The sequence below is a fragment of the Streptomyces sp. NPDC016851 genome (assembly GCF_055562795.1).
This window is the reverse complement of record NZ_JBVHEP010000015.1, coordinates 57672-222614: the sequence shown is the minus strand read 5'-3', so window position 1 is coordinate 222614 and position 164943 is coordinate 57672. Positions and strand designations below refer to the sequence as shown.

At 71.5% G+C, this 164943-nt stretch carries 130 protein-coding genes and 2 pseudogenes; 54 read left to right on the top strand and 78 right to left on the bottom strand.

Annotated features, from left to right (window positions below; translation table 11 throughout):
• From ACZ3I3_RS24370 to ACZ3I3_RS24350, 5 genes are all read right to left on the bottom strand, one after another.
• A partial coding sequence (locus tag ACZ3I3_RS24370; RefSeq protein WP_467368351.1) for a helix-turn-helix domain-containing protein occupies nucleotides 1–380 on the bottom strand: 380 nt, incomplete at its 3' end.
• 119 nt (nucleotides 381–499) lie between these two features.
• Nucleotides 500–2161 carry a discoidin domain-containing protein gene (locus ACZ3I3_RS24365; protein WP_467368349.1) on the bottom strand — a complete coding sequence of 554 codons (1662 nt, stop codon included), beginning with the start codon at nucleotides 2159–2161 and terminating at the stop codon, nucleotides 500–502.
• 237 nt (nucleotides 2162–2398) lie between these two features.
• Nucleotides 2399–3838 (bottom strand): NAD-dependent succinate-semialdehyde dehydrogenase, encoded by a 1440-nt coding sequence (locus ACZ3I3_RS24360; RefSeq protein ID WP_467368347.1) that lies wholly within the window; start codon nucleotides 3836–3838, stop codon nucleotides 2399–2401.
• On the bottom strand, nucleotides 3835–6711 hold the full coding sequence (locus ACZ3I3_RS24355) for an FAD-binding and (Fe-S)-binding domain-containing protein (RefSeq protein WP_467368346.1): 2877 nt from the start codon (nucleotides 6709–6711) through the stop codon (nucleotides 3835–3837). The genes ACZ3I3_RS24360 and ACZ3I3_RS24355 overlap by 4 nt, the downstream gene beginning before the upstream one ends.
• Nucleotides 6708–7976, bottom strand: a complete 1269-nt coding sequence (locus ACZ3I3_RS24350; protein ID WP_467368344.1) for an aspartate aminotransferase family protein — start codon at nucleotides 7974–7976, stop codon at nucleotides 6708–6710. Before ACZ3I3_RS24350 ends, ACZ3I3_RS24355 begins: the two co-directional genes overlap by 4 nt.
• A 226-nt stretch (nucleotides 7977–8202) precedes the next feature.
• Between ACZ3I3_RS24350 and ACZ3I3_RS24345 the strand changes: the two genes are divergently transcribed.
• A complete protein-coding gene (locus tag ACZ3I3_RS24345) occupies nucleotides 8203–9825 on the top strand; it encodes a PucR family transcriptional regulator (protein ID WP_467368342.1) in 1623 nt (540 codons plus the stop codon).
• A 3-nt stretch (nucleotides 9826–9828) separates the two neighbouring features.
• On the opposite strand, the pseudogene ACZ3I3_RS24340 reads toward ACZ3I3_RS24345, so the two are convergent.
• From ACZ3I3_RS24340 to paaA, 6 genes and pseudogenes are all read right to left on the bottom strand, one after another.
• Nucleotides 9829–11443: pseudogene (locus ACZ3I3_RS24340) on the bottom strand (RICIN domain-containing protein).
• A gap of 130 nt (nucleotides 11444–11573) precedes the next feature.
• A complete protein-coding gene (gene paaE / locus ACZ3I3_RS24335) occupies nucleotides 11574–12689 on the bottom strand; it encodes a 1,2-phenylacetyl-CoA epoxidase subunit PaaE (protein WP_467368340.1) in 1116 nt (371 codons plus the stop codon).
• Complete coding sequence (paaD, locus tag ACZ3I3_RS24330) at nucleotides 12689–13204, bottom strand: 1,2-phenylacetyl-CoA epoxidase subunit PaaD (protein WP_467368338.1); 516 nt, start codon at nucleotides 13202–13204, stop codon at nucleotides 12689–12691. Before paaD ends, paaE begins: the two co-directional genes overlap by 1 nt.
• The gene (gene paaC / locus ACZ3I3_RS24325) at nucleotides 13198–14025 is read right to left on the bottom strand and encodes a 1,2-phenylacetyl-CoA epoxidase subunit PaaC (protein WP_467368336.1); all 828 of its coding nucleotides are present in this window, start codon (nucleotides 14023–14025) and stop codon (nucleotides 13198–13200) included. The genes paaD and paaC overlap by 7 nt, the downstream gene beginning before the upstream one ends.
• 9 nt (nucleotides 14026–14034) lie before the next feature.
• Nucleotides 14035–14328, bottom strand: a complete 294-nt coding sequence (gene paaB / locus ACZ3I3_RS24320; protein ID WP_020274713.1) for a 1,2-phenylacetyl-CoA epoxidase subunit PaaB — start codon at nucleotides 14326–14328, stop codon at nucleotides 14035–14037.
• Nucleotides 14325–15311 carry a 1,2-phenylacetyl-CoA epoxidase subunit PaaA gene (gene paaA, locus ACZ3I3_RS24315; RefSeq protein WP_467368334.1) on the bottom strand — a complete coding sequence of 329 codons (987 nt, stop codon included), beginning with the start codon at nucleotides 15309–15311 and terminating at the stop codon, nucleotides 14325–14327. Before paaA ends, paaB begins: the two co-directional genes overlap by 4 nt.
• A 184-nt stretch (nucleotides 15312–15495) precedes the next feature.
• Here paaA and paaK point away from each other — a divergent pair, with 184 nt between their 5' ends.
• A complete protein-coding gene (gene paaK, locus ACZ3I3_RS24310) occupies nucleotides 15496–16782 on the top strand; it encodes a phenylacetate--CoA ligase PaaK (RefSeq protein ID WP_467368332.1) in 1287 nt (428 codons plus the stop codon).
• An 8-nt stretch (nucleotides 16783–16790) separates the two neighbouring features.
• On the opposite strand, the gene ACZ3I3_RS24305 is transcribed toward paaK, so the two are convergent.
• The 4 genes from ACZ3I3_RS24305 to ACZ3I3_RS24290 all read right to left on the bottom strand — a co-directional run bounded on the left by ACZ3I3_RS24305 (nucleotide 16791) and on the right by ACZ3I3_RS24290 (nucleotide 20788).
• The gene (locus ACZ3I3_RS24305) at nucleotides 16791–17984 is read right to left on the bottom strand and encodes a PP2C family protein-serine/threonine phosphatase (RefSeq protein WP_467368330.1); all 1194 of its coding nucleotides are present in this window, start codon (nucleotides 17982–17984) and stop codon (nucleotides 16791–16793) included.
• Nucleotides 17985–18102: 118 nt separating this feature from the next.
• The gene (locus ACZ3I3_RS24300) at nucleotides 18103–18861 is read right to left on the bottom strand and encodes an IclR family transcriptional regulator (RefSeq protein ID WP_467368328.1); all 759 of its coding nucleotides are present in this window, start codon (nucleotides 18859–18861) and stop codon (nucleotides 18103–18105) included.
• A gap of 55 nt (nucleotides 18862–18916) precedes the next feature.
• On the bottom strand, nucleotides 18917–19951 hold the full coding sequence (locus ACZ3I3_RS24295; protein WP_467368326.1) for a LacI family DNA-binding transcriptional regulator: 1035 nt from the start codon (nucleotides 19949–19951) through the stop codon (nucleotides 18917–18919).
• Nucleotides 19952–20053: 102 nt separating this feature from the next.
• Nucleotides 20054–20788: a dienelactone hydrolase family protein gene (locus ACZ3I3_RS24290; protein ID WP_467368324.1), complete on the bottom strand. Its 735-nt coding sequence runs from the start codon at nucleotides 20786–20788 to the stop codon at nucleotides 20054–20056.
• Nucleotides 20789–21116: 328 nt separating this feature from the next.
• Between ACZ3I3_RS24290 and ACZ3I3_RS24285 the strand changes: the two genes are divergently transcribed.
• From ACZ3I3_RS24285 to hypE, 7 genes and pseudogenes are all read left to right on the top strand, one after another.
• A complete protein-coding gene (locus tag ACZ3I3_RS24285) occupies nucleotides 21117–22862 on the top strand; it encodes an enoyl-CoA hydratase-related protein (protein ID WP_467368322.1) in 1746 nt (581 codons plus the stop codon).
• Nucleotides 22859–23442, top strand: a pseudogene (locus ACZ3I3_RS24280) (hydrogenase maturation protease); the annotation flags it as partial. The gene ACZ3I3_RS24285 and the pseudogene ACZ3I3_RS24280, both read left to right, overlap by 4 nt.
• Before the next feature lie 43 nt (nucleotides 23443–23485).
• Nucleotides 23486–24229, top strand: a complete 744-nt coding sequence (hypB, locus tag ACZ3I3_RS24275; protein ID WP_467368320.1) for a hydrogenase nickel incorporation protein HypB — start codon at nucleotides 23486–23488, stop codon at nucleotides 24227–24229.
• The gene (gene hypF, locus ACZ3I3_RS24270; protein WP_467368318.1) at nucleotides 24226–26538 is read left to right on the top strand and encodes a carbamoyltransferase HypF; all 2313 of its coding nucleotides are present in this window, start codon (nucleotides 24226–24228) and stop codon (nucleotides 26536–26538) included. Before hypB ends, hypF begins: the two co-directional genes overlap by 4 nt.
• A 3-nt stretch (nucleotides 26539–26541) precedes the next feature.
• Nucleotides 26542–26823, top strand: a complete 282-nt coding sequence (locus ACZ3I3_RS24265; protein WP_356928148.1) for a HypC/HybG/HupF family hydrogenase formation chaperone — start codon at nucleotides 26542–26544, stop codon at nucleotides 26821–26823.
• A complete protein-coding gene (gene hypD, locus ACZ3I3_RS24260) occupies nucleotides 26820–27962 on the top strand; it encodes a hydrogenase formation protein HypD (protein ID WP_467368317.1) in 1143 nt (380 codons plus the stop codon). Before ACZ3I3_RS24265 ends, hypD begins: the two co-directional genes overlap by 4 nt.
• Nucleotides 27955–29025 carry a hydrogenase expression/formation protein HypE gene (gene hypE / locus ACZ3I3_RS24255; protein ID WP_467368315.1) on the top strand — a complete coding sequence of 357 codons (1071 nt, stop codon included), beginning with the start codon at nucleotides 27955–27957 and terminating at the stop codon, nucleotides 29023–29025. The genes hypD and hypE overlap by 8 nt, the downstream gene beginning before the upstream one ends.
• Before the next feature lie 44 nt (nucleotides 29026–29069).
• Here the strand turns inward: hypE and hypA are convergent, their stop codons facing one another.
• From hypA to ACZ3I3_RS24210, 9 genes are all read right to left on the bottom strand, one after another.
• Nucleotides 29070–29426 (bottom strand): hydrogenase maturation nickel metallochaperone HypA, encoded by a 357-nt coding sequence (gene hypA, locus ACZ3I3_RS24250; RefSeq protein WP_467368313.1) that lies wholly within the window; start codon nucleotides 29424–29426, stop codon nucleotides 29070–29072.
• A gap of 7 nt (nucleotides 29427–29433) precedes the next feature.
• Nucleotides 29434–29583: a hypothetical protein gene (locus tag ACZ3I3_RS24245; RefSeq protein ID WP_467368311.1), complete on the bottom strand. Its 150-nt coding sequence runs from the start codon at nucleotides 29581–29583 to the stop codon at nucleotides 29434–29436.
• A gap of 80 nt (nucleotides 29584–29663) precedes the next feature.
• Nucleotides 29664–29870: a hypothetical protein gene (locus ACZ3I3_RS24240; RefSeq protein ID WP_467368309.1), complete on the bottom strand. Its 207-nt coding sequence runs from the start codon at nucleotides 29868–29870 to the stop codon at nucleotides 29664–29666.
• 41 nt (nucleotides 29871–29911) lie between these two features.
• Entirely contained in the window at nucleotides 29912–30508 is a 597-nt protein-coding gene (locus tag ACZ3I3_RS24235; protein ID WP_467368307.1) for a DUF5947 family protein, read from the bottom strand.
• On the bottom strand, nucleotides 30505–31050 hold the full coding sequence (locus tag ACZ3I3_RS24230; RefSeq protein ID WP_467368305.1) for a NifU family protein: 546 nt from the start codon (nucleotides 31048–31050) through the stop codon (nucleotides 30505–30507). The genes ACZ3I3_RS24235 and ACZ3I3_RS24230 overlap by 4 nt, the downstream gene beginning before the upstream one ends.
• Entirely contained in the window at nucleotides 31043–32836 is a 1794-nt protein-coding gene (locus tag ACZ3I3_RS24225) for a nickel-dependent hydrogenase large subunit (protein WP_467368303.1), read from the bottom strand. Before ACZ3I3_RS24225 ends, ACZ3I3_RS24230 begins: the two co-directional genes overlap by 8 nt.
• Before the next feature lie 53 nt (nucleotides 32837–32889).
• Complete coding sequence (locus tag ACZ3I3_RS24220) at nucleotides 32890–33978, bottom strand: NADH-quinone oxidoreductase subunit B family protein (protein WP_467368302.1); 1089 nt, start codon at nucleotides 33976–33978, stop codon at nucleotides 32890–32892.
• Nucleotides 33978–36254 carry a hypothetical protein gene (locus ACZ3I3_RS24215; protein ID WP_467368300.1) on the bottom strand — a complete coding sequence of 759 codons (2277 nt, stop codon included), beginning with the start codon at nucleotides 36252–36254 and terminating at the stop codon, nucleotides 33978–33980. Before ACZ3I3_RS24215 ends, ACZ3I3_RS24220 begins: the two co-directional genes overlap by 1 nt.
• 224 nt (nucleotides 36255–36478) lie before the next feature.
• Nucleotides 36479–36946: a DUF6069 family protein gene (locus tag ACZ3I3_RS24210; protein WP_467368298.1), complete on the bottom strand. Its 468-nt coding sequence runs from the start codon at nucleotides 36944–36946 to the stop codon at nucleotides 36479–36481.
• Between the two features lie 161 nt (nucleotides 36947–37107).
• Here ACZ3I3_RS24210 and ACZ3I3_RS24205 point away from each other — a divergent pair, with 161 nt between their 5' ends.
• Together ACZ3I3_RS24205 and sigJ are read left to right on the top strand one after the other, a co-directional pair.
• Nucleotides 37108–38781 (top strand): NAD-dependent malic enzyme, encoded by a 1674-nt coding sequence (locus ACZ3I3_RS24205; RefSeq protein ID WP_467368296.1) that lies wholly within the window; start codon nucleotides 37108–37110, stop codon nucleotides 38779–38781.
• Between the two features lie 75 nt (nucleotides 38782–38856).
• Entirely contained in the window at nucleotides 38857–39771 is a 915-nt protein-coding gene (gene sigJ, locus ACZ3I3_RS24200; protein WP_467368294.1) for an RNA polymerase sigma factor SigJ, read from the top strand.
• Nucleotides 39772–39787: 16 nt separating this feature from the next.
• Here sigJ and ACZ3I3_RS24195 read toward each other — a convergent pair whose 3' ends face one another.
• Complete coding sequence (locus ACZ3I3_RS24195; RefSeq protein ID WP_467368292.1) at nucleotides 39788–40525, bottom strand: SDR family oxidoreductase; 738 nt, start codon at nucleotides 40523–40525, stop codon at nucleotides 39788–39790.
• A gap of 175 nt (nucleotides 40526–40700) precedes the next feature.
• Here ACZ3I3_RS24195 and ACZ3I3_RS24190 point away from each other — a divergent pair, with 175 nt between their 5' ends.
• Nucleotides 40701–41978, top strand: coding sequence for an alginate lyase family protein (locus tag ACZ3I3_RS24190; protein ID WP_467368290.1), 1278 nt, complete (start codon nucleotides 40701–40703; stop codon nucleotides 41976–41978).
• 25 nt (nucleotides 41979–42003) lie between these two features.
• Here the strand turns inward: ACZ3I3_RS24190 and ACZ3I3_RS24185 are convergent, their stop codons facing one another.
• The 4 genes from ACZ3I3_RS24185 to ACZ3I3_RS24170 all read right to left on the bottom strand — a co-directional run bounded on the left by ACZ3I3_RS24185 (nucleotide 42004) and on the right by ACZ3I3_RS24170 (nucleotide 48665).
• Nucleotides 42004–43236, bottom strand: a complete 1233-nt coding sequence (locus tag ACZ3I3_RS24185; RefSeq protein ID WP_467368288.1) for a glycoside hydrolase family 88 protein — start codon at nucleotides 43234–43236, stop codon at nucleotides 42004–42006.
• A 41-nt stretch (nucleotides 43237–43277) separates the two neighbouring features.
• Nucleotides 43278–45167, bottom strand: coding sequence for a glycoside hydrolase family 97 protein (locus tag ACZ3I3_RS24180; protein ID WP_467368286.1), 1890 nt, complete (start codon nucleotides 45165–45167; stop codon nucleotides 43278–43280).
• A gap of 25 nt (nucleotides 45168–45192) precedes the next feature.
• Nucleotides 45193–47511 carry a glycosyl hydrolase family 95 catalytic domain-containing protein gene (locus ACZ3I3_RS24175; RefSeq protein ID WP_467368284.1) on the bottom strand — a complete coding sequence of 773 codons (2319 nt, stop codon included), beginning with the start codon at nucleotides 47509–47511 and terminating at the stop codon, nucleotides 45193–45195.
• A 158-nt stretch (nucleotides 47512–47669) separates the two neighbouring features.
• On the bottom strand, nucleotides 47670–48665 hold the full coding sequence (locus ACZ3I3_RS24170; protein WP_467368282.1) for an Lrp/AsnC family transcriptional regulator: 996 nt from the start codon (nucleotides 48663–48665) through the stop codon (nucleotides 47670–47672).
• A gap of 119 nt (nucleotides 48666–48784) precedes the next feature.
• Between ACZ3I3_RS24170 and ACZ3I3_RS24165 the strand changes: the two genes are divergently transcribed.
• The 3 genes from ACZ3I3_RS24165 to ACZ3I3_RS24155 are packed head-to-tail and all read left to right on the top strand — an operon-like array spanning nucleotide 48785 to nucleotide 52790.
• Entirely contained in the window at nucleotides 48785–50104 is a 1320-nt protein-coding gene (locus tag ACZ3I3_RS24165) for an Nramp family divalent metal transporter (protein WP_467368280.1), read from the top strand.
• Nucleotides 50101–51552, top strand: coding sequence for an amidase (locus tag ACZ3I3_RS24160; RefSeq protein WP_467368278.1), 1452 nt, complete (start codon nucleotides 50101–50103; stop codon nucleotides 51550–51552). The genes ACZ3I3_RS24165 and ACZ3I3_RS24160 overlap by 4 nt, the downstream gene beginning before the upstream one ends.
• The gene (locus tag ACZ3I3_RS24155) at nucleotides 51549–52790 is read left to right on the top strand and encodes an NAD(P)/FAD-dependent oxidoreductase (protein ID WP_467368276.1); all 1242 of its coding nucleotides are present in this window, start codon (nucleotides 51549–51551) and stop codon (nucleotides 52788–52790) included. Before ACZ3I3_RS24160 ends, ACZ3I3_RS24155 begins: the two co-directional genes overlap by 4 nt.
• Before the next feature lie 7 nt (nucleotides 52791–52797).
• On the opposite strand, the gene ACZ3I3_RS24150 is transcribed toward ACZ3I3_RS24155, so the two are convergent.
• From ACZ3I3_RS24150 to ACZ3I3_RS24130, 5 genes are all read right to left on the bottom strand, one after another.
• Nucleotides 52798–54537, bottom strand: coding sequence for an amylo-alpha-1,6-glucosidase (locus tag ACZ3I3_RS24150; RefSeq protein WP_467368274.1), 1740 nt, complete (start codon nucleotides 54535–54537; stop codon nucleotides 52798–52800).
• 71 nt (nucleotides 54538–54608) lie between these two features.
• Complete coding sequence (locus tag ACZ3I3_RS24145; protein ID WP_467368272.1) at nucleotides 54609–55433, bottom strand: carbohydrate ABC transporter permease; 825 nt, start codon at nucleotides 55431–55433, stop codon at nucleotides 54609–54611.
• The gene (locus ACZ3I3_RS24140) at nucleotides 55430–56416 is read right to left on the bottom strand and encodes a carbohydrate ABC transporter permease (protein WP_467368270.1); all 987 of its coding nucleotides are present in this window, start codon (nucleotides 56414–56416) and stop codon (nucleotides 55430–55432) included. The genes ACZ3I3_RS24145 and ACZ3I3_RS24140 overlap by 4 nt, the downstream gene beginning before the upstream one ends.
• Nucleotides 56417–56426: 10 nt before the next feature.
• Nucleotides 56427–57668: a sugar ABC transporter substrate-binding protein gene (locus ACZ3I3_RS24135; protein ID WP_467368268.1), complete on the bottom strand. Its 1242-nt coding sequence runs from the start codon at nucleotides 57666–57668 to the stop codon at nucleotides 56427–56429.
• Between the two features lie 120 nt (nucleotides 57669–57788).
• Nucleotides 57789–58811: a LacI family DNA-binding transcriptional regulator gene (locus ACZ3I3_RS24130; protein ID WP_467368266.1), complete on the bottom strand. Its 1023-nt coding sequence runs from the start codon at nucleotides 58809–58811 to the stop codon at nucleotides 57789–57791.
• Between the two features lie 264 nt (nucleotides 58812–59075).
• On the opposite strand from ACZ3I3_RS24130, the gene ACZ3I3_RS24125 reads away from it, so the two are divergent.
• Both ACZ3I3_RS24125 and ACZ3I3_RS24120 read left to right on the top strand, forming a co-directional pair.
• Nucleotides 59076–61757 carry a cellulosome protein gene (locus ACZ3I3_RS24125; RefSeq protein ID WP_467368264.1) on the top strand — a complete coding sequence of 894 codons (2682 nt, stop codon included), beginning with the start codon at nucleotides 59076–59078 and terminating at the stop codon, nucleotides 61755–61757.
• 157 nt (nucleotides 61758–61914) lie between these two features.
• Nucleotides 61915–64281 (top strand): bifunctional serine/threonine-protein kinase/ABC transporter substrate-binding protein, encoded by a 2367-nt coding sequence (locus tag ACZ3I3_RS24120; protein ID WP_467368262.1) that lies wholly within the window; start codon nucleotides 61915–61917, stop codon nucleotides 64279–64281.
• An 83-nt stretch (nucleotides 64282–64364) separates the two neighbouring features.
• Here the strand turns inward: ACZ3I3_RS24120 and ACZ3I3_RS24115 are convergent, their stop codons facing one another.
• On the bottom strand, nucleotides 64365–65060 hold the full coding sequence (locus ACZ3I3_RS24115; protein WP_467368260.1) for a TetR/AcrR family transcriptional regulator: 696 nt from the start codon (nucleotides 65058–65060) through the stop codon (nucleotides 64365–64367).
• 43 nt (nucleotides 65061–65103) lie between these two features.
• Nucleotides 65104–66528, bottom strand: a complete 1425-nt coding sequence (locus ACZ3I3_RS24110) for an aspartate ammonia-lyase (RefSeq protein ID WP_467368258.1) — start codon at nucleotides 66526–66528, stop codon at nucleotides 65104–65106.
• 103 nt (nucleotides 66529–66631) lie between these two features.
• On the opposite strand from ACZ3I3_RS24110, the gene ACZ3I3_RS24105 reads away from it, so the two are divergent.
• The 3 genes from ACZ3I3_RS24105 to ACZ3I3_RS24095 are packed head-to-tail and all read left to right on the top strand — an operon-like array spanning nucleotide 66632 to nucleotide 69413.
• On the top strand, nucleotides 66632–67975 hold the full coding sequence (locus tag ACZ3I3_RS24105) for a dicarboxylate/amino acid:cation symporter (protein ID WP_467368256.1): 1344 nt from the start codon (nucleotides 66632–66634) through the stop codon (nucleotides 67973–67975).
• Entirely contained in the window at nucleotides 67972–68700 is a 729-nt protein-coding gene (gene cuyB, locus ACZ3I3_RS24100) for a cysteate racemase (protein WP_467368255.1), read from the top strand. Before ACZ3I3_RS24105 ends, cuyB begins: the two co-directional genes overlap by 4 nt.
• Nucleotides 68701–68720: 20 nt before the next feature.
• Nucleotides 68721–69413: a GntR family transcriptional regulator gene (locus ACZ3I3_RS24095; protein ID WP_467368253.1), complete on the top strand. Its 693-nt coding sequence runs from the start codon at nucleotides 68721–68723 to the stop codon at nucleotides 69411–69413.
• A 15-nt stretch (nucleotides 69414–69428) separates the two neighbouring features.
• Here ACZ3I3_RS24095 and ACZ3I3_RS24090 read toward each other — a convergent pair whose 3' ends face one another.
• Genes ACZ3I3_RS24090 through ACZ3I3_RS24065 form a run of 6 tightly spaced genes read right to left on the bottom strand, consistent with a single transcriptional unit; the run spans nucleotide 69429 to nucleotide 74660 of the window.
• The gene (locus ACZ3I3_RS24090; RefSeq protein ID WP_467368251.1) at nucleotides 69429–70301 is read right to left on the bottom strand and encodes an SMP-30/gluconolactonase/LRE family protein; all 873 of its coding nucleotides are present in this window, start codon (nucleotides 70299–70301) and stop codon (nucleotides 69429–69431) included.
• A gap of 15 nt (nucleotides 70302–70316) precedes the next feature.
• Nucleotides 70317–71291: a sugar kinase gene (locus ACZ3I3_RS24085; RefSeq protein ID WP_467368249.1), complete on the bottom strand. Its 975-nt coding sequence runs from the start codon at nucleotides 71289–71291 to the stop codon at nucleotides 70317–70319.
• A complete protein-coding gene (locus tag ACZ3I3_RS24080; RefSeq protein WP_467368247.1) occupies nucleotides 71288–71908 on the bottom strand; it encodes a bifunctional 4-hydroxy-2-oxoglutarate aldolase/2-dehydro-3-deoxy-phosphogluconate aldolase in 621 nt (206 codons plus the stop codon). Before ACZ3I3_RS24080 ends, ACZ3I3_RS24085 begins: the two co-directional genes overlap by 4 nt.
• 49 nt (nucleotides 71909–71957) lie before the next feature.
• Nucleotides 71958–73103 carry a galactonate dehydratase gene (gene dgoD / locus ACZ3I3_RS24075; protein WP_467368245.1) on the bottom strand — a complete coding sequence of 382 codons (1146 nt, stop codon included), beginning with the start codon at nucleotides 73101–73103 and terminating at the stop codon, nucleotides 71958–71960.
• A complete protein-coding gene (locus tag ACZ3I3_RS24070; RefSeq protein ID WP_467368243.1) occupies nucleotides 73100–73843 on the bottom strand; it encodes a FadR/GntR family transcriptional regulator in 744 nt (247 codons plus the stop codon). Before ACZ3I3_RS24070 ends, dgoD begins: the two co-directional genes overlap by 4 nt.
• A gap of 55 nt (nucleotides 73844–73898) precedes the next feature.
• A complete protein-coding gene (locus ACZ3I3_RS24065) occupies nucleotides 73899–74660 on the bottom strand; it encodes an SDR family NAD(P)-dependent oxidoreductase (RefSeq protein ID WP_467368241.1) in 762 nt (253 codons plus the stop codon).
• A 139-nt stretch (nucleotides 74661–74799) separates the two neighbouring features.
• Between ACZ3I3_RS24065 and ACZ3I3_RS24060 the strand changes: the two genes are divergently transcribed.
• From ACZ3I3_RS24060 to ACZ3I3_RS24040, 5 genes are all read left to right on the top strand, one after another.
• Nucleotides 74800–76839 (top strand): beta-galactosidase, encoded by a 2040-nt coding sequence (locus tag ACZ3I3_RS24060; RefSeq protein ID WP_467368239.1) that lies wholly within the window; start codon nucleotides 74800–74802, stop codon nucleotides 76837–76839.
• Between the two features lie 30 nt (nucleotides 76840–76869).
• A complete protein-coding gene (locus ACZ3I3_RS24055) occupies nucleotides 76870–78219 on the top strand; it encodes an ABC transporter substrate-binding protein (RefSeq protein WP_467368237.1) in 1350 nt (449 codons plus the stop codon).
• Nucleotides 78216–79160 (top strand): carbohydrate ABC transporter permease, encoded by a 945-nt coding sequence (locus ACZ3I3_RS24050; protein WP_467368236.1) that lies wholly within the window; start codon nucleotides 78216–78218, stop codon nucleotides 79158–79160. The genes ACZ3I3_RS24055 and ACZ3I3_RS24050 overlap by 4 nt, the downstream gene beginning before the upstream one ends.
• Complete coding sequence (locus tag ACZ3I3_RS24045; RefSeq protein WP_467368234.1) at nucleotides 79157–80089, top strand: carbohydrate ABC transporter permease; 933 nt, start codon at nucleotides 79157–79159, stop codon at nucleotides 80087–80089. The genes ACZ3I3_RS24050 and ACZ3I3_RS24045 overlap by 4 nt, the downstream gene beginning before the upstream one ends.
• Before the next feature lie 214 nt (nucleotides 80090–80303).
• Nucleotides 80304–80930 carry an NADPH-dependent F420 reductase gene (locus ACZ3I3_RS24040; protein WP_467368232.1) on the top strand — a complete coding sequence of 209 codons (627 nt, stop codon included), beginning with the start codon at nucleotides 80304–80306 and terminating at the stop codon, nucleotides 80928–80930.
• A gap of 27 nt (nucleotides 80931–80957) precedes the next feature.
• On the opposite strand, the gene ACZ3I3_RS24035 is transcribed toward ACZ3I3_RS24040, so the two are convergent.
• On the bottom strand, nucleotides 80958–81617 hold the full coding sequence (locus ACZ3I3_RS24035) for a TetR/AcrR family transcriptional regulator (protein ID WP_467368230.1): 660 nt from the start codon (nucleotides 81615–81617) through the stop codon (nucleotides 80958–80960).
• 291 nt (nucleotides 81618–81908) lie between these two features.
• Here ACZ3I3_RS24035 and ACZ3I3_RS24030 point away from each other — a divergent pair, with 291 nt between their 5' ends.
• The 3 genes from ACZ3I3_RS24030 (at nucleotide 81909) to ACZ3I3_RS24020 (ending at nucleotide 86441) form a co-directional block, all read left to right on the top strand.
• Entirely contained in the window at nucleotides 81909–83231 is a 1323-nt protein-coding gene (locus ACZ3I3_RS24030) for a UDP-glucose dehydrogenase family protein (protein ID WP_467368227.1), read from the top strand.
• Between the two features lie 82 nt (nucleotides 83232–83313).
• Nucleotides 83314–84522, top strand: a complete 1209-nt coding sequence (locus ACZ3I3_RS24025; protein ID WP_467368225.1) for a glycosyltransferase — start codon at nucleotides 83314–83316, stop codon at nucleotides 84520–84522.
• A 302-nt stretch (nucleotides 84523–84824) separates the two neighbouring features.
• A complete protein-coding gene (locus tag ACZ3I3_RS24020; protein WP_467368223.1) occupies nucleotides 84825–86441 on the top strand; it encodes an MDR family MFS transporter in 1617 nt (538 codons plus the stop codon).
• On the opposite strand, the gene ACZ3I3_RS24015 is transcribed toward ACZ3I3_RS24020, so the two are convergent.
• From ACZ3I3_RS24015 to ACZ3I3_RS24005, 3 genes are all read right to left on the bottom strand, one after another.
• Complete coding sequence (locus ACZ3I3_RS24015) at nucleotides 86422–87279, bottom strand: alpha/beta fold hydrolase (RefSeq protein WP_467368222.1); 858 nt, start codon at nucleotides 87277–87279, stop codon at nucleotides 86422–86424. The two genes, ACZ3I3_RS24020 and ACZ3I3_RS24015, sit on opposite strands and share 20 nt — an antisense overlap.
• A gap of 97 nt (nucleotides 87280–87376) precedes the next feature.
• Nucleotides 87377–88831 (bottom strand): polysaccharide deacetylase family protein, encoded by a 1455-nt coding sequence (locus tag ACZ3I3_RS24010; protein ID WP_467368220.1) that lies wholly within the window; start codon nucleotides 88829–88831, stop codon nucleotides 87377–87379.
• A 125-nt stretch (nucleotides 88832–88956) separates the two neighbouring features.
• Nucleotides 88957–93357, bottom strand: coding sequence for an nSTAND1 domain-containing NTPase (locus tag ACZ3I3_RS24005; RefSeq protein ID WP_467368218.1), 4401 nt, complete (start codon nucleotides 93355–93357; stop codon nucleotides 88957–88959).
• 212 nt (nucleotides 93358–93569) lie between these two features.
• Here ACZ3I3_RS24005 and ACZ3I3_RS24000 point away from each other — a divergent pair, with 212 nt between their 5' ends.
• From ACZ3I3_RS24000 to ACZ3I3_RS23935, 14 genes are all read left to right on the top strand, one after another.
• Complete coding sequence (locus ACZ3I3_RS24000) at nucleotides 93570–94772, top strand: glycoside hydrolase family 1 protein (RefSeq protein ID WP_467368216.1); 1203 nt, start codon at nucleotides 93570–93572, stop codon at nucleotides 94770–94772.
• A 249-nt stretch (nucleotides 94773–95021) separates the two neighbouring features.
• Nucleotides 95022–96848, top strand: coding sequence for a beta-glucuronidase (uidA, locus tag ACZ3I3_RS23995; RefSeq protein ID WP_467368214.1), 1827 nt, complete (start codon nucleotides 95022–95024; stop codon nucleotides 96846–96848).
• Nucleotides 96849–96955: 107 nt separating this feature from the next.
• Nucleotides 96956–98413 carry an MFS transporter gene (locus ACZ3I3_RS23990; RefSeq protein WP_467368212.1) on the top strand — a complete coding sequence of 486 codons (1458 nt, stop codon included), beginning with the start codon at nucleotides 96956–96958 and terminating at the stop codon, nucleotides 98411–98413.
• 80 nt (nucleotides 98414–98493) lie between these two features.
• A complete protein-coding gene (locus ACZ3I3_RS23985) occupies nucleotides 98494–101154 on the top strand; it encodes a family 78 glycoside hydrolase catalytic domain (protein WP_467368210.1) in 2661 nt (886 codons plus the stop codon).
• Between the two features lie 77 nt (nucleotides 101155–101231).
• Nucleotides 101232–101870: a TetR/AcrR family transcriptional regulator gene (locus ACZ3I3_RS23980; RefSeq protein WP_467368208.1), complete on the top strand. Its 639-nt coding sequence runs from the start codon at nucleotides 101232–101234 to the stop codon at nucleotides 101868–101870.
• A 103-nt stretch (nucleotides 101871–101973) separates the two neighbouring features.
• Nucleotides 101974–103095: a PP2C family protein-serine/threonine phosphatase gene (locus ACZ3I3_RS23975; RefSeq protein WP_467368206.1), complete on the top strand. Its 1122-nt coding sequence runs from the start codon at nucleotides 101974–101976 to the stop codon at nucleotides 103093–103095.
• Nucleotides 103096–103234: 139 nt separating this feature from the next.
• Nucleotides 103235–104152, top strand: a complete 918-nt coding sequence (ltnD, locus tag ACZ3I3_RS23970) for an L-threonate dehydrogenase (RefSeq protein WP_467368204.1) — start codon at nucleotides 103235–103237, stop codon at nucleotides 104150–104152.
• Between the two features lies 1 nt (nucleotide 104153).
• Nucleotides 104154–105434 (top strand): 3-oxo-tetronate kinase, encoded by a 1281-nt coding sequence (gene otnK, locus ACZ3I3_RS23965; protein WP_467368202.1) that lies wholly within the window; start codon nucleotides 104154–104156, stop codon nucleotides 105432–105434.
• On the top strand, nucleotides 105431–106177 hold the full coding sequence (locus tag ACZ3I3_RS23960; protein ID WP_467368200.1) for a class II aldolase/adducin family protein: 747 nt from the start codon (nucleotides 105431–105433) through the stop codon (nucleotides 106175–106177). The genes otnK and ACZ3I3_RS23960 overlap by 4 nt, the downstream gene beginning before the upstream one ends.
• A gap of 54 nt (nucleotides 106178–106231) precedes the next feature.
• The gene (locus tag ACZ3I3_RS23955; protein WP_467368198.1) at nucleotides 106232–107539 is read left to right on the top strand and encodes an MFS transporter; all 1308 of its coding nucleotides are present in this window, start codon (nucleotides 106232–106234) and stop codon (nucleotides 107537–107539) included.
• A 32-nt stretch (nucleotides 107540–107571) separates the two neighbouring features.
• Entirely contained in the window at nucleotides 107572–108390 is an 819-nt protein-coding gene (gene otnI / locus ACZ3I3_RS23950; protein ID WP_467368196.1) for a 2-oxo-tetronate isomerase, read from the top strand.
• On the top strand, nucleotides 108387–109433 hold the full coding sequence (gene denD / locus ACZ3I3_RS23945) for a D-erythronate dehydrogenase (RefSeq protein ID WP_467368194.1): 1047 nt from the start codon (nucleotides 108387–108389) through the stop codon (nucleotides 109431–109433). The genes otnI and denD overlap by 4 nt, the downstream gene beginning before the upstream one ends.
• A 10-nt stretch (nucleotides 109434–109443) precedes the next feature.
• On the top strand, nucleotides 109444–110190 hold the full coding sequence (locus ACZ3I3_RS23940) for a FadR/GntR family transcriptional regulator (protein WP_467368192.1): 747 nt from the start codon (nucleotides 109444–109446) through the stop codon (nucleotides 110188–110190).
• A 151-nt stretch (nucleotides 110191–110341) separates the two neighbouring features.
• Nucleotides 110342–111199 carry a helix-turn-helix domain-containing protein gene (locus tag ACZ3I3_RS23935; protein ID WP_467368190.1) on the top strand — a complete coding sequence of 286 codons (858 nt, stop codon included), beginning with the start codon at nucleotides 110342–110344 and terminating at the stop codon, nucleotides 111197–111199.
• Nucleotides 111200–111213: 14 nt separating this feature from the next.
• Here the strand turns inward: ACZ3I3_RS23935 and ACZ3I3_RS23930 are convergent, their stop codons facing one another.
• From ACZ3I3_RS23930 to ACZ3I3_RS23895, 8 genes are all read right to left on the bottom strand, one after another.
• Nucleotides 111214–112368 carry an XdhC family protein gene (locus ACZ3I3_RS23930; protein ID WP_467368188.1) on the bottom strand — a complete coding sequence of 385 codons (1155 nt, stop codon included), beginning with the start codon at nucleotides 112366–112368 and terminating at the stop codon, nucleotides 111214–111216.
• Between the two features lie 142 nt (nucleotides 112369–112510).
• On the bottom strand, nucleotides 112511–114724 hold the full coding sequence (locus ACZ3I3_RS23925) for a xanthine dehydrogenase family protein molybdopterin-binding subunit (RefSeq protein WP_467368186.1): 2214 nt from the start codon (nucleotides 114722–114724) through the stop codon (nucleotides 112511–112513).
• A complete protein-coding gene (locus tag ACZ3I3_RS23920; RefSeq protein ID WP_467368184.1) occupies nucleotides 114721–115701 on the bottom strand; it encodes an FAD binding domain-containing protein in 981 nt (326 codons plus the stop codon). Before ACZ3I3_RS23920 ends, ACZ3I3_RS23925 begins: the two co-directional genes overlap by 4 nt.
• Before the next feature lie 6 nt (nucleotides 115702–115707).
• Nucleotides 115708–116373, bottom strand: a complete 666-nt coding sequence (locus ACZ3I3_RS23915; protein ID WP_467368182.1) for a (2Fe-2S)-binding protein — start codon at nucleotides 116371–116373, stop codon at nucleotides 115708–115710.
• Nucleotides 116374–116893: 520 nt separating this feature from the next.
• A complete protein-coding gene (locus ACZ3I3_RS23910; protein WP_467368181.1) occupies nucleotides 116894–118798 on the bottom strand; it encodes a rhamnogalacturonan lyase in 1905 nt (634 codons plus the stop codon).
• Between the two features lie 112 nt (nucleotides 118799–118910).
• A complete protein-coding gene (locus ACZ3I3_RS23905; protein WP_467368180.1) occupies nucleotides 118911–119792 on the bottom strand; it encodes an alpha/beta hydrolase family protein in 882 nt (293 codons plus the stop codon).
• Between the two features lie 196 nt (nucleotides 119793–119988).
• The gene (locus ACZ3I3_RS23900) at nucleotides 119989–120954 is read right to left on the bottom strand and encodes a PaaX family transcriptional regulator (protein WP_467368178.1); all 966 of its coding nucleotides are present in this window, start codon (nucleotides 120952–120954) and stop codon (nucleotides 119989–119991) included.
• 127 nt (nucleotides 120955–121081) lie between these two features.
• Nucleotides 121082–122224 (bottom strand): aromatic ring-hydroxylating oxygenase subunit alpha, encoded by a 1143-nt coding sequence (locus tag ACZ3I3_RS23895; protein WP_467368176.1) that lies wholly within the window; start codon nucleotides 122222–122224, stop codon nucleotides 121082–121084.
• A gap of 193 nt (nucleotides 122225–122417) precedes the next feature.
• Between ACZ3I3_RS23895 and purU the strand changes: the two genes are divergently transcribed.
• Nucleotides 122418–123290 carry a formyltetrahydrofolate deformylase gene (gene purU / locus ACZ3I3_RS23890; protein ID WP_467368174.1) on the top strand — a complete coding sequence of 291 codons (873 nt, stop codon included), beginning with the start codon at nucleotides 122418–122420 and terminating at the stop codon, nucleotides 123288–123290.
• Nucleotides 123291–123369: 79 nt separating this feature from the next.
• A complete protein-coding gene (locus ACZ3I3_RS23885; protein WP_467368172.1) occupies nucleotides 123370–124161 on the top strand; it encodes an IclR family transcriptional regulator in 792 nt (263 codons plus the stop codon).
• Between the two features lie 218 nt (nucleotides 124162–124379).
• Here ACZ3I3_RS23885 and ACZ3I3_RS23880 read toward each other — a convergent pair whose 3' ends face one another.
• From ACZ3I3_RS23880 to betA, 11 genes are all read right to left on the bottom strand, one after another.
• Nucleotides 124380–124985: a sarcosine oxidase subunit gamma gene (locus ACZ3I3_RS23880; protein ID WP_467368170.1), complete on the bottom strand. Its 606-nt coding sequence runs from the start codon at nucleotides 124983–124985 to the stop codon at nucleotides 124380–124382.
• On the bottom strand, nucleotides 124978–128310 hold the full coding sequence (locus ACZ3I3_RS23875) for a sarcosine oxidase subunit delta family protein (RefSeq protein WP_467368168.1): 3333 nt from the start codon (nucleotides 128308–128310) through the stop codon (nucleotides 124978–124980). The genes ACZ3I3_RS23880 and ACZ3I3_RS23875 overlap by 8 nt, the downstream gene beginning before the upstream one ends.
• 28 nt (nucleotides 128311–128338) lie before the next feature.
• Nucleotides 128339–129571 carry a sarcosine oxidase subunit beta family protein gene (locus ACZ3I3_RS23870; protein WP_467368166.1) on the bottom strand — a complete coding sequence of 411 codons (1233 nt, stop codon included), beginning with the start codon at nucleotides 129569–129571 and terminating at the stop codon, nucleotides 128339–128341.
• Nucleotides 129568–130851, bottom strand: coding sequence for a serine hydroxymethyltransferase (gene glyA / locus ACZ3I3_RS23865; protein ID WP_467368163.1), 1284 nt, complete (start codon nucleotides 130849–130851; stop codon nucleotides 129568–129570). The genes ACZ3I3_RS23870 and glyA overlap by 4 nt, the downstream gene beginning before the upstream one ends.
• Nucleotides 130848–131708 (bottom strand): bifunctional methylenetetrahydrofolate dehydrogenase/methenyltetrahydrofolate cyclohydrolase, encoded by an 861-nt coding sequence (locus ACZ3I3_RS23860; RefSeq protein WP_467368161.1) that lies wholly within the window; start codon nucleotides 131706–131708, stop codon nucleotides 130848–130850. The genes glyA and ACZ3I3_RS23860 overlap by 4 nt, the downstream gene beginning before the upstream one ends.
• A gap of 91 nt (nucleotides 131709–131799) precedes the next feature.
• Nucleotides 131800–134238, bottom strand: coding sequence for a GcvT family protein (locus ACZ3I3_RS23855; protein WP_467368159.1), 2439 nt, complete (start codon nucleotides 134236–134238; stop codon nucleotides 131800–131802).
• 225 nt (nucleotides 134239–134463) lie between these two features.
• Nucleotides 134464–135426, bottom strand: coding sequence for an ABC transporter substrate-binding protein (locus tag ACZ3I3_RS23850; protein ID WP_467368157.1), 963 nt, complete (start codon nucleotides 135424–135426; stop codon nucleotides 134464–134466).
• Between the two features lie 13 nt (nucleotides 135427–135439).
• Nucleotides 135440–136966 carry an ABC transporter permease gene (locus tag ACZ3I3_RS23845; RefSeq protein WP_467368356.1) on the bottom strand — a complete coding sequence of 509 codons (1527 nt, stop codon included), beginning with the start codon at nucleotides 136964–136966 and terminating at the stop codon, nucleotides 135440–135442.
• 473 nt (nucleotides 136967–137439) lie between these two features.
• Complete coding sequence (locus tag ACZ3I3_RS23840) at nucleotides 137440–138528, bottom strand: quaternary amine ABC transporter ATP-binding protein (RefSeq protein ID WP_467368155.1); 1089 nt, start codon at nucleotides 138526–138528, stop codon at nucleotides 137440–137442.
• 19 nt (nucleotides 138529–138547) lie between these two features.
• Nucleotides 138548–140017 (bottom strand): aldehyde dehydrogenase family protein, encoded by a 1470-nt coding sequence (locus ACZ3I3_RS23835; protein ID WP_467368153.1) that lies wholly within the window; start codon nucleotides 140015–140017, stop codon nucleotides 138548–138550.
• 195 nt (nucleotides 140018–140212) lie between these two features.
• The gene (gene betA, locus ACZ3I3_RS23830; RefSeq protein ID WP_467368152.1) at nucleotides 140213–141871 is read right to left on the bottom strand and encodes a choline dehydrogenase; all 1659 of its coding nucleotides are present in this window, start codon (nucleotides 141869–141871) and stop codon (nucleotides 140213–140215) included.
• 208 nt (nucleotides 141872–142079) lie between these two features.
• Here betA and ACZ3I3_RS23825 point away from each other — a divergent pair, with 208 nt between their 5' ends.
• Nucleotides 142080–142826, top strand: a complete 747-nt coding sequence (locus ACZ3I3_RS23825; protein ID WP_467368354.1) for an IclR family transcriptional regulator — start codon at nucleotides 142080–142082, stop codon at nucleotides 142824–142826.
• Here ACZ3I3_RS23825 and ACZ3I3_RS23820 read toward each other — a convergent pair.
• From ACZ3I3_RS23820 to ACZ3I3_RS23780, 9 genes are all read right to left on the bottom strand, one after another.
• Complete coding sequence (locus ACZ3I3_RS23820; RefSeq protein ID WP_467368150.1) at nucleotides 142798–143958, bottom strand: aromatic ring-hydroxylating oxygenase subunit alpha; 1161 nt, start codon at nucleotides 143956–143958, stop codon at nucleotides 142798–142800. The two genes, ACZ3I3_RS23825 and ACZ3I3_RS23820, sit on opposite strands and share 29 nt — an antisense overlap.
• 37 nt (nucleotides 143959–143995) lie before the next feature.
• On the bottom strand, nucleotides 143996–145159 hold the full coding sequence (locus tag ACZ3I3_RS23815; RefSeq protein WP_467368148.1) for an NAD(P)/FAD-dependent oxidoreductase: 1164 nt from the start codon (nucleotides 145157–145159) through the stop codon (nucleotides 143996–143998).
• Nucleotides 145156–145518, bottom strand: coding sequence for a bifunctional 3-phenylpropionate/cinnamic acid dioxygenase ferredoxin subunit (locus ACZ3I3_RS23810; protein ID WP_037673830.1), 363 nt, complete (start codon nucleotides 145516–145518; stop codon nucleotides 145156–145158). Before ACZ3I3_RS23810 ends, ACZ3I3_RS23815 begins: the two co-directional genes overlap by 4 nt.
• 215 nt (nucleotides 145519–145733) lie before the next feature.
• Nucleotides 145734–146369, bottom strand: coding sequence for an MBL fold metallo-hydrolase (locus tag ACZ3I3_RS23805; RefSeq protein ID WP_467368146.1), 636 nt, complete (start codon nucleotides 146367–146369; stop codon nucleotides 145734–145736).
• Nucleotides 146369–147454 carry an S-(hydroxymethyl)mycothiol dehydrogenase gene (locus ACZ3I3_RS23800; RefSeq protein WP_467368144.1) on the bottom strand — a complete coding sequence of 362 codons (1086 nt, stop codon included), beginning with the start codon at nucleotides 147452–147454 and terminating at the stop codon, nucleotides 146369–146371. The genes ACZ3I3_RS23805 and ACZ3I3_RS23800 overlap by 1 nt, the downstream gene beginning before the upstream one ends.
• 236 nt (nucleotides 147455–147690) lie before the next feature.
• Nucleotides 147691–148992 (bottom strand): MDR family MFS transporter, encoded by a 1302-nt coding sequence (locus tag ACZ3I3_RS23795; protein WP_467368143.1) that lies wholly within the window; start codon nucleotides 148990–148992, stop codon nucleotides 147691–147693.
• Complete coding sequence (locus tag ACZ3I3_RS23790) at nucleotides 148989–150089, bottom strand: PLP-dependent cysteine synthase family protein (protein WP_467368141.1); 1101 nt, start codon at nucleotides 150087–150089, stop codon at nucleotides 148989–148991. The genes ACZ3I3_RS23795 and ACZ3I3_RS23790 overlap by 4 nt, the downstream gene beginning before the upstream one ends.
• Nucleotides 150090–150808: 719 nt before the next feature.
• On the bottom strand, nucleotides 150809–151261 hold the full coding sequence (locus tag ACZ3I3_RS23785) for a hypothetical protein (protein ID WP_467368139.1): 453 nt from the start codon (nucleotides 151259–151261) through the stop codon (nucleotides 150809–150811).
• Nucleotides 151262–151413: 152 nt separating this feature from the next.
• Nucleotides 151414–152055, bottom strand: coding sequence for a DUF2218 domain-containing protein (locus ACZ3I3_RS23780; protein ID WP_467368137.1), 642 nt, complete (start codon nucleotides 152053–152055; stop codon nucleotides 151414–151416).
• A 112-nt stretch (nucleotides 152056–152167) separates the two neighbouring features.
• Here ACZ3I3_RS23780 and ACZ3I3_RS23775 point away from each other — a divergent pair, with 112 nt between their 5' ends.
• Nucleotides 152168–152845 carry a TetR/AcrR family transcriptional regulator gene (locus ACZ3I3_RS23775; protein WP_467368136.1) on the top strand — a complete coding sequence of 226 codons (678 nt, stop codon included), beginning with the start codon at nucleotides 152168–152170 and terminating at the stop codon, nucleotides 152843–152845.
• A gap of 159 nt (nucleotides 152846–153004) precedes the next feature.
• On the top strand, nucleotides 153005–153529 hold the full coding sequence (locus tag ACZ3I3_RS23770) for a DUF4396 domain-containing protein (RefSeq protein WP_467368134.1): 525 nt from the start codon (nucleotides 153005–153007) through the stop codon (nucleotides 153527–153529).
• Between the two features lie 33 nt (nucleotides 153530–153562).
• On the opposite strand, the gene ACZ3I3_RS23765 is transcribed toward ACZ3I3_RS23770, so the two are convergent.
• The 3 genes from ACZ3I3_RS23765 to ACZ3I3_RS23755 all read right to left on the bottom strand — a co-directional run bounded on the left by ACZ3I3_RS23765 (nucleotide 153563) and on the right by ACZ3I3_RS23755 (nucleotide 156215).
• A complete protein-coding gene (locus tag ACZ3I3_RS23765; protein ID WP_467368132.1) occupies nucleotides 153563–154795 on the bottom strand; it encodes a GNAT family N-acetyltransferase in 1233 nt (410 codons plus the stop codon).
• A 116-nt stretch (nucleotides 154796–154911) separates the two neighbouring features.
• Nucleotides 154912–155214 carry a putative quinol monooxygenase gene (locus ACZ3I3_RS23760; RefSeq protein ID WP_467368130.1) on the bottom strand — a complete coding sequence of 101 codons (303 nt, stop codon included), beginning with the start codon at nucleotides 155212–155214 and terminating at the stop codon, nucleotides 154912–154914.
• 14 nt (nucleotides 155215–155228) lie between these two features.
• Entirely contained in the window at nucleotides 155229–156215 is a 987-nt protein-coding gene (locus tag ACZ3I3_RS23755; RefSeq protein WP_467368128.1) for a carbohydrate kinase family protein, read from the bottom strand.
• 245 nt (nucleotides 156216–156460) lie between these two features.
• On the opposite strand from ACZ3I3_RS23755, the gene ACZ3I3_RS23750 reads away from it, so the two are divergent.
• The 6 genes from ACZ3I3_RS23750 to ACZ3I3_RS23725 all read left to right on the top strand — a co-directional run bounded on the left by ACZ3I3_RS23750 (nucleotide 156461) and on the right by ACZ3I3_RS23725 (nucleotide 161671).
• Nucleotides 156461–157477, top strand: coding sequence for a substrate-binding domain-containing protein (locus ACZ3I3_RS23750; RefSeq protein ID WP_467368126.1), 1017 nt, complete (start codon nucleotides 156461–156463; stop codon nucleotides 157475–157477).
• 229 nt (nucleotides 157478–157706) lie between these two features.
• Nucleotides 157707–158720, top strand: a complete 1014-nt coding sequence (locus ACZ3I3_RS23745) for an ABC transporter permease (protein ID WP_467368124.1) — start codon at nucleotides 157707–157709, stop codon at nucleotides 158718–158720.
• Nucleotides 158717–159544, top strand: coding sequence for an ATP-binding cassette domain-containing protein (locus ACZ3I3_RS23740; RefSeq protein WP_467368122.1), 828 nt, complete (start codon nucleotides 158717–158719; stop codon nucleotides 159542–159544). The genes ACZ3I3_RS23745 and ACZ3I3_RS23740 overlap by 4 nt, the downstream gene beginning before the upstream one ends.
• Before the next feature lie 77 nt (nucleotides 159545–159621).
• Entirely contained in the window at nucleotides 159622–160644 is a 1023-nt protein-coding gene (locus tag ACZ3I3_RS23735) for a LacI family DNA-binding transcriptional regulator (protein ID WP_467368120.1), read from the top strand.
• Between the two features lie 423 nt (nucleotides 160645–161067).
• Entirely contained in the window at nucleotides 161068–161457 is a 390-nt protein-coding gene (locus ACZ3I3_RS23730; RefSeq protein ID WP_467368118.1) for a hypothetical protein, read from the top strand.
• Nucleotides 161339–161671, top strand: a complete 333-nt coding sequence (locus tag ACZ3I3_RS23725) for an alpha/beta hydrolase family protein (RefSeq protein ID WP_467368353.1) — start codon at nucleotides 161339–161341, stop codon at nucleotides 161669–161671. The genes ACZ3I3_RS23730 and ACZ3I3_RS23725 overlap by 119 nt, the downstream gene beginning before the upstream one ends.
• Nucleotides 161672–161846: 175 nt before the next feature.
• Here the strand turns inward: ACZ3I3_RS23725 and ACZ3I3_RS23720 are convergent, their stop codons facing one another.
• Nucleotides 161847–163019 (bottom strand): PQQ-dependent sugar dehydrogenase, encoded by a 1173-nt coding sequence (locus ACZ3I3_RS23720; RefSeq protein ID WP_467368116.1) that lies wholly within the window; start codon nucleotides 163017–163019, stop codon nucleotides 161847–161849.
• Nucleotides 163020–163538: 519 nt separating this feature from the next.
• On the opposite strand from ACZ3I3_RS23720, the gene ACZ3I3_RS23715 reads away from it, so the two are divergent.
• Complete coding sequence (locus ACZ3I3_RS23715) at nucleotides 163539–164567, top strand: YncE family protein (RefSeq protein ID WP_467368115.1); 1029 nt, start codon at nucleotides 163539–163541, stop codon at nucleotides 164565–164567.
• Nucleotides 164568–164943: the final 376 nt, after the last annotated feature.

Here is a 164943-nt window from a genome sequence, read left to right as displayed (position 1 = left end):
CGGACGGGTTCACCGGTGGCCCGGTCGGTGGCGACCAGGGCGGGCAGTCCTTGGCGCGTGAGGATGCGGTGGGCGGTGGAGGCGGCGATGCCGCACCGGGCTGCCAGCCGTACCGGGCCGATGCGGTGCTCGCGCCGTAGCCGGACGACCTTCCGCTCGATGGCGGCAGGGGTCTGGCGAGGGTTGTGGTGGGGACGGCTGGAGCGTTCGTGCATGCCCGCTGCCCCGTGTCGGCGGTAGCGGTCAGCCCAGCGGGACGCGGTGGTGTGACTGACCTGGAAGCGTTCCGCGGCCCGGCGCAGTGGCCAGCCGTCCTCGACGACGCACCGGGCCAGACGCAGCCTGCCGGTCGGTGTCAGCGGGGCGTTACGGTGGGACAACGAGGGCCTCCTGTGTGTTGGTGCAGATGTCGCAATCCACACCGAAACCAGGGGCCCTCACCTCATTCAAGGACCACTCAAGGCGTGTCGCCTGTCACCAACGTCCCCGGACAGCACACCTAGTGCTTCTCGGTGGCTCCCCACGTGTCGAGGTAGGACTCGGCGCCGCGGAACAGGTCGTCCACCACGTCCTGGCCGCCGACCCGGCGGATGTCCTCGATCCAGTCCGGGACGAGGCCGTAGTGGGCGGCGCCGTCGGTGTTCAGGTCCCAGGTGCGCTCGCCTGTGGTCTGCCGGTCGATGAGGGAGCCGCCGTCGACGCTCTTGAAGGGGTAGGTGACCTTGTTCGGGGCGTCCGCACCCCGTGGGGCCGGCCAGCCGCCCACGCCGTTCATGTCGGTGCCGTAGCCGTAGCCCACGCCGTACTTGTCGCGCAGGGCCTCCGTGCGCTTCGCCTCCGCGATGAACCCCTCGGAGCCGTGCATGTACTGGGCGATGAACCCGCCGAGGCGGTAGACCCGTTCGGTCCAGTTCAGGTCCATCCAGCTGTGCGAGGAGAGCACGCCCGGGTAGGACTCGGCCTCGAAGATGTCGAGCACCCGGCCGGTGGCCTTGACGCTCATGTGGTCGATCTCCAGCATCATCCCGCGTTTCATCATGCCGCGGACGGCGTACTCGCCGAGTCCGGTGAGTCCTCGGACGTTGCACTGGGCGTCCGCCTTGTACGAGGGCACCTCCACGCCCGCCGGGAGCTTCTTCTCGGCCGCGGCCGCCGTCGCGTTGCCGATGGGGTTGTCGTGCTGCGGGCCCTTGCACGTCTCCGTCTTCCAGAAGGTGCCCGTCGAGAGGAACTGCCCGACGTTGATGGCCGTTCCGAGCGTGCCCGAGTCGAAGCGGACACCGCACAGCGCGTTGTCGAACTTGTGGCACAGGAACATGCTGCGCACGCCCAGCGCGTGCAACTCGTCCAGGCCCTTGTCGATGTCGGCCCTGCTGCACTGCGGGATGTCGAGGACCTGCTTGCAGCCGAAGGGCTCAGAGGTCTCGACGCCGAGGACGACCGCCAGCTTGCCCTGTTCGATGACCTCACGGGCCTGGGCGCTGTCGGTGACGATCCGGAACCAGCCCTTGCCGGGCCCGCCGTACATCTTGTCCACGAAGGACTGCATGTCGTACGTCAGTTTGGCCTGGAGCCGGATGGACGTCATCTCGTCGCAGCCGCGGTCCTTGAAGAAGTACACCGAGCAGATGACGCCGTTGGTGACGAGGTCGTTCACCAGCACCCGCTGACCGCCGCGCCAGGCCCGCTCCACCCAGGCGTAGTAGTTCTGCTGGTGGGTCAGCGAGTCGTGGGCGGGCCAGTCCTTGAAGGTGGGCCATCCCACCGGGTCGTGCTTGCCGTCGCCTCCGTTGGTGATGAAGTCGAAGATCGCGAGCGAGCCGTCCGGGTAGTGCTCGGGACAGTCCTTGAGCGCGTCGGCGACGCCCTGCTCGGAGAACGGCTTTCCGCAGATCAGACGGCCGCCGAAGCCCTCGTTGGCGAAAATGTGGTCGTGCGCGTCGACGAAGCCGCGCACTTCGCCCTTGGCGTCGGTGCCGGTGAAGGGCTCGCCCGTGACGTTGATCCGGGAGTCCGGCGCGGGCCGTGCGGTCGGGTTCCACCAGTCGGATCCGGCCGCCGAACTGGGCGTCGGGCCCAGCGCGACGGCCAGGACGAACAGTAGGAGCGACACGACGGTGACGTTCTTGCGTCGGCGGTACGGGCGTCCTGCACTGGTCACGGCCCACGTCCTCGGTCGGGGGGTGGCGGGGTCGACACACCGGCCGCCCGGGGCCCCGAAGACCGGGACCGTGGGCCGGGTTGTCATGACCTCATCCAAGGGTCCGACGAGGATGGCCACTGCCGCGTCACGAGTCAAGAGCCCGTGACCGATGACCTACTGACGGGTCATCAGGTCGCCGCCGACGGGCACAGCGCGAACCCCCTGGTGCCACCGGCACCAGGGGGCGCGACACCGTCACCGCACGGGCACCGCGACGTACTGGTACTCCAGGAACTCCTCGATACCGACCCGGCCGCCCTCACGGCCGAGTCCGGACTGCTTGACCCCGCCGAACGGCGCGGCCGGGTTGGAGACGAGGCCGGTGTTCAGGCCCACCATGCCGACCTCCAGGCGTTCGCTGACGCGCAGGCCGCGGTCCAGGCCCTCGGTGAAGACGTAACCGACCAGGCCCCAGGGCGTGTCGTTGGCCCGGCGCAGCACCTCGTCCTCGTCGTCGAAGGTGAGGATCGCGGCCACGGGCCCGAAGATCTCCGTGTCCATCAGGCGGCTCTCGGGAGAGACGTCCGTGAGCACGGTCGGCGGGTAGAAGCAGCCCGGCCCCTCCGGCGTACGGCCGCCGACCAGCACCTGGGCGCCACGCTCCACCGCGTCGGCGACCAGTTCCTCGACCTTGCCGCGTCCGGTCCTGTCGATCAGCGGGCCGACGTCGACTCCGTCGCGGGTGCCGGGACCGACCACGAGCGCGCCCATCCGCTCGGCGAGCCGCCGGCCGAACTCGTCCGCGACGGACCGGTGGACGAAGAAGCGGTTGGCGGCGGTGCACGCCTCGCCCATGTTGCGCATCTTGGCGACCATCGCGCCGTCGACGGCCACGTCCAGGTCGGCGTCGTCGAAGACGATGAACGGCGCGTTGCCGCCCAGCTCCATCGAGGTGCGCACGACGGTGTCGGCGCACTGGGCGAGCAGGATGCGGCCGACGCCGGTGGAGCCGGTGAAGGAGAGCTTGCGGATCCGGCCGCCGCGCAGCAGCGGCTCGCACACCTCTCCGGCGCGTGAGGTGGTGACGACGTTCAGCACGCCGTCCGGCAGGCCGGCCTCCTTGAGGATGCCGGCCAGGGCGAGGCTGGACAGCGGGGTCTGCGGGGCCGGCTTGAGGATCATCGTGCAGCCGGCAGCGATGGCCGGGCCGATCTTGCGGGTGCCCATGGCCAGCGGGAAGTTCCACGGCGTGATCAGCAGGCAGGGCCCGACCGGGCGGCGGGAGAGCAGCATGCGGTTGCGCCCGTCGGGCAGCGTGCCGCAGCCACCGTCGATGCGGACGGCCTCCTCGGAGAACCAGCGGAAGAACTCCGCGGCGTACGCCACCTCTCCCCTGGCCTCGGCGAGCGGCTTGCCCATCTCCGACGTCATCAGGTGGGCGAGCTCGTCGGTGCGCTCCAGGATGAGCTCGTAGGCGCGGCGCAGGATCTCGCTGCGCGCCCGGGGCGCCGTACGGGCCCACTCCTGCTGTGCCTGGACGGCCGCCTCCTCCGCGAGCCGGGCGTCCTTGGGGCCCGCGTCGGCGACCTCGCAGAGAATCTCACCGGTGGCGGGGTCGTCGACGGGCATGGTGGCGCCGTCCGCGGCGTCCACCCAGGCACCGCCGATGAACAACTGGGTCAGTACCTCGGTCATGTCGTCTCTCCTGGTCGGTCGGCGGCGGGGTCGAGGAGTTCCGCGAGGTGCAGGGCGCGGACGCCCCGGTCTCCGGCGAGATGGTCGATCTGGGTGGCGCAGCTGAAGCCGTCGGCGACGACGGTGCGTCCGTCGAGGTGGTCGATGCGGGGTTTGAGGGCGAGGTCGGCGACGGCCATCGAGGTGTCGTAGTGCTCTGCCTCGAAGCCGAAGTTCCCGGCGAGTCCGCAGCAGCCCTCGGCCTCGTCGACGCCGCCTACGCCGAGCCAGCGCAGCAGGTCGGCGGGGCGGCTGCCCTTGAAGGTGGCGTACTCGTGGCAGTGGGTCTGGAGCACGACGTTCTCGGGCAGCGGTGGCGGGCTCCAGTCCTGGTCGGCGAGGTCGGTGAGGGCCCCGGTGAAGGTGTGGACGCGGCTCGCCACGCGCTGGGCTGCTTCGGTGCCGAGCAGTTCGGGGACGTCACGTTTCAACGCGGCCGCACAGCTCGGCTCCGCCACGATGATCGGCCGGTCGTCACCGTCGTCGAGCGCGGCGACCGTGCGGGCCATGATCTTGCGGGCGACGTTCAGCTGTCCGGTGCTGACCCAGGTCAGCCCGCAGCACAGTCCGTCCTGCGGCGCGCAGGGGATGCCGGCGCCGGCCAGCACACGGCTCGCGGCTCCCGCGACCTCGGGGCGGAAGGCGCGGGTGAAGCTGTCGACGAAGAGCACGGCCTTCGCGGGCCCTGGCGTCCTGGCCGCGCGCAGGGTCTTGCGCAGGGTGCGGCGGGAGGCGAAGGCGGGGATCCTCCGCTTGGTCGTGACGCCGCCGAGACGGGCGAGGAGCTTGCCGACCGGCCCGCGCAGCAGTGCGTTGACCGGCCGGGCGGCGTAACCGGCCAGGGCCGAGGTCCTGGGCAGCCAGCCCAGGGAGTAGTGGGAACGGGGGCGCAGGCGGCCCTTGTAGTGCTGGTGGAGGAACTCCGCCTTGTACGTGGCCATGTCGACGCCGACCGGACAGTCACTGGAGCAGGCCTTGCAGGACAGGCACAGGTCCAGCGCCTCGCGCACCTCGGTGGAGCGCCAGCCGTCCTGGACGGCCTCACCACGCACCATCTCCTGCAGCATGCGGGCCCGGCCGCGGGTGGAGGCGTTCTCCTCGCCGGTGGCCCGGTAGCTCGGGCACATCACCCCGCCCGCGTCACTGCGGCAGCGGCCGACACCGACGCAGCGGCGCACCGCGCCCGCGAATCCGTCCTCGTCATGGGGGAAGCCGAAGGTCGTGTCCAGCAGCGGGAGTTCCCGCAGCGCGAGGTCGGCGTCCAAGGGAGCCGGGTCGACGATCACGCCGGGGTTGAGCAGCCCGTCGGGGTCGAAGGTCTTCTTGAACGCGGCGAACGCGGCGATCATGCGGTGGCTGTACATGACCTCCAGCAGCTCACTGCGCGCGCGTCCGTCGCCGTGCTCTCCCGACAGCGTGCCACCGTGCCCGACGACCAGCGCGGCCGCCTCGCTCAGGAAGCGCCGCATGACCGTCCGGCCGGTCTCGGTGGCCGGGTCGAAGTCGATGCGCACGTGGACGCAGCCCGCGCCGAAGTGCCCGTACATCACGCCGGTCAGTTCGTGCGAGGCCAGCAGCTTGCGGAAGTCGCGCAGGTAGGCGGCCAGGTTCTCGGGCGCGACGGCCGCGTCCTCCCAGCCCGGCCAGGATTCCCCGCCGTCGACGAGGCGGGCGGCGAGCCCGGCCCCGTCCTCGCGGACCCGCCACAGCGAGCGCCGCTCGGCCGGAGTCTCGACGACCCGGCCGCCGGTCATCCGCCCCCGGGCCTTGAGAGCGTCGAGGAGCTCGGCGGCGCGGGCGTGCACGGAGGCCTGGTCATCGCCTTCGAGCTCGACGTACAGCCAGGCCCGTCCCTCCGGCAGTCCGGTGACGGAGTCCGGGCCGCGCCGGGCGCGCATGGTGGCGACGATCGCCTCGTCCATGCCTTCGACGGCGCTGGGCGACCAGCGCAGGATCTCCGGCACGTCCTCGGCCGCCTCGACCACATCCTCGTAGCCGAGCGTCAGCAGTGTGGAGGCCTGTGCGGTCGCCACCAGGCGGACCGTCGCGGCGGTGACGACCGCACAGGTGCCTTCGGTGCCCACGAGGGCGCGGGCCAGGTCGAAGCCCTTCTCCGGCAGCAGGTGGTGCAACTGGTAGCCGGAGACCTGGCGCGGGACGCGGCCCAGTTCGGTGCGGATCAGCGCCAGGTTGTCCTCGACCAGCCGCCTGAGGCCGGATTCGAGCCGGGCGACGCGCCGCACAGCCTCCGCGTCACCCGGCTCCGCGGCACGCAGCCCGGAGTGGTCGGCGACGGCCCGCACGCCGTCGGCCGTCACGATCTCCAGGGCCTCGACGTGCCCGCTGGTCCGCCCGTCGCGCACGGACCGGTTCCCGCAGGCGTCGTTGCCGATCATGCCGCCGAGGGTGCAGCGGCTGTGCGAGGACGGGTCGGGTCCGAAGTCGAGCCCGTGCAGTGCGGTCGCCCCGCGCAGCGCGTCGAGGACGACACCGGCCTCGACGCGCGCGGTACGGCCCTCGACGTCGATGTCCAGGATCCGGTTCATGTACCGCGAGAAGTCCAGGACGACCCCGAGTCCGACGGCGTTGCCCGCCATGCTGGTGCCGCCGCCCCGGGCCGTGACCGGGACGCCGGCCTCCCGGCAGGCCCGCAGCACCGCGACCACGTCGTCGGCGGTGCGCGGGAAGGCCACGGCCCTCGGCGGCACACGGTAGTTGGAGGCGTCGTAGGCGTAGGGGCCGGTCGCCCCCGGGCCGGTCTCCACCCGCAGGCCGGGCGCGATCTCGGCGATGCGGGCCGCCAGACCGGCCAGGTCGCGGGTGGCGGTGGTCATCGCTCCGCCGCTCCGGAGGTGCCGGCCTCGACGGCGTTCGTCCAGGCCTGGAGGCCCTCGTCCACGCCCGCCTCGTCGATCACGAGCGCGGGGATCATGCGGACGACCTGGTTCCACGCACCGCACAGCAGCAGGAGCAGGCCCTCGTCGATGGCCGCGCGCTGCACGCGGGCGGCGGTCTCGGGGTCGGGGCTGCCGTCCTCGGCGACGAACTCGGTGGCGAGCATCAGGCCGAGGCCGCGGACGTCGCCGATGCCCGGGGTCCGGTCGGCCACCGCCTCCAGGCCGTGGCGCAGCCGCTTGCCCATCGCCTCGGCGTTCTCGACGAGCTTCTCGTCGCGGACGACGTCGAGGGTCGCGCAGGCCGCGGCGCAGGCGACGGCGTTGGCGCCGTACGTGCCGCCCTGCGAACCGGGCCAGGCCTTGGTCATCAGTTCCTCGGAGGCGGCGATGCCGGAGAGGGGGAAGCCGCTGGCCAGGCCCTTGGCGGTGACGAGGATGTCGGGGGTGACGCCGAAGTGGTCGTGGCCCCAGAAGCGCCCGGTACGGCCGACGCCGGTCTGCACCTCGTCGAGGATCAGCAGGAAGCCGTGCCGGTCGGCCCGCTCCCGCAGCCCTTCCATGAAGGCGCTGTTCGCGGGCACGTACCCGCCCTCGCCGAGCACCGGCTCGACGATGATCGCGGCCGTGTCGGCGGGCGAGGAGATCGTCTGGAGGGTGTAGTCGAGCTCCTTCAGCGCGAAGCGGGTGGCGGTGTCCTCGTCCCAGCCGTAGCGGAAGGCCGTCGGGAAGGGGGTGACGACGACACCGCTCATCAGCGGGGAGAAACCGGAGCGGAAGCGGGTCCCGGAGGTGGTCATGGAGGCGGCGGCGACCGTACGGCCGTGGAAGCCGCCGTGACAGACGATGACGTTGGGCCGGCCGGTCGCCTGGCGGGCCAGCCGCAGGGCCGCCTCGACGGCCTCGCTGCCGGAGTTGGTGAAGAACAGGCTGTCCAGGCCGGCCGGCAGCACCTCGCCCAGCTTGTCGACGAGGCGGCGCAGCGGCTGGTGCATGACGGTCGTGTACTGGCCGTGGATCAGCGTGCCCACCTGCTCCTGCGCCGCCGCCACGACCTTGGGGTGGCAGTGCCCGGTGCTGGTGACGCCGATGCCGGCGGTGAAGTCGAGGTAGCGGCGGCCGTCCTCACCGTAGAGGTGGACGCCCTCGCCCCGGGCCGCCACCACGGGCGTGGCCTGGCGAAGGTGCGGCGACAGTGCGGTCATTTCGTCTCCCGGCCGTGCGTCGAGGTCTGATGGGTTGCTCAGCTCCGGTACCCGAGCATCCAAGCCGCCGCGAAAGGCGACAACGCGTGATCTGTCCAGCCGGAACGCGTTGTTCGGACGTTGTGTCAACCGCCGCACCCCTCGGTTCCCGCCCGTCCCTCCTGTGGGCAGCTCTTGCGCAGGTCAGTGCCGCTTGTCAGAGTGACCGGGCGAGCAGGGAGAGACCGTGACCGAGAACCCCCCGACGGCCCCGGCCGGTCGCGCGCCGACCGTCGCCGACGTCCTGGCCCTGCCCGTCCTGGCCGCCGGGCAGCCCCAGGTCGTCACCGGGCTGGCCCAGCTGGACCGGCCGGTGCGCTGGGTGCACATCACCGAGCTGACGGACCCGGCCTCCTTCCTCAAGGGCGGCGAGCTGGTCCTGACCACGGGCATGCCGCTGCCCGAGGACACCGCCGGCGTCCGGCGGTACGTCGACGAACTCACGGACGTGGGAGCGGCCGCCCTGGTCATCGAGCTGGTACGGCGCTACCACCGTCCGCCCGACGCCCTCGTCCAGGCCTGCCGGGCCCGGGGACTGCCCCTGGTGACCCTGGCCCGGGACGTCAACTTCCTGGAGGTCACCCAGGTCGTCCACGCCCTCATCCTCGGCAGCCAGGCCGATGCGATGCGCCGGACGCAGCGTGTCCACGAGGCGTTCACGGCCCTGACGTTGCGCGGCGCGGGCCCGGAGGACGTGGTGCGCGCGGCGGCGGAGATGAGCGGCCGGACGGTCGTCCTGGAGAACCTGGTGCACCAGGCGCTGATCTGCGAGCCGTCGGGCAGCACGGTGGAGGAGGCGCTCACCGGCTGGGAGGAGCGCTCCCGGGCCACCGCTCCCGGCGACCACACGGAGGTGGGCGGCCCCGAGGGCTGGCTCACGGCACCGGTCTCCTACCAGGGGGAACGCTGGGGCCGCCTGGCCATGCTCCCGTCCCCCGGCGAGGGGCCGGGCTTCGGGCCGGAGCACGTCACCGTCCTGGAGAGAACGGCGATGGCCCTGACCGTCGCCCGGCTCATCCACTCCTCGCCGTGGGAGCACACGGCCCACCGCTCCGCCCTGCGGGAGCTGGCGGAGCAGCGCCACCACTCCCCCGAGGACGCCCGCGCCCGCTGTGCCGCGCTCGGCCTGCCCATCCGGGACAGCCGCTTCCTGGCGATCCTCGTCGACCTGGGCACCGGTGCCGCGGGGAGCGAGCCCGAGACCCGGCTGCACGGGGAGCTCCGCTCGGCGGGCGTTCCGGCGCTGGTCGGGGAGCTCTCCCCCGGCCGCCTCGGCGTGCTGCTGGCCCTGCGCCCCTCCCAGCCGTGGCGCCCCGTGGCCGAACGGCTGAGCCGCACCGCGCTGAGCCTGGTCCCGGAGGCGATCGTGAGCGTCGGCTCGGAGGTGGCGGAACTCGCCGACACCGCACGCTCCTTCCGGGAGGCGGCCCGGGTCACCGAGGCCACCCCGCCGGGCCAGCCCCTCCCCGCGGACCGCTCCTTCCACGAGCTGCCGGACATCGACCTGCGCCGCCTGCTGTACGCCCTGCGCGAGGACACCCGCGTCCAGGACTACACCGAACGGCGGCTCGGCCGGCTCATCGACCACGACACCCGGCACGGCACGGACCTGCTGACGACGCTGGGCCACTATCTCGACGCCGCGGGCAACAAGACCACCGCGGCCCGCCGCGGCGGCCTGTCCAGGGAGACCATGTACCAGCGTCTGCGCACCATCGAACGCCTCCTCGACACCGACCTCGAATCCGGTGAGCGGCGCACCGAACTCCACGTGGCGCTGACGGCGCTGCGCGTCCTGCGCGCCGAGTGAGTGTCAGTCGGGCCGCGGCCCGGGCTGCCGGACCAGCCGCCACTCCTGTGAGCCGTCCGCGGCCTCGTGCTGGAGGGTGAGCGGCGCCCCCCGGGACGCGCCGGTCAGGTACAGGTCCGGGTTCTTCGCCGCCTGGAACCTGTAGGAGCCGTCCTCGGTCCTGATGACGTTCCAGCTGCCGGTGGCGTTGTCGTCGACCCACTGGCCGATGCGCTGCCCGGCGGAAGGCGTCCCGGTCCAGATTGCCGCCGCCCGGCCGCCCGACTTGTTCAGCAGGGTCGTACCGCCCTGCGGCCGGGTCACCACGTGCCAGTACTGGGTGTCCCGGTCCGCGGTCGCGCCGGCGTCCTCCAGGCGGACGTCGGGGACGTCACCGTTGCCGAGGTTGGCGTCGTTGGTCTTGCCGCCGGTGCCGACGACCTGGCCGGTGCGGCGGTTGACGAGCCGGTAGTAGGCGCCGTCCGAGTGGCCGAGGTCGACCTCGGCGTGGGCGATCACGGACGTGTCCTGGTTGTTGAGGATCACGACGCGGCCGGTGCCCGCGACGTACTGGAGGTTGCGGCTGTAGCCGGGCCGGGAGGTCGTCTGGTACTCCTTCCACACGCCGTCGCCGCGTCCGCTGTCGTTGACCCAGACGTTGCCGCTGCCTGCCGCGTTGTAGACCAGGCGCCCGTCGGGGAGCCGGATGACGACCGGGCTGCCGCCTGTGGCGAGGGGGCGGGAACCGGCGTCGACCGGCAGGGAGGTGACGGGGTTGCCCGCCGAGGCGCGGTGGAACGTCAACGGGTCGTCGGCAAGCAGGTATCTGGTGTTGGCTCCGCCTGCCCAGTACTCGTAGGTGAGCAGCCACTTGCCGTCCGAGGTCCGCACGACGTTCGTCATGCCGGGGCGTCCGCCGCCGATCTCCGTCTTGCCTCCCCCCATGTCCTGGGTGAGCCCCGCGACGTCCACGACGGGCTCGCTCCACCGGGCGGCGCGTCCGTCCCAGGTCTTGTGCACGAGGATCTGGCCGTGCGAGTCCGGGGCGGTGTGTGACGACCTTCCAGGACCTGCCCTCGTCCGTGCTGGAGTACAGGGCGATCGCCAGGTCCTCGCGGTCCCCGTCGTTGGACGGCGTCCAGTCGGGATCGGCCGCCTTGTGCTCCTTGTAGTACTCGTCGTCGCCCGACACCACGCTCGCGAGCAGCAGCGTGCCCTTCTTCAGCTTTCCGACCGTCTGCGGAAGCACGTAGGGGTACGGATTGGTCCAGTTGCTCGTGTACTTCGCGTACGCGGGATTCCGGGAGAGGTACGCCGGAGCCCTGACCTCCGACAGCGGCTGCCAGGAGGTGCCGTGGTCGTCGCTCTTGTAGACCGGCAGCGTCTCGCCGTCGGCGCTGCCCGACCGCGGTACGACGGTGGCCTTCTCGAACGACGCGACGAGGCGTCCGCCCGGCAGTTGTGCCGACTTCGGGTAGACGGCGCAGTTGCCCCGGCCCTTCAGGCACGGCTCGTCCCCGAGCCGGTACACGATGCCGCCCGTCGGGTTGTAGGCCTGGGCGGTGGCCATGGGTAGCGCCAGCAGCGCGGCCGCCGCGACGCAGCTGCCCAGCACCTTGGCCGGTCGTCCTCCGTGCATGGCCCCTCCACTGTCGGCGTCGTCGTATGACTGCGCAGTCAGAGGGGAGTCTGTGGGCGGTGTCGCGCCGCAGTCAAGACTCCGGCGCGATCTGTCGAGTGAGGGTTCCCGCAGGCGACCTGACGCGGACTCAGGTGTCGAAGTCCACCGTCAGGGCGTCGGATACCGGGAACGACTGGCAGGTGAGGACGTAGCCCGCGTCGACCTCGGCCGGTTCGAGGGCGAAGTTGCGCCGCATGTCGGCCTTGCCGTCGGTGACCAGGGCGCGGCAGGTGCCGCAGACCCCGCCCTTGCAGGCGAACGGCAGGTCGGGGCGGGTCTGCTGGGCGCCTTCGAGGATGGTCCGCTCGCGGGGCAGGGCGGAGGTGGTGGACCGGCTGTCGAGGGTGACGGTGACCTGGCTGACCGGGCCGGAGGGGCCTGCCTCGGCGTGGTGGACCTCGCGTACGGGCTCGTCGTCGGCGTAGAACAGCTCCTGGTGGACGCGGTCGCCGGGGACGCCGAGGCCGGCGAGGACTTCCTGGGCGGCGCGGACCATGCCGTGCGGGCCGCACAGCCACCAGTGGTCGGCGGACTCCACGTCGACCAGCGCGTCGATGAGCGCCGACAGCCGCTCGGCGTCGAGGCGGCCGGAGAGCACCTCGGCCTCGCGGGGCTCACGGGAGAGGACGTGGGCGAGCTGGAACCGCGTCGGATAGAGGTCTTTGAGGTCGGCCAGCTCGTCGGCGAACATCACCGTGCCCGTGCGGCGGTTGCCGTAGAGGAGGGTGACCGTCGAGCGGGAGTCGGCGGCCAGGACGGACTCGGCGATGGAGACCATGGGCGTGATGCCGGAGCCGGCCGCGATCAGGACGTGGTGTCCGGAGGTGGTGAGGTCGGGGGTGAAGGCGCCGGTGGGGGCCATCACCTCGACGGTGTCGCCGGGGCGCACCTCCTGCACCAGCCAGGAGGAGAACAGGCCGCCGGGTACGACCCGGACGCCGATGCGCGGTGCCGTGCCGGCGGGCGAGCAGATCGAGTAGGAGCGGCGTTCGTCCCGGCCGTCGACCTCGCGCCGCAGGGTGAGCGACTGGCCGGGCGCGAAGGCGAACTCCTCGGCCAGCTCGGCCGGGATGTCGAAGCCGACGGCCACCGCGTCCTCGCACAGCGGCTGCACGGCGGCGATCCGCAGGGGGTGGAAGACCGGACGCCGGCGGGCTCGCGCGCGCGGCGCCGGGGCGGGGGCCGGCTGCATCAGGTCCTCCATCAGATCTCCTTGACGTACTCGAACGGCTCGCGGCAGGCGAGGCAGCGCCACAGCGCCTTGCAGGACGTGGCGGCGAAGCGGGAGGTCTCCTCGGTGTCCGCGCTGCCGCAGCGGGGGCAGGGCACGGAGCGGCGGATCGGGGACAGCACGAGCGGGACCGGTCCGGCGGCGCGCGCGGGCGCGGCGCCGGGCGGGGCTATGCCGTGCTCGGCGAGCTTGCGGCGGCCCTGCGGGGTGATCCAGTCGCTGGTCCACGGCGGGTCGAGGACGGTGCGGATCTCCACGCGCGGGTAGCCGGCGTCCTTGAGCCGGGCGGCCACACCGGCGCGCATCTCGGCCATGGCCGGGCAGCCCGAGTAGGTCGGGGTCAGGCTCGCGACCACCGTCCCGTCCGGCTCCAGGGACACCTCGCGCAGCACGCCGAGGTCGGCCAGGGTGAGCATGGGCAGCTCGGGGTCGGGGACCTGCTCGGCGATGCGCCGGGCCCTTCGCTCGTCCAGCAGCGTGGTCACCATGTCGCCTCCGGGTGGGCGCGGGCCACGCCCTGCAACTCGGCCAGCAGCGGGGCGAGATGCTCGGTGTGCTCTCCGGTGCGGCCCGAGCCGGGCAGCGGCCGGTAGACGGGCATGGGCAGTCCGGCCGCCTCGGTGACCTGGCGCAGGACCGCGACGACCTCGTCCCGTACGTCGTACGCCGTGAACAACTCGCCCAGGTAGGGCGCCACCTGCTCCAGCGCCCTGCGCGTCCGGCGGTGGGACTCCTCGGTGCCGTCGCCCAGCCGTACCACCCACTCGGCCGCGTACTGCCGGTGGTAGGCCAGCTCCTTCACGCCCTTGGCGGTAATCGCCGCGAGCACCGGGTCGCGGTGGGCGGTGAGCCGCTCGAAGTGCGCGAGGCGCCAGCTGGAGAACACCAGCAGCCGCACGACGGAGAACGCGAAGTCGCCGTTGGGCACTTCGGCCAGGCGTACGTTGCGGAACTCGCCGGCGTCGCGGAAGTAGGCGTAGGCGTCCTCGCCGCGCCCCGTGCCGTCGACCTGCCCGGCGCGGGAGTACAGCAGGCGGGCCTGGCCCAGCAGATCGAGCCCGATGTTGGCCAGCGCCACTTCCTCCTCCAGCTCGGGCGCCCGGGTGGTCCATTCGGCCAGCCGCTGGGCCGAGACCAGGGCGTCGTCGGCCAGGGTGACGCAGAGGGCGGCCAGTTCCCCGGCGTCCACACCGTCGGGGACGGCGGTGTCCACGCCGTGCAGGGGGTCCTCGAAGCCGGTGCCGTAGGCCCAGCGGGTGTCGTCCTCGTGTCCCTCGGCGAGGGTCATGTAGACGTGGTCGTCGCTCATGCCCTCTCCTCAGATATGCGGGACGTCGTCGGGGATGTCGTAGAAGGTCGGGTGCCGGTAGACCTTGTCCGCGCTGGGCTCGAAGAACGGGTCCTTCTCGTCGCGCGTGGACGCGGCGATGTGCTCGGAGCGCACGACCCAGATGCTCACGCCCTCGTTGCGCCGCGTGTACAGGTCGCGGGCGTGCGTGAGCGCCATGCGGTCGTCGGCGGCGTGCAGCGAGCCCACGTGGACGTGGTTCAGCCCGCGCTTGCCGCGCACGAACACCTCGTACAGCGGCCAGTTCTGCTTCCCGTCGGTCATGCCACGGCTCCCTTCCGCGCGCGGGCGGCCTGTTTGGCGGCGTGGACGGTGGCCGCCTCACGCACCCAGGCGCCCTCCTCGTGAGCGGTGCGGCGCCGCTCCGTCCGCTGGGCGTTGCACGGGCCGTCGCCCTTGATGACCCTCATCAGCTCGTCCCAGTCGGGCGTGCCGAAGTCGTGGTGTCCGCGCTCCTCGTTCCAGCGCAGCTCCGGGTCGGGCAGCGTCACGCCGAGCTTCTCGGCCTGCGGGACGGTCATGTCGACGAACCGCTGACGCAGCTCGTCGTTGCTGTGCCGCTTGATCTTCCAGGCCATCGACTGCGCGGAGTTGGGCGAGGCGTCGTCGGGCGGGCCGAACATCATCAGCGACGGCCACCACCAGCGGTCGACCGCGTCCTGCACCATCTCCCGCTGCTCCTCGGTGCCCCGCATCATCGTCATCAGCAGCTCGTAGCCCTGCCGCTGGTGGAACGACTCCTCCTTGCAGATCCGCACCATCGCCCGCGCGTACGGCCCGTACGACGACCGGCACAGCGGCACCTGGTTGCAGATCGCCGCCCCGTCCACGAACCAGCCGATCACCCCGACGTCCGCGAAGGACAGCGTGGGGTAGTTGAAGATCGAGGAGTACTTCTGGCGGCCCTCGATCAGCCGCTCGGTCAGATCCGCGCGGTCGGCGCCCAGCGTCTCCGCCGCCGAGTACAGATACAGCCCGTGCCCGGCCTCGTCCTGGACCTTCGCGAACAGAATGGCCTTGCGGCGCAGCGACGGCGCACGCGTGATCCACTCGCCCTCCGGCTGCATGCCGATGATCTCCGAGTGCGCGTGCTGCGCGATCTGCCGCACCAGCGTCTTCCGGTAGCCCTCCGGCATCCAGTCACGCGGCTCGATCCGCTGATCCCGCGCGATCGTCGCCTCGAAGTGCTCCTGGAGAACCGGCTCGGCCTCGTCCGCCCCCGGGGGGCTGGAGTGTGTCGTGTCCATCCGTCCCACTTCCCAACCGACCATTCGTTCGGTCCATCATAGAACGGCCGCGCGCGCCTTGGTAAGACCCCACCTGCTCTTGACAGGCCCCGGGGCGGCTGGATTACTTGGCAACGCCGAAGCTGACCGAATGGTCGGTCGGGTCACAGGATGATGCGATCGGACTACAGGGTGGTGCGAAGTGATGCTGCTGGACGACGCCGAGCGCCTGACGCGCGAGGAGCTGAGCGAACTCCAGCTCGACCGGCTGCGCCGGAGCCTGCGCCACGCCTACGACAACGTGGAGACGTACCGGAGGAAGTTCGACGAGGCCGGTGTCGGACCCGACGACTGCCGGACCCTGGCGGACCTGTCCCGCTTCCCCTTCACGACCAAGGCGGATCTGCGCGACACCTACCCGTTCGGCATGTTCGCCGTCCCGATGGACCAGGTCCGCCGCGTCCACGCCTCCAGCGGCACCACCGGCCGCCCCACGGTCGTCGGCTACACGGAGAACGACCTGTCGATGTGGGCGGACCTGGTCGCCCGCTCGATCCGCGCCGCCGGCGGGCGGCCCGGGCACAAGGTGCACATCTCCTACGGTTACGGCCTGTTCACCGGCGGCCTCGGCGCGCACTACGGGGCCGAGCGGGCCGGGTGCACCGTCATCCCCGCCTCGGGAGGCATGACCGCACGCCAGGTGCAGATCATCCAGGACTTCCAGCCCGAGATCATCATGGTCACCCCCTCCTACATGCTCACGCTCCTCGACGAGTTCGAGCGTCAGGGCGTCGACCCCCGCTCGACCTCGCTGCGGGTCGGGATCTTCGGTGCCGAGCCGTGGACGGAGGAGATGCGCCGCGAGATCGAGGAGCGCCTGGACATCCACGCCGTGGACATATACGGCCTGTCCGAGGTCATCGGCCCGGGTGTCGCCCAGGAGTGCGTGGAGACCAAGGACGGCCTGCACGTGTGGGAGGACCACTTCTACCCCGAGGTCGTCGACCCGCTCACGGGCGAGGTACTGCCCGACGGCGAGGAGGGCGAGCTGGTCTTCACGTCGCTGACCAAGGAGGCCCTGCCGGTCGTCCGCTACCGCACCCGCGACCTGACCCGGCTGCTGCCCGGCACGGCCCGGCCCGCCTTCCGCCGCATCGAGAAGATCACCGGCCGCTGCGACGACATGATCATCCTGCGGGGGGTGAACGTCTTCCCCAGCCAGATCGAGGAGATCGTGCTGCGCACGCCCGGCGTCGCTCCGCACTTCCAGATCGAGCTGACCCGGCGCGGCCGGATGGACCACATGACCGTCCGCGTCGAAACCCGCCCCGGCACGCCCGCCGGCCTGCGCGACACCGCCGCCCGCGCGATCGCGAAGGACGTCAAGGACGGCGTCGGTGTCACCGTCGACGTGTCGATCGTCGAACCGGAGACCCTTGAGCGTTCCCTCGGCAAACTCCGCCGGGTCAAGGACCTGCGCGGCACGCCGTAACCCTGCCCTCACAGGCAGCTCCGTACCTCGGGAGCGGTCACCTTCTCGGAGACGCCGGTTTCGGAGGCGGCCGGTTTGCGGATCAGGAGCAGGGCCGCGTCGTCGTGCAGCCGGCCGCCCACATGGTCCAGCAGCTCGTCGTGGAGCGCGCCGAGGGTGCGGGCCGGCTCGTGGGACACGTGTCGCTCCAGCCCTTCGGCGAGCTGGTAGAAGGCCCGCCCCTGGTCCCGGGCCTCGGTGACCCCGTCGGTGTAGAGCAGCAGCTGGTCACCGTCGTCGAAGGGCAGCACATGGAGGCCGGGCCCGTGGCCGGCGAGGGCGCGCAGCCCTAGCGGCGGGGAGGGATGAGCGGGCTCCACCGGCGTGACCTGCCCGCAGGAGCGCACCAGCAGCGGCGGCGCGTGCCCGCAGTTCACCACCTCGAGGTGCCCGTCCCGCGGATATCCGGCGACCACCGCGGTGACGAAGTCGTCGTGACCGAGGTTGCGCGCCAGACTCCGCTCGATCCGGTCGACCACGGCGAGGAGGTCGGGCTCGTCGTGGGCGGCCTCGCGGAAGACACCAAGCACCAGCGCGGCGGTCCCCACGGCGGGCAGCCCCTTGCCGCGCACGTCGCCGACGATCAGCCGCACCCCGTGCGGCGTGGGTATCAGGGCGTAGAGGTCCCCGCCGATCCGGGCCTCGGCCGCGGCGGCGCTGTAGCGGACGGCCACCTGGAACGGTCCGACGGTCGACGGCACGGGCTTGAGCAGCGCGTGCTGGGCGGTCTCCGCGACCGAGCGGACGGCCGCGAGCACGCGCTCGCGACGCACCCGCAGCACGCCGGCCAGGCCGCTCGCGAGGGTGACGGCCGTCAGGGCCGCCAGTACGACGGTCAGTTCCCGGCCCGGCAAACCGTCCCGGATGCCGAGCGTCAGGCCGGACACGACGGCGAGCAGTCCGACCCAGAAGACTCCGCGCGGGCCGTTGGTCGTGGCGGCGAGGGCGGGACCCACCGCGAGCAGGGGCAACCAGATCATCCCGGCCCCGCCGGCCAGGTCGACGAGCACGATGACGGTGACGATCAGCACCGGCAGGACGGGGGTACCGGCGGCCAGCTGAGCGACGACGCGTCTGCGCGCCGAGCCCCCGGCACCGGCCACCCGCTTGCTGAACGGCCGTACGGCCCAGTGGTCGTCACCAAGGTCTCGGGTGTGGCTCATGTCGGTATCCGTGGTCCTCACCTGTGAGCGGGGCGCCGGCCTGGCGACACACGCACCCCTGAAATGTCTGTTTCATCCAGAAAACGGGGTGCACGGGGCGCCGGCAAGGAGCGGATTTTCAGATAGTGAGCGAGAGGCTCCGCGTCACGCGGCTCGCGGTCGGCAGCAGCCGCGCGCTGATCTCCGGCAGCCGGGAGAGCCGGTTCGCCGGCAGGGAGACGCCGAGGGAGCCGAGGGTGTCCCCGCTGTAGACCGGGACGGCGACGCAGACCGTGCCGAGGGCGTACTCCTCCAGGTCCGTGACGGCCGGGGCCAGGGGCGGGGTCTCCAGCCGCCGGAGCAGTTCCGGCAGGCTGGTGACGGTCCGCGGGGTGAGGTCGGCGAGGTGGTGGCGCGAGAGGTAGTCCTTGCGGGCCTCCTCGTCCAGTTCCCGCAGCACGGACTTGCCCAGGGCGGTCGCGTGTCCCGCGTCCTCGAAGCCCACCCACAGATCGACGCGGGGCGTCCCGGGGCCGTCGACGATCTCGGCGACCCGGATCTCGCCCTCTTCGTAGAAGGTGAGATAGGCGGGGGTCGCGAGTTCGTCACGCAGCGCGGCGAGCGTGGGCCGGACGCGGCTGAGCAGCGCCTGCGCACGGCCCGTGGTCCGGAGGTTCTGCAGCTTGTCGCCGAGGACGAACCCGCCGTCGTCCAGCTTCCGCACGTAACCGTCGTGCACCAGCGTCCGCAGTAGGTGATAGGCGGTGGCCAGAGGCAGCCCGGTCTCACGCGCCAGCTGCTTGGCCGGCGCGCCGTTCTGGTGTGCGCTCACCGCCTCCAGCAGCCGCATGGCCCGCTGGACGGAGCCGATGAGCGTAGGGCCGTCTTGCGCACCCATGGGACCAGGGTACGGCGCGGGCAGGGCGGGGACGAGACCCCTGCCGCCCCGGCGGCTACCGGGGCGGCGGAGGCGCGGTCGATGCCCGGACCACGAGTTCGACCGGGGGGTCGTTCACCGGTGGCGGCTGCGCGCCGGGCATCTCGATGGCCTGTACCAGGAGCCGGAGTCCCTCTCGCGCCACGGCGTCGAACGGCTGGCGCACCGTGGTCAGCGGCGGGGTCACGTACGCGGCGACCGGGATGTCGTCGAAGCCGACCACGCTGACGTCGTCCGGCACGCGTCGCCCGGCCTCCGTCAGGGCGCGGATCACGCCGATGGCCATGTCGTCGTTGGCGGCGAACACGGCGGTGACGTCACCGTCGGCGGCGAGTGCGCGGCCCGCCTCGTGGCCCGACGCGGCCGACCAGTCGCCGACGAGCACGGCCGGCTGCTCGGCGCCCCGCGCGGTGAGGGCGCCGCGCCAGCCCTCCAGGCGGTCCCGGGCGGCGAACCACCGTTCGGGGCCGGCGACGTGGTGGACCGTCCTGTGGCCGAGGTCCAGCAGGTGTTCGGTGGCTGTGCGCGCGAGGAGTTCGGCGCCGACGCCCGTGGCCACGGTCCGGGTGCCGCCGAACGCGGCCGGCGCCCCGAGGACGAGGACCGGCACGTCGACGCTGAGGGAGACCGCCCCCTCGTCGATGGGCTCGGAGACGACGATGCCGTCCACGCCCTGCTCCAGCAGCGACTCCACCGCGCCGACGACACCTCCCGGGTCGCCCTCCAGGGTGTTGACGACTCGGAGGGCGTATCCCGCGTCCCGCGCGGCCCGCTCGACGCCGATCAGGAGCGATGCGGGCCCGTAAAGGGCGGTCCCGAGTGTGACCACGCCGATGGAGCGGGTCCGCCCGGAGGCCAGGGCCCGGGCCGCGCTGTTCAGCCGGTAGCCGAGTTCCCCGGCCGCCTCCAGCACCCGCCGGCGCACCTCCTCGGAGACGTACCGCTCCCCGTTGAGGACCCTCGACACCGTCTTCTGCGAGACGCCGGCCAGCCGGGCCACGTCCACGCTGCGCGGCGCGGCGCCGCCGGCCCGTCCTCCCTCTCGCGTCATGCGTCTCTCCCTGGGTCCTGGTGTCCTGCCGGACTGCGCAGTCATGCGTACGCGGTGAGGCGGGCCGCGTCAATCATGTCCGCCGAACGTGCCGTCGGAGCCTCACCTGTTGGCGAGGGTGCGGTCGAGGAGGGGCAGCAGGCGGTCCCAGTGGCGCTGCAGTCCGGCGGGGTCGAAGGCGTCCGTGTCGGACATGGTGAAGCCGTGGACGGTACCGGGGTAGATCTCGGAGGTGTGGCGGACACCGGCGGCGTCCAGGGCCCGGTTGAGTTCGCCGAGGGCCTCGGGCGTCAGGTCGCTCTCGGCGTGGCCGAAGTGCACGTCGGCGGTGATCCCGGCGAGCGCGTCGGGGCCGTCCGCGCCCACGGGTCCGTGGAATGCGGCGACGGCGGCCACTCGGCCGGGGTGGGCCGCGGCGGTGCGCACCGCGAGGAGGCCGCCTATGCAGTAGCCGGTCACCGCGACCGGTCCGGCGCCGACCTCGGGCCGGGTGGTGAGGAACCCGAGGTAGGCGTCGGCGTCGCTGAGGGCCCGTTCGGCGGTGTGCGCCTCGATCAAGGGCATCACCTGGGCCATGAGCGCGGGCCGGGCCTCTTCTCCGATGTGCTCGGGAAGGTCGATCACCGGTGCCGGGCCGTGCCGGTGGAAGAGATTGGGGACGAGCACGTAGTACCCGTGCCCGGCGAGTTCGAGGGCCATCTCCCGCAGCACCGGCCGGATGCCGAAACCGTCCGCGTACATCAGCACCCCCGGGTGCCGCTCGCCGTCGCCGGGGAAGGCGGCGAAGGCGTCGGCCAAGCCGTCCGTGGTGGGGATCTGCAGCGTCTTGACGGGCATGTTCTGTTCTCCTGTCGTGGTTGATGTGCCGAACCTGTGATCAACACGACGGAGGCGGAGCCCGCGCGGCAGCGCAAGACCCTCGTTCACACAGCGGGCCCGCACCGGCCCGTACGGCGCTCAGGAGAGCACCGGGTCACCGATCCGTGTGTGGCGCGATGCCGTCCCGGTATGCATGGCGGCACAGCCTAGCCGAGCGGGAAGAGGCCTGCCCGGGCGTCGTAAACGGACAGCGGGCGATCCGGATGGAGCAAGAGGCCCGCGAAGACAGGCGAAACGCCGCCGTGGTCCTTCGCGGGCCTCCCCGGACCGGCGACCATGCGATGTCATGGACATCTTGCTCGTCGCCAGCGCGTTCAACAGCCTGTCCCAGCGCGTGTACGCGGAACTGTCGGACCACGGGCACCGCGTGGACGTCGTCCTCGCCTCCCACGGGCCCGACGCGGTCCGGGCCGCCGTACGCGAGATGCGCCCGGAACTGATCGTCGCCCCGATGCTGAAGTCCGCCCTGCCGGAGGACGTGTGGCAGGAGCACACCTGTCTGGTCGTGCACCCGGGGCCGCCCGGCGACCGGGGCCCGTCGTCGCTGGACTGGGCGATCGCCGAGGAGACGCCCGAATGGGCCGTGACGGTGCTCCAGGCCGAGGCGGCGATGGACGCGGGAGACATCTGGGCGGACGGGTCCTTCCCGGTGCCGCCGGCCGGCAAGAGCGACGTGTACCGGGGCGAGCTGTCCGATGCCGCCGTGGCCGCCGTGCTGCTGGCCGTGCGGCGGTACGCCGACGGATCGTTCAAGCCGCGGCCGCAGAGCGATCCCGGGATCCGTGTGGTGTGGCGGGACTTCTTCCGCCAGGAGCAGCGGCGGATCGACTGGGAGAACGACAGCACGGCAACGGTGCTGCGCAAGCTCCGCGGGGCCGACTCGCAGCCGGGCGTCCTGGACGAACTCTGCGGCCGGGAGGTGTTCCTGCACGGCGGGCATCCCGAGGACCGGCTGCGCGGACGGCCGGGCGAGCTGCTCGCGACCCGGTCCGGCGCTCTGTGCCGGGCCACCCGGGACGGCGCGGTGTGGATCCCGGAACTGCGCCCCCGCAAGAGCTCCGGCGACCCGGCCCCCTTCCGCCGTCCGGCGGCCTCGGTGCTCGCCTCCTTCCCGGCGCCGCCCGGCAGCGGCCCGGGCATGCCGGGTTCGAACGACCGCCCGTACTGGCTGCCGGAGATCGCCGCCCCCCTCGAACTGCCGCCGAAGCGCACCACCTGGTCCGACATCCGCTACCGGCAGCGGGGCGACATCGGCTTCCTGTCCTTCTCGTTCCCGGGCGGGGCGATGAGCACCAACCACTGCCGCAGGCTGCTCGCCGCCTACCGGTACGCGCTCACCCGCTCGACCTCGGTGCTGGTCCTCGGCGGCGCCCGGGACTTCTTCTCCAACGGCATCCACCTGAACGTCATCGAGGCGTCGAGCGACCCGGCGGGCGAGTCCTGGTCCAACCTCGTCGCCATGAACGACCTGGTGGAGGCCGTGCTGCGCACCACCGACCGGCTGGTGGTGGCGGCGCTCGGCGGCAACGCGGCGGCCGGCGGTGTCATGCTGGCGCTGGCCGCCGACGAGGTCTGGTGCCGCACGGGCAGCGTCCTCAACCCGCACTACCGGAACATGGGCCTGTACGGCTCGGAGTTCTGGACGTACTCGCTGCCGCGGCGTGTGGGAGCCGAGACGGCCGAGCGGCTGACGAACGAGGCGTTGCCGGTGAGCGCCACGACGGCCGAGCGGATCGGGCTGGTGGATCGTCTGGTGCCGGTTCCCTCCCAGGAGTTCACCGGGGAGGTCGAGCGCCTGGCCGCCGAGGTGGCCGGCGACCCGGATCTCGCACGCCGGATCACCACCAAGGCCACGGCACGGCACGCGGACGAGCTCCAGCGTCCCCTCGCCGAATACCGGCGGAGCGAACTCGCGCGCATGCGCGCCGTCTTCTTCGATCCGCAGGCCCCGTACCACGAGCTGCGGTCCGCCTTCGTCCGCAAGAACCCGACCGGCTCCGCCCGGCCGCTGGCCCCCGAAGACGCGGTATGAGTGCGCGGCTGCTCGTCGCGGGCGTCGGCAACATCTTCCTCGCGGACGACGCCTTCGGCCCCGAGGTGATCCGTGCCCTGGAGCGGCGTCCGCTGCCGCCCGAGGTGCGGGTACGCGACTTCGGCATCCGCGGCCTGGACCTCGCGTACGCACTGCTCGACGGCTATGACACGGCCGTCCTGGTCGACGCCGCCGTACGGGGACACGAGCCGGGCACCGTGTCGCTGATCGAGCCGGACCTGCCCGACCGCGCCTCGGCCGCTGCCCCGCCCGAGGCGCACGGCATGGATCCGGCGAAGGTCCTCGCCCTGGCCGCCCACCTGGGTGACGAGCCGCTCCCGCGCGTCCTCGTCCTGGCCTGCGAGCCGGAGCTGCGGGCACCCGCCGACGAGGACATCGCCCCGGGCATCAGCGCGACGGTGCGCGGGGCGGTCGCGCGGGCCGTCGCCGCGCTGCACGCCGTGGTTCCGGTGCTGCTGGCCGACCCGGCGGCCACGCCCCCGTTGAGCCGCCCGGACGAATCCCCCGCCCTGTCCCCGCCGGGCTGCCGGGCGCCGTGAGAGACGGCGCCGAGGATCGGTGGCGGACCGATTTTTCCCCACCGACCGCGAGGAGCGGCGCCCATGTGCGATTCCGTGGACGAGGTCACTCAGGCCGTCCTGGCGAAGAACGACGGTCTGGCCGCGGGCCTGCGCGAGGAACTGGCCCGGCGCGGAGTGAGCGTGGTCAATCTGCTGTCCAGCCCGGGCAGCGGCAAGACGGAGCTGCTCGGGCGGGTGCTCGCCAGGGCGGTGGAGCGGGGCCTTCCGGTGGCGGCGCTCACCGCCGACCTGGCGACCGAGAACGACGCCGACCGGCTGGCCCGTTCGGGGGCCCCGGTGAAGCAGCTGCTGACGGACGGGCTGTGCCATCTGGAGGCGCGGCAGCTGCGCGGCCACGTGGAGAGCTGGCTGCCCGGGGGCACCTCGCTGCTGTTCGTGGAGAACGTCGGCAACCTCGTCTGCCCGGCCTCCTACGACCTGGGCGAGAGTCTGCGGATCGTACTCATGGCGGTGACGGAGGGCGAGGACAAGCCGCTGAAGTACCCGACGGCCTTCGGGTCCGCCCAGCTGGTGGTGCTGACGAAAACCGACCTGGCCGGGCCCGCGGGGTTCGACGAGGCCGCCTTCGAGACGCACGTGCGGCGGGTCAATCCCGGGGTGGAGGTGCTGCGGTCCTGCGCCCGCACCGGCGCCGGCGTCGACGCTCTTCTGGAGCGGGTGCTCGCCGTACGGGACGGGGCACCGGCGCACCGGCCTCCGCTGGCGCCCCGCCCGCACACCCACACCCACACCCATGAGGGCGCCACAGCCGGCCTCGTCTCGTGACAGCACCCGCCACACAGGCGGTGCGCCGCCGCGTCACCGTGCGCGGCACCGTGCAGGGTGTGGGATTCCGGCCCTTCGTGCACCGCCTGGCCACCGATCTCTCGCTCGCGGGGTTCGTGAGCAACACGGCGAACGGAGTCCTCATCGAGGTGGAGGGCCCGCCGGACCGTGTCGCCGACTTCTGCGACCGGCTGGCCGCCCAGCCGCCGCCGTTGGCCACCGTCACCGGCGTCGGGGTCGAGGACCTGCCCGTCAGCGGCGCCGACGGCAGCTTCGCCATCCGTTCCACCGACCGCTCCCCCGGCCGCACTCATCTCCCGCCCGACACGGCGACCTGCGCGGACTGTCTGCGGGACCTGACCGATCCGGCCGACCGCCGGCACCGGCACCCGTTCGTCACCTGCACCCACTGCGGACCCCGGTTCACCATCGCCACGCGCATGCCGTACGACCGCGCTGTGACGACCATGGCCGGCTTCCCGATGTGCGCGGACTGCGCCCGGGAGTACGGCGATCCCCTCGACCGGCGCTTCCACGCCCAACCCGTGGCGTGCCCCGGTTGCGGTCCCCGGTTGCGCTTGGTGCCCGCCGCCGGCAGCGAGGCCCGCCCGGCACGGGACGCCGACGCACTCGCTGCGGCACGCGCTCTGCTGGCCGCCGGGCGGATCGTCGCCGTCAAGGGCCTCGGCGGCTACCACCTGGCGTGCGACGCCAGCGACGCGCGGGCCGTCGAGACGCTGCGCCGCCGCAAGGCGCGCGGCGGCAAGCCGTTCGCGGTGATGTGCGCGGACCTGGACACCGTGCGGCGAATCGCCGCGGTCTCCGCACCGGAACTGGCCGCCCTCACCAGCCCCCGGCGCCCCATCGTCCTGCTCCGCCGACGGTCGGAGCGGGCGGGCCTCGCGCCCGGCGTCTGCCCCGGCAGCCCCCACCTGGGCGTCATGCTGCCCTACACGCCTGTGCACACCCTGCTGTTCGGCCTGCCCGGCGATCCGCCGGGGCCGCGTGTGCTGGTCATGACGAGCGGCAACCGCTCCGGCGAGCCGATCGTCACGGACGACGACGAGGCGCTGACCCGGCTCGCCGGGCTGGCCGACGCCTGGCTCGCCCACGACCGGCCCATCGCCTCGCCCTGTGACGACTCGCTGCTGCGGGTACGCTCCGACGGCACCGAGCAGGTGCTGCGCCGCTCCCGGGGGTATGTGCCCCGCCCGCTGCGGCTGCCGGTCCCGGTGCGGCCCGCGCTCGCCGTGGGCGGCGATCTGAAGAACGCCCTGTGCCTCGGCGAGGGCGACCAGGCCTGGTTCGGCCCGCACATCGGGGACATGGGCGATCTGACCACCCTGGAGGCGGCCCGGCGGGCGGAGGCGCACCTGCGGTGCCTGACCGGCGTCGCCCCCGAGGTCGTCGCCGCGGACCGGCATCCCGGATACCACTCGGCGAGGTGGGCCGCCCGGCTGGCCGGTCGCGCCCCGGTGCCGGTCCAGCACCACCACGCGCACATCGCCTCCGCGATGGCCGAGCACGGTCTCGACGGCACCGCCCAGGTGATCGGAGTCGCCTTCGACGGCACGGGCTACGGCGACGACGGCACCGTCTGGGGCGGCGAGATCCTGCTCGCCGGCTACAGCGGCTTCCGGCGCTACGCCCACCTCGCCCCCGCCCCGCTGCCCGGCGGCGACGCGGGCGTGGCCAATCCGCGCCGCCTGGCGCTCGCCCGGCTGTGGGCGGCGGGCCTGCCGTGGGACGCGGGTCTGCCCTGCGTCGAGGCCTGCACACCCGATGAACTGACGCTGCTTCACCGGCAGTTGGAGAGCGGCCTGGCCTGTGTGGCGACCTCCAGCATGGGCCGGCTCTTCGACGCGGTGTCGTCGCTCGTCGGCGTGTGCCATCGCGCGGGGTACGAAGCGCAGGCCGCCCTGGAACTGGAGGCGGCGGCCGCTTCGGCCTGGGACACCGAGACCTCGGCGTACGCCTTCGCCGGCGATCTCGACCCGGCCCCCGTGCTCGGCGCACTCGTCGCCGATCTGCGGCGCGGCACGCCGGCCCCCGTGCTCGCCGCCCGCTTCCACCGCGCGGCGGCCCGGGCCGTCGCGGAGATCTGCCGGCGTGCGCGCCGGGACACCGGCCTGGCCACCGTCGCCCTCAGCGGCGGGGTCTTCGCCAACGCGCTGCTGGAGGAGGAGTGCGCACGGCTGCTGGACGGCGGAGGCTTCACGGTACTCCGCCACGGCGAAGTCCCCCCGAACGACGGCGGATTGGCCCTCGGCCAGCTGGTGGTCGCGGCGCACCTACGACAGGAGGAGTGACTCATGTGTTTGGCAGTGCCCGGCAAGGTCGTGGCCATCGACGACGGCGCGGATCCGCTCACCGGGCTGATCGACTTCGGCGGAGTGCAGAAACAGGCGTGTCTGGAGTACGTGCCCGAGGTGCGGGTGGGCGAGTACGTCATCGTGCACGTCGGCTTCGCGCTCCAGCGCCTGGACGAGGAGTCGGCCCTGGCCTCGCTGAAGCTGTTCGAGGAACTGGGCCTGCTGGAGGAGGAGTTCGGCGACGCCTGGGAGCAGGCGGCGAAGGAGGCGGGAACGGCGTGAAGTACATCGACGAGTTCAACGACCCGGAGCTGGCCCGGCGGCTGCTGGACGAGATCCGGGCCACCGCGACCCGGCCGTGGGCCCTGATGGAGGTGTGCGGCGGGCAGACCCACTCGATCATCCGGCACGGCATCGACCAACTGCTCCCCGAGCAGGTCGAGCTGATCCACGGCCCCGGCTGCCCCGTCTGCGTCACGCCGCTGGAGGTCATCGACAAGGCGCTGGAGATCGCCTCGCGGCCCGGGGTGATCTTCTGTTCCTTCGGCGACATGCTCCGGGTGCCGGGCACCGGCCGCGACCTGTTCCGGGTCAAGGGCGAGGGCGGCGACGTCCGCGTGGTCTACTCGCCGCTCGACGCCCTGGAACTGGCCCGCCGCCACCCGGACCGGGAGGTGGTGTTCTTCGCGATCGGCTTCGAGACCACGGCCCCGGCCAACGCGATGGCCGTGCACCAGGCCCGCAGGCTGGGTCTGGGCAACTTCAGCCTGCTGGTGTCGCATGTGCGGGTGCCCCCGGCCGTCGAGGCGATCATGACGGCTCCGGCCTGCCGGGTGCAGGGCTTTCTGGCCGCCGGGCACGTGTGCAGCGTGATGGGCACGGCGGAGTACCCGGAGCTGGCCGAGCGGTTCGGTGTGCCGATGGTGGTGACCGGGTTCGAGCCGCTGGACATCCTGGAAGGCATCCGTCGGGCGGTCCGGCAGCTGGAGCGCGGCGAGCACCGGGTGGAGAACGCGTATCCGCGTGCTGTGCGCGAGGAGGGCAATCCGGCCGCCGTGCGCATGATCGAGGAGGTGTTCGAGGTCACCGACCGCAACTGGCGCGGTATCGGGCGGATCCCGGCCAGCGGCTGGCGGCTGCGCGACGCCTTCCGCGCGTACGACGCCGAGCACCGCTTCGACGTCACGGGGATCCGCACCGAAGAGCCGGCGGAGTGCCGCAGCGGCGAGGTGCTCCAGGGCCTGATCAAGCCGACCGAGTGCGCCGCGTTCGGCACCACCTGCACCCCGCGCACCCCGCTCGGCGCCACCATGGTCTCCAGCGAGGGCGCCTGCGCGGCCTACTACCTGTACCGCCGGATGAACGCCCCGACGCCGCAGACCGGCCGGACCACGCTGGAGGGGGTGACTCCCGTTGCCTGAGCAACTCTCCGATGTGGTCGACCCGGCCAACTGGACCTGCCCCGCCCCGCTGCGCGACCAGGGTGTCGTGGTGATGGGCCACGGCGGCGGCGGAGCCCTGTCGGCGGAACTGATGGAGCAGGTCTTCACCCCCGCCTACGGCAACGCCACGCTCGCCGGCCTCGCCGACTCCGCCGTCCTCGAACTGGGCGGTGCGCGGCTGGCCTTCTCCACCGACTCCTACGTGGTCCGGCCGCTGTTCTTCCCCGGCGGCAGCCTGGGCGAGCTCGCGGTCAACGGAACCGTGAACGACCTGGCGATGAGCGGTGCGCTGCCCGCGTATCTCTCCGCCGCGTTCGTGCTGGAGGAAGGCGTCGAGCTGACCGTCGTGGAGCGGATCGCCCGCGCGATGGGTGCGGCGGCCGAGACCGCCGGGGTCACCATCGCCACGGGTGACACCAAGGTCGTGGAGTCCGGGCACGGCGACGGTGTGTACGTCACCACGGCCGGTGTCGGGCTCGTCCCTGACGGGGTGGACATCCGGCCGCAGCGTGCGCGGCCCGGGGACGCCGTGATCGTCAGCGGGCCGATCGGTCTGCACGGGGTGGCGATCATGAGCGTGCGGGAAGGGCTGGAGTTCGGGGTGGAGATCGCCAGCGACACGGTGCCGCTGGCGGATCTGGTGGCGGCGATGCTGGCCGTCACCCCGGACATCCACGTGCTGCGCGACCCGACCAGGGGCGGCCTGGCCGCGTCGCTCAACGAGATCGCCCGTGCTTCGAGGACCGGGGTGCGGCTTCAGGAGCGTGCCATTCCGGTGCCGGACGCGGTGGCGAACGCGTGCGGGTTCCTGGGGCTCGATCCCCTCTACGTCGCGAACGAGGGCAGGCTGGTCGCCTTCGTGCCGCCGGCGGAGGCGGAGGAGGTGCTCGCCGCGATGCGTGCCCACCCGCAGGGCGCCGGGGCCACGCTGATCGGCGAGTGCGTGGCCGAACACCCCGGGATGGTGGTGGTCGCCACCGGCCTGGGCGGGACCCGGGTGGTGGATCTGCCGCTCGGGGAGCAGTTGCCGCGGATCTGCTGAGCAGCGCGAAAGGGCCCCGCCGACGGATCTGCGGGGCCCTTTCGCTATGCCGGGGCCGGTGACGGCTCGATCCCGGTGATCTCCAGTTCCCGGCCGCTGCGCAGATCGTTGGTGGGCTGGTCGCAGCGCGGGCACCAGAAGAACGGGGGCATGCCCACCGGGAACTCCTCGGCGCACGGGCCGCACCAGGCCTGCGCGGGGACCTGCTCGACCACGAGCCGGGCCCCGGCGAGGGCCGTGCCGTCGCGGGCCACCTCGAAGGCGAAGTCCAGCGCGTCGGGGACGACGCCCGCCAGTTCACCGACCCGGACGGTCACCGCCGAGACGGCGTCCGTCCCGTCCGCCCGGGCCAGCTCGCCGGCCCGCTCGATGATCGCGGTCGCGATCGACAGCTCGTGCACGCCCGGCTCACGGGTAGCGGTGGCCGGCGCGGAAACCGCCGGACATCCGCCAGATCCGCATCTCCCGCCTCAGGCTGGGAAACTCCCGGCACAGCAGGGCCAGGGCCACACCGCCCACCAGGGCGGCCTCGGCCTTCAGCACCCGCTGTCCGCTCATCCCGCCCCGCCTGCGCGCGACGGGTCTGCGTGCTCGTCGGACCTTCATTGCGGCGCCTTTCTGCTCTCTCATCACGGCTCTCATCCCGGCGAGATGTTCGGCATGGTCTCCGCGAGGGCGTCATGCCGCTTCCAGTGGATCCCCGTGGAGCGGCGCGCGTCGGCGGTGCCGTCCTCGTGGTGCCCCTTCTGCTCGTCGTACCGCCCCTTGTTGCCCTGGTGCATGCCGGCGACGTGCGAGGGCGTGTCGGGCTTCGCCTGCGCCCGGCCTACTCTGATGCTGCCCATGGGGTGCTCTCCTTCCTCGCCTCCGACCTGCGGAGACGTGTTCACTGCCGCTCGGTGAGCTCCTCGAAGAACCGCTCGACGGCCGGCCAGACCCGGCCACCGCCGGACAGGCCGCGCCACTCCCGGCGTACGACGGCGACCATCCGGTAGCAGTCGTCGACCGGCACGATCCAGTGGTGGTCGAGGCCGTGGACGGTGTTCACCAGCAGGGCCTCCACCTCGGGTTCCACGCCGGCGAGCTGCGGACACGTCCCGGCCAGCTCCTGCCAGGCCGCCGCGTCCACCTCCCACCGCATGGCCCCCGCCGGACTCGGACCCTCCGCCGTGACCGTGCCGTCCGCACGGGGCACGAAGAAGACCAGGCCGACGGGTACGCCCAGCACGGTCGTGTCGACCTTGGGCAGCCGGACCCGGCGCCGGGGCACCAGCCGGTAGTGCCCGGCGCCCGCCCCGGCCTCCGCGAACAGCACCGAGCAGGGGCCGCAGGCGCAGCGCACCTCCTGCTGTCCGGTGTCGTACAGGTGGGCGTGCTCGTCGGCGACCGGCGCGGCGCACAGGTCGCACCTCTCCACCTCGGCCGCCGCCGTACGGCCGGCCGAGGAGCGGATGAGGCGGGCCAGCGCCCCGTCGGTGGTCACTGCGCGCCTCGGTGCGTCAGGGTCGACAGCGGGACGAACGCGGGAGCCGGTGTGCTCGGCAGCGGCTCCACCGCCGTCAGTTCGGGAGCGACGGCGAGCACCGCCTCCCGGACCGCGTCGGTGACCTCGGAGCCGCCACCGCCGCAACCGGAGCCGCAGCCGCCGCCCGTCGTCAGACGCACCCGGCCGACCTGCCCTTCCGCACCGGCCCATTCCACGTCGCCGCCCCGTTCCCGTACGGCGGGCCGCAGCCGTTCGACCGCGCGGGCCGCCCGGCGCTCGGGGGGCTCGGGGTGGATGTCGTGCAGCACCAGCAGGTGGCCCAGCAGTTCGTCGTCGGCCAGGCGTTCCGCCAGCTGTTCGTCCGCCTCGTCCAGGACGCGGGCCATGGCCTCGCCGTAGACCTCGGTCAGCAGCCGGACCGCCTCCGTGGCCGCGCCGGGCAGGGGTTCGAGGCCTGCCAGCACCTCGTCGAGCCGGGCGAGCCGGGCCTCGACGTCCGGGTCGGCCAGCCGGGTGCCGGTGCCGGTGGGGTCAGCCATGGTTCGCCCCGTACGTCGGCGAGTGCAGGGTGGTGAGCGTCTTGCCCTTGCCGACGTACATGTGCACACCGCACGGCAGGCAGGGGTCGAAGCTGCGGACCGTGCGCATGATGTCGACGCCCTTGAAGTCGTCCGGCCCGTTCTCCTCGAAGATGGGCTGGCCCTGGACGGCGTCCTCGTACGGGCCGGGGGTGCCGTACATGTCGCGGGGGCTGGCGTTCCACGGGGTGGGCGGGTACGGGTGGTAGTTGGCGATCTTCTTGTCCTTGATCACCAGGTGGTGGGAGAGAACGCCGCGCACCGCCTCGTGGAAGCCGCAGCCGATCGCCTCGTCGGGCACCTCGAAGTTCTCGAACACCTTGGTCTCGCCCGCGCGCACCATGCCCATGGCCTCTTCGAGGAACTGCAGGGCCATGGCGGCGGCGTAGGCGACGAAGTACGGCCGGGCGCGGTCGCGTTCGATGGTGTTGCTCCACCGCGGGATGCGCCACTCCAGGGTGGTCTCCGGCAGGGACTCGCCCTTGGGCAGGGAGATGCGCACGCTGTGGCCGGTGGACTTGACGTACGGGGTGTCGACCAGGCCGCTCAGCGCGGTCGACCACAGGCGGGCCAGCGGGCCGCCGCCGGTGTCGAGGGCGAGGTGGTCGCCGGTGCGCTGGTCGAACCAGCGGGGGCTCATCACCCAGCTGTACTTGTCGTCGAAGTCGCGCTTCTGCGGCACGGGGACGGTGGTCTGGTTCCACGGGTGGCGCATGTCGATGGGGTTGCCGAGCGGGTCGTGGGTGACGAAGGGGTCCTCGTTGACCCAGTCCTCGTAGTACGAGCTGCCGAGCATGATGCGCAGGCCGAGGTTGATGTCGACGAGGTTGTTGGTGACCAGTTCGCCGTCGACGATGATGCCCGGGGTGACGTACATGGCCTTGCCCCAGGTGTTCATCGACTCGTAGCGGTAGTCGACGACCTTGGGGTCCTGGAAGGCGCCCCAGCAGCCCAGCAGGACGCGGCGGCGGCCGACCTCCTCGTAGCCGGGCAGCGCCTCGTAGAAGAAGTCGAAGACGTCGTCGTTCATGGCGACGGCCTTCTTCACGAAGTCGATGACCCGCATGAGGCGGCTGAGGTAGTCGGTGAAGGTGGTCGGCTGCGGCATCGTGCCGACGCCACCCGGGTACAGCGTGGACGGGTGGACGTGCCGCCCCTCCATCAGGCAGAACATCTCGCGGGTGACCCGGCTGACCTTCAGGGCCTCCTTGTAGACCTCGCCCTCGAAGGGGTTGAAGGCCTTCATGATGTCGGCGATCGTGCGGTAGCCGTGGATGTCGCCGCGGGGCGCGGCGGTGCGTTCGGCGCGGGCCAGGACACCGGGGTTGGTGGCCTTGACCATGGCTTCGCAGAAGTCCACGAAGACCAGGTTGTCCTGGAAGATCGTGTGGTCGAACATGTACTCGGCGGCCTCGCCGAGGTTGACGATGTGCTCGGCCAGCGGGGGCGGCTTGACGCCGTAGGCCATCTGCTGGGCGTAGTCGGAGCAGGTGGTGTGGTTGTCGCCGCAGATGCCGCAGATCCGGGACGTGATGAAGCCCGCGTCGCGCGGGTCCTTGCCCTTCATGAACACCGAGTAGCCGCGGAAGAGCGACGAGGTGCTGTGGCATTCGACGACTTCCCGGTTGGCGAAGTCGATCTTCGTGTAGATGCCCAGGTTCCCGATGATCCGGGTGATCGGATCCCAGGACATGTCCACGAGCTGTGGCGGTTTGCGCTCGGTGGGCCGGGCCTCGGTGGTGGTCATCTGCGGTGCTGCCCCTCGCTGTCGGTGGTGGGATGGGTCGGTCGCGGGTCTCGTCAGGGGCGCCAGCGCGGGTCGTAACCGCTGGTCAGCTTGCGCTTGTTGTGGCGCCACCTGGGCTCGTGGTTGACCAGTTCGTTGGTCATGCCGCGCAGGCGGCGGATGACGGCCCCGTACGGCTTGATGGCCAGGGACGACAGGGTTCCGCCGGGGGGTTCGTCCATGAACGGCATGAACGCGTCGGGGAAGCCGGGCATCGTGCAGCCGATGCAGATGCCGCCGACGTTGGGGCAGCCGCCGATGCCGGCCATCCAGCCGCGCTTGGGCACGTTGCAGTTGACGACCGGTCCCCAGCAGCCCGTCTTCACCAGGCACTTGGGCGAGTTGTAGTCCTTGGCGAAGCTCGCCTGCTCGTAGTACGCGCCGCGGTCGCAGCCCTCGTGGACCGTCTTCCCGAACAGCCACTGCGGGCGCAGCATGTGGTCCAGCGGGGGCGGGGGTGCGGAGCCGGCCGCGTGGTAGAGGACCCAGACCAGGGTCTCCATGAAGTTCTCGGGCTGGATCGGGCAGCCGGGCACGTTGACGATCGGCAGGCCGCCCAGGGAGGTGAAGTCCCAGCCCAGGTAGTCGGCCAGGCCCATGCAGCCGGTGGGGTTGCCGGACATGGCGTGGATGCCGCCGAAGGTGGCGCAGGTGCCGGCGGCGACGACCGCCCAGGCCTTGGGGGCCAGTTGGTCGATCCACCAGTTGAGGGTCTGGGGCTCGCCGGTCTCCGGGTCGTTGCCGAAGGACGTCCAGTAGCCGTCGCCCTCGATGATGTTCTGGTTGGGGACCGAGCCCTCGATGACGAGGATGAAGGGGCCGAGTTCGCCGCGTACGGCCGCCCGGTAGGGGGCGAGGAAGTCCTCGCCGCCCAGGCTCGGGGAGAGCACCTTGTTGACGAGGTTCACCTTGGGCAGGCCCGGGATCAGTCCGAGCACCAGGTCCTCGATGGAGGGCTGGCCGGCGGCGGTGAGGGAGACGGTGTCGCCGTCGCAGCTCATGCCTTCGGAGATCCAGAGGATGTGGATCTCCTCCATGCCCTGCCGTTCCTCGGACCGGTCGGGTTCCTTGCTGACTTCGGTGGTGCTGCTGTGCGTGGTCATCACTCGGCCTCCGCTGCGGGGGTCTCGGAGTCGGTCGTGTGCCGCGAGGGGGCTGCGGCGGGAGCCGGTGCCGACGGCTCGTCCGGGGATCCGGCGGGCCCGAGGGGTTCGAGCTCGTCGGGCCGGAAGTAGTGGAAACGGCCGTACCAGGTGAGGAGTTCGGCCGCGGGGTCGTCGTCGAGGGTGACGGCGAGATGCACGCTGCCGTCCACGTCGTGGAACACGGCGGCGACCTCGGCGGTACGGCCGGCCAGGAACATGTCCTGGGCGTCGGCACCACGTCCCCGGGGGCGCAGCCGGACACGACTGCCGCGGCCGAGCGGGACACCGTCGACGAGCACGGTGTCACTCCCCGGGGAGAGTCCGTCGTCGGCGCCTTCTTGCCACCAGGTGGGGCGGTTGGTGGGGGTGGTGGGTGTGGGGGTGGTTGTGGGGGCGATGGGTGTGGGGGTGGTAGCCGCGGTCGCGGCAAGCCCGGGTGCCGCGGGCGAGGGCTCGGCAGCCCCGGGCGCCGGGGTCCCGGGCGCGGCAAGCGCAGGTGCCGCAGGCGCGGGTGCGGCAGCCCTGGACACCGGTGGCGCGGGCGCGGCAAGCGCAGGTGCCGCAGGCGCGGGTGCGGCAGCCCCAGACGCCGGGGTCCCGGGCGCGGCAAGCGCAGGTGCCGCAGGCGCGGGTGCGGCAGTCCCGGGCGCGGGCGTCCCCGGAACAACCACCCCGGCCGCCGAGGCCCCGGACCCGGCGGCCACGGGCGCCGAGACCCCGAGGACGCCAGCCCCGGGCCCGGCAGGCGCGGGTGCCGCAGGCGCGGGCGCGACAGCCCCGGACGCCGGTGCCCCGGGCGCGGCAATCCCGGGGGCCGGGGTCCCGGGCGCCGACGTCCCGGGGACGGCAGTCCCGGGCGCCGACGTCCCGAGGACGGCAGTCCCGGGCGCGGGCGTCCCGGGAACGACAACCCCGGCCGCCGAGGCCCCGGACGCGGCGGCCACGGGCGCCGAGACCCCGAGGACGCCAGCCCCGGGCGCGGCAAGCGCGGGTGCCGGGGGCGCGGGCGCGACCGTCCCGGGCGCCGGAGATGCAGGCATGCCAGCCCCGGGCTCCGGAGATGCGGGCACGGCAGCCCCGGGCGCCGAGGTCGGCGCAGGTGCCGCGGGCGCTGGGGGCACCGCGGCAACCGGTGTCAGGGAGCGGACCGCGCCGTGCAGGCGTTCGAAGATCTCCTGCGGCATCGTGTCGACGCGGTCGAGGATCGCGGCCGCCCTCGGGTCGGTGGCCCGGGCCTCGCGCTTCTCCTCGTCGGTCAGCAACATCGTGCGCAGCGTGAGGATCTCGTCGATCTCGGCGGCGTCGTGCAGATCGCCCGGGCTCTCGGGGGCCACCTGGGGGTGGTCGGGCAGGATGATCGGCGCGGAGAGCAGGACGTGGCCGTCGTCGTCCCCGAGAACGGGGAAGGTGAACTCGTTCCGGCACGAGCGGGCGAGTTCGCGCAGGTCAGTCGGCGGGTCGGTCAGCGAGACGAACTCCACGCCGGCGCCGCCGATGAGGGTGTGGGTGGCGATGAGGGCGCGGCGCAGTGCCTCGTCACGACCGGTCCGCGGTTCCGGCGCGGGCCCGGTGTTCGCGGTGCGCACACGGAGCCGGCAGAGGTCGTCCGAGAGTCGCTCGGCGGTGATGGTGGTGTCGGCCCGTACCTCGTCGCGGTGCCGCACCACCCGCCCGGTGTCACCGGGCAGCGGCTCGACGTCCACGCCGGCCGGCGCGACCACGGGAACGGTGTGTCCGCTCTGAAGAAGCTCGGCGAGCGGGAGCTCGGCCTCGTGTTCACGCGGCACGGCCTCGTCGAAGGTCAGATGTGTCGTGCCGTCAGCGGTGCGCAGTGACGCGACGGCGTGATGACGGCCGTCCCGGGTCTCCTCCACCTGCTTGCGCTGCGTCTGGAGGTGCCGGATCCGCACCCGTACGGACGCGCTGTCAGGCTGCCGGATCCTCAGCAGGCACTCGGTCTGCTGGTACCAGGAGTCGGCGCTGCCGGAGACTCCGGGGACCACGGGGCCGTCCGCCTCCGCCCAGTCCCTCGGGAACAGGACCCCGAACTGCCATCGGACGCGGTTCTTGGCCGAGGACCGGCGGTAGGGGTAGAGGAGGTAGCCCTCGTAGAGGACGGCGTCGGCGACGGCGCTCACCTGCTCGAAGGGGCCCGGGGTCCGGCCCGGGGGCAGGTCGTCGCCGCCTCTGGTGGCAGCGCGCGGCGTGCCGCCCTCGGCCAGTCCCTCCGCCATCGCGTCTCCTCGTCCGGGTGTGCGCATGGGTCCAGGGGTGCGCACGCATCAGGGGGTGCACGCGCATCCCTTCCACCACCGTCACACCGCTCATCCCCGGTCGCCTCCTCCGGCGCAGTGCCGTTGGGCCGTTCGGGGACTCGCGTGGGACACGACGACGGCCCGTCGGCGGTGAGCGCGACGGGCCGGTGTCGGAAACGTGCGAATCGTGGGAGTCGAGGGCGTCACCTCCGCACGTGGGACAGCCTCCGTGCCACCAGGGGGATGATCACCGCGGCGGCCACGACGTGCGACAGGGCGAGGACGATCTGGGTGGACGTGGCCGTGTGCGGGGCGACGGCCGGGCCGACGAGGGACAGGGCGGTGAGGACGACGGTGGTCACGGTGAAGGTCCGGGCGGGCTGCTTGGCCCAGCGGGCGAGCACCACCGCCAGGACGATCCCGGCGACCGACCAGAACACCACGCCGCCGGCGAAGCCGCCGACGGGGATCTCCGCGGCCTCCTCGGCCCCGGGGCTGGCCGCCTCCATCGGGACGCCCGCGGCCCGGGCGACGAGCGCGAAGGCCTCGGTCACGACGGCACCGGCGAGCGTCGCCAGGACGCCGACCAGCCATACGGGGCGTGCGGAGAGGAAGCCGGTGGTGGGCCGGGAGTCGGTCCGGGTCTGCGTCTGAGGGGTCGTCACACTCATGTCGCCTTCTCCTGCTCGGTGTTGGGCTCGGTACGCCTTACGGAGAGGTAGACCGGGCGAGGCGCCGGAACTCATCGGTGCGCCGGGAACCGGCACGGCCCATCGGCCGAACAGCGCAAGTCACCTGCACGAACCGGTGAGTCCAGGGAAGGCGTCACCCCATGGACCAGACCCAGCACCCCCGCACGACCACCAGCCCCGCCCTCACCACCCTGGCCGACCCACTCGTCAACAAGGGCACCGCCTTCACCCGGCAGGAGCGCGCCGAGCTCGGCATCGACGGGCTGCTGCCGCCCGCCGTGGAGACCCTGGACGAGCAGGTCGCCCGCGCCTACGAGGCGTTCCACGGCTACGACAAGCCCCTCAACCGGCACATCTACCTGCGCCAGCTCCAGGACACCAACGAGGTGCTGTTCTACCGTCTGGTCACCGAGTACCTGGAGGAGCTGCTGCCGGTCGTCTACACGCCGACGGTGGGCGAGGCCTGTCAGCGTTTCAGCGAGATCTACCGGCGGCCGCGCGGGCTGTTCCTGACGTGGGAGGACCGGCACCGCTTCCGGGACATCCTGCGCAACCGCCCGCACCGCGACAAGGACGTGGACGTCATCGTCGTCACCGACGGGCAGCGCATCCTCGGCCTGGGCGACCAGGGCGTCGGCGGGATGGGCATCCCGATCGGCAAGCTCAGCCTCTACACGGCGATCGGCGGCATCCACCCCGCCCGCACCCTGCCGATCCTGCTGGACGTCGGCACCGACAACGAGGACCTGCTCGGCAACCCGCGCTACCTCGGCCGGCGCGACCGCAGGCTGACCGGCGCCGACTACGACGAGATGATCGAGGCGTTCGTCGCGGCGGTGGAGGCGGAGCTGCCCGGCACGCTGCTGCAGTGGGAGGACTTCGCCACCGCCCACGCGTACCCGATCCTCGCCCGCTACCGGGACCGGCTGCTCACCTTCAACGACGACATCCAGGGCACGGCGGCCGTCACGCTCGGCGCCCTGTCCACGGCCGCGAACGTGTCCGGCACTCCGCTGTCCGAGCAGCGCCTGGTGATCCTGGGGGCGGGGTCGGCCGCCATCGGTGTCGCCGGCATGATCCGGACGGCCATGATCGAGGAGGGCCTGTCCGAGGAGGAGGCCACGGCACGGTTCTGGATCCTCGACGTCGACGGCCTGCTGGTGCGCTCGCGCACGGAACTGACGCCGCAGCAGCGGCTGTTCGCGCGCGACGACGACGAGGTGACCGGCTGGGACGGCACCGGCCTCGCGGAGGTGGTGCGCCGTGTCGAGCCGACGGCGCTCATCGGGCTGTCGACGGCTCACGGCGCGTTCACCGAGGAGATCGTGCGGCAGATGGGCTCGACCTGCGAACGGCCCGTCATCTTCCCGCTCTCCAACCCCACCTCCCATTCCGAGGCGGATCCGGCGGACCTCACCCGCTGGACCGACGGCCGGGCGCTGATCGCCACCGGCTCGCCCTTCCCGCCGCTGACGGTGGACGGGCACGAGGTGCCGGTGGCGCAGTCGAACAACGTGTACGTCTTCCCGGCCATGGGGCTCGCGGTGACGGCGAGCCGGGCCGCGCGCGTCACCGACCGCATGATGGTGGCCGCCGCCCGGGCCGTCGCCGAGAGCGCGGTACGGGCGGCACGCGGCGACGACGGTCCCGTGCCGCTGCTGCCGCCCCTGAACGGGATGCGCGAGTCCGCCCGCGAGATCGCCCTGGCGGCGGCTCGCGCCGCCGTCGAGGACGGGGTCGCCCCGCAGGCGACGGAGGAGGAGCTGCGCGAGGCGGTGGCGCAGGCGCAGTGGACACCCCGTTACGAGGGCTGAGCGCCACCACGTGCACCGGCTCGGAGGGTCGTACTGTCTGAGGCACGACGGTCGACCCGCGGAGGCATCGGCAGCATGGACCAGGGACAGCCCCTCACCGACGGCGCGCTGAACGCGGCGGCGGACGCGTTCGAGCGCCTGCGTCCCCGGTTGTTCGGGATCGCCTACCGCGTTCTGGGCAGCGTGTCCGAGGCCGAGGACGTGGTGCAGGACGTGTGGGTGCGCTGGCAGGGCGCCGACCGCGGCGCCGTGCTGGATCACGGGGCGTTCCTGGCGAAGATCACGACGCGTCTGGCGATCAACGTGGCCCAGTCGGCGCGGGTCCGCCGCGAGGCGTATGTGGGGCCGTGGCTGCCGGAGCCGGTGGACACCAGCGTGGATCCGCAGGTCGGCGCGGAGCGGGGCGAGGCGCTGGAGCTTGCCGTGCTGCTGGTCCTGGAGCGGCTGAACCCCGTGGAGCGGGCGGCCTATGTGCTGCGGGAGGCGTTCGACTACGCGTACGACGAGATCGCGGGCATGCTCCAGCTGAGCCAGGCCAACACGCGGCAGATCGTCAGCCGGGCCCGCAAGCGCCTGTCGGCGGAGCGCCGTGAACCGGTGGACTCGGCCCAGCACCGGCGCCTGCTGGAGGCCTTCGTCGCCGCCGCACGGCACGGTGATGTCGCCGCGTTGGAGAACGTGCTGTCGGCCGACGTCGTCGCCTATGCGGACGGCAACGGCATGCGGGGCGTGGCGCGGCTGGAGATCGTGGGGCCCGAGCGCGTGGCCAGGGTCACCGCCTTCGCCCGGAAGTTCTTCCCTGGTGCCGAGTACGGCATCGTCGAGGCGAACGGGCGGCCCTGCCTGCTGCTCGCCCGGGACGGGGCCGCCGTCGCCCTGGTGAGCGCCACCGTGGGCCCGGACGGTATCGACGGGCTCTACTGGGTTCTGACGCCGGACAAGCTGAGGGCGTACGAGCGGTCGGCGCGCAGGCTCACCGACCGCACGTAGCGGACCCGGGCAGCGGTCAGTTCTGCTTGACCCATTCCTCGTAGCGGGTGGATGCGAGGTGCGCGGTGCCGTCGCCGGTGAGCACGTCGGGCATGCCGGCGAACAGGCCGGCGGTCTCGTCGGTGACGACGGTGCGGCCGTCCGGCTTCGCCGCCAGGGTGAGTTCACCGAGCCGGTCGAGCCGGTGCACCTCGGGTCCCGCGATGTTCCGGACGCCGTTCGACGGTTCGCCCAGGGCGGCCTCGGCGACGGCCGCCGCGACATCGGCGGAGGCGATCGGCCGCAGCCGCGTGGACGGCAACCGCACCTCGGTGCCCTCGGTGGACATGTTCATCACCGGGGCGACGAACTCGAAGAACTGGGTGGCGCGCACGATGCTGTAGGGCACACCGCTGCCGCGCACGGCGTTCTCCTGGGCGACCTTGGCCTCGTAGTAGCCGTAGCCGGGCACCTGGTCGACGCCGACGATGGAGAGCGCGACGTGGTGGCGGACGCCCGCCTCCTTCTCGGCGGCGAACAGGTTCCGCGCCGAGCGGGTGAAGAAGTCCAGCGCCGGCTCGGTGTCGAAGGACGGCGAGTTGGACACGTCCACGACCACGTCCGCGCCCTTGAGGGCTTCGGCCAGTCCCTCGCCCGTGAGGGTGTCGACCCCCGTGGAGGGAGCGGCGGCCACGGCGTCGTGCCCCTTGTCGCGCAGCAGCGCGACCACCTGCGAGCCGATGAGTCCGGTACCGCCGACGACCACGATCTTCATCACTGTCTCCATTTCGCTGAGGGGTTGACTCACCAGAGAGACAGGGCAGGGCCCGGGCTTGTGACAGCCTCCCCGGCCTGCGAGCCCTCTTCCCCGCCGGAAGCCGTCATGACATGCTCACGCCTACCCACCACCTGAACGTTGTTCACAGTCATGAACTCGAAGAGAGTGGATCATGAGGAGAAGATCTCGCTTAGGCGTCCTGTTGATGGTTCTCACGGCGCTCTTCACGGGAGCCGCCCCCGCCGCCTCGGCCCGGCCTGAGGCCGAGCACACGTACCGCGTCCCGCACACGGCCGTCATGGACGGCGCCCGTCTGCACCGGACCAAGGTCCGGCTGGAACACGGGGATCCCCGACTCCGGCGCGCCATCGAGGTGTTGCGGGGGCGGGCCGACCGATGGCTGGACCAGGGGCCCTGGACCGTCGTCGACAAACCCCGCCCCGCCCCCGGTGGGGACCCGCACGACTACCTCAGTCAGGCTCCGTACTGGTGGCCCACCAAGACCCCGGCCCCGGACAATCCCTGGGGCTGCCCGTACGTGCAGCGCGACGGCGAGCGCAACCCCGAGGTCGACTCCGGCACCGACCGCCAGGACGTCGAGAAGACCTTCGACTCCGCCTACGACCTCTCCCTCGCCTGGTACTACACCGGCGACGCGCGGTACGCCGAGAAGGCCGGTCAGGTGCTGCGCACCTGGTTCCTCGATCCGGCCACGAGGATGAACCCCCACCTGAAGCATGCGCAGTTCATCCCGTGCAAATACGACGGTCGGGCCATCGGCATCATCGACTTCTCGCAGTCCTACACCAGCGTCCTCGACGCGCTCGCCCTCCTGGAGAGCGGCGCCCCGGGCTGGACCGCGAAGGACCGCAGGGGCATGGCCCGCTGGAACACCGCCTTCCTCGACTGGCTCAGGAACAGCGACTTCGGCAGGCAGGAGGCCGCCGCCACCAACAACCACGGCACCTTCTACGACCTGCTGCTCGCCGGCCTCGCCTACGCGACCGGCGACCGGGAACTGGCCCGCCGAACGGTCCTGGACGCCCGGCACAAGCGGATCGCGCCGCAGATCGCGGCCGACGGCAGCCAGCCCCAGGAGCTGACCCGGACCAGGAGCTGGCACTACTCCACGTTCACCCTGGTCGCCCATGCGCGGCTGGCGGCCATCGGCCGGAACGCCGGCGTGGATCTGTGGGCCTACCAGGGACCGGAGAAGGAGAGCCTGTTCAAGGCGGTCGGCTACCTCCTGCCCGCCGCGACGGGAGCCGCCGCCTGGCCGCATCCGGAGCTTCAGTTCCGCCGGTACGCGGCGACCGACGTCGTGCACGCGGCGGCCGATGCCGGGGACAGGCGGGCGCAGCGCGCCGTCCGGTCGCTGGAGGAGCCGCCGGGCGGCGACCTGTGGGTCCTGCGCCCGGCGGCGGAACAGCTGGACTCCATCGCGGGCTGAGCGGCACGCACGGCGCGCCTGCCGGTCAGACCGTGGAGAGGTCGATCGCCCGGTCGACGTCCTGCGGCCGAAGCACCCGCAGGATGCCTTCCAGCAGGTAGTAGTCGGCGTACGGGAGGGAGATCTCGATGCCGTCCTCGGCCGGGCGGTTGCGGGTGCAGCGGGCCACCACCGCTTGCGCCCGGGCCGAGTTCTTCGTCAGGCAGGTGTGCGCCAGTGCGGTGAGCAGCCGGAGCGCCACGTCACGGTAGGCCTGTCTGCCGGTGGCGGCGGACAGGTCGAGGAGCCCGCAGGCGGTGATCGCTCCGGCCGACGCGTCCTTGATGTCGTGGGGCTGCTGCGGCGCGCGGTAGTCCCACACGGGGACGTGGTCCGGGGTGAGTGCCCCGACCGCGTAGTCCGCGAGTGCGCGGGCGGTGGTCAGGAAGTCCCGGTTCCCGGTCCTCCGGTACATGGTGGTGAAGCCGTACAGTCCCCACGCCTGCCCGCGCGACCAACAGGACGTGGGGCTGTATCCCTGCACGGTGTCCGGGCCGAGGGGCGCGCCGCTGTCCGGGTCGAAGTCGTATACGTGCGGCGTCGATCCGTCCGGGCGGGGGAAGACCCGCCGGGTGGTCCTCGCGTGCTCCACGGCGATGTCCAGGTACCTGCCGTCCCCGGTCTGCCGGCTCGCGAACGCCAGCAGGTCGAGGTTCATCATGGTGTCGATGATGACGCGGCCGGCGTTCTTCGGATCGTTCAGCGCGCCCCACGCCCTGATGAAGCGCCCGCGCGGGTTGTAGCGCTGGATCAGGGAGTCGGCCGCCCGCAGGGCGCCCGTCCGCCAGGCTTCGTCACCCGTCAGCCGCCAGGCGGTGACCCAGGACGGGTAGAAGAGGAAGCCGAGGTCGTGCGTGCCGGTGTCGTCCTGGCGGGGGGCCAGCTTCCGCGCCGAGGCCAGGGCCTGCGTGCGGAAGGCGTCGTCCCTGCTGTACAGCCAGGCCATCCACAACGTGCCCGGCCAGAATCCGCCGACCCAGTCGCCGTTCTGCGAGTAGACCCACTTCTCGAACTTCGTGCCGACGGGGAAGGCGGTCACGTCCGGCGCGACGGCGGCGACCTTCTCGACGGCGTAGTCGGCCGCCGCGCGGAGCGTGCGCAGGGTGGCCGCCGGTGTCCGGCCGGCGGTCGTGTCCGCGGCCGCGGCAGGTGCCGGGGAAACGCACAACGCCGTGGCGCCGGCCGCTGTGGCCAGCACGGTACGCCGGGAAACACTCATGCTGATCCCTCCAACTCGGTGTGCACGCACGGTGAACAGGCTCAGCGGTGACAGGTGGTGACGCCCGCGCGCCAGGGGCAGGCGATCCCGGCGAAGCCGCCGTTCGCGACCACGTCCACGGCGAACGTGTCGCCGCCGCGCAGCACCTGCCGGTTCCTGACGAGCCCGTCGGCACCGTCCTGGATCGTCTCGACCAGCCACCTCCCCGAGCCGATGGTCAGCGGCACCTCGGCCTTGCGGGCGGCCCCGGCGTACACCCCGCCCAGGAACCAGCGGTCGCCGCTGCGGCGGGCGAGCACGGCTTCCCGGCCGGGCCGGCCGGCGAGCAGCCGGGTGTCGTCCCACGCGGCGGGGACCTGGTCGAAGTAGTCCCGGGCGGGCGGCCGGGCGTCGTACGACTCGGGGGTGCCCGCGAACATCTGGAGGCCCGACTCGTAGGCGACGGTGAGCCCGACCTCCGCCGCGTCGGAGTTGGGGCGCAGGCCGACGCGCTGGAACGCGCCGGGGGTGAAGTCCATGGAGCCGATGACGTTGCGGGTGAAGGGCAGGGTGGTGAGGTGGGCGGCGGTGTTGGTCCGCTTCTCCTCGCCGGCGACGCCCTCCAGGGTCATGACGTGGGGCCAGGTGCGCTGCATGCCCTTGGGGATGGTCGAGCCGTGGAAGTTCACCATGAGGTGGTGGGCGGCCGTCTCCCGGAGGATGGCGTCGTACCACTGGAGCATCGGCTGCGCCTCGGAGTCCATGAAGTCGATCTTGACTCCCTTGACGCCCCACCGCTCCAGCGTGGGCAGCCACTGTGCGCGCTCCTCGGGTGTGTCGAGGTCACGCTGGTGGATCCAGACGATGATCCCGACGCCCTTGGGGCGTGCGTGATCGACGAGTTCCGGCAGCCAGCTGTTGTTCTGCCAGTCCGGGTCCGTGACGTCCCACTCGTCGGCCTTGAAGTACCAGCCCGCGTCGACGGCCTCGTAGGGCCAGTTCCGCTCGGCGGCGTAGTCGACGTAGGCCTTCTGCGCGGCGAGGCTCTGCCCGGCCGGGCGGCCGCCGGCGAGCCAGGTCCACAGCACGGTCCCGGGCCTGATCCAGGAGGGGTCGGCGACCTTGGACGCGGGAGCGAGGTCGTCGGTGAAGGTCGACCGGGTGACGGTGGCCAGGTCGCCGGTGACCATGGCGCGCCAGGGGGTGGCCAGGGGTCCGTCGGTCTTCACCCGGTCGTCGGCCAGTTCGACGCGATAGGTGCCGGTGCCCTGGTCGTGGGCGAGGCGGGCGCCGGAGTAGGCGCCGGTGAGGTCGGACTCGGCGAGCAGGGTGTAGCCGCCGTCGGTCGCGAACAGCGCCTGGGGCGAGTAGGCGCCGGTGGGGGCTGTGGCGGCGGTGTACTCGGTGAACTGGCCCTCGTTGTCGGGCCGGTAGGTGCCCAGCCACGCGCCGGCCTCCGGCGGCAGGTTGAAGGCCGAGGTCTCGCCGAGCACGTCGCCGTGTCCGGCGGGCAGGACGTAGCGGTAGGCGACGCCGTCGGCGGCGGCGCGGACCAGCAGGTCGAGCCGGGCGCCGGCGGGGGTGGTGAAGGACAGGCGGGTCTCGTTCATGCGGACGCGGCGGTCGAGCCGCTTGCCCGCCTTGGTGCGGTAACGCTCCTCGACCGTCCGGTTCTTGCCGCGCAGGAAGCGCAAATCCTTGGAGAAGTCGGCCCGTTCGGTGACGAGGCCGACGGGCGACGGCTCGATGACCGTACGGCCGCCACGGGTCACCGACAGGCTGAGTGTGCCGGTGCTGTCGTCCAGGGCTATCCGTGCGCGGGGTGCGTCCGCGGCGGTGGTCACCGTCCAGGCGTGCTCCCGCTGCCCGGCCCCGGCCGGAACGGTCGTGAGGAGGGTGGCCGCCAGTGCGGTGCACAGCGCGGCGACCACGGTTCTGATCGGAACAGCCATGTGAACCCTCCGAGGTGTGCGGTGATTACGGCAGTCCCCAGGCCGGACCCGGTTCGCCGAGGGTGACGGGCGCGATGACGAGGTCGGGGCGCGCTCCGGAGTGGACGAGCACCTCGCGGCCCTTGGGCAGGTCGACGGCGAGGGTGCCGCCGCCCAGGTCGCGGGTGCGGGCCGGGGTGCCGTCGTCGAGCAGCACGGTGAGGGTGCCGGTGAGGCCGTGCCGGAGCTTGAGCGGCTCGCCCGCCAGGCTCTTGATCCGGATGAACCGGGTGGTCCCCTTCTTGCGGACGGCGCTGACCAGGAAGGCGCCCTGGGTGCGGAAGTCGTGCAGGGTGACGTCCGCCCATGCGGTCGGGACGGCCGGGAAGACGCGGATCACGCCGCCCCAGCTCTGGCAGAACATGTCGTGCAGGGACTGCGAGGCGGACAGTGGCGTCTCGATGACCGGACCGGCCTCGGTGTAGTGGGTGTTGGCCTGGCAGGGGTAGCGGGTGGAGGTGTCGAAGAACTTCCGTAAGTAGCCGATCGCCGTGTCACCGTCGCCCGTCATCGCGTACATCGAGGCGGCGCCGGTGTAGCTGTAGCCGCGGTGGGCGCCGGTCAGCGCGTGCCAGTGCTCCACGGACCTGGTGATCAGGTCGCGGGACTCGGGCTGGTCCCAGTTGACGAGGTACAGCGGGTACACCATGAGCAGGTGCGAGTAGTGCCGGTGGGACCGCTCGTACGGCGTGTCGGCGCCGATCATGAAGCCGTTGTCGTCGACCGGGTAGGGCGTGAGCTTGGCCAGCATGTCCCGCCAGCGCGGGGCGAGTTCGTCGTCGATGCCGAGGACTTCGGCGGACTCGATGAGGGTCTGGCAGGCCCAGCGGATCAAGGCCAGGTCGTAGTTGGTGTCCTGCGGCGGGACGACGGGGTACTCGGGCGAGAGCGTGCTCGGCAGGTGGAGCTTGCCGTCGCTGCCCGGGGTGAGGAAGTGCAGGTAGTAGTTGACGGCCCGGCGCAGGACGGGGAAGACCGTGTCGCGCAGGAGGGCCTTGTCCATGGAGTGCCGGTAGGACAGCCACACGTTGTGCAGCGCCCAGGTGAGGTTGCCGACCTCGGTGCCGCTGCCGGGCCTGCCCACTCCCCGGTTGGCGAACATGTCGGAGCTGCGGCCGACGCCCGAGCTGTCGGCGCGGTACGCGGTGGGCACGTTGGCGATGAGCTGTTCCTGGTTCTGGCGCAGGGTGGTGGCGAGCGCGTCGAGTTCCAGGTGGTTGGAGCCGTGGATGAGCCAGTACTCCAGCTGGACGTTGAGGTTCCACCAGACCGCGGGCCAGGGGGTGGGCTCCAGCCACGGCCCGGAGGTGGCCATGACGGGGCCGCCGGCCCGGCTGGCGGAGGCGACCTTGTAGAGCTGGATCCAGTGGAAGCTCTGCAGCCGCTGGTCGGGGAACGAGACGAAGCTCTTCTTGTAGAAGGCGTGCCACCAGCGGAGGTGCCGTCGCCGGAGGGCGCCGTACGACCCGGCGCGCCGCAGGTTGCGCAGGGAGTCGGCCTCGGCCGCCGTGGTGGAGGGGGCGCTGTGCCCGACGCTGATCAGCAGTTCGTCGCCGTCGCGCCGGTAGGCGGTGGCGGTCTGGGCGCCGGTGAGGGGCTGCAGGACCTGCTCGGTGCCGTCGGCGGCGGTCTTCGTGGTCCAGGGCGGGTTGGGGATGTAGTCGGCGGGCGGGGCCTCCTGGATCTTCCGGGGGCTGATGGCCTCCTCGGGGTGGAAGGTCCAGACGGCGCGCTCGCCGCCGGTGGCCCGCACCCGGACGGCGAGCACCTCGTCGTGGATGAGGGCGGAGAGGGTGAGCCTGCCCGCGGTGGTGGTGACGGTGCCGGTGAGTTCGGCGTTCCACAGGCTCAGCCGCCAGTCGACGGCGGTGATGGTGCCGGCCGGTTCGAGCGTGAGGTGCCCCACCGGCAGCCGGCAGGTGCCCCAGCCGCTGCCGAACTCGGGGCGGTGGTCCTGCACTCGGCCGTGCTGGACGGTGAAGCGGACCTGGTTGGCGTCCGGCTCCTGGTAGATCATGCTGCCGAGCAGCCCGTCGCCGAGGAACGGGCCCTCGTACCAGCGGGTGGGGAGCCTGGTCCACAGCAGGTCCTGGCCGCGCAGGAACGTCGACCAGGCGCTGTCGGTGGTCATGGTGTCGCGGAGCTTCCAGGGGCGTCTGCCGCCGCCGACATCGGACGGCACGGTCCCGGTGAGTTCCCGGGCTGCGGCCGTCCCGGGCAGGGCCGCCGCTGCCGCGCCGGAGAGCGCGGTGCCGAGTACGGCTCTGCGGGCCACCTTCGAACGTTGCTCCGGCTGTGAGGTCATCGTGTCCTCCAGACCTGACGGATCATCGATACATCGGGTGTATCGGCGAACCTAAGCAGGGTTCATGCACCTGTCAATGACATGAACGCGGTCCATGGTGATGAACCCTCCGATGTATCGAGGAGACTCAGCTCTGTTGGCGCGGTCTGAACAGGACGTCAGTCACGCAGCCACGGCGCGAGCATCCCGCCCCGTTTCAGCGAGCCGAGGACCATCGACACATCCACCGACACCGCCTCACGCAGCCACGGGGAACGCGTGACGAAGTCGTGGAGCGCCGTCTCGTCCGGAAACGCGGTCAGGACCAGCAGCTGGCGTTCGCCGGTGAGGAAGCTGACGTACCGGACGTGCGGGGAGTCGGCGAGCGCCGCCGTCACCGCGTCGACCTCCGCCGGCACGGCCCGCACCCACAGCACCGCCTCGACCGGCAGCCCGAGCAGCACCGGCTCGATCACGGCACGGACGCGGACCCGCCCCGCCCTGCGCAGGGCACCAAGCCGGCGCCGGGCGGTGGCCTCGGACACCCCGGACACCCGGGCCAGTTCGTCGAACGTGCACCGCCCGTCCTCGGCCAGGGCGTGCACCAGCAGCCGGTCGGCGCGGGAGAGTTCCCCGACGCCGTCGAACGCAGGTGACACGTCCGCCGACGCCGGGGCGGCACCCGTCCCGTCGGTGAGGGCGGCGATCTCGGCCTCGGTGAGCAGGCCCGCGTGCCACTCTCGGATCGTCCGCACGTGCCGCAGCACCGGGAGTGTCAGCGTCCGTACGACGCCCGGCAGGCCCGGGAGTTCGTCCATGACGAGTCCCGCGAGACGGTCGCGTGGGCACTGCACCTCGGCGACACAGTCCCAGGTCCCGGTCAGGACATGGGCGAAGGCACAGTCGGGCCGGCGCGCCAGCGCGGTGGCGACCACACGGGCCTGGCCGGGTGCGCAGCGCACTCCGATCACGGTGCTGCGCCCGCGCACCGCCATGGCGCCGATCCGTACCAGCCCGGAGTCCAGCAGCCGGGTGCCCCGCCGGACGACGGTGCGTTCCGGTTCGCCGAGCGCCGTCGCGACGCGGTGCCACGAGGCACGGCCGTCGATCTGCAGCGCGCTGATGATGCGCCGGTCCAGCGAATCGGCCACGAAGCCGGTGTGCGGTGCGTCCATCGGCCTGAGCGTATGGCTGATTCCGTCGATTTCCCAGGGAATCTTGTTCCCATCCGTCGGCCTGGCCGACTCTGCCGGGAAGCCGGACCACGCTTTCCCTATCCCCGGAGGTGGCCGACGTGACCGCGACACCCGGAAGTCCCCCTCACCCGCCCGCGGCTGCCCCGTCGGCCGAGTCCTTCCCCGCCCCCGCCACCCGGCGCGGGCGGCTGGCCGTCCTCGGGCCCGGGCTGGTCCTGGCGGCCGCCAGCGTGGGCGCCGGAGACATGGTGACGTCGCTGGCGGGCGCCGCCGGCTACGGCATGGCCCTGCTGTGGGCGATCCTCATCGGCGTCGTGCTCAAGTACGCGCTGACCGAAGCCGTGGGACGCCTGTATCTGGCGACCGGGCTGACGGTGATCGCGAGCCTGCGCTCGGCCGCCCGCTGGCTCCCGTACGCCTTCTTCGCGTTCGTCCTGGTCATCGGGCTGCTGTACGGGGCGGCCCTGAGCTCGGTGGCGTCGCTCGCGCTGTCGACGCTGTTCCCCGCGCTGCCGGTGAGACCACTGGCCCTGGTGATCGCGCTGGCGTCGGCCGGGATCGTGTACGTGGGCCGGTACTCGCTGTTCGAGCGGGTGATGAGCGGGTTCATGCTGGCCAAGTTCGTCGGCATGGTCGTGCTGGCCGTGGTCACGCTGGTGACCATGGACGACCCGTCCCAACTGGTGTCCTCGCTGCGGCCGCGACTGCCGGAGGGCGACGTGATCACCGTGCTGGCGCTGGTCGGAGGGGTGGGCGGCACGGCCGGAGTGGCCTCGTACAGCTACTGGGTGCGGGAGAAGCGCTGGCGGCACGCGAGCTGGCTGCCCGTCATGCGGGCCGACACGGCGATGAGCTACACGGTCACGTTCCTGTTCGTGGTGTGCACCTCGATCGTGGGCACCGGCCTGCTGTACGGCAGCGGCCGGACGATCACCGGCAACGACGGACTCGCGGCCCTGGCCGAACCGCTCGGCGCGGACATGGGGTCGGCGGCCCGGGTGCTGTTCCTGGGCACCTTCTTCCTCGTCACCCTGAGCGCCCTGGTCGGCGGCTTCAACGCCCTGTGCTACCTGCTGGCCGACTCGCTGCGCACCCTGCGCGGGGTGCCGGACGACGAGGCCGAGCGGCACATGGGCCAGCGCAGCCTCCCGTTCCGCCTGTTCGTGCTCTACTGCGCGGCCACGTCCGTGGCGGTGACCTTCGCCGGGAAGCCGGTCCCTCTGCTGCTCACCTACGCCGCCGTGGGCTCCCTCGTCCTGCCGCTGCTGTCCGGGGCGCTGCTGGTCCTTCTCAACCGGCGCGGCCTGCAGCCGCCGTACCGCAACAAGACCCTGTCGAACGTGCTGCTGTCGGGCTCCTTCGTCCTGTTCGGGGTGCTCGCCGCAGCGCAGCTCAAGGAAACCCTGGGAGGACTGTGAACCCCGCCGACCTGTGCTTCAGCACCGCGACCGAGCTCGCCGCGGCCCTGCGGCGCCGTGAGATCTCCGCCCGCGAGGTCGTCACCGCCCATCTCGAACGGATCGACCGGGTCAACCCGTCGGTGAACGCGATCGTCACACTGGTCGCCGACCGGGCGCTCGAGGCGGCGGCCGAGGCGGACGAACGGGCCGTGTCACAAGCCGAGTTGGGACTGCTGCACGGGCTGCCCGTCGCGCACAAGGACCTCCACGACACCGCGGGCATCCGCACGACGTACGGCTCCCCCGTCCTCGCCGACCACGTCCCGGCCCGGGACCACCTGGTCGTCGAGCGTCTCAAGCGGGCCGGGGCCATCACGCTCGGCAAGACCAACGTGCCCGAACTCGGCATGGGTTCGCACACCGTCAACCCCGTCTTCGGCGCGACCCGCAACCCTTACGACCTCTCGCGCAGCGCGGGCGGCAGCAGCGGCGGCGCCGGGGCCGCGCTCGCCTGCGGCATGCAGCCGATCGCCGACGGCAGCGACACCGGCGGCTCGCTGCGCAACCCGGCGTCCTTCAACAACGTGGTCGGCCTGCGCCCCTCCCCCGGCCGGGTCCCCTCCTGGCCCGACAAGGCCCCGTGGGGACAGCTGTCGGTCAAGGGCCCCATGGCGCGGACCGTGCAGGACGTCGCCCTGACGCTGTCGGTGCTGGCCGGGCCGGATCCGCGCAGCCCGCTCGCCCTGGAGACGCCGGGCTCCCTCTTCTCGGGCCGGCTCGACGGCGATGTGCGCGGCTGGCGGGTCGCCTGGTCGCCCGACCTCGGCGGCAGCGTGCCCGTCGAGGCGGAGGTCCGGGACGTGGTGCGGGGCGCGGTGGAGGTGTTCGCCGCGCTGGGCTGTGAGGTCGAGGAGGCCTGCCCCGACCTGTCCGGCGCCGACGAGGCGTTCCTCGCCCAGCGCGCCTGGCAGATGGAGCTCGCCTACGGGCCCCTGCTGGACGAGCACCGGCACCGCATGGCCCCGGACGTCGTCTGGAACATCGAGGAGGGCCGCAAGCTCACCGGCCCGGACCTGGGCCGCGCCCAGCTGCTCCAGGCGGCGCTGTTCCACCGGGTGCGCGAGTTCTTCGGGACCTACGACGTCCTGCTGCTGCCGGTGAGTCAGGTCGCGCCCTTCGACGTCGGCCTCCCGTACCCGGCGTCGGTGGACGGCATCGCCATGGAGACGTACCTGGACTGGATGCGCTCGGCCTCCCTGATCACCATGACCGGCTGCCCGGCCCTGTCGGTCCCGGCCGGGTTCACCCCGGCCGGGCTGCCGGTCGGGCTCCAGGTGGTCGGGCCGCACCGGGGCGACGCCGCCGTGCTGAGGGCGGGGCACGCGTTCGAGCAGGCGACGCGGTTCGGCGAACGGCGACCGGACGTCGCGGTGAACACGGACCTGGCGGAAGGCGGCCGGTCATGAGCCCGCGCAGTGTCGTGGTGGTGGGTGCGGGCATGGCCGGGCTGGCGACGGCCTGGTTCCTCCAGGAGGCCGGCGTCGAGGTCACCGTGGTCGACCGGAGCGGCATCGCGGCCGGCGCGTCCTGGGGCAACGCGGGCTGGCTGTCCCCCGCCCTGACCGTGCCCCTGCCCGAACCGGCCGCGCTGAAGCTGGGGTTGCGCACGCTCCTCTCCCCCACCTCCCCGCTCTACATCCCGCCCCGCCCGGATCCGCGGCTGGCCCGCTTCCTGCTGGCGTTCACCCGGAACTGCACCCACCAGCGCTGGCGGGTGGCGATGGCGGCCCTCGCCGCGCTGAACCGCGGGGCGCTTTCGGCGTACGACGATCTGGCCGCGGGCGGGGTCACCGAGCCGACGCGCTCGGGCGAGGCGTGCCTGCTCGCCTTCACCTCCGCGGCCGGCCGTGCCCCGCTCGTGGCGGAGCTGGACGCGGTGCGCGCGGCGGGACAGGAGGTCGACTACGACCTGCTCACGGGGGCCGAGGCGCGCGCGTGGGAACCCGCCCTCTCGTCACGCGTCGACGCGGCCGTACGGCTGCACGGTCAGCGCCACCTCGACCCCGGGGCCTTCGTCGCCGCGCTGGCCGACGCGGTCCGCGACCGGGGCGGGAAGATCGTCACCGGCCTGGAGGTCACCCGTGTACGGGACCTGGGCACCGGGGTGGCCGCCCTCGCCCCGGACGGCACGTCGGTGCGAGCCGACGCCGCCGTTCTCGCCCCAGGGGCGTGGCTCGGCCGCCTGGCCGCGCCCTTCGGGGTGCGCGTCCCGGTGCAGTCCGGACGCGGCTACAGCTTCTCGCTGCCTCCGGCGGGGCTGCCCACCCGGCCCACGTACTTCGCCGAGCGGCGGGTGGTCTGCACACCGCTCGGGGACCGGGTGCGGGTGGCGGGAATGATGGAGTTCACGGCACCCGACCGTCCCGCGGATCCCCGCCGTATCGCGGCGATCGTCGACTCGGTCCGTGACCTGCTCCCGTCGGCCGACCTCACCCGCCGCACCGACGAGTGGGCCGGCCCGAGGCCGTGCACGGCGGACGGCCTGCCCCTGGTCGGCCCGACCCGCTCGCCCCGCGTCCACGTCTGCGGCGGCCACGGCATGTGGGGCATCGCCCTGGGCCCCCTCAGCGGCAAGCTGCTGGCGGAGTCGATCGTCACGGGCCGTGGGGCCGCCGAGTTGACGGCGCTGCATCCGCTGCGCTGACGCACGGTCAGGGGCGGCCCCGGTGTGCGTGCGCCTCGGCGAGGAGGAGGTAGCTCGCGGCGGTCCAGGTGTAGGCGCGGTCGCGCAGACCCGTACCCGTGAGCGCGTCGAAGTTCTCGGCGAAGCCGTGGGTCTCGCACAGGGCGCGGAAGCGGGCGCTGATGTCGTCGGCGAGCCGGTCGTGTCCGGCGCGGCGCAGGCCGTCCTCGATGAGGACGGTGGCGGGGGCCCAGACGGGGCCGCGCCAGTAGCCGTCGGAGAGGTAGTGCGGTGAGGTGGGCAGTTCGGTGGCGAGGCCGTACGGGGTCAGATGGGCCTTGATGTGGTCGGCGAGCGCGCTGCCGACCTCGCCGGGCAGGTGCTCGCCCAGCACGATGGGCATCAGGTCGAGGAGGCTGGAACTGCTCCAGGTGTCCCCGGTGGCGGCTCCCCGGGCGACGAACCGTTCGCCGGTCCAGAGCTCGTCCAGCAGCGCCGACTGGACCTCGCGGGCCGTGCGCGTCCACCGGCTCGCTTCGTCCGACAGGTCCAACTCCGTTGCTATGGCGGCGAGTTCATGGAGTTGGAGGACGAGGAAGGCGGCCAGGTCGGCGGTGACGACCACCCGCTCGGGGTCGAACGTGGTGGCGTTGTCCCAGCCGCTGTCGTTGCCGTGCTGGTAGTGGGGCAGGGCGGCGCCGGGTGCGCGTCGTGCGCTGAGCCAGAAGTGGGTCCAGCGTTCCAGCCGGTCGTAGGTCTCGGCCAGTTCCGCCCGGCCGGGAGGCACCGGCAGCCGGCGGCGCAGACGGCCCGACGTCCAGCCGTGGATGGGCGGTTTGACGAAGTTGTGGAGGACCTCGGAGTGGGTGACCGAGTCGGGCAGGGCTCCGCTGCCGTCCTGGTGGTCGAAGGGCAGGGCGAACTGGTCCACGGCCAGTCCGGGACAGCCCGGCGCCAGGGCCAGGGCGTTGAAACAGTGGTCCCAGCTCCAGACCTTGTCCATCCAGTGCTTGGACATGAGGACGGCGGGCCGGGAGACGAGTCCGGCCGGGCGTACGGTCGCCGACCAGAGGACGTAGGCGGCGAGTTCGGCGGCCGGGGTCGCTGACGAGCGCCAGGGGGCCACCGCGTCGACGAACTCCGCGAAGGATCCGCGGGCCGCCGCCACGATCCCGTCGAAGGCGGCCGGGGACGCGTAGGGCGGGCGAGCGGTGTCGAGTTCCTCGACGGCGATCTCCCACTCGCCGCCCGCCGCCGCGGCCACGTCGAGGCCGCGCTCGCCGCCGCCCAGCGCCTGGGCTCCCGCGGTGTGGGCGATACGGCCGGACAGGAGGGTGACGCGGTAGCGGCGCCCCGTCTCGTACGAGGTGAACACGTGGGCGTCCGCCGCCGGGTCGTGGAAGAAGTACGTCCCGCTGAACGGCGTCAGGACCTGCGCGGCCGCACGGACGCCGAGGCCCAGTCCGCTGCCCCGCACGCGCACGGTGTCCGGCGACTCATAGGCGAGGTCGACGCGCCCGGCCGGGCCGACCCAGCTGAGCAGTCCCGGAGTCGCCTCGACACGGGTGCCGGTGCGCTCGCCCGTCTCCGGGTCCAGGGGGACGAGGCGGAGGACGGCGTGCATGCCGTTCTGGTGCGAGACGAGGTGGAGGTCCTCGGCGTACGCCTTCTCCGCCACCACGGGTGAGATGCCGAACCAGGATCCGAACGTGCTGAACGGGATGTCGTGGACGGAGAAGGCAGGTCCGGACGACGGGGCGGCGGTCATGTAGGCGTGACTCGTTTCTCGAGCAGGGATCGTCGGCGGAGGGGAAGGTCCGCGGGAGGTTCGCGGGGAGGTCAGTCCTTGACGGCACCGGCCGTCACGCCTGCGGCGACGTAGCGCTGGGCCAGGACGAGGATCACCGCGGCGGGCAGCGAGGCCACGACGGCCGTCGCCATGATGGCGTTCCACTCCTGGTTGTTGTTGCCGATGTAGTGGTAGATGCCGAGGGTGATCGGCTCGTGGGCGCCGCCGTTGACGAGGGTGCCGGCGAAGACGAAGTCGGACCACGACCACAGGAACGCGAACAGGGACACCGTGACGACGGCGTTGCGGCTCATCGGCAGGACGATGGACCGGAAGGTGGTCAGGGGCCCGGCGCCGTCCATCGTCGCGGCCTGGAGCAGTTCGCCGGGGATGCCGGACATGAACGCCGTGAAGATGAGCACCGCGAACGGGACGGCCAGGGTGGAGTCGGCGACGATCAGGCCGGGCACGGACCGGAGCAGGCCGAGCTCGAGGTAGATCGCGTAGAAGCCCATCGCCATGATGATGCCGGGGATCATCTGGGCGACCAGGAGGAGGAAGCCGAGCAGACCGCCGCCGCGCGGGCGCAGTTTGGCCAGGGCGTAGCCGGCGGGGGCGGCCAGCGCCACGGTCAGGACGACCGTGCCCAGGCCGATGACCAGGCTGGTCGCGAGGTAGGGCAACTGCTCGTCCAGGACGGTGCGGTAGCCGGACAGGGTGCCGTTCAGCGGCAGCAGGTCCGGCGGGCTCTTGCGCATGTCCTGGTCGCGGGTGAGGGAGACGTTGAGCATCCAGTAGACGGGGAAGAGCATGACCCCGGTCAGCAGCAGACCGATGCCCGTCTTCCACCATGAACGGCCGGTGCTTCGTTTCATGACAGCGCCTGCTTTCGCTGGACCCGGATGTAGACGAGGCCGAACACCACAGCGGCGACGACGAGCAGGTTGCCGACGGCCGCTCCGGGGCCGAAGGCGGGCAGGAGGTTGCCGAAGCCGAGCTGGTAGGACCAGGTGGCGAAGGTGGTGGACGAATCCGCCGGGCCGCCCTTGGTCATGATCCAGATGATGTCGAAGACCTTGAGTGTGTAGACGAGGCCCAGGAGCAGGGTGATCGCGGACACCGGGCGCAGCAGCGGGAAGGTGATGCGCCAGAAGCGGTGCCAGGCGTTCGCCCCGTCCAGTGCCGCCGCCTCGTACAGGCTGGCGGGGATGGACTGGAGGCCGCTGTGCAGCACGACCAGGTTGAAGGGGACGCCGATCCAGATGTTGGCGATGATCACCGAGGTCAGTGACCAGGACGGCGAGGTCAGCCAGTTCACCGGGCCGACGCCGACGGTGCTCAGCAGGGCGTTGACGATGCCGGAGTCGCTGTTGAGCATCCACGACCAGGTGGAGGCCGACACGATCAGCGGCAGCAGCCAGGGCACCAGGAACAGGGCCCGCAACGTCGCCGACAGCCGGAAATTCTGGTGGAAGAAGACCGCGAGGGCCAGGCCGATGGCGTACTGGAAGACCAGGCACACGGCCGTGAACACCACGGTGTGGAGCAGGGCCGGGGCGAAGGTCGGGTCGTCGAGGACCTTGCTGTAGTTCTCCAGGCCCGTGAAGGGCGCGTTGCCCTGGACGAAGGAGCGGACCGTGTAGTCGCGCAGGCTCAGGTCGAGGTTGCGGTAGAGCGGATAGGCGTAGAAGAGGACGAGGTAGAGGGTCACCGGGGTGAGGAACGCCCAGGCGGCCCATTGCTGGGAGGTCGGACGGCGCCGCGTCCCGGGACGGGCCGATGGCGGGTCGGAGGCCACCGCCGGCCCGGTCGGGGTGCGCACGGGCCGGTGGTCCGGCGGGTGTGCCGTCTGCTTCATCGGGCCCATGTCACTTGACCGCGGCCTGCGCCGACGTCAGCGCGTCCTTCGGCGACTTGGACCCGCTGAGGGCGGACTGGACCGCCTTCCACAACTGCTCCGAGATCTTGGGGTACTTGGTGCCGAGGTCGCCGCTGGTGCGTCCCTTGGCCGACTTGACCGCGTCGACCCAGGGCTTCAGCGCGGGGTTGGCCGCCACCTGCTTGTCCTGGACCTCACCGGTGGGGGCCACGTAGGACAGGGTGGTGTCGGTGTCGTACAGGTTCTGGGTGTTGGTCAGGCAGGCCGCCAGCTTCTGCGAGGTGGTGTACCGGCCGGTGTCCTCCTGGACCGGGAGGGTGACGAACTCGCCGCCGGTCGGGGCGGCGGCGGGGCCCCCATCGGAGCCCGGGATCGGCAGGACTCCGTAGTCGAAGCCGGCCTTCTCGGCGCCTGCGAGCTGCCAGGTGCCGTTCTCGGCGAAGGCGTAGTCGCCGCCGGCGAACTCCTGCCAGCTGGTCGTCTGGGTGTTGTTGATGACCGAGTTGGGGGCGTAGCCCTGCTTCAGCCAGTCCTTCCACAGTGACAGTGCGGACACGGCCTGCGCGGAGTCGAGTCCGGTCAGTTCGGCGCCCGCGCCCCAGAACCAGGGCAGGAACTGGAAGCTGCCCTCCTCGGTGCCGATCGCCGAGAAGGTGATGCCCTTCTTGCCCGCCTTCTTGACCTTCTGCAGCGCCGCCGTCAGCGACTTCCAGTCCTTGACCGAGGCGATGTCCACCCCGGCCTCCTTCAGCACCTCCTTGTTGTAGTAGAGGGCGAGGGTGTTGGCGCCGATGGGCGTGCCGTACGTCTTGCCGCCCGACTGGCCGGCCGCGAGCAGGTTGGGGTTCACCTTGGAGGTGTCCAGCTTGTTCTCGTCGGTCGTGGTGAGCACGCCCGCCTCGGCCAGGGTCGAGACGACCGGGTTGTCGACGATCAGGACGTCCGGGGAGTTGCCCTGCTGGGCCGCGAGCAGCGTCTTGTTGGCCAGGTCGCTGGTGTCGAAGCCGGTCCGCTGGACCTTCACGCCGGCCTGGGTGCCGCACTTGTCGAGCAGCTTCGTCCAGGCCGAGCCCTTGGCGAACTGCGGGTACGGGTCCCAGATCGTGTAGGTGCCGCTGTCGGCGTCCTTGGCGTCGGTGCTGCCCGCGCCGGAGGAACAGGCGGTGCCGACGACGGCGACGACGGTCGACAGGGCCACGGCCGCGAGGCGCCGTCTGGAGGAGCTGTGCATGGCGGGTCCTTCGTTCTTGGCATACGGGTGCGGTGGGCGGAGTGAGGAGGGGTGTGCGGGTACGCCGAAGGGCGGCGTCGTGCCGGGTGAAGTGAGGAGAGTGCGAGGAGGGACCGGGGGTCAGGCGGGGGGCGTACCGCCGGCGGGACCGGTGCTCGCCCGCAGTGAGATGGGCGGTGCGAGAAGGTGGTGGCGAGGCGGCGCGCCGGGGTGGTCGAGCCGTTCGATGAGCAGGTCGACGGCGCGGCGGCCCATCTCCTCGGCCGGTACGTCCGCCGCGGTGAGCTGCGGTGTCACCGTCTCCGCCCACCGGCCGGCGACGACTCCGGTGACGGAGAAGTCCCGCGGCACGTGACGGCCGGCCTGGGAGAGCCCTCGGTAGAGGCCACCCAGGGCGGCTTCGTTCAGCGTGACCAGGGCTGTCGTCGCCGGATCGTCGTGCAGGATCTGTTCCAGGCAGGCCTGGCCGGACGCGGCGTCGTCCCCGCAGCAGTACGTCCGCACCGTCAGCCCGCGCTCGGCCGCCGCCTTGGTGAAGCCGTCCAGCCCCCGGTGCGCGGACTCGTACCCCGCCCGCAGGAGCTGCTCCGGCCGGTTGACGAAGGCGACCCGGCGATGACCGAGGTCCGCGAGGTGGTGCACGCAGGCCGCCGCCAGTGCGGTGTGGTCCAGGCCCACCCACCAGCCTCTCTCCGGGTGCGCGGTGCGGCCGATGGCGACGGCCGGGAAGTCCAGGGCGGCCAGGTGGTCGACCCGGTCGTCCTCCAGCCGGATCTCCATCAGGATCGCGCCGTCGACCCGCCGCTCCCCGAGCAGCCGCTGGAACGAGCGGTCGCTGTCCACGCCGCTCGGGGACAGCAGCACGTCGTAGTCGTGGGCCGCGGCGGCTTCGACGACACTGCCGATGAAGTCCAGCTGCATGCCGGTGTAGTGGTTCCCGGCGGGCGGGAAGACCAGGCCGATCGTGCTGGTCCGGCCGTTGGCCAGGGCGCGTGCACTGGCGTTGGGCCGGTAGCCCAGTTCGTCGATGACGTCCTGGATCTTGCGGCGGGTCTCGTCCGACACCGGACGTTTGCCGCTCAGCGCGTACGACACGGTGCTCCGCGAGACACCGGCCCGCCGGGCGATCTCACCGATGTTCACGGGCGACTCCTTGCGTGGGCTCTCGAACCGGCGAGTGTCGAACCGGTTCGCGTGAAGTGAAGCTAGGAACTGTCCGGGCGGCTGTCAACAGTCCGCGCAGCACTTCTTGGTCTGCGGCAGAGGTATTGCTGGGGGATTTCGCCGGTGCTAGCTTCCTGCGAACCGGTTCGACCGAGCGGCGGTCTGGCGATGCGTCGAACCGGTTCGACTCCTTCAGCGTCCGAGCAGTCACGTCCGAGCAGTACGGAACCCACGGAGACCTCAGTGCGACGAAGTAGAACGACTGTGGCCGGAGCCGTCGCGACGGCCGCCCTCGCCACGCTCCTGGCCGGCCCGTCCGCGGGCACCGCCGGGGCCGTGGAGCGGGAACGGCTCGTCATCGACCTCGCCACCGACACCGGCGCCTTCCACGGCGGCGCCGCCGGCTCGCTGTACGGCGTGTACGGCGACGGCGTGCCGAGCCGCAACCTCATCGAGGGCATGCACCTGCGCACGGTGTCGACGAAGGCGCAGGACGGTCCGCAGCACCCGGGAGCGGACGCGCTGGAGATGCTGCCGCCGTTCGTGGACTCGGGCGGCAAGGACGTCTACGTCTACATGACCGACATCTACCGCGGCTTCCCGTACCAGTGGCCGGGCGCCAGCGGCCCCGAGCGGCTCGCGGACTTCAAGGCGAAGATCAAGAAGCAGGTCCAGCAGGTCCTGACCATGGGCGAGTACAAGGACAACGTCGTCTACGTGCCCTTCAACGAGCCCGAAGGCAACATGTTCGGGACCGGCGAGTGGAGCTACAACAAGGTCTCCTGGCTGAACGACCCGCAGCACTACTTCGCGGCCTGGAAGGAGGTCTACCACCTCATCAAGGGCCTCGACCCGGACGCCCGCATCGCCGGCCCCAACACCAGCGTCCTCTACAACCAGGTCAAGGGCTTCCTGCAGTACGCCAAGGCCAACGACGTGGTGCCGGACGTGATGACCTGGCACGAGCTGTCGTCACCCGCAGCGGTCCGCACCAGCGTGGCGAAGTACCGGCAGATGGAGAAGGACGTCGGCGTCGGCCCGTTGCCGATCAACGTCAACGAGTACGGGCACAACTACCACCTGTCCGTGCCCGGCCAGGTCGTCCAGTGGGTCTCCGCCATCGAGGAGTCGAAGATCGACGCCGACCTGGCGTACTGGAACATCGACGGCAACCTCAACGACTCGGCCGTGGAGGCCAACAAGGGCAACGGCCAGTGGTGGCTGTTCAACGCCTACGGGCAGATGTCCGGCCACACGGTCGAGGTGACCGCCCCGCACCCCAACCAGCAGTACACCCTCCAGGGCGTGGCGACCCTCGACAAGGACAAGAGGCAGTCCCGGGCCCTCTTCGGCGGCAAGAGCGGCGACGCCGACATCGTCTTCGACCACATCGACCCGAAGCTGTTCGGGAAGAGCGTGCGCGCAACCGTCCAGGAGATCCCCTGGACCGGCCAGGTCGGCGACTCCGCCCAGCCGGCGCGGCTCGCGGACCAGGAGCTGACGGTCGGCGCGGACGGCTCGGTGACGCTGCCGATGACCGGCATGAACGAGATGTCCGCCTACCAGGTCATCCTCTCCCCCGGCGGCAACGGCGCCAAGCCGGCCGCGCCTTCGGTCAGCTGGCGCAAGACGTACGAGGCGGAGAACGCCACCTACACCGGCAAGGGTTACTCCAAGAACGGCCCCGAGGGCACGCCCTCCGACGTCGGCAAGTTCGCCACGTCGGGCGCCTACAACGTGGGCGGACTGCGCACCGGCTCCGACGGGGTCCTCGCCTTCGACGTCGAGGTCCCGCAGGACGGCACGTACGACCTGAGCGTCTTCGCCAACTCCTACAACCTGTACGACCTGGTGAAGGAGCAGGGCCCGACCAACGTCTTCCTGCGGGTCGACGGCAAGGAGCCGCAGGAACTGCGGCTGCCGCTGGGCTACAAGTGGGTGGTGTGGGGCCACACCGACACGACGGTGAAGCTGACGGCGGGCAAGCACCGGATCACGCTGGCCGCGCAGGACCCCGACCTCGGGGTCACGAAGGGTGACGCGATCATCGACAAGATCGACCTGTCCCTGCGCGACGAGAAGGTGACCGCCCCGGCGATCTACGAGGCCGAGTACGCCACCCTCTCCGGAACCCGGCCGGGCTACACCCACGCCGGCGCCTCCGGTCCCGGTGCCGTGAAGCTGCCGAAGGGCGCCTCCGCGACGTTCTGGGTCCACTCCCCCGCCGACGGTGAATCGACCGTGTCGGTCGACCACTTGGGCGGCGGCCGGGCGAGCCTGGCCCTCAACGGCGAGAAGCTCGACCTGCCCCTGGCCGGCGGAACCGGGAAGGGCACGGACACGGTCCGGCTGTTCCTGTCCGGCGGCATCAACAAGATCACTGTCACCGGTACGGCGGGCGAGCTGGTCCTCGACCGGCTGCGGGTCGCCCCGTCGAAGGGCACCCTCGTGCCCACCGTCTACCAAGCCGAGAACGGCACGCTCACCGGCGCGGCGAAGGTCACCGGCGCCTACCCGTTCGCCGCGAACGGCAAGGCCGTCACGGACATCGGCGACGGCAAGGGCAACGCCCTCACCGTCGACGTCGTGGCCGCCAGGGCCGGGCGGCACGCGCTGACCATCCGCTACTCCAACGCCGAGCAGGCACCCGCCACCCACTACAACCCCGACCCGATCGCCCGCCACGCCGACCTCTCCGTCAACGGCGGACCGGCCCGCCGGGTGCTGTTCCCGACCACGTTCCACTTCAACAACTTCTGGGACCTGACCGTCCCGGTCACCCTGAAGAAGGGCACGAACCGGCTGACCTTCACCGCCGAGGAACTCCCCGACTTCAACGGCGACACCTACAACCAGTACGACCAGCGGTCCCCGTACGCACCGGTGATCGACCGGCTCGCCGTCACGCCGATGGCGGCGAAGTAACCCCTGTTCTGCACGCGAGGCGCCGATCCGGAAACCCGGTCGGCGCCTCGCACCGCGCGTCAGCGTCCGCGCGGCACGTCACCCACAGGGGTGGTGAGGGAGGTCCTCCGCCCGGAAGGCGGAAACCCGGGGCTCCCGGCGCCGGTACGTTGGCACGGTGCGGCGGATCGGGGAGTTCACCGTGGAACGGCGCCTCGGTGCCGGCGGGATGGGGGTGGTGTACCTCGCGCGCAGTGCCGCCGGGCGGCGCGTGGCGCTGAAGGTGATCCGGCCCGAGTACGCGGACGAGCCGCACTTCCGGGCCCGGTTCCGGCGCGAGGTGGCGGCGGCACGCAAGGTGAGCGGGGCGTTCACGGCGCCCGTCCTGGACGCCGACCCGGACGGGGATCCGCCGTGGCTGGCGACGCAGTACGTCGTCGGCGACTCCCTGGACGACCGGGTGCGGTCCGGCGGTCCGCTGCCCGTGGCCGACGTCGTCCGGCTGGCCGGACAGCTCGCGGAGGCGCTGCGCGACATCCACCGGCAGGGCATCGTGCACCGGGATCTGAAGCCCGCGAACGTCCTGCTCGCCGAGGACGGCGTACGGGTCATCGACTTCGGCATCGCCCGCTCCCTGGCGCAGAGCCGGGCGCTGACCCGCAGCGGCGCGCTGGTGGGCACCCCGGCCTTCATGGCGCCGGAGCAGCTGATCTCGGCCCAGGCGGTCTCCCCGGCGACGGATGTGTTCGCGCTCGGTGGCGTGCTGGCCTTCGCCGCGCTGGGCCGCAGTCCCTTCGAGGATCCGGAAGCGGCGGGACTCGAGCCGATCGCGGTGGCCTTCGCGGTGGTGCACCAGGAGCCGGACCTCACCGGTCTTCCCGGAGCGCTGCGCGGGCTGGTGACCCGCTGTCTCAGCAAGGACCCGGCCCGCCGGCCCGGCCTGGAGGAAGTGCTGCGTCTGGCGACGAGGGCGGAGCAGAGCGACGGCGAGGACGGCAGCACGCGGCCCGTGCGGCGCCGGCGCCCCGGGAAGGCGGCGGTCGCCGCGCTGACGGCGTTGACCGCGCTGTTCCTGCCGGGTGATGTGTCACGGTCGGAGGCGTCGGCGGTCCTGCCCTGCGCGGACGGTATGACCGCCATCGGTGAGGGGCGCATGCGCCGATGCGTCGGTCTGCTGGCCGCTGACGCGTCGCCGGAGTTGCTGCGCCGCTCGTCGAGCCGGGCCGTCGCCCCTGTGCTGGAGCGGATCGCCGCCGAGAACCGGCGGGTCGTGGCGGCCGCCGCGCAGCCGGGCGGCCGGCCGTACGTGTCGATGGTGTATCTGACGCCCCTCACCGAGGAGTTCGACGGCACTGCCTCGATGGAGGCGGTGCGGCGGGATCTGGAGGGCGCCCATTTCGCGCAGCTCAGGACCAACGGCAGACTCGCCGGCGCGGGCGAAGGCGCCCCGGTCCGGCTGCTGTTCGGCCAGACCGGGGGCTCCGCCGAGCAGCGCAACCACACGGTCGGGCAGGTGCTCGGGGCCCGGCGTGCCCAGCGGATCGTGGCGGCCCTCGGACTGGGCGGCAGCACCGCCGCCAGCCAGGACATGGTGGAGGAGTTGACGGCCGGTGGCCTGCCCGCGTTCGGTTCGGTCCTCACCGCCGACTCCTGGTCGGCCGTTCCCGGGCTGGCGCGGGTCGCGCCCACCAACGCCGATCAGGCGGCGGCCGCCGTGCAGCACCTGTCGGCCGGGCCGCTCGCCCGCGCCCGGATCCTGTTCGTGCAGGACGTCGCGCCCGGGGACCAGTACACCAGCACCCTCGCCCAGCAGTTCCGCCTCCGGATACGGCCCGGCCGGCTCGTCCGCGCGGAACCCACCCTGTTCGACTCGTCGCGGACCGGTCCGACCGACTTCCGCGCCGCGCTGGCGGACGTGTGCCGGGTGAAGCCCGACGTCGTCTACTTCGCCGGCCGCGGCACCACGCTGCCGCAGCTCCTGACCGTCCTCGCCGAGCGCCGCTGCCGGGAGCACCGGATCACCGTGATGTCGGGCGACGACACCATGATGATCAGACACACGGCCGGCTTCGACGTGCGGGAACTGTCCGATGTGCTCGGCAAGGGCCGCATCGGCCTGCTCTACACCGGTCTCGCCCATCCCGGTGCGTGGGACTCGGCACCGGACGCGTTCGACGCGAACCTCGTCGCGCCCTTCCGCGACGGCAGGTTCACCGGCACGTTCCCGCACAGCGACCTGGAGGACGGCAGGGCCGTCATGATGCACGACGCCCTGCTCACCGCCGTGCGGGCGGTCCGGGTGACCCCCGCGGTGCCGGATCCGACGGTCACCGACGTGCACCGGACGCTGGCCCGGCTGCGGCAGGAGGGCCCTCTGCCGGGCGCGAGCGGCTGGATCGCCCTCGGCAACGACGGCGCCGCCCAGGACAAGGCGATCCCCGTCCTGCGGATCACCCCGGACGGCCGCACCACCGCCACCACGGTCACGTCGGCCGACGGCACCCCGCAGAGCGGGCCGGCTCGGGCGATGTCGGTCGCACCGTAGAACCGGGCGGGCTCCTGCCGCTCAGGGGGCCGCCACTCAGGAGGCGGGCTCCGTCACGCGGTGGGCGGGCCCCGGCCCGGTCGTCAGCGCTTGCCCGGGGCGGGCGCGGTGGGGCCGTCCGGGCCGGCGCGGAGCATCGCCTTGTAGAGCGCGTCGTGCTCGGGCGGGTCGGGCAGGGGGCCGCGGGCGGGGGCCTCCAACGACTGGATCATCAGGGCGACCACGCGTCGCCAGGCATCCGGGGCGGCGTCGCCCGTGGCGTTGACGACACCCGCGTTGGCCATGTGGATCAGTACCAGGTCGGAGGGGTCGAAGTCCTCGCGCAGCCGGCCGGCTGCCTTGGCGCGGTCGATGAGGCGCAGCATGGCCTCGTATGCCTCGTCGCGGCGCTGCTCCAGGGCTTTGGCGGTGGGGAAGGTCATCGTCAGGACGTCGGCGAAGCCGTGGTCGGCGGCCTGCATCGCACAGGCCGCCTCGATGTAACCGACGAAACCGTTCCAGGGGTCGGGGTCCTCCAGGGCGACCGTGACCGCGTCGGCGTAAGCGTCCATGCGGTCGGAGAAGACGGCGTCGACCAGCTCCTCCTTCGTCGGAAAACGGCGGAACATGGTCGCGATCCCCACGCCCGCCTCACGGGCCACCGACGCCATCGAGGCGCTCAGGCCGTCCCGCGCGAACACGATGCGCGCGGCGGCGATGATCCGCTCCCGGTTGCGCTCGGCGTCCTTGCGCAGCGGCTGGGCGGCGGGACCGTCGGAATGCTGGGCGCCAGGACTCATACCGGCCACTCTAACGATCGGATCACCGCGTCCCGTTCCTCCCTCAGGGCATGGTCAGCGCCTCCGGCAGCGGCGCCCGGCCGGTGAGGTTCTCCGGGCGCAGGATCGTGTCCAGTTGCTCCGTCGTGAGCAGACCCGCCTCCGTGGCCAGCTCCTTGATGCCGCGTCCCGTGGCGAGGGCCTCGCGGGCCAGCGCAGTGGAGGCGGCGTAGCCGATGTGGGGGGCGAGCGCGGTCACCAGGCCGATGGAGCGGTGGACCGTGTCGTGGAGGTGTTCGCGGTTGGCGGTGATGCCGGGGACACAGCGGGTGGCGAGCGTGTCGCAGGCCGCGCGCAGATGGGTCAGGGAGCGCAGCAGGCTGTAGGCGATGACCGGTTCGAAGGCGTTGAGCTGGAGCTGCCCGGCTTCGGCGGCCATGGTGACGGTCAGGTCGTTGCCGATGACCTCGAACGCGACCTGGTTGACGACTTCGGGGATCACCGGGTTGACCTTGCCGGGCATGATCGACGAACCGGCCTGCACCGGCGGCAGGTTGATCTCGCCGAGCCCGGCGGTGGGGCCGGAGGACATCAGGCGCAGGTCGTTGCACGTCTTGGAGAGTTTCACCGCGACGCGCTTGAGGACGCCGGAGAGCTGGACGAAGGCGCCGCAGTCCTGGGTGGCTTCGATGAAGTCGCCCGCGGGCCGGACGAGTTCGCCGCTGATGTCGGCGAGGCGGCGGCAGGCGAGTTCGGCGTAGCGGGGATGGCCGTTGATGCCGGTGCCGATCGCGGTGCCGCCGAGGTTGGACTCCAGTAGGAGGGCGGCGGCCTCGTTCAGGCGCTGGCGGTCCTCCTCGATCATGACGGCGTAGGTGGTGAATTCCTGGCCGAGGGTCATAGGAACGGCGTCCTGGAGCTGGGTGCGGCCCATCTTCAGGACGTCGCCGAACTCCGTCGCCTTGGCGGTGAAGACCGTGGCCAGCGCACCCAGGGAGGCGCCGAGCCGGCGCAGTGAGGCGACCAGGGCCAGACGTACGGCGGTGGGGTAGACGTCGTTGGTGCTCTGGCCGAGGTTGACGTGATCGAGCGGGTGGATCACGTCGTAGCGGCCGCGGGGGTGGCCGAGGATCTCCAGGGCCCGGTTGGCGATGACCTCGTTGGCGTTCATGTTCGTCGAGGTGCCGGCGCCGCCCTGGACGGGGTCGACGACGAACTGCTCGTGCAGCCGGCCGAAGCCGATCTCCTCGCAGGCCCTGATGATCGCCCCGGCGATGTCCGGCGGCAGCAGGCCCAGGTCACGGTTGGCCCGGGCAGCCGCCTGCTTGACGGCGGCCAGTGAGGCGATCAGGTCGGGGAACTGCGCGATGGTCGACCCGGTGATCGCGAAGTTCTCCACCGCCCGCGCCGTGTGCACGCCGTAGTAGGCGTCTGCCGGGACCTCCTTGTCCCCCACCAGGTCGTGTTCCCCGCGTGTGGTCGGCGTCATCCGATGCTCCTCGTCCTTGCGGGCCCCTTGACAGGCCGCCGCTTCCGCCCTCAGTGTTACCGGCCAACACGCAGAACGCAATATATTGCATGACGGGAGCATCATGAGTCGCGTTCACCCCCACCCCACCAGCACGGACACTCCAGCGACCCGGCCCTCGGGCTTCTGGCGGCGCTGTCTGCGGATGCCGATCGGAGTCCAGTCGGTCATCGCCGTCGGCCTCGGCGCCCTGATCGGAACCCTCGCTCCGACGGCCGGCGAGCAGATGAAGATCCTCGGGGAGGTGTTCCTGAACCTGGTGCAGGTCGTGGTCCTGCCGCTGGTCTTCCCGCTCATCGTGCTGGGCATCGCCCGCATGGAGTCGGTCAAGAAGGTCGGCCGGATCGCCGGCAAGGCCATCCTCTACTTCGAGATCGTCACCACCGTCATCCTGCTGATCGCGGTGGGCCTGGCCAAGCTCACGGGCATCGGCAAGGGCGCTCCCGTCCACGGGGCCGACGCCAAGGACCTGGACGGCATGAGCCAGGGCATCGACTTCCACGAACTGCTCCTGCACGCCGTACCGAAGAACATCTTCGCCGCGTTCAGCGAGGGCAACCTGCTCGGCGCGATCGTCTTCGCCCTCCTCGTCGGCGTCGCCATGGCCGCGATCGGGGAGAAGTCCGAGCCCTTCGCCTCCGTCCTGGAGTCCGTCGCCGCGGTGATGTTCAAGGTCGTCGGCTACGTCATCCGCATCGCACCGCTGGGCGTGCTCGGCTTCATCTCCTACGACGTCGCCCACTACGGCTTCGGCAACCTCCGCAGCCTGCTGGGCTTCATCGCCGTGGTCTACGCGGGCCTGGCCATCGTCGTCGGCGTGCTGTTCCCGCTCATCGCCGCGCTCTACCGCATCCGCTACGTCGAGCTGATGAAGTCGATCGCCGGGCTGGCCGGGATCGCCTTCGTCACCCGCAGCTCCGAGTCCGTCCTGGCACCGCTGATGGGCAAGCTCGAGGCGTTCGGCCTCAGCCGCTCGACGACCTCGTTCGTCGTCCCCCTCGGCTACTCCTTCAACACCGACGGCTCCGTCCTCTACCAGGCCGCCGCCCTGGTCTTCCTCGCCAACGCCTACGGGGCCGACACGTCCCTGCCCGCCCTGCTCCTCATGGTCGGCGTGCTGGTGATCCTCTCCAAGGGCATGGCCGGTGTCGCCTCCGCGTCCATCGTCGTCCTCATCGCCGCCGGCAACTCCGTCGGGCTGCCCGCCGAGGGCATCGCCCTGCTCCTCGGTGTGGACTTCATCGTCGACATGGCCCGCACCGGCGTGAACGTCATCGGCAATTCGCTCGCCGCCGCCGTCGTCGACAGCTCCGAGAAGAGGCGTGAGGCGAAACGCGGCGGACCTGACGCCCCCGGCAGCCCGGCCGAGGCCGACGCCCCGTCCTTCGAGAAGGAACCCGCCCAGTGACCACCCCCACCTCGGAGATCATCGGCATCCTGGGCGGCATGGGGCCGGCGGCCACCGCCGACTTCTACGCCAAGCTGGTGTCGATGACTCCGGGCAGCAGCGACCAGGACCACCTCCGTACGGTCATCTGGTCGGACCCCACCATCCCCGACCGCACCGACGCCCTGCTCGGCGACGGCCCCGATCCCACGCCCTGGCTCCTCGACGGCAGCCGCGTCCTGCGCGAGGCCGGCGCCACCGTCATCGCGATCCCCTGCAACACCGCGCACGCCTTCGTCCCGCGCATCGCCGACCACGTCGGCCTGCCCATCGTCCACATGATCGGCGAAGTGGCCCGGCACCTCACCACCGTGCGCCCGCGCATCCACACCGCCGGACTGCTCGCCACCACCGGCACCCTGCGCGCGGGCCTGTACCAGGAGTGGCTGGACCGCTTCGGGATCCGCCTCGTGCTGCCCGACGGCGGCAGCCAGGACCGTGAGGTGATGGCCGGCATCCGTGCGGTGAAGGCCGGTGACCGGGACGGCGCGGCCACTACCCTGGAGCGCGCCGCGCGGCGCCTGGTCGAGCAGGGCGCCCAGGCGGTGATCGCGGGCTGCACCGAGATCCCCCTCGGCCTGCCCGCCGACGCCGTGGACGTTCCCCTCGTCGACCCGGCGCTGATCCTGGCCCAGGCACTCGTCCGCCGGGTCAGAAGCGGGACCACGGCCGGAGAGGCCGCCTAGAGCGATGTACTGTACGCAATATGTCACTGGACAGTCCTGTCTCCCGCCGCCTCCTCAGCGACGAGGTCTTTCACCGCCTGCGCGACTCCATCGTGCGCGGAGAACTCGCCCCCGGGGAAAAGGTCAAGGACGGTGAACTCGCCGAGCGCCTCGGTCTCAGCCGCACACCGGTGCGCGAGGCGCTCGCCCGGCTCGCGGACATCGGCCTGGTCGAGGCGAAACCCGGCGTCTACACACGCATCACCACCCTCAACCGCCGCGACGTCGAGAAGACCCTCGCCGTGCTGCGCTCCCTGGACCAGCTCGCCGTCGAGACGGCCGTACCGGCCATGACCGAGCAGGACCTTCAACGGATGCGCGAGGCCAACCGGGACTTCGAACGGGCCGTCGCCGCCAACGACACCGACGCCGCTCTGGCCGCCGACGACCGTTTCCACGCCGTCCCCATCGCGGCGGCGGACAACCCCGTCCTGAGCCGGATCGTCGAGCAGCTCCACCCGCAGATCCACCGCATCCTCTACCGGAAGTTCTCCACCCTCCTCGGTGGCCGCAACACCATCGAGCACCACGACGAACTCATCACCGTCTGCGCCGGCGGCGACGCCCACGCCGCGGCCGAACTCTCCGGCCGGCACTGGTCCGAACTCGGCGGCCACATCAACCGGCTCTTCGACACCAACCAGTTCACGGAAGCCGGGGCAGGCTCCGCGTAGTGGCGGATGCCGTGTTCAGCCCCGCCAGGAACACGCCGCCGTTCCCTTGACCGGTACGGGGACACTGAGTACCGCACCGGAGGTCGCGTCCGGGTTCTTGACGCCGTACCTGGCCGTGGTGACGAGGAGACGGTTGCCGCCGGGGTGCAGGCATACGGACGTGGGATGCGGCGCGGGCACGGTCAGGCTGTGGAGCAGGCGGCCGTCGGGGTGGTACCGGCGGACCGCTCCGGCGCCCCACATCGCGGCCCACAGACAGCCCTCCTCGTCGACGGTCATTCCGTCGGGGCTTCCTTCGGCCTCGCTCAGGCGGGCGAAGGTGTCCGGACCGCCGATGAGGTCGCCCGAGACGGGGTCGACCCGGCAGCGGAGGATCGTGCCGGCGGCCGTGTCGGCGAGGTACATGGTCGTGCCGTCGGCGGTGAAGGCCGGGCCGTTGGCGATGGTCAGGCCGTCGAGGACGCGTACGACCGTGCCGTCGGGGTCCGTCCGGTAGAGCGAGCCGGCGCCGCGCGTGCCGTCGTAGGCCATGCTGCCCGCCCAGAAGCGGCCGGCCGGGTCGGCGACGCCGTCGTTCATCCGGCTGGGGAGCGGGGTGCGGTCCTCCGGGCGGTCCAGCCAGTCCAAGGAGCCGTCGGCGGAGAGCAGCGCGATGCCCCTGCCCGCGGCGGCGATCCAGGTGCCCGGCCGGTCCGCCACCGGCGCGACGGCCCCCAACGGCACCTCCAGCCCTGCGAGTTGGACCGGCCCCGTGGTGTCGCGCAGTTCGAAGAGCCGGCCGCTGAGGATATCGACGTACACATACCGGCCGTCGACCCAGCGGCCGCCCTCGGCGAGTTCGTACCCGCCGTCCACGACGACCGTCGCCGGCGCTGCTGCTGATGTCATGTCCGGTCTCCTGGCTCAGCGGATGGTCGTGCCGTCGGGCTCGTCGAACAAGCCGAGCTCATCCCGCGTCGGGAGGCCCTCCCAGTCGCCGCGGGTGGCGACGGCGAAGGCGGCGGTGGTGACGGCCCGGTGCAGACGGGCGGGAATGTCCGCGCCGTCCAGGAACCCGGACAGGTATCCGGCGACGAAGGCGTCGCCCGCGCCGACCAGATCGACCGCGTCGACCCGCCGGGCGGCGCGGTCGGTCACCCCGTCGGCGGTGAAGCTCGTCGCGCCGCGTCCGCCCCGTTTGACGACCACCTCGCGGACACCTGCGGACAGGAGGGTGTCTACGGCCTCCGGCTCTTCCGCCTCGGGCCGGTCCAGCATCAGCGGCAGTTCGTCCTCGGAGGCGATGAGCAGGTCGACGTGGGCCAAGATCGGCCGCAGGGCTGTACGCGCCCGATCGGCGGACCACAGCCGGGAGCGGTGGTTGACGTCGAAGCACACCGTGATGCCGGACTCACCTGCTGCGGCGGCTGCGGCCAGGGTGGTCTCGGCCGCCGACGGGCCGAGCGCCGGGGTGATGCCGGTCAGATGCAGGACGCGGGACCCGGGGGCCAGGGCGGGCAGGACGTCGGCCGGTGAGACGGCCGAACCGGCGGATCCCGCGCGGTAGTAGCTGACGCGGGTGAGGGTGCCCAGGCGGGGTTCGGTCAGGAGCAGGCCCGTGGGGCGGCCGGTGTCGTCGGTGACCGCGTGGCCGGTGTCGATGCCCTCGGCGCGGAGCGTGCGCAGGACCAGCGCGCCGAGTTCGTCCGCACCGACCCGGCCGGCCCAGCGCACGCGGTGTCCGAGCCGGGCCAGACCGATGGCGACGTTGGACTCGGCTCCGGCCACGGACAGACCGAGACTGCCGCCGAGACGCAGGGCGCCCTGGGCCCGCAGCGCCGCCATCGTCTCGCCGAAGGTCACCACGTCGGGCGGGGTCGTGCCGTCCGGTGTCGTCACGGCGTCTCCCCCGCGGCCACCTCGCGGAACACGGCCGCGCGGGCGCGGAGTCGGTCCAGGTCGCCGCCGTCGGCCGCGTCCCCGACCAGCGGTGAGCCGACGCCGACGGCGGTGGCGCCCCGGTCCAGATAGTCGCGGGCGGCCTGTGCGTCCACTCCGCCGACGGGCACGAACGGCACCTCGGGGAACGGGTCGCGCAGGGCCCGCAGATAGCCGGGGCCGCCGAGGGAGCCGGGGAAGAGTTTGATCGCGTCGGCGCCCCGGGCGAGGGCGAGTTCGATCTCGGTCGGTGTCAGGGCACCCATCAGCACGGGTATGCCGTAGGGCTCCAGTCCGTCGACCAGCGCCGGGGTGACGAGGTACGAGGCGCCTGCGTCCACGGCTCGCCCGGCGTCGGCGGCCGAGCGGACGGTTCCGGCGCCGAGGAGCGCGTCGGGGCCGAGTTCGGCGCGGGCCCGCCGGATGACGGTCAGGGCGTCGGCGGTGGTCAGTGAGACCTCGACTGCCGCGATGCCCTCCTCGGCGAGGGTGCGTACGGTGCGCAGTGCCGCGGCGGGGTCCTTGCCGCGCACGATCGCCAGCAGGCGGTGGGCGCGCAGCGATTCCACCAGGTTCATGGAAGGGGGCTCTCCTTGGGCGTGAGGTGCGAGGGGGCCGGGCGGGAGCTCACCATTCGGTGAACGCCCCGTCGGCTCCCCGCCAGACGGGGTTGCGCCAGCGGTGTCCGGCCTCGGCGGCACGGCGGACGGCCTTCTCGTCGATGTCGACGCCGAGACCGGGGCGGGACCCGCGGACGGCGTAGCCGCCCTCGAAGCGGAAGGGTTCGGGGTCCATCACGTACTCCAGCAGGTCGCACTGCCGGTTGTAGTGGATGCCCATGCTCTGTTCCTGGATGAGGAAGTTCGGCACGGAGAAGGCGATCTGCAGGCTGGCGGCGAGGGCGATCGGGCCGAGCGGGCAGTGGGGTGCCATGGTGACGTCGTACGTCTCGGCCATGGCCGCGATGCGGCGGACCTCGGAGATGCCGCCGGCGTGCGAGAGGTCGGGCTGGGCGACGGCGATGCCGCTGGTCATGACCTCGCGGAAGTCCCAGCGGGAGTAGAGGCGTTCGCCGGTGGCGAGCGGGATGCTCGTGGACTCCACCAGGCTGCGCAGGTGGCCCGAGTGTTCCGGAAGGACGGGCTCCTCGACGAACAGCGGGTGCAGGGGTTCCAGCAGCGGCAGCAGGCGGCGTGACATGGCGGTGGAGACGCGGCCGTGGAAGTCGACGGCGATGTCCCGCTCGTCGCCCAGCACCTCGCGGACGGCCGCGACGCGTTCGACGACCTCGGCGGTGCGGGCCGGGGTGTCGATCGGGGCGAGTTCGGCGGAGGCGTTCATCTTCACGGCCGTGAAGCCGGCCTTCATCTGCTCCCGGGCCAGCTCCGCCACGTCGCTCGGGCGGTCGCCGCCGATCCAGGCGTACATCCGGACGCGGTCGCGTACCGGGCCGCCGAGGAGGCGGTGCACCGGGACGCCGTAGGTCTTGCCGGCGATGTCCCACAGGGCCTGGTCGATGCCGGCGACGGCGCTGGAGAGGATGGGGCCGCCGCGGTAGAAGCCGCCCTTGGTGAGCACCTGCCAGTGGTCCTCGATGCGCAGCGGGTCCCGGCCGACGAGGTGGTCGGCCAATTCGTGGACCGCGGCGCGCACCGTCTCGGCACGGCCCTCGACCACGGGCTCGCCCCAGCCGGTGATGCCCTCGTCGGTGGCGACGCGCAGGAACAGCCAGCGCGGAGCCACCAGGAACGTCTCAAGTGCGGTGATCTTCAAGGAGCTTCCTTCGGCTGCGTGTCGGGGGCTTCGTCCTGGCCGTCCCGCGCCCGGACGGCCGCCAGGTCGTCGGAGGCCTGGGCCAGCAGGGACTCGACGGCGGCCACGGCGGCGTCCGGGTCGCCCGCTGCGACCGCGTCCAGCAGTTCCTGGTGCACGGGTATGGAGTCGGAGTGGTGCTGGGCGCCGTGCACGATCCGGTCGCGGACGCGCAGACCGGCCTCGATGACCACCTCCATGCGGCTGAGCAGTTCGTTGTGGGCGGCGTCCAGCAGGGCGCGGTGGAAGGCGAGGTCCGCCTCGACCATGGCGTCCGCGTCCGTGCCCGCCGCCGCCATGGCGTCGAGCGCCTGCCGCATCGCGTCCAGGTCGGACGGGGTGCGGCGGGCCGCGGCGAGCCGGGCTCCGGCGGGCTCGACGATCGCGCGGACCTCGGCGAGGTCCTCCAGGAAGGCGTCGGTGGGCGCGCTGCTGCCCTGCCAGCGCAGCAGGTCGCTGTCGAGCAGGTTCCAGTCGGCGCGGGGCCGGATGGTCGTCCCGCGCTTCTGCTTCGACTCGAGCAGGCCCTTGGACGCCAGTACGCGCATCGCCTCGCGGACGACGGTCTTGCTGACGCCGAGTTCCGTCTCGAACTTGACCGGGTCCACCACGGAGCCCGGGGGATAGTCGCCGCGGATGATGCGCCGGCCCAGCTCCTCCACGGCCTGGCCGTGCAGCCCCTTACCGGGATGGGTCACCACGTTCTCCGTTTCCGCTCCGGTCCTGTGCGCCGCGGCCGCGCTCGGTGCGCGGCGCTCACGAGGACTCCTTCATGACGCTCCATCCTCCATCGACCACGAGGCTCGCTCCGGTCACGAAGGAGGCGTCCGCCGACGCCAGGAAGGCGACGGCGGCGGCGACCTCCTCCGGCTGCCCGAACCGCTTGGCCGCCGTGGCCGCCACGCTGCGCGCCCGGTCGGCTTCCGGGATCCCGTCCCACGCGGCGGTGAGGACGGGTCCGGGCAGCACCGTGTTGACCCGGATGTCCGGCCCGTACTCGACGGCCAGCTGCCGCCCCAGCGAGCACAGCGCGCCCTTCGCCGCGGCGTAGGCGGCGTGGCCGGGCAGGCCGATGACCGCATGCACCGAGGAGGTGAGGACCACGGAGCCCCGAGCCTCGCGCAGCATGGCCGCGAAGGTCTTCATCGCCCGCCAGGCCGGCTTGAGCAGCACGGCCATCTGGCCGTCCCACTCGGCCTCGGCCATCTCGTGGGCGGGCTTGTTGAGCTGGGCGAAGGCGTTGCTGTGCAGCACGTCCAGCCGGCCGTGCCGTTCCTGGACATGGCGGGCCAGGTTCTCCCAGTCGGCGGCCGAGGTCACGTCGCAGCGCACGTACTCCGCAGGCCCTCCCCCGGCCTCGATGTCGGCCGCGACCGTCTTGCCGGCCGTGTCGTCGACGTCCGTCACCACGACCGTCGCGCCCTCGTCGGCGAGTCTGCGGGCCGTGGCCGCGCCGATTCCGTGCGCGGCGCCGGTGATCACCGCCACGCGCCCCGCCATCCTGCGGCATTCCGTCATTCCGCGCCTCTCCCCTCGACCGCCTGCACTCGAGTCTGCTCCGACTGCTCCAGTCAGCATGCTCCAGTCAGCATAACTGTTTCAATTAATAATGAATATATCTTGACGGGCTGGTGATGACGCTCCGAGACTGACCGCCATGCGACAGGCAGACTCAAGTGCGATCGACGCCCGGCGGCGACTGCGCCCGCCCGGGATCGCCTTCGGCGGCGACTACAACCCCGAGCAGTGGCCCGAGGAGGTGTGGGCCGAGGACGTGGCGCTGATGAAAGAGGCGGGCGTCTCCCTGGTGACGGCCGGGATCTTCTCCTGGGCGAAGGTGGAGCCGAGGCCCGGCGAGTACGACTTCGGCTGGTTCGACCGGGTCATGGACCACCTCGCCGGAGCGGGGGTGGCCGTGTGCCTGGCCACCATGACGGCGTCGCCGCCCCCGTGGCTGTCCCGGCTGCACCCCGGCATCCTCCCCGAGACCGCCGACGGGCGGCGCATGTGGCCCGGTGGACGCCAGCACTACTGTCCCTCCAGCCCCGTCTACCGCGAACACGCCACGCGTCTGGTCGAGCGGCTGGCCACCCGGTACGCCGACCACCCGGCGCTGGAGATGTGGCACATCGGCAACGAGTACGGCTGCCACACCCCGATGTGCTGGTGCGAGGAGTCGGCCGCCGACTTCCGGCGCTGGCTGGCCGAGCGGTACGGCGACGTCGAGGCGCTCAACGACGCCTGGTCGACGGCCTTCTGGGCGCAGCGCTACGACAGTTTCGACGAGGTGCTGCCGCCCCGGCTCGCGCCGACCTTCCCCAACCCCGCCCAGCAGCTGGACTTCGCCCGGTTCTCCGACGACGCCCTGCTCCGGTGCTACCTCGCGGAGAAGGAGGTGCTGCGGCGGATCACCCCGGACGTGCCGGTCACGACGAACTTCATCGGTGTGCACAAGCCCGTCGACGCCTTCCGCTGGGCCGCCGAGGAGGACGTCGTGTCGGTCGACGTCTACCAGGACCCGCACGACGCCGGCACCCACATCGCGGCCGGGTTCATCTTCGACGTCACCCGGTCCGCCCGCGCCGGGCAGCCGTGGATGCTGATGGAGCAGGCCCCGAGCGCGGTCAACTGGCGTGACCGCAACGGGCCCAAGCCGCCCGGGCGGATGCGGCTGTGGAGCTGGCAGGCGGTCGCCCAGGGCGCGGACGCGGTGCTGTACTTCCAGTGGCGGCAGTCCCGGGGCGGCGCCGAGAAGTACCACTCGGCGATGGTCCCGCACGGCGGCACCGGCACCCGGATCTTCCGTGAAGTGAGCGAGCTGGGCCACGAGTTGGCATCGGTACCGGAGATCGCCGGCACCCGGTCCACCGCCGAGGTCGCCCTCGTCCTGGACTGGAACAGCTGGTGGGCGCTGGAGCTGGACTCGCACCCGTCGACCGCGCTCAACCAGATGGAGACCGCGCTCGCCCACTACCGGCCGCTGTTCGAAGCCGGCGTCGCCTGCGACGTCGTACCCCCCGACCGCGACCTGTCAGGCTACCGCCTCGTCGTCGTGCCCAACCTGTACCTGCTGAAGGAACGGGATGCCGAACGCCTCACCGCGTTCGTGCGCGGTGGCGGCCATCTGCTCGTGTCGTTCTTCTCCGGCATCGTCGACGACTGCGACCGGGTGCACCTGGGCGGGTACCCCGCGCCCCTGCGCGAGGTACTGGGCCTGCGCGTCGAGGAGTTCTGGCCGCTCGCGGAGAACGAGACGGTGGACGTCAGGCACGCGGACGGCACGGTCTGCCGCGCCGACCTGTGGTCGGAGGCCCTCGTACCCGAAGGCGCCCAGGTGGTGGCCGAGTTCGGTTCCGGGCCCCTGGCCGGGCAGCCGGCCGTCACCCGGCACTCGTTCGGCGAGGGAAGCGCGTGGTACGTCGCGACGCGTCTCGCCCCCAAGGCCATGCGAGCGCTGACGGAGGACGTGTGCCGTGCGGCGTCCGCCGGGCCCGTGCTGCCGGGGCTTCCCGAGCACGTCCAGGCGACCGTGCGCGAGGGCGACGGCGGACGGTTCCTCTTCCTGCTGAACCACGGGCAGGAGGAAGCCGACATCCAGTTGCCCGAGCCGATGACCGATGCCTTGACCCAGGGGGCGACTCCCGCGGACCGCCTGACGCTGCCCGCGGCCGGAGTGGCCGTGCTCGTAGAGCCGTAGACAACCGAGCTCGAGAAACAAGGGACGCACATGAACAGCTCACCACCCTCGCGGAGGTCTGTGCTGCGGTGGGGTGCCGGGGCGGCCGGGCCGGCCGCGCTCCCGGCCCTCACCGCCTGCGGCCAGACCGTCGGAGCCGCCCGCACCACCCGACAGGCCGCCACGCGCCGCGGCCAGAAGGTCAAGCTCGTCTTCTGGACCTGGGTGCCGATGCAGAAGAGCGTCGACCTGTGGAACCGGACGCACCCGGACATCCAGGTCGAGATGCAGACCATCCCGCAGAACGTGACGGGCGGCTACCAGAAGATGCACGCCTCGCTGACGGCCGGGAACCCTCCCGACCTGGCGCAGGTCGAATACCACGAGCTTCCCAGCTTCATGCTGGTCAACGGCCTGACGAACCTGAGCGAGTACGGCGCCGACGAACTGCGCGACAGCTATGTGCCGTGGCAGTGGCAGCAGGGCGTCTTCGACGGCCGGGTCTACACCATCCCGCAGGCGTCCGGCCCGATGGGACTGTTCTACCGCCGGGACCTCTTCACGAAGTGGGGCATCGCAACGCCCGCCACCTGGGCCGAGTTCGAGGACGCGGCCCGCGTGGTCAAGGCCCGCGGCAACGGGGCCAGGCTCTGCGCGTTCGCACCCAACCAGCCCAGCTGGTTCGCCGCGATGTGCTGGCAGCGCGGCGCACGGTGGGTACGGACGGAGGGCGACACCTGGGTCGTCGACATGGACGACGACCTCTCCCGCGAAGTCGCGGAGTACTGGGAGAGGATGGTCCGCGACGACCTCGTCTTCGTCGAACCCGACATGTCCAACGCCTGGTACAAGCATGTCCAGACCGGGCAGATCTCCGCGTGGGTCGGTCCGCAGTGGGGCGACGCCCTGCTGCGCGGCAACGCGCCGGGCACCGCGGGAAAGTGGCGGGTCGCCCTGCTGCCCCAGTGGAAGGAAGGACAGAAGGCCTCCGCCAACTGGGGCGGATCGTCCACCGCGATCCTCCAGGGCACCCGGCACCCGCGCGAGGCGCTGCAGTTCGCGCACTGGATCAACACCGACCGCCGGGCCGTCGACCTGAACGTCTCCGTCGGCTACGGCTGGCCCGCGGCCGCCGGCATCTTCCGCGGATCGGCGCTCGACAAACCCGACCCGTTCTTCGGCGGGCAGCGCTACAACGACGTGTTCACGCTGTCCGACCGGGCGATCGACACCTCCTGGAAGTGGTCGCCCACCACCGACGCCGACTTCGCCCAGCTCCAGGACGCCTTCGGCGCCGCCATCGACGGAGCCGGCAGCCTCACCGGTGCGCTGGCCGACGCCCAGAAAAGCACCGTGGACAACCTGAAGGCGAAGGGCCTGAAGGCAAGGAGCGCGCGATGAGCACCACGATCGACCGGACGAAGAAGTCCCCACCGGGCAGCCGGCGTTCGGCTTGCCCCGACCGGGCGGCCTGGGGGTTCCTGCTCCCCTTCGTCGCTCTCTTCCTGTTCACCTTCGTCCTCCCCCTCGGCTACGCGGTCTACCAGAGCCTGCTCACCCCCGTGCGTTCCGGCGCTCTGGGCCTGGGCCCGGCCACCCTCGGCTTCGCCGGACTGGACAACTACGCCCTCGCCCTGCAGCAGTCGGCCTTCCTGGAGAGCTTCGCGCGGGTACTGCTCTTCGGCGTGGTGCAGATCCCCGTGATGCTGCTGCTGGCCACCGCGCTGGCACTGGCACTCGACACGCTCTCCCACCGCTGGGCGGGCATCCTGCGTGCCGCCTACTTCCTGCCGTACGGCGTCCCCGGCGTCATCGCCTCCATCCTGTGGGGCTTCCTGTACGTGCCGGGCGTCAGCCCGCTCACCGATCTGCTCGGCAGGATCGGGCTCGCGCCCGACTTCCTCGGCTACGACACCGCGCTGTGGTCCATCGCCAACATCGTGATCTGGGAGTTCGCCGGCTACAACATGCTGGTGATCGTCGCCCAGCTCAAGGCGATCCCGCAGGAGCTGTACGAGGCCGCCCGCATCGACGGGGCCGGCGCATGGCAGACGGCGGTGCGGATCAAGCTGCCGCTCGCCCGGCCGGCCCTGGTGCTGACCGGCGTGTTCTCCATCATCGGCACGCTGCAGTTGTTCGCCGAACCCCTGGTCATCAAGCCGCTCACCCCGGCGGTCACCACCTCCTACACACCGAACCTGAGCGCGTACAACGAGGCGTTCGCCAACAACAACATCTACCTCGCCGCGGCCGAGTCGGTGATCCTCGCCCTGGTGGCGAGCGTGCTGTCCTTCGGCTTCCTCAGCCTGGTGAACCGCAGGGAAGGAAGGGATGCACGGTGAGCGTGTCCACACCCCGCACCGAGGAACCGACAGCCGCATCCGCCCACGTTCCGCAGGCGACCGGGCGAGGACGTGACAGCGGACCGCGCCGTCGCGTGAAGCCCTCGCGGATCCTGCTGGTCGCCCTGCTGACCATCGCGACGCTCTACTTCCTGCTGCCCGTCTACTGGCTGGTGGTGGCCTCCACCAAGAGCAGCGCCGGCCTCTTCGGCACCTTCGGACTGTGGTTCTCCGACCCGCAGTGGCTGGACAACCTGTCGAAGGTCTTCTCCTACGGCGACGGCGTCTTCTGGAGCTGGACCCTCAACAGCGTTCTGTACGCGGGTGTGGGTGGCGTGCTGGCCACCCTGCTCGCGGGCGCCGCCGGCTACGCCCTCGCCGTGTACCGCTTCCGCGGCCGGGAGGCGGTCTTCAAGGTCGTCCTCGCCGGTGTGCTGCTTCCCAGTACCGCGCTCGCGCTGCCGCTGTACCTGCTGTTCAGCAAGGTGGGCCTGGCCGACACCTACTGGGCGGTGCTGATTCCCAGCGTCGTCAGCCCGTTCGGGGTGTACCTGTGCCGGATCTACGCGGAGGCCGCGGTACCGGCCGAGATGCTGGAGGCGGCCCGCGTGGACGGCGCGGGCGAGTGGCGGATCTTCGGCACCCTCGTGCTGCGCACCATGACTCCCGCGCTCGTGACCGTCTTCCTGTTCCAGTTCGTCGGCATCTGGAACAACTACTTCCTGCCGCTGGTCATGCTCTCGGACGAGCGCAAGTACCCGATCACCCTGGGCCTGACGACCTGGCAGGCGGCGGCCAACCGCATTCCCGAGCTCAACCAGCTCACGGTGGGCGGCGCGTTCCTCTCCGTCCTCCCGCTGGCCGCCGCGATGCTCGTCCTGCAGCGCTACTGGCGCTCCGGACTGACCCAGGGCAGCGTCAAGGGCTGAGGGGCGGGGCGCTCGCCCCCGGACCGGCCGCCTTGCGGAACGCCTCGTGGACCAGTTTGGGCCGCTCGTCGGCGAAGGTGAGCAGACCCCGCCCGCGTCGTCGAGGAAACGCACTCCTGACCAACGCCGCCCACCGGACTAGGTCTTTGGTGCCCCGGTCCATTCGGCCCGAGGTCCGATCCGCCGCTCTCCGGCGGCAGCTAGCGTCCCATCCATGCGCTTAGGACTACTTGGCACCGGCAACGTCGCCCGAGCATTGGCCCACGGCTGGAGCGCCGCAGGACACGATGTGCTCCTCGGCTCACGCCGACCTGACGAGCGGGCGGGCCTCGGTCTCCCTGTAGCGGGCCTGAAGGACACAGCAGCCCACGCGGAGGTGCTCGTCAACGCCACCCCGGGGACCGTCTCCGTGGAACTTCTGCACTCCATCGGGGCATCGGCTCTGGCCGGCACCCTGCTGATCGATGTCGGGGTCGGTCTCTCCGACGACTTCACCGAGCTCTCGCACCCCAACAGCAGCCTGGGGGAACAGATCCAGGAGGCCTTTCCCCTGACACCCGTCGTCAAGACGCTGTGCACCATGGACTCGACGGTGATGGTCGCTCCGGGCGATCTGGACGGCCCGAGCACCGTCTTCCTCTCCGGCGACGACCCGGAAGCCAAACGGACCACCGGCCGGCTACTCACCGACCTCGGCTGGCCTCCGTCGTCCCAGCTCGACATCGGCGGCATCACCACAGCCCGCGGACAGGAGCATTTCGCCCTGCTCTTCATGGGCATCGCGGGCGGACTGGGTTCTCACACGTTCAACATCAACGTCGTTGCCCGCCCTGCTGCCTGACGGACCGTCTCCGTGTCGCCCCGCGAGTCAGTCGTCACCGGCGGCGCGTCCCTCGTCCCCGGCCGGCCCGTCGTCGGCTTCGGGTGCCGGACCCAGCAGGACCTCGATGCCCGCGCGCAGATAGCGCTCCAGCGTGGCGTCCGGTGCCGAGGACAGGGCGGGTGGGCGTATCTCCGTGCGCATCAGGCTGGTGCCGAGCATCCAGGCCGCCAGGAGTTCCGCCCTCAGGTCGGCGTCGGGGCCGCCGAGGCGGGCGGCCAGCCGGTGGGAGAACACGTCCGTGAAGTCGGCCCGCAGCCGTGCCACCGCCTCGTCCCGGCCGGACGAGCGCAGCACGGACAGCACCGGATGCGGGAAGTCGCCCTCGCTCGGCTGTCCCATGAGCAACGCGCAGAACCAGTCGGGGATCGCCTCGACCGGCTCCTCCAGCAGCGGCTCGAATATCTTGCCCGTCCCCGAAACGTCGTTGAACAGCGCTTCTTTCGAGCCGAAGTAGCGGTAGACGAGGGCGGCGTCCACGCCCACGTCGCCCGCGATGTCGCGCACGCTCGTGCCCTCGTAGCCGTACTTGCCGAAGCGGAAGGCCGCCGCAGCCCGCAGCGCGGTGCGCGTCGCCGAAGCCGAGCGTTTGTGGGCGGGCCGGCGGGCCACCGCCTCGGCCGCCTCGCCGTTGTGTACTCCGGTCACGTACCGCACCTCCGTGGTCCACGGCCTTCTGGCCATCCGCCCGCCCATGTTCCAGTCTGCGGCGCCTGTCTCAAAGTCACCGACCGATGTCATCAATCGTTGACTTACGTTCTCGCCGCGTGCGATACCTGACTCGGGTCAACGATTGATGACTTGAGCCTTCGCTTGCCCGGGCCGTACGACGGAGTCGGCCCTCCAGGTCCGCCCGCACGCCACGATCGAGCGCGCCCTCGCGCGCCCCCCGACCGTCGCACGCGGGCCACCCCCACCGACCGGAAAAGGTGATCCTCTGTGCCTGCTCGACGCGTCACCGTGATCGGCACCGGCTACGTCGGACTGACAACAGGCGCCTGTCTGGCCTCCCTCGGACACTCCGTGGTGTGCGCGGACGCCGACCCGTACAAGGTCGAACGACTGCGCGAGGCCCGGGTGGACATCCTGGAGCCCGGTCTGCCCGAGACCGTCCGGGACGCCCTGGACGCGGCCCGGCTCGACTTCACCGGCGACACCGCGGCCGCCGTCGCCGAGGCCGAGGTCGTGTTCCTGTGCCTGCCCACGCCCATGGGGGCGGGCGGCGCCGCCGATCTCGCCGCCGTGGAGGCCGTCGCCGCGCAGATCCGGGACGTCCTGCCGCCCGGCTGCGTCGTCGTCAACAAGTCGACCGTGCCCGTCGGGACGTGCGAGCGCGTCGCCGCGCTGCTCGGCCGGGACGACGTGGCCGTGGTGAGCAACCCGGAGTTCCTGCGCGAGGGCCGCGCCGTCCAGGACTTCCTGCACCCCGACCGGATCGTCATCGGCGCTGCGGACCGGGACGCCGCCCGGCGTGTGGCCGACCTGTACGCCGGGCTGGACGCGCCGCTGGTGCTCACCGACCCCGCCAGTGCCGAACTGACCAAGTACGCGGCGAACTTCTTCCTCGCGATGAAGCTGTCCTTCGCCAACAACCTGGCCACGGTCTGCGACCGCTTCGGCGCCGATATCAACGACGTCACCGAGGGCATCGGCCGGGACCCGCGCATCGGCTCCGCGTTCCTGCGGCCCGGGCCCGGCTGGGGCGGCTCCTGCCTGCCCAAGGACACCCACGCCCTGCTGACCGTGTGCGAGCTGGCCGGGGTGGACTTCCCCCTGCTGCGCGCCACCATCGAGACCAACGTCACCCACCAGCGGCAGCTCGTCGACCGGGTCGCCGCCGCCTGCGGACGCGGCGCGGACGGCTCCCTGCAGGGGGTACGACTCGCCCTGTACGGCCTGACCTTCAAGGCCGGCACCTCCGATCTGCGCGACTCGCCCGCGCTCTCCGTCGCCCGGCTGCTGCGCGAGCGCGGCGCCGAACTCACGGCGTACGACCCGGCGTTGCGCGAGGAGCGGCCCGACCTGAGCGATCTCGTGGACCTCGTCGACGACCCGGTGCGGGCGGCGGAAGGCGCGGCGGCCTGCCTCGTCCTCACCGAGTGGCCGGAGCTGCGCGACCTCGACTGGGCGTCGATCGCCGCGCGGATGTCCGGCCGGGAGGTCCACGACTTCCGCAACCTGCTGGACGCGGACCGGCTCGCGCGGGCCGGGCTGAGCCGGCAGGGCCTCGGGCGGGCGCAGGCACCGACGCGGGTGGCGTGACATCTCCTCCCCGGCCTCCGCGGACGAAGACAAGCGCGAGAAGACAAGCCCCAGAAGAAACCCGACAGAAAGGCTCACCCCCATGCGGGTTCTGTGCACCACGCTCGGCAGTCCCTCCCACGGGCGCGCTCAGCTGCCCCTGCTGCGGGCCCTCGCCAGGGCAGGACATCAGGTGCTGGTGGTCACCACCGAGGCCCTGGTCCCCGTCTTCCGTGACGACGACGTACAAGTGACCGCCGCCTTACCGGAGTTCGATCCGCTCGCTACGATGGGCCCCTACCTCGCCGAGCTCGGCGACACCCCCGACCTGACGGAGCCGACGGACGCGCTGGCACGGCTGTTGATGCGCAACGTGGCCGGGCCGGGGATCAAGCCGCACCTGGACGTCCTGCTCCTTCTCGCCCGGGAGTTCGGGCCCGATGTGATCCTGCGGGACGGTATGGACATGGGCGCGGTGCTTACCGCCGAACTGCTCGGCGTGCCGCAGTTGCCGACGCCTTCCGGGTTCAGCAACGTCCTGGATCCCGCCGAGGTGCTGCCGCAGCTGAACGAGCGGCGCGAGGAGCTGGGACTGCCCGTACGGGACGACCCGCTGTCCCTCGTGCCGCACGGCCGCGTCGACTATGTGCCGCCCGCCTTCTCCTTCGCCCGGCACCTGCCCAGGACGTGGGCGTACCGGCAGACGGTGGACGTCGAGCGGGGCATGGTGCTGCCGGAGTGGGCCGCCGCACTGCCCACGGACCGGCCGCTGGTGTACGCCGCGATCGGTACCGCCCTGCCGAAGATGCGGGCGCGCATGGAGGACGGGCAGACGCCTCTGCCCGTGAAGCTGCCGGACGCCGGCGAGAGCCTGCGCGCGATCGTGAGGGCGACGGCCGAGCTGGACGACTGCACGGTGGTCGTGTCGACGTCCGGACTGGCGGTGGACACCGAGGGGCTGCCCGGGCACGTCCATGTCGCCGAGCGGGTGCCGCAGCCGCTGCTGCTGGAGTCGGTCGACCTGTTCATCACCCACGGCGGCTTCAACAGCATCCGTGAGGCCATGCGCACGGGCACGCCGCTGGCGGTCCTGCCGCACTTCGGGGACCAGCCCGCCAACGCGGAGCGCGTGGAGGAGCTGGGCCTGGGCCGGCACATCGCGGACCGCAGCGCGGCCGGCATCGCCGAGGTGTGCCGCAAGCTCCTCGCCGATCCCGGGCCCCGGGCGCGGGCCCGGGCGGCCCAGCTGGCGATGCTGACGCTGCCGGATGTCGAGCAGGCGGTCGACGACCTGGCGGGCCTCGCGGGCTAGCCGCGCCGGCAACGCCTGCCGACAGACCCGACGACGCCTGCCGACAGACCTGGCAAACCTTCGCGGACCAGCTGAGAGGCTACCTGGACTGATGCCGTCTGCGGGTCGGCGGGGGCTGGTCGCGCAGTTCCCCGCGCCCCCAAACAGGCCGCAACGCCTGCCGACCCGCCCTGACAAGGCAGGCAGTCTGACCGGGCTCCGCACAGTCGGCCCGCCGCCTCCGGCCCCGGCGCGGGCCGCTCCGGAACCCCGGGGCGGCCCGCGCCCGCGCGCCGTACCCGCCCCCACCCCGAGGACGACACGTGACCTTCTCCGACACCCAAGAACAGGGCGCGGCCGGGGACATGCCCCCGCGGCTCAGTCACCGGCAGATCACCACCGTCATGTCCGGGCTGGTGCTCGGCATGTTCCTGGGGGCGCTGGACCAGACGGTGGTCGCCTCCGCGCTGCGGACCATCGCCGATGACCTGCACGGGCTGACCGCCCAGGCATGGGTGACCACGGCGTACCTCATCACCGCCACCATCGCGACGCCGCTCTACGGCAAGCTCTCCGACATCCACGGCCGCAGGCCCGTCTACCTCGCCGCGATCGCCTTGTTCACCGTCGGCTCGCTGCTGTGCGGAGGTGCCACGTCGATCTACGAACTCGCGGCGTTCCGCGCCGTGCAGGGTCTCGGCGGCGGCGGGTTGATGTCGCTGGCGATGACGATCGTCGCCGACATCACCACCCCGCGTGAAAGGGGCCGCTACCAGGGCTACTTCATGGCCGTGTTCGGCGGCGCCAGTATCGTCGGGCCTCTGGTGGGCGGGGCGTTCGCGGACCGGGCCGAGCTGCTCGGCATAGCGGGCTGGCGCTGGATCTTCCTGATCAACGTGCCGCTCGCCGCCGCTGCCGCGGTGGCGATCATGCGCGTGCTGCGCTTCCCGCACCGGCGGGTGCGGCACCGGCTCGACTACGCCGGGGCGCTCGCCCTGGCCGTGGGCCTTGTGCCGCTGCTCACCGTCGCCGAGCAGGGCCGCACCTGGGGGTGGGACTCGCCCCGGGCCCTGCTGATGTACGTGATCGGGGTGGCAGGACTCGCGGTGTTCGTCCGGGTGGAGCGGCAGTCGGGCGACGCCGCGCTGCTGCCGCCGCGCCTGTTCCGCATCCGGACCTTCCGGCTGGGCGTGGGGCTGCACTTCGTCGTCGGCATCGGCATGTTCGGCGCGATGACGACACTGCCGCTCTACCTCCAGCTCGTGCGCGGTATGAGCCCCATCGAGGCGGGCCTGGCCACCCTGCCCACGGTCGCCGCGAACCTCGCGGTGACGCTGCTGACGGGCCGGATGATCGCCCGGACCGGCCGATTCAAGGTCCATCTCGTCGCCGGTGTCGGCTCGTTCACCGCCGCGATGCTCGTGTTCGCCACGCTGCGCGTGGACAGCCCGCTGTGGCACCCGGCCCTCGGCATGGTCCTGATGGGGGCGGGACTCGGCGCGTCGATGCAGACGCTGACCACGCTGGCGCAGAGCGAGGTCCCCCGTACGGACATGGGCGCGGCGACGGCGTCCGTCAACTTCTTCCGCTCCAACGGCGGCACGGTCGGCACCGCGGCGTTCCTGTCGATCCTGTTCACCACGGCGGCCGGCAGCATCGCCGAGCGACTGGCCGAGGCCCGCCGCGACCCGGCCTACCGCCACCTTCTGACCCAGCCCGAGAACGCGCACGCCCTGACAGGCGTCCTCAGGCCCGGCGGCGGCGTCAACCTGGAGGACTCCGCCTTCCTGCACACCCTCGACCCGAGCACGGCACTGCCGTTCCTGGAGGGTTACGTCACCTCGATGCGCCTGGTCTTCCTCACGGGCGCCGCGGTGTCGCTGGCGGCCTTCGCGCTGGCGGCCTGGCGGGTTCCCGACCTCACGCTCTCCGACGAGTAGCGTCCACCGCAGTGCTGCCCCCGGTGCCCACGGTGCCCCCGCTGCCCCCGGTGGTTGCCGCCGGGGAACGCCGTAGGGGAAGCATCGTGGGGATCGGCTCCTTGGTGAGGAAGTCGAGAATGATCCGGTTGACCTCGCCGGGCTTCTCCATGAGCAGCGCGTGCGACGTTCCCGGCACGACGGCCAGCTGGGATCCGGGGATCGCGCGATACAGGGCAATCGTGTGTTCGAGGGTCATCAGGTCGTCGTCCCCGACCAGGACGAGCGTGGGCGCCGTGATACGAGCCAGGTCCTCGGTGCGGATGTTCGGTTCGGTGCGGAACATGGCGGCCAGCTTGCCCACGACCACCGGCCAGTGGGCGGCACCGTCGGGCGACACGGCTTCGTACGCCTCGCGGAACATGGTCAGGTCGGGTGCGTCGGGCGCCATCTGGTCGAGCATCTCCGGTGCCGCACCGCTTTCCGGGCTCGGGAGGAAGTTGGCCCCGATGGCCACGACCTTCCGGACCAGATCGGGGCGGGCGATGGCGACGAGCAGGGCGATGACCCCGCCGTCGCTCCACCCGACGAGATGGGCGGGACCGCCGACGACCTTCTCGATGAAGGCGACGGTGTCGCCGGCCATGTCCTGGTAGGAGAGCGGCCCGTCGACATCGGGCGTGTGCCCGTGCCCGCGGCGCTCGGGAAGCAGCACACGGAAGTTCGCCGCGAGATCGGGCCGCTGCGCCTGCCACGTCTCGTTCGTGCAGAGGCCGCCGTGGAGAAGGAGCAACGGGTCACCGGCGCCATCGGTCTCGTACCACGTCCTGACGCCGGGGAGCTCCACATAGTCACCCATCGCTCCGGGCCTTTCCGGGATGCCGCCGTTTCCTTTCAGTCTCCGCCGCCGCCTGGACGGCCTGCAATGCGAGGCCGTCCGGTCCGAAGCGGCACCGTCAGAGGGTGGCGCGCAGATGGCTCACGGTCACGAAGTGGTAGCCGCGGGCGGTCAGGGTGCGCAGGATCTGCGGGACCGCCGCGACCGACGTGGGGTGGATGTCGTGCATCAGGACGACGTCGTTGCGCCGCACCTTGTCGATGACGGTCCGCGCGACCTTGTCGGCGTCGCGGTACTTCCAGTCCTCGGTGTCCACGTCCCACAGCACCGGGGAGAGGTGGGTGGCGGCCCGGACGCGGCGGTCGACGGCACCGTAGGGCGGCCGGAAGAGGGTGGGGGCCTTGCCGGTGGCGGCCTCGATGGCGGCGCTGGTGCGGTTGAGCTGGGAGACGACCTGCCCGCGGGGGAGCTTGGTGAGGTCGGGGTGGTTCCAGGAGTGGTTGCCGATCTCGTTCCCGGCGCGGGCGGCGGCGCGGACCAGGCCGGGGTGGGCGGCGACGTTCTGGCCGACGGTGAAGAAGGTGGCGCGCGCCTTGTACCGCGCCAGGTAGGTCACCAGGGTCGCGGTCTCCGGCGCTGCCGGTCCGTCGTCGAAGGTCAGCGCGACGCACCGGACCTTCTTGCAGTCGGTGTCGTCGTCACCGGAAGCGGTGTGGGTGGGGACGGCATGCGTGGGGACGTTCGTCGCGCCCAGGTCGAGCGAGCGGCTGGGCGTCACCGTCTGCCGCTGGACGCGCTTCCCGAACGCGGACAGCCAGGGGGTGACCGTCTCCTTGGGGAGAGTCACCGTGACGGCGCCGGCGGGCGGCACGGCCACGTCGCCGCGGTCGAAGGCCACCCGCAGTGCGCCGTCGGCGGTGAACGCCATGTCGTCCAGGGCGGCGGCGCGGGAGGTCGGGTCGGAGAACGTGTCGTCCAGGGAGGCGGCGTCCACGCCTTCGCGCCCCTTCAGCCGGTCCTTCAAGGCGCTGAGGAAGGCGTCCCGGGAGCCGTCGGCGACGAGTCCGAGGGCCGTTCGGTACGCGCCCGCCTTGCCGTCGTACCAGTACGTCGTCGACGACTGCCCGGACCCGGCGCTGCCGGGGTCCTGGGTGCTGAGCCGGACGCCGAGGACGTCGCCGGAGGCGACCAGGAACTGGTGACTGATGTTGAGCTCGCCGCTCTCCGCGCCGCCCGTGCCGTCCTGGCAGATCGCCGAGTCCGAGCGGAAGGCGGCCAGGCGCCGCTCCACGTACTTCTTCATCGCCGCCGTCATCGGGTCGGCACCGGGCACGTCGGGATAGCTCGTCGCGAAGGGGCAGGACTTGTTCTCGCTGCTGTCGCTGACGATCTCCAGGCCCTTGATCTTCGACGGGTCGACGCCGCGGACGGGTGAGGGGCCGGGGGTGGAGCCGGGCTGCGCGGAGTCAGCGCCCGCGGACCCGGACGGTTCGCCGGATCCGGACGAGCAGGCCGCCGTGAAGGAGAGGGTGCCGAGCAGCAGGAGGGAGGGGACCAAGGGGTGAATGCGCATGAGTGAGACCAGAACCTGACTGAGGGGATTCGCGGCACCGCCGACGGGACGCCGCGGTCGTTCTGGTCATGGAGCGTGCAGGTCAGAGGCGTTTTTCAGCGACCCGGAAGGGCCTGTGAAAAAAATCAATCCCCGCAGACGGGCTCGTACGGCGCGTCAGGGACGTAGGTGCGCCACTGCGCCTCGGTCAGTCCGCCACCGGTACGGGCGCAGATGATCCGGACGGCCTGGTCCGGGGCGACGGGGAAACGCTGGAGCGGCACGTACGGGCCGCTCGCGTAGACGGTGCCGCCGTCCTCGGCGAAGGCGAGGGACCGGATCTCGTCGCCGGGTGTGGGCAGGTCCGACCCGAGGAGCTGCCGGCCCTCGGTGTCCCACAGCCGCAGGGTCCCGTTCGCGCCGCCCACGGCCAGCGTGCTGCCGTCGGACGAGAAGGCGAGCGCCTCGACCGCTTCCGGCTCGCCCTCGGAGACCGTGTCGGAGGTGCCGGTCAGCGCGCCCGCGCGGTGCCGGAGGCCGCCGTCCCACAGCGTGACGTGCCCGGTGGTGTCGCCGACGGCGAGCCGGGAGCCGTCGGGGCTGAAGGCCAGCGCGGTGACCTCACGGCCGTCGGCGAGCGCCCGACCGGTGACCTTCCCGGACACCGGATCGGCGTACTGGTCGTCGGAGCCCACGAGCAGACTTCCGTCCGGCCGTACCGCCAGAGCCGCGCCGGACGGACCGGGCATGGCCCGCGACCGCCGATGGGTCCGGGTGTCCCAGACCTCCGTCCCGTAGCGTCCGGCAGCGTCGCGGACGGCCAGCAGCGTGCGGCCGCCGGGACCCAGGGCGAGGGCGGTGGCCGGGCGGTCCGCCGCGCCGGAGGTGTCGAAAACCGTACGCACCCGGTGCCCGGCCACGTCCCACACGGTGAAGCGCAGCCGCAGCGAGCCGTGCGACGACACCGTGTCGGCGACGGCCAGCGCACGGCCGTCCGGGCTGAACGCCAGCAGCGGGGTTTCCTCGTCGGACAGGTTCGACAGCGGGCCGAGCGTGGCGTGGGCGCGGACGGTGCCGGTGCGTGTGGAACGCAGCTCGAAGCGGTAGCCGCCACCGGACCGGGTGACGGTGGCCAGGGCGGCGCCGTCCGGGCTGAGCAGGCTCCCGTCGGCCGGCGTGCTCTGCCACCGAGGGGCGAGGCGGTCGGTCAGGTCGAGGGTGTGGACCGTGGCGCCGTCGAGGTAGCGCAGGAGGCGACGGCTGCCCGCGTCCCAGGTCAGCCCCCTCATGTCCGCACCGGACAGCGGCCTGTGGAAGACCTGGGTGCCGCCGGTGGCCAGCCGCCATACGGCGAGCTCGTGGTCGTCCGCCGTGGCCAGGAACTCCCCGTCGGGCGAGAGACCCGCCTGCGTGAAGCCGGCGTCACCACCACTGGTGAAGTCGTCGAGTGTGCGGCCACTGGCGACGTCCCACACCACGGCCGTCGTGCCGTAGACGGCGGCCAGCCGCTTGCCGTCCTGGCTGAACCGCAGCAGGCGTGAGCCGCCGTCCGCGCCGGTGCCGGTCCCGCACAGGGTCTTGTCGGCCTTCTCCCAGTCCCCCGGCAGTCGCTTTCCGCCGGCTGCGTCCCACAGCTGGAGCGGCCCGTCGGCGGGGCAGAGGGCGAGCAGGCGTCCGCCGGGGCCGACGGCCGTCGAGGTGAGGGGGCGCGGCATGCCGGTGCTGAAAGCAACCCTGCCGTCGTTCACCCGGTGCAGCCGGACCGTGCCCGGCCCGTCCAGGGAACTGGTGACGTACGCGCTCCCGTCGTCCGCGCTGCCCTGCAACGACGCATCGCCCAGATCGGCGGCGGACCTGCCCCGGGGAAGGCTCCACAGTGTCCCGTACCCGTCCGGCCCCATGATGTCGAGGAAGCGGGAGTCGGGACCGACAGCGGCCACTTCCGTATCGCTCGGCAGGTGGTGGGTGGCGGTGACCTTGTGGTCGGCCACTCTCCGGACGGTCACCGTGCCGTCGTCGACGCTGAGCAGGGACCGGCCGCCGTCGGTGAGGAAGCGCCGGACGTCTCTGCCGACCCGGGGGTCGGTGAAGGCGTCGCGTTCCGGTTGCGCCAGAGCACCGAGCAGCGCCGAGCGGGACTCGGTGAGCGGGGCCGTCTGCCACGCGGCGGCCCCGAGCAGGGCGGCCGTGCGCGGATCGGTGGACCGGAGGCTGTCGGCCACGGTGGCCAGGCGGCGGGCGGTGGCCTTCGCGGCCTCTTCCTCACTCACCCGGTCACGCTGCCAGGCGACCAGGCCGGCGGCGAGCGCCAGCACGAGGCCCACGGCCAAGCCGACGACCAGGAACCGCGTCCGCCGCGCGGCACGGCTCTCGCCCTCCCGCTCGGCATCCCGCGCGACGAGCGAAGCGACGAGGAAGGCCCGTTCCAGGGGGGTGAGGTCGTCGTCGGGCTCGGTGGGCTGGGGGTGGTCGGCGTCCGAATCGGCCAGCCGAGTGCGATCGCCGTCCGGGTCGGCCGACTGGGCGTGGTCGCTGTCCGAGTCGGCCGTCCGGACGTGGTCATCCTCCGGCTCGGCCGTCCGGACGTGGTCATCCTCCGGCTCGGCCGTCCGGGCGGGGCCGTCCTCCTGCTCAGTGGGCCGGATGTGGTCACCGTCCGCCTTGGGCGGCCGGGCGTGGTCGCCATCCGACTCAGCCCGCCGCACGCCGTCGCCGTCCGACTCAGCCCGCCGGGCGTGGTCACCGTCCCACTCAGCCCGCTGGGCGTGGTCACCGTCCGGCTGGACCCGCCCGGTGTGATCGCCGTCCGGCTGGACCCGCCGGACGGGGCCGTCGTCCGACTCAGCCGACCGCGCGTCCTCGCTGTCCGGCCGAACCAGCCGGGCGGCACCGTCGTCCGGCCGAACGGGGCTGGTGGAGCCGCCGTCGGGCCCAGCCGGCCGAGTGGGCCCGTCCCGCCGAACCGACCAGGCCGAACCACCGTCCGGCCGCACCAGCCCAGCGAGCCCACCACCCCGGCGAACCAGCCCAGTGACCCCACCACCCCGCCGCACCAGCCCAGTGACCCCACCACCCCGCCGATGCGCCCAGGCCGGACCACCGTCCGGCCGCACCAGCCCCGTGAAGCCGCCGTCCGGCTGCCGCGCGAACCATTCCTCCGCCCGGGACAGCCGCGTCCCCCGGTACAGCGCGCCGGGGTCGCGTTCCAGTTCCTCCCAGCCGCGCGCCGCCTCGCCGAGCCGGCGTTGCGCGCGCAGGCGGTCGCGGCCCTCCTCGATCCAGCCGGCCAGGCGCGGCCACCCGGTGATCAGCGCCTCGTGCGCGAGCTCCACCGTGTCGCCGTCCAGGGTGACCAGACGGGCGCCGGCGAGGCGCTCCAGCACGTCCCGCGCGCCGCTGCCGAGTTCGGTCCGGGAGGCCGGACGGCGAGTGTCGGCCGTGCCGTCGCCCGGCGCGATCAGCCGCAGCAGAATCCGCCGGGCGACACGCCCCTGCGCCGCCGACAGCCCGCCGTACACCTCCTCGGCGGTGGCGGCGATCGCGCCGCGTACGCCGCCCGTCTCCTCGTACGCCGCCACGGTCAGCATCCGGCCGCGACGGCGCCGCCAGGTCTCCAGCAGGGCGTGCGAGAGCATGGGCAGCGCGCCCGGCTGGTCGACGACTTCATCGACGATCCGTGCGGTGAGAGCACGTTCCACGGTCAGGCCGGCGCAGGCTGCCGGTCCGGTGATCACCTCGCGCAGTTCGTCCCGGCCCAGCGGCCCGACCAGCAGGTTCGCCCGGCAGACGGCCTCGGCCAGTTCACGGTGGTCGGCGCAGTGACCGTAGAAGTCGCCGCGGACCGCGACCACCACGCGCAGCCGGCTCTCCGGCCGCGACGCCGCCAGCAGCAGAGCGAGGAACCGGTCGCGTTGCGCGCGGTCGTGGCAGAGGGTGAACAGTTCCTCGAACTGGTCGACGATCACCCAGGTCTCCGCGTCGCCGTCGCGCGCGACGAGCGCCTGCTCGTGCGTGCGCGCGGGCCGCTCCCCCGGTGTGAGCACCCGGATCACCGCCGGCCGCTCCGCCCCCGCCGCCTGCCGCAGCCGCGGAATCAGTCCCGCCCGCAGCAGCGACGACTTACCGCTGCCGGACGCTCCGAACACCGCCGCGAACCGGTGCTCGCGCACCAGCTCCATCAGGTCGGTGACGAGCGCCTCCCGCCCGAAGAACAGATCGCTGTCGTCCGGCTCGAAGCGGGCCAGCCCCCGGTACGGCGGCCTCTCGTCCGGCGCGGGCCCACGGACCTCGGCGTCCGTCTCCCGCCACCGCCGCTCCCACTCGTCCGGATCGCCGTCCAGCGCCTCGGCGTAGGCGCGTACCACCGCCAGGGACGGCAACTGTTCGCCGGCCGCCGCCTGGGACACCGCGGTGATCGAGTAGCCGGCCCGCTGGGCGATCTCCCGGTACGGGGGCTTCCCGGCCTTCTCGCGGAGCACCCGCAGATCGTGCGCAAGCCGCTGTACGGGACCGGCGTCGGGGTCGACCGGCTTCTCGCGTCGCCCCACCGGGACACCTCTCAAACACGCAGCTCGAAGAACAGGCGTTCAAGTTACGTTTTCGCCCCATCTCGCGCAATCTCCGCCCGAGCACAAGATCATCGCCGCTTTCCTACACACCCTTCCCCCGAAAACCAACCACGTGGTAGACATTGGCCACTCGCGAAGTCGGCCACTCACTCTCCAGCCGTCACCACCGACATTCAGGAAGGCAGTCGACGATGACTGAACTCGCTCCGGGATTCCTCTGGGGAGCCTCCACCGCCCCGCACCAGATCGAGGGCAACAACCTCAACAGCGACTTCTGGGCGAGCGAGGGGCGCATGCCGGGCATGGAGCGCAGCGGTGACGCCTGCGACAGCTACCACCGGTACCGCGAGGACATGACGCTGCTCGCCGACGCCGGGCTCGACGCCTACCGCTTCGGCATCGAGTGGGCACGGATCGAACCGGTCCCCGGGATGATCTCGCGTGCCGCACTGGCCCACTACCGGCGGATGATCGACACGGCCTTCGAGCTGGGTCTGACCCCGGTCGTGACCCTGCACCACTTCACCGGCCCGCTCTGGTTCGCCCAGGAGGGCGGCTGGCTCGGCGACCGAGCCGTCGAGCGGTTCCGGGCGTACGCCGAAGCGGTCGCCCCGGTCCTCGACGGCGTCGAGTGGGTCGTCACCATGAACGAGCCGAACATGCTGTCCATCATGATCGGCATGGCCGAGGCCATGCGGAACCAGCAGGCGGCCGGCGAGTGGCAGAGCCCGACCCTCGACCACGACGGCCCGCGACCGCCACTGCCCGCCCCCGAGGTGAAGACCGGCGAGCGGCTCGTCGAGGCGCACCACGCCGTCCGCGAGGTGCTGCGCGAGCGCACCGGCGCGCAGATCGGCTGGACGGTCGCCAACCGCGCCTTCACCGCCCGCCCGGGAGCCGAGGAGAAGAAGCGGGAGCTGGAGTACGTCTGGGAGGACCTCTACCTGGAGGGGTCGCGCGGCGACGACTTCGTCGGCGTGCAGTCGTACTCCAGCCAGTGGGTCGGCCCGGACGGCATCGAGCCGCACCCGCTGCACCCGGACAACACCCTCGTGGGGACCGCCTACCGGCCCGACGCCCTGGGCATCGCCGTACGGCACACGGCCGAGGTCACCGACGGCATGCCGATCCTGGTCACCGAGAACGGCATCGCCACGCACGACGACACCCGCCGTATCGCCTACACGGACGAGGCCCTGAAGCACCTCAGGGCCGCGATCACCGACGGCGCCGACGTACGCGGTTATCTGCACTGGAGCTTGCTGGACAACTACGAGTGGGGGCACTGGGAGCCGACGTTCGGCCTGATCGAGGTCGATCGCGAGACCTTCGAGCGCCGCCCCAAGCCCAGCCTCGCCTGGCTGGGCGAGACCGCCCGCCGTTTCCGCGGCTGATCCCCGAACGCCCCTGCCCGGGCTGTGCGGTGGCAGCCCCCATGGACGTCTCCAGCCCCCGTGGACGTCTCCGACGCCGGGGTCGCATCCGCCGCCGACCGACGGCCACGGCGACGGCCACCGCCACCGCTGCCGCTGCCGCCAAGGCTCCCGCAGCCGCCGGAAACACCGTCCCCGTGATGCAGCCGAGCCTGCTCAGTCACCTCCTCCCCACTCAGCTTCCTCCCCCACTGCCCATGAAGGAGCCCCATGCTCTCGCCCCGCACGAGTCCCACCCGCGACATCGTCAGCCTCGACGGCCTCTGGCGATTCGCCCTCGACAGCCGGGCCGGCGCCGCCCCGTGGACGTCGCGGCTCACGCCACCCCTCGAAGCCCCCGTCCCCGCCAGCTACAACGACCTGTTCACGGACCCGGAGATCCGTGACCACGTCGGAGTCGTCTGGTACCAGCGCGACGTGCGGGTGCCGCGCGGCTGGGCGGGAGAGCGGGTGGTCCTCCGCTTCGGCTCCGTCACCCATGCCGCGCGGGTCTACGTCGACGACCGGCTGGTGGCCGAACACGTCGGCGGCTACACGCCGTTCGAGGCGGACCTGACCGGGATCGCCCGCCCCGGCGCCGAGTTCCGGCTGACCGTCGGCGTGGACAACCGGCTGACGAACGAGACGATCCCGCCGGGCACACTCACCACCGGCCCCGACGGCCGCGAACGCCAGTCGTACCTGCACGACTTCTACAACTACGCGGGCATCGCCCGCCCGGTCCGCCTGTGCAGCACACCGGCGACCTTCGTGGAGGACGTCACGGTCGTCACCGGACGGGACGGTGCGGCCGGCGTCGTCGACTACCGCGTGGAGACCGGCGGCGAGGCCGCCGGGGCGACGGCCGTCCGGGTGCGCGCGGTCGACGAGGCGGGCCGGACCGTGGCGGAGGCACACGGCCCCGAGGGCACCTTCCGGATCGAGGACGTCACCCTCTGGCAGCCCGGCGCCGCCTACCTGTACGACCTCGTGGTGGAGCTGGTCGCCGACGGCGGGACCGCTGCGGGAGAACTCGTCGACAGCTACACGCAGCCCTTCGGCGTCCGTACCGTCGAGGTGCGGGGCACCCGGTTCCTCATCAACGGCGAACCGTTCTACTTCACCGGTTTCGGCAAGCACGAGGACACCCCCGTCCGGGGCAAGGGCCACGACGACGCCTACCTCGTCCACGACTTCCAGCTCATGGAGTGGACCGGCGCCAACTCCTTCCGCACCGCGCACTACCCGTACGCCGAGGAGGTGCTCGACTTCGCCGACCGGCACGGCATCGTCGTCATCGACGAGACCGCCGCCGTGGGCCTCAACCTGGGCGTCATGGGCGGCCTCACGGGAGCCGCGCCGACCCCGACCTTCGCGCCGGAGAACTTCGGCGGGGCCACCGGCGACGTCCACGCCCAGCACCTGCGGGAGCTGATCGAGCGGGACAAGAACCACCCGAGCGTGGTGATGTGGTGCCTCGCCAACGAGCCCGCCTCCAACGAGGAGGGCGCCCGGGCCTATTTCGAGCCGCTGGTCGAACTGGCCCGCAAGCTCGACCCGACCCGCCCCCTCACCTACACCGCCGTCATGTTCGCCACGCCGGAGAACGACCTGATCGGTGACCTGTTCGACGTCCTGGGCATCAACCGCTACTACGGCTGGTACCTCTTCACCGGCGACCTCGCGACCGCCGAGCAGTATCTGGAGAGGGACCTGCGCGGCTGGGTCCAGCGCTTCGGCAAGCCGGTGATGATGTCCGAGTACGGCGCCGACACCCAGCCCGGCCTGCACTCCGTCTGGGACACCCCGTGGAGCGAGGAGTACCAGAGCGACTACCTCGCCATGTACCACCGGGTCTTCGACCGCATCCCCGAGTTCGTCGGCGAACACGTGTGGAACTTCGCCGACTTCCAGACCTCCAACGGCATCCACCGCGTCGACGGCAACAAGAAGGGCGTGTTCACCCGCGACCGCAGGCCGAAGACGGCCGCGTTCTCGCTCCGCAGCCGCTGGCGCGACCTGAACGGGCGCAAGCCGGGCCTCGCGGCGGACGACTGACGCCAGTGACTGAAACGTTCCAACCGGCACTGCGGCCAGCGGCGTCGCAGGTTCCGTCTGCCGCCAACCGCGGCGCCCCCTGGCATTCATGAGACGAAGGAGTCCTCATGCCTCAGAACGACCGCGACATCAGTGTGGCCGGTCCCCCGCCGGCCGAGGCGCCTGAGGGCGACGGTCCGGAGCCGGCCGGGACGGCCGGGGTCGGAGCCGTGGAGCGGGCCGGAGCCGTGGAGCAGGCCGGAGCCGTGGAGCAGGCCGGAGCCGTGGAGCAGGCCGGAGCCGTGGAGCGGGCCGGGACTCCCGCCCCCGAAATCGAGGCACCGCCGCTGGAGAGGGTCAGCGGGGGTTTCATCGCCTGGATCATGGTCGCCAGTTTCGGGGCCTCCCTGGCGCTGATGGTGCCGCTGTCGTACTCGCTGGCGCTGCGGATCGACGACCTCGCCCCGGGACGCGAGGAACTGCTCGGATACGTCACCGGATCCGCCCAGTTCATCTATCTGGTCCTCAGCCCTCTGATCGGCTTCTGGAGCGACCGGAAACGCTCCCGGCTGGGGCGCCGGACCCCCTTCGTCTTCGCCGGCACGGCCCTCGGCATGGCCGGGCTCCTCGGCGTCGCCGTCGCACCGACAGTCTTGTTGGTGGGCGTGGCGTGGGTCGTCGGGATGGTCGGCTGGTCCACGGTCGGGCAGGCCGTCCAGAACGTCCAGGCCGACCGCGTGCCCGAGGAGCAGCGCGGACGCGTCGCGGCGGTGACGACCGGTGTCACGACGCAGATCGCCCCGGTGATCGGTATCGGCATCGCGTACACGGTGGCCTCCAGCACGCTGCTGGTGTTCCTGGTCCCGGGCGTCATCGGAGCGGTCATGCTGGTGCTGTTCCCGCTGTTCAAGCCGGAGGGCGACTCCCGTGCGCTCGTCCGCACCAGCGAGGTGAGCCTCAAGGGCCTGGTCACCAGTTACGGCTTCAATCCCCGGAAGTACCCCGACTTCGGCTGGAACTGGCTCGGCCGCTTCGTGTTCTTCATGGGCCTGTACTTCAACACCACCTTCGGGACCTTCTTCTACGCCCAGCGGCTCGACCTGCCCATCAAAGAGGTCGCCGGGGTCGTGGCGACCATCGGGACCCTCGGAGTGCTGGCGGCGACGGGTGGCGCCCTGGCGGGCGGCTTCCTCTCCGACAAGCTCGGCCGGCGCAAGCTCTTCGCCCTGATCGGCTCCGCGATCTTCGTGGCCGGGGCCGTCACCGAGGCGTTCGCCCACGCGCTGCCCCAACTCGTCGTCGGCGCGGTGCTGATGCAGATCGCCATCGCGATGTTCAGCGCCGTCGACCAGGCGATCGTGTTCGCGGTCCTCCCGGACCGGGCCCAGGCCGGCCGCTATCTCGCGGTCGTCGCCTTCGCGCAGAAGATCCCCAGCGCCCTCGCGCCGCTCATCGCACCGCTCGTCATCACCGTCGATGTCACGAGCGGAGGGGAGAAGAACTACACGCTGCTCTATCTGAGCGGCGCGGTGCTCGCGCTCCTCGGCGGCCTGATCATCAAGTTCAAGGTCAAGTCGGTCCGGTGACGCCGCACGCCGGTGACCGACGATGCGCACCAGGGCGCCGGCCGCCGCTCACACAGCAGAGTTCGACGAGAAGGCGGAGCATGAACAACGCACCCTATGACCTGTGCATCGACAGCGGCGGTGACCAGTTCCCCGTCTCGGGCCCCGCACCCCGCCTGTCGTGGAAGCCCCCGTCGCACGCGGAACGCCCGACGGGATACGAACTGGAATGCGCCGTCGACGGCGAGACGCAGCCCGCGGTGCGGGTCGTGTCCGGCGGGCACCGCGTCCTCCCCTGGCCCTGGGCGGCTCTGCGCAGCGGCCGGCGGGTGGCCTGGCGGGTCCGGGCCCACGGCAGCGGAGGCCGGTCACCGTGGTCGCAGTGGCACGCGTTCGAGGCCGGCCTCCTCGACGAGGACTGGCAGGCACGCTGGATATCACCCGCCGAATCCGGCGATCCCGGCTACGGCAAGCGCCCGGCTCACACCCTGACGGGCCGGTTCGAGGCACGGGCCGGGGTGCGCTCGGCACGGCTGTACGCGACGGCGCTCGGCGTGTACGAGGCGTACGTGAACGGCGAGCGGGCCGGCACCGCCGAACTGTCGCCCGGATCCACGTCCTACGACCGCACGCTCTACGCCCAGGCGTCGGACGTCACCGCCGCCGTCAGGGCAGGCGGCAACGTGATCGAGATCGTCCTCTCCGACGGCTGGTACCGGGGGCAGGTCGGCGCGTTCCGCCTGCCGGCCGGCTGGGGCACGGTCCTCGGCGCCCGTGCCGAGCTGCACCTCGCGTACGAGGACGGTTCCCGCCAGGTCGTGCGCAGCGACGAGACCTGGACGAGTACCCGGTCGGCCGTCGTCCGGGCCGGCCTCATGGACGGGCAGACCACCGACTTCCGCGCCGGACCGGCCCCAGCGCGCCCGGTCCTCGTCGACCAGGTCGAGGCGCCCGCGATCGACTGGTCACCGGCACCGCCCGTGCGCGTCGTCGCATCGCGCCCGGCACAGTCGGTCAGGCAGGTGCGCGACGGGCTGTGGGTCGCCGACTTCGGGCAGAACGCCTCGGGCCGGCTCGCCCTGAGCGACCTCGGCCCGGCCGGCACCCGCACGGTCATCGAGCACGGCGAACACGTCGGCGCCGACGGTGACTTGACGACCGCCCATCTGGACTCCGAACGCCCCGGCGAGGCCCCGGTCCGCTTCGTCCAGCGCGACGAGGCCGTCTCGGCGGGCGGGGCCGAGACGTTCGAGCCGCGCCACACGGTGCACGGCTTCCGGTACGCGCGCATCCGCCGCGACGGCGCCCCACTGGACCCGGCGGGCGTCACGATGCGCGTCGTCCACACCGACCTGCGCCGCACCGGCACCTTCGCGTGCAGCGACGACGACCTCAACCGCCTGCACGAGATCGCCGACTGGAGCTTCCGATCCAACGCGGTCGACGTGCCCACGGACTGCCCGACCCGCGAACGCCTCGCCTGGACCGGCGACTTCCAGGTCTTCGCACCGACCGCCACGCGCCTGTACGACGTCCTCGGATTCAGCCGCAAATGGCTCCGCTCGGTCCGCGACGACCAGCTGCCCGACGGCCGGATCGCCAACTTCTCGCCCGACGGCCGCCGCATCAAGCACCACCTCGACGACCAGTTCGCCATGATGACCGGCTCGGCCGGCTGGGGCGACGCCATCGTGGCCGTCACCTGGGAGCTGTACCGGTCCTACGGCGACCGGGAGGTCCTCGCCGAGAACTGGGAGGCGATGGTCCGCTGGGTCGACTGGGCGCTCGGGACCGCCCGCACCGCCCGCCACCCGTCCCGGATCGAGCGCTCGGCCGAGCCGCTCCCGCACGAGCGGTACATCTGGGACGGCTCCTTCCACTGGGGTGAGTGGACCGAGCCGAAGGCGAAGGCGGCCGACGGCACCCGCATCGACCCGATCCGCACCGACCCGATCGCCTGGTTCACGGCCGACAAGGGCGAGATCGGCACGGCGTTCCTGTACCGCTCGGCGTCGACCCTCGCCGACGTCGCCCAGGTGCTGGGCCGCACGGAGGACGCGGCCCGCTACGCCGGGACCGCCGAGCGCGTCCGGGACGCCTGGCGCACCGAGTTCCTCAGGCCCGACGGACGCACCACCGGCGACACCCAGGCCGCCTACGTACGGGCACTCTCCCTCGGGCTCGTCCCCGAGGAGCTGCGCCCGGCCGCCGCGGCCCGCCTCGTCGAACTGATCCGGGCCGCCGGCACCCACCTCGGCACCGGCTTCCTCGCCACCGGCGACCTGCTCCCCGTGCTCTGCGACACCGGCCACACCGACGTCGCCTACGAGCTGCTCCTCCAGCGCACCGCACCATCCTGGCTGTACATGCTCGACCACGGCGCGACGACCATCTGGGAGGACTGGGAGGGCATCGACGAGAACGGAGACGCCCACGACTCCCTGAACCACTACAGCAAGGGCGCCGTGATCCGCTTCCTGCACACCCACACGCTGGGGCTGCGGCAGGCACCGGAGTCGGTCGCCTGGGAGTCCGTCGAGGTCGCGCCCGTCCCCCACCCGTCGCTGACGTGGGCCCGGGGCACCCACGAGTCCCCCCAGGGCACGATCGCCGTCGAGTGGTACACCGCCGGTGACGAGCTGACTCTCACCGTCGACGTGCCGCCGGCCACCACCGCCCGCGTCGTCTTCCCCGACGGCACCACCGAGACCGCCACGACGGGCGCCTTCCGTGCCACTCGCCGTATGAAGAAGACGCCGTGACCGGTGGTAGGTTTTCAGCGGTCAATCGCTGCGCACGACCTGTCCGGACCGGCTTCGTTGGGGAGAGTGAGCGCACCGTGGGTCAGGCAACAGCGCGCGGGCCGTACGCCAAGACACCGGCCCGCCGAGCGGAGATCGTACGGGCGGCCCGCGACAGTTTCGCCGAGAACGGCTACGCCAAGGCCTCCCTGCGGGACATCGCGGAGCGGGCCGGCATCACCCACGCCGGACTCCTCCATCACTTCCGCAACAAGGACGAGATCCTCGCCGAAGTGCTCGCCGAGCGGGACTCCGAGGAGTGGCAGCACGGCGCGGCACAGGTCGACAGCGTCGACCAGCTCGCGCCCTACCTCGACGAGCTCATCCGCCACCACCAGAAGGCGCCCGAGCTGATGCGCCTGTGGATCGAGCTCGCCGCGGCGGCCTCCCGCACGGATCACCCGGCTCACGCCTACTTCGTCGAGCGCTACGAACGCGGGCGCACGCAGTTCGCCGAGGGATTCCTGGACAAGGCGGCCCGCGGCCGGCTGCGCGAGGGGGTCAGCCCGGCGAGCGCCGCGGCCCTCTTCCACGCCGTGCTCAACGGCCTCCAGTTGCAGTGGGTCCTGGACCAGGACCTCGACATCATCGGACCGCTCAACGACTTCGTCCGTCTGCTGCTCGACCAGGGCGACCGGGACGAACGTGACGAACAGGACGACCCGGGCAGCCAGTAGGGAGAGCGCCACCCGGGCGGGCAAGGGCGCGGCGGGGCGCCCGCCCGCGAGCGCCGGGCCTGCTTAACGTACGGGAGAGATCACGAGCTGCCCGGGAGTTCCCATGATCGACACCCGCCGGAGAAGGCAGTCGGACGCCCTCGAGGCGATCGAGCCTCCGGGCAACCTGGAGCTGGCCGCCGGCGTGGTCTCGGTGACGGCCCTCGTGGAGATCCTGGGCGCCCTGTCCGGGTCCGCGGTGTGGCTCCTCGGCCTGCTGGTCTTCCTCCCGGGTACGGCGTCGGCGCTGTGCACCGCCGCGCAGACGAGGTTCGTCGCCGCCTGGACCACGGTCATCGTCACCCTCACGGTGCTGCTGCGCGGCAGTGATGTAGGCCGGTCGCTCGACCGCGCCCTGCTGGTCCTGCTGACCCTCGCCCTCGGAGTGACCTCCGTCTACGCCTGCCAGCGCCGCATCAGGCGCGAGCACGAGATGCTCCGCCTGCGCTCCACCGCCGCCGCCATGCAGCGGCACATCCTGCACCCCCTGCCCCTGGTCACCGACGACGTCCTGGTCAACGGCGTCTACGAGCCCGTCCAGGAGGACCGGCTCGTCGGCGGCGACATCTACGAGGTCGTCGCCTCGCCCTTCGGGACCCGGGTGCTGATCGGTGACGTGCAGGGCAAGGGGCTGGCCGCCGTGGGGGCCGCGTTCGCCGTGATCGGCGCCTTCCGCGAAGCGGCCCACCGGGAACCCACGCTCACCGCGCTCGTCGACACGCTGGACGCCTCGGTCGTCCGGCACAACTCCTACGCCGAACAGAACGGCGACGACGAGCGGTTCGTCACCGCGCTCGTCATCTCCGTCGACGCCCACGCCGAGGCGCAGATCGTCAACTGCGGGCACATCCCGCCCCGTTTGCTGCATGACGGCGTCGTCACGGCACCGCCGCTGGAGTCCGGTGTGCCGCTCGGTCTCGCGGAGCTGGCCTCCGAACCGGCGACCGTGGGCTGGTTCGACTTCCCGGCCGGATCCACACTGCTGCTGACCACCGACGGCCTCACCGAAACCCGGGCCAGGGACGGCACGTTCTACCCGGTCGACGAGCGGTTGACGGAGCACCTCGCCCTCTCCCCGACCGAACTGCCCCGGGCCCTGTACGAGGACGCCCGCGCCTTCGCCGGCGACGTCAACCAGCACGACGACGTCGCCGTCCTGACCGTGCGCCGCTCTCCGTACCGCTGACCGGCACCCCGACAACCCCCTCTGCCCGTGTGAGCGACATCACAGCAGGCAAATCGTCATCGTCAGGTCATCATATGACCTGATCTCCTCCGGGAGTCAGGCCGACCCTTCTGGACGACACGGCAGGACGAGGATGGGCATGGACAACGACAACAAGCCCGCACGAGCGCGTGTGGGCGTGGTGGGACTGGGAGCCATGGGCTTCGGGATGGCCCGCAGTCTGCGGAACGCGGGCTACGACGTGGGGGTCCACGACCTGCGGCCGGAGGTGTCCGCGGCCTTCGCCCGTGACGGCGGGACCGCGTTCGGCTCCTGCGGCGGGCTGGCAGCCGCGGTGGACGTCCTGGTCGGCGTGGTGGTCAACGCGGAGCAGGTCGAGTCCGTGCTGTTCGGTGCCGGCGGGGCGGCCGGCCGGCTCCGCCCGGGCTCCGTCTTCGTCATGTGCTCCACGGTCGACCCGGGCTGGTCCGCGAGGCTCGAAGGCCGCCTGGCCGAGTCGGGAGTGCTCTACCTGGACGCGCCGGTCTCCGGTGGCGCCGCGCGTGCGGCGGCCGGCGAGCTCACGATGATGACGTCGGGCTCCGCCGCCGCGTACGCCGTCGCCGACCCGGTGCTGGAGGCCATGAGCAGCACCGTCTACCGCCTGGGCGACCGCGCCGGACTCGGCTCGAAGGTCAAGGTCGTGAACCAGCTCCTCGCGGGCGTGCACATCGCCGCCGCGGCCGAGGCGATGGCCCTCGGCATCAGGTCCGGCGTTCCCGCGGAGGCGCTGTACGAGGTCATCACCCACAGCGCCGGCAACTCCTGGATGTTCGAGAACCGCATGGCCCATGTGCTCGCCGGGGATTACACGCCCCTGTCCGCCGTCGACATCTTCGTCAAGGACCTGGGGCTCGTACTGGACTCCGCCCGCCCGGAGCGGTTCCCGCTCCCCCTGGCCGCCACCGCCCACCAGATGTTCCTCCAGGCATCGGCGTCCGGACTGGGGGCCGAGGACGACAGCGCGGTGATCAAGGTCTTCCCGGGGATCGACCTGCCCGAGCCGGTGGAGGCGTGAGATGGGAATCCGACTCGGATGCATCGCCGACGACTTCACCGGCGCCACCGACCTGGCCAACAACCTGGTGCGCGCGGGCATGCGCGTCGTCCAGCTGATCGACCTGCCGCCGGCCGGTGCCGAAGAGGCGGTGGACGCCGACGCCGTGGTCATCGCCCTCAAGTCGCGTACCGTTCCGGCCGCCGAAGCCGTCGACGCCTCGCTCCGGGCACTCGCCTGGTTGCGGTCCGCCGGCGCCGAGCAGGTGTACTTCAAGTACTGCTCCACCTTCGACTCGACACCGGCCGGCAACATCGGCCCGGTCACCGAGGCGCTGATGGACGCGCTGGGCACCGACTTCACGATCGCGACGCCCGCCTTCCCCGACAACGGGCGCACGGTCTTCAAGGGCCATCTCTTCGTCGGTGACGTGCTGCTCGGCGACAGCGGCATGCGCCACCATCCGCTCACCCCGATGACCGACTCCAACCTGGTCTCCGTCCTCGGCACGCAGACCCGGCGGGCAGTCGGCCTCATCGACCACACGGTCGTCGCCGGCGGCGCCGAGGCGATCCGGGCCCGCATCGACGCCCTGCGCGAGGACGGCTTCGGGATCGCCGTCGCCGACGCCGTCTCCAACGACGACCTCCTGCGCCTGGGCGCGGCGGTCCGAGGGCTTCCGCTGGTGACCGCCGGTTCGGGGCTGGCGATCGGGCTGCCGGCGAACTGGGGGTTCGAGCCGTCCCGCGCCGCCGCGCACCTGCCGCCTTCCGGCGGCCACCGGGCCATCGTCTCGGGATCGGTCTCCGCCGCCACCAACGGCCAGGTCCTCCAGTACCTGCGCGGCGGCCGGCCCGCGTTCAGCGTGGATCCGCTGCGCGTGGCGGCCGGTGAGGACGTGGTCGGGCAGGCCCTGGCCTTCGCCGAGTCCCATCTGGACGACGGACCGGTTCTGGTCTACTCCACCGAGTCGGCCGACACGGTCCGCTCCGTCCAGGGCCGGCTCGGTGCCGCCGAGGCCGGTGAGCTCGTGGAGCGGACGCTGGCCCGTGTCGCGCAAGGGCTGGTGGAACGGGGCGTCCGCCGGCTCGTCGTCGCGGGCGGTGAGACCTCGGGAGCGGTCGTCCGGGCGCTCGGTGTCACCGGGCTCAGGATCGGACCGCAGATCGACCCCGGTGTCCCGTGGTGCGCTGTCACCCTGCCCGACGGGGACACCCTCCACATCACGCTCAAGTCCGGCAACTTCGGCGGGCCTGACTTCTTCACCTCCTCCTTCGCCCTGCTGGACGAGGAGGCCGCATGACCGAGCAGCCGGACACCACCGCCGGGACAGGCCGCGACGCGGCGGACGGCGAGGCTGTCGACCAGGCCGTGGACGCGGCCGTGGGCAGGGCCGTCGGCGAGGCGCGCGACGAGATCGTCCGCGTGGGCACCACCCTCTTCGCCCGGGGCTACGTCCACGCCAGCGCCGGCAACATCAGCGCCAAGGCCGGTGACCACCACCTGATCACCCCCACCGACGCCGCCCTCGGGTTCCTCGATCCCGGCCGCCTCGCCCTGGTCGACGCCCGTGGCGAGCAGATCGCGGGTGACCGCGCCAGCAAGACCCTGACCCTGCACCGGCGTATCTGCTCCGCCGACCCCACGGCCCGGTTCGTCATCCACACCCACTCCACGCACCTGGTCGCGCTCACCCTGGCCGGCGTGTGGAGCGACGACGACGTGCTCCCGCCCCTCACTCCGTACTACGTGATGAAGGTCGGGCACGTCCCGCTCATCCCCTACCACCGGCCCGGCGACCCGCGCGTGGCCGACCTGGTGACCGCCCGCATCGCCGCACACGCGACCAGCCGTACGCCGCTGCGGGCCGTGCTGCTCGACCGGCTGGGCCCCGTCGTCTGGGGACCCGACGCGGCCACCGCCCTCGCCGTCCTCGAAGAACTCGAGGAGACGGCACGTCTCTGGCTCCTGACCGACCGTCGCCCCGAGCCGCTCCCGTCCCACGCGATCGACGAACTGAGGTCCGCGTTCGACGCCGCGTGGTGACCCGCTCCCCCCCCCCGTCAGAGAATTCCCCCTGAGCCGCACTAGGGATCACCCATGTCCATGCCCATAACGGCGTCGGCATCCGCCGACGTCGCCCGTGAGAACGCCGTCTTCCGCAAGGTCGTGCGGCGTATCGTCCCCTTCCTCGTCCTGTGCTACATCGTCTCCTACCTGGACCGGGTCAACGTCGGCTTCGCCAAGCTCCAGATGGCCGGCGACCTCGGCTTCAGCGAGGCGGCGTACGGCCTCGGTGCCGGACTGTTCTTCATCGGCTACTTCCTCTTCGAGGTGCCGTCCAACCTGATGCTCCAGCGCGTCGGCGCCCGCACCTGGATCGCCCGGATCATGATCAGCTGGGGTGTGGTCTCGGGGGCGTTCATGTTCGTCCAGAACGAGGCGATGTTCTACGTCCTCAGGTTCCTCCTCGGAGCCGCGGAGGCGGGATTCTATCCGGGGGTGATCCTGTACTGCACCTACTGGTTCCCCTCCCACCGCCGTGCCCGGGTGATCGCGCTCTTCATGTCCGCCATCCCGGTGGCCGGTATCTTCGGCAACCCGCTCTCCGGCTGGATCATGGACCGGTTCCAGGGCGTGAACGGCTGGGAGGGCTGGCAGTGGATGTTCCTGCTGGAGGCGATCCCGGCCCTCCTCATCGGGGTGGCCACGCTGTTCTATCTCGACAACAGCGTGCGCGCCGCGAAGTGGCTCACCGACGAGGAGAAGGCCGTCGTCGAGCGGGCGATCGCCGAGGACGCCGCGCACCAGACCGTGCACGGCCGGGTCTGGGACGCCTTCCGCGAGCCCAAGGTGTGGCTGATGTGCCTCATCTACTTCTGCTTCGTGATGGGCCAGTACGCGCTGACCTTCTGGATGCCCACGTTCATCGAGACCACCGGGATCGAGGGCAACCTCGCGATCGGCCTGCTCAGCGCGGTGCCGTTCCTGGCCGCGCTCGTCACGATGAACCTGTTCGGGCGTTCGGCGGACAAGCGCCGTGAGCGCCGCTGGCATCTGGTGGTGCCCAGTCTCATGGGCGCGGTCGGCTTCTCGCTGGCGGCGGGCTGGGCCGGGTCGACCGCGCTGTCCCTGGTCGCGCTGTCCATCGCCGCGGCGGGCGTGCTGACCTGCGCGCCGCTGTTCTGGTCCCTGCCCACCGCGTTCCTCGGCGGCACCGCCGCCGCGGTCGGCCTCGCCGCGATCAACTCGGTCGGCAACCTCGCCGGCTTCGTCAGTCCCTACATGATCGGCGCGCTGAAGGACGCCACCGGCTCGACGTCGGTTCCGATGTACGTCCTGGCGCTCAGCCTCGTCGTCGGTGCCGCCGCGGTGCTCACCACCGACAAGCACGTCGTCAACCGCTGACCGGGCCTCCCGGTCCCCACACAGGAGCCAGCATGCCGAGGTTCGCAGCGAACCTGTCCCTGATGTACACCGAGCACGATTTCCCGGACCGCTTCGCCGCGGCCTCGGCGGACGGCTTCACCGCCGTCGAGTACCTCTTCCCCTACGCCTACGACGCCAAGGAGCTGCGCCGCCGGCTCGACGACCACGGCCTCCGGCAGGTGCTGTTCAACGCCCCTCCCGGAGCGTGGGAGCAAGGAGAACGCGGGATCGCGGCGCTGCCCGGCCGCGAGGCGGAGCTCCGCTCCGGGATCGCCCGGGCCTTGGAGTACGCCGCCGCCCTGGACTGCCCGCGGCTGCACGTGATGGCCGGGCTCGTACCGCCCGACGCCACGCCGGAGGAACGGGCCGGGCACCGCGCCACCTACGTGGCCAACCTCGCGTGGGCCGCCGAGCGAGCCGCCCCGCAGGGCGTCGACATCCTGATCGAGCCGATCAACGGCCGCGACATGCCGGGCTACTTCCTGTCCCGGCAGGCGGCGGCGCACGCGGTCGTGCGGGAGGTGGGGGCCCCGAACCTCAAAGTGCAGCTCGACCTCTACCACTGCCAGATCGTCGAGGGCGACCTCACCACCACCCTGCGCCGCGACCTGCCGACCGGCCGGGTCGGTCATCTGCAGATCGCGGGCGTGCCCGACCGTCACGAGCCCGACCGGGGCGAGCTCGATGTGAGCCACCTGTTCCGCGTCGTCGACGACCTGGGTTTCGACGGGTGGATCGGCTGCGAATACGTCCCCCTCGCCGGCACGAGCGAAGGCCTCGGCTGGCTGAGCGACTACCGCCCGAACGACTACCGAGGAGACACCGCATGAGGATCGTCATCACGGGCGGCTTCGGCTTCCTTGGACGACAGGTCACCGGCACCCTGCTCAGGACGCGGACCTTCCGCGGCGCACCGATCGAGCGGCTGGTGCTCGCCGACCGGATCGTGCCGGCCGGTGCCCCGGAGACGGCCGACCCGCTCGTGGAGACGGTGCGGGGTGATCTGGCCGAGTGCCTCGACGACGTGTTCGCGGAGCCGGTGGACGTACTGATCCACCTCGCCGCCGCCGTCTCGGCCGAATGCGAGGCCGACTTCGACCTGGGCATGAGCGCCAACCTGGACACCACCCGCGCGCTCCTCGAAGCCGCCCGGGCGCAGTCGTCGGCCGGCGGTCCCGTACCGCTCCTGGTGTTCGCCAGCAGTGTGGCGGTCTACGGCTCCGACCCGGCGCTGCCGCTCCCGCCGGTGGTCAGCGAGTCGACGCTGCCCACGCCCCGCTCCAGCTACGGCATCCAGAAACTCGTCTGCGAGCAGCTTGTCGCGGACTACACCCGCCGGGGCTTCCTCGACGGGCGCGTGGCCCGCCTGATGACCGTGTCGGTGCGGCCCGGCAAGCCGAACGCGGCCGCCTCCGGCTTCCTGTCCGGCATCATCCGCGAGCCGCTCGCGGGTCTGCCCGCGGTCTGCCCCGTGCGTCCCGAGCTGCGGGTGGCCCTGGCGTCGCCCCGGCGCACGGTCGAGGGGGTCCTCCGCATCGCGGAGGCCGAGCGCGGTACCGGGAGGGGCCGGTTCGAGGGCGGCCTGCCGGTCAACCTTCCGGGGCTCACGGTCTCGGTCGCCGAGATGCTGACCACGCTGCGGCAGCTGGCCGGCGGCGCCGTCGCCGACCTGGTGACGATCGCGCCCGACCGCGATGTCGAGGCCATCGTGGGTTCTTGGCCTTCCGTCTTCGACCACACGCGGGCCTCGGCACTCGGGCTCCGGCCCGATCCGGACTTCGCGGCGGTGGTACGGGACTACGTCGCCCGCCACCGTGACGCGGTCCTGGTCGACGGGCCGCTCACGGCGGGGCAGCCGAGCGAGGGTCTATAGACTGAAAACCATGTTTTCCAAGGTGCCCGGTCCCGTCCGGCTCGCCGACCAGGTCGCCGCGACGCTCTCCGAGGAGATCGAGTCGGGGCGGCTCGCCGAGGGCGACCGGCTGCCGACCGAGGTGGAGCTGGTCAAGCAGCTGGGTGTCAGCCGCACCGTGGTGCGCGAGGCCCTGTCCAGGCTCCGCAACGCGGGCCTGATCGAACCGCGGCAGGGCATCGGCGTGTTCGTCCTGCCGCGGCGCACCCGCCCGCTCGACCTCGACGCCGCCGACACCAAGGCGAAGGTGCTGCAGATCGTCGAGGTACGCCGGGCCATGGAGAGCGAGGCAGCCAGCCTCGCCGCCACCCGGGCCACCCCGCACGACCTCGCGCGGATGCGCCAGGCGCTGGACACGATCGACTCGGCGGTCGCGGCCGGCGGCGACGGTGTGGACGAGGACCTCGCCTTCCACCGGTCCATCGCCGAGTCGACCGGCAACGCCGTGATGGTCTCGACGGTGCGGTACCTGGGCGACGTGTCGCGCAGCGGTATCCGCGTCACCCGCGCGAACGAGGCCCGCCGGAACGACTTCATCGAAGCGGTCCGGGACGAGCACCACGCCATCCTCGCCGCCATCGAAGCGGGCGACCCCGAAGCGGCGCGCGCCGCCGCTCGCCGCCACATGAAACACGCCGCCGGCCGGCTCCAGGACGCCGACGACAGCTTCTGGACGGAGACCGAGGACCTGGCCGTGGATCTCGGCACGGCTCCCTGACAGCGACCGAGCCGGCCTCAAGAGCCAGGCCGCTCACGCAAGCCGGGACGCTTGCCTGCGGTCTCGGCGGAGGTACGCTGCACGGCATCTACGAGGCATGGATGACAACTGGAGGACAGAGATGTCTTCAGATGTGGCCGAAGGTGACCAAGTGACGTCCGGCCTCGACCGGCGCGTCGAGCTGAGGGAGTTCCTGCGGTCCCGCCGGGCTCGGCTCAGGCCCGAGGACGTGGGCCTGCCCTCCTACGGACGGCGGCGGGTTCCGGGGTTGCGGCGCGAGGAGCTGGCGCAGCTGGCGGGGGTGTCGTACGCCTACTACGCCCGCCTGGAACAGGGCCACGGCGACACCATGTCCACCGAGGTGCTGGACGCCGTCGCCCGCGCCCTGCGCCTGACCGAGGAGGAGCGCGGCCACTTGGGCCGGCTGGCGCAGGCCGACCGGCAGAGCACGGCACAGGCCGCGTCCCCGCCGCAGCAACTGCGGCCCTCCGTCCAGCACTTGCTCGACGCGCTCGGTGTACCCGCCTACGTCGTCAGCCGGCGCCTGGACATCCTGGGATGGAACCGGCTCGCCACCGCCGTCTTCGGGGACTGGGACGGGCTGCCGCCCGAGCAGCGCAACGCGGCCCGGCTGATTTTCCTCTCCCCCGAGGCACGGGACCGGTTCGCCGACCCGGCCCACATGGCCGTGAAGGTCGCCGGCGTTCTGCGCATCAACGCCGGCAAGAGCCCCGGGGATGTCTACCTCTCTTCCCTGATCCAGGAGTTGACGCGGTCGAGCGAGGAGTTCCGGCGGCTGTGGGCACGGCACGAGGTGAGCTGCGGGACCGTCGGCGACTCCGTACGGATGCGGCATCCGCTCGTCGGAGAGTTCGACCTCGTCCACGAGCCCATGACCCTGCCCGGGGGCGCCCCCATGCGGCTGGCCACCTTCCATGCCGAACCGGGCTCACGGTCGGAGGAAGCCCTGCGGGTACTGGCCAGTTGGGAGATGGAACCACTGCGCTGAGCACGGATGCGCCGTCATGCGGCCAGGAGTGCGGCGGGTGACGGCACCTGGGCCACAGGTACGGAACCGTGGATGGGCCCGGGGACGCGTGACAAGGGCAGGCCGGTGCCGTTGTTGGTGTGGGCGATGATCTCGGCGGTGATGGAGATCGCTGTCTCTTCGGGTGTGTGGGCCCCCAGGTCGAGTCCGATCGGTGAGTGCAGGCGCGCGAGGTGCTCATCGGGCACGCCGGTGTCCCGCAGGCGTGCCAGGCGGTGTTCGTGGGTGCGGCGTGAGCCCATCGCGCCGAGGTAGCCGACCGGCAGGTCGAGGGCCAGGCGCAGCAAGGGGATGTCGAACTTGGCGTCATGGGTGAGGACGCAGATGGCGGTGCGGGCGTCGACGTGTGTGGCCTCCAGGTAGCGGTGGGGCCAGTCGACGACGATCTCGTCGGCGTGCGGGAAGCGGGCTGCGGTTGCGAAGACGGGGCGGGCGTCGCAGACGGTGACGTGGTAGCCGAGGAACCGTCCGGCCTGGCTGAGGGCGGCGGCGAAGTCGACGGCACCGAAGATCAGCAGGCGGGGCGGCGCCGCGTGGGTGTGGACCAGGAGCGTCAGCTTCTCCGGGCAGGTGCCGGTGTCCCCGCCGACTTCGACGCGGGCGGTACGGCCTGCCCGCAGCAGTGCGCGGGCCTGGGTGGCCACGGCCCGGTCCTGCTGTCGGCTGCCGAGCGTCCCGTCGTACGCGCTGCCGCCCCCGAGGACGGAGAGGGTGCGGCCGAGCATGTGCTCCGGCCCGTCCACCACCTGCGCCACGGCGACGGGCAGACCGGCCGGCACCTGTTCCAGGGCGCTGGTGAGGTGGGGCTGGTCGGCGGGGTCGACGCGCTGGACCAGGACCTCCAGTTCGCCGCCGCAGGTCAGGCCCACGGCGAAGGCGTCGTCGTCGGAGTAGCCGAACCGGGCCCGTACCGGGGGTTCACCCGACTCCAGCACCTGCCTGCACAGCTCGTAGACGGCGCCTTCCACGCATCCCCCGGAGATGCTGCCGACCGCCTCACCGGCGGTGTCCACAGCCAGTGCGGTGCCGGGCGGCAGGGGTGCGCTGCCGCTGACCCGGGTCACGGTGGCGAGGGCGAAGGGACGGGCCTCGCGGCACCAACGGTGCAGCGTGTCGGCGATGTTGAGCATGAGTGGTACTCCTGGGGCGATGGGGAAGCCCGCCGCCGTGCCGGCATGGGGGGGGGATCGGGTGGCACGGCGGCGGGCCGATCAGCGGGACGGCTCTCGGGGCCCCGCCCGGGTGGCGGGAGGGGCCCCTGCCGTCCGGGGTTCAGAGCAGGGCTTCGGCGGTGATGGGCAGGTCGCGGACGCGACGGCCGGTGGCGTGGAAGACCGCGCTCGCGATGGCCGGCGCGACCCCGACCTTCACGATCTCGCCGAGGCCCTTGACGCCGATGGGGTCGGCGTGGAGGTCCTCCCCGTCCAGATAGATCGCCTTGAGGTCGGGGACGTCGGCGTTGACGGGGACGAGGTAGTCGGCGAGGTCGGCGTTGACGATCCGGCCGTCGCGGTGGTCGGTGACCGTGTGCTCCAGCAGGGCCTGCCCGATGCCGCCCACCATGGCGCCGAGGGCCTGGCTGTCGGCGAGCTTGGGGCTGATGATCCGCCCCACGTCGTAGACGCCCAGCATCCGCCGTATGCGCACCAGACCCAGCCGCCGGTCGACGGCCACCTCGGCGAACACCGCGCTGTAGGCGTTCATGGAGTACCGGTCGTCGCCGCTCGGGGTGAAGATCCCGCGCGTCTCCAGGTGCGTACGGCTGTTACGGGCCAGCAGTTGCCGGTAGGTCTCCCCGCGTGCGGGGTTGCCCTTGACGTACAGCCGGCCACCGCGGACCACGACGTCATCGGCGTCGACGCCGTGCAGCGGTGACCGCTCGTCCTCGACCGCGAGTCTGATCGCCTCCTGTCGCAGCTTGTCGCAGCCGTCCTGGACGGCGGAGCCGACGCCGGCCATGGTCTGCGATCCGCCGTGCGGCGGGGCCGCCGGGAAGGTGGAGTCGCCGAGCTCGAAGCGGACCGTGCGCATGGTCAGACCGAGGGCGTCGGCGGCGAGCTGGGTCATGGAGGTGTAGGTACCGGGGCCCATGTCGCTGGTCGACGCCTGGACCAGGGCCGTGCCGTCGGCGTCCAGCCTGACCCGTGCCTCGGACCGCATGCGCAGGGTGTCGTAGATACCGCTGGCCATGCCCATGCCGATCAGCCAGTCGCCGTCCCGCCGGGAGCGGGGCTTCGGGTTGCGCCGGTGCCAGCCGAACTCGCGGGCTCCGGTCCGCAGGCACTCGCTCAGGCGCCGGGTGGACCAGGGCAGCCCGTTGACAGGGTCCTCCTGCGGTTCGTTGCGCAGCCGCAGCTCGACCGGGTCGATGCCGGTTCTGTGGGCGAGTTCGTCCATGGCCGACTCAAGGGCGAAGGCGGCGCTGGACCACCCGGGGCCCCGCATGAACGTCGGTGTGTTCACGTCCAGCGGCACGGTCCGAAACGCCTGGCGGACGTGGGGCGTGGCGTAGAGCAGCTGCCCCGGGCTCATCACACCCTCGGCGAAGTGCTCGTACGAGGACGTCTCGGCCCGTATCCGGTGGACCGCCGCCGTCAGGCGTCCGCCTCGGGTGCTGCCCAGACGCAGCCCGTACTCGTAGGCGGGCCGGTAGCCCACCCCGTAGTACAGCTGCTCGCGGGTCAGGACCAGTTTGACCGGATGGCGGATCTGGCGGGCGGCGAGGGCCGCGATGGTGGTGTGCGGCCAGGTACGCAGCGCGTTGCCGAACGCGCCGCCGACGAACGGCGAGATGACGCGCACGTTCTCCGCCGACATGCCGAACACGGCGGCGAGTTCGTCCCGCGCGCCCACCACCCACTGGGTCTTGTCCCACACGGTGAGTTTGTCGCCGTCCCAGCGGGCGATGGTGGCGTGCGGCTCCAGCGCGTTGTGGTGGTTACGGGTGAGCCGGTAGGTGCCCTCCAGTTCGACCTCCGCCGACGCCAGTGCGTCTTCGGGATTGCCGCGCACGTAGTTCTGCGGCGGCAGGGGGTCGTTCTCCCGGACTCCGGATGCCGCCATGTCGGTCGACGGCTGCTCGGCGTCGTAGGAGACCTTCACGAGGTCAGCGGCGTGCTGGGCGGCCTCCAGTGTGCGGGCGGCGACCACGGCGACGGGCTGCCCGAAGAAGCGGACCTTGTCGTCCTGGAAGACGTGCAGCCGTTCGCCGACGAAGGGGTCCAGCCAGGCGCCCGGGTTGTCGCGGTAGGCCAGCGTGGGTTTGTCGAGGTGGCTGATGACGCCCAGGACGCCGGGCTGGGCGTCGGCGGCGCGGGTGTCGATGCCGGTGATCCGTCCGCGCGCGATGGTGCTGTTGACGATGACGGCGTGGACGACGCCGTCGATGCCGTGGTCGGCGGCGTATGTGGCCTGGCCGGTGACCTTCAGCCGCCCGTCCACCCGGGACAGCGGCGCTCCGACGGCTGCCTGCGGCTGCGGGCTCACTTGCCACCTCCTACGACGCGCAGTTGGCGCTCGACGGTCCGTTTGAGCAACTCGACCTTGAAACGGTTGTGCCGGAGGGGCCGGGCCCCATCAGCGGCGTGTACGGCGGCCGTGGTCCACAGGGCGTCGGACGGCCGCCGCCCGATCAGCTGCCGCTCGACGGCGGTGAGCTTCCAGGGCACGGTGCCCACTCCGCCGGCGGCCACCTTCGCCTCCCGGATCACCCCACCGCGGATGTGCAGCGCGACCGCCGCCGAGGTGAGCGCGAACTCGTAGGACTGCCGGTCGCGCACCTTCAGGTAGCCCGACTTGAGCGGGCGCGGAAGCGCCGGAAGCTCCACCGCGGTGATCAGCTCGCCTCGGCGCAGGGCCTGTTCGCGGTGCGGTGTGCTGCCCGGCTTGAGCAGGAAGTCGGCGAAGGGCACGGTCCGCTCCCCGTCCGGGCGCAGCAGGTGCACGGTCGCTTCCAGGGCGGTGAAGGCCACGGCGACGTCGGAGGGGTGGGTGGCCACGCAGGCGTCGGAGGTCCCGAGGATCGCGTGGGTGCGGTTGACGCCGTGCAGGGCCGCGCAACCGGAGCCCGGCTCGCGCTTGTTGCAGTCGGCGGTCACGTCCCGGAAGTACGTGCACCGGGTGCGCTGCATGATGTTGCCGCCGATGGTCGCCATGTTCCGCAGCTGCGCCGACGCGCTCAGCTCCAGCGCCTCGGAGACCACCGGATACAGCGCGCGCACCCCACGGTGGGCGGCGGCCTCGGACATCCGTACCAGCGCGCCGATGCGCAGGCCGCCGCGCCGGGTGACCGTGATCTCGCGCAGGGGCAGGGCGCTGATGTCGACCAGGGTTTCGGGGCGTTCGACGGTCTCGCGCATCAGGTCGACCAGAGTGGTGCCGCCGGCGATGTAACGGCCGCCGTCGCGGCCCGCGATGAGGGCTTGCCGGGCGTCGGATGCCTTGGTCAAGGCAAAGGGGTACATCGGCCCTCATTTCCCGCGCGCGGTCTGCTCGACCGCGCGCACGATCTTCACGTAGCAGCCACAGCGGCAGATGTTGCCGCTCATCCACTCCCGTATCTCCTCCGGCGAGCCGGTGTGGCCCTCGTCGATGCAGCCGACGCCGGACATGATCTGGCCGGGGGTGCAGTAGCCGCACTGGAAGGCGTCCTGGTCGATGAAGGCCTGCTGCAGCGGGTGCAGCCGTTCGCCCTGGGCCAGGCCCTCGATGGTGGTGACCTCGGCGCCGTCCAGCCGGACCGCCAGGGTCAGGCAGGAGTTGACCCGGCGGCCGTCGACCAGGACGGTGCAGGCCCCGCAGGCACCGGCGTTGCAGCCCTTCTTCGAGCCGGTCAGGTCCAGGTGTTCGCGCAGCAGGTCCAGCAGTGAGGTCCGGTTGTCGACCGTGACGGTGTGCCGCGTGCCGTTGACGGTCAGGGAGACACGGCTGCCGGGCGGTCCCTCGGCGGCGTCCGCGGGTTCGGCACCGAACACGGACGGCCCCGCTATGAGGCCACCCGCCACGACCGCACCGCCGACGGCGGTGGTGCTCGCGATGAACGTGCGCCGGGACGGGGCGGACGTGGATTCCTCGGGAGATCCCTCGGGAGATCCCTCGGATGGAGAAACGGGTGACTCGGGGGATTCGATGGACATGCCCACTCTCTTGGTCGACGGGAGACCGAGCCGGGCCGGGCCCGGGAGGAGCGCGGCGGCCGGTGGCTCAACGCCTCCGGAAGCCGCCTCACCAGGCCCTCGGTGCGGCGTGTCATCCACTGTGGTGCACGCGGCACGATCCAACGAGTGAGCGGTTTTGGGACGACTCCGGTAGCTACCACTGCCGTTGCTACGTCTGGCAGTGGCAGGCAAACCGGTGGCCCCGGGCGCTACTTGACTAGTCGCCGTTGTTCGGGCAGAAGCGCAGGCTGTTGCAGCGCGAGACGCTGAGTGTCTGCCGGTCGATGACCGGCGCCCCGGTCGCGGCTCCGGCGGCGAAGGGCTGGGAGACGAAGCCGCGGTTCTTGGTCGCCGTGCCGCCGGAGCAGATGAGGGGGTGTTGAACAGGGCGTCGAACTGGCTGCCCCAGCCGACCGGGCAGTGGCGGTGGTGGCCTTGCAGGCCCTACGGATGATCCGTCCCGGAACCGACTGCCTCGGTAGGGTGCATGATCCCTCCTTCAGGGCGTGTGGACGGTGGGCCGGGGAGCCGTCGGCATCCCGTTGCCGATGAAGAAGCTCGGGTGCGGGGGCTGGTTGTAGGCCGTGTTCTGCCAGGCCAGCGCCGTGCGGTACTGCGTGTCGTGCAGCAGGGTCGTGATCCGGGTGTTCGTCTGGTGCGGCGTCGAGTAGATCCGCAGGGCCCTGTTGTTCGACGTCGGCCACACGACCTCTTCACGCCAGTCGCCGAGGATGTCCCCGGAGAGCGACGGGGTGGCCTTGGTTCCGTTGTTGGAGTGGACCCCGGATCCGGTCAGCAGGCGGGTGTCGCCCGAGGTTCCGTACTTGTCGATGCGGGTGCCGTCGAGGAGTTCGCGGACCGGGTCGCCGTCCCACCAGGACAGGAAGTTCATGCTGGACGGCTCCCGGCCGAGCGAGGCGCCGGTGGCCGAGCGCAGGGTCGTGTCGGCGGCGGACCAGGCCTCGGCTCCCGCGCTGCCGGCGTAGACGTCCGCGGCGACACCGCGGCCATTGTCCGAGCCCGACGCCGTCCGCCACAGGATCTGGCCGGTGCGCGCGTCGGCCATCCAGGAGCCGGGTGAGCCGGAGTTCTCGGAGACCTTGAAGTACTCCAGGCCCGCGCGGGAGGGGTTGAGGTCCCCGACGTGGCCGGCGTCGCCGTGGCCCAGCCTGGTCGTCCACAGCCCGTTGCCGTTGTCGTCGACCGTCATCGCGCCGTAGACGATCTCGTCCTTGCCGTCGGCGTCGACGTCCGCGACGGAGAGGCTGTGATTGCCCTGACCGTCGTAGCCCTTGCCACTGTTGGTCGAGGAGTTGGTGTCGAACGTCCAACGGCGGGTGAAGGAGCCGTTCCGCCAGTCCCAGGCGGCGATGACGGTCCGGGTGTAGTAGCCGCGCGCCATGATCAGCGACGGGCGGGCGCCGTCCAGGTACGCCGTGCCCGCCAGGAAGCGGTCGACGCGGTTGCCGTAGTTGTCGCCCCAGGAGGAGACGTTGCCACGGCCCGGGACGTAGTCGACGCTCTGCATCGCCTTGCCCGTCTGGCCGTTGAACATCGTCAGGAACTCAGGGCCGGAGAGCACATAGCCACTGGAGTTGCGGTGGTCGGCCGACGAGCTGCCGATGACCGCGCCGGTGCCGTCCCTGGTGCCGTCGGCCGTCTTCATGGCGACCTCGGCCCTGCCGTCACCGTCGTAGTCGTACACCTGGAACTGCGTGTAGTGCGCCCCGGAGCGGATGTTGCGCCCCAGGTCGATACGCCACAACCGGGTACCGTCCAGCTTGATGCCGTCGACGATCGTGTTGCCGGTGTAGCCGGACTGGGCGTTGTCCTTGGCGTTGGTGGGATACCACTTCAGGACCAGGTCGAGCCTGCCGTCGCCGTCCAGGTCACCGAGGCTGGCGTCGTTGGCCTCGTAGGTGTACGCCGAGTTGCCCGGGGCCGTGCCGCCCGCGGGCGGGGAGATCGGGACGTCCAGGTACCCCGACCGGAACTGCAAGGCACGCTCGGAAGGGGCCTGTTCGGTTCCGTTCACCACCGGGCGCACGGTGTAGTCGGCGGAGTCCTGGGCGCCGGAGTCGAAGTAGTTCGTGGAGCCGGTGATCGGCGAGGAGTTGAGCTTGGTGGCGCCGCGGTAGACGTTGAACGCCACGTCGTTCGGGTCGGTGGCCAGCCAGCGCCACGACACCAGGTTCCCGCTGCTGGTGTGGACACTGGTGAGTCCCCGGTCGAGGCGCTCCACCTGTCGCGCGGTCGCGGCCTGAGCGGTCTGGGGCAGCACGGTGAGCGCGGAGGCGGCCAGTGCGAAGGCGGCGGCGAGAACGCCTGTCACACGGCCGCCTGAGGCTCGGCGGATTCTTCGTGGACGCGGCGCCGTACGGGGGCGCGGGTGAGAGTCGGTCACAGTGACCTCCGGTGTGGGGGGATGTCCCTACAAAGTGACGCGATCATGCCAATCAGGTGTCTGACGTGCCTCACCTACGGGGACGTCAGGCCGGGCGTGGAGCGGCTGCTGCTCAGCGCAGGACGGATTCCCACCTCGTGTTGGACCCGGCCGCGTCGGCAGGGAGGCGGTCCCGTGCGGCGGTGTCGCCGTACATGGTCCAGCGGGCCCAGTCGACGACGGTCCTCGGGAAGCGCTGGTCGCTCCAGAAGCTGGTGTGGCTGCCGCCGACGAAGGTGAGGAACGCCTTGGGCCAGGTCATCTCGTTGTACGCCTGGCGGGCCGAGGAGTACTGCGTGGTCGAGTCCCGGTCGCCGTGCACGAACAGGACCTTGGCCGAGACCGAGCTGGACGGGTTGCCCATGTCCACGCAGGACTGGGGGTTGGCGGAGATGATCCGGCGGTCGGGCCAGGAGGTCAGCAGGCCATGGGTGATCATGCCGCCCAGGGAGTGGCCCGAGACGCCGACGCCGATCCCGGTGTTGATGTGCCCGGCCAGCGGACCGCTCGCGTTGAGCGCGAGGGTGTTGGTGAGGATCTGCGAGACGTCCTTGGAGGAGTTGCCGTTGTTGACGTCGCTGAAGTTGTGGTTGAAGTGCGGGGCCGGGACGACGAAGCCCGCCGAGGCCAGGGCCCGGATGATGAACAGAGAGTTCTGCGGGCTGCTTCCGTAGCCGTGGGTGAAGTTGTAGACGGGGAAGACACCCCCGGCGACCGGGGCGTTCGTCACCGGGCTGCCGCCGGGGGTGCCGGTGGCGGGGTAGTAGACGTAGGTGGTGCACCGGCGGCTGCCGCGAGTCCAGTCATACCGGCGCACGCCGACCGCGAACGGCGTGGTCGGTGCGCTCTGCGGCCTGGCGATGGCGCCTGCCTGCCCGGTACCGAGCAGGGACGCGCCCATGCCCGCCGCTCCGGCAGCGCTCAGGGCCAGGAAGGTGCGCCGTTGCATGCTCATGGATGACTCCTGTGTGAGTGGGGGGTTGCACATGTGGAGCCCGAGGCGGCGAGGAGCGACTGCGAGCTGCTCTCCGAGGCACATGACTGTGAGCGCTCCCACACCAGGTCGAATAACAGAAAGAGTCACCGTCGGGCTCTCATCTGTCAATCGCCGGGACTCAATCCGTCCGAACTCAGGGTCGGACCACCGGTGTTCAGCCGTGGCTGTGACCGATTCCAGCGCTCATACCGGCGATCGTGTGGGCGCTGATGTCGAGGTGCGGACCATCCGCGGACCGGGCCGCCACGGAACGGACGTGTTCCTGGGCGGGGTGGGCCAGACCGTCGTACACCGCGACGCACACCTCCCGCGCCCGGGACCGGGGCCAGTCGGCCGGCAGCAGGTCGAGGGGCAGCAGGGGGTCCAGCACCGGGAAGTGACGGTAGGTGTTCATCACTTCGGTGCGGGCGCGCACCGCCGCGGCGCCTGTGACGTCACCAGCACTGATGCGGGGACGCAGGCTGCTCCACCGCCGGATGAAGATCTCGTACTGCTCGGCGATGCCGGGCAGGTCCCAGGCCTCGATCGGGTTGCGGTTGGCCTCCGTCTCGAGATCCACCTGCCGTGCGCGGAACACGCTGACCGCCCCCAGCGCCAAGTCGCCCAGCTCGACACGCCCTTTGGGAGTGAGCGGGTGCGGCGACGCCCAGACCGCGTCGTACACCGGCGCGAAGCCCCGCCACCGCAGCGCGGCGCGCAGCGCACGCCGTCGGGTGCTCTCCTGTTCCGGCACGGAGAAGGCGACCAGCGTCCACCACCCGTCCCAGGAGTCCGGTTGCGTGGTGAACGTGGCGATGGAGCCACCGCCACTCCACAGGTCGACGGCGGCCTCCCGTGTCAGCCGGTACGAGCTGTACCGTCCCTGCCGGCTGCCCTCCAGCACCCCTCGACGCGCCAGCCTGCTGATCGTCGTACGGGCGGCGCCCGCGGCCACGTCGAACTCCCCCAGCAGGGCCACGATCGCCGCCGCCGGCAGCCATGTCCGGCCCGGGAACGTGTAGTCGGCGATCAAGGTCACCGCCAAGCTCGCCGGTGACCCGCCGCCCTGCCAGCGCGGCAGCCGCACCGGCCCGGTGCCGTCGCCGGAGAAGATCTCCTCGAGGTGGGACAGGTTCGCCAAGGTCCGCTCCGACACGTCGAGTAGGGCGGTCCCCACTGTAACGATCGGGCCGGCACCACATGCGTCATTCAGTGGCCTGACCGGAAGCAGAACTGTCACACGAGTTCGGGCGAGACGAAGGCCGCTGTCAGCCGGTCGCGAGGTTCGTGCGGGTGCCGAGGCGGTCCTGGACCCAGTCGTGGAACTCGCCGATGTGGTGCTCACTGGGGACCAGGACGCCGCCCTTGGCGTAGAGCCGGGAACTCATCGCGGGCTGGCAGCGCTCACAGGCGTCGAAGTCCTGCCGGTTGACGCGGTCGAACAGCTCGACCGACCGGCTCACGTCCCGGCCGCCGGCCACCACGCCCTTCAGGTACAGCCAGTCGCACTCCACGATCGTGCGGTCGACCGACACCGGGAACATCCGGTGGAAGATCACGTGGTCGGGGACCAGGTTGATGAACACCTGCGGGCGCACCGTGATCGCGTAGTACCGACGGTCCTGTTCCTCGGAGACCGTGGGGATGCGGTCCAGGCCCTGCGAGCCGTCCACGGTGAAGCCCTGGACGTCCGAGCCGAACTCGGCGCCGTGCCCCACGTAGAACTGCGCCGCGTAGCCGTCGGCGAACTCCGGGAGGACCTCCGTCAGCTCGGGGTGGATCGTCGCACAGTGGTAGCACTCCATGAAGTTCTCGATGATGAGCTTCCAGTTGGCCTTGACGTCGTAGACGATGCGCCGGCCCACCTCCAGGCTCTCGACGTCGTACCGCTCGATGAACTCCACGTCGCCCAGGCGGGCCACCACGTCCGCGATCACCGACTGCTCGAACGAAGGCGGGTTCTCGGCCAGGCACACCCACACATAGCCGAGCCACTCGCGTACCGCCACGCTCGCCAGGCCGTACTCGGCGCGGCCGACGTCCGGCATCCTGGTCAGGTTGGGGGCCGCGACCAGCTTGCCGTCGAGGCCGTACGTCCAGGCGTGGTACGGGCACTGGAAAGCCCGCTTCACCTCGCCGGACTCCTGCGTGCACAGCTTCGCGCCCCGGTGCCGGCACACATTGAAGAAGGCCCGGACGGAGCCGTCCCGCGACCGGGTCAGCAGGATGCTCTCCCGCCCGACGTCCACGGTCCGGAAGGCACCCGGCTTCGACAGTTCCGACGCGCGTGCCGCGCAGAACCACATGGACTCAAAGATGTGCTCCTGCTCCAGGCGGAAGATCTCCGGGTCCGTGTAGTGGTCACCGGGGAGGGTCGCGATCAGGCTCTCCGGCAGGCCGGTCGTCGTCATGGTTCACCTCGGAGTGAAGCGCCTCGGGCGGGCGAGTGGTTGCCTCATGTGCAACATGCTTCTTGCTACGCAACTCACGGTGCAGTCCGGCCGAAGCGGTGTCAAGCCCTTGACCGCGGACCGTCGCAGCCAGGACCATGTTGCGTATCAGTCAGCTCGTTGCGTAATACGCACTTCCCTCTGGGAGGGCTCCGTGTCTCCTCGACCCACCACCGGCCGCGAGTTCGTCCTCACCTTGTCGTGCCCCGACCGCTCGGGCCTCGTCCACGCCGTCACCGGCTTCCTGGTCCGGCACTCCGGGAACATCCAGGAGAGCCAGCAGTTCGACGACCGGCTGCAGGACCGCTTCTTCATGCGGGTGCACTTCGACGTATCGGAGCCCGGCACCTCGCTGGAGGACCTGAAGTCCGGTTTCGCGCAGGTCGCGGAGGCGTACCGCATCTCCTGGCAGCTGTACGAGGCGTCGACGCCGACGCGCACGCTGATCATGGTGTCGAAGTTCGGGCACTGCCTGAACGACCTGCTCTTCCGCTGGCGCGCCGGCGCGCTGAACATCGAGGTGCCGGCGATCGTCTCCAACCACCGCGACTTCGAGCCGCTCGCCGAGAGCTACGGGATCCCCTTCCACCACGTGCCCGTCACCCGGGAGACGAAGCCGGAGGCGGAGGCGCGGCTGCTGGAGCTCGTCGACGAACTGGACATCGACCTGGTGGTCCTCGCCCGCTACATGCAGATCCTGTCGAACGACCTGTGCAAGCAGCTGGAGGGCCGGGCGATCAACATCCACCACTCGTTCCTGCCGAGCTTCAAGGGCGCCCGCCCCTATGTCCAGGCGTACGAGCGCGGCGTCAAGCTCGTCGGGGCGACGGCCCACTACGTCACGCCGGACCTCGACGAGGGCCCCATCATCGAGCAGGACGTCATCCGCGTGAACCACTCGCAGGGGCCCGACAGCATGGTGGCCCTGGGGCGCGACGTCGAGGCGCAGGTCCTGGCGCGGGCGGTGGAATGGCACACTCAGAGCCGCGTCATGGTCAACGGGAACCGTACGGTCGTCTTCCGTTGAGGAGTCTCCTGAGGAATCCCCTGAGGAAAATCATTCCCACCCCCTCACGCCTGTTGCCCAATTCACCTAGGGTTTCGCCATGAGCAACCACGGCGCTGAGACCTCAGGCGCTCCCAGTGGCGGAGTGCAATCCGTTGACCGTGCCGTCGCCGTGTTGGAGATCCTCGCCCAGCACGGAGAGGCGGGCGTGAGCGAGGTGGCCGCGGCGATCGACGTCCACAAGTCCACCGCTTTCCGTCTGCTGGGCGCGCTGGAAGCGCATGGGATGGTGGAGCAGGAGAGCGACCGGGGAAAGTACCGTCTCGGCTTCGGCGTCGTGCGCCTGGCCGGCGCCGTGACGGGCCGTATCGCCGTCACCAGGCACGGGCGCGGGATCTGTGAGCGTCTCGTCGACGACGTCGGCGAGACGATGAACATCGCCGTGCTCGAGGCCCACCACGCGATCAACCTCTACCAGGTGCGCGGCTCGTCGGCCATCGCCGCGCAGAACTGGGTGGGACGGCTGACGCCGCTGCACTGCACGTCGAGCGGCAAGATCCTCCTGGCCCACCTCACCCGCGAGGAACGCGACGCGCTCCTCGCCGAGTCCGGCCTCCCCCGTCTGACGCCGCGCACGGTGACCTCCAGGAAGAAACTGGAGGCGGACCTGTCCGAAGCCCGTGAGCACGGCTATGCCATCACGCTGGAGGAATACGAGGAGGGCCTCAACGCCCTGTCCGTCCCCGTGCGTTCGGACGGCGGCGAGGTCGTCGCCGCCCTCAGCGCGTCGGGACCGGCCTTCCGGCTCACCCTGGAGCGGATGCACGAACTCGCGCCCCTGCTCATCGCGGGAGCGGACGAGCTCGGCCACCGTCTCGCCCAAGCGGACTGAGGTTCACGACAAGCACGGAACCAGCCCCTCACGACACGCGGCGGGGGGGGGGGGGGGGGGGGGGGGGGGGGGGCCCCCCCCCGCGCGCCCCCCCCCCCCCCCCCGCCGGCCCCGCCCGCCCCCCCCCCCCCCCCCCCCCCCCCCCCACCCCCCCCCCCCCCGCGCCCGCGGCCCCCCCCCCCCCCCCCCCCCCCCCCCCCCGCTTCACGCTGCCCGCGTCAGCCCGTCCACTCCACGGCCGCGTCCAGCAGCCAGTCCGTCAGGTAACCGGCGAAGGACGAACGGACCAGCACCCAGAACCCGGCCCTGGGCTCGTCTCGTGCGACCAGGACGACCTGGGCGCGGGCCAGGTTCGTCTGGGCGCATCGCCCCGGGCCGAAGACCCGCGGGTGGAGATCGAGGGAGCAGCCGTGGGCCAGCAGGTCGCGGGCCCGGGGGCCTGCGACGAGGAGCGTGGTGCGCTGAGCCGAGACATCGATGACGGACACGGGCTCGTCGCCCGCGGCCTCACGGATCCGGCTCTCCAGGTCCTGCCCACCGCCCGGCGGTCCCACCACGAGCCATTCGTCGGGGCCGAGCCACAGCGCGGTCAGTTCCCCGGCGCGGACCACGGTGCCGGGTTCGACGGGGAGTTGGAGCCCCAGCGCGAGCCCCACGGCGTCCGCCGCCGCTCCCTTGGGGTCGAGACGCACATTGAGCTGGGTCAGGAAGGGCAGTTCCGCCAGCCGGATCGCGCCCCCGGAGGCGCGGGTCGCGGCGGCCAGCCGGCCGGCGGCATGCGACAGGGGGCTGCGGAGCGGGGTGGTAACGGCGGTGTCAGCCATCGCGGCGGGCTCCCTCGGGGTCGTAGAGGACGGGGCTCGCGACGGTCACCGGGACCAGCCGGTCGCCCACGGGGGCGTAGAGGCGCTCACCGATGCGGTCCCGGCCGCCCTTGACGAGCGCCAGGGCGAAGGTCCGGCCGAGGGCCGCGCTGCGGTAGCTGGAGGTGACGTGACCGAGCATCGGGACGGGCGGGGCGGGCAGCACACTGCCGGCGACCAGGTGCGTGCCTTCGGGGAGGAACGTGCCCGGGTCCTCCGGAAGCAGCCCGACCAGGTGCTTGCGGTCGGGGCGGGCGGTGTCGGCGCGGGCGTGGGACCGCTTGCCGATGAAGTCCCGCTTCTTCTTCGACACCACCCAGCTCATGCCGAGGTCCTGCGGCGTCACCGTGCCGTCGGTGTCCTGGCCGACGATCGGATAGCCCTTCTCCGCGCGCAGGACGTGCATGGTCTCCGTGCCGTACGGGGTGATGCCGTACGGCGCGCCGGCTTCGTACAGCGCCTCCCACAGGGCCAGGGCCTCCCACGGTGACACGTTGATCTCATAGGCGAGTTCGCCGGAGAAGCTGATCCGGCACACGCGCGCGTCGATGCCGGCGACGGTCGTCTCGCGCCACGCCATGAACGGGAAGTCCTCGGCTGCGACGGCGAGTCGGGGCGCGAGCGAGCCCAGGACCTCGCGGGAGCGCGGGCCGACCAGGGCGACGGTGGCCCACTGCTCGGTCACCGATGTGCAGTGGACGCGCAGTTCGGGCCACTCCGTCTGGAGCCACTCCTCCATCCAGTCCAGCACGGCGGCGGCGTTGCCCGTCGTGGTGGTGACCAGGTAGCGGTCCTGGTCGAGGCGGATCACCGTGCCGTCGTCGAAGACCATCCCGTCCGGGCGGCACATCACGCCGTAGCGGATCATGCCGACCTTCAGGGTGCTCATCATGTTGGTGTAGAGCAGGTCGAGGAAGACGCCGGCGTCCGGGCCCTGCACGTCGATCTTGCCGAGGGTGGAGGCGTCCATGAAGGCGACGCCCTCGCGGGCGGCGGCGCACTCGCGCAGTACGGCCGTCTCCAGGTCCTCGCCGTCCTGCGGGTAGTACCAGGGCCGCTTCCACTGGCCGACGTTCTCGAACAGGGCGCCGTGTGCGACGTGCCATTCGTGCAGGGCGGTGGTGCGGATCGGGTCGAGCAGGGCACCACGGTCGCGGCCGGCGAGGGCGGCGAAGGAGACGGGGGTGTACGGCGGCCGGAAGGTCGTGGTGCCGAGCGCGGAGATGTCCACGCCGAGCAGTTCGGCGACGACGCCGCTGGCCAGGACGCCGGAGGTCTTGCCCTGGTCGTTCGCCGTGCCGGCCGTGGTGTAGCGCTTGGTGTGCTCCACGGAGCGCAGGCCGGCACCGGTCGCCCGGGCCAGGTCGTCGACGGTGACGTCGCGTTGCAGGTCGACGAAGCGCGGGGTGCCTGCGCGGCCCGGGACGGTGAAGACCCGCATGGGCGGTGTCTGCGGTGGGATGGCCACCTGGGGCAGGCGCGGGGCCTCGCAGGTGTAGCCCTCGGACTCGAGCGCGCGGGCACCGGCGTCCGCTCCCTGCGCGAGGACCCGGGCCAGGTCGAAGACGCCGCTCGCGCCGCCCGCGACCTCGACGGCCTGACGGCAGGTGTCGGGGACGAAGGTACCGAGTTCCTCGTCGTGGCGGAGCTTGCCTCCCGCCTGGCTGAACAGGTGCGCGACCGGGTTCCAGCCGCCGGAGACCAGGAGCAGGTCGGTGGGGAACTCCCGTAGGCCTGTGCTCTCTCCGTACGGGGCAACGGTAACGGCAGTGAGCCGGGGGGCGCCTTCCGTGACGGTGACCCCGTGGCCCGTCAGCACCTCGATGCCGGCCTCGCGGGCGCGCTCGGCCCACGCCCCCGGCTCCGGGCGGGTGTCGACCACGGCCTCGACGGCCACGCCCGCCGCGGCGAGGTCCAGTGCTGCCGCGTAGGCGCTGTCGTTGGTGGTGAAGACGACCGCGTGACGGCCGGGCAGGACGCCGTGGCGGTTGACGTAGGCGCGGGCCGAGGCGGCCAGCATCACGCCGGGGCGGTCGTTGTCCGCGAAGGCCAGCGAGCGTTCGTGCGCGCCGGTGGCGAGGACGACCCGGCGGGCGCGGATGCGCCAGACGCGTTCGCGGGAGACGTGCTCCGGGGCCTGGGCGCCGAGGTGGTTGGTGCGGCGCTCCACGGCGAGGAGGTGGTTGTCGTCGTAGTAGCCGAAGACGGTGGTGCGGCGCAGGACGCGTACGTCGGGGGCCGCGTCGAGTCGGGCGGTCGTGTCGTCCACCCAGTCGAGGAGTTCGCCGGTGCCGAGGAGGCTGCCGCCGGGTTCGGGCTGGTCGTCGGCGAGGATGACGCGGGCGCCTGAGCGGGCGGCGGCTGCCGCTGCGGCGAGGCCGGCCGGGCCCGCGCCGACGACCAGGAGGTCGCAGTGGGCGTGTACGGCGTCGTAGCGGGCCGGGTCGGGGGTGGTGGCGAGGCGGCCCTGGCCGGGGAGGCCGGTCGCGGCGAGGCCGTCGTAGAGCTCGATGGTGGTGGCGGGGAGCATGGGCTCGGGGAACGGGGCCTCGATCTGGACGACCGCGTTGGGTTCCTCGGCGCCGGCCGAGAAGATGCCGCGGGGGCGGCCCAGTTTGATGCTGGTGCCGGTCTGGATTACGCCGTTGGCGAGGAGGGCGGAGGCGAGGGTGTCGCCCTTGTAGCCCTGGTATGTGGTGCCGTCGAAGGTGAAGGTGATCGGGGTGTCGCGGTGGATCCGGCCGTGGGTGGGGTGGCGGAACGGCTGGGTTTCCTCGCCCCCGCCGCCCCTACCCGTCCCATCCTCCAGGGGCTCCGCCCCTTCGACCCCGCTGGGGGCTGCGCCCCCAGACCCCCGCGGGGGCTGCGCCCCCCGCGCCCCCACCGGGGCTGCCGCCCCGGACCCCGCTTCGGCCTGAACGGCCTCGTCCTCAAACGCCGGACGGGCTGGTGGTGCCGGAGTCGGCTGGAAGGTGGCCGGACGCGTGTCGAGAGTGCCCCCACGCGGTTCAACCGTTCCCGGGCGCTCCTCCCCCGCCCGGTACACCGTCAGGATCTCGTTCGTCGATGTGTCCCGCACGGCGTTGAAGCAGCGGCGGCAGCCCGCCGCGTGGGTCCAGCGTTCGGCGAAGGGGCCCCGGGGGTTGTCGCGGAAGAAGAGGTAGCGGGCCCATTCCTCGTCGGTGAGGGAGGACGGGTCCTGCGGGTACGGCACGTGCGCCTGGCCGCCGTAGTGGAACTCGGCCTCGTCGCGGGGCCCGCACCACGGGCAGGGGATCAGCAGCATGGATCGGCTCCCAAAACTTCCAGTGGTCCTAGTGGGCCACCGCGGCCGCGCCGTGCTCGTCGACGAGCGCGCCGGTGGTGAAACGGTCGAGCGAGAAGGGGGCGTTCAGCGGGTGCGGTGTGTCGTGGGCGATGGTGTGGGCGTAGACCCAGCCGACCCCGGGGGTGGCCTTGAAACCGCCGGTCCCCCAGCCGCAGTTGAGGTAGAGGTTGTCGACCGGGCTGAGGCCGATGATCGGTGAGGCGTCGGGGCTGACGTCGACGATGCCGCCCCAGGTGCGCAGGACGTGGGCCCGGGCGAAGACCGGGAAGAGCTCCAGGGCCGCCGACATCTGCTCTTCGATGATGTGGAAGGCGCCGCGCTGCGTGTAGGAGTTGTACGCGTCGATGCCCGCGCCCATGACCAGCTCGCCCTTGTGGGCCTGGCTGACGTACACGTGGACGGCGTTGGACATGACGACCGTCGGGTGGACGGGTTCCAGCAGCTCCGACACCAGGGCCTGCAAGGGGTGGCTCTGGACGGGGAGTTCGATGCCCGCCATGGCCGCCAGGACCGACGTGTGGCCCGCGGAGCAGAGCGCGACCTTGCCCGCCGCGATCGGGCCGCGGGTGGTCCGGACTCCCACCACCCGGTTGCCGACGACGTCGAGGCCGGTCACCTCGCAGTTCTGGATGATGTCGATCCCGGCGGCGTCGGCGGAGCGGGCGAGGCCCCACGCCACGTGGTCGTGCTTGGCGATGCCCGCGCGCGGCTGGTAGGTCGCGCCCAGGACCGGATAGCGCACGTCCGAGGAGATGTTGACGATCGGGCAGACGTCCTTGACGCCGTCCGCGTCGAGCCACTCGGCGTCCACGCCGTTGAGGCGGTTGGCCTCGACGCGGCGCACGCTGTCGCGGACGTCCTGGAGGCTGTGGGCGAGGTTCAGCACGCCACGCTGGGAGAAGAGGATCGGGTAGTCGAGCTCCTCGGCCAGGCCCTCCCACAGCTTGAGCGCGTGTTCGTAGATGCCGGCGCTCTCATCCCAGAGGTAGTTGGAGCGGATGATCGTGGTGTTGCGGGCCATGTTGCCGCCCGCCAGCCAGCCCTTCTCCAGCACGGCGACGTTGGTGATGCCGTGGTTCTTCGCCAGGTAGTGGGCGGTGGCCAGGCCGTGGCCGCCGCCGCCCACGATGACGATGTCGTACGAGCGCTTCGGCTCGGGGTTGCGCCACAGCCAGTCGGGGTGTTCGGGGAGCTCGGCGCCGGGGGTGCGGGGGCTCATCGGGCGTCTCCGTCCTCGGACAGGTGCGGGTAGAGCGGGTGCTTTGCGGCCAGGGCCTCCGTGCGGGCGCGCAGGGCGGCGACGTCCGGCTCCGGCTGGAGGGCGAGGGCGATCACGTCCGCGACCTCGGCGAAGTCCGCCTCGGTGAAGCCGCGGGTGGCCAGGGCCGGGGTGCCGATGCGCAGGCCCGAGGTGACCATGGGCGGGCGCGGGTCGAAGGGCACGGCGTTGCGGTTGACGGTGATGCCGATCTCGTGGAGCAGGTCCTCGGCCTGCCGGCCGTCGAGTTCCGAGTCGCGCAGGTCGACCAGGACGAGGTGGACGTCCGTTCCTCCGGTCAGGACCCGTACCCCGGCAGCCGCCGCGTCCGCCCGGGTGAGGCGCTCGGCGAGGATGCGGGAGCCGGCGAGGGTGCGGGCCTGGCGTTCGGCGAACTCCGGTGACGCGGCGACCTTGAACGACACCGCCTTCGCGGCGATGACGTGCTCCAGGGGGCCGCCCTGCATCCCGGGGAAGACCGCCGAGTTGATCTTCTTGGCGAGGTCGGCCTCGTTGGTGAGGATGACGCCGCCGCGCGGGCCGCCGAGGGTCTTGTGGGTCGTGGTGGTCGTGACGTGGGCGTGCGGTACGGGGTTGGGGTGCAGTCCCGCCGCGACCAGTCCCGCGAAGTGCGCCATGTCGACCATGAGCAGGGCGCCCACTTCGTCGGCGATCCTGCGGAAGGCCGCGAAGTCCAGCTGCCTCGGGTACGCCGACCAGCCCGCGATGATCATCTTGGGGCGGTGTTCCTTGGCGAGGTGCTCGACCTCGTCCATGTCGACGAGGTTGTCCCCCTCGGACACGTGGTACGGCACGACGTTCAGCATCTTGCCGCTGTAGTTGATGCGCATGCCGTGCGTGAGGTGCCCGCCGTGCGCGAGGTCGAGGCCGAGGACGGTGTCGCCGGGCTGGAGGAGGGCGAAGAAGACGGCGGTGTTGGCCTGGGCGCCCGAGTGCGGCTGCACGTTGGCGAAGCCCGCGCCGAAGAGGGACTTGACGCGCTCGATGGCCAGCCGCTCGGTGACGTCGACGTGTTCGCAGCCGCCGTAGTAGCGGCGGCCCGGGTAGCCCTCCGCGTACTTGTTGGTCGCGACCGAGCCCTGTGCCTCCATCACGGCGGTGGGCGCGAAGTTCTCGGAGGCGATCATCTCCAGGGTGGACTGCTGGCGGTGCAGTTCGGCGCGGAGCGCGGCGTGGACCTCGGGGTCCAGCTCCGCCAGGGGGGTGTTCAGCGCGTTCATACGGGGTTCGCGTTCCTCTCGGCGGCCTCGACGACATTGGCGAGCAGCATGGCCCGGGTCATGGGGCCCACGCCCCCGGGCATCGGCGCCAGCCATCCGGCGACCCGGGCGGCGTCCGGGTGGATGTCACCCACCAGGCCCTGGTCGGTGCGGGTGATGCCGACGTCCAGGACGGCCGCGCCGGGGCGCAGCATGTCCTTGGTGATCAGTCCTGGCGAGCCGGCGGCCGCGACGACGACGTCCGCCTCGCGGACGTGCCAGGCCAGGCCCTTGGTCCCGGTGTGGCACAGGGTCACGGTGGCGTTCTCGGACCTGCGGGTGAGCAGCAGTCCGATGGGCCGTCCGACGGTGATGCCCCGGCCGATCACGCACACCCGCGCTCCCGCGAGCGGCACGTCGTGGCGGCGGAGCAGTTCGACGATGCCGCGCGGGGTGCACGGCAGCGGGGCCTCGACGCCGAGGACGAGCCGGCCGAGGTTGACGGGGTGCAGTCCGTCGGCGTCCTTGGCCGGGTCCATGCGCTCCAGTACGGCGCCCGCGTCGAGGTGGCGCGGCAACGGGAGCTGGACGATGTAGCCGGTGCAGGCGAGGTCGGCGTTGAGCTCGTCGATCGTCTCCTCGACCTGCTGCTGCGAGGCGTCGGCGGGCAGCTCCCGCCGGAGGGAGGCGATGCCCACCTGCGCGCAGTCCCGGTGCTTGCCTCCGACGTAGGCGCGACTCCCGGGATCGTCACCGACCAGCACGGTACCGAGCCCCGGCGTCCGCCCCGTGGTCGCGGTCAACTTGGCCACGCGCTCGGCGAGTTCGAGCCGGACGGCAGCGGCGGTCGCCTTGCCGTCGAGCAGTTGTGCGGTCACCTGGAGTTCCTTCCAACGAGGCTGTGGCTGACGCCCCCCAGGGGCGCGGGGAACTGCGCGACCAGCCACGACGAAAGCCGCACCCGAAAACTCACCCACGAAGACGGGACATGGCCGGATCGAACAGCGGCTCTTCGGCGACGACCGCCTCGACGCTCTGGTCGAAGTACCCGATGTGCACCACGGTCCCCGGAGCCGCAAGCTCCACCGGCAACCACGCATAGGCAATGCCCTTGCCGATCGTGTAGCCGTACGCCGCACTCGTGACGTACCCGACCGCACAGTCACCGTCGAACACCGGCTCCTTGCCCATCAGGACGGCCCCCGGGTCCTCGATCGTGAGACACGTGAGCTTCCGCCGTACGTCGGCCCTCCGCCGCTCCAGCGCCGCCTTGCCGATGAAGTCGTCCTTGTCGAGCTTGACGGCGAACCCGACCCCGGCCTCGTAGGGGTCGTGCTCGTAGGTCATGTCGGTGCCGAAGGAGCGGTAGCCCTTCTCCAGGCGCAGGCTGTTGAAGGCGCCGCGGCCGGCCACGATGCCGCCGAGCGGTTCGGCCGCCTGCCGGAGGGTGTCCCAGAGCTTCTGGCCGAAGTCCGCTGTGGTGTACAGCTCCCAGCCGAGTTCGCCGACGTACGACAGGCGCATGGCCGTCACCGGGACGGAGCCGATGTGGGCGCTCCGGGCGCGGAAGTACTTCAGGCCGGTCGCCGAGAAGTCGGCGTCGGTGAGCGGCTGGAGGACGTCACGGGCGCGTGGCCCCCACAGGCCGATGCAGCACGTGCCGGGTGTGATGTCGCGGACCTGGACCGTGCCGTCGGCGGGGAGGTGACGCGTGAACCAGTCGAGGTCCAGGTTGCCGTTGGCACCGACCTGGAAGCGGTCGGGGGCCAGCCGGGCGACGGTGATGTCGCTGCGGATGCCGCCGTCGTGGTCGAGCAGCAACGTGTACGTCACCGAGCCGACGGACTTGGCGACCTTGCCGGTGCACAGCCGCTCCAGGAAGGCGGCGGCACCGGGGCCGCTCACCTCCAGACGCTTGAGGGCCGTCATGTCGTACATCGCGACGGTCTCGCGGGTGACCTGGGCCTCGGCGCCGACGATGGGCGACCAGTAGCGCGCGGCCCAGTCGTTCGGGGTCGGGATGGAACGGCCTTCGGTCAGGCCCGCGTTGGCCTCGTACCACTGCGGGCGCTCCCAGCCGTTGGCCTCCAGGAAGAAGGCCCCGAGCTCCTGCTGGCGGGTGTGGAACGGGCTCGTGCGGATCGGGCGCGGGTCTCCCGACGGCTGGAGGGGGTGGAGGATGTCGTAGACCTCGACGAAGTTCTGGCAGTCGCGGGCCAGCACGTACTCCGGCGAGAGCTGGTGCGGCTCGAAGCGGTTGACGTCGCACTCGTGCAGGTCGAACGAGGAGCAGTGGCCGTCGACCAGCCACTCGGCCATGGCCCGTCCGACGCCCGCGGAGTGGGTGACCCAGACGGCCTCGGCGACCCAGAAGCCCTTGACGTCCGGGGATTCGCCGAGCAGCGGCAGGCCGTCGGTGGTGAAGGAGAACAGGCCGTTGATGCCCTCTTCGACCTTGGCGTCCTTCGTCGCGGGAAGCAGGGACCGGGTCTCGCTCCAGGCCTCCTCGAAGTCCTCCTCGGTGAACTTCAGGACGGACGGCATGTCCTCGGACTCGTCCACGGAGAGGATGTCGTCGGCGGAGACCGGCATCGGGCGGTGGCCGTAGTAGCCGATGCCCAGGGTGTCGAAGCGGTCGCGGTAGTAGAGGTCGGCGTCCTGGTGGCGCAGGATCGGGCGGACCGCCTCCTGCGTCTGGCCAGCCAGGGCCGGTACCGGTCCCGTCCAGGCGAGCTGGTGGGCGAGCGGCGTGAGCGGGAGGTTCATGCCGGCCATGCGGGCGATCTTCGGGCCCCAGATGCCGGCGCAGCACACGACGATGTCGGCCGGGATCTCGCCCTGGTCGGTGAGGACGCCTGTCACCTCGCCGTCGGCCCTTGGGACGTCGAGGACTTCATGGCGGGCGAGGAAGCGCACGCCGCGCTCGGTGGCCCGGCGGATCTGCGCCTCGACGGCGAGGACCGCCTTCGCGAGGCCGTCCGTGGGCACGTGGAGGCCGGCGAGGACCTTGTCCGGGTTGACGAGCGGGTGCTGTGCGACGCACTCCTCGGTGCTCAGCAGCCGGGACTCGATGCCCCAGGAGGTGAGCCAGCCGTGGCGCCGCTGGAGTTCCGTGACGCGCTCCGGGCTGGTCGCCACTTCCAGGCCGCCGACCTGGAGGAAGCAGGGCTCACCGTCGACGTCGAGCGAGCAGAACTTCTCGACGGTGTAGCGGGCCATCTCGGTCATGGTCTTGGAGGGGTTGGTCTGGAAGACCAGGCCCGGGGCGTGTGACGACGATCCCCCGGTGGCGGGCAGCGGGCCCTGGTCGACGACGGTCACATTGGTCCAGCCTCGCGCGGAGATCTCATCGGCGAGCGCTGCTCCCACGACGCCCGCTCCGATGATGATCACCCGGGGTCCCGCCATCGCCGCACCTCCGACGTTGAAAGCGATGCAGTTGCTGTGTGCGCAACAGAGTTCAGGTTGCGCAACTCAATGTGCCCGCCGTGGACAGGCGTGTCAAGGGGTCCGCGACGCCGGAAAAACCCCGGAAGCGGCGGGGAGGAATCACCGGAAAACGACGAGGCCCGGCAGGCTGAATCACAGCCTGCCGGGCCTTCCCGGCGGGGTTCACACAGACAGTCGTGCGCCCTACTTGATCCAGGCGTCGACCTTGTCGCGGTTGGCCTCGACCCACTTCTTCGCCGCGGCCTCGGGCGCCATCTTGTCCACGGCGATGTACTTGGCCACGGTGTTCTGGTCGTCGTTGGACCAGTTGAACTTCTTCACCAGGTCATAGGCCGGGCTCCCCGACTTGGCGAACTTGGCGCTGACTATCTTGTCGAGTTCGTACACCGGATAGTCGCAGGCGACCTTCTCGGCGTCGGCGTCACAGCCCGTCTTGTACTCGGGCAGGGCGACCTTCTTGAGCGGCACCTCGGACATGAACCACTGCGGCTCGTAGAAGTAGCCGATCACCCATTCCTTGTTCTTCTCGGCGTTGCGGTACGCCTGGATGAGCGCGGTCTCGCTGCCCGCGTACACCACCTTGTAGTCCAGCTTCAGGTTCTTCACGAGCGCCTCGTCGTTGGTGACGAACGACGGATCGCCGTCGAGGAGCTGGCCCTTGCCGCCCGACTCGGAGGTCTTGAACTTCGACGCGTACTTGTTGAGGTTCTTCCACTCGAGGATGTCCGGGTGCGCCTTCGCCAGCCACGGCGGCACGTACCAGCCGATGAGGCCCTTGTTGCCGGTCGGGCCCGCATCGACGGCGGTCTTCTGCTGAGTGATGTACTTCTTCTTCAGATCGTCGTGGCCCCAGTTCTCGACGACGGCGTCGACCTCGCCCGTCCCGAAGCCCTGCCAGGCGATCTCCTCCTTCAGGTCCTTCTGCTCGACCTTGCAGCCGAGGTCGTGCTCGGCGACGTAGGCGAGGACCGCCGCGTTCGCCTCGTAACCGACCCAGGGGTTGATCGCGAGGTTGAAGGTGCCGCATTTGCCCGAGCTTCCCGAGCCGCCGGCGCTGTCGTCACCGACCTTCGCGCCGCCGCAGGCCGTGAGGGTGAGGCCGAGGACGGCCAGGCCGGTCGCGCCGGCTCTCCAGTGTCGTGCCATGGTGTGCTGCTCCTTATGCGCCGGCGCGGCGAGCCGCTGCCTGAGTGATCCGGTCGAACATGACTCCGAGCAGGACGATGGCGAGCCCTGCCGCGAGTCCCTTGCCGTACAGCTGGCCCTGTGAGAACCCGGCCACGACGTCGTAGCCGAGGGCGCCCGCGCCCACCAGACCGCCCACCACGACCATCGACAGCACGTAGATCAGGCCCTGGTTGGTCGCGAGGGTCAGAGCGCCCCGGGACATGGGCAGTTGGACCTTGGTGATGATCTGCCAGGTGTTGCACCCGGTGGACGTCGCCGCCTCGACGGTGGTCTCGGGCACGGCCCGCACCCCGTCCGCGATGATCTTGATGGCGACGGGTGCCGCGTAGACGACGGCGGCGACGATGGCCGTGAACCGTGTCGCGCCGAACAGCGCGAGGAACGGCACGAGATAGACGAACGGCGGCATGACCTGGGCCGCGTCCAGGGTGGGCCGCAGCAGCCGGTCCACGAGCGCGCTGCGTCCCATCCACACTCCGAGGACGACGCCGAGCAGCATCACCAGCACCGTCGCCACCGCGGTGGACGCCAGCGTCGTCATGCCGTCCGACCAGACACCGGTACCGACGAGCAGGCCCACGCACACGGCCGTGGTGACCCCGGCGCGCCACCCGCCGAGCACCGTGCCGATGGCGACGAGGGCGGCGCCCACGAGCCACCACGGGGAGTCGGTGAGCACGGTCTGGAACGGATTGAGCAGGCCGTTGGTGAGGGCGTCGCGGAAGGCGTTGGTCAGGCCCGACAGGTTGTCCTGCGCCCAGGTGGTCACATCGGCCGCCGTCTTGGCGATGCTGCTGCCGATGCCGCCGTCGCCGGGGAACTCGGCCGCCCACACATACGTGTGCGACAGGTACGCCAGCACCAGCGCCGCCACCGCGCCCGCCGCGAGCAGCTGCCGCCGCCACTTGAGGAAGGGACTGTCCGAGCCACGGGCCGTCTCCGCCCGTGCGCTCGCCGCGGTGGTGACCCGGTCCAGCACGATGGCCATGACGACGATGGCCAGACCGGCGTTGAAGGCCGTGCCGACGTCCAGCGACTGCAGGGCCTGGACGACGGTCTTGCCGAGGCCGGGCGCGTCGATCAGGGCCGCGATGGTCACCATGGCCAGGGCGGCCATGATGGTCTGGTTGACGCCCATCACCACGGTCCGCTTGGACATCGGCAGCAGGACCTTGAGCAGCGCCTGCCGCCGCGTCGCGCCCATCGAGTCCGCCGCCTCGACCGTGGTCTGCGGTACGGAGCGGATGGCGTGCGCGGTGATGCGGATCGCCGGTGGCGCCGCGTAGATGGCGGTGGCGATCGTGGCCGAGGCGGGACCGATCAGGAAGAACAGGGTCAGCGGCGCCAGATAGACGAAGGTCGGCATCGTCTGCATGAAGTCCAGGAACGGCGTGACGATCCGGTGGAACCGTTCCGACAGCCCGGCCCACACGCCCAGGGGAATGGCGAACAGCAGCGCCACGAAGACCGCGGAGAGGGTCAGCGCCAGCGTGTCCATGCTCTCCTGCCAGAGCCCTTGCAGGCCGAGGAAGGTGAAGCCGGCCACGGCCAGCAGCGCCACCCGCCAGTTGCCCACCGCCCAGGAGACATAGCCGGCGATGCCGACGACGCCGAGCCAGCCGATCTGCGGAACCGGGCGGTCAGCGGACGGCTGCGAGATCAGCTCCTGGACGAAGGTCACCAGGGTGTCGATGACCAGGCGGATCTCGTTGAAGAAGTAGAGGAAGAGGGGGTTGGAGTTGCGGTTGGCGCCGATCGAGTCGTTGACGTCGTTGAACCAGCGGTGCAGATCGGTCAGGTCGGCCGCCGCGAGGGACAGGGTCTGCTTGCCGCGCAGCACGGCGAAGAGCACCAGCCAGAGGAGCAGGATCGCGGCCACCACCACGGCGCGGTTGACCGTGCGCACGGTCCGGGCCGGAGCGGGTGGCTCCACGGTCCCGGTCTTCTCCGGTTTCTCCATCGCGACGGTCATCAGGCGTCGCCTTCCTGCCCGGCGACCACCGCGAGGATCTCCTCGTCGCCGACGATGCCGAGCAGCTTGCCGTCCTCGACGACCTTGACCGGCTTCTCGGCGGCGAGCACCGCGCGCGTGGCCTCCTTCACCACGACGTCCGGGCCGAGCTCGGGGCCGTCCAGGGGGTCGTCGGGCTCCGCCGGGCGCATGATCCACCGCAGGGTCAGGACGTCCCCGCGGGGCACGTCCCTGACGAAGTCGCGTACGTAGTCGTCGGCGGGGGCGCCGACCAGTTCGTCGCCGGTGCCGCACTGGACGGTTTTTCCGTCGCGCATGATGAGGATGCGGTCGCCCAGCTTGAGCGCCTCGGACAGGTCGTGGGTGATGAACACCATCGTCTTGCCGACCTCGTGGTGCAGACGGATGACCTCGCTCTGCATGTCACGGCGGATCAGCGGGTCGAGCGCCGAGAACGGCTCGTCGAAGAGGAGCACGTCCGGGTCGCCGGCCAGGGCGCGGGCGAGACCGACGCGCTGCTGCATACCGCCGGAGAGCTGGTCGGGGTAGGAGTTCTCGTACCCGGAGAGGCCGACGAGTTCGACGACCTCCATGGCCCGCTTGGTGCGCTGGGCCCGGCTCATGCCGCGGATCTCCAGCCCGAACGACACGTTGTCGACGACGCGCCGGTGCGGCAGCAGCCCGAAGTGCTGGAAGACCATGGAGAACTTGCTCCGGCGCAGTTCGCGCAGGCGGCCCGCGTCCGCGTCGCGGATGTTCTCGCCCTCGAAGAGGATCTGTCCGGCGGTGGGTTCTATGAGCCGGGTCAGACAGCGCGCCAGGGTGGACTTGCCGGAGCCGGACAGGCCCATGACGACGAACACCTCGCCGGGCGCGACGTCGAAGCTCACGTCGCGCACGGCGGCGGTGCATCCGGTGCGGTCCATCAGTTCGCGGCGGGTGAGCCCGCGCAGTTCCTCGGAACCCGGTACCTGGTTCGCCTTCGGTCCGAACACCTTCCACATCTCGCGTACGGAGATGACCGGCGTGCCTGCCGCGTCCTGGGGTGTGCCGCGCCGCTGCGGCACCTCGGTCGTTGCTGGGGTCATGTTCGACCTCTTTCGGCGTTCAGCCGCGGAACCAGTGCTGCGGCCTGGGTTGGATGTTCTGCCAGATGTGTTTGGGCTCCCGGTACTCGTCCAGGCCGGTCGGGCCCAGCTCGCGGCCTACGCCGCTGTGCCCGAACCCGCCCCATTCCGCCTGCGGCACATAGGGGTGGTAGTCGTTGATCCACACCGTGCCGTGGCGCAGCCGGCGGGCGACCCGCTGGGCCTTCCCGGCGTCCTGCGTCCAGACGGCGCCGGCGAGCCCGTACTCGGTGTCGTTCGCGATGCGTACGGCGTCGTCCTCGTCGGTGAAGCGCTCCACGGTGAGCACGGGCCCGAAGGACTCCTCGTGCACCACCCGCATGTCCTGACCGCACTCGTCGAGCACGGTGGGCGGGTAGTAGTGGCCGTCGGCGAGGGCCGGGTCGTCGGGGCGTGCGCCACCGCAGCGCAGGACGGCGCCCTCGGCGAGTCCGGCCGCGACGTACGCCTCGACCTTCGCCAGGTGCTGGGCGGAGATCAGCGGGCCGGTCTCGGCGCGCGGGTCGAAGGGGCCGCCGAGCCGGATCAGCCGGGCGCGGCGGACCACCTCGTCGACGAACCGGTCGTGCAGCGAGTCCTCGACGATCAGCCGGGCGCCGGCCGAGCAGACCTGGCCCGAATGCAGGAAGACGGCCGTGAGCGCGAAGTCCACGGCCGTCTCGAAGTCGGCGTCGGCGAAGACGACATTGGGATTCTTGCCGCCGAGTTCCAGCGCGACCTTCTTCACGGTCGCGGCGGCGGTGGCCATGATGCGTCTGCCGGTGTCCAGGCCGCCGGTGAAGGAGACCAGGTCGACGGCCGGGTCCTCGGCGAGGGGTGCGCCCACCTCGGGCCCGGCCCCCAGGACGAGGTTGGCGGCACCGGCCGGGAGCCCGGCCTCCGCCAGCGCCTTCATCAGCAGAACGGACGTCGAGGGGGTGAGCTCACTGGGCTTGAGGACGATCGTGTTGCCCGCGAGGAGAGCCGGCGCGACCTTCCAACTCGCCTGGAGCAGCGGGTAGTTCCAGGGAGTGATCAGTGCGCACACGCCGATCGGCCCGTACTCGACGCGGCTGACGGCGTCGTCGCGGCCGGTGTCGATCACCCGGCCCGCGTCGGTGCCGCCGAGTCCTCCGTAGTAGCGGAAGCAGGAGACGACGTCGGCGATGTCGTACTCGCTCTCCACGAGCCGTTTGCCGGTGTCCAGCGATTCGGCGCGGGCGAACGCGTCGGCGTCGCGTTCGAGGAGGTCGGCGGTGCGCAGGAGGAGGGCGCCGCGCTCACGCTCGGGGGTGCGCGGCCAGGGCCCTTCGCCGAAGGCCCGGCGGGCGGCGGCGATGGCCGCCTCGGCGTCGGGGCGGGTGCCTTCGGACACCGTCACGGAGAGCGAGCCGTCGGCGGGGCAGCGGATGTCCCGGTGGCCGCCGGCCACGGGATCCCGCCATTGTCCGTCCACGTACAGGTCTGCCACGTCGGGGCCCTTCGAGCGAATCGCGTTGCGCATCGTGCATCGAATTGCTTGTGGTGGAACACTCTGGAGAAGGCGGCAACCCACGTCAAGGGGTTGACGATGACGGTTTAGCCAAGGTGACAGCCACGGGGACGCAGCACCGGCAGGCCCGGAACACCTTGCCTCCGGGCCGGTCGGCTGTCTGAAAAGCGCTGGTTACGGCAGGGGGCGGTGCCGGTGATAGGCGGCGGCGGACGGCGGCACCGGATCCTTCCCGAGGATGAGGTCGGCCGCCTTTTCCGCGATCATCATCACCGGTGCGTAGATGTTGCCGTTGGTAATGTACGGCATCACCGACGCGTCGACGACACGCAGCCCCTCCACCCCGTGCACCCGCATGCTGGCGGGATCCACGACGGCCATCTCGTCGGTGCCCATCTTGCAGGTACATGACGGATGCAGCGCGGTCTCGCCGTCCTTGGCGACCCAGGCGAGGATCTCCTCGTCGGTCTCGACGGACGGTCCCGGCGAGACCTCCCCCGCGTTGTAGGGAGCCATGGCGGGCTGATTGAGCAGCCTGCGGGCGACCCTGACGGCCTCGACCCACTCGCGGCGGTCCTGCTCGGTGGACAGATAGTTGAAGCGCAGCGCGGGGTGCTCGGCCGGGTCCTTGCTCTTGATCTTCACCGAGCCGATGGCGTCGGAGTACATGGGCCCGACGTGCACCTGATATCCGTGCCCGCCGGCGGGCACGGAGCCGTCGTAGCGGACCGCGACGGGCAGGAAGTGGAACATCAGGTTGGGGTAGGCCACGTCCTCGTTGCCGCGGACGAAGCCGCCCGCTTCGAAGTGGTTGGTGGCGGCGGGTCCCGTGCGGAAGAGCCACTGGAGCCCGATGAAGGGGGCGCGCCACTTCGCGAGGTACGACTGCATCGAGACCGGCTGCTTGCAGGCGTACTGGATGTACACCTCCAGGTGGTCCTGGAGGTTCTCGCCGACGCCCGGCAGATCGTGTACGACGTCGATGCCGAGGGCGCGCAGTTCCCCGGCGTTGCCGACGCCGGAGAGCTGCAGCAGTTGCGGGGAGTTGATCGCGCCCCCGCACAGGATGACTTCGCGGGCGCGCACCCGCTGGGGTCTGCCACGGCCCCGCCGGTACTCGACACCGACGGCCTTCTTGCCTTCGAAGAGGACGCGGGTGACCAGCGTGCGTGTCCTGACCGTGAGGTTGGAGCGCTTGCGTACGGGTTTGAGGTAGGCCTTGGACGCCGAGAGGCGGCGGCCTCGGTGGACGTTGCGGTCGAACCGGGCGAAACCTTCCTGCCGGTAGCCGTTCACATCGTCGGTGGGAGCGTGACCCGCCTCCTCGGTGGCCTTCAGGAAGGCCTCGAAGAGCGGGCCGGTCCCCGGGCCGCGCTCCAGGACGAGAGGGCCGTCGTGACCGCGGAACTCGTCGTCCGGGTCGGCGGCGAGACAGTTCTCCATCCTGCGGAAGTACGGCAGGCAATGCGCGTAGTCCCAGGCCTCCATGCCCGGGTCGGCCGCCCAGCGCTCGTAGTCCATGGGGTTGCCGCGCTGGAAGATCATGCCGTTGATGCTGCTGGAACCGCCCAGCACCTTGCCTCGCGCGTGGTAGACGCGCCGACCGCCCATGTGGGGCTCCGGTTCGGACTCGTACTTCCAGTCGTAGAACCGGCTGCCGATCGGGTAGGTCAGCGCCGCGGGCATGTGGATGAAAACGTCCCAGGGGTAGTCGGGCCGGCCCGCCTCCAGGACCAGCACCTGGTTGCCCGGGTCCGCGGAGAGCCGGTTGGCCAGGGCACTGCCGGCCGATCCACCACCGACGATGACGAAGTCGTACTGCAAGTCAGCCATGGGGCCTCGTCTCGCTCGCGCCGTTGAGAATGCGCGGCATGCTAGTACTCGTACCGCTATGTGCACCAGGTTGCGAACCGCGCAACTTCCCCGAGGTCCGCACAAGGCCTTGACCTGCACCGCTGGCCGCTATGTTTAACGCCCGTATAGTTGCGTTGTGAGCAACTACCATGCAGAGACCGAAACGACAACTGCGCCGACCGGTGGCGTGCAGTCCGTCGACCGCGCCATCACCGTGCTGGAGATCCTGGCCCGGCGCGGCGAGGCGGGTGTCAGCGAGGTGGCCGCCGAGATCGATGTTCACAAGTCGACCGCGTTCCGGCTGCTCGGCGCCCTGGAGGTGCGCGGTCTGGTGGAACAGGCGGGCGAGCGCGGCAAGTACCGCCTCGGCTTCGGCCTCGTGCGGCTCGCCGGCGCGGTCACCGGCCGCATCGACATCACCCAGCAGAGCCGCCCGGTCTGCGAGCGTCTCGCCGAGGAGATCGGTGAGACCGTGAACCTCGCCGTGATGCAGGAGCGCTACGCGATCAACCTGTACCAGGTGCGCGGTCCCGGCGCTGTCACGGCGTTCAACTGGGTCGGCCAGCTGACGCCGTTGCACGCCACCTCCAGCGGCAAGATCCTGCTGGCCCACATGCCGCCGAAGGAGCGTGCCGCGCTGCTGTCGGAGACGGGTCTGAAGAAGCTGACCCCCCGCACTCTGACCGCGAAGACGAAGCTCGAGAAGAACCTCGCCGAGGCGCTCGAACGCGGCTACTCCTGGACGCTGGAGGAGTTCGAGGTGGGACTGCACGCCATGGCCGCCCCGGTGCGCAACAGGGACGGCGAGGTCATCGCGGCGCTGAGCGCCTCAGGACCGGCGTACCGGCTCACCGAGGACCGGATGCACGAGCTCGCCCCTGTGCTGGTCAAGGGCGCGGACGAGATCAGCCACCGCATGGGCTACCTGGGCTGACCTCCTGCGGCCGCCCCGCGCCCAGACGTTCCTGGACGAAGGTGTGGAACTCGCCGATGTGGTGCTCGCTGGGCACGAGCACTCCGCCCTTGGCGTACAGCCGTGAGTTCATCGCGGGCTGGCAGCGCTCGCACGCGTCGAAGTCCTGCCGGTTGACCCGGTCGAAGAGCTCCACCGACCGGCTGACGTCCTTGCCGCTCTCGACGACGTGCTTGAGGTAGAGCCAGTCGCACTCGACGACGGTGCGGTCCACGGCGACCGGGTACATCCGGTGGAAGATCACATGGTCGGGCACGAGGTTGATGAACACCTGCGGCCGGACGGTGATCGCGTAGTAACGGCGGTCCTGGTCCTCGCTGATGCCCGGAATGCGGTCGAGGCCTTCCGAGCCGTCGACGGTGAAGCCCTTGACCGCGGAGCCGAACTCCGCGCCGTGTCCCACGTAGTACTGGGCGGCGTACCCGTCGGCGAACTCGGGGAGCACCTCGGTCAGTTCGGGGTGGATCGTCGCGCAGTGATAGCACTCCATGAAGTTCTCGACGATGAGTTTCCAGTTCGCCCGCACGTCGTAGACGATGCGTCGGCCGACTTCGAGGTTGTCGATGTCGTAGTGCTCGATCGACTCCGTGTCGCCCAGGCGCGCGACCACCTCCCCCACGACCTCGTCGAAGGGGGGCGGGTCCGCCGCGAGGCACACCCACACATAGCCGAGCCATTCCCGCACGGCCACGGGGGCCAGGCCGTACTCGGTGCGGCTGACGTCGGGCATCTTGGTGAGGTTGGGTGCCGCGACGAGTTTGCCCGTCAGGTCGTACGTCCAGGCGTGGTAGGGGCACTGGAAGGCGCGTTTGACCTCGCCGGTCTCCGCCGTGCAGAGCTTGGCTCCGCGGTGCCGGCAGACGTTGAGGAAGGCACGGACGGAGTTGTCCCGTGCCCGGGTGATCAGGACGCTCTCGCGGCCCACCTCGACGGTGCGGAAGGCACCGGTCCTGGCGAGGTCGGCGGAGCGCACGGCGCAGAACCACATCGCCTCGAAGATGTGTTCCTGCTCCTGGGCGAAGACCGCTGGATCCGTATAGGACGAGCCGGGGAGGGTGGCGATCAGGCTGTCCGGCAGGCCGGTCGAGGTCACTGGGCACTCCTCGGGGAAACGTGGTGGATCGCCCCTGTCAGGGCGCCTTGGCCGCGAGTTGCTTGCGCCAGCGCGTGAACAGCTTCGGCTGGTTCATCCCGAGCACGGCGACCGGGTGTCCGGCACGCCGGTAGACGGCGAGGACGTTGCGGTCGTCCGCGGTGCCTTCCTCGATCGTCACGCTGTCGGCACGGGCCGCGTTGCCGGCGAACTGGATCTTCACGCCGTACTGGTCGGACCAGAAGTACGGCGGCCGGGGCAGGCCCGGTTCGCACTCGCCCCAGGACAGCAGGGCGGCCACGGCCGCGTCGGGGCGTTCCCGGGCGCCGGTCCAGTGCTCGACGCGGCGGTGGGTGCCCGCGCGCGGGTCGTACCAGGAGGCGCAGTCGCCGACCGCGACCACCCCGGCCAGGCTGGTGCGGCCGTCCGCCCCGCACCTGACGCCGTCGTCGAGTTCTATGCCGGATCCGGCCAGCCAGTCGACGCAGGGCCGGGCCCCGACACCCACGACGACGATGTCGGCGGGGATGCTGCGGCCGTCCTCCATCAGGACGGCGTCGACCCGGCTCTCACCGCTCAGCCCCTTGACGCCCACGCCGCACAACAGGCGTACGCCGTGGTCCGCGTGGAGAGCGGAGACGATGCGTCCCATGGCCGCGCCGAGCGGTCCTGCCAGGGGGGTGGGCGCCGCCTCGACGATGGTCACGTCGAGGCCGAGAGCGGAGGCGGTGGAGGCGACCTCGGCACCGATGAAGCCGCCGCCGATCACGACCAGGCGTCCGCCGCGGGCCAGTTCGTCCCGCAGGGCGCGGGCGTCGTCCAGGGTGCGCAGGGTGTGCACACCGGCCAGCCCGTCCATGCCGGGCAGGGTCCGGGCGGCGGCGCCGGTGGCGATGACGATGCCGTCGGCCCGCACCTCGCGGCCGTCGGTGAGCCGCACGGCGCGAGGCGTGGTGTCGAGTCCGGCGGCACGGGCTCCGAGCAGCCACTCCGCTTGCAGGTCCTCGTCGTCCGGCTCCAGTGCGAGCTCGGCTTCGCCGATGCCGCCGGCCAGGAACTCCTTGGACAGGGGCGGCCTGTCGTAGGGGCGGTGGATCTCGTCGCCGATGACGACCAGCCGTCCGTCGTATCCCTGCTTGCGCAGGGAGCGCGCCGCGGACAGGCCCGCCAGCGACGCGCCCACCACGGCCACTGTCCTCACGCGACGCCCCCGGCGAGCCGGGCGGCGATGCAGGGGGGCAGGTTCGGGGCCGCCGTGGACAGCCGGACGTAGATCATGCCGTCCTCGACGAAGACCTCGTGCGTGCGCACCGGGAGCTTGGCCGGCGGGGCATCGACGGCTCCGGTCTTGAGGTTGAACTTCGAGGCGTGCAGCGGGCATTCGACCTCACAGCCCTCCAGCCAGCCGTCGGCGAGCGAGGCGTCCTGGTGGGTGCATGTGTCGTCGATGGCGAAGAGTTCGCCGTCGTCGGTGTGGAACACCGAGACCGGCGGGTCGATGTCGAGCCTGTGGGCCTCGCCTCGGGGCAGATCCACGAGACGGCACGCGGCAATCATCATGACACCTCGGTGCGTATAGCGAAACGGATTGCGGTGAACGCAACGCCAGTTTGAGGGCGCCTTCAAACGCTTGTCAAGGAGTTCGAGGGACACCTGGCGGCCTCATTTTCCGTTGCGTGATGCGAAACGGTCGGCGTTATAGGAAACGCAGGTCAGGGCGGAGCATCTCTCGGAAACCGGGGCGCGAGCGCCCCGGTCGGCCTGTGGGCACTGGGTCACCAGCCGCGCGCGGCCCACTCCTCCAGGTGCGGTGCTTCGGCCTCGACGGTCGTCGTCTCACCGTGTCCGGTGTGGACGACCGTCTCGCCCGGGAGGGTCAGCAGCCGGTCACCGATGGAGCTGATGATCGTGCCGAAGTCGCTGTACGAGCGTCCGGTCGCGCCGGGCCCGCCGGCGAACAGCGTGTCACCGCTGAACAGCGCGCCCAGGTCGGGTGCGTACAGGCACACGGCACCGGGAGCGTGTCCGGGCGTGTGCAGGACGCGCAGGACGATGCCCGCCACCGTGAGTTCGTCACCATCGGCGAGCGGGCCGTCGGGGCGCCGGCCGGGGTGCGCCATCTTCCACAGGACCTGGTCGTCAGGATGCAGGAGGATGGGAGCGCCGGTGGCCAGGGCGACGTCCGGCGCGGCGCGCACGTGGTCGTCGTGGGCGTGGGTGCACACGATGGCCGACAACCGACGGTCACCGACGGCCGCCAGGACGGCGTCGGAGTCGTGTGCCGCGTCGATGACGACCACCTCGTCGTCGTCACCGACGATCCAGACGTTGTTGTCCACGTCCCAGGTCCCGCCGTCGAGGCTGAAGGTCCCGCTGGTGACGAGGTGTTCGACACGCGGTGCGCCCGCCATCAGAGCACCACCACCGAGCGCAGCACGTCACCGTGGTGCATCTTCTCGAAGGCTTCCTCGACGTCATCGAGGCCGATGGTCTCGGAGACGAACGCGTCCAGGTCGAAACGGCCTCCGAGGTACAGGTCGATGAGGGCCGGGAAGTCGCGCGAGGGCAGGCAGTCGCCGTACCAGCTGGACTTCAGCGAGCCGCCCCGCCCAAAGACGTCGAGCAGGGGCAGTTCCACCTTCATCTCCGGGGTGGGCACACCGACCAGCACGACCGTGCCCGCCAGGTCGCGGGCGTAGAAGGCCTGCCGGTACGTCTCGGGGCGGCCGACCGCCTCCACGACGACGTCCGCGCCGAAGCCGCCCGTCAGCTCGCGCACCGCTTCCACGACGTCGCCCTTCGCCCCGTCGACCGTGTGGGTGGCCCCCATGGCCATGGCCCGGTCCAGCTTGCGCCGGTCGATGTCGACGGCGATGACCTTGCTCGCTCCGGCGAGCCTCGCCCCCGCGACGGCGGCCATTCCGACGCCGCCGCAGCCGATGACGGCGACGGAGTCACCCCGGCCGACGGCCCCGGTGTTCACGGCCGCGCCGAAGCCGGCCATGACGCCGCACCCGAGCAGACCGGCCGCCGCCGCCGGCGCCGCCGCGTCCACCTTGGTGCACTGCCCGGCGGCGACCAGCGTCTTCTCCGCGAACGCGCCGATGCCGAGCGCCGGCGAGAGCGGTGTGCCGTCGAGCAGCGTCATGGGTTGGGTGGCGTTGTGGGTGGCGAAGCAGTACCAGGGCCTGCCCCTGCTGCAGGCCCGGCACTGGCCGCACACCGCACGCCAGTTGAGGATGACGAAGTCGCCGGGCTCGACGCCGGTGACCCCCTCCCCGACCGCCTCGACGCGACCTGCCGCCTCGTGCCCCAGCAGGAAGGGGAACTCGTCGTTGATCCCGCCCTCGCGGTAGTGGAGATCGGTATGACAGACGCCGCAGGCCTCGACCTCGACCAGCGCCTCGCCCGGACCGGGGTCGGGGACGACGATCGTTTCGACGGAGACCGGTGCGCCCTTCTTACGGGCGACGACGGCACGAACCTCATGAGCCATGAGCTGCTCCTCAAGCGGGGGATCCTCGCGAGTGCGTTGCCTCATTCGCTACACGCACCGCTATACGCAACCGAGCATCCCGGAGGAGCGCACCGAGGGTCAAGGGCCTGGTTCCACCCGGGCCGACTCGGCCGTGGCCGCCGCCCGAGCCGCGGCGCCCGACCGTGTGCGGCCGATCAGATTCAGCCGCACACGGTCAGGCAGTCATGCCGTCATGCGGTCATGCCGTCATGCCGTCATGCGGCGACGGGCTGCGGCCCGGCCGCCGGAGCAGCCAGACGGCCCGTGCGGTGCAGGCCGTACAGGGCGGCCGCGCACGCGATGCCGAGCGCGCACAGGCAGATCCACGGCAGCGCGGGCATCCCCGCCTCGCGGGCGGCGTCGAGCGACGCGCCGGTGAGCAGGTTGCCCAGGGTGATGCCGACGCCGCAGATGGTGTTGTAGAGCCCGTAGTGGGTGGCGACGAGCCGGTCACCGGAGAGGCGGACGATGGTGTCCATCTCGAAGGGGTAGGCGATCATCGTGCCGACGGCCAGCAGCAGCGCGGCCAGCATCGGCGGTACCGCGGCGAGCAGCCACAGGCCCACACCCGAGTCCGGAACGGGCACCGCGGTGGCCAGCGACAGGGGCACGAAGGCCAGGCCCATGGCGGCCAGTCCCCGGGTCAGGGCCTGGCCCGGCTCGTAACGGGCCTTGCACCAGGCGGTCACCCGCGTCTGACCGACGATCGTGCTCAGCCCGGACACGGCGAAGAGCGCGGCCACCGCCGCCGTGCCGAACTCCCCGTCACCGCCGACCCGTCGTACCTCCAGCGGCAGCGCGAGATAGACCTGGAAGGAGAGGACGTACGAGCCGATCATCGCGCCGGAGAAGAGCAGGAACGGCCGGTTGGCGAGGATGCCGCGCCACTGGGCCAGTACGCCGTCGCGGTCCTGCCCCTCCTCGCCGCCCTTGGAGTCGCCGGCCCGTCGCGCCGGCAGGGCACGGATCTGCACGATGCTGAGCAGCGCGAAGATCCCGGCCGCGACCAGGCAGGTGACGCGGAAGTCCACGCCGGTCAGCACCATGCCCACGAGGGGACCCAGCAGGATGCCGGCCTGGTAGAAGACGTTGAACAGGGCGAACGCCTCGACCCTGCGCTCCCCCGCGTCCGCGGCGAGATACGCCCGGACGGCCGGGTTGAACAGTGCCCCGGCAAGCCCGGTGGCCGCGGAGGCGGCCACCAGCGCGGCCAGCGAGTCGACCAGGCCGAGTGTCGCGAATCCGGCCGTGCGCAGCACGCATCCGGCCACGATCATCGGCTTGTAGCCGTACCGGTCGGCGAGCGTCCCGCCGACCAGGAACATGCCCTGCTGGCTGAAGTTCCGCACGCCGAGGATCAGCCCGACGATCCAGCCGGCCAGTCCGAGGGTGCCGGACAGGTGAGCGGCCAGGTAGGGCATCAGCATGTAGAAGCCCAGGTTGATGGTGAACTGATTGACCATCAACAGCTGGACGCTGCGTTCGTAACCGCGTACCTGTGCGAGGGTGCCCTTCACCGGTCCTCCTCCGCGGCAGCGTCGGCCAGGGTGAGCGGGTCGACCACGGTGGTGCACCGGGTCCAGCGTGCGACCTCCTTCTCGTCCGCGCGTCCGATCACCTCCGGTTCCGGAGCAGGAGGGGCGTCGAGGAGGCCGTGCGCGGCGCAGTAGTCGTCGTCGAACACCGTCCCGAGGTAACGCTGCGGGCCATCGGGGAAGATCGCGGCGATCCGGCTGTCGGCGGGCAGGGTGCGGGCCAGCCATCCGGCGACCAGGGCGACGGCGCCGACGCTCCACCCGCCGGTGGCGTAGTGCGAGCCGGCCAGTTGGCGGCAGGTCCACACCGCTTCGGCCGGGGCCACCCAGTGCACCTCGGCAAAGTTGTCGTAGGCGACGTTGCGGGGGTAGATGCTCGACCCCAGGCCCCGCATCAGCCGTGACCGGGCCGGCTGGCCGAAGATCGTGGAGCCGATGGTGTCGACGCCGACCACCTTCAGCTCGGGGTAGAGCTGCTGCAGCACGCGGGAGACGCCGGCGGAGTGCCCGCCCGTGCCGACACTGCACACGAGGACGTCGATGTGCCCCAGCTCGGACGCCAGTTCCAGGGCTAGCGGGGTGTAGGCGGTGGTGTTGTCCGGGTTGTTGTACTGATCCGGGCACCACGCACCCGGATGCCGCGCGATGAGCTGCTCCACGCGCTCACGGCGAGCCTGCTGCCAGCCGCCGGTGGGGTGCGGCTCGGAGACGACGTTGACCTGGGCGCCGTACGCGGTCAGCAGCCGGGTCATCGACATCTCCAGGCCGGGGTCGGTGACCAGGGTGACCGGGTGGCCGTACACCATTCCGGCCAGGGCGAGGCCCAGTCCGAGGGTGCCGCTGGTGGATTCGATGATCCGGGCGCCGGGGCGCAGGTCGCCCCGGGCGCGGGCCCGTTCCACCATGTGCAGACCCGGCCGGTCCTTGATGCCGCCGGGGTTGAAGCCCTCCAGCTTCGCCCAGAAGCCGCGGTCCGGGGGCGTCAGGGGCTGGGACACCCGCAGCAGCGGCGTGTTGCCCACCAGTGCGGACAAGGCGGACCGCTCGGGCATGGCGTCGGTGTTCGTCATCGACTGCATGTCTTTTCGCTCTCGCTCGATGAATACGCGGGGCACGGTCGTCTCGCGCCACGACCACAGGGGGACGGTCGATCCGTCCGGGTCCGCGGGGCCGTGGCGCGGCAGCCGGGCGGGGCCGGCTGCGAGCGAGAGGTCTAGATACGCCACCGCGAGGTGCGGACAAGCGCGGTTCTGCCTGTACGTCTGGTGCGGGTCCGGAACTGGTGACGCCGAGGCCGCGGCCCTACCAGAACCTCGGGGAGGGCGGCGACCGCCGTCGGCCCGGCCTCGGCGGGTGGCTGGTGAGCGACCTGCGCCGTCATGCGGGCAGCCCCGTCCACGCCGCACTCCTCGGCCCCATGGTGCCGATGCGGCCCATGAGGCACCACATCGCTCGCCGTCGCCGGCCGTCCGAAGTCCGTGGCGACGGCGGGTGTCGGCCGCTGCTCTTCGAACTGCCCATGCGGGAGGGTGCACAGCCCGAGCATGACGAGCAGAGCTCCGGACAGCAGACCGAGGAGCGGGCGCCGCCGACGCGAGCGGGCCGGGGCGGGTGTGGGGGTACGGGAGTGTGTCGGCACAGGTTCTCCGTGCGCTCGTCCCTTTCGGCAGCGGCAGCCACGGCAGACGGGAACGGCAGGCATGGGTGGGGGAAGTACGGCGTCGAGACGCGGCGCCCACGTGCCCGGAGGCAGGCGTGGCCGGAGCAGCCGCAGGGAGAAAGAAGAAGGCTGCTGTGGCTAGACCTGCTGGACCACGGACAATCTCAGAGCGGACGACGACACGGCAGACAGCGCCGGTCCGTCGAGGCTCGGCCTGCCCGAACCGCGCCCGATGCCGGTCGATTCGGCGACCGACACCGCGGAGCACGGCGGTGTCAGCACCGGACCCTGCTGCGGCTGGCCGGGCACGCAGTGCTCACCGGTGTGCGAGGCGCCATGACCGCCGCCCGGCTCACCTGCCGCGACGAGCTGCGGCGCGGCCTGCTCGCCCTCGGCTCCGAGGGGCTCCTCGTGCGACGGGGCCACGGGCGCCGCCGCGCCGGTCACCAGGTGTCCTGCCGTGCTCTCGGCGCTCAGTCCATGGGCGGACACGACGCCGAACAGCAACACGACCATGGCCAGCACGCGCAGCAACGGACCCGCAGACGCGCGGGCCCGCACCAGGCGCGGGAGTGACCAGGCCGTAATCATGCCGTGATACTAACGGCTCGTCGACCTTGGTCCGCCAACTCGCGTGGTACAGCGCGTTAACGAGCCACACACATGACCGGTTTGCTTCGGCGGAGATCATGGACCGGGTCAACGGCCGGTGTCACAGCGGGTGTCGCCGTGCCGCAGGGGTTTCAGCGGCCCTTCGAGGCCCGGCCGCGGCGGACGGCGAACCCGCCCAGAAGCGCAGCCTTCACCAACACAAGGGCCAGAAGGCCGCCGGCGGCCCAGCCGGTCCACCGCCAGTTCGACAGGAGGACACCGCCGAGCCCCAGGTGGACAGCGAGGACGATGGCGACGACGGCGAGGATGCCCACCACCTTGAGACGACTGCCGCGCGCCCCGGAACCAGGTGCCGAGGGCAGCCCGTCGCCGACGTGGCGGGCTACGGGAGAACCCGTGGCAGAGTCGGTTGCCTCCCAGTTCACCCGCAGCCGGTCGCGCCGGCCGAACCTCTCCACGTGCCCGGCGACGAGGTCCCGCAGCCGCCGCAGGTCGTCTTCTTCGGCTGCCTCGACACGCAGAACCAGCACCCCTGGGACGGCGCGCAGATCGATCTGCCCCCAGGGGAGGTCGACGTGTCCCTCGGCGTCGGACCACTCGACCTGCGCCCGCTCCGCCGCGGCCCGCATCTCGCGGAGCGCCTGCTCATCACCGCCCGGATGACCGTGGAGCCGTCGGCCGAGGTGGCGGCCCTTGGTGGAGAAGTGCTTGCACAGCTGGACGAGGTACCGGCTGGGCCGTTCGGTCTCGACACGGGCTTCGGCGGTCGGCATGGCTTTGTGTCCTATCGTCCGGGTCCCCCGGTGGCGGCCTCAGCTTTATCGAGACACAGTGTCTCTGTCAATGCACAGTGTCACAAGGTCGGCGGATCGTATGCTTGGGCTCGTGCCCAAGCTCTGGAGCGAGACGATCGACGCGCACCGCACCGCCGTACGCAAGGCGGTCCTCGAAACCACCGCGGCACTGGTGGCCGAGCACGGGCTGACATCGGTGACGATGTCGCGAATCGCCAAGGATTCCGGGATCGGCCGCGCCACGCTGTACAAGTACTTTCCGGATGTCGAGTCGATCCTCCTCGCCTGGCACGAGCAACAGATCAGCCACCACCTCGACCACCTGGCCGAGGTCCGCGACCGGGCCGAAGGTGCCGGAGCGCGCCTGGAAGCGGTACTCCGGGAGTTCGCCCTCGTCTCCCGAGGATCACGGCAGCACCAGGACGGCGAGATGGCCGCGTTCCTGCACCGTGACCGCCAGGTCAGCCAGGCCCGGCAGCGACTCCACGAGATGATCGAGGACCTGCTGGCCGACGGCGCGCGATCCGGCGAGGTCCGCGACGACATCGCTCCCGGGGAGCTTGCGAGCTACTGCCTGCACGCCCTCAGCGCGGCCGGCGACCTGGCGTCCGAGGCCGCGGTGCACCGGCTCGTCACCGTGACCCTCACCGGGGTACGGCCGGGCGGCGTCGACGCATCGGACACTCCCCCACACGCCGACGCCACCGCGCATGCGCCGCACCACGCTCGGCACGGCGCCGCCCATGACGGCCGCTCGGCTCGTTCGTAAGCACGCCGACGCCAAGACACAGGACCCTTCGAGCGGCGCCTCCCAGCCATGCCCATTTCCGATACCGAGCGGCTGGCCATATACCCCTGGGGGGTATATGGTTCCTGACTGCGGGGTCCAAGGAACGGGCCACACTCGACGGGATTGGGGAAGCAGGTCATGGACCACACCGATCACCACGCCGGCACCGGGCACGACCACGCCGCCCACGAGGGTCACCACGGGCACGCGGGCCATGACGGGAACGCCGGAGCGTCCTGGGGAACGGCGGCCAAGGCGACGCTGCACTGCCTGACCGGCTGCGCCATCGGCGAGATCCTCGGCATGGTCATCGGCACAGCCCTGATGTGGGACAACGTGCCCACCATGGCCCTGGCGATCGCGCTCGCGTTCCTCTTCGGCTACTCCTTCACGCTGTTCGCGGTCCGCCGGGCCGGCCTGGACTTCAAGACCGCGCTCAAGGTCGCCCTCGCCGCCGACACCGTCTCCATCGCCGTGATGGAACTCGTCGACAACGGCATCATCGCCCTCACACCCGGCGCGATGGACGCCCACCTGTCCGACGGGCTGTTCTGGTCGGCACTGCTGGGCGGCTTCGCGGTCGCCTTCGTGATCACCACGCCGGTCAACAAGTGGATGATCGGCCGCGGCAAGGGCCACGCCGTCGTCCACGCCTACCACTGACGATCAGTCTGTACAGGGCCGGTGGGCGTGCGGTCAGAACCAGTGCAGGCAGTGCGGGGGACGATCGGCGCGGAAGAGGGCGTCGGCGAGGGCGGCCGCGCCCGGCTGGTGGGCCCGGACGTGTCCGGCACGCACGAGCGTGCTCGGGGCGGTGCCGCCGAGGTAGACCGAGCCCAGGTCGCGTACGTCCAGGGACAGGTCGGGCTCCCGGTCCGTCGGGACGCAGTCGGCCTTGCCCTCCTGGACGGTCAGCAGGTAGCGGCCGTGTTCGCCGAGGAACGGGTCGTCGACGTCGAGGACGAGTTCGCCGTCCGTGAACCAGCCACGTGCGGTCAGCGCCTGCGGGATGTCCAGGAGCCGTACCCAGAGCCAGTCCATGTCGTCGCCGACCTGGCCGGCGCGGAAGTCCGCAAGCTGCCATCGCAGCGGGTGCTCGCGCGGGACGTGCTTGAACACGACCTGAGTGACCAGGTCGTGTCCGAGTACGAACCGGGCCAGGGCCGTGAAGGCGGCGGGGTCGGTGGCGATGGTCTCGTCGACCGTCAAGGTGTTGGCGTCGTCGATCGAGTAGCTGGCGTACCCGTCCGGGACGCCGTCGGCATCACGGTGGACGGCGATGTAGCGCGGCGCCGGCGAGATCGGGGGCTGCCCCGCACGCAGGGTCCACCAGCGGTGCGGCCGGGACAGCGCGCCGGGCTGGGCGCGGCGATACCGGTCGTACACCTCTTCCAGGAGCTCGCCGCACTCGGCACGGCGCAGTACCTCGACCGAGCCATCGTCCGAGCCGGCCGCCGGGGCGCCCGCCGTGGTGCGGGCCCGGAGAGCGGCGGGGGCGGCCCGGTGGCGCGGCACCGTCAGCTGCTGCGTGTAGGTCGCCGGTCCGTAGCCGAACCTGCCATAGATCGTGGCTTCGGAGGCCAGCAGCACGGAGAGGAATTCGCCTCGGGCCCGCAACTCGGTGAGCTGGTGCCGCATCATCGTGCTGAGCACACCTCGGCGCCGGTGGGAGGGCAGGACGCCGACGGCGGTCACACCCGCGGCCGGGACGAGGGTCTCACCGGGCAGGGTGAGTTCGAAAGGGTAGGTGGCTGCGGTGCCGACGGGCCGCCCGTCCGCCGTCAGGGCGAGCAGGCAGCGGTCCATTTCGAGCGCCGACCACCAGAGCCCGCCGCCCTCGACCGGGGTTTCCGGGAAGCGCCCGAACGCGGCATGGACGGTGTCGACGAAGACGTCGAGATCCTCGTCGGTCGTGGAACGGATCTCCATTGCGGCCGCTGCCTCCTCGGGATGCCTGCACCACGACTCGTGGTCTGCCGCCACAGTGCAGCGTCGGCCCGTGGCCCGGTCAAACGAATTACGGCTCAGACCCTCGAGAGCGCCCGCTACGGGCGCGTGTCCAGGGGATCGAGGAACGTGAGCACCGAGGCGTCCTCCTCGATCAGCGGGGTGAGGGCGGCGTTGAACGGGGCGCCGTACGGGGCGTCCAGGTGTGCCTTGAAGGCGTCCTCGTCCCGGTACACCTCGAAGATCCAGTAGGCGCGCGGGGCGGCCGCCTTGGTGTAGACGTCGAAGGCCAGGTTTCCTTCCTCTTCGCGCACCTTCAGGGCGTACTCCCGGATCAGGCGGGCCACCTCGCCCTCCGTTCCCTCGCGGGCGGTGAACTCGGCGAGCAGGGTTTTCGTCATGGTTGCCTGTCCTTTCAGTGGGTGGAGTCGAGGTGCCGGACGACGGCCTCGTCCGTCGTGAGTGGCGCCAACCGGTCCTGCCACGGCGGGTTCGGGCCGGCAACCGAGCAGGTCAGGGCCGCGACGCGCGTGGCGAACAGACAGGCCGCTTCGACATCGCCGAGGCGCAGGTCCGTCAGCCTGCCGCCGAGGAGTCCGCGGGCGCCGAGGTGGTGCAGCAGTCCCGCCGTGAAGGAGTCCCCTGCCCCGACCGTGTCGACGACCTGCGTCGGCACCGCGGGCACCCGCACCCGTTCCCCGTCGAGTGAGGCCAGGGCGCCGTCGCCGCCGCGCGTGATCACGACGAGGCGGGCCCCCGCCGCGTGCCAGGCGTCGCACGCCTGCTCGGGCGGCGTCCCGGGCAGCAGGAGCTCCAGGTCGTCCTCGCTCAGCCGCAGCACGTCCGCGAGGTCGCACCAGTGCGCGAGCCGGGCGCGGTAGACCTCGGGGTGCACCAGGAGGGGGCGGACATTGGGGTCGATGCTGATGGTCGCGTGGGGCGCGGCCGTTGCCAGGAAGTCCTCCACCACCCCGGCCCCGGGTTCCTTGACCAGGGCGAGTGACCCGGTGTGGACGCAAGCGGTGCCGGTCAGGTCCACCCCGGCCAGTTCCGCGCTCGTCCACTGCCAGTCCGCGGTGGCCTGGGCGTGGAAGGAGAACGCGGCCTGCCCCTGGGCGTCCAGCTCGGCCACGGCCAGTGTGCTGGGCTCGGCGGCCTCGACGGCGTGCGACAGGTCCACGCCGGACGCCTCCAGGTGGGTCCGGAAGAGACGGCCGAACACGTCGCCGGACAGCCGGGCGAGGAAGCCGGCCGGGGTGCCCAGCCTGGCCAGGGCCACCGCCGTGTTGGCTGGTCCACCGCCCGGCAGGACACGCAGGGCGAGTTCGTTCCGGGTCCCTGCGGATGCGGTGAACGCGTCGGCGACGCACTCCCCGAGGACGGTGATCCGAGGCGGGCACATGGGCGGCTCTTCTCTTGGGACGCGCCGGTGAGACGGGCACGTTGCGGGCAGTCCCTGGAGCGATTCGGGCGGGCGGCGGCCACGGCGTTGCCGATTTGTGACGGGTGAAAGGCATTGACGTTGCCTGAAGGCGGAGTCCATCATCCTCGCCAAGCAGTGTCAACGCTGACATGAGTCAACGATGACACCTCGGGCGGCATGCGCCCGATGCCGGCCGCTCGTCCGCAATCCCGCAGGAGTCGTTCATGTCACGTATCTCTCGTCTGCCTTCCTCCATGCTCAGAGTCGCCGCGTGCACGGGCATCGCGGCTCTCACCCTGACCGCCTGTGGATCCGGATCCGGATCGGGCACCGCGGAAGCCGGATCGGGCAGCGTCAAGGTCGGTCTGATCACCAAGACCGACACCAACCCGTTCTTCGTGAAGATGAAGGAAGGCGCGGAGAAGGCCGCCAAGGAGAACGGCGTCCAACTCGTCACCGCGGCGGGCAAGTTCGACGGGGACAACGCCGGGCAGGTCACCGCCGTCGAGAACATGGTCGCCTCCGGGGTGAAGGGCATCCTGATCACGCCGAGCGACTCCAAGGCGATCGTGCCGGCGATCGAGAAGGCCAAGGCCAAGGGTGTTCTGGTCATCGCCCTGGACACCCCGACCGACCCGGAGAGCGCGTCCGACGCCCTCTTCGCCACCGACAACCTCAAGGCGGGCGAGCTGATCGGCGAGTACGCCAAGGCCGCGATGAAGGGCAAGACCGCGAAGATAGCCGCCCTCGACCTCGCGCCGGGTGTGTCCGTCGGCGTGCAGCGGCACAACGGTTTCCTCAAGGGCTTCGGCGCCACCGACAAGGACGTCGCCTGTGCTCAGGACACCGGCGGCGACCAGTCCAAGGGCCAGACCGCGATGGAGAACTGCCTCCAGAAGGAACCCGGCATCAACGTCGTCTACACCATCAACGAACCGGCCGCGCTGGGCGCGTACACCGCGCTGAAGGCCAAGGGCCGGGAGAAGGACGTGCTGATCGTCTCCGTCGACGGCGGCTGCACCGGCACCAAGGCCGTCAAGGACGGCAAGATCGCCGCGACCTCGCAGCAGTACCCGCTCAAGATGGCGGCCGAGGGCGTCAAGGCCGTCGCGACGTTCGCCAAGGACGGCAAGAAGGCGTCGGGTTACACCGACACCGGCGTCACGCTGATCACCGACAAGGCGCAGGACGGCGTCACCTCCAAGGACACCGCCTACGGCCTGGACAACTGCTGGGGCTGAGCCGCCGGCCGACCCCCGGCTGCCGCCGTGGCCGCCGCCGTTCGACACCCCTCAGCGGGGCGGCCGGCCCCTCCTCCCCGACCGGGGACGGCCGCCCCCTCGTCCTCCTGCCGTCCGACAAGGACTGACGTTCCCGTCCGACACGGACCGGTCTTCCGGACCGACACGGACTGACCTTCCCGTCCGACAAGGACCGGCAAGGACTTCTGTCTTCCGACAAGGACCTCGCATGACTGCCACGTCCACGCCACCCTCCACGTCCTCCCCGTACGCAGAGCTCAAAGCACCGACCACGGTCCGCAGACTGCTCATGCAACCGACCACCGGCCCGCTGGCCGCCCTCCTCCTGGCCTGTGTCTTCTTCTCCGTCTCGACCGACCAGTTCCTCACGGGCGGGAACTTCTCGCTGATCGTGCAGCAGGTCATGGTCGTCGGCACCCTCGCCATCGGCCAGACGCTGATCATCCTCACCGCGGGCATCGACCTGTCCTGCGGAGCGGTGATGGCGTTCGGCAGCATCGTGATCGCCAAGATGGCGGCCGAGGGCTCCCTGCCGCCGCTCGCCGCGATCGCGTTGGGCCTGGTGGTCTGCGGCGGCTTCGGCCTGCTCAACGGCGCACTGGTGCAGAGGATCCCGCTCCCGCCCTTCATCGTCACCCTCGGCATGCTCAACGTGGCGTTCGCGCTGACCCACATCTACTCCGAGGAACAGACCGTCACCAACCTGCCCGGCCCCCTGACGGCTCTCGGGCAGACCTTCCCGCTCGGCAAGACCGACATCACCTACGGCTCGCTGGTCACCATCGCCCTCTTCCTCCTCTTCGCCTACGCGCTGAGCAGCACCGGTTGGGGCCGGCACGTCTACGCCCTGGGCAACAGCCCGGAAGCGGCGCGGCTGAACGGAATCCGCACCTCGCGGCTGACCATCGGCGTCTACACCGTGGCCGGCCTGATGTACGGCGTCGCCGCCCTGCTGCTCATCTCCCGCACCGGAGTGGGTGACCCCCAGGCCGGCCAGACCGACAACCTCGACAGCATCACCGCCGTGGTGCTCGGCGGCACCAGCCTCTTCGGCGGACGCGGCTCGGTCCTGGGCACGTTCATCGGCGTCCTCATCGTCGGCGTCTTCCGCAACGGCCTGCAGCTGATGGGCGTCGCCTCCATCTACCAGACGCTCATCACCGGTGTCCTGGTGATCCTCGCGGTGACCGTGGACCAGATCTCCCGGAAGAAGGCCCGATGACCTCCCCGACCCCTGTCCTTCAGGCCCGTGGTCTGGTCAAGCGCTACGGCCATGTCACCGCCATCGACGGCGCCGACTTCGACCTGCTGCCCGGCGAGGTCCTCGCCGTCATCGGCGACAACGGCGCCGGCAAGACCAGCCTCATCAAGGCCCTCACCGGCGCGGTGGTCCCCGACGCGGGCGAGATACGCCTGAACGGTGAGCCCATCACCTTCTCAGGCCCGCAGAGCGCACGCGCCCACGGCATCGAGACGGTCTATCAGGACCTGGCCGTGGCCGCGTCGATGGACATCGCCTCCAACATGTTCCTCGGCCGCGAACTGCGCCGCCCCGGCCTCCTCGGCAACGCCTTCCGCATGCTCGACAAGAAGCGCATGCGGAAGGAGGCCGCCGAGCACATGGCCGACCTGAAGATCGGGCTGCGCTCGCTGACCCAGTCGGTCGAGACGCTCTCCGGCGGACAGCGGCAGGCCGTCGCGGTCGCCCGGGCCGTGGCCTGGGCCCGCAGTGTCGTCGTCATGGACGAACCCACCGCCGCGCTCGGCGTCAAGGAGTCCGGACAGGTCCTCGACCTCATCCGCCGCGTCCGCGACAAGGGCATGCCGGTCGTCCTGATCAGCCACAACATGCCCCATGTCTTCGAGATCGCCGACCGGATCCACGTCCACCGGCTGGGCAGGCGGGCCGCCGTGATCAAGCCCTCCGACTACTCCATGGCGGAGGTCGTCGCCATCATGACCGGCGCGCTCAGCGTCGACGCGGCCGGAGATACTGTCGTTGCGGATTCCGCGGCGGCGAAGGCCGCCGGAGTCCAGGCCACTTGACAGCTCAACCCCGCTCTCGCATGTTCCGGCCGAGGCCGCGGCCGGAACCCGGGAGCACTCAGGAGACGGTTTCCTCCATGGCAGCGAGCCGCCGCCCCACCCTGGCCGATGTCGCACGAGAAGTCGGCGTCAGCGCCAAGACAGTCTCGCGCGTCCTCAACGAGGACGGTCCCGTCTCGGCGCAGACGCGGGAACAGGTACTGGCCGCGGTGGCCAAGCTGGGCTTCCAGCCGAACCTCATGGCACGCAACATGCGCGTCGGCGGCCCGGACACCACCATCGGACTGGTCATCCCCGACCTCGGCAACCCCTTCTTCGGAGCCGTGGCCCGCGCCATCGAGGACACGGTCCGCGAACGCGGACTGACCCTGCTCATGGGCTCGTCCGCGGACGACCCCGACCGCGAACGCGCCCTGACGGACAAGTTCCTCGCCCGTCGCGTCAGCATCCTCGTCGTCGTGCCGTCCGTCGGCGCCGACCACTCCCCTCTCAAGCCCCACCGCAGGTCCGGGCTGCCCGTGGTCTTCCTCGACCGCCCGGGAGTCGGCCTGCCCACGGACAGCATCGTCAGCTCCAACCGCGCCGGGGCCCAGGAGGGCGTCGCCCACCTCATCGCCCACGGGCACCGCCGCATCGGTTTCGTCGGCGACCTGCCGGTCAAGCTGTACACCCGCCGCGAGCGCCTCGCCGGATACCGCGCCGCGCTGCAGGAAGCCGGCCTCCCCTACGACCGCTCGCTCGTCGCCAACGCCCATGACCAGCCGGGCGCCGAGGCCGCGACCGCCCGCCTCCTCGAACTGGCCGATCCCCCCACCGCCCTGTTCGCCGGCAACAACATCATGGCGCTCGGCATCGTCGCCCAACTCGCCCGCGGCAAGCGCAAGGACGTGGCGGTCGTCGCCTTCGACGACGTCTCACTCGCCGAGGCACTCGAACCGGCCCTGACCGTCGTCGCGCAGGACCCCGAAGAACTCGGCCGCAGCGCCGCGGCCACCGCCCTGGCCCGCCTCGACGGCGACCGCTCCCGCGCTCGCACCATCACCGTTCCCACCCGGCTGATCGTCCGCGGCTCGGGGGAGCAGGCCGCGCCCCGTCCATAGGCATCAGGCCGTCCCCGCGCCCATCGACCGCAGCGTCGCCACCGACCTGGTCTCCGTGCTGAGCCATATCTGAGATCCGACTGGGATTCATGACCCTGCCCCGCCGGGTGAGTTGCCCGGCGGGGCAGGGGCATGACGGAGGTTCGACGGTCAGCAGGGGGAGTTGGTCTGGGTGAGCAGACCCATCCGCCAGGGCAGGCGTATGTAGTTGTCCCCCGACCCGTCGGCTCTGGGGTCCACGCCCTGGTAGACGTACTGCAGTCGGCACGGAGCCGCCGGTGAGGCTGGGCGAGGTGAAGGAGCGGAAGTAGCGCCGCCGGCGACCTTGTACACATTGGTCGCCTCGAACAGTCCCTGCACGCCTGGACCGCCTGGACGGCCGCCCACGACACCACGTACGGCCTCGGCGACACCCCCGACGCCGTGCTGGACGCGGTGGAGGGCATCCAACAAGCGGCAGCCGAGGAACCGTTGCGAGTCGGGGACGCCCGGCTCGTCGAACACTTCGTGCCGCTCGTCTACTTCAACGGCCTTGCCAGCGATCTCGACGAGCGTCGGGCCGCGTTGGCCGCCACCATGCAGGTCCTGGCACGCGCCGCCGACCGCGACCCCACCGTGCGGCCGGGCCCAGAGCTGGCCGAGCTGCTGACGTTCCGGACGACCGAAGCGGGCTCGGGGCAGCGCACAAGCCGCCATCATCTGCGGGGGCGTCGCCACCCGGCGCTCGATCGGCAGCTACTGGCACAACATCCAGGCCAGCCGCGTCGCCTACCCCTTCGCCGGTCCGCTGACGAACAACACCTCCCCCTGTGAGTTCTGGGACCGGCCGGCCGAGGCACCGACCGTGCTCGACAACGACGTACCGGCGCTGCTGGTAAGCGCCACCGGCGACCCCCGCAGCATCCACCCCGGAGCACTGCGGTACGCAACCACGACTGATCACCTTGCCGCCTGCGCGGACAAACAGGTCAACGCCTACCTGGCCACCGGCAAGCTGCCCGAACACGACCTGACATGCCGCAAGTAGCCGCCACCCTCGACCGGCTCCGGATGGGTCTCGCTGCGCACCGGCGGCAAGGACACCGCCGGCAACACCTTCAACCAGACCGTGTTCCGGGCCTACCGGTACCAGCTCGGCTGACCGCCTGCCGGGGCCGGGTGGGAGGTGGCGCTCCATCTCCCACCCGGCCCCGGCCCTACGGTCAGTCCGCCCGCGGTGCGACGCGCTCGAAGCCGACGCGGTGCAGTTCGCCGGTTTGGTCGGTGATCACGTACAGCTCGCCGGACCGGTCTTCAGCGAACGAGCTGACCTGGGTCGGGAACTGACCGATCGTGGCGCTGCGGTAGGTGCCGTCGCCGTTCCCGCGCACTGCCCATGCGGTCCCGGAGCACCAGTCGGTCGCTACGTAGGTGCCAAAGGCGAGGCGGGCGTGCCGTTGGCCACGGTAGACGTGTCCGCCGATGACCGAGCAGCCGTCAACGCCGGTCTGGTAGTGGAATATCGGGTCGGTGTACTTGGCGTCCGGTTCGCAGCGTTCGGCGTTGAACACCGCGGGCCCTTCCTTGCAGGACCAGCCGAAGTTGAGCCCGCCGCGCCCGGCCCTGGTGTGGTTGATCTCTTCGAACGCGCTCTGACCGACGTCGCCCACCCAGAGGGAGCCGTCGAGCTTGTCGAACGAGAACCGCCACGGGTTGCGCAGACCGTAGGCCCAGATCTCCGGCCGGGCCCCGGGCGTTCCGACGAACGGGTTGTTCTTCGGGACGCAGTAGGGGAGCTCGCCGCAGGAGCGACTCACATCCAGGCGCAGGATCTTGCCGAGCAGCGTGCCGAGGTTCTGCCCGCTGCCCAACGGGTCCCCGCCGCCTCCGCCGTCGCCGAGGCTCCAGTACAGGTAGCCGTCAGGGCCGAACGCGAGCTGGCCGCCGTTGTGGTTGGTGAACTGGGAGTGCTCCTGGGTGAGCAGCACCTGCTCCCGCGCCGGGTCGCCGAGCGGGACCCGGGACAGCGTCAATGCTCCGTCCGGCCGGCTGGTGTAGGCCACGTACACCTGCGAGGTCTTCCGGAAGTCGGGCGCCGGGACGATGCCGAGCAGGCCGCGTTCGAAGCCAGTGCTGTTCACCCGGTCGCTGATGTCCAGCACTGGGTCGGCGGCGAGCCCGTCCTTCGGGTGGAAGGGCCGGACCGTGCCGGCTCTCTCGGCGATGAGCATCCGCCCGCTGTGGTCGTTGGCCGCGACCATCGCGACCGGTTGCTTCAGACCGGATGCCACCGGGGTGGTGACCACCGTCAACTGGTCCAGAGGCACACCGTGACCAGAACCGTCCGGCGCTGCGGACGCGGCCGGCACGACCGTGGCAGACAGCAGAGCAGCCATCGTCAACACGAGGCCTACTCGTCTGAGTCCTGACATTCAAGCTCCTTTGTTGGGGGCTTCCGCGATGGCGTCCCGTTGCGTGGGTGTGGCCGATCGAGGTTCAGGTGTGCGCGGGCTTGCTCCCGGGGCGCACACCCACGAGGGGCTTCCGCTTCCTGCGCATGAGGCGGGCCATCGTGCAACTCTCCCTGACAAACGGGCAGTTCAATAGAGGAGGTGCGCGGCGGCCTTGTCGCCGACGGCCCTTGAGAGTCCGTAACGCGATCAGCTCGCTCCTGCCGTGCGACGACGCCGATGGGTTTGGTCGGCGTCGTCCTGCTCGGGTCTTTCCGCTCGGTGCGACCCTGGCTGGGTGACGGGGCCCGCGGGGGCCGGCGGTTCAGCCCGTGTGGGTGCCGGCGCTCTGGCGAAAGTCTGGACGCCACGGTTCCGTGTCGATCAGACTCATGCCTGGACGCGAGGGCCGCGGTCCCGTGCCGGCGACGATGACGGGCTGTCGAGAGATCGAGGTGAGGGACTGTGGTAACGCGTCGTACGGTGATCAAGGCAGCGGGCGCCGGAACGTTAGCGAGCGGGCTGACCACGCCGGCTGCCGGTGCTCCCCGGGCGGCGGAGGCCGACGTACTGGTGGTGGTGGAGAAGGGCAGCCACGCGGTCGGTTTCTACGACGCCGCGTCGGGGCAGCGCCTGCAGACCGTCGGGCTGCCCGACTATCCGCATGAGATGGTCGTCGACTCGCGCGGGCGATTCGCCTATGTCGGGCACTACGGAGTGCGCATGTCCTCCGTCGTCGGCGAGGGCGGCGCCGCGGTCTTCGTCATCGACCTCGTCGAGCGGTCCCTGGCCCGGACCATCGACACCCGGCCGTTCAACCGCATCCACGGCATGGGCATCGACCGCCACGACCGGCTGTACGCCCTGAGTGAGGAGAAGGCGGTACTGCTCGGTTTCGACGCCCCGTCCACCGACCAGGCACCGACCAGGGCGGTACCCACGCACGGGGTGAAGACCCATCTGTTCACGCTCAGCCGGGACGGCGAACGAGCCTACGTCACCGGCCTGTTGTCCCACACGGTGAGCCTTGTGCGCCCCTACGACGCCTCCGTCCCACCGCTCCTGGTGACTCCCGGCCAACTGCCCGAGAGCAGCTGTCTGAGCCGGGACGAGAAGACGCTGTTCGTCGGTGCCCGTAAGAGCTCCTCCCTGGTCGCCATCGACGCGCGCACCATGAAGGTGCGGCGGAGCCGGAAGGTGGGCGGAGACCCGCTGCGGGTCTACACCCTCGACGACGAGCGGCTGTTGGTGACGGACATAGTCGCGGGCACCCTCACCGTGTTCAGCACCGACCTGCGGCCGGTCCGCTCCCTTCAGCTCGACGGGACCCCGGCCGCCGTGTCACTGCACCCCGGCAAGCCCCTGGCGTATGTGTCCCTGCTGGGCACCAACCGGATCGCCACCGTCGATCTGGACCGGCTTGCCGTCGTCGGCGGCTTCGGCACCCAGCTGGAACCGGACTCTTCGGTGCTGCTGCCCGCCGCCTACTCCTGAGGCCGACCACCCTGGGTTCGGGACCAACTCGGCAGGCCGGGGATGCAGGTGCTTGAGGTGGTGGACGAGGGTCCAGGGCCCCTCGGGGCGGCGCCCCTTCGACGCGCTGGACGGCCACCCCGTCCAGGTCGAGCAGCAACGTCGTATCGTTGTTCAAGCCCGTGGCCCCTGCATGATCGTTCTGCGTGAAGAACAGAAATGATCATGCGCGGGCTCTTCGCATCCAGGGCCGGCACCCCGCAGACCGAACACCGACCGTGACGACACCCCCGCCGCCAGGGTCAGCCACACCGCTCAACCGCGAAGACCCTGATTGTTGGAACCTGTTCGGTTCCGTCGCAGGACAGTAGGCAGGCGACATGACCTCGTCAAGAGC

What these genes read in the sequence shown, in the direction of transcription:
- ACZ3I3_RS24360 (WP_467368347.1), bottom strand. Translation starts at nt 3,838, where the DNA reads ATGACCGAGGTACTGACCCAGTTGTTCATCGGCGGTGCCTGGGTGGAC.
- ACZ3I3_RS24355 (WP_467368346.1), bottom strand. Translation starts at nt 6,711, where the DNA reads ATGACCACCGCCACCCGCGACCTGGCCGGTCTGGCGGCCCGCATCGCC.
- ACZ3I3_RS24350 (WP_467368344.1), bottom strand. Translation starts at nt 7,976, where the DNA reads ATGACCGCACTGTCGCCGCACCTTCGCCAGGCCACGCCCGTGGTGGCG.
- paaE (WP_467368340.1), bottom strand. Translation starts at nt 12,689, where the DNA reads ATGGAGGACCTGATGCAGCCGGCCCCCGCCCCGGCGCCGCGCGCGCGA.
- paaD (WP_467368338.1), bottom strand. Translation starts at nt 13,204, where the DNA reads ATGGTGACCACGCTGCTGGACGAGCGAAGGGCCCGGCGCATCGCCGAG.
- paaC (WP_467368336.1), bottom strand. Translation starts at nt 14,025, where the DNA reads ATGAGCGACGACCACGTCTACATGACCCTCGCCGAGGGACACGAGGAC.
- paaB (WP_020274713.1), bottom strand. Translation starts at nt 14,328, where the DNA reads ATGACCGACGGGAAGCAGAACTGGCCGCTGTACGAGGTGTTCGTGCGC.
- paaA (WP_467368334.1), bottom strand. Translation starts at nt 15,311, where the DNA reads ATGGACACGACACACTCCAGCCCCCCGGGGGCGGACGAGGCCGAGCCG.
- paaK (WP_467368332.1), top strand. Translation starts at nt 15,496, where the DNA reads ATGCTGCTGGACGACGCCGAGCGCCTGACGCGCGAGGAGCTGAGCGAA.
- ACZ3I3_RS24305 (WP_467368330.1), bottom strand. Translation starts at nt 17,984, where the DNA reads ATGAGCCACACCCGAGACCTTGGTGACGACCACTGGGCCGTACGGCCG.
- ACZ3I3_RS24300 (WP_467368328.1), bottom strand. Translation starts at nt 18,861, where the DNA reads ATGGGTGCGCAAGACGGCCCTACGCTCATCGGCTCCGTCCAGCGGGCC.
- ACZ3I3_RS24295 (WP_467368326.1), bottom strand. Translation starts at nt 19,951, where the DNA reads ATGACGCGAGAGGGAGGACGGGCCGGCGGCGCCGCGCCGCGCAGCGTG.
- ACZ3I3_RS24290 (WP_467368324.1), bottom strand. Translation starts at nt 20,788, where the DNA reads ATGCCCGTCAAGACGCTGCAGATCCCCACCACGGACGGCTTGGCCGAC.
- ACZ3I3_RS24285 (WP_467368322.1), top strand. Translation starts at nt 21,117, where the DNA reads ATGGACATCTTGCTCGTCGCCAGCGCGTTCAACAGCCTGTCCCAGCGC.
- hypB (WP_467368320.1), top strand. Translation starts at nt 23,486, where the DNA reads ATGTGCGATTCCGTGGACGAGGTCACTCAGGCCGTCCTGGCGAAGAAC.
- ACZ3I3_RS24265 (WP_356928148.1), top strand. Translation starts at nt 26,542, where the DNA reads ATGTGTTTGGCAGTGCCCGGCAAGGTCGTGGCCATCGACGACGGCGCG.
- ACZ3I3_RS24245 (WP_467368311.1), bottom strand. Translation starts at nt 29,583, where the DNA reads ATGAGCGGACAGCGGGTGCTGAAGGCCGAGGCCGCCCTGGTGGGCGGT.
- ACZ3I3_RS24240 (WP_467368309.1), bottom strand. Translation starts at nt 29,870, where the DNA reads ATGGGCAGCATCAGAGTAGGCCGGGCGCAGGCGAAGCCCGACACGCCC.
- ACZ3I3_RS24230 (WP_467368305.1), bottom strand. Translation starts at nt 31,050, where the DNA reads ATGGCTGACCCCACCGGCACCGGCACCCGGCTGGCCGACCCGGACGTC.
- ACZ3I3_RS24225 (WP_467368303.1), bottom strand. Translation starts at nt 32,836, where the DNA reads ATGACCACCACCGAGGCCCGGCCCACCGAGCGCAAACCGCCACAGCTC.
- ACZ3I3_RS24220 (WP_467368302.1), bottom strand. Translation starts at nt 33,978, where the DNA reads ATGACCACGCACAGCAGCACCACCGAAGTCAGCAAGGAACCCGACCGG.
- ACZ3I3_RS24215 (WP_467368300.1), bottom strand. Translation starts at nt 36,254, where the DNA reads ATGGCGGAGGGACTGGCCGAGGGCGGCACGCCGCGCGCTGCCACCAGA.
- ACZ3I3_RS24210 (WP_467368298.1), bottom strand. Translation starts at nt 36,946, where the DNA reads ATGAGTGTGACGACCCCTCAGACGCAGACCCGGACCGACTCCCGGCCC.
- ACZ3I3_RS24205 (WP_467368296.1), top strand. Translation starts at nt 37,108, where the DNA reads ATGGACCAGACCCAGCACCCCCGCACGACCACCAGCCCCGCCCTCACC.
- sigJ (WP_467368294.1), top strand. Translation starts at nt 38,857, where the DNA reads ATGGACCAGGGACAGCCCCTCACCGACGGCGCGCTGAACGCGGCGGCG.
- ACZ3I3_RS24195 (WP_467368292.1), bottom strand. Translation starts at nt 40,525, where the DNA reads ATGAAGATCGTGGTCGTCGGCGGTACCGGACTCATCGGCTCGCAGGTG.
- ACZ3I3_RS24190 (WP_467368290.1), top strand. Translation starts at nt 40,701, where the DNA reads ATGAGGAGAAGATCTCGCTTAGGCGTCCTGTTGATGGTTCTCACGGCG.
- ACZ3I3_RS24185 (WP_467368288.1), bottom strand. Translation starts at nt 43,236, where the DNA reads ATGAGTGTTTCCCGGCGTACCGTGCTGGCCACAGCGGCCGGCGCCACG.
- ACZ3I3_RS24180 (WP_467368286.1), bottom strand. Translation starts at nt 45,167, where the DNA reads ATGGCTGTTCCGATCAGAACCGTGGTCGCCGCGCTGTGCACCGCACTG.
- ACZ3I3_RS24175 (WP_467368284.1), bottom strand. Translation starts at nt 47,511, where the DNA reads ATGACCTCACAGCCGGAGCAACGTTCGAAGGTGGCCCGCAGAGCCGTA.
- ACZ3I3_RS24170 (WP_467368282.1), bottom strand. Translation starts at nt 48,665, where the DNA reads ATGGACGCACCGCACACCGGCTTCGTGGCCGATTCGCTGGACCGGCGC.
- ACZ3I3_RS24155 (WP_467368276.1), top strand. Translation starts at nt 51,549, where the DNA reads ATGAGCCCGCGCAGTGTCGTGGTGGTGGGTGCGGGCATGGCCGGGCTG.
- ACZ3I3_RS24150 (WP_467368274.1), bottom strand. Translation starts at nt 54,537, where the DNA reads ATGACCGCCGCCCCGTCGTCCGGACCTGCCTTCTCCGTCCACGACATC.
- ACZ3I3_RS24145 (WP_467368272.1), bottom strand. Translation starts at nt 55,433, where the DNA reads ATGAAACGAAGCACCGGCCGTTCATGGTGGAAGACGGGCATCGGTCTG.
- ACZ3I3_RS24140 (WP_467368270.1), bottom strand. Translation starts at nt 56,416, where the DNA reads ATGAAGCAGACGGCACACCCGCCGGACCACCGGCCCGTGCGCACCCCG.
- ACZ3I3_RS24135 (WP_467368268.1), bottom strand. Translation starts at nt 57,668, where the DNA reads ATGCACAGCTCCTCCAGACGGCGCCTCGCGGCCGTGGCCCTGTCGACC.
- ACZ3I3_RS24115 (WP_467368260.1), bottom strand. Translation starts at nt 65,060, where the DNA reads ATGAGTCCTGGCGCCCAGCATTCCGACGGTCCCGCCGCCCAGCCGCTG.
- ACZ3I3_RS24110 (WP_467368258.1), bottom strand. Translation starts at nt 66,528, where the DNA reads ATGACGCCGACCACACGCGGGGAACACGACCTGGTGGGGGACAAGGAG.
- ACZ3I3_RS24105 (WP_467368256.1), top strand. Translation starts at nt 66,632, where the DNA reads ATGAGTCGCGTTCACCCCCACCCCACCAGCACGGACACTCCAGCGACC.
- ACZ3I3_RS24095 (WP_467368253.1), top strand. Translation starts at nt 68,721, where the DNA reads ATGTCACTGGACAGTCCTGTCTCCCGCCGCCTCCTCAGCGACGAGGTC.
- ACZ3I3_RS24090 (WP_467368251.1), bottom strand. Translation starts at nt 70,301, where the DNA reads ATGACATCAGCAGCAGCGCCGGCGACGGTCGTCGTGGACGGCGGGTAC.
- ACZ3I3_RS24080 (WP_467368247.1), bottom strand. Translation starts at nt 71,908, where the DNA reads ATGAACCTGGTGGAATCGCTGCGCGCCCACCGCCTGCTGGCGATCGTG.
- ACZ3I3_RS24065 (WP_467368241.1), bottom strand. Translation starts at nt 74,660, where the DNA reads ATGACGGAATGCCGCAGGATGGCGGGGCGCGTGGCGGTGATCACCGGC.
- ACZ3I3_RS24060 (WP_467368239.1), top strand. Translation starts at nt 74,800, where the DNA reads ATGCGACAGGCAGACTCAAGTGCGATCGACGCCCGGCGGCGACTGCGC.
- ACZ3I3_RS24055 (WP_467368237.1), top strand. Translation starts at nt 76,870, where the DNA reads ATGAACAGCTCACCACCCTCGCGGAGGTCTGTGCTGCGGTGGGGTGCC.
- ACZ3I3_RS24050 (WP_467368236.1), top strand. Translation starts at nt 78,216, where the DNA reads ATGAGCACCACGATCGACCGGACGAAGAAGTCCCCACCGGGCAGCCGG.
- ACZ3I3_RS24040 (WP_467368232.1), top strand. Translation starts at nt 80,304, where the DNA reads ATGCGCTTAGGACTACTTGGCACCGGCAACGTCGCCCGAGCATTGGCC.
- ACZ3I3_RS24025 (WP_467368225.1), top strand. Translation starts at nt 83,314, where the DNA reads ATGCGGGTTCTGTGCACCACGCTCGGCAGTCCCTCCCACGGGCGCGCT.
- ACZ3I3_RS24015 (WP_467368222.1), bottom strand. Translation starts at nt 87,279, where the DNA reads ATGGGTGACTATGTGGAGCTCCCCGGCGTCAGGACGTGGTACGAGACC.
- ACZ3I3_RS24010 (WP_467368220.1), bottom strand. Translation starts at nt 88,831, where the DNA reads ATGCGCATTCACCCCTTGGTCCCCTCCCTCCTGCTGCTCGGCACCCTC.
- ACZ3I3_RS24000 (WP_467368216.1), top strand. Translation starts at nt 93,570, where the DNA reads ATGACTGAACTCGCTCCGGGATTCCTCTGGGGAGCCTCCACCGCCCCG.
- uidA (WP_467368214.1), top strand. Translation starts at nt 95,022, where the DNA reads ATGCTCTCGCCCCGCACGAGTCCCACCCGCGACATCGTCAGCCTCGAC.
- ACZ3I3_RS23990 (WP_467368212.1), top strand. Translation starts at nt 96,956, where the DNA reads ATGCCTCAGAACGACCGCGACATCAGTGTGGCCGGTCCCCCGCCGGCC.
- ACZ3I3_RS23985 (WP_467368210.1), top strand. Translation starts at nt 98,494, where the DNA reads ATGAACAACGCACCCTATGACCTGTGCATCGACAGCGGCGGTGACCAG.
- ACZ3I3_RS23975 (WP_467368206.1), top strand. Translation starts at nt 101,974, where the DNA reads ATGATCGACACCCGCCGGAGAAGGCAGTCGGACGCCCTCGAGGCGATC.
- ltnD (WP_467368204.1), top strand. Translation starts at nt 103,235, where the DNA reads ATGGACAACGACAACAAGCCCGCACGAGCGCGTGTGGGCGTGGTGGGA.
- otnK (WP_467368202.1), top strand. Translation starts at nt 104,154, where the DNA reads ATGGGAATCCGACTCGGATGCATCGCCGACGACTTCACCGGCGCCACC.
- ACZ3I3_RS23960 (WP_467368200.1), top strand. Translation starts at nt 105,431, where the DNA reads ATGACCGAGCAGCCGGACACCACCGCCGGGACAGGCCGCGACGCGGCG.
- ACZ3I3_RS23955 (WP_467368198.1), top strand. Translation starts at nt 106,232, where the DNA reads ATGTCCATGCCCATAACGGCGTCGGCATCCGCCGACGTCGCCCGTGAG.
- otnI (WP_467368196.1), top strand. Translation starts at nt 107,572, where the DNA reads ATGCCGAGGTTCGCAGCGAACCTGTCCCTGATGTACACCGAGCACGAT.
- denD (WP_467368194.1), top strand. Translation starts at nt 108,387, where the DNA reads ATGAGGATCGTCATCACGGGCGGCTTCGGCTTCCTTGGACGACAGGTC.
- ACZ3I3_RS23940 (WP_467368192.1), top strand. Translation starts at nt 109,444, where the DNA reads ATGTTTTCCAAGGTGCCCGGTCCCGTCCGGCTCGCCGACCAGGTCGCC.
- ACZ3I3_RS23930 (WP_467368188.1), bottom strand. Translation starts at nt 112,368, where the DNA reads ATGCTCAACATCGCCGACACGCTGCACCGTTGGTGCCGCGAGGCCCGT.
- ACZ3I3_RS23920 (WP_467368184.1), bottom strand. Translation starts at nt 115,701, where the DNA reads ATGTACCCCTTTGCCTTGACCAAGGCATCCGACGCCCGGCAAGCCCTC.
- ACZ3I3_RS23915 (WP_467368182.1), bottom strand. Translation starts at nt 116,373, where the DNA reads ATGTCCATCGAATCCCCCGAGTCACCCGTTTCTCCATCCGAGGGATCT.
- ACZ3I3_RS23905 (WP_467368180.1), bottom strand. Translation starts at nt 119,792, where the DNA reads ATGAGCATGCAACGGCGCACCTTCCTGGCCCTGAGCGCTGCCGGAGCG.
- ACZ3I3_RS23895 (WP_467368176.1), bottom strand. Translation starts at nt 122,224, where the DNA reads ATGACGACGACCGGCCTGCCGGAGAGCCTGATCGCGACCCTCCCCGGT.
- ACZ3I3_RS23885 (WP_467368172.1), top strand. Translation starts at nt 123,370, where the DNA reads ATGAGCAACCACGGCGCTGAGACCTCAGGCGCTCCCAGTGGCGGAGTG.
- ACZ3I3_RS23880 (WP_467368170.1), bottom strand. Translation starts at nt 124,985, where the DNA reads ATGGCTGACACCGCCGTTACCACCCCGCTCCGCAGCCCCCTGTCGCAT.
- ACZ3I3_RS23875 (WP_467368168.1), bottom strand. Translation starts at nt 128,310, where the DNA reads ATGCTGCTGATCCCCTGCCCGTGGTGCGGGCCCCGCGACGAGGCCGAG.
- ACZ3I3_RS23870 (WP_467368166.1), bottom strand. Translation starts at nt 129,571, where the DNA reads ATGAGCCCCCGCACCCCCGGCGCCGAGCTCCCCGAACACCCCGACTGG.
- glyA (WP_467368163.1), bottom strand. Translation starts at nt 130,851, where the DNA reads ATGAACGCGCTGAACACCCCCCTGGCGGAGCTGGACCCCGAGGTCCAC.
- ACZ3I3_RS23855 (WP_467368159.1), bottom strand. Translation starts at nt 134,238, where the DNA reads ATGGCGGGACCCCGGGTGATCATCATCGGAGCGGGCGTCGTGGGAGCA.
- ACZ3I3_RS23850 (WP_467368157.1), bottom strand. Translation starts at nt 135,426, where the DNA reads ATGGCACGACACTGGAGAGCCGGCGCGACCGGCCTGGCCGTCCTCGGC.
- ACZ3I3_RS23845 (WP_467368356.1), bottom strand. Translation starts at nt 136,966, where the DNA reads ATGGACACGCTGGCGCTGACCCTCTCCGCGGTCTTCGTGGCGCTGCTG.
- ACZ3I3_RS23840 (WP_467368155.1), bottom strand. Translation starts at nt 138,528, where the DNA reads ATGACCCCAGCAACGACCGAGGTGCCGCAGCGGCGCGGCACACCCCAG.
- betA (WP_467368152.1), bottom strand. Translation starts at nt 141,871, where the DNA reads ATGGCTGACTTGCAGTACGACTTCGTCATCGTCGGTGGTGGATCGGCC.
- ACZ3I3_RS23810 (WP_037673830.1), bottom strand. Translation starts at nt 145,518, where the DNA reads ATGATGATTGCCGCGTGCCGTCTCGTGGATCTGCCCCGAGGCGAGGCC.
- ACZ3I3_RS23805 (WP_467368146.1), bottom strand. Translation starts at nt 146,369, where the DNA reads ATGGCGGGCGCACCGCGTGTCGAACACCTCGTCACCAGCGGGACCTTC.
- ACZ3I3_RS23800 (WP_467368144.1), bottom strand. Translation starts at nt 147,454, where the DNA reads ATGGCTCATGAGGTTCGTGCCGTCGTCGCCCGTAAGAAGGGCGCACCG.
- ACZ3I3_RS23790 (WP_467368141.1), bottom strand. Translation starts at nt 150,089, where the DNA reads ATGCAGTCGATGACGAACACCGACGCCATGCCCGAGCGGTCCGCCTTG.
- ACZ3I3_RS23785 (WP_467368139.1), bottom strand. Translation starts at nt 151,261, where the DNA reads ATGATTACGGCCTGGTCACTCCCGCGCCTGGTGCGGGCCCGCGCGTCT.
- ACZ3I3_RS23780 (WP_467368137.1), bottom strand. Translation starts at nt 152,055, where the DNA reads ATGCCGACCGCCGAAGCCCGTGTCGAGACCGAACGGCCCAGCCGGTAC.
- ACZ3I3_RS23770 (WP_467368134.1), top strand. Translation starts at nt 153,005, where the DNA reads ATGGACCACACCGATCACCACGCCGGCACCGGGCACGACCACGCCGCC.
- ACZ3I3_RS23765 (WP_467368132.1), bottom strand. Translation starts at nt 154,795, where the DNA reads ATGGAGATCCGTTCCACGACCGACGAGGATCTCGACGTCTTCGTCGAC.
- ACZ3I3_RS23760 (WP_467368130.1), bottom strand. Translation starts at nt 155,214, where the DNA reads ATGACGAAAACCCTGCTCGCCGAGTTCACCGCCCGCGAGGGAACGGAG.
- ACZ3I3_RS23755 (WP_467368128.1), bottom strand. Translation starts at nt 156,215, where the DNA reads ATGTGCCCGCCTCGGATCACCGTCCTCGGGGAGTGCGTCGCCGACGCG.
- ACZ3I3_RS23750 (WP_467368126.1), top strand. Translation starts at nt 156,461, where the DNA reads ATGTCACGTATCTCTCGTCTGCCTTCCTCCATGCTCAGAGTCGCCGCG.
- ACZ3I3_RS23745 (WP_467368124.1), top strand. Translation starts at nt 157,707, where the DNA reads ATGACTGCCACGTCCACGCCACCCTCCACGTCCTCCCCGTACGCAGAG.
- ACZ3I3_RS23740 (WP_467368122.1), top strand. Translation starts at nt 158,717, where the DNA reads ATGACCTCCCCGACCCCTGTCCTTCAGGCCCGTGGTCTGGTCAAGCGC.
- ACZ3I3_RS23735 (WP_467368120.1), top strand. Translation starts at nt 159,622, where the DNA reads ATGGCAGCGAGCCGCCGCCCCACCCTGGCCGATGTCGCACGAGAAGTC.
- ACZ3I3_RS23720 (WP_467368116.1), bottom strand. Translation starts at nt 163,019, where the DNA reads ATGGCTGCTCTGCTGTCTGCCACGGTCGTGCCGGCCGCGTCCGCAGCG.